The sequence below is a fragment of the Pontibaca salina genome (genome assembly GCF_016307205.1).
GTDB classification, from domain to species: Bacteria; Pseudomonadota; Alphaproteobacteria; order Rhodobacterales; family Rhodobacteraceae; genus Pontibaca; species Pontibaca salina.
The window spans coordinates 338,311-542,030 of record NZ_JAEIJD010000001.1 but is presented as its reverse complement, the minus strand read 5'-3'; the positions used below and the strand labels follow the sequence as shown (position 1 = coordinate 542,030).

At 59.7% G+C, this 203,720-nt stretch carries 190 protein-coding genes, 1 pseudogene and 2 riboswitches; of the genes and pseudogenes, 105 read left to right on the top strand and 86 right to left on the bottom strand.

Features of this window, described 5'->3' with window-relative positions; all coding sequences use genetic code 11:
• Positions 1-253: 253 nt before the first annotated feature.
• From JAO82_RS02695 to JAO82_RS02675, 5 genes are all read right to left on the bottom strand, one after another.
• A complete protein-coding gene (locus tag JAO82_RS02695; protein ID WP_198684779.1) occupies positions 254-1,222 on the bottom strand; it encodes an ABC transporter substrate-binding protein in 969 nt (322 codons plus the stop codon).
• Between the two features lie 760 nt (positions 1,223-1,982).
• Positions 1,983-3,725, bottom strand: coding sequence for a SulP family inorganic anion transporter (locus JAO82_RS02690; protein WP_198684778.1), 1,743 nt, complete (start codon positions 3,723-3,725; stop codon positions 1,983-1,985).
• A 60-nt stretch (positions 3,726-3,785) separates the two neighbouring features.
• Entirely contained in the window at positions 3,786-4,703 is a 918-nt protein-coding gene (locus JAO82_RS02685; RefSeq protein ID WP_198684777.1) for an MBL fold metallo-hydrolase, read from the bottom strand.
• Positions 4,700-5,140 (bottom strand): DUF6691 family protein, encoded by a 441-nt coding sequence (locus tag JAO82_RS02680; RefSeq protein WP_198684776.1) that lies wholly within the window; start codon positions 5,138-5,140, stop codon positions 4,700-4,702. The genes JAO82_RS02685 and JAO82_RS02680 overlap by 4 nt, the downstream gene beginning before the upstream one ends.
• A 10-nt stretch (positions 5,141-5,150) precedes the next feature.
• Positions 5,151-5,579, bottom strand: a complete 429-nt coding sequence (locus JAO82_RS02675; protein WP_198684775.1) for a YeeE/YedE family protein — start codon at positions 5,577-5,579, stop codon at positions 5,151-5,153.
• 587 nt (positions 5,580-6,166) lie between these two features.
• On the opposite strand from JAO82_RS02675, the gene JAO82_RS02670 reads away from it, so the two are divergent.
• On the top strand, positions 6,167-7,597 hold the full coding sequence (locus tag JAO82_RS02670) for an NCS1 family nucleobase:cation symporter-1 (protein ID WP_198684774.1): 1,431 nt from the start codon (positions 6,167-6,169) through the stop codon (positions 7,595-7,597).
• Positions 7,598-7,623: 26 nt separating this feature from the next.
• Here JAO82_RS02670 and JAO82_RS02665 read toward each other — a convergent pair whose 3' ends face one another.
• Positions 7,624-8,871: a mechanosensitive ion channel family protein gene (locus tag JAO82_RS02665; protein WP_198684773.1), complete on the bottom strand. Its 1,248-nt coding sequence runs from the start codon at positions 8,869-8,871 to the stop codon at positions 7,624-7,626.
• Between the two features lie 272 nt (positions 8,872-9,143).
• Entirely contained in the window at positions 9,144-10,511 is a 1,368-nt protein-coding gene (locus JAO82_RS02660) for a glycosyltransferase family 4 protein (protein ID WP_198684772.1), read from the bottom strand.
• Positions 10,512-10,902: 391 nt separating this feature from the next.
• On the opposite strand from JAO82_RS02660, the gene JAO82_RS02655 reads away from it, so the two are divergent.
• Both JAO82_RS02655 and JAO82_RS02650 read left to right on the top strand, forming a co-directional pair.
• Complete coding sequence (locus JAO82_RS02655; RefSeq protein ID WP_198684771.1) at positions 10,903-11,799, top strand: thymidylate synthase; 897 nt, start codon at positions 10,903-10,905, stop codon at positions 11,797-11,799.
• Positions 11,800-12,159: 360 nt separating this feature from the next.
• Positions 12,160-12,510: an antibiotic biosynthesis monooxygenase family protein gene (locus JAO82_RS02650; RefSeq protein ID WP_198684770.1), complete on the top strand. Its 351-nt coding sequence runs from the start codon at positions 12,160-12,162 to the stop codon at positions 12,508-12,510.
• A 353-nt stretch (positions 12,511-12,863) separates the two neighbouring features.
• On the opposite strand, the gene JAO82_RS02645 is transcribed toward JAO82_RS02650, so the two are convergent.
• Positions 12,864-14,279, bottom strand: coding sequence for a sensor histidine kinase (locus tag JAO82_RS02645; protein WP_198684769.1), 1,416 nt, complete (start codon positions 14,277-14,279; stop codon positions 12,864-12,866).
• 249 nt (positions 14,280-14,528) lie between these two features.
• On the opposite strand from JAO82_RS02645, the gene JAO82_RS02640 reads away from it, so the two are divergent.
• The 4 genes from JAO82_RS02640 (at position 14,529) to nadC (ending at position 18,957) form a co-directional block, all read left to right on the top strand.
• Entirely contained in the window at positions 14,529-15,815 is a 1,287-nt protein-coding gene (locus JAO82_RS02640; RefSeq protein ID WP_198684768.1) for a response regulator, read from the top strand.
• Between the two features lie 283 nt (positions 15,816-16,098).
• Positions 16,099-16,992 carry an NUDIX hydrolase gene (locus JAO82_RS02635; protein WP_198684767.1) on the top strand — a complete coding sequence of 298 codons (894 nt, stop codon included), beginning with the start codon at positions 16,099-16,101 and terminating at the stop codon, positions 16,990-16,992.
• A 64-nt stretch (positions 16,993-17,056) separates the two neighbouring features.
• Positions 17,057-18,025 carry a quinolinate synthase NadA gene (nadA, locus tag JAO82_RS02630; RefSeq protein WP_198684766.1) on the top strand — a complete coding sequence of 323 codons (969 nt, stop codon included), beginning with the start codon at positions 17,057-17,059 and terminating at the stop codon, positions 18,023-18,025.
• Positions 18,025-18,957 (top strand): carboxylating nicotinate-nucleotide diphosphorylase, encoded by a 933-nt coding sequence (nadC, locus tag JAO82_RS02625; RefSeq protein ID WP_332872466.1) that lies wholly within the window; start codon positions 18,025-18,027, stop codon positions 18,955-18,957. The genes nadA and nadC overlap by 1 nt, the downstream gene beginning before the upstream one ends.
• Before the next feature lie 78 nt (positions 18,958-19,035).
• Here nadC and cobO read toward each other — a convergent pair whose 3' ends face one another.
• Positions 19,036-19,647, bottom strand: a complete 612-nt coding sequence (gene cobO, locus JAO82_RS02620; RefSeq protein ID WP_198684765.1) for a cob(I)yrinic acid a,c-diamide adenosyltransferase — start codon at positions 19,645-19,647, stop codon at positions 19,036-19,038.
• Positions 19,648-19,684: 37 nt separating this feature from the next.
• Positions 19,685-19,895, top strand: a riboswitch (cobalamin riboswitch).
• A gap of 94 nt (positions 19,896-19,989) precedes the next feature.
• Here cobO and JAO82_RS02615 point away from each other — a divergent pair.
• The 7 genes and pseudogenes from JAO82_RS02615 (at position 19,990) to cobJ (ending at position 28,017) form a co-directional block, all read left to right on the top strand.
• Positions 19,990-20,406, top strand: coding sequence for a DUF1636 family protein (locus JAO82_RS02615; protein WP_198684764.1), 417 nt, complete (start codon positions 19,990-19,992; stop codon positions 20,404-20,406).
• Complete coding sequence (gene cobW, locus JAO82_RS02610; protein ID WP_198684763.1) at positions 20,403-21,458, top strand: cobalamin biosynthesis protein CobW; 1,056 nt, start codon at positions 20,403-20,405, stop codon at positions 21,456-21,458. The genes JAO82_RS02615 and cobW overlap by 4 nt, the downstream gene beginning before the upstream one ends.
• Positions 21,459-21,492: 34 nt before the next feature.
• Complete coding sequence (gene cobN / locus JAO82_RS02605) at positions 21,493-24,783, top strand: cobaltochelatase subunit CobN (protein WP_198684762.1); 3,291 nt, start codon at positions 21,493-21,495, stop codon at positions 24,781-24,783.
• Positions 24,780-25,010: pseudogene (locus JAO82_RS14410) on the top strand (cobalamin biosynthesis protein CobG); the annotation flags it as partial. The gene cobN and the pseudogene JAO82_RS14410, both read left to right, overlap by 4 nt.
• A 903-nt stretch (positions 25,011-25,913) precedes the next feature.
• The gene (locus tag JAO82_RS02595) at positions 25,914-26,543 is read left to right on the top strand and encodes a precorrin-8X methylmutase (RefSeq protein WP_198684815.1); all 630 of its coding nucleotides are present in this window, start codon (positions 25,914-25,916) and stop codon (positions 26,541-26,543) included.
• Positions 26,540-27,268: a precorrin-2 C(20)-methyltransferase gene (locus tag JAO82_RS02590; protein WP_198684761.1), complete on the top strand. Its 729-nt coding sequence runs from the start codon at positions 26,540-26,542 to the stop codon at positions 27,266-27,268. Before JAO82_RS02595 ends, JAO82_RS02590 begins: the two co-directional genes overlap by 4 nt.
• Complete coding sequence (cobJ, locus tag JAO82_RS02585) at positions 27,265-28,017, top strand: precorrin-3B C(17)-methyltransferase (protein WP_198684760.1); 753 nt, start codon at positions 27,265-27,267, stop codon at positions 28,015-28,017. Before JAO82_RS02590 ends, cobJ begins: the two co-directional genes overlap by 4 nt.
• On the opposite strand, the gene JAO82_RS02580 is transcribed toward cobJ, so the two are convergent.
• Positions 27,993-28,748, bottom strand: a complete 756-nt coding sequence (locus JAO82_RS02580; RefSeq protein WP_198684759.1) for a cobalt-precorrin-6A reductase — start codon at positions 28,746-28,748, stop codon at positions 27,993-27,995. The genes cobJ and JAO82_RS02580 overlap by 25 nt on opposite strands.
• Between JAO82_RS02580 and cbiE the strand changes: the two genes are divergently transcribed.
• The 8 genes from cbiE to JAO82_RS02540 all read left to right on the top strand — a co-directional run bounded on the left by cbiE (position 28,747) and on the right by JAO82_RS02540 (position 36,055).
• Positions 28,747-29,946: a precorrin-6y C5,15-methyltransferase (decarboxylating) subunit CbiE gene (cbiE, locus tag JAO82_RS02575; RefSeq protein WP_198684758.1), complete on the top strand. Its 1,200-nt coding sequence runs from the start codon at positions 28,747-28,749 to the stop codon at positions 29,944-29,946. The genes JAO82_RS02580 and cbiE overlap by 2 nt on opposite strands.
• Positions 29,943-30,311, top strand: coding sequence for a cobalamin biosynthesis protein (locus JAO82_RS02570; RefSeq protein ID WP_198684757.1), 369 nt, complete (start codon positions 29,943-29,945; stop codon positions 30,309-30,311). The genes cbiE and JAO82_RS02570 overlap by 4 nt, the downstream gene beginning before the upstream one ends.
• Complete coding sequence (gene cobM, locus JAO82_RS02565; protein WP_198684756.1) at positions 30,308-31,102, top strand: precorrin-4 C(11)-methyltransferase; 795 nt, start codon at positions 30,308-30,310, stop codon at positions 31,100-31,102. Before JAO82_RS02570 ends, cobM begins: the two co-directional genes overlap by 4 nt.
• A 2-nt stretch (positions 31,103-31,104) precedes the next feature.
• Positions 31,105-32,409: a cobyrinate a,c-diamide synthase gene (locus JAO82_RS02560; protein WP_198684755.1), complete on the top strand. Its 1,305-nt coding sequence runs from the start codon at positions 31,105-31,107 to the stop codon at positions 32,407-32,409.
• Complete coding sequence (gene cobA, locus JAO82_RS02555; protein ID WP_198684754.1) at positions 32,406-33,140, top strand: uroporphyrinogen-III C-methyltransferase; 735 nt, start codon at positions 32,406-32,408, stop codon at positions 33,138-33,140. The genes JAO82_RS02560 and cobA overlap by 4 nt, the downstream gene beginning before the upstream one ends.
• Positions 33,133-33,867: a precorrin-6A synthase (deacetylating) gene (gene cobF / locus JAO82_RS02550; RefSeq protein WP_198684753.1), complete on the top strand. Its 735-nt coding sequence runs from the start codon at positions 33,133-33,135 to the stop codon at positions 33,865-33,867. The genes cobA and cobF overlap by 8 nt, the downstream gene beginning before the upstream one ends.
• Before the next feature lie 109 nt (positions 33,868-33,976).
• Positions 33,977-34,264 carry a hypothetical protein gene (locus JAO82_RS02545; RefSeq protein WP_198684752.1) on the top strand — a complete coding sequence of 96 codons (288 nt, stop codon included), beginning with the start codon at positions 33,977-33,979 and terminating at the stop codon, positions 34,262-34,264.
• Positions 34,265-34,747: 483 nt separating this feature from the next.
• A complete protein-coding gene (locus JAO82_RS02540; protein WP_198684751.1) occupies positions 34,748-36,055 on the top strand; it encodes a hypothetical protein in 1,308 nt (435 codons plus the stop codon).
• 121 nt (positions 36,056-36,176) lie between these two features.
• Here JAO82_RS02540 and uvrA read toward each other — a convergent pair whose 3' ends face one another.
• Positions 36,177-38,693, bottom strand: coding sequence for an excinuclease ABC subunit UvrA (uvrA, locus tag JAO82_RS02535; protein WP_332872465.1), 2,517 nt, complete (start codon positions 38,691-38,693; stop codon positions 36,177-36,179).
• Positions 38,694-39,792: 1,099 nt separating this feature from the next.
• Between uvrA and JAO82_RS02530 the strand changes: the two genes are divergently transcribed.
• From JAO82_RS02530 to JAO82_RS02500, 7 genes are all read left to right on the top strand, one after another.
• On the top strand, positions 39,793-42,006 hold the full coding sequence (locus JAO82_RS02530; protein ID WP_198684750.1) for an oxidoreductase: 2,214 nt from the start codon (positions 39,793-39,795) through the stop codon (positions 42,004-42,006).
• A 176-nt stretch (positions 42,007-42,182) separates the two neighbouring features.
• Complete coding sequence (locus tag JAO82_RS02525; protein ID WP_198684749.1) at positions 42,183-43,328, top strand: aminomethyltransferase family protein; 1,146 nt, start codon at positions 42,183-42,185, stop codon at positions 43,326-43,328.
• A 249-nt stretch (positions 43,329-43,577) separates the two neighbouring features.
• Entirely contained in the window at positions 43,578-45,740 is a 2,163-nt protein-coding gene (locus JAO82_RS02520; protein ID WP_198684748.1) for a heterodisulfide reductase-related iron-sulfur binding cluster, read from the top strand.
• A gap of 23 nt (positions 45,741-45,763) precedes the next feature.
• Positions 45,764-47,125, top strand: coding sequence for a hypothetical protein (locus JAO82_RS02515; protein WP_198684747.1), 1,362 nt, complete (start codon positions 45,764-45,766; stop codon positions 47,123-47,125).
• Between the two features lie 26 nt (positions 47,126-47,151).
• Positions 47,152-47,937 (top strand): electron transfer flavoprotein subunit beta/FixA family protein, encoded by a 786-nt coding sequence (locus tag JAO82_RS02510; protein ID WP_198684746.1) that lies wholly within the window; start codon positions 47,152-47,154, stop codon positions 47,935-47,937.
• A gap of 3 nt (positions 47,938-47,940) precedes the next feature.
• The gene (locus tag JAO82_RS02505; protein WP_198684745.1) at positions 47,941-48,894 is read left to right on the top strand and encodes an electron transfer flavoprotein subunit alpha/FixB family protein; all 954 of its coding nucleotides are present in this window, start codon (positions 47,941-47,943) and stop codon (positions 48,892-48,894) included.
• A gap of 299 nt (positions 48,895-49,193) precedes the next feature.
• Positions 49,194-50,792, top strand: a complete 1,599-nt coding sequence (locus JAO82_RS02500) for an APC family permease (protein WP_198684744.1) — start codon at positions 49,194-49,196, stop codon at positions 50,790-50,792.
• Between the two features lie 171 nt (positions 50,793-50,963).
• Here JAO82_RS02500 and JAO82_RS02495 read toward each other — a convergent pair whose 3' ends face one another.
• From JAO82_RS02495 to JAO82_RS02440, 12 genes are all read right to left on the bottom strand, one after another.
• On the bottom strand, positions 50,964-51,728 hold the full coding sequence (locus JAO82_RS02495) for an amino acid ABC transporter ATP-binding protein (protein WP_232897174.1): 765 nt from the start codon (positions 51,726-51,728) through the stop codon (positions 50,964-50,966).
• A gap of 14 nt (positions 51,729-51,742) precedes the next feature.
• Positions 51,743-52,414 (bottom strand): amino acid ABC transporter permease, encoded by a 672-nt coding sequence (locus JAO82_RS02490; protein WP_198684743.1) that lies wholly within the window; start codon positions 52,412-52,414, stop codon positions 51,743-51,745.
• 125 nt (positions 52,415-52,539) lie between these two features.
• The gene (locus JAO82_RS02485; RefSeq protein ID WP_198684742.1) at positions 52,540-53,298 is read right to left on the bottom strand and encodes a transporter substrate-binding domain-containing protein; all 759 of its coding nucleotides are present in this window, start codon (positions 53,296-53,298) and stop codon (positions 52,540-52,542) included.
• Between the two features lie 230 nt (positions 53,299-53,528).
• Positions 53,529-53,741: a ribbon-helix-helix domain-containing protein gene (locus JAO82_RS02480; protein WP_198684741.1), complete on the bottom strand. Its 213-nt coding sequence runs from the start codon at positions 53,739-53,741 to the stop codon at positions 53,529-53,531.
• Positions 53,738-53,914 (bottom strand): DUF4169 family protein, encoded by a 177-nt coding sequence (locus tag JAO82_RS02475; RefSeq protein ID WP_198684740.1) that lies wholly within the window; start codon positions 53,912-53,914, stop codon positions 53,738-53,740. Before JAO82_RS02475 ends, JAO82_RS02480 begins: the two co-directional genes overlap by 4 nt.
• Entirely contained in the window at positions 53,914-55,305 is a 1,392-nt protein-coding gene (gene fumC / locus JAO82_RS02470; protein ID WP_198684739.1) for a class II fumarate hydratase, read from the bottom strand. Before fumC ends, JAO82_RS02475 begins: the two co-directional genes overlap by 1 nt.
• Before the next feature lie 100 nt (positions 55,306-55,405).
• Positions 55,406-55,888 carry an SspB family protein gene (locus JAO82_RS02465; RefSeq protein ID WP_198684738.1) on the bottom strand — a complete coding sequence of 161 codons (483 nt, stop codon included), beginning with the start codon at positions 55,886-55,888 and terminating at the stop codon, positions 55,406-55,408.
• 179 nt (positions 55,889-56,067) lie between these two features.
• The gene (locus JAO82_RS02460) at positions 56,068-56,361 is read right to left on the bottom strand and encodes a GNAT family N-acetyltransferase (protein WP_232897173.1); all 294 of its coding nucleotides are present in this window, start codon (positions 56,359-56,361) and stop codon (positions 56,068-56,070) included.
• Positions 56,354-56,992 carry a 3-oxoacid CoA-transferase subunit B gene (locus JAO82_RS02455; RefSeq protein ID WP_198684736.1) on the bottom strand — a complete coding sequence of 213 codons (639 nt, stop codon included), beginning with the start codon at positions 56,990-56,992 and terminating at the stop codon, positions 56,354-56,356. The genes JAO82_RS02460 and JAO82_RS02455 overlap by 8 nt, the downstream gene beginning before the upstream one ends.
• Before the next feature lie 3 nt (positions 56,993-56,995).
• Positions 56,996-57,700, bottom strand: a complete 705-nt coding sequence (locus JAO82_RS02450; protein ID WP_198684735.1) for a CoA transferase subunit A — start codon at positions 57,698-57,700, stop codon at positions 56,996-56,998.
• Positions 57,701-57,799: 99 nt separating this feature from the next.
• Complete coding sequence (gene topA, locus JAO82_RS02445) at positions 57,800-60,439, bottom strand: type I DNA topoisomerase (RefSeq protein WP_198684734.1); 2,640 nt, start codon at positions 60,437-60,439, stop codon at positions 57,800-57,802.
• 153 nt (positions 60,440-60,592) lie between these two features.
• Entirely contained in the window at positions 60,593-61,594 is a 1,002-nt protein-coding gene (locus JAO82_RS02440; RefSeq protein ID WP_198684733.1) for a polyprenyl synthetase family protein, read from the bottom strand.
• A 53-nt stretch (positions 61,595-61,647) separates the two neighbouring features.
• Here JAO82_RS02440 and JAO82_RS02435 point away from each other — a divergent pair, with 53 nt between their 5' ends.
• Together JAO82_RS02435 and JAO82_RS02430 are read left to right on the top strand one after the other, a co-directional pair.
• Positions 61,648-61,863: a putative signal transducing protein gene (locus tag JAO82_RS02435; protein WP_198684732.1), complete on the top strand. Its 216-nt coding sequence runs from the start codon at positions 61,648-61,650 to the stop codon at positions 61,861-61,863.
• 234 nt (positions 61,864-62,097) lie between these two features.
• Entirely contained in the window at positions 62,098-62,262 is a 165-nt protein-coding gene (locus tag JAO82_RS02430; RefSeq protein ID WP_198684731.1) for a YdcH family protein, read from the top strand.
• A 259-nt stretch (positions 62,263-62,521) separates the two neighbouring features.
• Here the strand turns inward: JAO82_RS02430 and phbB are convergent, their stop codons facing one another.
• Together phbB and JAO82_RS02420 are read right to left on the bottom strand one after the other, a co-directional pair.
• Positions 62,522-63,244 carry an acetoacetyl-CoA reductase gene (phbB, locus tag JAO82_RS02425; protein ID WP_198684730.1) on the bottom strand — a complete coding sequence of 241 codons (723 nt, stop codon included), beginning with the start codon at positions 63,242-63,244 and terminating at the stop codon, positions 62,522-62,524.
• Between the two features lie 145 nt (positions 63,245-63,389).
• Positions 63,390-64,565 (bottom strand): acetyl-CoA C-acetyltransferase, encoded by a 1,176-nt coding sequence (locus JAO82_RS02420; RefSeq protein ID WP_198684729.1) that lies wholly within the window; start codon positions 64,563-64,565, stop codon positions 63,390-63,392.
• Positions 64,566-64,797: 232 nt separating this feature from the next.
• On the opposite strand from JAO82_RS02420, the gene JAO82_RS02415 reads away from it, so the two are divergent.
• A complete protein-coding gene (locus JAO82_RS02415) occupies positions 64,798-65,355 on the top strand; it encodes a DNA-3-methyladenine glycosylase I (RefSeq protein WP_198684728.1) in 558 nt (185 codons plus the stop codon).
• Here the strand turns inward: JAO82_RS02415 and JAO82_RS02410 are convergent.
• Both JAO82_RS02410 and JAO82_RS02405 read right to left on the bottom strand, forming a co-directional pair.
• Positions 65,352-65,576: a DUF3955 domain-containing protein gene (locus JAO82_RS02410; RefSeq protein ID WP_198684727.1), complete on the bottom strand. Its 225-nt coding sequence runs from the start codon at positions 65,574-65,576 to the stop codon at positions 65,352-65,354. The two genes, JAO82_RS02415 and JAO82_RS02410, sit on opposite strands and share 4 nt — an antisense overlap.
• Before the next feature lie 276 nt (positions 65,577-65,852).
• Positions 65,853-66,419, bottom strand: coding sequence for a TlpA family protein disulfide reductase (locus JAO82_RS02405; RefSeq protein ID WP_198684726.1), 567 nt, complete (start codon positions 66,417-66,419; stop codon positions 65,853-65,855).
• A gap of 21 nt (positions 66,420-66,440) precedes the next feature.
• Between JAO82_RS02405 and argH the strand changes: the two genes are divergently transcribed.
• From argH to JAO82_RS02380, 5 genes are read left to right on the top strand one after another with little or no spacing between them, the layout of a single operon-like run.
• The gene (gene argH, locus JAO82_RS02400) at positions 66,441-67,832 is read left to right on the top strand and encodes an argininosuccinate lyase (protein WP_198684725.1); all 1,392 of its coding nucleotides are present in this window, start codon (positions 66,441-66,443) and stop codon (positions 67,830-67,832) included.
• 54 nt (positions 67,833-67,886) lie between these two features.
• Entirely contained in the window at positions 67,887-68,066 is a 180-nt protein-coding gene (locus JAO82_RS02395; protein ID WP_198684724.1) for a hypothetical protein, read from the top strand.
• Positions 68,066-68,383: a DUF2834 domain-containing protein gene (locus JAO82_RS02390; RefSeq protein WP_198684723.1), complete on the top strand. Its 318-nt coding sequence runs from the start codon at positions 68,066-68,068 to the stop codon at positions 68,381-68,383. The genes JAO82_RS02395 and JAO82_RS02390 overlap by 1 nt, the downstream gene beginning before the upstream one ends.
• A 46-nt stretch (positions 68,384-68,429) precedes the next feature.
• Positions 68,430-69,695 carry a diaminopimelate decarboxylase gene (lysA, locus tag JAO82_RS02385; protein WP_198684722.1) on the top strand — a complete coding sequence of 422 codons (1,266 nt, stop codon included), beginning with the start codon at positions 68,430-68,432 and terminating at the stop codon, positions 69,693-69,695.
• A gap of 35 nt (positions 69,696-69,730) precedes the next feature.
• Positions 69,731-72,199 (top strand): TIGR02302 family protein, encoded by a 2,469-nt coding sequence (locus JAO82_RS02380; protein WP_198684721.1) that lies wholly within the window; start codon positions 69,731-69,733, stop codon positions 72,197-72,199.
• Between the two features lie 26 nt (positions 72,200-72,225).
• On the opposite strand, the gene JAO82_RS02375 is transcribed toward JAO82_RS02380, so the two are convergent.
• On the bottom strand, positions 72,226-72,921 hold the full coding sequence (locus JAO82_RS02375; RefSeq protein ID WP_198684720.1) for a zinc-ribbon domain-containing protein: 696 nt from the start codon (positions 72,919-72,921) through the stop codon (positions 72,226-72,228).
• A 167-nt stretch (positions 72,922-73,088) separates the two neighbouring features.
• Between JAO82_RS02375 and JAO82_RS02370 the strand changes: the two genes are divergently transcribed.
• From JAO82_RS02370 to JAO82_RS02360, 3 genes are read left to right on the top strand one after another with little or no spacing between them, the layout of a single operon-like run.
• Positions 73,089-73,766, top strand: a complete 678-nt coding sequence (locus JAO82_RS02370) for a cell division ATP-binding protein FtsE (RefSeq protein WP_198684719.1) — start codon at positions 73,089-73,091, stop codon at positions 73,764-73,766.
• Positions 73,763-74,662: a cell division protein FtsX gene (locus JAO82_RS02365; RefSeq protein ID WP_198684718.1), complete on the top strand. Its 900-nt coding sequence runs from the start codon at positions 73,763-73,765 to the stop codon at positions 74,660-74,662. The genes JAO82_RS02370 and JAO82_RS02365 overlap by 4 nt, the downstream gene beginning before the upstream one ends.
• The gene (locus tag JAO82_RS02360) at positions 74,662-75,396 is read left to right on the top strand and encodes a lysophospholipid acyltransferase family protein (protein ID WP_198684717.1); all 735 of its coding nucleotides are present in this window, start codon (positions 74,662-74,664) and stop codon (positions 75,394-75,396) included. The genes JAO82_RS02365 and JAO82_RS02360 overlap by 1 nt, the downstream gene beginning before the upstream one ends.
• 27 nt (positions 75,397-75,423) lie before the next feature.
• Here the strand turns inward: JAO82_RS02360 and lpdA are convergent, their stop codons facing one another.
• The 6 genes from lpdA to sucC all read right to left on the bottom strand — a co-directional run bounded on the left by lpdA (position 75,424) and on the right by sucC (position 84,296).
• Entirely contained in the window at positions 75,424-76,812 is a 1,389-nt protein-coding gene (gene lpdA, locus JAO82_RS02355) for a dihydrolipoyl dehydrogenase (protein WP_198684716.1), read from the bottom strand.
• A 93-nt stretch (positions 76,813-76,905) separates the two neighbouring features.
• Positions 76,906-77,301 (bottom strand): MAPEG family protein, encoded by a 396-nt coding sequence (locus tag JAO82_RS02350; RefSeq protein WP_198684715.1) that lies wholly within the window; start codon positions 77,299-77,301, stop codon positions 76,906-76,908.
• A 191-nt stretch (positions 77,302-77,492) separates the two neighbouring features.
• Positions 77,493-79,040, bottom strand: coding sequence for a 2-oxoglutarate dehydrogenase complex dihydrolipoyllysine-residue succinyltransferase (gene odhB / locus JAO82_RS02345; protein ID WP_198684714.1), 1,548 nt, complete (start codon positions 79,038-79,040; stop codon positions 77,493-77,495).
• Between the two features lies 1 nt (position 79,041).
• A complete protein-coding gene (locus JAO82_RS02340; RefSeq protein WP_198684713.1) occupies positions 79,042-82,005 on the bottom strand; it encodes a 2-oxoglutarate dehydrogenase E1 component in 2,964 nt (987 codons plus the stop codon).
• Positions 82,006-82,146: 141 nt separating this feature from the next.
• Positions 82,147-83,028 carry a succinate--CoA ligase subunit alpha gene (gene sucD / locus JAO82_RS02335; protein WP_198684712.1) on the bottom strand — a complete coding sequence of 294 codons (882 nt, stop codon included), beginning with the start codon at positions 83,026-83,028 and terminating at the stop codon, positions 82,147-82,149.
• Positions 83,029-83,102: 74 nt separating this feature from the next.
• Positions 83,103-84,296, bottom strand: coding sequence for an ADP-forming succinate--CoA ligase subunit beta (gene sucC / locus JAO82_RS02330; RefSeq protein WP_198684711.1), 1,194 nt, complete (start codon positions 84,294-84,296; stop codon positions 83,103-83,105).
• 287 nt (positions 84,297-84,583) lie between these two features.
• Between sucC and JAO82_RS02325 the strand changes: the two genes are divergently transcribed.
• Positions 84,584-85,597, top strand: coding sequence for a coiled-coil domain-containing protein (locus JAO82_RS02325; protein WP_198684710.1), 1,014 nt, complete (start codon positions 84,584-84,586; stop codon positions 85,595-85,597).
• Positions 85,598-85,671: 74 nt separating this feature from the next.
• Here JAO82_RS02325 and mdh read toward each other — a convergent pair whose 3' ends face one another.
• On the bottom strand, positions 85,672-86,634 hold the full coding sequence (gene mdh / locus JAO82_RS02320; protein ID WP_198684709.1) for a malate dehydrogenase: 963 nt from the start codon (positions 86,632-86,634) through the stop codon (positions 85,672-85,674).
• A gap of 389 nt (positions 86,635-87,023) precedes the next feature.
• Here mdh and JAO82_RS02315 point away from each other — a divergent pair, with 389 nt between their 5' ends.
• The 4 genes from JAO82_RS02315 to JAO82_RS02300 are packed head-to-tail and all read left to right on the top strand — an operon-like array spanning position 87,024 to position 89,671.
• Entirely contained in the window at positions 87,024-87,890 is an 867-nt protein-coding gene (locus tag JAO82_RS02315) for an HpcH/HpaI aldolase/citrate lyase family protein (RefSeq protein ID WP_198684708.1), read from the top strand.
• On the top strand, positions 87,887-88,432 hold the full coding sequence (locus tag JAO82_RS02310; protein WP_198684707.1) for an NnrU family protein: 546 nt from the start codon (positions 87,887-87,889) through the stop codon (positions 88,430-88,432). Before JAO82_RS02315 ends, JAO82_RS02310 begins: the two co-directional genes overlap by 4 nt.
• Before the next feature lie 4 nt (positions 88,433-88,436).
• On the top strand, positions 88,437-88,640 hold the full coding sequence (locus JAO82_RS02305) for a DUF1737 domain-containing protein (protein ID WP_198684706.1): 204 nt from the start codon (positions 88,437-88,439) through the stop codon (positions 88,638-88,640).
• Complete coding sequence (locus JAO82_RS02300) at positions 88,640-89,671, top strand: MaoC family dehydratase (protein ID WP_198684812.1); 1,032 nt, start codon at positions 88,640-88,642, stop codon at positions 89,669-89,671. The genes JAO82_RS02305 and JAO82_RS02300 overlap by 1 nt, the downstream gene beginning before the upstream one ends.
• Here JAO82_RS02300 and JAO82_RS02295 read toward each other — a convergent pair.
• Entirely contained in the window at positions 89,647-90,096 is a 450-nt protein-coding gene (locus tag JAO82_RS02295) for a PACE efflux transporter (protein WP_198684705.1), read from the bottom strand. The two genes, JAO82_RS02300 and JAO82_RS02295, sit on opposite strands and share 25 nt — an antisense overlap.
• Positions 90,097-90,374: 278 nt before the next feature.
• Between JAO82_RS02295 and sdhC the strand changes: the two genes are divergently transcribed.
• From sdhC to JAO82_RS02270, 5 genes are all read left to right on the top strand, one after another.
• Positions 90,375-90,764, top strand: a complete 390-nt coding sequence (gene sdhC / locus JAO82_RS02290; RefSeq protein WP_198684704.1) for a succinate dehydrogenase, cytochrome b556 subunit — start codon at positions 90,375-90,377, stop codon at positions 90,762-90,764.
• Between the two features lie 11 nt (positions 90,765-90,775).
• Entirely contained in the window at positions 90,776-91,147 is a 372-nt protein-coding gene (gene sdhD / locus JAO82_RS02285; protein ID WP_198684703.1) for a succinate dehydrogenase, hydrophobic membrane anchor protein, read from the top strand.
• Positions 91,148-91,159: 12 nt separating this feature from the next.
• Positions 91,160-92,965 carry a succinate dehydrogenase flavoprotein subunit gene (gene sdhA / locus JAO82_RS02280; RefSeq protein WP_198684702.1) on the top strand — a complete coding sequence of 602 codons (1,806 nt, stop codon included), beginning with the start codon at positions 91,160-91,162 and terminating at the stop codon, positions 92,963-92,965.
• A 62-nt stretch (positions 92,966-93,027) separates the two neighbouring features.
• Positions 93,028-93,807 carry a succinate dehydrogenase iron-sulfur subunit gene (locus JAO82_RS02275; protein WP_198684701.1) on the top strand — a complete coding sequence of 260 codons (780 nt, stop codon included), beginning with the start codon at positions 93,028-93,030 and terminating at the stop codon, positions 93,805-93,807.
• A gap of 818 nt (positions 93,808-94,625) precedes the next feature.
• Complete coding sequence (locus JAO82_RS02270) at positions 94,626-95,810, top strand: type III PLP-dependent enzyme (RefSeq protein WP_198684700.1); 1,185 nt, start codon at positions 94,626-94,628, stop codon at positions 95,808-95,810.
• Positions 95,811-95,940: 130 nt separating this feature from the next.
• On the opposite strand, the gene JAO82_RS02265 is transcribed toward JAO82_RS02270, so the two are convergent.
• Both JAO82_RS02265 and JAO82_RS02260 read right to left on the bottom strand, forming a co-directional pair.
• The gene (locus JAO82_RS02265; RefSeq protein WP_198684699.1) at positions 95,941-96,258 is read right to left on the bottom strand and encodes an H-NS histone family protein; all 318 of its coding nucleotides are present in this window, start codon (positions 96,256-96,258) and stop codon (positions 95,941-95,943) included.
• Between the two features lie 106 nt (positions 96,259-96,364).
• Positions 96,365-98,332, bottom strand: coding sequence for a methylmalonyl-CoA mutase family protein (locus JAO82_RS02260; protein ID WP_198684698.1), 1,968 nt, complete (start codon positions 98,330-98,332; stop codon positions 96,365-96,367).
• Positions 98,333-98,477: 145 nt separating this feature from the next.
• On the opposite strand from JAO82_RS02260, the gene JAO82_RS02255 reads away from it, so the two are divergent.
• The 5 genes from JAO82_RS02255 (at position 98,478) to JAO82_RS02235 (ending at position 104,734) form a co-directional block, all read left to right on the top strand.
• A complete protein-coding gene (locus JAO82_RS02255) occupies positions 98,478-99,887 on the top strand; it encodes a 1-acyl-sn-glycerol-3-phosphate acyltransferase (RefSeq protein WP_198684697.1) in 1,410 nt (469 codons plus the stop codon).
• A gap of 111 nt (positions 99,888-99,998) precedes the next feature.
• On the top strand, positions 99,999-101,285 hold the full coding sequence (ccrA, locus tag JAO82_RS02250) for a crotonyl-CoA carboxylase/reductase (RefSeq protein WP_198684696.1): 1,287 nt from the start codon (positions 99,999-100,001) through the stop codon (positions 101,283-101,285).
• A gap of 363 nt (positions 101,286-101,648) precedes the next feature.
• Positions 101,649-102,365: a helix-turn-helix transcriptional regulator gene (locus JAO82_RS02245; RefSeq protein WP_198684695.1), complete on the top strand. Its 717-nt coding sequence runs from the start codon at positions 101,649-101,651 to the stop codon at positions 102,363-102,365.
• Positions 102,366-102,512: 147 nt separating this feature from the next.
• Positions 102,513-103,151: an acyl-homoserine-lactone synthase gene (locus tag JAO82_RS02240; RefSeq protein WP_198684694.1), complete on the top strand. Its 639-nt coding sequence runs from the start codon at positions 102,513-102,515 to the stop codon at positions 103,149-103,151.
• A 53-nt stretch (positions 103,152-103,204) separates the two neighbouring features.
• The gene (locus JAO82_RS02235) at positions 103,205-104,734 is read left to right on the top strand and encodes an ATP-dependent DNA helicase (protein WP_198684693.1); all 1,530 of its coding nucleotides are present in this window, start codon (positions 103,205-103,207) and stop codon (positions 104,732-104,734) included.
• A 1-nt stretch (position 104,735) separates the two neighbouring features.
• Here the strand turns inward: JAO82_RS02235 and JAO82_RS02230 are convergent, their stop codons facing one another.
• The 8 genes from JAO82_RS02230 to trpS all read right to left on the bottom strand — a co-directional run bounded on the left by JAO82_RS02230 (position 104,736) and on the right by trpS (position 110,693).
• Positions 104,736-105,470, bottom strand: a complete 735-nt coding sequence (locus tag JAO82_RS02230) for a TIGR02186 family protein (protein WP_198684811.1) — start codon at positions 105,468-105,470, stop codon at positions 104,736-104,738.
• Positions 105,471-105,504: 34 nt separating this feature from the next.
• Positions 105,505-106,428 (bottom strand): sulfite exporter TauE/SafE family protein, encoded by a 924-nt coding sequence (locus JAO82_RS02225; protein ID WP_198684692.1) that lies wholly within the window; start codon positions 106,426-106,428, stop codon positions 105,505-105,507.
• Positions 106,429-106,514: 86 nt separating this feature from the next.
• Positions 106,515-106,916, bottom strand: coding sequence for a GNAT family N-acetyltransferase (locus JAO82_RS02220; protein ID WP_198684691.1), 402 nt, complete (start codon positions 106,914-106,916; stop codon positions 106,515-106,517).
• A gap of 14 nt (positions 106,917-106,930) precedes the next feature.
• A complete protein-coding gene (gene tsaB, locus JAO82_RS02215; protein WP_198684690.1) occupies positions 106,931-107,515 on the bottom strand; it encodes a tRNA (adenosine(37)-N6)-threonylcarbamoyltransferase complex dimerization subunit type 1 TsaB in 585 nt (194 codons plus the stop codon).
• A 6-nt stretch (positions 107,516-107,521) separates the two neighbouring features.
• Positions 107,522-108,085 (bottom strand): NifU family protein, encoded by a 564-nt coding sequence (locus tag JAO82_RS02210; RefSeq protein WP_198684689.1) that lies wholly within the window; start codon positions 108,083-108,085, stop codon positions 107,522-107,524.
• 92 nt (positions 108,086-108,177) lie between these two features.
• Positions 108,178-108,633: a universal stress protein gene (locus JAO82_RS02205; RefSeq protein WP_198684688.1), complete on the bottom strand. Its 456-nt coding sequence runs from the start codon at positions 108,631-108,633 to the stop codon at positions 108,178-108,180.
• Between the two features lie 70 nt (positions 108,634-108,703).
• On the bottom strand, positions 108,704-109,567 hold the full coding sequence (locus tag JAO82_RS02200; RefSeq protein WP_198684687.1) for a branched-chain amino acid aminotransferase: 864 nt from the start codon (positions 109,565-109,567) through the stop codon (positions 108,704-108,706).
• Positions 109,568-109,670: 103 nt separating this feature from the next.
• Positions 109,671-110,693, bottom strand: coding sequence for a tryptophan--tRNA ligase (trpS, locus tag JAO82_RS02195; protein WP_198684686.1), 1,023 nt, complete (start codon positions 110,691-110,693; stop codon positions 109,671-109,673).
• 100 nt (positions 110,694-110,793) lie between these two features.
• Between trpS and JAO82_RS02190 the strand changes: the two genes are divergently transcribed.
• Positions 110,794-111,474, top strand: coding sequence for a rhomboid family intramembrane serine protease (locus JAO82_RS02190; protein WP_198684810.1), 681 nt, complete (start codon positions 110,794-110,796; stop codon positions 111,472-111,474).
• Here the strand turns inward: JAO82_RS02190 and murJ are convergent.
• The 3 genes from murJ to JAO82_RS02175 all read right to left on the bottom strand — a co-directional run bounded on the left by murJ (position 111,471) and on the right by JAO82_RS02175 (position 117,120).
• Positions 111,471-113,021, bottom strand: a complete 1,551-nt coding sequence (gene murJ / locus JAO82_RS02185; RefSeq protein WP_198684685.1) for a murein biosynthesis integral membrane protein MurJ — start codon at positions 113,019-113,021, stop codon at positions 111,471-111,473. The genes JAO82_RS02190 and murJ overlap by 4 nt on opposite strands.
• Before the next feature lie 132 nt (positions 113,022-113,153).
• Positions 113,154-115,955 carry a [protein-PII] uridylyltransferase gene (locus JAO82_RS02180; RefSeq protein WP_408635483.1) on the bottom strand — a complete coding sequence of 934 codons (2,802 nt, stop codon included), beginning with the start codon at positions 115,953-115,955 and terminating at the stop codon, positions 113,154-113,156.
• Complete coding sequence (locus JAO82_RS02175) at positions 115,942-117,120, bottom strand: penicillin-binding protein activator (protein ID WP_198684684.1); 1,179 nt, start codon at positions 117,118-117,120, stop codon at positions 115,942-115,944. Before JAO82_RS02175 ends, JAO82_RS02180 begins: the two co-directional genes overlap by 14 nt.
• 85 nt (positions 117,121-117,205) lie before the next feature.
• Between JAO82_RS02175 and rsmI the strand changes: the two genes are divergently transcribed.
• The 3 genes from rsmI to gshB all read left to right on the top strand — a co-directional run bounded on the left by rsmI (position 117,206) and on the right by gshB (position 119,457).
• Positions 117,206-118,063 carry a 16S rRNA (cytidine(1402)-2'-O)-methyltransferase gene (rsmI, locus tag JAO82_RS02170; RefSeq protein ID WP_198684683.1) on the top strand — a complete coding sequence of 286 codons (858 nt, stop codon included), beginning with the start codon at positions 117,206-117,208 and terminating at the stop codon, positions 118,061-118,063.
• A gap of 4 nt (positions 118,064-118,067) precedes the next feature.
• Positions 118,068-118,442, top strand: coding sequence for a YraN family protein (locus tag JAO82_RS02165; RefSeq protein WP_198684682.1), 375 nt, complete (start codon positions 118,068-118,070; stop codon positions 118,440-118,442).
• A 73-nt stretch (positions 118,443-118,515) separates the two neighbouring features.
• The gene (gshB, locus tag JAO82_RS02160; protein WP_198684681.1) at positions 118,516-119,457 is read left to right on the top strand and encodes a glutathione synthase; all 942 of its coding nucleotides are present in this window, start codon (positions 118,516-118,518) and stop codon (positions 119,455-119,457) included.
• Between the two features lie 317 nt (positions 119,458-119,774).
• Here the strand turns inward: gshB and JAO82_RS02155 are convergent, their stop codons facing one another.
• The 3 genes from JAO82_RS02155 to cobU form a co-directional block, all read right to left on the bottom strand.
• Positions 119,775-121,289 carry a YifB family Mg chelatase-like AAA ATPase gene (locus tag JAO82_RS02155; protein WP_198684680.1) on the bottom strand — a complete coding sequence of 505 codons (1,515 nt, stop codon included), beginning with the start codon at positions 121,287-121,289 and terminating at the stop codon, positions 119,775-119,777.
• 107 nt (positions 121,290-121,396) lie between these two features.
• A complete protein-coding gene (locus tag JAO82_RS02150; RefSeq protein ID WP_198684679.1) occupies positions 121,397-121,975 on the bottom strand; it encodes a histidine phosphatase family protein in 579 nt (192 codons plus the stop codon).
• Positions 121,972-122,493 (bottom strand): bifunctional adenosylcobinamide kinase/adenosylcobinamide-phosphate guanylyltransferase, encoded by a 522-nt coding sequence (gene cobU, locus JAO82_RS02145; RefSeq protein ID WP_198684678.1) that lies wholly within the window; start codon positions 122,491-122,493, stop codon positions 121,972-121,974. Before cobU ends, JAO82_RS02150 begins: the two co-directional genes overlap by 4 nt.
• A 106-nt stretch (positions 122,494-122,599) precedes the next feature.
• Here cobU and JAO82_RS02140 point away from each other — a divergent pair, with 106 nt between their 5' ends.
• The 5 genes from JAO82_RS02140 to JAO82_RS02120 all read left to right on the top strand — a co-directional run bounded on the left by JAO82_RS02140 (position 122,600) and on the right by JAO82_RS02120 (position 127,132).
• Complete coding sequence (locus tag JAO82_RS02140) at positions 122,600-123,478, top strand: RNA polymerase factor sigma-32 (RefSeq protein ID WP_198684677.1); 879 nt, start codon at positions 122,600-122,602, stop codon at positions 123,476-123,478.
• Positions 123,475-124,299 (top strand): ChaN family lipoprotein, encoded by an 825-nt coding sequence (locus JAO82_RS02135; protein WP_198684676.1) that lies wholly within the window; start codon positions 123,475-123,477, stop codon positions 124,297-124,299. The genes JAO82_RS02140 and JAO82_RS02135 overlap by 4 nt, the downstream gene beginning before the upstream one ends.
• 62 nt (positions 124,300-124,361) lie before the next feature.
• Positions 124,362-125,558 carry a bifunctional phosphopantothenoylcysteine decarboxylase/phosphopantothenate--cysteine ligase CoaBC gene (gene coaBC / locus JAO82_RS02130; protein WP_198684675.1) on the top strand — a complete coding sequence of 399 codons (1,197 nt, stop codon included), beginning with the start codon at positions 124,362-124,364 and terminating at the stop codon, positions 125,556-125,558.
• Positions 125,559-125,612: 54 nt separating this feature from the next.
• The gene (gene dut, locus JAO82_RS02125; RefSeq protein WP_198684674.1) at positions 125,613-126,068 is read left to right on the top strand and encodes a dUTP diphosphatase; all 456 of its coding nucleotides are present in this window, start codon (positions 125,613-125,615) and stop codon (positions 126,066-126,068) included.
• Complete coding sequence (locus tag JAO82_RS02120) at positions 126,068-127,132, top strand: HesA/MoeB/ThiF family protein (RefSeq protein ID WP_198684673.1); 1,065 nt, start codon at positions 126,068-126,070, stop codon at positions 127,130-127,132. The genes dut and JAO82_RS02120 overlap by 1 nt, the downstream gene beginning before the upstream one ends.
• Before the next feature lie 16 nt (positions 127,133-127,148).
• Here JAO82_RS02120 and leuB read toward each other — a convergent pair whose 3' ends face one another.
• From leuB to leuC, 5 genes are read right to left on the bottom strand one after another with little or no spacing between them, the layout of a single operon-like run.
• Positions 127,149-128,255, bottom strand: a complete 1,107-nt coding sequence (leuB, locus tag JAO82_RS02115; protein WP_198684672.1) for a 3-isopropylmalate dehydrogenase — start codon at positions 128,253-128,255, stop codon at positions 127,149-127,151.
• A gap of 33 nt (positions 128,256-128,288) precedes the next feature.
• Positions 128,289-129,395 carry an endonuclease/exonuclease/phosphatase family protein gene (locus tag JAO82_RS02110; RefSeq protein ID WP_198684671.1) on the bottom strand — a complete coding sequence of 369 codons (1,107 nt, stop codon included), beginning with the start codon at positions 129,393-129,395 and terminating at the stop codon, positions 128,289-128,291.
• A 21-nt stretch (positions 129,396-129,416) separates the two neighbouring features.
• Complete coding sequence (leuD, locus tag JAO82_RS02105; protein WP_198684670.1) at positions 129,417-130,022, bottom strand: 3-isopropylmalate dehydratase small subunit; 606 nt, start codon at positions 130,020-130,022, stop codon at positions 129,417-129,419.
• Positions 130,023-130,057: 35 nt separating this feature from the next.
• Positions 130,058-130,588, bottom strand: coding sequence for an HdeD family acid-resistance protein (locus tag JAO82_RS02100; protein ID WP_198684669.1), 531 nt, complete (start codon positions 130,586-130,588; stop codon positions 130,058-130,060).
• Positions 130,589-130,612: 24 nt separating this feature from the next.
• Positions 130,613-132,016, bottom strand: coding sequence for a 3-isopropylmalate dehydratase large subunit (gene leuC / locus JAO82_RS02095; protein WP_198684668.1), 1,404 nt, complete (start codon positions 132,014-132,016; stop codon positions 130,613-130,615).
• 230 nt (positions 132,017-132,246) lie between these two features.
• Here leuC and JAO82_RS02090 point away from each other — a divergent pair, with 230 nt between their 5' ends.
• The 4 genes from JAO82_RS02090 (at position 132,247) to JAO82_RS02075 (ending at position 135,280) form a co-directional block, all read left to right on the top strand.
• Positions 132,247-133,602: a mechanosensitive ion channel family protein gene (locus JAO82_RS02090; RefSeq protein WP_198684667.1), complete on the top strand. Its 1,356-nt coding sequence runs from the start codon at positions 132,247-132,249 to the stop codon at positions 133,600-133,602.
• A 176-nt stretch (positions 133,603-133,778) separates the two neighbouring features.
• Positions 133,779-134,138, top strand: coding sequence for a ribosome silencing factor (rsfS, locus tag JAO82_RS02085; protein ID WP_332872460.1), 360 nt, complete (start codon positions 133,779-133,781; stop codon positions 134,136-134,138).
• A gap of 40 nt (positions 134,139-134,178) precedes the next feature.
• Positions 134,179-134,649, top strand: coding sequence for a 23S rRNA (pseudouridine(1915)-N(3))-methyltransferase RlmH (gene rlmH, locus JAO82_RS02080; RefSeq protein WP_198684807.1), 471 nt, complete (start codon positions 134,179-134,181; stop codon positions 134,647-134,649).
• Between the two features lie 172 nt (positions 134,650-134,821).
• Entirely contained in the window at positions 134,822-135,280 is a 459-nt protein-coding gene (locus JAO82_RS02075; RefSeq protein ID WP_198684666.1) for an Hsp20 family protein, read from the top strand.
• 117 nt (positions 135,281-135,397) lie between these two features.
• On the opposite strand, the gene JAO82_RS02070 is transcribed toward JAO82_RS02075, so the two are convergent.
• The gene (locus JAO82_RS02070; RefSeq protein WP_198684665.1) at positions 135,398-136,873 is read right to left on the bottom strand and encodes an NAD-dependent succinate-semialdehyde dehydrogenase; all 1,476 of its coding nucleotides are present in this window, start codon (positions 136,871-136,873) and stop codon (positions 135,398-135,400) included.
• A 348-nt stretch (positions 136,874-137,221) separates the two neighbouring features.
• Here JAO82_RS02070 and JAO82_RS02065 point away from each other — a divergent pair, with 348 nt between their 5' ends.
• Positions 137,222-137,983, top strand: a complete 762-nt coding sequence (locus JAO82_RS02065; RefSeq protein WP_198684664.1) for an NAD kinase — start codon at positions 137,222-137,224, stop codon at positions 137,981-137,983.
• A gap of 113 nt (positions 137,984-138,096) precedes the next feature.
• A complete protein-coding gene (gene mnmH, locus JAO82_RS02060) occupies positions 138,097-139,161 on the top strand; it encodes a tRNA 2-selenouridine(34) synthase MnmH (protein WP_198684663.1) in 1,065 nt (354 codons plus the stop codon).
• Here the strand turns inward: mnmH and selD are convergent.
• On the bottom strand, positions 139,142-141,304 hold the full coding sequence (gene selD / locus JAO82_RS02055) for a selenide, water dikinase SelD (RefSeq protein ID WP_198684662.1): 2,163 nt from the start codon (positions 141,302-141,304) through the stop codon (positions 139,142-139,144). The genes mnmH and selD overlap by 20 nt on opposite strands.
• A 127-nt stretch (positions 141,305-141,431) precedes the next feature.
• Between selD and JAO82_RS02050 the strand changes: the two genes are divergently transcribed.
• From JAO82_RS02050 to JAO82_RS01990, 13 genes are all read left to right on the top strand, one after another.
• Positions 141,432-141,908, top strand: coding sequence for a DUF302 domain-containing protein (locus JAO82_RS02050; protein ID WP_198684661.1), 477 nt, complete (start codon positions 141,432-141,434; stop codon positions 141,906-141,908).
• 310 nt (positions 141,909-142,218) lie between these two features.
• On the top strand, positions 142,219-145,077 hold the full coding sequence (locus JAO82_RS02045) for a monovalent cation/H+ antiporter subunit A (RefSeq protein ID WP_198684660.1): 2,859 nt from the start codon (positions 142,219-142,221) through the stop codon (positions 145,075-145,077).
• Between the two features lies 1 nt (position 145,078).
• The gene (locus JAO82_RS02040) at positions 145,079-145,423 is read left to right on the top strand and encodes a Na+/H+ antiporter subunit C (RefSeq protein ID WP_198684659.1); all 345 of its coding nucleotides are present in this window, start codon (positions 145,079-145,081) and stop codon (positions 145,421-145,423) included.
• Entirely contained in the window at positions 145,420-146,979 is a 1,560-nt protein-coding gene (locus JAO82_RS02035) for a monovalent cation/H+ antiporter subunit D (protein WP_198684658.1), read from the top strand. Before JAO82_RS02040 ends, JAO82_RS02035 begins: the two co-directional genes overlap by 4 nt.
• Complete coding sequence (locus JAO82_RS02030) at positions 146,976-147,473, top strand: Na+/H+ antiporter subunit E (RefSeq protein WP_198684657.1); 498 nt, start codon at positions 146,976-146,978, stop codon at positions 147,471-147,473. The genes JAO82_RS02035 and JAO82_RS02030 overlap by 4 nt, the downstream gene beginning before the upstream one ends.
• Entirely contained in the window at positions 147,470-147,742 is a 273-nt protein-coding gene (locus JAO82_RS02025; RefSeq protein WP_232897171.1) for a K+/H+ antiporter subunit F, read from the top strand. The genes JAO82_RS02030 and JAO82_RS02025 overlap by 4 nt, the downstream gene beginning before the upstream one ends.
• Before the next feature lie 7 nt (positions 147,743-147,749).
• Positions 147,750-148,142, top strand: a complete 393-nt coding sequence (locus JAO82_RS02020; protein ID WP_198684805.1) for a Na+/H+ antiporter subunit G — start codon at positions 147,750-147,752, stop codon at positions 148,140-148,142.
• A gap of 235 nt (positions 148,143-148,377) precedes the next feature.
• A complete protein-coding gene (locus JAO82_RS02015; protein ID WP_198684656.1) occupies positions 148,378-149,016 on the top strand; it encodes an ATP-dependent Clp protease proteolytic subunit in 639 nt (212 codons plus the stop codon).
• Between the two features lie 139 nt (positions 149,017-149,155).
• On the top strand, positions 149,156-150,424 hold the full coding sequence (gene clpX / locus JAO82_RS02010) for an ATP-dependent Clp protease ATP-binding subunit ClpX (protein ID WP_198684655.1): 1,269 nt from the start codon (positions 149,156-149,158) through the stop codon (positions 150,422-150,424).
• Between the two features lie 72 nt (positions 150,425-150,496).
• Positions 150,497-150,871 (top strand): RidA family protein, encoded by a 375-nt coding sequence (locus JAO82_RS02005; protein ID WP_198684654.1) that lies wholly within the window; start codon positions 150,497-150,499, stop codon positions 150,869-150,871.
• A 76-nt stretch (positions 150,872-150,947) separates the two neighbouring features.
• Entirely contained in the window at positions 150,948-151,331 is a 384-nt protein-coding gene (locus tag JAO82_RS02000; protein ID WP_198684653.1) for an NADH:ubiquinone oxidoreductase subunit NDUFA12, read from the top strand.
• Between the two features lie 78 nt (positions 151,332-151,409).
• Entirely contained in the window at positions 151,410-151,862 is a 453-nt protein-coding gene (mlaD, locus tag JAO82_RS01995; RefSeq protein ID WP_198684652.1) for an outer membrane lipid asymmetry maintenance protein MlaD, read from the top strand.
• Positions 151,862-152,227: a DUF2155 domain-containing protein gene (locus JAO82_RS01990; RefSeq protein ID WP_198684651.1), complete on the top strand. Its 366-nt coding sequence runs from the start codon at positions 151,862-151,864 to the stop codon at positions 152,225-152,227. Before mlaD ends, JAO82_RS01990 begins: the two co-directional genes overlap by 1 nt.
• Here JAO82_RS01990 and aat read toward each other — a convergent pair.
• Genes aat through accB form a run of 3 tightly spaced genes read right to left on the bottom strand, consistent with a single transcriptional unit; the run spans position 152,191 to position 154,686 of the window.
• Positions 152,191-152,823, bottom strand: coding sequence for a leucyl/phenylalanyl-tRNA--protein transferase (aat, locus tag JAO82_RS01985; protein WP_198684650.1), 633 nt, complete (start codon positions 152,821-152,823; stop codon positions 152,191-152,193). The two genes, JAO82_RS01990 and aat, sit on opposite strands and share 37 nt — an antisense overlap.
• 15 nt (positions 152,824-152,838) lie before the next feature.
• On the bottom strand, positions 152,839-154,191 hold the full coding sequence (accC, locus tag JAO82_RS01980; protein ID WP_198684649.1) for an acetyl-CoA carboxylase biotin carboxylase subunit: 1,353 nt from the start codon (positions 154,189-154,191) through the stop codon (positions 152,839-152,841).
• Positions 154,192-154,200: 9 nt separating this feature from the next.
• Positions 154,201-154,686 carry an acetyl-CoA carboxylase biotin carboxyl carrier protein gene (gene accB / locus JAO82_RS01975; protein ID WP_198684648.1) on the bottom strand — a complete coding sequence of 162 codons (486 nt, stop codon included), beginning with the start codon at positions 154,684-154,686 and terminating at the stop codon, positions 154,201-154,203.
• A 388-nt stretch (positions 154,687-155,074) separates the two neighbouring features.
• Between accB and JAO82_RS01970 the strand changes: the two genes are divergently transcribed.
• The 5 genes from JAO82_RS01970 (at position 155,075) to JAO82_RS01950 (ending at position 160,989) form a co-directional block, all read left to right on the top strand.
• Positions 155,075-156,409, top strand: coding sequence for a helix-turn-helix domain-containing protein (locus JAO82_RS01970; protein ID WP_198684647.1), 1,335 nt, complete (start codon positions 155,075-155,077; stop codon positions 156,407-156,409).
• A 29-nt stretch (positions 156,410-156,438) separates the two neighbouring features.
• Entirely contained in the window at positions 156,439-156,822 is a 384-nt protein-coding gene (locus tag JAO82_RS01965) for a response regulator transcription factor (protein ID WP_198684646.1), read from the top strand.
• Positions 156,819-157,130 (top strand): hypothetical protein, encoded by a 312-nt coding sequence (locus JAO82_RS01960; protein ID WP_198684645.1) that lies wholly within the window; start codon positions 156,819-156,821, stop codon positions 157,128-157,130. The genes JAO82_RS01965 and JAO82_RS01960 overlap by 4 nt, the downstream gene beginning before the upstream one ends.
• Positions 157,130-159,805, top strand: a complete 2,676-nt coding sequence (locus JAO82_RS01955) for an ATP-binding protein (RefSeq protein WP_198684804.1) — start codon at positions 157,130-157,132, stop codon at positions 159,803-159,805. The genes JAO82_RS01960 and JAO82_RS01955 overlap by 1 nt, the downstream gene beginning before the upstream one ends.
• Before the next feature lie 86 nt (positions 159,806-159,891).
• Positions 159,892-160,989, top strand: coding sequence for a FliM/FliN family flagellar motor C-terminal domain-containing protein (locus JAO82_RS01950; RefSeq protein WP_198684644.1), 1,098 nt, complete (start codon positions 159,892-159,894; stop codon positions 160,987-160,989).
• 94 nt (positions 160,990-161,083) lie between these two features.
• Here the strand turns inward: JAO82_RS01950 and JAO82_RS01945 are convergent, their stop codons facing one another.
• A complete protein-coding gene (locus tag JAO82_RS01945) occupies positions 161,084-161,515 on the bottom strand; it encodes a TIGR01244 family sulfur transferase (RefSeq protein ID WP_198684643.1) in 432 nt (143 codons plus the stop codon).
• Positions 161,516-161,807: 292 nt separating this feature from the next.
• Here JAO82_RS01945 and JAO82_RS01940 point away from each other — a divergent pair, with 292 nt between their 5' ends.
• The gene (locus tag JAO82_RS01940) at positions 161,808-162,023 is read left to right on the top strand and encodes a hypothetical protein (protein ID WP_198684642.1); all 216 of its coding nucleotides are present in this window, start codon (positions 161,808-161,810) and stop codon (positions 162,021-162,023) included.
• Here the strand turns inward: JAO82_RS01940 and JAO82_RS01935 are convergent, their stop codons facing one another.
• The 6 genes from JAO82_RS01935 to JAO82_RS01910 form a co-directional block, all read right to left on the bottom strand.
• Positions 162,024-162,242 (bottom strand): hypothetical protein, encoded by a 219-nt coding sequence (locus JAO82_RS01935; RefSeq protein WP_198684641.1) that lies wholly within the window; start codon positions 162,240-162,242, stop codon positions 162,024-162,026. It abuts the gene before it with no gap.
• 75 nt (positions 162,243-162,317) lie between these two features.
• A complete protein-coding gene (locus JAO82_RS01930; protein ID WP_198684640.1) occupies positions 162,318-162,974 on the bottom strand; it encodes an adenosylcobinamide amidohydrolase in 657 nt (218 codons plus the stop codon).
• Positions 162,971-163,729 carry an ABC transporter ATP-binding protein gene (locus tag JAO82_RS01925; RefSeq protein WP_198684639.1) on the bottom strand — a complete coding sequence of 253 codons (759 nt, stop codon included), beginning with the start codon at positions 163,727-163,729 and terminating at the stop codon, positions 162,971-162,973. Before JAO82_RS01925 ends, JAO82_RS01930 begins: the two co-directional genes overlap by 4 nt.
• The gene (locus JAO82_RS01920) at positions 163,726-164,706 is read right to left on the bottom strand and encodes a FecCD family ABC transporter permease (protein WP_198684638.1); all 981 of its coding nucleotides are present in this window, start codon (positions 164,704-164,706) and stop codon (positions 163,726-163,728) included. Before JAO82_RS01920 ends, JAO82_RS01925 begins: the two co-directional genes overlap by 4 nt.
• Positions 164,703-165,539 carry an ABC transporter substrate-binding protein gene (locus JAO82_RS01915; RefSeq protein WP_332872459.1) on the bottom strand — a complete coding sequence of 279 codons (837 nt, stop codon included), beginning with the start codon at positions 165,537-165,539 and terminating at the stop codon, positions 164,703-164,705. The genes JAO82_RS01920 and JAO82_RS01915 overlap by 4 nt, the downstream gene beginning before the upstream one ends.
• The gene (locus JAO82_RS01910) at positions 165,526-167,394 is read right to left on the bottom strand and encodes a TonB-dependent receptor plug domain-containing protein (protein ID WP_198684636.1); all 1,869 of its coding nucleotides are present in this window, start codon (positions 167,392-167,394) and stop codon (positions 165,526-165,528) included. Before JAO82_RS01910 ends, JAO82_RS01915 begins: the two co-directional genes overlap by 14 nt.
• A gap of 127 nt (positions 167,395-167,521) precedes the next feature.
• Positions 167,522-167,724, bottom strand: a riboswitch (cobalamin riboswitch).
• 216 nt (positions 167,725-167,940) lie between these two features.
• Between JAO82_RS01910 and JAO82_RS14455 the strand changes: the two genes are divergently transcribed.
• Together JAO82_RS14455 and JAO82_RS01900 are read left to right on the top strand one after the other, a co-directional pair.
• Positions 167,941-168,066, top strand: a complete 126-nt coding sequence (locus JAO82_RS14455; protein ID WP_198684803.1) for a GapR family DNA-binding domain-containing protein — start codon at positions 167,941-167,943, stop codon at positions 168,064-168,066.
• An 88-nt stretch (positions 168,067-168,154) separates the two neighbouring features.
• Positions 168,155-168,415, top strand: coding sequence for a DUF2312 domain-containing protein (locus JAO82_RS01900; protein WP_198684635.1), 261 nt, complete (start codon positions 168,155-168,157; stop codon positions 168,413-168,415).
• Positions 168,416-168,503: 88 nt separating this feature from the next.
• Here the strand turns inward: JAO82_RS01900 and JAO82_RS01895 are convergent, their stop codons facing one another.
• The 7 genes from JAO82_RS01895 to JAO82_RS01865 all read right to left on the bottom strand — a co-directional run bounded on the left by JAO82_RS01895 (position 168,504) and on the right by JAO82_RS01865 (position 176,870).
• A complete protein-coding gene (locus JAO82_RS01895; RefSeq protein WP_198684634.1) occupies positions 168,504-169,433 on the bottom strand; it encodes a 2-hydroxyacid dehydrogenase in 930 nt (309 codons plus the stop codon).
• Positions 169,434-170,585: a rod shape-determining protein RodA gene (gene rodA / locus JAO82_RS01890; protein WP_198684633.1), complete on the bottom strand. Its 1,152-nt coding sequence runs from the start codon at positions 170,583-170,585 to the stop codon at positions 169,434-169,436. It abuts the gene before it with no gap.
• Complete coding sequence (mrdA, locus tag JAO82_RS01885) at positions 170,582-172,525, bottom strand: penicillin-binding protein 2 (protein WP_198684632.1); 1,944 nt, start codon at positions 172,523-172,525, stop codon at positions 170,582-170,584. The genes rodA and mrdA overlap by 4 nt, the downstream gene beginning before the upstream one ends.
• Positions 172,522-173,061 carry a rod shape-determining protein MreD gene (locus tag JAO82_RS01880; protein ID WP_198684802.1) on the bottom strand — a complete coding sequence of 180 codons (540 nt, stop codon included), beginning with the start codon at positions 173,059-173,061 and terminating at the stop codon, positions 172,522-172,524. The genes mrdA and JAO82_RS01880 overlap by 4 nt, the downstream gene beginning before the upstream one ends.
• Positions 173,054-174,001 carry a rod shape-determining protein MreC gene (gene mreC, locus JAO82_RS01875; protein WP_198684631.1) on the bottom strand — a complete coding sequence of 316 codons (948 nt, stop codon included), beginning with the start codon at positions 173,999-174,001 and terminating at the stop codon, positions 173,054-173,056. The genes JAO82_RS01880 and mreC overlap by 8 nt, the downstream gene beginning before the upstream one ends.
• A gap of 59 nt (positions 174,002-174,060) precedes the next feature.
• Positions 174,061-175,107: a rod shape-determining protein gene (locus JAO82_RS01870; RefSeq protein WP_198684630.1), complete on the bottom strand. Its 1,047-nt coding sequence runs from the start codon at positions 175,105-175,107 to the stop codon at positions 174,061-174,063.
• A gap of 188 nt (positions 175,108-175,295) precedes the next feature.
• Positions 175,296-176,870: a 2-isopropylmalate synthase gene (locus tag JAO82_RS01865; protein ID WP_198684629.1), complete on the bottom strand. Its 1,575-nt coding sequence runs from the start codon at positions 176,868-176,870 to the stop codon at positions 175,296-175,298.
• Positions 176,871-177,153: 283 nt separating this feature from the next.
• Between JAO82_RS01865 and JAO82_RS01860 the strand changes: the two genes are divergently transcribed.
• The 10 genes from JAO82_RS01860 (at position 177,154) to ftsH (ending at position 186,580) form a co-directional block, all read left to right on the top strand.
• Positions 177,154-177,777: a hypothetical protein gene (locus JAO82_RS01860; protein WP_198684628.1), complete on the top strand. Its 624-nt coding sequence runs from the start codon at positions 177,154-177,156 to the stop codon at positions 177,775-177,777.
• Positions 177,774-178,160 (top strand): tol-pal system-associated acyl-CoA thioesterase, encoded by a 387-nt coding sequence (gene ybgC, locus JAO82_RS01855; protein ID WP_198684627.1) that lies wholly within the window; start codon positions 177,774-177,776, stop codon positions 178,158-178,160. Before JAO82_RS01860 ends, ybgC begins: the two co-directional genes overlap by 4 nt.
• Before the next feature lie 103 nt (positions 178,161-178,263).
• Positions 178,264-178,959 carry a protein TolQ gene (tolQ, locus tag JAO82_RS01850; RefSeq protein ID WP_198684626.1) on the top strand — a complete coding sequence of 232 codons (696 nt, stop codon included), beginning with the start codon at positions 178,264-178,266 and terminating at the stop codon, positions 178,957-178,959.
• A gap of 3 nt (positions 178,960-178,962) precedes the next feature.
• Positions 178,963-179,436 carry a protein TolR gene (tolR, locus tag JAO82_RS01845; protein WP_198684625.1) on the top strand — a complete coding sequence of 158 codons (474 nt, stop codon included), beginning with the start codon at positions 178,963-178,965 and terminating at the stop codon, positions 179,434-179,436.
• A 9-nt stretch (positions 179,437-179,445) separates the two neighbouring features.
• Positions 179,446-180,600 (top strand): energy transducer TonB, encoded by a 1,155-nt coding sequence (locus tag JAO82_RS01840; protein ID WP_198684624.1) that lies wholly within the window; start codon positions 179,446-179,448, stop codon positions 180,598-180,600.
• Positions 180,597-181,916 (top strand): Tol-Pal system beta propeller repeat protein TolB, encoded by a 1,320-nt coding sequence (tolB, locus tag JAO82_RS01835; protein ID WP_198684623.1) that lies wholly within the window; start codon positions 180,597-180,599, stop codon positions 181,914-181,916. The genes JAO82_RS01840 and tolB overlap by 4 nt, the downstream gene beginning before the upstream one ends.
• Positions 181,917-182,001: 85 nt before the next feature.
• A complete protein-coding gene (gene pal, locus JAO82_RS01830; protein WP_198684622.1) occupies positions 182,002-182,511 on the top strand; it encodes a peptidoglycan-associated lipoprotein Pal in 510 nt (169 codons plus the stop codon).
• 4 nt (positions 182,512-182,515) lie between these two features.
• Positions 182,516-183,352 (top strand): tol-pal system protein YbgF, encoded by an 837-nt coding sequence (gene ybgF / locus JAO82_RS01825; protein ID WP_198684800.1) that lies wholly within the window; start codon positions 182,516-182,518, stop codon positions 183,350-183,352.
• The gene (gene tilS / locus JAO82_RS01820) at positions 183,349-184,590 is read left to right on the top strand and encodes a tRNA lysidine(34) synthetase TilS (RefSeq protein ID WP_232897170.1); all 1,242 of its coding nucleotides are present in this window, start codon (positions 183,349-183,351) and stop codon (positions 184,588-184,590) included. Before ybgF ends, tilS begins: the two co-directional genes overlap by 4 nt.
• Positions 184,591-184,666: 76 nt before the next feature.
• Positions 184,667-186,580: an ATP-dependent zinc metalloprotease FtsH gene (gene ftsH / locus JAO82_RS01815; RefSeq protein ID WP_198684621.1), complete on the top strand. Its 1,914-nt coding sequence runs from the start codon at positions 184,667-184,669 to the stop codon at positions 186,578-186,580.
• A 982-nt stretch (positions 186,581-187,562) separates the two neighbouring features.
• On the opposite strand, the gene JAO82_RS01810 is transcribed toward ftsH, so the two are convergent.
• The 4 genes from JAO82_RS01810 to JAO82_RS01795 all read right to left on the bottom strand — a co-directional run bounded on the left by JAO82_RS01810 (position 187,563) and on the right by JAO82_RS01795 (position 193,378).
• Positions 187,563-189,764 (bottom strand): 3-hydroxyacyl-CoA dehydrogenase NAD-binding domain-containing protein, encoded by a 2,202-nt coding sequence (locus tag JAO82_RS01810; protein ID WP_198684620.1) that lies wholly within the window; start codon positions 189,762-189,764, stop codon positions 187,563-187,565.
• A gap of 15 nt (positions 189,765-189,779) precedes the next feature.
• Positions 189,780-190,991, bottom strand: a complete 1,212-nt coding sequence (locus JAO82_RS01805; protein WP_198684619.1) for an acetyl-CoA C-acetyltransferase — start codon at positions 190,989-190,991, stop codon at positions 189,780-189,782.
• A gap of 154 nt (positions 190,992-191,145) precedes the next feature.
• A complete protein-coding gene (locus tag JAO82_RS01800) occupies positions 191,146-192,927 on the bottom strand; it encodes an acyl-CoA dehydrogenase C-terminal domain-containing protein (RefSeq protein WP_198684618.1) in 1,782 nt (593 codons plus the stop codon).
• 49 nt (positions 192,928-192,976) lie between these two features.
• Entirely contained in the window at positions 192,977-193,378 is a 402-nt protein-coding gene (locus JAO82_RS01795; RefSeq protein WP_198684617.1) for a MerR family transcriptional regulator, read from the bottom strand.
• Positions 193,379-193,793: 415 nt separating this feature from the next.
• Here JAO82_RS01795 and JAO82_RS01790 point away from each other — a divergent pair, with 415 nt between their 5' ends.
• Both JAO82_RS01790 and JAO82_RS01785 read left to right on the top strand, forming a co-directional pair.
• The gene (locus tag JAO82_RS01790) at positions 193,794-193,988 is read left to right on the top strand and encodes a hypothetical protein (RefSeq protein WP_198684616.1); all 195 of its coding nucleotides are present in this window, start codon (positions 193,794-193,796) and stop codon (positions 193,986-193,988) included.
• Positions 193,988-195,316: an MATE family efflux transporter gene (locus JAO82_RS01785; RefSeq protein WP_198684615.1), complete on the top strand. Its 1,329-nt coding sequence runs from the start codon at positions 193,988-193,990 to the stop codon at positions 195,314-195,316. Before JAO82_RS01790 ends, JAO82_RS01785 begins: the two co-directional genes overlap by 1 nt.
• On the opposite strand, the gene arsC is transcribed toward JAO82_RS01785, so the two are convergent.
• The 4 genes from arsC to JAO82_RS01765 form a co-directional block, all read right to left on the bottom strand.
• On the bottom strand, positions 195,311-195,655 hold the full coding sequence (gene arsC / locus JAO82_RS01780) for an arsenate reductase (glutaredoxin) (protein WP_198684799.1): 345 nt from the start codon (positions 195,653-195,655) through the stop codon (positions 195,311-195,313). The genes JAO82_RS01785 and arsC overlap by 6 nt on opposite strands.
• Entirely contained in the window at positions 195,652-196,710 is a 1,059-nt protein-coding gene (locus JAO82_RS01775) for a quinone-dependent dihydroorotate dehydrogenase (RefSeq protein ID WP_198684614.1), read from the bottom strand. The genes arsC and JAO82_RS01775 overlap by 4 nt, the downstream gene beginning before the upstream one ends.
• Complete coding sequence (locus JAO82_RS01770) at positions 196,707-197,045, bottom strand: DUF952 domain-containing protein (protein WP_198684613.1); 339 nt, start codon at positions 197,043-197,045, stop codon at positions 196,707-196,709. Before JAO82_RS01770 ends, JAO82_RS01775 begins: the two co-directional genes overlap by 4 nt.
• Positions 197,046-197,147: 102 nt before the next feature.
• Positions 197,148-198,575, bottom strand: coding sequence for an MORN repeat-containing protein (locus JAO82_RS01765; protein WP_198684612.1), 1,428 nt, complete (start codon positions 198,573-198,575; stop codon positions 197,148-197,150).
• 161 nt (positions 198,576-198,736) lie between these two features.
• On the opposite strand from JAO82_RS01765, the gene JAO82_RS01760 reads away from it, so the two are divergent.
• On the top strand, positions 198,737-200,395 hold the full coding sequence (locus JAO82_RS01760) for an NAD+ synthase (RefSeq protein ID WP_198684611.1): 1,659 nt from the start codon (positions 198,737-198,739) through the stop codon (positions 200,393-200,395).
• Between the two features lie 77 nt (positions 200,396-200,472).
• Here JAO82_RS01760 and JAO82_RS01755 read toward each other — a convergent pair whose 3' ends face one another.
• A complete protein-coding gene (locus JAO82_RS01755; protein WP_198684610.1) occupies positions 200,473-201,399 on the bottom strand; it encodes an MBL fold metallo-hydrolase in 927 nt (308 codons plus the stop codon).
• Between the two features lie 156 nt (positions 201,400-201,555).
• Between JAO82_RS01755 and gltX the strand changes: the two genes are divergently transcribed.
• On the top strand, positions 201,556-202,881 hold the full coding sequence (gene gltX, locus JAO82_RS01750; protein WP_198684609.1) for a glutamate--tRNA ligase: 1,326 nt from the start codon (positions 201,556-201,558) through the stop codon (positions 202,879-202,881).
• Between the two features lie 74 nt (positions 202,882-202,955).
• Here gltX and JAO82_RS01745 read toward each other — a convergent pair whose 3' ends face one another.
• On the bottom strand, positions 202,956-203,519 hold the full coding sequence (locus tag JAO82_RS01745; protein ID WP_198684608.1) for a gamma-glutamylcyclotransferase family protein: 564 nt from the start codon (positions 203,517-203,519) through the stop codon (positions 202,956-202,958).
• Positions 203,520-203,720 lie beyond the last annotated feature (201 nt).

The window sequence follows — 203,720 nt, the reverse complement described above, 5'->3', positions numbered from 1 at the left end:
ATCTGTTCTTCTGTGTATCTTGATCGCTTCATTGTCCGTCCCTTCGTTGGGCCAGACTCTAATTCCAGATGGAGGAAAAATCCCGTGGCAGGTCAGTGCGAGATCGACGTAAATGGACCCAAATCCGGGCTTGATCAGTCGGGATACTCGGCAGTCGTGATGTTGATGCTGTGAGGCCAGGCCGCTCATGGTTGCTTTCCGGGTGAAGGCCAAGCCGGTTCCCCGGCTCGGACTCTCCTTCTTGTCGCCGCGATCAGTTCAGCAGCGACGCCAACCGTGCACGCGCGTGATCATTCAGCCAAGCTGTCCAGATGTCCTTGTTGGTCAGAAGAAAGTGCACCGCGGTTTCTTCGGTCGTGGCGTTGTTGTCGGCCTTCCACGCCAGAAGCGCACTCATCTGATCGGTTGGAAAGCTGATCTTGCTCACCATTTCGGCGACTTCGGGTTCGCGTTCGATGAAGGCACTTGTCGCCACTGTATAGACAAGGCTGGGTGGGTAGGCGCTTGGTTTGGGATCGGCCACGTCGGGATCAAGATTGGCCTCATGTACTGCTTCGTCCACAGGGCCGATATCAACCATGGTCATATCGAAGCGCCCCATGATCTCTGTTGGCTCCCAATAATATCCGAACCACGGCTCTTGCTCTTCGTAGGCGGCTGCAAGGGACGCCGCCAGCGTGTCGCCCGAACCATGGTCGAAAATCTCGATTCCGGCTTCCTCAAGGCCATAGGCTCGCGCGATATTTCGATTGATAATGCCGCACATCCAGCCACCATCCGGACAGTTGTTAAACCGATTTCCGATCAATTCGGGGTGCTCTAAAATGCCCTGAATCGTCGTTAGCTCCGGATGCTCTTTGGCAAGATAGGTGGGGATCCACCAGGCTTCGATGCCGCCGGGTTCGAGAACTTTGACCAAATCTTCGATTACGCCATCGGCCTTCAGTTTATCATAGGCGCTGCCCGCCGAATTAACCCATAATTCCGTGACGATGTTCGGTTCGTTGTTCTCGGCCAGTGATGTCAATGCCGGAATTGTGTCTGAGGGCACACGGGTCACGGTGCAACCATACCCGTGCTCCATGATGAACGATGCAATTTCCGTGGTGATGATCGCAGAGGAAAATGTCATCTCGGTGATCGAGACGTCACCACAGTCGGCCAATGCGGTCGCGGGCAGGGCGAATGTGCCGACAGCGGCCAAAACAGCAAGTTTTCTCATGGTTTACTCCCTTTTATCGTTTTTATATGTTTGATCGGGCGGAGCTGATTTGCGCCGCCCGACCACTGCTTTTACATCTGTCTCTCTCTAGAAATACCGATCACTTAGACGCAGTCGAAATTCCACGATTGAGGAATGCGAGATCAGCAAGCTCGTATGTTGCCCGAGGAGACACGGGACAGCTTTGCAACATATTTTACCGCATTTGCGAGCCCGTTTTTCGAAGAGATTCGGTCTGCGATACCAGCGTTACTTACAATGATATTTCGAGTGAACGGCGCCCTTCCAACAGTTCGCCAAATGCAACTACCATCACGATACCATCCGAATTCGCTGACGCAGTCGCCGTTAACGTATACAAAGGCGCCATTGTCATTATATTCCAAGATGGGGGTCATATTAACTTTCCTATTTCAACTCGGTGTCGTCTTAGCCCATTATGGGCGCACGGGAGCAGGGCGATGCCCAAGCTCTACCGATGCGTCGTTCACGCGACATCCGGACTTTATAAACGATTGCGCACCTTACCCGTTATTGCTGCCAACTTCAAATCCTGTGGCTGAAAAGCTCGAATCTCCCTTCAAACAGGGGCAGTATTAGCTGCAAATTTGATTCAGGGAGATCGGTTAATTCTCTGTAATTATAATACATTACCTGTACGGCCGAGCGCTGCATATTGCTTGTCTTCAGTGCATCGGTTCGCTTGCTCAGGTTGGCATATCTACCCGCCAGAGAGGTCGTGGCCTGTGACAGTTAGCTTTTATCCCAGCGGTGGTTTTGCAGGGGCCGGACCTTGCCGCTCGCTGAGCTTTTGCGCTGCCTCATGTTGGCTGAGGAAGATTTCTCCGGTCAGCGCTGCCAGTAGATCGCTGCGCTTGAGGCGATCCATGACCGGACCTTTTACCTCGCTCAAATGCAGTCGAATCCTGGCCTCGCGCAGACGTGTGTTGATCGCTTCAAGCGATTCCAGTGCAGAGAGATCGACCTCGTTGACCGCGGGAAACATCAGCACCACATCCGTTAGTTCCGGCTTGTCCGCCACGAATGCAGCCAACTGGTCTTCGAGATAGCGGGCGTTGGGGAAGTACAGGCTCTCGTCGACCCGCAGCGACAATATATGCGGCTGCGTCTCTACGTTGTGGCGCAGCACGTTACGGAAATGCTCGGTTCCCGGCACCCGACCGACAACAGCAATATGCGGGCGCGATGTCTTGTAGAGATGCACAAGGATCGATGTCAGGACGCCAGCTGTTACCCCGACCTCAACCCCGGCCAGCAACGTTAACAGGATCGTGACCGAGACAGCGGCAAAATCGGCGCGGCTGAAGGTCCAGGCACGTTTCAGGATCGACAGGTCCACGAGGCTCAGCACCGCGACGATGATGGTGGCCGCCAAGGTTGCCTTCGGCAGGTAGTGGATCAGCGGCGTCAGGAACAGCGCGGCCAGAGCGAGGCCAAGTGCGGTGAAGGCCCCTGCGGCGGGGGTCTCGGCACCGGCGTCGTGGTTAACAACCGAGCGCGAAAACCCACCCGACACTGGGAAACCACCAGTGAAGGCGGCGCCAAGGTTCGCGGCACCAAGGCCGATCAGCTCTTGGTCCGGGTCGATGCGTTGGCGCTTCTTGGCAGCCAGTGTCTGGGCGACCGAGATCGATTCCACAAAGCCGATAATCGAGATCAGCAATGCAGGCACCGCCAATTGCGAGACCAAATCCGGTGAGAAGGATGGCAGCGTGAGCGGCGGCAGGCTTTGCGGAATCTCTCCCACGATGGCGACGCCGCGTTCACCCAGATCGAAGGCCCAGACCACCAACGTGGTGGCGATGATTGCCAGAACAGGGCCGGTTTTGGCGCCGATATCGGCCATACGCCGCCCGAGACCGAGGCGTCGCAACAATGGCTCCAGCCCGTCACGTACCCAGAACAGGAATATTGTCGTCGAACCGCCAAGTGCCACGGTTATGAAATTGATTTCGCCCAACTGCGCCCAGAGATTGGCGATGACCTCGATCAGTGTTTGGCCCCCTGCTTCAATGCCAAGAATATGTCTCAGCTGGCTTGCGGCAATCAGGATGCCCGATGCTGTGATGAAGCCTGTGACCACCGGATGCGACAGGAAGTTCGCCAGAAAGCCCAAGCGAAACAGCCCCACCGCCAACAGCATCGCGCCCGACAGGAACGTTAGCGTCAGCGCCGCCGTAACATAGCCCGCAGTGCCCGCTTTGGCGACATCACCCACGGCTGCTGCCGTCATCAGCGACACAATGGCCACTGGCCCGATCGCCAGCGTGCGGGAGGTGCCGAAGATCGCGTAGAGAATGATTGGCGCGATCGAGGCGTAAATCCCGGCCTCGGGCGGCAAACCGGCGAGCAGCGCATAAGCCAGCGATTGTGGGATCAGCATGATCGTGACGATCACGGCCGCGATCGCGTCGCCGGTAAAGGTCGAGCGATTGTAACGGCGTCCCCACTCGAGGATCGGGAGATAGCGCGACAGCGTCATGACATCGAGTCCAGAACTTGGCGTAGGACAGGCTGGCGCGTTAGGCCGCCCGCCCAAGGCTCAGTCGAAGCGGTTAACAGGTACCTTTAGGTAATGGTGGCCGTCGCGCTCGGCCGGTGGCAGACGTCCGCCCCGCAGGTTGATTTGGAGCGCGGCAAGCATACGGCTGGGCAGCGGCAAGGTCGCGTCGCGTTCTTGGCGGCGCTTGATAAATTCCGCCTTGAGCGTGCCATCCTTTACGTGTCTGTTATTCGCCCTGTGCTCAGCGACTGTCGCTTCCCACTGCGGTTCATCGCGTTCGGGCCCACCATAGTCGTGGCCGACAAACAGCCGGGTGTCGCCGGGTAGCGTCAGGATGTCCTGAATTGAATTCCAGAGCTCGGTTGTGTTGCCGCCCGGGAAATCCGAGCGCGAAGTGCCGATATCCGGCTGCATCAGCGTGTCATGCACGAAGGCTGCGTCGCCGCAGACATAGGTGATCGAGCCAAGCGTGTGACCGGGTGAAAGCATGATCTTTACATCGAGTTCGCCAATCTTGAAGGTTTCGCCCTCCTCGAAGAGCCGATCAAAGTCGCGCTGCGGATCAAAGGCGTCCGGCAGGTTGTAAAGATCGGCCCAGATTTTCGCGATCTCGGATACCAGCGCGCCCATTGCGTTGCGGGCGCCGGTGCGCTCTTTCAGCAGCGCCGAGGCAGTGAGGTGGTCCGCGTGCGGGTGTGTGTCCAGCACCCACTCCACCTCCAGCCCGTTTTCGCGCACCAGGTCGAGCACCTGGTCCATGCTTTCGGTCGAGAAGCGATAGTTCCGATGATCGAAGTTCCAGACCACATCGATCAGCGCGGCCTTATTTGTGGCTGGGTCGGCACAGATATACTGGATCGACCCGGTGTCTGGCTCATAGATGCCCCAGACATCGGGGCTGCCCGCCCCGGTGGAGGGCGAGTGGCGGACGACGGGAGATTTTAGCGGCGCGCTCATTCGGTACCTGCTTTCAACAACGATGGCCTGCCGGAAAACTGGCGGGCGGCCCACATACCCGCGAGCATACAGGGAACAAAGATCAGAGTTCCGGCGGCCCCGATCGGGAGCGCGGTGAGCGCCGGGCCGGGGCAGAAACCGCCAAGCCCCCAGCCAATGCCAAATACGCCAGCCCCGACGATGAGTTTCGGTTCCAGATCGCGTTTCTGGGGCATGCGGAAAGCGGTGGCGAATAGCGGTCGGCTGCGGGTCCGGGTCAGCCAGAAAAAGCCCGGTGACGTGATCAGGATCGCGCCGCCCATCACAAATGCAAGGCTTGGATCCCATGTGCCGAACAGGTCAAGAAAGTTCAGGACTTTCGCAGGGTTTGCCATGCCTGAGATAATTAGGCCCAACCCGAAGATCAGCCCGGAAAGCAAAGCGAATATCTGTTTCATCGATCAGGCCTCAAATCAGGTGACGGGTGACAAGGACGGTCAGAAAAGCGGTGGCCATGAAGACAAGCGTTGCGACAATCGAGCGGACCGAGCCGCGAGAAATGCCGCACACCCCGTGGCCGGACGTGCAGCCACTACCGAAAACGGCGCCGAAACCGACAAGCAGACCGGCAACCGCCATCAGGATCGGGCTTGCTGGCACCCATTGCTGCGGCCAGCCATCCGATGCCAGAAACCAAAGTGGCGCGGCCAATAGCAGGCCCAGCACGAACATGGCCGAGACGCCGCGTGCCTCGCTGTCGCTGTCGCGGGCGAAGATGCGCGAAGCCAAGCCGCTGATCCCTGCAATGCGGCCATTTGTGGCCATCAGCAGCACCGCCGATGCGCCGATCATCAGGCCCCCACCGAGCGACAGCCAAGGTGTGAATGCAGTTTCCATCTTTCGACTCCGTGATAATGGCCAACGTCAAGCGGGCTGGCCTTGTTGCGTGAGATTAATATATTCCGTCAGCTTAATATTCAAGAGGCTGCATGTGATGATCGTCGGCGACCTACCTCACGGGGGCATCAGGGACGCCGTGTAGTTTAAGGGTAGGGCTTTTCCGTGTCGGTACGACGTCTTGGTTCCATGCCGGTTGCGCTATCTGCCCAACCGGATCATCCTTCAGTCTGAAGCAGCACAGTCACAGACGCTTAACAGTACGAAGAGTGCCGCAATTCATAAATATCTTTATTCGGCAATCGATTAGAGGTGCAGATCCAGCAGATATTGTCTGCGATGTACTGGGTTGGTTTGGGTTTTTTCTATTCACAGCAATATTTCCGTGGCATTCTTCCAGTGACCGATGCCCACTTCCGAAATCTGGCCGTGTGGTGGGGGAAGCAATTGCAACACAGGGTCAGCGGCTTCGGATGAATGGTCCAGATTGACAAGGGTTACTTAAGACGAGGCACGACCTGAAACGATAAACATGCGATAATGAATTGAGCAGACTAACCTGAAAGTCTCAGACTGGGAGGAAGCGGATGCAAGAAGCAATTGTGGAGCAAGCGGAGTTAGGTGGCGACCACGGCACCTTGAATCCGGTAACCCAAGAAGAGAAGTCGTGGGGCTGGTTCGCGATCTTCAACGTCTGGGCAAACGATATTCAATCGCTCTTCGGGTATTCACTGGTCGCGTCGCTTTTCATATCTTTCGGGGTCAGTGGCTGGACCGCCTTCGCGGCGCTTATTTCAGCCGCGTTTCTCGTCATGTTTTTGGTCAATCTCTCCGGGGCCGCAGGAGAACGTTATGGCATACCCTATCCGGTGTTTGCGCGGGCCAGTATGGGAACAGCCGGTGCGAAACTACCGTCCGTCTTGCGCGCCATAGTTGCAGTCTTTTGGTACGGTGTGCAGGTCTACTTTGCGTCGACTGCCATTGAGCTTTTGGTCCGCTCCTTAACCGGCATTTCCGGGGGCGCCGAGTTCCTTGGCCTCAACGCTATTGACTGGGCAGCGTTCGTTATGGTTTGGGCTTTCCATATCGTGATATTTTGGCGCGGTATGGGTTGGGTCGAGACCTTTCTGAATATTGCGGGTCCATTTGTTTACGCCATTATGATTGGGCTGGTGATCGTCCTTTGGTTCAAATCGGATGGCCAAATGCTGTCGCGGGCACAGACGATCTTTGTCAACCCCGATGCCACTTGGCGCACCGAGTTTAATGGCTTCATTGCAATCATTGGAACCATGGTGGCCTATTTCGCCGCTGTTATGATCAATTTCAGTGACTTCTCAAGATATGCAAAAGACAAAAGGGCGATGACCTTGGGAAATCTCGCCGGGTTGCCTCTTAACATGATCTTGTTCTCGGCGCTGGCCTTGCTCACGACTGCGGGTGCTGCGGTCGTCTATGGTGAAAAGATCATCAATCCGACGGATATCGTCGAGCGTACCGACAGTGTGATCCTTGGCATCATTGCGGCCATAACCTTCTTCGCAGCGACAGTTGGTATCAACCTTGTTGCGAACTTTATTCCCGCCGTAAACGGCATCGCCAATCTTGCGCCATCAAGGATCGGCTTTCGAAAAGCCGGGTTGATTACATCGGGCTTTGCGCTGGTGATCGGCGGCTTGTGGACGAGTTTCATCAGCCAGTTCGGCATCAGCGGCTTTGTCAATACGCTTGGCGCAACGCTTGCCCCGCTTTATGGAATCATGATCGCTGATTACTATGCCTTGCGGAGACAAAAGCTGAATCCTGCTGATCTCTACAATATGGACGGCGGGGTCTATCACTTTGGCAATGGATGGAACGACAATGGGCTGGTTGCCTTTGCTATCGCCGCAGTGTTTTCGGTTGCTACAGTCTGGGTTCCATTCCTCAGCGCACTTGCCGGTTACGCTTGGATCATTGGCGCAGCACTGGGTGGGGTAATTTACTATGTTCTGTGCAAGAAATCACATCTCGTTTGAATCTATGACGGCCGCGGCCTAGCCGCTTATGCGGCTAGCTTTAGCGCCTTCCGTCTGGCCCCGCGGATATCGGTGCCAGCCAATTGTTGGAACACTGCCAGATCGAATTCAGGTAGGGTTGCCAGAATGTGATCGAAGATATCCGACTGAATGCCTTCGTACGCTGCCCATGCGGTCGTATTGGTGAAGCAGTAAATTTCCAGCGGAACCCCTGTTGGACCCGACTCCATCTGACGGACCATTAGCGTCATGTGCTGATGGATACCCGGATGGGACTTCAGGTAAAGCTTAAGATAGGCGCGCAGCAAGCCGATATTGGTTTGCCGGCGGGTATTGGCGGGGTTGTCCGCTTCTGCACCAAGCGATTCGTTCCAGTTCTCGATTTCCGTGGCTTTCTTCGCGATATAATCACGCAGCAGGGCCATCTGCGCAAAATTCTTCAGATCATCCTCATCCAGGAAGCGTATGGAGTGTTGGTCAATATGGATCGAGCGTTTGATCCGGCGACCACCCGACTCTTGCATCCCGCGCCAGTTGGCAAAGCTTTCGGTCGCAAGCTTGCGGGTGGGGATTGAGGTGATTGTTTTGTCAAAATTACGGACCTTGACCATGTGCAGCCCGATTTCGATCACGTCCCCATCGGCACCAACCGAGGGCATCGAGATCCAGTCTCCTTGACGGACCACATCGTTGGACGAAATCTGCAACGCGGCAACGAAGCTGAGGATCGTGTCCTGAAAGACCAACATCAGAACTGCGGCCATCGCACCGAGCGACGATAGCAAGATGGTTGGGGAGCGGCCGGTCAGAACTGCCACGATCAGGATTGCCGCAATGGCGTAGATGATGATTTTACCGAGCTGGAAATAGCCCTTGAGCGAGGATTGCCGCCGATCTTCTCGGCGGTGATAAATCACATCCACAATCGAAGCCACTGCGACGAAAACCAGCGCGACACTCAGAATGATCGCGGCCTGCGTCACGATATTGATTGCGGAAGCCACGCTCGGGGGAACTCCGGGGATCGCTTTGACACCGGCCGAGATCACAATGAGCGGTATGACATTTGCCGCCCGCTTGATCACCGCATGACGGCGCAGCTCTTGATCCTGGCCAAAAGAGGTGTTCTGGACCAGCCGCTCAACCCCCTTCAGGAGAAGCCGCTTTACGCCGAAATTAGCAATGATTGCGATGACGATAAGGAGGCAGAACGCGATCGCTGGCTCAGTATAGCTGGGGTCCAGGTAGGAGGATAAATTGATTGATCTGGGCATAGGTTTTATTGGCCGTCGTTCGATAAAATGAGGCTTCAGGGCGAATTGAGCTTTGGAAGTAATTTGATCGGATTGCGTGATTGATTATGCTGCATGCAACTGCGGTTGCAAGCAGCCGTCGTTGATTGCCGGAATTTCACGATGCCTCAGTGGCAGCGGAGCGCCACGTGGCGCGGCCCCAGGGCACCCGCTGCCGCGTGGCAAGGTCGGGCGCGGCTGGACTGTCCGTCCCGTGTGCGCCGCGGGCCTGCATGACACTTGGGGGTGTCGCTCTACAACAGCAGCGGTGGCGGTCCGGATCTATCCAGCACCCATTCATAAACTTGTTCTATTTGCTTTGCTTTTGCTGACCAGGTGAACGCCGCAGCAACGCGTGCATGAGCGGCATCTCCCGTGCGCTGCAAGTCGGTTACATCTGTGACCTGTTTTTCCAGTGCGGTCCGCAATTTAGAGACAATTTCAGCACGCGTGCCAAGGGGGAGTTTATATCCCCAGTCCGAAGTGACGAGCTCACCAGGCCCAGCATAATCCAAGACGAGCGGTGGGACACCCAAAGCCATTGCTTCGAGCACGACACCGCCACCGAATTCGCGGATTGATGGAAAGGTTAGAAGGTCACAGCCGACCATCACATCCTGTACCTCGCGATGTGCCAACCAGCCGTGAAAGTGAACCGCCGAAGCCACGTTCTCGCGCAGCACGGTTGTTTTCAGGTCCTCCATCATTGGTCCATCGCCAATCATCTCAAGAACCATGCGCCCGTCGCGCAGCAGCGGGGCTGCGGCTTCAATCAGCATGTCCGGGCCTTTATAAGGTACCATGCGTCCAACAAAGCAGGCTTTCAACGGCAAGCCCGCGGTGCCGGGTGATGCGCGGGCATTGAAGCGATCCGGGTCAATCGCATTTTCAGGCAGATAGATCGTGCGATCATGATGCTTTTTCGGGATTTCACTCATGGTGTAACGCGAGCCGACAAGTATTGCGGCAGCAGCGCTCAGTGTGACCGCCCGCCCAGGAAGGATTTTATAAGCTCCTCGTATATAGGACAAAAATTCGCGTTCGCGCCGTCGCTCGGCGCCAAAACCCGCCGGCCACGGCACTCCGCCATTCAAGGGTCCTAGGACAAAAGGCACGCCGGCGCTGTTGCAGCGCGGCGCGATAAAGCTTGACTGCGTCGGTGTCAGCGGGGTGACTCGATGCACGATATCCCATTCACCAGCCTTTATGCGTGCCCCGAACCGCCGCCAAACAAGCCGTTCGAACCAAGCATAGGAGATTGCGCCAATCGCCTGTTTGGTTGTCCAGCCCTTACCTTCGCCCATGCTCAGAACTTCGCCGATGCGCCAGAGTGGGCGGGCAACGGATTCAGAGTTGATAGCGGTAAAATCTTTGTCTTCAATCCATCCTGCCCGTAGCATGGCATCCCGATTGCGCGTTTGGGTGACGACATGCACATCCGCAATGGCACGCAACGCTTTGGCGATCGACCATCCGATCAGCGGAACACTTACCAGTTCAGGATTAGCGGCCTCGGCGATGACAAGAACCTTAAAACGCTTGCTGGCGACTGTTTTCTTCGCGTCTTCGCTGGGCGAGGCCGTTTCAAAGCCATCAATATTGGTGGATGATTTGTTGTGCATATCCGCGAGCGCCTCTCGAATTGGTGAAGTCCGCTATGACAGGTGCCCGAAGGTTTTACTTGGGTCTCATGGATGAGGTGGCTCCTGAGCGAGGTAGGAAACACTGCCCGACACGGCAAATATACCGAACAGTGTCGGAGGTAGGAACGTTCCCCTCTTGGTCCGTTTGGTCCATAATCGAGTATGCTCGCCTCTGTCTTTTCTATCAACCCATACGGATGCCTGGGCTTTAGGTCCGCATGGCGACCCATGCTTGGGGCGTGCAACAGGCTATTATCAATGGATAGCGGCTCTGATGGATAGCGGCTCTGATGGATAGCGGCTCTGGAAGTACCCCATTAGTTTTCGTAGGGTCTAACTCTCTACGATCCGTGCAGCGGGAGCCACGAACATGCGCCATCCAGAACACCAGTACCTTGACCTGCTTGCGCAAGTCCTTGATCACGGAGACGAGCGGCTTGATCGGACGGGAGTGGGGACACGTTCCATATTCGGCGCCATGCTACGCTTCGATCTCTCAGACGGCAGCGCACCAATCCTGACGACAAAGCGTGTCTACTGGAAGACGGCGGTGAGGGAGATGCTTTGGTTCCTGACCGGTGGCACAAACATCCAGCCGCTGCTCCGCGAGAATGTTCGGATCTGGTCCGACTGGCCGCTTGCGGCTTACCGCCGCGAGACCGGCGAGGCCATATCGCAGGAGAAGTTCGAAAAGCGGATTGTCGAGGATGACGCTTTCGCCACCCGTTGGGGTGAACTTGGCCCGGTTTATGGCAAGCAGTGGCGGCGCTGGCTTGGCGCTGACGGCCGCGAGCACGATCAAATTGGCGACTTGGTGCAAACGCTGCGCGAGAACCCTACGAGCCGCCGGATGCTCTTCCACGGTTGGAATGTCGCCGAACTTGGAACGATGGCATTGCCGCCGTGTCACATGGTGTACCAATATCACGTGACGTCTGACGGGCGCCTTAACTGCTTGTTATTCCAACGTTCGGTTGATCTGCTGCTCGGCGCCGCATTTAATTTCGTCGGCGCCACAGCCCTCCAGCTAATGCTTGCCCAGCAGGCCGGATTGCGGCCCGGAGAACTGGTTTGGGTCGGTGGGGACGTCCACCTATACCTCAATCACCTAGATCAAGCGCGCGAACAGCTCGCAAGAGAACCGGGTCCGTTTCCTCGGATGAAACTTCTCCGCCATGCGGCAAGTATTGACGATTATCGGATTAAAGACTTTGAGGTGGAAGGATACGCGCCTCACGCCGCGATCAAGGCGGATGTCGCGGTATAGGCGTCGCAATGGCACCGCATTGTCCGTCGGCGGATATAGCTGAAAGCTGGTGGCGGCCCAGAGGGCCGGCAGATCATGGCGTCGTTAACGGGCCGCAATTCTCATCTTTCCAAACCGCGAGGTGTTCGGCGTGGACAAGCCGCGTGCAGTTAGCGGCCCATGCCCCAACACATTTTCTAGCGTTACACCGGGAAACTGACTCTTTTCGCTTCGGGTCTGAGACGCGGTGGACTGCTGGGGCGAAAGTGATATCAAGCAACTTGATCAGAAGGTGCAACGAGTAACTTCATTTACGCCAAGCACATCTCCGATAAAAGGGGAATTGCTCAGCATTTCGAGGGAAGTAAGGGGGAGGCTAAAGTGATTGCGGTTATTTTTGAAGTAGAACCGATTGCCGGGCAGTATGATTCTTATCTTGAGATAGCCGCTGATTTGCGACCGCTACTCGACGACATAGATGGCTTTATCTCAGTCGAGCGCTTCCAGAGCTTATCCGATCCTAATCGGATCTTGTCTATGTCTTTCTGGCGAGATGAGGAAGCAGTCGCCGAGTGGCGGCGGCGAGACAAACATCGCATGGCGCAAGCAATGGGCCGATCAGAGGTTTTTCACGATTATAGGATTAGAGTGGCGCAGGTTGTCCGCGACTACGGCATGCAGCAGCGCGCCGAGGTACCGAAGGATTCGCTTATTGCCCACGATAACGAGTGACACAGGCTGAGACGGACCAGTGAGAGTGCCGGTGAAACATTGCACCCCGTGAGCGGCGCGATTGGCTTGTCGCAGACGAGTCGATTGATCTGTCCTGTTAATCGCTTCCTTTTGGTTGAAGGCGGAATTGAGAGAAGGTGCATTTGTATGGGCGCGTTCGTCACGCTGCTCTTGTCGAGGGAATGAGCCGCCGGGAAGAGGTGGTCAGGAAGAAGAATCCCTACCACCTGCCAGGATGTGAAAGTTAACCAGAGAAATCACTCATCTCCTCTTTTGGAGCAGCAGTTCAGATGGTCAGAGCAAAATCAATGGGTCTAGAGTGTACCGATGCCGTTGGCGTGGTGGTTGCGCCGCTATGCTTGATGGTCAAGTCGGGCTAAGTCGACAAAAAATGTGGTGCCCCGTTCGTTATTGGCGTAATAGTCGATCGTTCCCCCGTGCGCTTCAACGATGCGCCGCGAGATGTCCATACCCAAGCCGGTTCCCCCCACCTTGCGGCGATCCGAAGAGTCTACTTGGCTAAACCGGTCGAAAACGAGATCGTGATCCAGGTCAGACAACCCCACTCCGGAGTCCTTCACCTTCATTCGCACTCGTTCAGGGCCTACATCGACAGACACCTGAATTTCGCTACCTGCCTCGGAAAACTTGATTGCGTTCGACAATATATTTGAAAGAACCTGCTCCAAGCGTTCGGGGTCGGCTTTTACAAAAATGTCGTCGTCGACAGGAGTATAGTGCAATTTAATATCGAACTTCCCGGCGAATGGTCGGTTAACTGAAAGGACCCTGTGGATGAAGTTTGATAGCTGAACCGGTTTGAAATCATACTTCATCTGGCCCGCTTCCATACTCTGTTGGTCCAGAAGGTCATCAATCAATACATTCAGACGATTAGCATTGCTCTGTGCAATCTCAAGTAAACGTGAGAAACCCTCGGGAAGCTCTCCAAGAGCCCCTGAGTTTGCAAGGTCCAATGATCCTTTGATTGAGGTCAGGGGCGTGCGCAACTCATGACTTACCGTCGCAAGGAACTGTGTCTTGGTTTCAGAGACCGCTCTGGTTCTCTCATTGTCGCGCCGTAAAATCTCCATCTGCAAAAGGTTCTTTTGATACAAACGAAAGTAAACAACAGAGCAATCAATGATGAAGTACAAGACGAAGATGCTCGTAAAAAGCTGCGCCCACAGATCAGATGTCAAAGGGGCGGACGTGATATAAATATCCCAGATCGGGATGCTCAAGAATATCGAGCCATATAAAGACAATCGTACCATCAAAACTGATACAATCTGGTGGCTATTCATTGCGGCAAACAGTGCCGCCGCAAAAAGAAAGAATAACGGCAAGAAATGCGTGGTCGGTCCTTGGATAAGCGCGATCGATACGGTGTAGAATATGATAACACCAGCGTTTAAAAAGACGCCGATATGGATAAGTGCGAGATACCAAGAAATGTTCTCGCTGCGGTCCTCGCCTATAGCAATGATTTTATCTGCGACAACGTAGTCAAAGATTTCCGAGATGATAACCAATACACCAGAAGCAATAGCCACAGCCACACTATAATAGAAGGCAGCAAGTATAAGCGCGGCTGAATAGATGGTTAATCTCTGCATTAAGAGACGTTTGGTGACTGCTGTATAATCATGGATCTGACGCATCAACACAGCGGGGTTGCGCTCTGGAGCCATGGCACTGCTCAGCGACAGACGTGCGGTCAGCAAACCCACGGACCTTTCCCAGAGAGCGCTCAGTTTTTCCGGCATCAATCTTGATCCTTGTCATCCGCTCGCTGCGGGCTGAAGCAGAGCTATCTATAGCGCGAAGCGCGCTATTTTCACAACCAGTGACGATCATCTGGCAGCAAGCGCGCCGGGGCTTGATCAAGATACTTGTATATCTGTTTCTCGTTCTCTACGTGTATAATTAAAATATGCGGCTGCTGGTTGATCGGCCTTGTGTGAGTTCGCCTTCTAGGCTTTACACTAAAACAAGTGTCCGTAGGAGCTGTATAGATGATTATCGGATACATCGTTATTGGAATCTTGACGGGCCTCTTGGCCTTAGTTTCAGCGCTCGTATCGGGGGCAAGCATCTGGTCGGCGTTAGCCCTTTACAGCTTGGTTGGGGCTATCGGGATGATCACGGTACCACTGGTGCGCTTCGCGATTGGCGCGCTCGAATCGGAGCCAGAGGCACCGTCCAATAAAGATGTTCTGGATGCCGAAGTAGAGGTAATCGCCCCACTTTCGCCCCCTGCCTCGGAGGGCGAGGATCTGGAGAGACATGAGCGGCCTGCTCCTCGGGTGGTCGAAAGCGGCGAATCTGCTCCGCCCTTCAGGATACTCGCCGTTGACGATGATCCCTCCGTGCTGGAGTTGATACCCATGATTGCTGCCACGGGCGGCTATTCAGACCTGACTACAGTCGCTAACGGGAAACTTGCGCTGGAGGCGTTGACCAGCAAGAACACCGTTTTCGATTGTCTGCTTTTTGATATCAATATGCCCGAGATTGACGGCATTGAGCTTTGTGCGCGTGTCCGGCAAATACCGACGTACCGGGATACTCCAGTTATTATGCTCACTGCGATGCGTGACATAAAATACATGGACCGCGCCTTTCAGGCCGGGGCCACGGACTATACGACCAAGCCATTTGACATAACGGAGCTAACTGATCGCCTCAAGTTTGCCGAGGAATCGATAACCGCTCAGCGGCGGAGCTCTGCCATGGCAGAAACAGCGGGTCATCGCGCCGATGTCGGGCATCATCGCCCCTTCGCCTTGCCTGATAAGATCAGGATTGATGGCAATGCCAGTCTCATTGAGCTTGCTGCTGCGAGCAATTATGTGGCCCAACTTTCACGAGAGCAGCTGAGCAAAGTTCACGTAACTGCTGTCAAGATTGATCACATCGAAAATATCCATGCCATCACCAGATCAAAAATGTTTGAGCGCATTCTGCGGGAAGTTGCCGGGGTGGTTCAGAGCACATTAGATGGGCGATTAATGGCCTATACCGGGAATGGCGTACTTTTGTGTATTTCAGATATAACAGATCTGGATCCTTCGCTGGTCGAGGAAAGCGTTCGCAGCGGCCTTATGGGCATGACTTTCACGAACCGGGACAATGATCTTTTCCAGATTGCCGTGTCTATCGGTGAGCCCGTGATGCCTATCGAAAGCAAGATCAAGCGCTCGGAAATAACGTTCGATCGTGCGATCATCCGTGCCGAAAATCGGTTTTATCAAAAACAGCATGAACTGATGCAGGATGGGGCGCAGAAGCACCAACAGTAAAACGGCGCGACGCGTGGCCGGTTGTCGTGAACTCGGGTGGCGGGCTGTTGTGCGGTGGCCAGATCGCGGCTAGTTCGCCCGCGAGTCATGGCTTGCTCCGGGGACTGTTATAGCGCCTCACGGGCGCCGCCCAGAGGGCGCTTGTCTCCTTTGATAAACACCGTATCTTTGGCACGCATCACTGTCGTTGTATGCGCGCCCAAATCCCATCAGAAAACGAGCCGCAGCTTGCGAAGCGGGTTGGGCGTTCTATCCGCGAAACTTTGCCAGGAAAGGGTAATCTTTGTTATCGGGACTCGCGCATGCTGAGCTTATCGCCGTTCTGGTTGCCGTCACGGATGACGAGCCGCGGGTGATGACGGTGCGGGCCGGCAATGCGCTGCCGTCCGGCCCGTTTGAATCGCGCCATCGCAGCCTGCAAAGCGGACTGCGCGCCTGGATCGAAAGCCAGACCGGCCATCCCGTAGGTTATCTCGAACAGCTTTATACATTTGCCGACCGAGGCCGCGATCCTAAGGTAGGCGACGACATCCGGCACATTTCGATTGGCTATCTCGGGTTGGTCCACGAACAGCCTGCACCGGGGGCGGGGCGGCCTGAATGGCACGGATGGTACGAGTATTTTCCTTGGGAAGACCACCGGGAACGCCGCCCGGACATGCTGGACGAAATCGTTGCCCGGCTAACAGCTTGGGCCAAAGGCGATCCGCTGCGCCGCCAGCGTATCGACTACGTGTTCGGCTGCAACGGCATGGCTTGGAACGAAGATTTGACCCTGCAGCGCCACGAGTTGATGTATGAGGCCGGTCTGGCCGAAAGCGCGGCCCGCCCGGCAAAAGCGCTTTTCGGGCGCACGATGGCCGGCGATCACAGACGCATCCTTGCCACCGGCATTGCCCGGCTGCGCGCGAAGATCAAATATCACCCGGTCGTGTTCGAAGTGATGCCCGAAAGCTTCACCCTGCTGCAATTGCAGCGCACAGTCGAGGCGCTGTCGGGGCTGCGGCTGCACAAGTCGAATTTTCGCAGGCAGATCGACCAGCAGGAACTGGTCGAGGAAACCGGTGCTGTGTCGGCTGCGACCGGCGGCCGTCCGGCCAAGCTGTTTCGCTATCGTCCGGCGATCCTCGAGGCGCAGGCGCTTTCCGGCACACGGCTGCCGGTTTCCCGTCATTGACATATTCTCAGAACGAGAATAAGTGATCGTCCCTATATGCTCAAGTTGAGTACAAGGAGACGCCATGACCGACCTTCGCCTGCCGCATCTGTATGACCGCGTAAGCAAAGTCATTCCGCAGCCCGACTGGATGTTGTTCGAGGATGACATCGCCGCAATTCTCGAACTCAAGCGCGAGAAAAACGCAGTGATCCTTGCGCATAACTATCAGACGCCAGAGATCTATCACGGGGTCGCCGATATCGTTGGTGACAGCCTCGCCCTTGCCCGCAAGGCGGTAGAGGTCGAAGCAGATGTAATCGTTCTTGCCGGTGTGCATTTCATGGCCGAGACCGCGAAGCTGCTCAATCCGGAAAAAACCGTGCTGATTCCCGATATGGATGCGGGCTGTTCGCTGGCGGATTCGATCACAGCCGCCGATGTCGCACTGCTGCGCGAGGCGCATCCCGGTGTGCCGATTATCACCTATGTGAACACCTCGGCGGCGGTAAAGGCGGCTTCGGATATCTGCTGCACCTCTGGCAACGCACTGGAGATCGTCGAATCACTTGGTGTGCCCAAGGTTCTGATGATCCCGGACGAATATCTGGCCAAAAACATAGCCCGCGAAACCAAGGTCGAGATTATCGCCTGGCAGGGCCATTGCGAGGTGCACGAGCTGTTCACTGCCGAGGAGGTGCGCGGCCTGCGCGAAGCTTGGCCCGGTGTGACGATCCTTGCGCATCCCGAATGTCCGCCCGAAGTCGTGGCCGAGGCCGATTTTTCGGGCTCCACTGCCGTCATGTCAGAGTTTGTCGGGACCAAGAAACCCGCCCGGGTGGTGTTGCTCACCGAGTGCTCGATGAGCGACAACGTTGCGCTTGATCATCCCGACGTGGAATTTGTGCGCCCGTGCAACCTCTGCCCACATATGAAGCGGATCAGCCTGCGCAACATCCGTGAGGCGCTCGAACAGAACCGCCACGAGGTGACGGTCGATCCAGCCATCGCCGACGACGCCCGCCGCGCCGTCGAGCGGATGCTGGCGATCTGATGCGCACGCGGGGCGAAGAAACACGGACGCGGGCACCAAGAGCCGAGTTGTCGGAAGACGGGCTGGGCATGGCCTTCGCGCCATTGCCGCTTCCGCGCCCGATGATCGAACCGGTGGTGCGCCGCGCGCTGGAGGAAGATTTGGGCACCGCCGGGGACATCACCTCGGCGGCCGTGATCCCGGCCGAGCATCGTTCGCTCGTCACCGCTGTGGCGCGGCGCAAAGGCGTGATCGCGGGTCTGGACTGTGCGGCACTGGCCTGCGAACTGGTCGATCCGGACATCGTCGTGACTTGTCATCTGCGGGACGGTGCGGCAGTGCAGCCGGGCGAGCGCATCGCCAGCTTTTCCGGCCCGTCCCGCAGCCTTCTGACCGCCGAACGCACGGCGCTGAATTTCCTCGGGCACCTTTCGGGCATCGCAACCGTTACCGCAGATCTGGTGCGCGCCGTCAGGGGCACTGGAGCCGCGATCACCTGCACGCGCAAAACTACGCCGGGCCTGCGCGCGCTGGAAAAATACGCCGTCCGCGCGGGGGGCGGGATGAACCATCGCCACAGTCTGGCCGACGCGGTTTTGATCAAAGACAACCATATTGCCATCGCCGGCGGGATCCGCCCGGCACTGGAACGGGCACGCGCCATGGCGGGGCATATGGTCAAGATTGAGATCGAGGTCGATACTCTTAACCAGTTGGCTGAGGCTTTAGCGAACGGCGCCGATGCGGTGCTTCTCGACAATATGGATCCGGCCACGCTGCGCGCCGCCGTGGCAATGGTGGATGGCCGGGCGGTGACCGAAGCCTCGGGGGGTATCACTCCCGATACGGTCGCTGAAATCGCCGCCGCCGGGGTTGATCTGGTCTCACTCGGCTGGATCACTCACAGCGCGCCGGTGCTGGATATCGGGCTTGATTTCGTCGCTGCGCAGTAAAATTGCGCAGCAAGGCAATGCCTTTCGGCCCTGATCCGCGCCGGGCAGCTGCCCGGTCACTTCGGCGTGCAGGGTGATCTAGAATTCAACGCCCTTCTGCGCCTTTACCCCATCCCTGAACGGATGTTTGATCAAGCTCATCTCGGTCACCAGATCGGCGGCTTCGATCAGTTCGGGCTTCGCATTGCGCCCGGTCAGACAGACATGGGTCATCTCGGGTTTTTTCGTCAGCAGGAAGTCGACCACCTCGTCAATATCCAGATAATCATAACGCAAGGCGATATTGATTTCGTCAAGCAGAACGAACTGGATCTCGGGGTCCAGAATCTGTTCCCGGGCGATTTTCCAACCATTTTGCGCCGCAGCGACATCACGTTCGCGATCTTGGGTTTCCCATGTGAAGCCCTCGCCAGAGACGAAAAACCGGACCTCGTCGGCAAATCTGTTTCGCAGCAGCATGCGCTCGCCAGTTTCCCAGTTACCCTTGATGAATTGCACCACCGCCGCCGGCATTCCGTGGGCGATGCAGCGCATCACCATGCCGAACCCGGACGAGGATTTGCCCTTGCCCGAGCCGGTGTGAACCATGATCAGACCCTTTTCTTCGGTCTTGGTGGCCATCATCCGGTCCCGCGCGGCCTTGATCTTGCGCATCTTTTCATTGTGGCGGGCGGCTGTTTCGTCGCTCATCTCATCGGCCTTCGCTTGACAAGTCAAAAAATTAGCGCCTATCTGGCACCGAACTGGTGCCTGTGTAAACAGGTGAAAAGGGAATGCCACCCCCGGGATTACCCGGGGCAAAGCAGCCGCCCCCGCGACCGTGACCGGAAAGGTCCCCGAACCACTGGCCAAAGGCTGGGAAGGTCGGGGCACCGCTGATCAGCCAAGCCTGATCGAGATCCGCAAGCCGGGAGACCTGCCAGTCAGATGACTTTGCAACCGGACGGGGCGTTCCGGTGTCAGGCTCTTTGCTCTGATCGTCAGGGCGTTCCTGCGCCTTGCCCTGTTCGCAACAGAACAGGACGTGACGGCATGACGGAAACCCTTGATCCTCTGGAGCCTCTGCAGACCGAGCTGCTGGTCTGCGTGAAATGCCGTAAAGGCCAACCCACCCCCGATGATGGAAGCCCGCCCGGACAGCGGCTGTTTGACCGCCTGACCGAAACACCGTTGCCTGCCGGGATTCATGTGCGTGCGGTCGCATGTCTGCAGAATTGCGATGCCGGGTGCAATGTGGCGCTGAGGGGCGGCGATCGCTGGACCTATGTTTATGGCGGGCTGGATGCGGCGATTCACGTCGAGACACTTGCCGACGGGGTCATCCGCTATCACGCCACCACCGATGGGCTGATCCCGTGGCGCGAGCGCCCCGAACATTTCAAGCGCAACTGTGTGGCCCGTATCCCCCCGATCAATCACGCAGACCCCAACCAGAAGGCTTCACAATGACCGATTTTTCCAAACTGCCCGTTACCGTGATCACTGGCTTTCTCGGGTCGGGCAAAACCACGTTGATCCGCGAGTTGATGCAGAATCCCGGCGGCAAGCGGCTTGCCGTGGTGGTCAACGAGTTTGGCGATGTGGGGGTGGATGGGGACATTCTGAAAAGCTGCGCCATCCCCGATTGCCCGGCGGAAAACATCGTGGAACTGGCCAATGGTTGCATCTGCTGCACCGTGGCGGATGATTTCATCCCCACGATAGAGGCGTTGATGGCGCTCGAGCCGCGTCCGGATCATATCGTCATCGAAACCTCCGGCCTGGCGCTGCCAAAGCCGTTGCTCAAGGCGTTTGACTGGCCGGATATCCGCTCGCAGATCACCGTCGATGGCGTGATCGCACTGGCCGATGCCGAGGCGGTGGTCGCCGGGCGCTTTGCCTCCAATGTGGCGGCGGTGGATGCACAGCGTCTGGCCGATGACAGCATCGATCATGACACCCCGCTTTCAGAGGTCTTCGAGGATCAGATTGCCTGTGCCGATATCGTGCTGCTGACCAAACCCGATCTTGCCGGTGCAGACGGCGTGGCACAGGCCAAGGCCATTATTGCGCGCACCGCCCCGCGCCCGCTGCCGGCGATAGAAGTGGCCGAAGGCGTGGTTGATCCGCGCGTCATTCTGGGGCTTGAGGCCGCAGCCGAAGACGATCTGGACGCAAGGCCCAGCCATCACGACACCCCCCATGATCACGACCATGAAGAATTCGACAGCATCGTGGTTGATATTCCCGAACTGGCCGATCCGGCAGACCTTGTTCGCGCGATCGAAATCTTGGCGAACAGGCATAACATCCTGCGGATCAAGGGGTATGCCGCAGTTTCTGGCCGGCCGATGCGCCTGCTCGTACAGGCGGTCGGCGCACGGGTGCGCCATCAGTTCGACCGGGCCTGGCGGCCTGACGAGGCGCGGCAGGGCCGTCTGGTGGTGATTGCCGAACATGGTGATATTCGCCGCGACGTGATCGAGGCCGCGCTTGGCCTTGCGCCGCAGGCCGCGCAGTGAAAGGTGCCGCGCGGCCACGCGCGGCGGTTGACCGATGCATGTAATCTTTCGCGAAAGCCACGGGCTGGAAGAAACCGAAACGCCCACCGATCTGGGTCAAAGCCCCGCCGATCTGGTGATGCTGTCCTTTTCCGACAGCGATCTCGGCGCGTTCTCGGGCGCGTGGCATCGCGGCGGCGGTCCCGTGGGGCTGTTGCCGACATTGCGGCTGGCCAATCTGGGCGCGCTCAAACATCCACTTTCGGTCGATACTTATGTCGAGCAGACGCTGTCTGGTGCACGGGGCATCCTGATCCGGCTGATCGGCGGCGTGCCCTATTGGGCCTATGGGCTGCAACAGGTGCGGGCGCTGGCCGAGGAGAAGGGCATCGCTTTGGCGATCCTGCCCGCCGATGGCCGCCCCGACCCAAGCCTCGACGCATACTCCACCCTGCCGGTTTCGACCTTGCGGCGTTTGGCGCATCTCTGCGATACAGGCGGACTGGTGGCGGCGCAGGCTGCGCTGGCGCAAATGGCGCTGGCGGCGGGACTTTACGCCGGCCCGGTACCCGGATCGAAGGCTTTGCCGATGATGGGCGCATGGACACCGGCACGGGGTGTTTTCGACCCGTCCGGGCTTGGCCCGAAAAACGGCACGCGAATCCTGATCACCTTCTATCGCTCCTATCTCGTTGCCGCGGACACGGCGCCGATAGAAAACCTGTTCAAGCAGTTTGAAAGCAAAGGCCATGAGGTTCTCGCGCTCTATGCGCCCTCGCTCAAAGCCCCCGAGGTGGCGAGCTGGCTGGCCGAGCAGGTGGAGCAATTCGCGCCCGATGCGATCGTCAATGCCACCGCATTTTCCGCGCGGGGCAATGACGGCACGGCACCGCTGGACGCGGGCGGAGTGCCAGTATTTCAGGTCGCATTGGCAACCACCGCACGCGCGGCCTGGCATGAAGCCGAGCGCGGGCTGTCGCCGGCTGATTTGGCAATGCATGTGGTGCTGCCCGAGGTCGATGGCCGGATCATGGGCGGCGTCGTGTCGTTCAAGGAGCCCGGTCCGCGCGATCCGGATCTGCAGTTCTCGCATTCCGTCCATCAGGCCGAGACCGAGCGGATCGCAGCAGTGGTGAAGCGGGTTGAAGGCTGGTTGCGGCTGGCGCAAACCCCGGCAGCAGACCGCCGCGTCGCGCTGGTACTGTCGACCTATCCGGGCAAGGATTGGAACATGGGCCATGCAGTTGGTCTGAACGCTCCGGCCTCGGCGCGGGCGATCTTGGCGGATCTGGCGGAAGCGGGCTATGCTGTACCGACACCATCAGAAATCTTTGAAGACGCACTTGCTGCCCGCACAATGCAATGGCCGCTATCGGCCTATCTGGCGGCGCTATCGGACCTTCCGAAAGACTTGCGCGAAGCTCTGCAAGAGACATGGGGCGCGCCGGAAAATGATCCCAGTTTTGCCGATGGCGCTTTTCATTTTGGCGTGGTCAGGCACGGCAGGGCGCTGGTCGCATTGCAGCCCGAACGTGGCAATTCTCAAACGCGGGTCGATGATTATCACGATTTATCCCGCACCCCCTGCCACGGCTATGTGGCCTTTTATCTTTGGCTGCAGAGACAGGCGGACGCGCTTGTTCACATCGGGGCACATGGCACGCTGGAATGGTTGCCGGGCAAGTCAGTGGCCCTGTCGCGCCATTGCTGGCCCGAAGTGCTGACCGGAGATCTGCCTGTCATCTACCCGTTCATCGTCAATGATCCGGGCGAGGCGGCGCAGGCAAAACGCCGCATCGGGGCGGTCACATTGGGCCATATCCCGCCCCCCTTGAGGCAAAGCGGCACACCCGACCGTCTGGTGCGGCTTGAAGCGCTGCTGGATGAGTTTTCCAATGCAGACGGGCTTGACCCGCGCCGCCGCGACCGCCTGCAGGGTGATATTCGCGATGAAGCACAGGCGCTGGGGCTAAACGACGATCTGGGTTTGGACCGTGCCGATTGTTTGGCCGAAGCAATTACCCGTGTCGATGCTTTCGTCTGCGACATCAAAGAAAGCCAGTTTGGCGAGGGCCTGCATATATGGGGCCGCCTGGCCCGCTCCGGTGCCCCGTTCGAGACCGAAAGCTCGGTTGCCGCCGAGCGGCAGGCGCTTCTGGATGCGCTGGATGGCAGACGGATCGCGGCAGGGCCGTCCGGCTCGCCCTATCGGGGGCGCAGCGATGTCTTGCCCACTGGCCGCAACATGTTCACGACCGACCCGCGCTCGGTGCCGACACGTGCGGCCCATGCGCAGGGTGTTCGGCTGGCCGACGAACTGGTGCGCCGACATTTGCAGGATCATGGCGACTGGCCGCGCAATCTGATCATCGATCTATGGGGCTCGGCGACCATGCGGACCGCCGGCGAAGAATTTGCCATGGCGCTGCATCTATTGGGGACACGGCCCATTTGGGACGCAGGATCCGAACGTGTTTCGGGGGTCGAGGTGCTGCCGATAACCGAGTTGGACCGCCCTCGCATCGACGTGACCCTGCGCATTTCCGGCCTGTTCCGCGATGTGTTTCCAACCCTATCGGCGCTGTTCGCTCAAGCCGTGCGCGCGTTGACTGCACGCGACGAAGCGCCCGATTGGAACCCCTTTGCCGGGCGCACGGCAGAACCCCGCGTTTACGGGCCGGCACCGGGCAGCTTTGGGCTTGGCATGGGGGCAACGCTGGAGGATTACAGCGAAGCGGGACGAAGCGCAGCCGGTGAGGCTTGGCTTGCTGCTTCGTCTTGGGCGTTGGATGGCGAAACGGCGCGCCATGACGTTGATGGGATACGGCAGCGCGTCGCCGGGGCCGATAGTTTTGTTCACCTTCAGGATTTGCCGGAAACGGATCTTTTACTGGCCTCGGACTATGCCGCGCACGAGGCGGGATTTGCCGCTGCACAGGCGATAACCGGCGGCAAGGCGGCGCTCTGGCATCTTGACAATACCCGACCGGAAAACCCGCGCGCCCGCAGCTTGTTCGAAGAGATCGCCCGCGTCGTGCAGGCACGCGCCGCCAATCCCGATTGGATCGCCGGAATGCGTGACCACGGGTTCCGGGGCGCGGCCGAGATCGCTGCAACTCTGGAACATATGGCCGCGTTCGCGCATCTGGCGGATGTGGTCGGGGCGCATCTGTTCGACCTTTATCACGCGGCCACATTGGGCGATCCGCAGACGCGGGATTTCTTGCAGCGCGCCAATCCCGAAGCCTGCCGGGCCATGCAGGACCGGTTCAATGCCCTGCTTGAATCCGGTCTTTGGCAAACCCGGCGAAATTCTGTTTTCGCGACGCTGAAGGTGAGCGAATGAGCGCGCCGCAGGTCAAAGGCTGGTGTCCGGGTGCCTATCGTCCGATGATGTCTGGCGATGGGCTTGTGGTGCGGGTGCGTCCAAGGTTGGGCCGGCTGGATCGCGAACAGGTGCTTAGACTATGCGCGCTGGCCACCCAACACGGCAGCGGCTGCATTGACCTGACCAACCGCGCCAATCTGCAAATCCGTGGCGTATCGGAGGCCGCTTATCAGGCGCTTTTGCAGGGACTTGCGGCGCTCGAACTGCTGGACGCTGACCCTGATCTGGAACGCCGCCGCAATATATTGGTGACACCGTTCTGGCAGCACGGCGACCTGAGCCAGTACTTGGCAGAAAATCTGACGGACATGTTGGGCGATCTGCCTGAGTTGCCGGACAAGGTCGGTTTCGCCATCGATACAGGCATGGCCCCTGCCCTGACCGACACCCCCGCTGATTTTCGCTTCGAACGCAGTGAGACAGGCCTCATTTTACGTGCCGAGGGCAGCGCCATGGGGCGCCCGGTGCGCGAAGATACGGCGCTCGGCGCGCTTCAGGAGCTCGTGCAATGGTTCGATACCCGCCGGACCGCCGCGCAGCGGCGTATGGTGCAGGTGGTGGCCGCCCATGATCTACCACCGGACTGGGTGACAACCGCACCGCGACCTCCGGCACCACCGCCTCGGGCCGGGCGACACCGCCTTGGCGCGTTGCTGGGCGCTTCTTTCGGTCAGATCGATGCGACTGCCCTCGCGCGGGCCATGCGGCAGTACAGCGCCACGGGGATGAGGATCACCCCATGGCGGCTTTTCCTGCTCGAAGGCGCGGACGTGCCGGCTGACGCGCCTTTCATCACCGATGCGGATGATCCCTTGTTGATCGCCCATGCCTGTGTCGGGAAACCTTATTGTCTACAAGCCACGGTCGATACGCGCGCTCTCGCAACCCAATTGGCCCCGCAGATGAAGGGGCGCTCAGTGCATGTATCGGGCTGTGCCAAAGGCTGCGCCCGTCCGGCTGCAAGCGATGTGACGATCATCGGGCGCGACGGCGCATTCGACCTTGTCCTGAACGGCACGCCGCAGGATGCCCCCTGCCGGCGCGGCCTGACCCCAACTCAAATAATAGAACACGCGGAGTTTTCCCGGATGCCCTATGACTATGAAAAAGACGGTGCTGCAATTTACCGTCAAAGTTTCGCCACCATTCGCGCCGAGGCTGACCTTGCCCGTTTTGCCCCCGACGAAGAGCAGATTGCGGTGCGGATGATCCATGCAGCAGGCATGGTCGGGCTGGAGTCACATATTCGCTTTTCCCCCGGATTTGTGCAGGTCGCCCGCGCGGCGCTGGAAAGCGGCGCACCGATTTTCTGTGACGCACATATGGTGTCCGAAGGCGTCACGCGCCCCCGCCTGCCGGCGGAAAACGATGTGATTTGCACACTCCGGGATCCGGCAGTGCCCGGACTGGCGCAGGAACTGGGCAACACCCGTTCAGCCGCCGCACTCGAACTGTGGCGTCCCCGCCTGCAAGGGGCATTGGTCGCCATCGGCAATGCGCCAACCGCATTGTTCCATCTGCTGAACATGTTGCAAGACCCGGATTGCCCACGTCCGGCGGCGATCATCGGCTGTCCGGTGGGATTTGTCGGCGCGGTGGAAAGTAAAGCCGCGCTTTGGGCGGATCAGCCGGTTCCCTGTTGTGTTGTCGAAGGCCGACTTGGGGGCAGCGCCATCACCGTCGCTGCAATCAACGCCATCGCGAGCCGCGCCGAATGAACGCGGGTACGATTTACGGGCTGGGGCTGGGTCCGGGCGATCCCGATCTGATGACGGTGCGCGCCCAGCGGCTGTTGCAGCAAGCGCGGCATGTCGCGTTCTTTCGCAAGGCCGGGCGCAGCGGTCAGGCGCGCCGGATCGTCGAGGGGCTTCTTCCAAAAGATGCCACGGAATATCCTATGGAATACCCGGTCACCACCGAAATCCCCTTTAGCGATCCGGCATATAAACGGCTTTTGGCCGGGTTTTACGAGACCTGCACCGCGCGTTTGCATGAGCTTGCCCAAAAGGGCGAAGACGTGATCGTGCTTTGTGAGGGTGATCCGTTTTTCTACGGCTCGTTCATGCATCTCTACACGCGGCTTGTGGATCAGGTGCCGGTGCAGGTTGTCCCGGCAATCACCGGGATGTCGGCGGCGTGGACCGCCACCGGGGCACCGATCACCTGGGGCGATGATGTGTTGACCGTTCTGATGGGCACGCTCGACGAAGCGGATTTAGCCCGTCACCTCGCTCAAACCGACGCGGCGGTGATCATGAAGATTGGTCGCAATATCGAAAAAGTCCGCCGTGCCTTGCGTGAGTCCGGTCGCTACGAGCAGGCTTGGCTGGTCGAGTTCGCCTCGATGCCAGAGCAAACCATACACCGGCTAAGCGAAGCGGAGGGCCGGGTTACGCCTTATTTTTCGATCATCATCGTGCATGGGCAGGGGCGGCGGCCATGAGCGGCTGGCTGGTCATTGCCGGGCTGGGTCCGGGCGACGCGGCGCTGATGACGCCCGAAGTCGATCAGGCCCTGGCCGCGGCAACAGATATCGTTGGCTATATCCCCTACGTCGCTCGCATCGCGGACCGGAAGGGGCTTGTCAAACATGCCTCTGACAATCGGGTGGAGTTGGAGCGGTCACAGCACGCGCTTGAATTGGCGGCGGCCGGTCGGCGGGTGGTGGTGGTGTCATCGGGCGATCCCGGTGTCTTTGCCATGGCCGCGGCCGTGTTTGAAGCAGTGGAAAGCGGGCTCGCGGACTGGCGGAATCTGGATATCCGCGTGCTGCCCGGTATCACCGCAATGTTGGCGGCAGCCGCGCGGGCCGGAGCGCCATTGGGCCATGATTTTTGCACCATCAATCTCAGCGACAATCTGAAACCCTGGGCGGTGATCGAAAAGCGGTTGCGTCTGGCGGCCGAGGCGGATTTTGCGATGGCCTTTTACAACCCTCGATCCAAGGCGCGGCCCGAGGGGTTTGCCCGCGCCCTGACAGTGCTGCAAGAAGCTTGCGGTGACCAGCGTCCGGTGATCTTTGCACGTGCCGTTTCGACCCCCGAAGAAACATTGCGCATCGTGGCCCTACCCGATTGCACTGCGGATATGGCCGATATGCGCACCGTCGTCTTAGTTGGGTCGTCGCGCACGCGGCTGATCGAACGCGTTGGCGCGCGCCCTATTGTCTATACGCCAAGGGCGATACCTTGATGCATCAGCCATTCCAGAACGGCATCCACGCTGTGAACTTCGTGCCGATGGGGCAGAACCGGCCGGTCGATCATGATGACCGGAAGCCCGAGCTCGCGCGCCGCCGTGATCTTGGCCACTGCCCCGGTGCCGCCAGCGTTCTTGGACACGATCAGATCGATTTTGTGCTTACTTATGAGAGCCTTGTCACCCATGACGTTAAACGGGCCGCGGTCAATTTCGACAATGGCATTGGCCAAAGGAAGGGGGGTTTCAGGCGGATCCACAAGGCGCAGGAGGTACCGATGCTGCGGGTACGCGGCGAAAGCGCTCAGATACATGCGTCCGATCGCCAGCATGACCCGTCGCGCGGGGCGGTCCAGCGCGGTGGCCGCATGGGCGATATCGGGTACACGCTGCCAATTGTCGCCCGGCTGCTCGCGCCACGGCGCACGGCCAAGGGCGATCAATGGCACCCCAGATTTATCGCAGGCGGCCAAAACGTTACGGCTGATCTGTGCGGCGAAGGGATGGGTGCCGTCAATCACATGGGTAATGGCTGCCCGTTCAATGAAACGCTGCAACCCGTCCGCACCGCCAAACCCGCCGACCCGCACCGGCACGCGCTGATCTTTGGGCCGTGCCACCCGTCCGGCCAGCGACAGGGTCGCGGCAATCCCGGTATCGGCCAATCGGTTGCAAAGCGCGGTCGCCTCAAGCGTGCCGCCCAAGATCAAAAGGTTCGGTATCATGGCTGAACACCCCTGGCTGACAATCATCGGTTTGGGCGAAGATGGTCCGAGCGGGCTGACCTCTGCAAGCCTTGCCGCGCTTGCGGATGCGGAAATTGTCATGGGTCCGCCCCGTCATCTTTCGCTTTTGCCCGCTCTGACCGCCGACATCGTCGAGTGGCCGACCCCTTTCGCCGACGGAATTGCGCGGCTACTGGCGCTGCGGGGCCGCCGGGTTGCGGTGCTCGCCTCTGGCGATCCGTTCTGGTTCGGGGCCGGTTCTGTTCTGGTGCAGCATTTGGAGGCCGACGAATGGCGTGCGCTGCCGGGGGTATCCTGTTTTGCGCTGGCCGCCAGCCGGCTGGGTTGGCCGCTGGAGACAACCGAATGTCTGGGGTTTCACGCTGCCCCATTCTCGCGCCTGCGCCCGTATCTGTCGGGCGGGATGCGCCTGATCGTTACGCTGCGCGATGGCGCAGCGCCGGGTGCTTTGGCAGAGAATCTTTCCGAGGCTGGATTCGGCGAAAGCCGTTTGCATGTCCTGGAAGCTCTGGGCGGACCGCGTGAGAAAATCACCGCTGCCACCGCGGCGCATTACAGGGAAGCTCGGCCAGTCAGCCATCCGGTCTGCGTTGCGATCGAAGTGGCGGAGGGCGCAGATAGTCTGCCGAAAGCCAGCGGTCTGCCGGACCGATGGTTCGATCACGATGGCCAGATTACCAAGCGCCCGGTACGGGCATTGACCCTGTCGGCCCTTGCCCCGCAGGTCGGTGAGCATCTTTGGGATATCGGCGGTGGCTCGGGCTCGGTTGCTATCGAATGGCTGCTTGTCCAACGCGCGATGCAAGCAACCTGCGTCGAGCTCGTCCCCGAGCGCGCGGCGCGGATCACCGCGAATGCCGCACGTTTGGGGGTGGACCGGTTGAATGTGATAACGGGCGCGGCCCCCGAAGCGCTGGACGGATTGCCCCCGCCCGATGCGGTGTTTGTCGGCGGCGGTCTGTCGCCAGGCCTGCTGCGCCGCCTGACCGAACTCGCCCGCGGGACGCGACTGGTGGCAAATGCGGTCACGCTGGAAACCGAGACGCTTCTGGCCGAGGCCCACAGCCGACTGGGTGGATCGCTGACAAAGATCGAATTGGCGCGAGCTGCTCCGCTGGGCACAAAACGGGGGTGGAAAGCTTCCTACCCCATCGTGCAATGGAGCGTCACGCTATGATCGTGGCAGGATTTGGCTTTCGTGCAGCGGCGGATGTCGACAGTCTGCACAACGCGTTGCGCCGCGCGGTGGGCGACCGCAGGATCACATCGCTGGCCACAGTCGGCGACAAGGCCGATACGCCCGTATTTCGGCAATTCGCCAAACGGCTTGGTCTGCCGGTGCGCCGCATTTCTCACCATCACTTGCCCAGCGCAAAGACACAGTCGCAGGGTGCCATGTCCCAGACAATGCGCCAGACCGGCAGCGTCGCCGAGGCCACAGCGCTTCTGGCCGCTGGACCCGGTGCGCGCCTCGTCCAGACACGGATCATTTCAACGGATCGCATGGCCACTTGCGCAATTGCCGAAGGAGACACAGATTGACCGTCCATTTCATAGGCGCCGGACCCGGTGCGCCCGATCTTTTGACATTGCGGGGGCGGGATATCATCGCCTCCTGTCCGGTCTGTCTCTATGCCGGATCTCTGGTACCCGAGGGAGTCCTTGAGCACTGCCCTGCCGGAGCGCGCATTGTGAATACCGCGCCGCTGAGTCTTGATCAGATCATCGCTGAGATCCGTGCGGCCCATGCGAATGGGCAGGATGTGGCCCGGCTGCATTCCGGCGATCTCTCAGTCTGGTCCGCCATGGGTGAGCAAATCCGCCGTCTGCGCGCCGAGGGGATCCCGATTTCGATTACCCCCGGCGTCCCGGCCTTTGCTGCCGCCGCCGCCGCGCTGGGAAGCGAGCTGACCCTGCCCGGGCTGGCGCAATCGGTGGTACTGACCCGCACACCGGGGCGCGCCTCGGCGATGCCCGCAGGTGAAACCCTGACTAATTTCGCCGCCACCGGCACCACGCTTGCGATCCATCTGTCGATCCAGAACCTTGCGCGGGTCGTACAGGATCTCACCCCGGCCTATGGTGCCGATTGCCCGGTCGCCATCGTCTATCGGGCGAGCTGGTCCGATGAGCAGATCATCCGTGGCACATTGGCCGATATAGAAGGCCGTATCGGTGCGGATATCCAGCGCACCGCGCTGATCCTTGTTGGCCCGGTTCTGTCCGGTGAAGGTTTCGGTGAAAGCTGCCTTTATGCCGCCGATTACGACCGCCGCTATCGACCGCAAAGCGTCGATAGCCAATGGCACGCCTGGACCCCGGAGGACGAATGATTATGCGCGGACTAATGATCTCTGCCCCGTCTTCGGGCACCGGTAAAACAACAGTGATGCTGGGCCTGTTGCGGGCGCTATCCGACGAAGGGATGACGGTTCAGCCGTTCAAGTCCGGCCCCGATTACATTGATCCGGTCTTTCACCTTGCGGCCTGCGGGCGAGCGTCTTTCAACCTTGATAGCTGGGCCATGAGCCAGGATCTTTTGTCGGCCATCACCCGCGAGCAGCAGGGCGCAGACATCAGCATTGCCGAAGGCTCTATGGGGTTGTTCGACGGTGTCGCAACGCGCGGGCTAAGCGGCTTTGGCTCCAGCGCGGAAACCGCGCGGCGGATGGGCTGGCCCGTGGTGCTGGTGCTGGATGTCGGCGGGCAGGCGCAATCGGCGGCGGCAACGGCGCTGGGGTTTCGCACCTATATGCCGGATTTGCCTTTTGCCGGCGTGATCCTGAACCGCGTTGCCTCACCGCGCCATGAAAGGCTGACCCGCGCCGGAATGGAGCGCGCCGGGCTGCCGGTATTGGGCGTGCTGCCCCGGCGGGGCGATCTGACCTTGCCCGAACGGCATCTGGGCTTGGTTCAGGCGGTTGAGCATCCTGACCTTGACACCGCCATCGCGGGCTATGCACAATTTCTGCGGGATCATGTGGACTTGGCTGCGATCAAGGCGGCTGCGCAGGGCATAAAGGCCGGACCCGGTGGCACATTGCCCCGCCCGCCAGCGCAGCGTGTCGCCTTGGCGCAGGACGCAGCCTTTTCCTTTGCCTATCCGCATGTGCTGGAAGGCTGGCGTCGGGCCGGCGCCGAAATCATTCCGTTCTCACCGCTGAATGACGAAGCACCTGACCGTGACGCTGATCTTGTCTGGCTGCCGGGTGGATATCCCGAACTGCACGCTGGCAAATTGGCGGCGGCCGAGCACTTTCGCGCAGGGCTGCGCAAACATGCTCAAACCCGTGCAGTACATGGCGAATGTGGCGGTTACATGGCGCTTGGTCAGGCCTTGATTGACAAGAACGGCACGCGCCATGAAATGGCCGGGCTTCTCGGATTGGTCACAAGCTATGAAACGCGCAAGTTTAATCTGGGATATCGACGCGCATTGCTAAATGCGCCTTTGCCGGGGCACGCCAGCGGCGCGGCGCTGCGGGGCCATGAATTTCATTACGCCACCATCCTTGAGCAACCCGACGCCCCATTGGCGCAGGTGATGGATGCCGACGGCAACCCGGTACCCCAGACCGGTTCATATGTTGGTCATGCCAGCGGAACATTCTTTCACCTGATCGCGGCGGAGGAGGCATGACCGGTTTTGTCAGTTTCGTCGGCTCCGGTCCGGGCGATCCGGAATTGCTGACGCTCAAGGCGGCGGACCGGCTCGGACGGGCCGATGCGGTTCTGTTCGATGATCTCTCCGCCGGGCCAATTCTAGACCATGCCGGACCGGAAGCCGATCTTGTCGGGGTTGGCAAACGCGCCGGACGGGTGTCGCCGCGTCAAAACCATGTCAGCCGTTTATTGGTCGATTACGCCAGCGCCGGACAGCGCGTGGTGCGGCTTAAATCCGGTGACAGCGGGCTATTCGGCCGCTTGGAAGAAGAACTGATCGCGCTGCGCGAGGCCGGTATCCCCTATGAGATCATCCCCGGCGTTCCCTCTGCGGTGGCGGCGGCGGCACAATGTGGCATCCCTCTGACGCGCCGCCTGACCGCGCGGCGGGTTCAGTTTGTTACCGGTCATGACACCAATGGACGCCTGCCGCAGGACATCAATCTGGCCGCCTTGGCCGATCCTTCGGCCTGCACCGTTGTTTTCATGGGCAAACGCACCTTTCCGGCCTTGCTGGCCGCCCTTTGCGCGCACGGTCTCCCGCCCGAGACACCGGCAATTCTGGCCGAGGCGATATCGACCCCCGCGCAAGCCGCTCACCGGGCGACAGTCGCCGCTTTGGCCGAGCGGTTGGCAGGCGAAATCGGGGACAAACCCGCGCTTATCCTTTACGGCCCCCTGGCCGAGATCGGAGTCGGCTTTGACTGAACTCTGGCTGATCGGCATCGGCACCGGAAATCCCAGCCATCTGACGCTGGAAGGGATGCAGGCCCTAAAAGATGCGGCCTGCGTGCTGATACCACGCAAGGGCAAAGGCAAGGAGGATCTGGCCCATTTGCGCCACGCAATCCTGCGCCATGCCGACGTAACCGCCAAGATCATCGAATTCGACATGCCCGAGCGCGACGAAAGCCTACCTTACCAGATCCGTGTGGGGCTTTGGCACGATGAAATCGCCCGGCGCTGGCAGGCCGCGCTGAAAGATGCGCCGCACGGACCGGTTGCGATCATGGTCTGGGGCGATCCGGGGCTTTACGACAGCACCTTGCGGATTGCCGACCGTCTGGAGCCAAAGCCATCTTTGCGGGTGGTGCCCGGCATCACGGCGTTGCAGGCACTGACCTCGGCCCATGCCATTCCATTCAACACCATAAACGGGGCTGTTGTCGTCACCACGGGGCGGCGGCTGCGCGATCATGGCTGGCCGGATGGGGCCGAAACCGTGGTGGTGATGCTTGATGGCGCCTGCAGTTTCCAATCGCTCACAGAACGCGACCTGCACATCTGGTGGGGGGCGTTCCTGGGGATGCCCGAGCAGATCCTCGACAGCGGTTCGTTAAAGGCGGCGGCGGCGCGTATCATCGCGGCCCGCGCACAGGCGCGGGCGCGCCATGGCTGGATCATGGACACTTACATGCTGCGGCCCATGCCCTGAGGTTGCGCATAACGAAATCCGCCTGGGCGCAGGCGCTGAGCACGGGAACCGGCCATGATGGCTGGCGTTACCCCTCAAAGCACCGCCTTGATCCAACAGGAGGCTCGTTATGACACATCCGGCAAATTCTTCGATACCACCGGACGACTTGAACACGGAAAACTTGGAGGGCGTTCAGGTCTATGGCCTTGCAGAGGTGGAGCAGCCCCTCGGCAAGATCACTCGTGTCCACCGAGACGAAGCGAATACCACCGTCGATCTGCAGACCGGCGGCGTCCGTGGTATTCCCAAGGGGTCTCTCACCTTGGACCTTGCCCGGTTGAGTTTCATCCGAAATAATCGGGGGGTCCTTTATGCGCGCACCAATCTGGAGAATCTGCTCAATCTGGGCCGCTGATCAATCAGGCCCAGACAAGCCCCGGTTTGTCGGGCCGCGCGTATTTGTGAGCACAAGCGCTGGAGGCACTTAGCGCCTTGCCGGTTGATCACACGCCGCCTGCGGCGCCCCGCGCGCGTAACAGCAATTGATAAACAAGGTCATCATTTCACGAGTATGCCGAAACATTCAGCATCCCATTCAAACAGACGGGGTGCAGCCGAACACGGCATTGTAATATCGTGGTCAAAATCGCAAAAAAGCATCAACACCGGAAGAGTTGACTTCCGAACCAGTCGAACGCGGGCTCCAGTGGCAGGGCGTCAATATCGCGGCAAAGACCGAAAGCCCGCCGGGGACCGGCGCTGACGTACAAGACCAAAGCTGTGCGATAGGTTAGCAAAGTCATCCCGCAGTATTCTTTGCGAATTTCTTTACGCTAAGGCAAGTTCGAGGTGGCGCTTTGCAAAAGACATTGAAGCAGCTCCGACGAGGAATTGGAGAATGGATTTGAGACCTTGGAAAATTACAGCGACCATTGCAGCCCTGATTGGGTGGGCTCTGCCTGCTATCGCAGACCCGAACGGGACCTACTCCCTGACCGGGACGAATCCACATGGCGGCACCTATCACGGCGAGATCACGATTGAACCGGTCGGCGCTATCTATGACCTTACCTGGCGGATCGAGCGTGATACATTCACCGGGATCGGCATCGTCGAGGGTGAGACGCTTTCGGCGGCTTACGGTTCGGACACCAGCGTTTCGGGCGTTATCCAGATGAACCGTACCGAGGCGGGCTGGGAGGGGACTTGGGCCTATGTTGGCGAAACCGGTTTGGGCAGAGAGACGTGGAATGCTCAACCCACTCCTGTTGTAGCGAACCAGCAGGCCAGCCCTGAGAGCGGGGCGAGCGCAGCAATTTGGGAGCGGTTTATCGCGGAGGCAGGATATGAAGTTCAAGATGTCACTGTCTTGAATGACCTTATTGAGCGGCAGTTAACGCCAAGCAATCCAAACTCGGTATTCTTGCCGAGCGGGGCGCTCAATCCTTTCGTCAAGGGCATCCTGACGCTTGAGGCCGCAGACAATGTTCTGGAGCGGGTCCGCTATCGGGTAACTTATGCGCAGGAAATGGTTGACGCACCCCCGGCGGCCAGCCCGGTGCCGGTCAGTCTGGTTCAGATTGACCGTTTCAACCTCGGCCCTGTGATCAGGGACGCGCTTGTCCAAGACATCGGAGCAGAAAACGTTGCGCCACCTGCCGATTTTGGCGTAGGGCCGCATGTTTCCTGGCGTTTGGCGACGCGCTCGCTTCAGGGACACAAAGCCGATATTCTGGCGGCCTCACGGAGCGAAATCTTAGATTCAGAGGCGCAGGCTCGGATGTGTTTCACCAGCAATTGCCTGGTTTTGGGGTCGGTAATTGAGGATGCGGTGCCGTCGTGGGATGGCACGACCGCCCCGCACCCCGACGCAGGAAGGCCTTATCCGACCCAGCGCGATGGCCTTCTCACTCCGGCCGCAGCCATCGACAGCCTGACCCGCGACTTCAGCTATGAGCCGCGCGAAGGTTCCCATGCTCCAAGCCCATTTGTCGAAATCATCATCGAACAGAATCTGGGGCAGGACACCAATCTCGATGCGGCAATTCGCGAAGGTGCGATGATGGACGACTCTGTCGGCGCCATCTGGCAGAGGCTTTCGGCATTTTCAGCCGGTGCAGGCAGTGCGCCGTCACTCTCTGCAGCGCGCGCATTCGAGTGCCGGCGCGGACCGGATTTCGCCGCGCCGGGAACCTATTGCCCATGATGGGTGAACAGCCCTAGCTGTTTCGCCCCACACCCGACTTGGGTTCGGCCTGTAAGCATAGGCTCGAACCCATGTCGGGGTCTTCGGATCGGCACCTCATCCCTGCGTTTTTAGGGCAGCATCAGGCATTACACTCGGCGGGCATTTCGGATTTCTTCACAGAACCGGAATGCGAGAGCAAAAAAGGAGCGGTCAGGCTCGTTTCCGACTGTGCTATTTTCGCAGGAGGGCCTTGGGCAACGATCGTTCCGCCCGCATTGCCAGCGCCGGGTCCGATGTCGATAATCCAGTCGCTGTTTCGGGCCACCCGCATGTTGTGTTCGACCATGATGACCGAGTTGCCCGCATCAACCAGCCCATTCAGCTGGTCCATTAACATCGATACATCAGCGGGATGCAGACCGGTGGTCGGTTCATCCAGAACATAAAGCGTGTTGCGTCGCCCGGCCCGTTGCAGCTCGGTTGCGAGCTTGATCCGCTGGGCTTCGCCACCAGAAAGTTCGGTCGCCGGCTGACCCAAACGCAGATAGCCCAAACCGACCTGCAGCAAAGCATCAAGAGCGCGCAAGACCGGGGGATCATCCGCAAAAAATTCATGCGCCCTCTCGACAGTCAGATCCAGCACTTCGGCGATGTTCTTGTCGCGATAGGTGATTTCCAGAGTCTCATCATTATAGCGTTGGCCATGACAGACAGGGCAGGGCGCATAGACGCTGGGAAGAAAAAGCAATTCAACACTGACAAAGCCCGCACCCTCGCAGTTCGGGCAACGACCCTTTGCGACATTGAACGAAAAGCGACCAACATCGTAACGGCGTGATTTCGCATGGGGCGTTGACGCGAACAGCCTGCGAACGTGATCGAACAAGCCGGTATAGGTCGCAAGATTCGAGCGCGGCGTGCGGCCAATCGGTTTTTGATCGACGGTAACCAAGCGCCGGATATGTTCCGTGCCTGCGGCAATCCGTCCGCCTGTGGCTGTTTCGAGTTCTTGTTGCAGCAACTCGCTTTCACCGTCTGCAGTTTCGACAAGTTGTTTCTGCCCCAGAGCCTCACCAAGAAGTTCGACAAGCGCCTGACTGATTAAGCTTGATTTGCCTGACCCCGACACGCCGGTGACCGTGGTCAGCACTCCGAGGGGAAGATCAACGTCCAGACCTCGTAGGTTGTTGCGCTCTATCCCCTCCAGCTGCAGCCAACCTGTCGGCTGGCGCGGCGTGCGCGTTTTTCCGGATTCGGGTGAAAACAAATAGCGCCCGGTATGCGATTCTTTCACCTCGCGCAGGCCCTCTGCCGGGCCGTTATAGACAACCCGGCCACCATGGGTTCCGGCATCGGGGCCAATGTCGACGATCCAGTCGGCATGGCGGATAACGCTGTCATCATGTTCGACGACAAAAAGCGAATTTCCAGCCCGTTTGAGCTCATCCAGCGCGTCCAGCAATGCCTGCGTGTCGGACGGATGCAGCCCAGCCGATGGCTCATCAAGTACATAGATCACACCGAATAATTGTGAGCGGATCTGTGTCGCGAGCCGCAAACGCTGCAGTTCTCCTGGCGACAAGGTTGGCGTACTGCGCTCCAATGACAAATAGCCAAGCCCGAGCGCGGTAAGGGCTTCGACACGGGCCAGAATATCGCTGGCAATGCGCTGCGCGACAATCGCCTTTTCCGGATGCAGGTCACTTTCTAGGGGTTTTGCATTGGCGACATCGCGCAACCGTTCGGCAAGATCGCTTAGCGCCAGCTGTGACAACTCACCGATATCCAGCCCAGCAAATTTTACCGACAGCGCTTCACGCTTCAGTTTCTTTCCGTCGCACGTCGGACATTGGGAAATCTGCATGAACCGCGATACGCGGTTTTTGGTGCGCTGGCTTTGCGTGGTCGCAAATGCGTGGGTCACATAACGTTGCGCGCTGGTGAAGGTGCCCGTGTAACTGGAGGGCAGGTTACGTTGTTTCGCCACGCGCGTTTCTTCCGGGGTCAACCCGGCATAGACAGGGATTGTGGGTGTTTCGTCGGTAAAGAGAATCCAGTCACGGGTTTTCCGCGGCAGATCCTTCCACGGTATGTCGATATCATGGCCCAATGAAACCAGCATGTCGCGCAGGTTCTGCCCGTGCCACGCCGGTGGCCATGCGGCGATAGCGCGCTCCCGGATCGTTTTGCTGTCATCCGGAACAAGCAACTCTTCGGTCACGTCAAACACGCGCCCGATGCCGTGACATCGCGGACAGGCCCCCTCAGGCGTGTTCGGCGAGAACGAGTCGGCGTCCATATTCTGCTGGCCGGGAGGATACTGCCCGGCCCGCGAATACAACATGCGCAGACCGTTGGAGATTGTCGTGACGCTTCCGACTGACGAGCGGGCGGATGGGGCGCCCCGCTGTTGCTGGAGCGCAACCGCTGGCGGAAGCCCGTCGATCGAATCGACATCAGGCTCACCCACTTGGTCAATCAGTCGGCGCGCGTAGGGTGACACCGAATCGAGGTAACGGCGCTGCGATTCCGCAAACAACGTCCCGAAAGCAAGCGAGGACTTTCCCGACCCCGAGATTCCGGTGAAAACGACAAGCGCGTTGCGCGGCAGATCAACGCTGACGTTATCAAGATTGTGAACACGCGCACCCCGCACCTGAACACAGTGATCGGGATCGCATGGTGCGATAATAGATTTATTTGTAGAGATTGTTCGAGTTCCGTCTGATTAGGTCAATATCGCGGTGGGGCTGGAGGGTTCTGTGGTCCTTCTAACTCCTGATTCGCCACATCGGAATAGCGTTGCCGCCCCCGATTGGGTTTTGATAGATGTCATTAAACATATTCGCATATCAAAATTCTAAAGGCGGCGGTTCGTAAGGTTTAATTGCTTTCTTTGGTGAGGTTCGCCGGTAGTTGCTTAGCGCCATAATTAGCAATACATGATAATAATTTCAAGGCGTTAGCGTGGTCCGTCAAGCTAGGTTTGGGGTGTTAGATTAACGCGGCCACTAGTTAGCTACCGCTAGCCGTCTTTTGAATCCCGCCTGATTTCTCAGTTTCGCCTAAAAGCTTGTTTAATTGGTTCATAACCCCGCCCAATGGCGCGTGAGATGTATCCTGTAATGAAAAATTGTTGACTAGCGATCATTGTGTACCATAGCGTGGTATGTGTCACGTTAAGGGGCGAGGATCTTGATCGCCGATACTGCAATACCTGACAACAGCCGGATAGCCCCTGTGGGGGCGTCTTTGGTTGGTGGAGTGGCAGTGCTTCGGCAAGAGACACAGAGCCCCACAAAAGCAGTGTACCATAGCAATCGACAATGATGCTCTTTTGCAAGGTCTTCGGCAAACACGGCCCTAACGCGCGCACGATACGCGCGTCAGGCGGTGCTATTGCAAATGTTATAATGTGGTCGATCTGGCTTAAGGCGTATTTGCGAGTTGCGATGGAGTAACGCAGAAAAACGTTTTCATTGTCTTTCAAAATGGGCCAACGTAGGCTCGATTCGAGAGAGGAATCGGAGGAGGAATAGAAGCGCAGAAGTAATCCACTTTAGCAGTTAAGTGTAAATCAATTGGTGGCTATTTTCGGCTTTCGAGGCGCGTTTTGTCGGGCTCGAGGGTGGTGTGGGTTGTTTTGCGCGAAAGTAAGGAAGGGTGGTATTGCACGCGTTAATTGAGTTTCCGTCAATCGACTAGATACCCTCTTCGGTGCGGTAGTTTTGGTTTACTAAGGGAGAGAAGAGAACATGGCAAAAGGCAACTCGGCTTACGATATCTTGTTTACGCCGATTAAGATCGGGTCCAAGACCCTCAAGAATAGGTTTTATCAGGTGCCGCACTGTATCGGTGCCGGCACAAACAGCCCCGGCTTTCAGATGGCGCATCGCGGGGTCAAGGCCGAGGGTGGCTGGGGTGCTATCAATACCGAGCAGTGTTCAATCCATCCAGAATGTGATGACACGCTGCGGATCACTGCCCGCATCTGGGACGACGGCGACGTGCGCAATCTGCGCGCAATGGTCGATCAGGTGCACAAATATGATGCCTTAGCCGGTTGCGAGCTGTTCTACGGTGGTCCGCATGCACCGGGACTTGAGACGCGGACGATTGCACGCGGGCCAAGCCAGTACGCATCGGACTTTGCGACCGTTCCGGGCTGCCCCGGCTTCACCTATGGCCACGAAGCCGACAAGGATGAGATCAAGCGCCTCCAGCAGCATTATGCGGATGCTGCGATGCGAGCCCGCGATGCAGGCTTTGATCTGGTCAACTTGTACGGCGCCCATGCTTATGGTCCGATGCAGTGGCTCAACCCATATTACAATCGGCGTACAGATGAATATGGCGGAAGCGTCGAGAACCGTTCCCGCTTCTGGATCGAAACGCTGGAAAAGATCCGCAATGCGGTGGGCGATGATCTTGCGCTGGTGACCCGCTGCGCGGTTGATACTCTCAAAGGACCCGGCGAGATCGAAATTGGCGAAGATGGACTCAAGTTTATTGAGATGGCGTCTCCTTATCTCGACCTTTGGGACATCAGCTTGGGTGACATCACCGAGTGGGGCGAAGATGCTGGTCCGTCACGCTTCTATCGTAGCGGGCACCAGAACGACTGGGTACGTCATATCAAACAGGCAACGGACAAGCCGGTTGTGGGTGTGGGCCGTTACGTCGACCCTGAAAAAATGGCCGAAGTCGTCAATGCGGGTATCATTGATATTATCGGCGCGGCACGCCCGTCAATTGCTGACCCGTTCCTGCCCAATAAGATCAAGGAAGGTCGCGTTGAGGATATTCGGACCTGCATTGGCTGTAACGTTTGCATTTCGCGCTGGGAAATGGGTGGCGTGCCATTCGTCTGCACGCAGAATGCGACTGCGGCAGAAGAGTATCGTCGCGGCTGGCATCCCGAAAAGTTCGAGCCGGCAAAATCAGACAAGGACGTCCTGGTCGTTGGCGCAGGCCCGGCTGGGTCGGAATGCGCGCGGGTTCTGCTGGAGCGCGGTTATACCGTCCATATCGTCGATGAGCGGGACAAGGTCGGTGGCTATGTCAATGACGTCGCGACCCTGCCGGGCTTAGGTGAGTGGGGTTACCACCGGGATTATCGCGAAGTTCAACTCGACAAGCTGATCAAGAAGAGCAAGGGATCGCAGCTTGCGCTTGGTCAAAAACGAATGACCGCAGACGACGTTCTGAACTATGGTGCGGCACGTGTCGTCATCGCGACGGGTGCCAATTGGAGCCCGGTTGGTATCAACCACACCACGCACCAGCCAATTCCCGGAGCTGATGCGTCGCTGCCGCACGTCCTGACCCCCGAGCAGGTGTTTGAGGGCAAGAAGGAAATCGGCAAGCGGGTAATGATCCTGAACTATGATCCTTACTATATGGCACCAAGCCTGGCCGAGAAGTTCGCCCGTGACGGTCACGAGGTGACGATCGCCAGTGTCTGCACCGTCGGGGCCTATATGGACTATACGCTGGAAAGCGCCAACGTGCATCGCTTGCTGCACGAGTTCGGTGTCAAGATCCTTGGCGACACCGCTTGTTCGCGGGTCGAAGAGGGCCGAGTCGAGCTCTTCAATATCTGGGGTGATGGCTTCCAACGTGTCTATCGCGGTGCCGGACAAGGTCCACGGACCGAGAACAAGACACACGAGTGGCACGAGTGCGATACGGTGATCTTGGTTACGGGTCGTCGGTCAAACGATACTCTGTTCCGTGAACTCAAAGAGCGTCAAGGCGAATGGGCCGAGAACGACATCGAGGCCGTATACGTCATCGGTGATGCCGAGGCCCCGCGCATCATGGCTGACGCGACCTTTGACGGCCATCGCTTGGGGCGCGAGATCGAGGATGAAAGCCCCCAGCACCAGAAGCCATATAAGCGTGAGCAGAAGGTCTGGGGTGTGCCCTACAATCCCGACGAGAGCCCCGAGCTCGAGTGGCGGTTGTAAGCTGCGAAGCGATCTGGATTGCGCAAGATAATGGCGATCCGGGCGGTCGGGATAATTCCGGCCGTCCGGCGCACACATCGAAATGACCCGGCTGATCGAGCCAACTCTAAACAGTACCCATCGGCAATTGGGAGCGGGCGAGAAGCGAGGCTTGAGGCAGTCAAAAGCTTCTAACTTTGCAGCTCACATTGGCGGAGATTCAAGAAAGGACCGAAGATATGACGAAGCGCGTATTTGCAAATGAAGATGAACATAAAGCGCTGGGCGCAGAGTTCATGGAATGGAATGGCCTGAAATTGGCCGCGAGCTATGACGGGATCACGGGTGAGCAGGAACATGACGCGGTGCGCGAAGCCGCCGCTATGTACGACCTCACCGCCTTCCGCAAGCTCTGGCTTCGGGGGCCCGATGCATGTGCCGTACTGGACCAAGCCTGCACCCGCGACATTACCAAGCTCAAGCCCAACCGCGGCACCTATACCTGTGTGTTGACCGAAGAAGGCGGGGTCGTTGACGACAGCGTTGTCTTCTGCACCGGTGATGATGAATACTTATACATTATCGGCACCGGTGGCAGTGGCGAAGTCATCGAAGAAATCGCCAAGGGCAAGGATGTTGAGCTGGAGTGGGATAACACGCTTCAACTGATGTCGGTTCAGGGACCAAAGTCGATTGATATCCTTGCCCCGAATGCCAGTGGCGATGTGTCCGGGCTGAAGTTCTTCCAGCACATGGAGACCAAGCTGTTTGGCCGCGACGTGCTGCTTGCGCGCGTTGGTTATTCCGGCGAGCGTGGCTATGAGATCTATGCAAAGGCGGAAGACGCACCACATATTTGGCGCAGCGTTCTTGAGGAAGGCAAGCAGTACGGGATCCAGCCGGGTTCCTTCGCAAGCCTCACCCCGATCCGCGTAGAAGCAGGTCTGTTGTTCCACCCCTTTGACGTCGACGAGGATACGACCCCCTGGGAAGTCGGCCTTGGGTTCACCATCGATAAAAACAAAGGTGATTTTGTCGGTCGCGATGCCGTTCTCGCAAAGGAAGGAAACGAGCGGTTCCTTACCCGCGGTGTCTCGTGCCCGTCGGATAAGCCGATTTTTGAAGGTGGCGAAGAGCTGTATCGCGACGGCAAAAAGGTCGGCTCGATCATCACTCCCTCCTATTCGCACCGGATGAAAAGAGCGCTCGCAATGGCACGTCTGGACCCGGATGTGAGCGAAGGGGCGAAGCTGACGGTCGGAAACGAAGCTGGCGCCCCAGAGGTCGCTGTCGAGGATCTGCCGTTCTACGATAAAAACAAGGAGCGGTTGCGTGCTTCATAAAGGGGCACCTGCAAAGGGTTGCTGAACTGTCGGGCCCGAAATGGCCCGACCTTAATGCGGCAAACCATGTGTTTAAGACCGGGCTTGGTGAAGTGAAGCATTGTCAGAGCAGGACGATACGACCTTGCAAAGCCCCAAGTTCTACTACGGCGAAGACGAGCAAGAAATAGCGGGCAGAGCTAAGCTCGTAATGAAAAAGACGGTCGCGTGTCCAGATGCGGACGACCGCAAAAGCGAGGAATGGCATTGATGTTTTCTTCCGACTACGATCCCGAGAACGTGACACGCATTCTGTTCCAGGATTTCCCAACCTGGATGCTGGTCGTATTCTACATCATTGCAATTATCGCCATCGGCGTCTTTCTCTATGGGGTCTGGGCGCAGATCCGCAAATATCGCCGCGGCGTGCGTTCCGGCGCATGGTCGCCGTTCTGGCCCCGCTTCCACGAGATGGTGGCCACGGTACTGTCGCATCGCACGATCAAACGGCGTTCGAAGATGACGGGAAAGATGCACGCCTGGATATTCTACGGGTTTGTGCTGCTGTTCATCGGTACCAGTATCATCACCTTGGATCATGACATCACGGGCCCGCTCGGGATCAGTTTTTGGTATGGTTGGTTCTATCTGGCCTTTGGGCTCGTGATGGATCTGGCCGGCGTCGTGCTGATCGGCGGGTTGCTGTACATGATGTATCGCCGCAAATGGCTGGCCTTGCCCAAGCTGGATTACACCCGACCCGATCGCGCGCCGGGCGACCCCGATTTTGATCGGTCGGATTATCGGCGTGAAGACTGGGCGTTTCTCTGGACGCTGATCATCATTGCCATTACCGGGTTCTTGCTTGAGGCTGCGCGGGTGGTCTGGTTGCAGAACGACCCAATGGTTTGGGACGTGCGCTGGCACGCACCGGTCGGTACCGTGATCTCCTATGTGATGATGGGGCTCGGCCTCAGCCCAGAAGGCGGCGGTGATCTGCGCATGGGCCTGTGGTGGTTCCACGGGATTCTGGCGCTCACCTTCATCGCGCTCATTCCTTACACCAAGGTGCAGCACATCTTTACCGCCATGGGGTCGCTGATGGCGCGCGATCCCGATGGCAAGCGCCGGATGCCATCCGCCGATGTCGACGCCGAACATATCGGGGTCAATCATCTTGGCGATTTTAGCGACAAATATTTGCTTCACTTTGATGCCTGTACCAAATGCGGCAAATGCCATGAGGCCTGCCCGGCCAATGCCGGTGGCTACCCGCTGTCCCCCCGTGATCTGGTGCTGAGCCTGCGTGAACTGTCGAAGGACACGTTTTCAGGTGCCACGATGCCCGCTGAACCGGTGCAGGTGATCGGGGATGGGCCCAACATGATCCGGCCTGAAACCTTGTGGTCTTGCCGGACATGTGCCGCCTGTATCGAGATCTGTCCGGTGGGAATCGAACATCTGCCGATGATCGTGGAAATGCGCCGCGCGCTGGTCGAAGAGGGCGAATTTGACCCGATGCTGCAGCCGACGCTGCAAAGTCTTCAGAAATCGGGCAATTCGATGAGCGAATCCAAGCGCAAGCGGCCCCGCTGGGCACGACAACTGGACTTCAAGGTGAAGGATGCGCGCAAGGAGCCGGTAGACGTTCTGTGGTATGTCGGGGATTATGCGTCCCTTGATCCGCGCTCGCAAAAGGTGACTGTCGCCTTTGCACGTATTCTGCACGCTGCCGGCATCGATTTCGGTATCCTATACGAGGACGAGCAGACCGCCGGCAATGACGTGCGCCGCGTTGGCGAAGAAGGGCTGTTCCAGGCGCTGGCCGAAGCGAATATCGAACTTCTGGACAGTTGCGACTTCAAGACCATCGTCACAACAGATCCGCATACTTACAACACGGTGAAGAACGAGTATCCCGAATTTGGCGGCAATTACATAATCGAGCATGCCAGTTCCATGCTTGAGCGGCTGATCCGTGAGGGCAAAGTCGCGATGCCGGTTGATCTGGATTATCGGGTGACCTTTCACGATCCCTGCCACCTTGGCCGCATCAACGGGGATGTGGAGCCGCCGCGCCAAGTGTTAGGGCAGTTGGATGTGGATCTTATCGAAATGCCGCGCAACCGCGATAACTCGTTCTGTTGCGGTGCGGGCGGGGGTCGAATCTGGTTGCCTGATCCGCCCGAGATGAAAAAACCTGCGGAACTGCGCGCCACCGAGGCCTCGGCCATCGAAGGGCTGGATGTGCTCGTGGTCAACTGCCCCAAGTGCCTGAACATGATGGAAGATGGGGTAAAGGGCACCGGAAACGAAGATAATTTCCGTGTGATGGAACTGATCGAACTGGTTGCAGAAGCGATGGGTCCGATTGACCAACCCGATCCTGACGATGGCGGCGCATCCAAGCCGGAACCGGTCGGGGCCGCTTGAATGGGCGTACGGAGAGACTGGTCATGGCTTTCGTAAGTGCCGCCGATGCGCTGATCAGCCGCCTTGTAGCATTGGGCGACCCCTACGCCGCACTCGGAGCCTATGACCATATGGGCGATGAAGAGCGGGCCATGTTGCAGGATATTGCCCTTGGCACGCGGCGCCAGCGGTTGATCGTGGCCGCTGCGCCCTATGCGCCAGCAGGGTTGCTCGAACTGCTTTCGCGCGAGGCGGATGCGGCGCTGGTCCTGCGATTGGCCAAAAACCCGGCCACGCCGGCGGATGCACTTGCGCGGCTACTGGCAGGGAACCCACCGGCGCGTGTTCGCCGTTATATCGCCGCACATGCCCACGCGGGGGAGCTTTTGACCCAGCTCGCACAGGACAATTCGATCGAGGTCCGGCGCGCGGTATCGGGCAATGCTGTCGCAACAACCGAGATCGTCGCCGCTCTCGCCATCGAAGACGACGGGTTGATCGCGCGCAATGTCGCGGCTGCCCCCAATGCGGATGCCGCGACCCTGCAACAACTCTGGCATGTGGGGGACGCATGGGTGCGCGCGGATGTCGCCGCGCATCCGGGCTGCCCGCCCGAGATCCTTTCCCAAGCCGAAACGTCGGATGATGCACTTATTCGCCGCAAATGCGCTTCCAATCCGGCGCTGCCCGAAGCGATGCTGATGCGTCTGCTGGAGGATCCCGATGAGCAGGTGCGCGGGGCCGCGGTGCGCAATACCGCAATTTCGGGCGAGCAGCTTGACGATGCCGACGATCCTTCGGCCAAGGTTCGGCGCTTGTTTGCCCGCCGCACCCGGCTTCTCGAGGCTGTAATCGCGCGGCTGGCGGCTGACCCAGACGACTGGGTCCGGCGCTGGATCGCGCGCAATTCGGACGTGCCGGCCGAGTTGCTGGAACAATTGGCCAAAGATCCTGCGGCCGCTGTGCGGCGCAGTGTTGCCCGCAACCCGGCCTGTCCACCGGATATCCTTTCCGCCCTCGCAGCCGACCCGGAATCTTGGGTGCGCGCCGGTGTGGCGCTTTGCGAGGACGCCCCTGACAAGGCGATTGCGGCACTGCTTGATGACGGTGACCGTGACGTGCTGGGGGCCTTGGGGCGTAATCCGCGCACGCCGCCCGAGCAGCTTTTGGTAATCGCCCGCCACCAAGACAAGGATGTGCGCCGCTCGGTTGCCTTCAATCGAGCGGCACCCCAGGAGGCTCTCGCCGTACTGGCCGACGATACCTATCCGTTGAACCGCGCGACCCTGGCCAGCCGCAAAGATCTGACGGCACTACTCGCCGAGCGTCTGCTGGAGGACCCAGAGCCACAAGTGCGCTTTGCCGCTGCGGCAAATCTGGCGCGCACCGCCGCAACCCAAACCTGAAAAAGCAATAGGAGTGGAGCACTAACATGAAAATACTGGTAACGGTAAAACAAGTTGCCGCGCTCGACGACGAGTTCGAGTTGCGCGATGACGGTCGTGATGTCGACGAAGACTTCTTCGAGGAAGATCTCAACGAGTTTGACCATTACTCGGTTGAGGAGGCGCTGCTGATCAAGGAGGCAGCTGGCGACGATGCCGAAGTGGTCATTGTCACGGTCGGGAACGAGGATACCGATGACGCCTTGCGCACGGCGCTTGCGAAGGGGGCAGATCGCGGGATTCGTATCTGGGATGAGTCACTTGCCGACGCGGATGGAATCGCGGTCGCTAAGGTGCTGGCGAAAGTCGTTGAACGCGAAAAGCCCGATATGGTCTTTACCGGCGCTCAGTCGGCAGATTTTGGCTCGGCTGTGACCGGAATGGCGCTGGCCGGATTGTTGGGGTGGCCTCATGCCGCCGTGGTCTGCAATCTGGAATATTCGCCGGGCTCGGACACCGCGACATTGCGGCGCGAACTTGAGGGTGGCCTTGAAGAGATCATGACGGTCCGTTGTCCGGCGGTGCTGTCCATCCAGCTAGGCATCAATGAGCCGCGCTATGCATCGCTGCGCGGCATCAAGCAGGCCAAGCAAAAGCCGGTGGACGAGTTGACGCTGGACGATCTGGGCCTTGCTGCTGACGGGGTCACATCGGCATCGCGGGTCCGACGCATGTATGCGCCGGAAAAAGGACAGGCCGAATTGATCACCGGTTCCGCTGCCGAGCAGGCGACGCGGCTTGCCGAAATCATCAAAGAATTGCGGGGAATGTAAACTATGGCAAATCTGATTGTTATTGCTGAGCAGCGTGACGGAGAGCTTCGCGAGACCTCACTGGAAACCATCGCGGCACTGACAAGCATCAAACAGGCGGATGACAAATTGGCGGTTGCCATCATTGCCGCGGATCCGCAGGCACATGTGCAGGCGCTTTCGGTTGACGGGGTCGATGAAGTGGTCGCCGTCAAGGCGACGGATGATTTCCAGCCCGATTTGACCGAGGCGGTGATTGTCGAACTCGCCAAAGAGCGCAAACCCAGCGTGATCGCCGTGGCCCACGGGGTTGATGCCTGGTCTTTTGCGCCTGCGGCTGCGGTAAAGCTGGACTCTGGCCTGGCCACCGACGTGATGGGGCTGAAGGTCGAGGACGGTGAGCTTGTCGCCACGCGCGCAGGCTACGCCGAAAAGGTTTTGGTCGACATCGACTTTCCCGAAAAAGAAACGGTGCTGTTGACGGTTCGTACGAATGTGTTCGAACCGGCCGCTGGCTCGGGGTCGCCAGAAGTGACCGAAATGGCCCCGCCCGAGGCTGATGTGGCCACCACGCACGAAGGCTGGAAGCCGCCCGCCGATGCCGGTGGCATTGATATTGGCGGTGCCGAATTCATCCTCTCGATCGGACGCGGTGTCGGCGACGAGAGCAATGTCGAAGAGTTCCAGGAACTGGCTGAAAACATGGGGGCCACGCTCGGCTGTTCGCGCCCTATCGCCGACAATGGCTGGCTGCCCAAGGCCCATCAGGTGGGACAATCCGGGCAACTGGCCGCGAATTGCAAGCTCTATATCGCTATGGGGGTGTCGGGCTCGGTCCAGCACCAATGGGGTATGAAACATGTCGAGAACATCGTTGCTGTAAACACCGACCCAGAAGCGTCGATCTTCTCAATTGCCCGATACGGCATCGTTGGCGATATGTTCGAGATCGCCGAAGAGCTTGAAAACCATTTCTGAACCCATTTGGCGGAGGCGGCACCCCAGCGGTGTTTCCTCCGCCGGACTGACACAAATGGCTTAAGAACGGATGCGGTTGCTGATGGCCGAAAATATGCAGGAAATCAAAAATATCCAAGACGATCGTCGCAGCGACGCCTCTGCTGCCGTCGATTACCTGCTGTGATTTCCGGGCATCCAGTAAGTGAAAGGGGTGAGATTAGACGCGGCCAATAACACAAGATCGACAGCATTAATCACCAATAAAAACCTATCAAGGGCGGTGGCACGATCAGTTTAAACCAACAAGGAGTTTAGTGATGAGTACGACTAGCGGACAAGGCGAAGTGGCAGACGCCTCCGGCGGCTTGCATCGAAGCATTGGCTGGAAGGATGCGTTCTGGATGGCGTCAGGGGTTCCGGCGCTGGTGTTGTTTTCAATCGGTGGCATCGCGGCCACCGTCGGCAACCCGTCTTGGGTGATCTGGATACTTTCGGTGTCCTTCGGGTTTCTCGGGGCGTTCGTCTATGCCGAGATCGCCGGGCTGTTTCCCAGCAAGTCCGGTGGCGCATCGGTCTATGGTGCGGCGGCCTGGATCCGCTACTCCAAGTTTGTCGCGCCGCTGTCGGTTTGGTGCAACTGGCTGGCCTGGACACCAGTTCTGGCGATTGGCGGCGGTCTCGGCGCGGGCTATTTGCTGACCGCGTTATTTGGTGCTGACGCTGCCATTAATGAATGGCGGATCACGCTGGTTGACCTTGGGTTCCTCAAGGAAGAACTGTCGCTGCGGATCGACGCCACCTCAATCACTGGCACGATCATTTTGCTGCTCGTATTCGCGATTCAGCACAAGGGGATCTCGGCAGCGGCGAAGGTTCAGACGATCATTGGATTGGCGGTCCTGATCCCGCTGTTGATCGTGGGCTTTGTGCCGATCCTGTCGGGCGATGTGTTGGCCGAAAACCTGGTGCCGCTGGTACCGATTTCAGGGGCGTGGGATATTGAGGGGACGACGCTGTTCCTGGGCGGGTTGTTCATTGCGGCCTGGTCGGCCTATGCGTTCGAGACCGCGATCTGCTATACAAGCGAGTTCCGAGATCCCAGCCGGGACACGGTGCGCGCAATCCTAGCAGCCGGTGCGGTCTGTATCCTGATCTACACCGTGGTGCCGCTGGCCTTTCAGGGGTTCCTCGGGGTGGATGGCATCTTGCAGCCCGGCGTCGAGGACGGTTCGGCGGTGGCCGGGGTGATGGCCAATATGGTCGCCGGGGGCAACACGATCGTGACCCGTGTGATGGTGGTGATGCTGTTTCTGGCTTTGACACTGGCAATCATGACATCGATGGCGGGCTCGTCGCGCACCCTGTTCCAGGGGTCGGTCGATGGCTGGCTGCCACGGTTTCTGTCGCACGCCAACCACCACGGCGCGCCGACCAATGCGATGTGGACCGATTTGGTCTTTAACCTCGTATTGCTGATGATGTCGGACTACCTGTTCGTTCTGGCGGTCTCGAACTGCTGTTATCTGGTGTTCAACTTCCTTAACCTGCATGCAGGCTGGATCCACCGGATCGATAACGCCAATGCGCACCGTCCGTGGAAAGCGCCGACGATCATGCTGTGGATCGGTGGGTTCCTGTCGTTTGTGAACGCCGTTCTATTGGGGGCGGGCGCCAACGTCTGGGGCAAGGGCACGCTGTTGTCCGCGGGTATCGCTATCGCGCTGATCCTGCCCGTGTTTGCCTGGCGTCATTACGTGACGGATAAAGGTGAATTCCCCGACAAGATGCTCGAGGACCTCAAGGTTGGCGGCAATCCCGACCTGTCGGTGCGCAAAGCCGGAATGCTGCCATATCTGACACTGGCCGCAGGTATCGCAGTGGTCTTCATCTCAAACCAGATCTTCCAGCTGGGGTGAGATTGCGGAGGAACAGCAGCTGAACTCAGGTGCTGTGATCAGAGTGCGGGCTCCCGGCGATCGATCGTCGGGAGCCCGTAAATGTTTTTGGCTGCACGAAGCAAAGACTTACAGCCACGCCGCGACAGCCAGTCCGGTGATCTGCTGTTCGTCAGCCATCACTGAGTCGGGTCAATGCGTGAGAACGCGGGAGAGGAAGCTCTGGGTACGCTCGTTTTGCGGGTTGTCAAAGACCTCATCAGGCGTGCCTTGCTCAATGATCTCACCCTGATGGATATAGATCACGCGATCGGCGACCTCGCGCGCAAAGTTCATCTCGTGGGTGACAATGACCATGGTCATGCCATCGCGGGCCAGTTCGCGCATGGCATCAAGCACCTCGCCGATCATTTCCGGATCGAGCGCTGATGTCGGCTCGTCGAACAGCATTAGGCGCGGTTCCATCGCCAGCGCACGGGCCAGCGCCACACGTTGTTGCTGGCCGCCCGAAAGCTGGGCCGGATATTTGCTGGCCTGATCGGCAATGCCGACCCGTTCGAGCAACCGGTGGGCGGTATTCATCGCCTCTTCACGGCTGGCCTGGCGGACTTTCCTTGGGGCAAGCGTCACGTTTTCGAGCACGCTGAGATGCGGGAACAGGTTGAATTGCTGAAACACCATGCCGACTTCGGTGCGGATCTCCTGCAAGGCTTGACTGGCCTTGCCGTGCGGTTTGAGAACCTTGCCGTCGACGTCAAGATACCCCTGTTGGAATTCTTCCAGCCCGTTGATGCAGCGAATCAACGTCGATTTGCCCGAGCCGCTCGCCCCGATGATGACCACAACCTCGCCGGGGATAACGGCCAGGTCGACATCCTTCAGAACATGTAGCGGACCGAAATGTTTGTTCAGCTTCTCCATCCGCACAATAGGTTTGGCGGTTGAGTTAGTCTTCATGGTGTCAGTTCTTTTCATTGACCCACCAGCCCCTTGCGTTCGAGCATCCGCAGTGCGAGCGACAGCGTCAGGGTGATAACGAGATAGAGCAGGGCGACCATCAAATAGACTTCAAGCGCGCGAAAAGTCGTGGCGATGTAGATCTGCCCCTGACGGACCAATTCACCGACCCCGATAACGGCGAACAGTGACGTGTCTTTGATGCTGATGATGCCCTGATTGCCCAATGCAGGGATCATCCGGCGAAAGGCCTGGGGCCAGATCACATAACGAAAGGTCTTCACCCGCGAAAGGCCCAGCGACAGCCCAGCCTCGCGTTGGCCGCGGGCGATGGATTGCACGCCGCCCCGGACAACCTCGGAGATATAGGCACCCGAATTCACCGCGATTGCGGCGATACCGGCGGTGATTGCATCGATTGGGCCGCCGAGTAGTTGTGGCAGCCCATAAAAGATGAACAGAACCTGAACCAGCACCGGCGTGCCGCGAAAGATCTCGATATAAGCGATGGCAGGCCAGCGCAACCAGAACGCAGGGGATATGCGCAGCAAGCCAAAGATGATGCCGATGACAAAGCCGATAGCCAACCCAACAAACGAGATCAGCAGCGTGTAGGGGATACCTTTCAGAAGGTACGGGATCGAGGCGAAAGCAGCCTGCCAGTCGAATTGAAAGGTAATGTCCAAGGTCGAGGCTCCGCAACGGGCAAAAGATAAGGCGGTCCAGCCTCCCTCGAGGTGTAACCCGAAGGAGGCAAGACCGTCAAAATGACGAAAGGCTCATGCCGGTGAGCATGAGGTGACCTGGCGCGTTACTCGCCGCTGCTGCCGAACCACTTGGAGTGGATCTCGTCATAGGTTCCATCCTCACGCATGGCCGCCAGTGCTTCGTTGCTGGGCTCAAGAAGGTTGCTGCCTTTGACGAAGGCGATCCCATATTGCTGGCCTTCATAAAGTGGACCGACGACTTTGACGCGGCCTTCGCCACGGGTTTTGGAAAAATAACCCACATTGGGTGCGTCGTAGAATACCGCATCGACGCTGCCGCCAAGCAACGCCATATACATGTCGCTTGATCCCGGATAAGGTGTGATCGTCGCGCTGTCGCCAAGATTGTTGGTGAGATAGTCAAAGCTGGTCGAGCCGATCTTAGTGCCAATTTTCATACCGGCCAGATCGTCGACGGTTTCGACCGCGTCCTGATCCGCACCGACCAGAATTCGCAAACCACTGTCGTAATAGGGGTCCGAGAAGTCCACGACCTGCGCACGCTCATCAGTGATCGTGATGCCAGCGATGGCGATATCCACGGTGCCGGTCTGAACTGCCGGGATGATGCCGTTGAAATCCATCGTGTTGAGCTCATATTCAAAACCGGCGCGCTCAGCGATTTCGCGGATGATGTCCATATCAAAGCCGACCATCTCGCCGGTTTCCTGATCCAACATCTCGAAAGGAACAAAGCTGGGGTCGGTGGCCACTTTGGCTGTCTCGGCTGCGGCCATGCTGCTTAGCGTCATGCCAAGACCCACGAAGCTTGCCCGTGCAAAATTCTTGAGTTTATATTTCATCATCTTCCCCATTGCCTATTGGAAATAGTCCGTTTCTGAGTGTCGAACATGGGCTCCACAGTGACGAGTCGCCTATTACGCGTCAACCCGAATCCCCCGTGGGCTCATCCAATTGGTTCTCTTGGTCGTCGGTGCAGTCTATTGCCAGAAAGGGGCTTTGACGCCTATGGGGCAGCCGCTGGACGTCACCCTAATGCGGCAAGGCTGGACCACACCTGTCGCCCGGTTGTTCAGTCCTGCAAGCGGCGCAGCACGAAGAGCCGGATCGCCGAGGCCAGCCCGCAGTCCGTGCCGCGCTCAGCGTCAATTTCGGCAGCAAGATCGTTGATCGCACGTCCTTCACGCGCCGCAATCTCGCGGAAGGCTGTCCAGAACTCGTCTTCAAGCGAAACCGAGGTGCGATGGCCGCGCAGGGTCAGCGAATGTTTGCGGGGGCGGCTCATCCCTCGCGCTTGTGTCCGTCCAGATCGCGGGCGGCCTTGTCGCGGCGCGCCCGGTCGGCCTCGCGCGCTGCCTTGCTGCGCCCGAACCGCGCCGCGTTTTCGTCGGCGCGGGCCTTTTTCGCGTCTCGCGCCCTTTGCTTGCGCACCCGGTTCAGATTGACCGGCTGCGCCATCACTTGGGCCCGATCATCTGCTCGGGGCGCACTACGCGCTCGAACGTCTCTTCATCGACGAACCCGAGATTGATTGCCTCTTGCTTCAGGGTCGTGCCGTTTTTATGCGCGGTCTTGGCCACTGTGGTCGCGTTGTCATAGCCAATCTCGGGTGCAAGCGCGGTGACCAGCATCAGCGACTCGTGCAGCAATTTGTCGATCCGTTCGCGGTCGGCCTGCAGCCCTTCGATCAGGTTATCCGTGAACGCAGCCGCTGCATCGCCGAGAAGCTGCATGGACTGTAGCACGTTATAGGCCATCATCGGCTTGTAGACGTTCAGTTCGAAATGTCCCTGCGACCCGGCGAAACCCACAGCGGCATCATTGCCCATGACCTGTGCGCAGACTTGGGTCAGCGCCTCACATTGGGTCGGGTTGACCTTGCCCGGCATAATCGAACTGCCCGGTTCGTTTTCGGGCAGAATCAATTCGCCCAATCCGCAACGCGGCCCCGAGCCGAGAAAACGGATATCGTTGGCGATCTTGAACAGGCTGGCGGCGACGGTTCTCAGATGACCGGAAATCTCGACCATCGCGTCGCGGGCGGCCAGCGCCTCGAACTTGTTTGGGGCGGTGACAAAGGGCAGTCCGGTGATCGCGGCCATGTTAGCCGCAACTTTTTCGCCCCAGCCCTTGGGCGAGTTCAGCCCGGTGCCAACAGCGGTGCCGCCTTGCGCCAATTCGTAGATCCGGCCCAGACCGTCCTTGACGCGCGCAATTCCCATGGCGACCTGATGGGCATAGCCGGAAAATTCCTGCGATAGGGTCAGCGGCGTGGCATCCTGGGTATGGGTGCGCCCGATCTTGATGATTCCGTCGAATTGCTCGACTTTGGCCAGCAACCCGGCGTGTAGCTTTTCCAGCCCCGGCAACAACACGTCACGCGCCATGGTGGCGGTGGCGATATGCATGGCGGTTGGGAAGGTGTCGTTGCTCGACTGGCCCATATTCACGTGATCGTTGGGATGCACCGGCTCCTTCGAGCCGATTTCGCCGCCCATGATCTCAATGGCACGGTTGGCGATCACTTCATTGGCGTTCATGTTCGATTGCGTGCCCGAGCCGGTTTGCCACACGACCAACGGGAAATTGTCGTCGAGCTTGCCCTCAATTACCTCGCCGGCGGCGGCGATGATGGCCTTGCCGCGGTCGTCGTCCAGCTTGCCCAGATCGATATTGGCCTGTGCACAGGCTTTCTTGACGACTGCCAGCGCGCGGATAATGGCGGTTGGCTGGCGTTCCCAACCGATGGGGAAGTTGCGGATCGACCTTTGGGTCTGTGCGCCCCAGTATCTGTCCGCCGGCACCTCAAGCGGGCCGAAACTGTCTGTTTCTGTGCGGGTCTGGGACATTTATCATCTCCGTGTGGTCGACGGCTACAGGCCGTTTGCGCGCCGTGCCAGTCAAATACGGACGGGCAGGTATACGCATCGTGTTTGCGACAGGTGTCGCCTATTTGCGAAAAGAGTCCAGCGATACGACCTGCGCGTCCGACTTGGCGGCATCCTCGGGCGTTTCGCGGGCATGATCGGTATTGATCGCCGGGCTGGGCTGAGCTTCGTCTTCGGACAGATCCTCATCCTCGGGGTTTTCAAACCGCAGCCCGAATTCCACCGATGGATCCACGAAAGTCTTGATCGCCTCATAGGGGATATACAGCGGTTCCGGTGCATCACCGAAATTGAGCGTAATCGAAAACCCCTCGGGCCCCACGTCAAGATTGTCATACCAGTGCTGCATAACCACTGTCATCTCGCTGGGATAGCGATCCGACAGCCAATCCGCCAGTTCAGCATCAGGATGCCCGGTGTCGAAAGTGATAAAGAAATGATGCGCCCCGGGCAGGCCGTTCTCAGCTACGTCCTGCAACACGGATTTTATGAGACCACGCATGGCCTGATGCATCAAGTTACCGTAATCGATGTCGCGCGCCATTTAGTACCCTTGCATGTTTGCGCCAAGCATAAGGCATTCGATGCAAAACAAAAGGGTGTCCGCCATTTTTCCTTACGGGCAATGGCTGTTGCAAATTATCTTTCATGAGCAATGATTTGTGCCCGAGTATGGGCGCAGCCGATCCGCCCCAGATGCGTAGGTGCGGCGGCGAGTCGAGGTCAACTCTCGAAAGCGTCGGCCCAATCCGGATGGCGGTTGCGCATCGCTTCGACAAAGGGGCAGGTGGGGCGGATATGATAGCCGCCAGCGCGTGCATCCTCGACCATCCGCTTCACAAGTGCCGCCCCCGCGCCGGTGTGGCGCATGGCATCAGGTACGCCGGTATGGTCGGCCAAGATTAGATCGGGCGAGGCAATTTGATAGGTCAGTTCCGCCTCGGCCCCGTCGCGGCGCAGGGCGTAGCGGCCCCCGTCGGGCCCGCGTTCATGGGCAATGGATTCAGGCTCAGACAATCGTTGCCTCGGTCGCGGCGCGGATATCGGCTTCGGTGATGCCATCGGCGGTTTCGATCAATTGCAGGCCGCCTTCGGCCACATCCAATACACCCAGATTGGTAATGATGCGGTCCACCACGCCGGTTCCGGTCAGCGGAAGGGTGCATGTCTTGAGCAATTTGGACTCCCCGGCCTTGTTGGTGTGATCCATCACGACGATCACACGCCGCACGCCGGCGACCAAATCCATCGCACCGCCCATGCCCTTGACCAGCTTGCCGGGGATCATCCAGTTCGCCAGATCGCCGTTTTCAGCCACCTCCATCGCGCCCAGAATGGCGGCAGCGATCTTGCCGCCGCGAATCATGCCAAAACTGGTCGCACTGTCGAAATAGGAGGTGCGGCTCAACTCGGTTATCGTCTGCTTGCCGGCGTTGATCAGATCCGGGTCTTCCTCGCCCTCAAAAGGGAAGGGACCCATGCCCAACATGCCGTTTTCCGATTGCAGGGTAATGTCCTTGTCGCCGACATAGTTCGCCACCAGCGTGGGTATCCCGATGCCGAGATTTACATACCAGCCATCTTCCAGTTCTTCTGCCGCGCGGGCGGCCATCTGGTTGCGATCCCAGCCCTTGATGTCATTGGCCATGGTTTACGCCTCTTCGCGCTTGCGGGTGGTGCGCTGTTCGATGCGCTTTTCATGATCCCCCTGAATTAGGCGATGCACATAGATGCCGGGTAGATGGATGCCATCAGGATCAAGGCTGCCGCGCGGCACGATTTCCTCGACCTCGGCGACGCAGATCTTGCCGCACATCGCTGCGGGCGGGTTGAAATTGCGCGCGGTCTTTCGAAATATCAGATTGCCGGTGTCGTCGGCTTTCCAGGCCTTGACGATGGCAAGATCAGCGACGATTCCGCGTTCCAGAATATAGGTTTCGCCGTCGAAATCCTTGTGCTCCTTGCCTTCGGCGATCTGGGTGCCGACACCGGTCTTGGTATAGAAGCCGGGGATGCCGCTGCCACCGGCGCGCATGCGTTCAGCCAAGGTGCCCTGAGGAGTAAATTCCAGTTCCAGTTCGCCGCTCAGGTACTGGCGCATGAATTCGGCGTTCTCACCGACATAGGACGAGATCATCTTCTTGACCTGTCTGGTCTGCAGCAAGACGCCGAGCCCAAAATCGTCCACGCCTGCATTATTCGACGCGACGGTCAAATCCTTGGTACCGGCATCGCGGATCGCCGCGATCAGAAATTCAGGAATGCCGCTGAGGCCAAAACCACCGGCCGCGATCAGCATGCCATCACGCAGCAGCCCGTCGAGAGCCTGCTCGGCGGTGCCATACACCTTCTTCATCGAATACCCCTTAACAACGCTGCTGCCTTGGTTGTGCCGTTGCAGGGGTTCAGTGTCAACAAAACAAGAAGGCCTGCGCCCCAATCGGGGCGCTTGCGATCACGTTTCGGGGGCTTTCGTTGTCGTCTTTTTTGCCGCCGCCTTTTTTGCAGCAGGTTTCTTGGTTGCGGTCTTCTTGGCCGCGGTCTTTTTGGCGGCGGGTTTCTTGGCTGCGGGTTTTTTCTTGCCCGATTTGGCGGCTTTCTCGGCGATCAGTTCCACCGCCATTTCCATGGAGACATCCTCAGGCGGTGTTTCCTTGGGCAAAGTTGCGTTGATCTTTTCCCACTTCACATAGGGGCCATATTTGCCATCCATGATATTTACAGCGCCGCCCGCATCAGGATGTTCGCCCAGTTCGCGCAGCGGTTTGGCGGCCCGCCCACGCCCGCCCCGGCTGGCCTTCTTTTCGGCCAGAAGCTGCACAGCGCGGTTCATCCCGACGGTGAACACCTCGTCGATGCTTTCCAGATTGGCGTTGGTGCCGCCGCGCTCGGAGGTGCTTTCAGCATGTTTCAGATATGGCCCATACCGGCCGATATTCGACCATATCATGACCCCGTCTTCGGGATGGGGGCCGATCGGGCGGGGCAGTGAAAGCAGCATCAGCGCCCGATCCAGCTCCAGCTCCTCGGGGGCCCAGTCCTTGGGGATCGACTGCCGCGGGGGCTTTTTGTTGTCTTCGGTCACCTCGCCACGCTGGACGTAAGGTCCGAACCGACCTTTGAAGACACGGATCGCGTCGCCCTCGTCATGGCCCAGCAACTTGCCCTCGGGGGGGATCGCCGAATCTTCTTCCATGCCCGGCGGTCCGAACGGCCGAGTATAGCGGCATTCAGGATAGCTCGAGCAGCCGATGAATGCGCCACCGGCGCGCGCGGTGCGCATAGACAGCCGCCCCTTACCGCAATGCGGGCACAGGCGCGGATCGCTGCCATCTTCGGTTGCGGGAAACAGATGCGGTTCCAGCACCTCGTTGATCTTTTCGAGTACATCCGTGATGCGCAATTCGCTGGTTTCGGCAATAGCGGCCGAGAAATCTCGCCAGAAGCGCGCCAGCACCTCTTTGTAATCTTCGTCACCCGCGCTGATGTGATCCAGTTGGTCCTCAAGCGCCGCGGTGAAATCGTAACCGACATAACGGCGGAAATAGTTTTCCAAAAAGGCCGTCACCAATCGGCCCTTGTCTTCAGGGATCAGCCGGTTCTTTTCCTTGCGCACATAGCCGCGATCTTGGATCGTCGTGACGATGCTGGCATAGGTCGAGGGGCGGCCAATGCCCAGTTCTTCCATTTTCTTGACCAGCGTTGCCTCGGTATAGCGCGGCGGGGGCTGGGTGAAGTGCTGGTCGGGCGTGACGCTGCGCTTGTCGGCCTTTTCACCTTGGGAAATTTGCGGCAGGCGCTTGTCGTCGTCCTCGACCACTGCGTCGTCGCGCCCCTCCTCATAGACCCGTAGAAAGCCGTCGAACAGCATCACCTGTCCGTTTGCGCGCAGTTCGATCTGGCCATCCTGGCTGGCGATATCGACTGTCGTGCGCTCCATGCGGGCGCTTTCCATCTGGCAGGCCAGTGTGCGCTTCCAGATCAGATCATACAGGTTGCGCTGATCGGCGTCCGACAGCTTCAGCGCCTCGACATCGCGCGCCATGTCAGTGGGGCGGATGCACTCGTGCGCCTCTTGCGCGTTCTTGGCCTTATTCTTGTAGATGCGGGGCGATTTCGGCACGTAATCGGCGCCAAAGCGATCCTTGATCGCGTCGCGGGCGGCAGTGACAGCCTCGGGAGCCATGTCAATGCCGTCGGTCCGCATATAGGTGATGTGCCCAGCCTCATATAGCCGCTGCGCTGCGCTCATCGCCTGGCGCGCACCCATGCCAAATTTGCGGCTGGCCTCTTGTTGCAAGGTGGAGGTCATGAAGGGAGCAGCCGGGTTGCGGCTGGCCGGTTTCGCCTCGACCGATTTCACCGTCAGATCGCGGCTGGTGATTGCCTGCACCGCCAATTCGGCCTGGGTTTCGTTTTCGATGTCGAAACGTTCCAGCTTTTTGCCCGCCAGAACCGTCAGCCGCGCCTCATATTCCTGCCCGCGCGGCGTGGCCAGCACTGCTTTGACGGTCCAGTATTCGCGGGCGCGAAACGCCTCGATCTCCATCTCGCGCTCGACGATCAGCCTGAGCGTGACAGATTGCACGCGTCCCGCCGACCGCGCGCCGGGCAGCTTGCGCCAGAGCACCGGCGAGAGATTGAAACCGACCAGATAATCAAGCGCGCGGCGGGCCAGATAGGCCTCGACCAATGGCATATCCACCTGCCGTGGGTTCGCCATCGCTTTTTGCACCGCGTCTTTGGTGATCGCGTTGAAGGTGACACGCGAGACCGGGGTGTCCTTCTTGATCGAGCGGCGCTTGGTCAGCGCCTCTTGCAGGTGCCAACTGATCGCCTCACCTTCGCGGTCGGGGTCAGTGGCGAGGATCAGTTCGCCGTCTTCGGCCAGCGCGTCGGCAATCGCCTTGACGTGTTTCTTACTGTCGCTGGCGATTTCCCATTTCATGTCGAAATTATTGTCGGGATCGACCGATCCGTCCTTCGGCGGCAGGTCGCGGACATGCCCATAGGACGCCAGAACCGTGTAACCGGGGCCGAGATATTTGTTAATGGTCTTGGCCTTGGCCGGGGATTCTACAACAACGACGGGCATTTAGGTGAAAACCTCCTACGGCGAAACTGGCGCGGTCTATGGCGGGGCAACATGTGGGCGGCAAGGTCGAAATGTCAATGCGTCGGTTTTGCGGCGCTTTTCCAACGTCGCAGAGCGCCTGAAACAGTCGCCTTGTCCATTGGTGTCCGGGCGTCAGGCCAATCGGGCGACGACGTAATCGGCAAGATCGTGTAATAGGGTGCGGATCCGGTGATCGGGCAGGGCGGCTATTGCAGATTTCGCCGTGTCCGCCCAATGTCTGGCATCATTCCGGGTGGCGGCTAAGGTGTTGTATTTCGCCATCAACTCAAGAGCGTGATCCAGATCGCGGGCGTCTTGTCGGCCCAGTTCGATGGTACGCTTCCAAAAGGCGCGCTCGTCCTCGGTGGCCTGACCGACGGCCTTAATAACAGGCAGCGTCAATTTGCGTTCGCGAAAGTCGTCCCCGATGTTTTTGCCCGTGGCCGTGCTATCGCCTTGATAGTCCAGCAGATCATCGGCGATCTGAAAGGCGATTCCCAAGGCGTCTCCGTAATTGAACAAAGCCCGCACATGATCGTCGGGTGCGTTGGCGATGACTGCGCCAGATTCGGTTGCCGCCGAGAACAGGGCCGCCGTCTTGCCGCGCACGATCTGAAGATAGATGTCTTCATCCGTGGCCAGATTCTGGGCTGCGCTGAGTTGCAGAACCTCGCCTTCGGCGATGGTGGCGGCGGCATTGGACAGGATCTCAAGCACCCGCAGATTGCCGGGCTCGACCATCAGTTGGAAGCTGCGCGCGAACAGGTAATCGCCAACCAGAACGCTGGATTTGTTGTCCCACAGAAGGTTTGCAGTGGGCCGTCCGCGACGCTGGGCGCTTTCGTCCACCACGTCGTCATGCAGCAGCGTTGCAGTGTGGATAAACTCGACCGTGGCGGCAAGGTGGATGTGCCAAGGGCCGTCGTAACCACATAACCGCGCCGCCGCCAGCGTCAGCATCGGACGCAGGCGTTTACCGCCGGCTTCGACCAGATGCGCGGTGACCTCGGGGATGCGCGGCGCATGACGCGATTCCATCCGCGCCCGGATCAGGGCGTTGACGGCTACTAGGTCGTCGGCCAGTTCTTTGGCCAGACGGTCGTGAGGTCTTGCGACGATTGCGCTGTCCGTCATGCGTTCATTTCCCGGCTCGACATCGTTACTGCGTTGCCCTTAGATCATGTTTAATGAAAGAACTTTTGCGCACCACCGACCTGACAGTCATGGCATTTGCATCGGCTCTTCTACAGGGCGAGGCTATAGACTGCTTTGAAATGGACGTAAACATGAGCGTCTTAGAGGGCGGTATCGGAGCTTTTCCCCGTCGCATGATGGTGCGCGAGGCGGACTATGATCGTGCGTTGCGGGTTATGCGCGACAACGAAATCCTGCCCAGCAATTGAGCGCGGATTTGCTTGCGGTGGGCGATCTGATCAAAGCCCGATGTTTGGGCGGTCAGCTGCGCCTGTTGCCGCGATTAAAGGGGTGTCGTGCGTGCGCTCGCCCTGTTGCAAGTACCGCATCGGCAGAACCCCGCCACATTTAACGCTGTTAACCAGGTAGCGATTCAACTGACGTGACAGACTCAGACGAATATGCTCAACTATTTACGCAACTTGTTCAGAAGGAGGACTGCCATGAGCTTGAGCTCGCACCTGACGGAACTGAAAAGGAAGCACCAGACACTGAGTAGTGAAGTCGAGCAGGCCCAGCGATCGCCCGGTGTGGACGGCCTGCATGTGGCGGAGATGAAGAAACAAAAGTTGAAGCTGAAGGAAGAGATCAAGCGCCTTTCATCCTGACAGCGACAGGTTCTGCACGCGGCGCGCGATGCGTCGGGAGTGTTTAGAACTGTGGTGATTGCCCGCGGTCACTTAGCGCGGGCAGTCGCGGTTAAGTATCAGAAAAAGCCTAAATCGCGGTGCCGCGTAAAGCCGGATACCGAAAAGCCAAACGTGATCGTGTTTTATGCCGGTGTACCGGGACACAGGAATGGCCGATCCGATATGGGACCGGCCATTTTTGCTGAGTTATTCGCTTGCACAGATCCTCGGGCAAATATCAGGCGAAGAATTGTGCGCCATTCGCCGAGATTGTTGAACCGTTGATGAAACCCGCATCATCAGAGGCCAGAAACACCACGCAGCGGGCAATTTCCTCGGGCTCACCCAAACGGCCGGCAGGGATTTGCCCAATGATGCTTTCGCGTACCTTTTCCGGTACCGCCATGACCATCTCGGTGGCAATGTAACCGGGGCAGATTGCGTTGGCAGTGATGCCTGCGCGCGCGCCTTCCTGCGCCAGCGATTTCACGATCCCCAGATCGCCCGCTTTGGTCGCGGCATAGTTAACCTGCGCGAATTGGCCTTTTTGTCCGTTGATCGAACTGATCACGATGACACGGCCGAACTTGCGCTCGCGCATGCCGGGCCAAATCGGATGAATGGTGTTGAACACGCCCGTCAGGTTGGTATCGATTACCTCGTTCCACTGCTCGGGGGTCATCCGATGGAACGGCGCGTCACGGGTGATTCCCGCATTCGCCACGACCACTTCGATCGGGCCGAGTTCGGATTCGACCTTTGCGATGCCCGCCTTGCTTTCGTTATAGTCCGCCACATTCCATTTATAGGTCTTGATGCCGGTTTCTTCACTGAACTTGCTGGCGGCCTCGTCATTGCCTGCATAGGTCGCGGCGACGGTATAGCCGTCGTCCTTCAGCGCCTTGGAAATCGCGGCGCCGATACCCCGGCTGCCGCCGGTGACGAGTGCAATTCTTGCCATTTGTCTCTCCTGTCAGATTGCGTGTCGGAAATGATGTTATCGGGACGATCGTGCACCCGCAACAATGTTGCGCAGCCTATTTTCGCCGATTGTCCCAAGGCAGAGAAAAAAGGCGCCAGCTGGCGCCTTTTCGGTGTTTCGGGGGTCAGGGGCGTTCGACGCACATGGCGACACCCATGCCGCCACCGATACACAGCGTCGCCAGACCGCGTTTGGCGTTGCGGCGCTTCATTTCGAACACGAGGGTGTTCAGGATGCGCGCGCCCGATGCGCCGATTGGGTGGCCAATGGCGATGGCCCCGCCGTTCACGTTCACGACGGTGGGATCCCAGCCCATATCTTTATTGACGGCGCAGGCTTGCGCGGCAAAGGCCTCGTTGGCCTCGACCAGATCCAGATCTTCGGGCTTCCATCCGGCCTTTTCCAGCGCTTTACGGCTGGCGCCGATAGGGCCGACGCCCATGATCGACGGGTCAAGGCCGACGGTTGCATAGGACACGATGCGCGCCAGCGGTTCGATCCCGCGTTTTTCAGCGTTGTCCGCGCTCATCAGCAGTACAGCGGCAGCACCGTCGTTCAGCCCTGAGGCATTGGCCGCGGTCACCGTGCCGTCCTTGGTGAAGGCCGGGCGCAGCTTCTGCATTGTTTCGATGCTGGCACCGTGGCGGATATATTCGTCCGTCTCCATCACCGTCTCGCCTTTGCGGGTCTTGATGGAGAAAGGAATGATCTCGTCTTTGAACTTGCCTTCTTTCTGCGCAGCTTCGGCCTTGTTCTGGCTCGCGACAGCGAACTCGTCCTGTTGTTCGCGGCTGATTTGCCATTTTTCGGCAACATTCTCGGCGGTGTTACCCATGTGATAGCCATTGAAGGCATCCCACAGCCCGTCACGGATCATTGTGTCGACATATTTCATGTCGCCCATCTTGTGCCCTTGGCGCAGATTCGCGGCATGGGCCGACATCGACATGTTTTCCTGTCCGCCGGCGGCAATGATCTCGGCATCTCCCAACTGGATATGCTGCGCCCCCAAAGCCACCGAGCGCAGACCCGACCCGCAGACCTGATTGATAAGCCAAGCGGCGCTTTCTTGCGGCAGACCGGCATTGATATGGGCCTGACGCGCGGGGTTCTGGCCTTGTGCGGCGGTCAGAACCTGACCCAGAATGGTTTCGCTGACTTCGGATTTATCGACACCGGCCCGCGCGACGACCGCTTCCAGCACGGCGGCGCCCAGATCATGCGCCGGAGTGTTGGCGAAGCTGCCGATAAAACTGCCGACCCCAGTACGGGCCGCTGATGCGATAACTACATTTGTCATGGATGATTCCTTTGGCGGGTAAGTAAGAAAGTTGCGCGCTTTGCTATCGAATCCTTCGAATCTTGCCCTCCCGGCTTACTGGATTGTCTCAGGGTCAGCAACAGCGACTGTATCGGCTGCTGCAGATAGTGACTGCGCATACAATCTCTGCAATGGCAGGATAGGGTGCATTAGCGATTCGTTGCTAGGGCAGTTTGGCGCCCGCATTGCCTGATCACGTGGAAGGTGCGCGATGGAACGGTGTGGCTGGGCCGGGCCCGAACAGCTCTATATAGATTATCACGATACCGAATGGGGCGTGCCCGAGCGCGATAGTCGCGCGCTATGGGAAATGCTTGTGCTGGAAAGCTTTCAGGCCGGGCTGAGCTGGATCACGATTCTGAGAAAACGCGAGAATTTCCGGGCGGCCTTTGCCGGGTTCAATCCGCAAATCATCGCGACATGGGGCGAGCGCGAGGTGCAGCGATTGCTCGAGAACCCGGGAATCATCCGCCATCGGGGCAAGATCGAAGCCGCAATCCGAAACGCCAGAGCCTGGCAGGAAATCGAACGGACACAGGGTTTTCAAAGGTTTCTATGGCGTTATGTCGAAGGACATCCGGTGCAAAACGCGTGGACGAGTTCGGCAGAAATTCCGGCCTTTACGCCGCTTTCGATACAGATATCAAAAGATTTGAAAAAGGCCGGCTTTGGGTTTTGCGGACCGACGACTGTCTACGCGTTCATGCAAGCGGTGGGCATGGTGAACGACCACATTGTCACCTGCCCGCGCCATAGTGAGCTGGCTTAAGGCGTGTAAGGCTGCACCAGACGCGCTAGGGCCCCGCGCAAAAGGGTGATGACGATGCCGCCCAAGCCCGCGCAGAGAAACAGATATCCCAAGGGTATCAGATAAAAAGGTTCGCGCAGATAGCCCTGAGCATCGACCGTGGTGCTGATCGATGCATAGGCTGATGCACAGCCCATGCCCATCATCGTGACAATGGAAAAAGTTAGCAGTTTCCGATACATACGTCCCTCATTCCGACGGCGCGGAGCGTTGTTTTTGTAGTTTGTTGCAGGGATATCCGCATTTTCGCTGCTGCGATCAACCGAAATCGCAACCGGGCCGCCGATTGGCAGAAGATTGCCGAGCGTAGAGGGAAGTAGAGGGGGCGGTTCTGTTGAGTTTGGCCTGTTCAGCTTTGGCAGGGCGTGCCATCGGCCGTGCTGGCCCCGCCGGTTGACCGTGCCAGAACGTCGCGCCGCTCAGGCAGGATCAGACCATCAGCGCTACAGGTGAGGGTGTCAGTTGGTGTCTTGATTGATCAGATGCGCGATGATTGCCCGGGCGCTCTCCGAATGCCAGTCTGCATCGCCTTGCAGGCGGGCGATTTCCTTTCCTGCGGGGTTCAGGATGACGGTGATTGGCAGGCCCAGAACGCCCATGTCGCGTGACACGGCCTGCCTGGGGTCTTGATGACGCGGCAGATTGTCGACATCGATTTCATCCAGAAACTTCTTGATCCCGGTTGGTGAGTTCGGCCCACTGGCCAGCGTCAGTACCTCGAATGAGTCACCGCCAAATTCGCTTTGCAGCGCCGAAAGATGCGGCATTTCCTTGCGGCAGGGCGCGCACCATGTCGCCCAGAAGTTCAGCACCACCCATTTGCCCTGCCAATCCGCTAGTGTCGCGGTGCCTGCGCCATCGGCCAAGTCGAAGGGCAGGTCGGAAACCGGCTGTGCTGTGCTGTGGATATTCAGCTTTCTCATATCGCCTTCGCGCAGCGCCTCAAGCGAGGCGGAATCAGCCAGTGCGGTATTTGCACCGACCGCAAGGGCCATATAAAGGATCAGGAAACGAAACAGACGCATATCATTCTCCGGGTGCAGAACATGGCAAACAAGACCTCGAACCAAATGTGGGGCGGCCGTTTCGCCGCCGGACCTGACGCGATCATGGAGGCGATCAACGCCTCGATCGGTTATGATCAGCGGATGGCGGCGCAGGATATCGCAGGCTCAAGGGCCCATGCGGCGATGCTGGCCGCGACAGGCGTTATCAACGATAGCGATGCCGAGGCGATCAGGGAAGGGCTGCTCACGGTTTTGTCGGAAATCGAGAGCGGTACGTTCCAGTTCTCGACCGCGCTGGAAGATATCCACATGAATGTCGAGGCGCGGCTGAAAGAGCTCATCGGCGAGCCGGCAGGGCGTCTGCACACGGCCCGGTCGCGCAATGATCAGGTGGCGACCGATTTCAAACTGTGGGTGCGCGACCAGCTAGACGCCACCGAAGCGGGCCTGCTGGCGCTGATTCGCGCCTTGCTGGGACAGGCCGAGGCCGGGGCCGATTGGGTGATGCCGGGGTTCACGCATCTACAAACCGCACAACCGGTGACATGGGGCCACCATATGATGGCCTATGTCGAGATGTTCGGGCGGGACCTGTCGCGGGTGCGCGATGCGCGCACGCGGATGAATGAATGTCCCTTGGGTGCCGCCGCGCTGGCGGGCACATCGTTTCCGATCGACCGCGATATGACGGCTCGCGCGCTGGGTTTCGACCGGCCTGCCGCCAATAGTCTGGATGCGGTCAGCGATCGCGATTTCGCGCTGGAGTTTCTGTCGGTCGCGTCGATTTGCGCCATGCACCTGTCGCGCATGGCCGAGGAATTGGTGATCTGGTCCAGCGCGCAGTTTCGATTCGTCACCCTGTCGGATCGTTTTTCGACCGGGTCCAGCATCATGCCGCAGAAGAAGAATCCCGATGCGGCCGAACTGATCCGTGCCAAGGTGGGGCGGATCTTCGGTGCGAACACGGCGCTGATGATGGTGATGAAAGGGCTGCCACTGGCCTATTCCAAGGACATGCAAGAGGACAAGGAACAGGTTTTCGACGCCGCCGATTCGCTGATGCTGGCGCTGGCGGCGATGGAGGGCATGGTGCGCGACATGACCGCCAATCGCGAAGCGCTGGCGGCCGCTGCTGGCAGCGGCTTTTCGACAGCGACTGATTTGGCCGATTGGCTGGTGCGGGTGTTGAACCTGCCGTTTCGGGATGCCCACCACGTCACAGGCGCACTTGTCGCGCTGGCGGAAAAGAAAAACTGCGACCTGCCCGACTTGACGCTTGCGGACATGCAGACGGTTCATGCGGCGATCACACCCGATGTTTTCGACGTGCTGGGCGTGGAAAACTCGGTCAATTCGCGGGTATCCTATGGCGGTACGGCACCGACACAGGTGCGTGCACAAATCGCGGCCTGGCAAGAGCGGCTGGGTTGAATTGCGCTGACAGCGCGGCAGTTCGGCGCTAGCGTCGGTTCAGGAGGGCTGAACATGAAATCAAGCATAGGGCTCCTGTTCGCAGCATTGTTGCTGGCAAGTTGCGGCGTTGACGGCGATCCGGTTCGACCGACGATGAGCGCCGGACTTGGCGTTTCGGCGGGGGGCGGAGTGCATGCGCGTGGAAATGTCGGAATGCATCAGGGTCCGGTATCGCTTTATGTCGGCTTGTGATGTCCGGATTGCGCAAGATTTACTTGGCGCTTGCGGTTTTGGGGGCGGTGCATTCGCTGTACTGGTTCGGTCGCTGGGCGCTTGAAGGCGGATTTGATGTTTCTCATCTGGCCAATCCTTTGCGCGTCGGTGCAGCAAATGGTGGCCTGGCCTGGGAACTGGCGTTGGCCGTTGTTACCCTAACGGTCTGGGTTTTAGCGGAAATTGCCGTGCGGCGTAACTGGATTGCGCTAATCGCCATTCCGGCGACCCTGGTGATGGGAATCGGGTGCGGCCTGCCGCTTTATCTGTTTTTGCGCACGCGGCCGGTGCACTGAGCGGAAACCATTTGATCCTGAGCGCGGTTTCTCCTAATTCCGCCCTATGGATCATTTTCTCTATCGCAACGGCGCATTGTACGCCGAGGACGTACCGGTCGCCGAAATCGCGGCGCAAGTCGGCACGCCGTTTTATTTATACTCCACCGCGACCCTGCTGCGCCATTATCACCTGTTCAACGAGGCGCTGAGCGGCATGGACCATCTGGTCTGCTATGCGATGAAAGCGGCTGGAAATATGGCAATCCTGAAAACGCTGGCTGATGTCGGCGCAGGAATGGATGTGGTGAGTCAGGGCGAATATCTTCGCGCCCGTGCCGCCGGAGTGCCGGGGGAGCGCATCGTATTTTCTGGCGTTGGCAAGACCGCCGAGGAAATGCGCGTTGCCTTGCAGGGCGGGATCCTTCAGTTCAACATCGAATCCGAGCCCGAGATGGAGACGCTTAACGCCGTCGCGCTGGAGCTGGGCGTGGTTGCGCCGATCACTGTCCGGGTAAACCCCGACGTTGATGCGAAAACCCATGCCAAGATTTCGACCGGCAAGTCGGAAAACAAGTTCGGCATTCCGATCTCGCGTGCTTCCGCGGTCTACGCCCATGCGGCGCGGCTGCCGGGGCTAGAGGTGGTTGGCATCGACATGCATATCGGCAGCCAGTTGACCGATCTCGCCCCGTTCGAGCAGGCCTATACCAAACTGGCCGCTCTGACCGAGACATTGCGCGCCGAAGGGCACGATATCAGGCGGTTGGATCTGGGCGGCGGGCTGGGTATCCCCTATGAGCGCTCAAACGAAGCGCCGCCGCTGCCAGTGGAATATGGCGAGATGGTCAAGCGTGTGCTGGGCCATCTTGGTTGCGAAATCCAGATCGAGCCAGGGCGGCTGATTGCCGGCAATGCCGGAATCATGGTCAGCAAGGTGATTTACCTGAAATCCGGCGAAGGTCGTGATTTCCTGATCGTGGATGGTGCAATGAATGACCTGATCCGGCCCGCGATGTATGATGCCTATCATGAAATCGTCCCGGTGATCGAACCTGCGCCGGGCACACCACAGCAACCTTATGATGTCGTTGGTCCGGTTTGCGAAAGCGGCGACACCTTTGCGCGTCAACGCAATTTGCCGGTTCTGAAGGCGGACGATCTGATCGCCTTTCGCAGTGCCGGCGCCTATGGCGCGGTGATGGCCAGCGAATATAACGCCCGCCCGTTGATCCCCGAGGTTCTGGTCAAGGGCGATCAGTTCGCGGTAATTCGCCGACGGCCGACCTTTGACGAAATGATGAATCGCGATACTATCCCGGAGTGGCTGTAACGCAATCGCGCGCTGCGGCCTGACGGAGAGTCTCGATGGCCAACCCCACGCGTTCAGACCCGGTGCTGCGCAAGCTTGCGCAGCCGCTGGCGCTGACGCGCGCCGGCCTGCTGGCCGAGCAGGCCTTGCGGGCATTCTGGCCATTGATGACCGTGGCGATGGCAGCGCTGGCCGCGCTTATGCTGGGGCTGCAGGACCATCTGCCCATCGAATTGGTCTGGGGCGGTTTCGTCATCGGGGTGCTGGGGCTGATCGTGACCTTTGCCCTTGGCATCCGGCGCTTCCAGTGGCCCACCCGTACGGATGCACTGGCACGGCTGGATGCAACCCTCCCCGGACGGCCGATCGCCGCAATTCTCGACAGGCAGGCAATTGGCGCAGGCGATGCGGACTCGGTTGCTCTTTGGCAGGCGCATCAGGCCCGTATGGCGCAACGGGCAGCGGGGGCCCGGCCTGCGCGGCCTGACCTGCGGCTGGCTCCACGCGATCCCTATGCCTTGCGCTATGTGGCGCTGCTGGCGTTATTGGTGGCACTGTTGTTCGGGTCGGTCTGGCGTGTCGGAACCGTGGCCGGAATGGTGCCCGGTGGCGGCACCGGACTGGCCAGCGGTCCGACTTGGGAAGGGTGGATCGAACCGCCCCGCTATACCGGAAAGCCGACACTCTACCTAAGTGATCTGAATAAACCTGATTTGAGTGTGCCAGAAAGCAGCCGGATCATTCTGCGCTTCTATGGCGAAGTGGGGGCGCTGACGCTGGCCGAGACGGTTTCCGGCCGCACTGGCGAAGACGCAGCGATACCCTCGGCTGCCGACCCACAGCAGGAATTTACCGTCGAACGGGATGGTGAATTGCGCATCAGCGGCCCCGGCGGGCGCAAGTGGTCGATAGATGTGATCAAGGATATCCCGCCTGAGATTGCCGTCGCCGGTCCGGCCAGCGCCGAGGCCTCGGGAGAAATGACGCTGCCCTTTAGCGCCAGCGACGATTACGGCGTGACCGGCGGGCAGGCGGTGATCGCGCTGGATCTCGAAATGATCGACCGCCGCTTTGGGCTGATCCCGGACCCTGAGCCGCGCGAAAACATCACCGTACCCCTGCCCCTGCCGATCACCGGCGACCGGGCAGAGTTTGGTGAAACCCTGGTTGAGAATTTTTCGCAGCACCCGTGGGCCAATCTGCCAGTCACCATAACACTGACGGCGAATGATGCTGCAGGCCATGTCACGGCAACCGCGCCCTTTGCCACGCCATTGCCGGCGCGACGGTTCTTCGACCCGATGGCGGCGGCGGTGATCGAACAGCGCCGTGATCTGTTGTGGTCGCAGGCCAATGCGCCTCGAGTGGCACAGATCCTTCGCGCGGTGTCGCATCGACCCGAGGACATCTTTCGCTCACAAACCACCTATCTGCGACTGCGGGTGATCCTGCGGCGGCTGGAAACCTTCACCCATCACGGACTGGACAAGGCGCATCGCGACGAGATCGCTGCGGCGCTCTGGGATCTTGCAGTGCTGTTGGAAGAAGGCGATCTGGGGGATGCGCTGGAGCGGCTGCGCCGCGCGCAGGAACGGCTTAGCGAGGCGATGAAGAACGGGGCCTCGGATCAGGAGATTGCCGACCTGATGCAGGAACTGCGCGACGCCACACAGGACTATCTGCGCCAATTGGCGCAGCAGCAACCGCAGGAGGGCGACGAACAGCAGAACGCTGAAAACTCGATCCAGATGGGTCAAGATGATCTGCAACGCATGATGGACCGGATTCAGGAACTGATGGAGCAGGGCCGCATGGCCGAAGCCCAGCAGGCGTTGCAGGAATTGCAGCAGATGATGGACAATATGCGCGTCACGCAAGGGCAGGGCGGCCCGTCCGAGGGGCAGCAGGCGATGGAAGGGTTGGCCGAGACCCTGCGCGAACAGCAGGGTCTGTCCGATCAGGCATTCCGTGATCTGCAAGACCGGTTCGGCCCCAACGGCGCGCCGGGTCGGGATGGCCAGCAGGATCAGGAACAAACCTTGGCCGACCGGCAGCGGGCATTGCGCGATGAATTGGCCCGCCAGCAGGGTCAATTGCCAGCCCAAGGCAGCCCCGAAGGGGATGCAGCCGGCAGGGCGCTTGAGCGGGCCGGACGGGCAATGGACGACGCCGAAACTGCCTTGCGCGAGGATGACTATGCCGGTGCGATCGACCGGCAATCCGAAGCGATGGAAGCGCTGCGCGAAGGGATGCGAGATTTGGGTGAGGCACTGGCGCAGAACCGGCGGACTCAGCCCGGCGAGGGAGAAACCGGCGCCGGAAGTCGCCGCGCCGATGGGCGCGATCCGTTGGGTCGCGAGACCGGACAGCGCGGCTCGGTGGGAACGGATCAGGGCTTGTTACAGGGCGAGGACATCTATCGCCGCGCGCGTGAGTTGCTGGACGAAATCCGGCGTCGTTCCGGCGAGGGGGAGCGCTCGAAAACTGAGCGCGATTACCTGCAACGCCTGTTGGAGCGTTTCTGATCGTCAAATCCTCGCGATCAGCCATTTTATCGCGCTATGATTGCCACGACGATGGATTCCAGCCAGATTCTCGCTCCGGTGACCGTTTGCGAGTATGCGGCAAGTGCCGGTTCGGCCTGTGGCACCGTCTGCGCGATCCGTCCTGCATTCAAATAGATCAGTAGAAAAATCGCAGCCAGTAGCAGGGTCAGCGCAAAACCCAGTACGAACCTGCGGCGCCGCGGCGCATCCACCGGAGCAGCGGCGCGGCGACCGTGATCGACAGGGCTGGAAACGCGCAATGTGGAACTGATCTCTTCCAGATCGGGCAAAAGGTTGTGTTTGGGGTGGGGCTTCTTTGATTTGGTGGAGGTTCTGGAGCTGGGCGTTTCGCGGTCGCTTTTGCCCGACGTGGGACTGGCGGCGGCATCAAGACCCAGATCCGGTTGGCTTTCCAACCCGGCCTGAGCCTCTGAAATGCGTAGCCGGGTCTCATGCTCGGCCTCTTCTCGAAGGATCTCTGCGACCTCGGGGTCCAGGCGGCGGCGGGCGGGTTCGTTTGGTGCTTCCGGTGGGGGTGCATCACCCTGCCGTTGCGCGCTTGGTTCATCTTCGGGCTGATCAGGATGGCGCTGATACCATGTATTGCCGCAATTAGAGCATTGCACATCGCGTCCTGCGGGCGGGATCGCCGCGTCAGGAACCTCGTATTGGGCATCGCAATGGGGGCATGTCAGTCGCATCTACCGTATCCGTTCCCGTGTGTTCGCGGGCCTGTTTTGAGCTTACTTTATGCGTTTACGCGAAAAGGACAAAGAATCAATCAACGACAGATCTTCACCAAAGACCCGCGGGCATTGAAACTGTCCAAGCGCTGGGGCAAGAAGGCGCAATGTGACAGGGGGCGCGTTTGATCGAGCTTGAGAATGTCGGTTACAGCTATGGCGGGGGCGAATTGCTCAGCGATGTGTCGGTGCGTCTGTCGCCGGGGTCGTTCCATTTCCTGACCGGGCCTTCGGGGGCTGGGAAGACCACGCTGATGAAGCTGTGCTATGGCGCATTGCAGCCCACGACAGGGCGCGTGCGGGCCTTTGACGCCGACATGGCGGGGCTGGATCGCGACCAGATGGCACTGCTGCGTCGCCGTGTCGGGGTGGTGCACCAGGACTGCCGGTTTCTCGACCATTTGCCGCTGACCGATAACATTGCCCTGCCTTTGATCGTGTCGGGGCACGACAAGGAGCAACAGCGCCAGAACCTAGATGATCTGATGAATTGGGTCGGCCTGTCACAGCGTGCCGAGGCGCTGCCGCCGGAACTGTCGGGCGGCGAGCGCCAGCGCGCCGCGTTGGCCCGCGCGGTGATCCTGTCGCCGGATGTTGTGCTGGCCGACGAACCCACCGGCAATATCGATTGGGAAATGTCCCAGCGCTTGCTGCAACTGCTGATCGAGTTGAACAAAATGGGCAAGACCGTGTTGGTTGCGAGCCATGACCTCGCGCTGATCCGCGCCGCCAAAAGTCAGGTACAGGCCCGGGTTCTGAGGATCGCGAATCGTCAATTGCATCTGGCGGGGGCCGACCTGTGAGCCGGGGTACGATCCGTGCCTTCGTTCTGGGCGATGCGCAGGCCGACCGTATGGTGCCGCCCAACGGAATCACCGCGCGCCTGACGCTATTCGTCGCCGCAGCAATGGCATTTCTGGCGGTTTTTGCGCTGGCACTCTCGCTGGCCACAGGGCGGCTGGCTGACCGCTGGGCCGGAGAACTGGCGCACGCTGCCACTCTGCGGATCAGCGCCGCCCCAGATCAGCGCGCCGCCCAGACCGAGGCGGCTTTGGAAGTGCTGAACCAGACCGAGGGCGTTGCGAGCGCCCGCGCGCTGAGTGAGGCGGAACAGGCCGCGCTGCTGGCGCCATGGCTGGGGCCAGATCTGGCGCTGGAGGAGTTGCCGGTGCCGCAACTGGTCGAGGTGATCGCGGAGGATCCGCCTTATGACCTTGCGGGATTGCGCTTGCGCTTGTCCGCCGAAGTGCCGGGCGCGGTGCTGGACGACCACTCGCGCTGGCGGCGGCCGCTGGTCGACGCGGCCCTGTCGCTGCGGCGCCTGGGGTGGATCTCGCTTTTGCTGATTGTCGGCGCGACCGGAGCGATGATTACGCTGGCAGCCAACGCGGCGATGGCAGCCAATGCGCAGGTGATCGAGGTTCTGCGGCTTGTGGGCGCGACCGACGATTATATTGCGCAGGCTTTCATGCGCCGCTTTACCCTGCGTGCGCTGAGCGGTGCCGGGGTCGGTACAGTACTGGGCATCGGCGGCGTGATATTGCTGCCCGCGGCCTCGGATGAGGGCGGTTTTCTGACCGGGTTGGGGTTTCAAGGGGCGGGCTGGCTGCTGCCGCTGCTGATCCCAATGTTGGCGGCGGCGGTGGCGTTTCTTGCGACATTGCGCGCCACCCGCCGCTGTTTGGGGGCACTGAATTGATGAAACAGGGTTTGCGCTGGCTGGTGTCGCTGTTGTTCACCATACAAATCTATCTTGTGATGTTCGTGCTGGGCATGGTCTTTGCGCCTTGGGCGCTGGTATCGCGCGAAGGCGCATTTGCGGCCTGTAAGGCTTATTGCCGCTGGGTGTTCTTTTCGGCACGCTGGATGCTGGGTCTGCGCACAGAAGTGCGGGGCGAGGTGCCACAGGGCGAGGTGATGGTCGCCGCCAAACATCAGTCGTTTTTGGATATTCTGATAATTTTCCATGCGCTGCCGCGGCCCAAGTTCATCATGAAAAAGGAGCTCTTGCGCACGCCGATCATCGGGCTTTATGCCAAGCGGTTGGGCTGTGTTCCGGTCGATCGCGGCAAGCGCGGGGTGGCGATTGCCCGGATGGTCGAAGATGTGGCGCGCGAATTTCGCGATCCGGGCCAATTGGTTATTTATCCGCAAGGGACGCGGGTGCCGCCGGGAGAGCACAAACCCTATAAGGCAGGCAGCGCGGTGCTTTATGGCGAATTGAACCAGCCCTGTGTCCCGGCGGCGACCAATGTCGGTTTGTTCTGGCCCCGCCGGGGCGTGATGCGCAAGCCGGGGCTGGCGGTAGTCGAGTTCCTAGAGCCGATCCCACCTGGCCTTAAACGCGCCGAGTTCATGGCGCGGCTGGAACAAGGTATCGAGACGCGCAGCGATGCGCTGATGGAAGAGGCGCGGCAGGTCGCACGAAGCTAAAGCCATCCGCCGCGCGCTGCATGGAGTTCAGGCGTGGATCGCCCCGTCGCCGCAGGCCAGCGCCGCCTCGCGCACCGCTTCGGAATAGGTCGGATGCGCGTGACAGGTGAGGGCGAGATCCTCGGCGCTTGCGCCAAATTCCATCGCAACGCAAATCTCGTGAATCAACTCGCCCGCGCTGGGCCCGATGATATGCGCGCCAAGAATGCGGTCGGTTTTCTTGTCGGCGAGAATCTTGACGAATCCATCGGCGGCAAAGTTGGCCTTGGCCCGACCGTTGCCCATGAACGGGAACTTGCCGGTCTTGTAGGCGCGGCCTTCCTCTTTGAGCTGTTGCTCGGTCTGTCCGACCATAGCGACCTCGGGGTGGGTATAGATGACCGAGGGGATCACGCCGTAGTTCACATGGCCGTGCTTGCCGGCAAGTATAGCGGCGAGGGCCATGCCCTCGTCCTCGGCCTTGTGGGCCAGCATCGGGCCGGTGATGCAGTCGCCGATGGCGTGGATGCCCTCGACATTGGTCTGCCAGCGCGCGTCCACCGCGATCTCGCCGCGATCGGTCAGTTTGACCCCCAGCGCGTCAAGGCCCAGCCTGTCGGTGAAAGGTTTGCGCCCGGTGGCGACCAAAACGGTATCGGCCTCAATCTGGTGGTCGCTGTCATCCTTACGCAGCTGGTAGGTCACCTTGGCCTTGGTTTTGGTGGCGTCCACCTTTTGCACCGCCGCGCCCATGACGAAGGTCAGGCCCTGTCTCCTTAACAGGCGCTGAAAGGTCTTCTGCACCTCGCCGTCCATGCCGGGCGTGATTGTGTCCAGATATTCGATCACAGTCACTTCGGCACCGAGGCGCGAATAGACGCTGCCCAGTTCCAGCCCGATCACCCCCGCGCCAATCACCACAAGTTTCTTGGGCACCTTGCCCAGTTCCAGCGCGCCAGTCGAGGTGACGACGATTTTTTCATCGATCTCGACGCCGGGCAGGGTAGAGGAGTCCGAGCCGGAAGCGATGACGATATGGTTCGCCTCGTAGATTTCGTCGCCGACCTTGACCTTGCCCGGTTCCGGGATGCTGCCCCAGCCCTTGAGCCAGTCTATCTTGTTTTTCTTGAACAGGAATTCGATACCTTTGGTGTTCTGCGCGATGGTGTTGTCCTTATAGGCCAGCATCTGCTTCCAATCGACCGACGGGCTTTTGCCCTTGAGGCCCATGGCTGCGAAATTATGCTCGGCCTCGTGCAGCATATGGCTGGAATGCAGCAACGCCTTGGAGGGAATGCAGCCCACATTGAGGCAGGTGCCGCCCAGCGTTTCGCGGCCCTCGACACAAGCGGTTTTCAAACCCAGTTGCGCGCAACGGATGGCACAGACATAGCCGCCGGGGCCGGAACCGATGATGATGACGTCGTATTTTGCCATAATGCGTTATCCTTTATTTGAGCCAGGTCAGGGGGGCCAGCCCCCGCCGCGCTCTGCGCGACTCCCCCGGGATATTTCACTGCAAGTAGAAGTTCAGATGAGGGCGGAGAAATACATGAGCACCGTCGCCAAGAAGCCGACGCTCCAGATGATCGAGCGCGCCGGGGCGAGCCCCATGGCATAGGCGGGAACGTAGAGGACGCGGGCGGCCAGATAGGTCCACGCGCAGGCTGCGGTGAAACCAGTGGACTGCCCGGACAGGGTGACGACCACGCAGGCGATGGTGAACAGGATCAGCGCTTCGAAATGGTTGTTCAGGGCGCGCTGCAGCCGCCCGGTGCGAGCCGAAAGGCCGCGCGGAGGCGGGGTATCGCGCGGGGACATGGTATAGGCGGCGCCGAGTTCGAGATTGGCGGGAAGCGCAAAGAGTGCATATTGCACCACTTGCAGCAGCGCCACGAGGGTGAGGACGGTAAGTTCTGGGGTCATGTCTTCCCTGATTGGTTGGCGCAAAAACAGAACCGTGCGAATTGTGGCGGTTGCGCTTTCGAACCGCGACAATTGCAAGATAGCGGCAGAATATGGCCTGGTGCCAGGATCTGTTTGAAGAGCCAAGAAATCTGATGGTTTGTCTCCGTTTGTCAGGTTGCGCCGGGGCGGGGTTCATTCCCGCCGCCCCATCACAGATCCATCAACATCCGGCGCGGGTCTTCCAGCGCCTCTTTCACGCGGACGAGGAAGGTGACTGCGCCTTTGCCGTCGACGATGCGGTGGTCGTAGGACAGTGCCAGATACATCATCGGGCGGATCACCACTTCGCCGTTGATCGCCACTGGGCGATCCTGGATCTTGTGCATGCCCAAGATGCCCGATTGCGGTGGGTTCAGGATCGGCGAAGACATCAGCGAGCCGTAGACACCGCCATTCGAGATAGTGAAGGTGCCGCCTTGCAGATCGGCCATCGACAGTTTGCCGTTGCGGGCGCGGGCGCCTTTTTCGGCGATCGCCTTTTCAATGGCAGCAAAGGACATGGAATCTGCGTCGCGGATTACCGGAACCACCAGACCGGTGGGGGTGCCGGTGGCGATGCCCATATGCACAAAGTTCTTGTAGACCACATCGGTGCCGTCGATCTCGGCATTGACCTCGGGCACCTCTTTCAAGGCATGGCAGCACGCCTTGGTAAAGAACGACATGAAGCCGAGTTTGACGCCATGTTTCTTCTGGAACACGTCCTTGTATTGACTGCGCAATTCCATCACCGCGCTCATGTCGACCTCGTTATAGGTGGTCAGCATCGCAGCGGTGTTCTGGCTTTCCTTGAGGCGGCGCGCGATGGTCTGGCGCAGGCGGGTCATCTTGACCCGTTCTTCGCGCGCGGCGTCCTCTGCGGGAACCGGAGCGCGCGGGGCTGGCGGGGCTTCGGCGGAGGCGGGGGCCGGGGCGGGGGTTTTCTTAGCCTTAACGACGTCTTCTTTCATGGCGCGCCCGTCGCGCCCGGTGCCGGTGACCTGATCGCGGGAGATGCCGGCCTCGGCCATCGCCTTTTTCGCGGAGGGCGCGTCTTCGATATCGGTGCGGGCCGGCTGCGCCACCGTTTCCTTTGCCTGCGTGCTGTCTTCGACGCCCGGGCGCGGAGCAGGTTCGACCGCGCCATCGGCAGCGCCGCTGATGATCGCCAGTTTCCCCTTGGGCGCAATTGTTGTGCCTTCGGGGGCGATAATCTCACATAAAACGCCGCCGATGGGGGCGGGAACCTCGACGCTGATCTTGTCGGTTTCCAGCTCGCACAGGATCTCGTCCTGCGCCACGTCATCCCCGATTTTCTTGAACCAAGTGGCAACGGTGGCTTCGGTCACGCTTTCGCCCAGTGTCGGGACAGTCACGTTCATTTTGCCATTATCGCTGTCCTTGCGTGCGGATTTCGGTTCGGGTTTGGACGTGGCCTCGGTCTTGTCTTCAACTGCCGCGCTGTCAGTTTCACCCGCGCCCGCCTCGGATACGGTGGCAAGCAATGCATTGACGCCGACGGTCTGGCCCTCGGCTGCGACGATCTCGGCCAGTTTTCCGGCTGCGGGGCTGGGCACCTCGACGGTTACCTTGTCAGTTTCCAACTCACACAGCATTTCGTCAACCGCCACGGCGTCACCGGGCTTCTTGAACCAGGTGGCAATGGTGGCCTCGGTGACCGACTCTCCCAGGGTGGGCACACGGACTTCGGTGGTCATGTCAGTTATTTCCTTCGATGGTCAGCGCCTCGTCGACGAGGGCTTCTTGTTGCTGTTTGTGCTGGCTGGCCAGACCGGTTGCGGGCGAGGCGGATGTGGGCCGTCCGACATAGCGCGGGCGGTTGTAATTGGCGCCGATCCGGTTCAGCACCCATTCGATATTGGGCTCGATGAACGACCAGGCGCCTTGGTTCTTGGGCTCTTCCTGACACCAGATGATTTCGGCTTGCTTGAAACGATCAAGTTCCTTGACGAGGCTAAGTGCTGGGAACGGATAGAACTGTTCGACGCGCAGCAGATAGATATCGTCAATGCCACGAGCGTCGCGTTCTTCCAGCAGATCATAATAGACTTTGCCCGAACACATCACGACCCGGCGGATCTTGTCGTCTGCCAACAGCTTGGTATCCGAAAGCCCCTTTTCGGCATCATCCCACAATACGCGGTAAAAAGACGATCCGGTGATGAAGTTCTCGGCTCGGCTGACCGCTAGCCTATGACGCAGAAGCGATTTCGGGGTCATTAGCATCAATGGCTTGCGGAAATCACGGTGCAATTGGCGGCGCAGGATGTGGAAATAGTTGGCTGGAGTCGTGCAGTTCGCGACGATCCAATTGTCCTGACCACACATTTGCAGGAACCGCTCAAGACGGGCGCTTGAGTGCTCGGGGCCTTGGCCCTCATACCCGTGCGGTAGTAGGCAGACCAGCCCGGACATGCGCAGCCATTTGCTTTCGCCTGCCGAGATGAACTGATCGAACATGATTTGGCCGCCATTGGCGAAATCGCCGAACTGGGCCTCCCACATCACCAGTGCGTTGGGTTCGGCCAGCGAATAACCATATTCAAAACCCAGCACCGCATATTCCGAAAGCATCGAATCAATGACTTCGTAATGGGCCTGGCCGCTGCGAATGTTGTTCAGCGGATAGTGACGGTCTTCGGTATCCTGATCGACCAGCGCGGAATGGCGCTGGCTGAAAGTGCCCCGCGTGCTGTCCTGTCCGGCCAGCCGCACCGGATAACCTTCGGTCAGCAGGCTGCCAAAGGCCAGTGCTTCGGCTGTGGCCCAGTCAATGCCCCGACCGGTTTCGAACATGTCTTTTTTATGGTCCAGCAAGCGCGATACCGTGCGGTGGAGGGCAAACCCCTCGGGTGCGCGGGTCAACGCCTGGCCAATCTCGTCAAAAGTCTCGCGTTTGATGCAGGTTTCGCCGCGTTGGTATTCCTCACCCGCGAGTCGGTCGAGATGCGACCAGCGTCCGTCCAGCCAATCGGCCTTGTTGGGCTTATAGTTCTTCCCGGCCTCGAATTCGTCGTTCAGCTTGGCCTGAAACGCGGCCTTCATATCCTCGATCTCGCCCTCGGGAATTAGGCCGTCGGCGACCAGACGTTCGGTGTAAAGGCTAAGCGTGGTCTTGTGGCTTTTGATTTCCTTGTACATCGCCGGGTTGGTGAACATCGGCTCGTCGCCTTCGTTATGGCCAAAGCGCCGGTAACAGAAAATATCAAGCACCACGTCCTTGTTGAACTTCTGGCGAAACTCGGTCGCGACGCGCGCGGCATGGACCACCGCTTCGGGGTCGTCGCCGTTGACGTGAAAGATTGGCGCTTCGACCATCAGGGCGATGTCGGTTGGATAGGGGGAGGTCCGGCTGAAATGTGGCGCGGTGGTGAAGCCGATCTGGTTGTTCACCACGATATGCATGGTGCCACCGGTGCGGTGGCCGCGAATGCCGGAAAGCTGAAAACACTCGGCCACGACGCCCTGGCCGGCAAAGGCCGCATCGCCATGCAGGAGCACCGGCAGGACCGTGGTGCGCTCGGGGTCTTTGTTCTGGTCCTGTTTCGCGCGTGCCTTGCCCAGTACGACGGGGTTTACTGCTTCGAGATGGCTGGGATTGGCGGTCAATGACAGGTGCACCACATTGCCGTCAAATTCGCGATCGGACGATGCACCCAAATGATATTTGACATCGCCCGAACCATCGACGTCTTCGGGTTTAAAGCTGCCGCCCTGAAATTCGTTGAAGATTGCGCGGTAGGGTTTGCCCATCACATTGGCCAGCACTGACAGGCGGCCCCGATGCGGCATGCCGATCACGACGTCCTTGACCCCCAGCGCGCCGCCGCGTTTGATGATCTGCTCCATCGCCGGGATCAGGCTTTCGCCGCCGTCCAGCCCGAACCGCTTGGTCCCCATATATTTGACGTGGAGAAACTTTTCGAACCCTTCGGCTTCGACCATCTTGTTCAAGATCGCCTTGCGCCCCTCACGGGTGAACTGAATCTCCTTGCCAAAACCTTCGATGCGCTCTTTCAGCCAAGCGGATTCTTCGGGGTTGGAAATATGCATGAATTGCAGCGCGAATGTGCCGCAATAGGTGCGATGCACAATCTCGATAATTTGCCGTAGCGGCGCAATTTGAAGACCCAGTACATTATCGATAAAGATCGGTCGATCCATATCTGCATCGGTGAACCCATAGGTTTTTGGGTCAAGTTCGGGATGATGGGACTCGTCGCGCATATTCAGCGGGTCCAGATCGGCAATCAGATGCCCCCGCATGCGATAGGCCCGTATCAGCATCAGCGCGCGGACACTGTCCAGTACCGCCCGCTTCACCTTTTCTTCGGTCAGTTCGACCTGTGCTTCCTGGGCTTTGCCAGCAATCTTGGTCGCGGCTGCCCGAGCCTCTTGAGTTGGCCATTCACCGGTGAGCGCGGCGGTCAGATCGTCATCGGGCGAGGGCGGCCAGTCGCGCCGCGCCCAGGACGGGCCGGCGGCTTCGCGTTTGATGTCCTGATCCGAGTCACCCAATTCACGGAAAAACTCGGCCCATGCGGCGTCGACTGCCGCTGGATTGCCGGCATATTGCGCATAGAGCTGTTCCAGATATTCGGCGTTGTGACCTTGCATGAAGGACGAGGCACGAAACTGGTCGGTGGGAGACTGGTCGGTCATTGCGATACCTCAGAAGAGTTAAAGCCAGATAAGGCGGGGTGTGAAAAAGGTAGGTCGACGGCCCGGAGCCGACAACAGGTACCGATACGGCAAAGAGTAAGGCAGAGGCGCAGGATCGTGCGTGAAAAGAACTGTTGCATGTCAGCCGATCGCCTCCAGAACAGCTTCGCCCAAGGTTGCAGGGCTGTCTGCGACAATGATGCCGGCAGATTTCATGGCCTCGATTTTATCGTCTGCGCCGCCCTTGCCGCCGGTGACAACCGCTCCGGCATGGCCCATGCGCCGCCCCGCAGGTGCGGTGCGCCCGGCGATGAATCCGGCGGTGGGTTTCCAGCGGCCTTTCTTGCGTTCGTCTGCTAGAAACTGCGCGGCGTCCTCTTCCGCCGTGCCGCCGATTTCTCCGATCAACAGGATGCTTTCGGTTTCATCATCGCCCAGCAGCAATTCCAGAACATCGACATGCTCCATGCCCTTGATGGGGTCGCCGCCGATGCCCACGGCTGTGGATTGGCCCAATCCCACATTGGTAGTTTGCTTCACCGCTTCGTAGGTCAGAGTGCCCGAGCGCGACACAATGCCGACCGACCCACGCTGGAAGATCGAACCCGGCATGATGCCAATCTTGCAGGCACCCGGCACCATCACACCGGGGCAGTTCGGGCCGATCAGCCGTGACTTGCTGCCCTTCAGCGCGCCCTTGACCCGCATCATGTCGAGAACCGGAATGCCTTCGGTGATGCAGACGATCAGTTCGATTTCGGCGTCGATCGCTTCAAGGATACTGTCGGCGGCAAAGGGGGTTGGGACATAGATTACGGTGGCGTCGGCCTCGGTCGCTGCCTTGGCGTTGTGGACGGAATCGAAAATGGGCAGGTCCAGATGGGTCTGTCCGCCCTTGCCGGGGGTGACGCCGGCCACCATTTTCGTGCCATAGGCGATGGCCTGTTCGGTGTGAAATGTACCTTGGCTACCGGTCAGGCCCTGACAGATGACTTTGGTATGTTCACTGATGAGAACTGCCATTCGGCGAATCTCCGTTGGGGGACGGGGTTGGCCCCGTCATGTAGTTTCAAAGACCGGGACAGGCCCGCCCTGTTTCAACCTTGAATCGCTTTCACGATCTTCTGCGCGCCGTCCTTCAGATCAACGGCTGCAATCACATCCAGACCAGAATTGTTGATGATTTCCTTGCCTTTCGCATCATTGGTGCCTTCCAGTCGCACCACCAGCGGCACTTCCAGCCCGATTTCTTTCACCGCGTCGACAATGCCCTCAGCGATGATGTCGCAGCGCATGATGCCGCCGAAAATGTTGACCAGTATGCCTTTGACATTCGGGTCAGAGGTGATGATTTTGAACGCCGCCGTCACCTTTTCGGCAGTGGCTCCGCCGCCCACATCCAGAAAATTGGCGGGTTCGCCACCGTGGCGTTTAATGATGTCCATGGTCGCCATGGCCAGACCTGCACCATTGACCATACAGCCGATTTCGCCATCCAATGCGACATAGGTCAGATCGTGTCTGGCAGCTTCCTGCTCAGTGGAGTCTTCCTCGGTTTCGTCGCGCAAGTCGGCGATGTCGCTGTGGCGGTAAAGCGCGTTGTCGTCAAAGCTGATTTTGGCGTCGATTATCTGAAGACCGCCCGTATCGGTGACGATCAGCGGGTTGACTTCGAGCAGCTCCATGTCTTTTTCCACAAACGCCCGGTAAAGTAGCCCCATCAATGCGACGCAGCGCTTGATTTGCCGCCCCTCCAGCCCCAGCGCAAAGGCGATGCGGCGACCGTGGAAGGATTGGTACCCCGTTACCGGGTTGACGCTGAACGATAGAACCTTTTCGGGTGTACTGACCGCGATCTCTTCGATATCCATGCCGCCATTGGTTGAGCAGATGAACGAGATCCGGCTGGCCTGGCGATCCACCAGAAGCGCCAGATAGAATTCGTTCACGATGCGGCTGCCGTCCTCGATGTAAACACGGTTGACCTGCTTGCCCTTGGGGCCGGTCTGTTCGGTCACTAGGGTGCGGCCCAACATTTTGCGGGTTTCGGCAGCGGCCTCTTCGACAGACCTGGCCAGCCGCACACCGCCCCTTTCCCCGGCGTCCGCTTCCTTGAAATATCCCTTGCCGCGTCCGCCCGCGTGGATTTGCGCCTTGACCACCCAGAGCGGACCGCCAATTTCGCCGGCTGCGCTTTTGGCGTGTTCGGCCCGCAATACTACACGGCCATCCGGCACCGGCGCACCAAAGCTGCGTAGCAGAGCTTTGGCCTGATATTCGTGGATATTCATGCTGAAACTGCCCGCCCGACTGCGATTACGAAGCGGTATATGGGGTTAACCCGACCAAGTTAAATGAAAACTTGGTTAAAGCGGCGTTTCATGCCGAAATAACAGCATTTGTGATCACAGAATAAAATTGCGTGATCACAAAGGGCAGGCTTAAGAATCTTTCGGGATGTCATCGCGTTTGATAAAAGGGTGTAACGGACTGAGATCAAGGGAACCGGGCGGGTTTGGCTGCGTTCGAACCTAGGGGCTGGCGCTGCGCAAGCTGCTTTGCGAATAAAGGGGATAGAATGGCCGAAGTAACAAAGAAAGCCACCGGTGGAATGCTGGTTTTTGTCATAATCATTGCGGTCATCGGTTGGCTGTTGGCGGCCTATTTCGGAATCTCTAGAACCCGGCTCGAGACCAGCATGCAGGACCGCATCGCAGCAGTGCAAAGCGATCTGGAAGAGCATCGGACAGTTGCCGGCGATCTTGAACAGATGGAAGCGCGCAAGACGGAATTGCAGCCCGAGATTGATGATCTGACGACGCAGCGCGATTTTGTGCAAGAAGATTTGAAATCGCTGTCCGCCGAGGTGGAAAATCTGGAAGGACAACGTGACGCGCTGGACGAGCAGATCAGCGAGAACCAGAAAAAGATAGACAGCCTGACGGCTCAAGCGGCCCCCTTGCGTAAAGAGATCGAGGGGTTCGAAAGCCGCAGCGCCGAATTGACCGAACAGATCAGACAACAATCGGACGAATTGAAAGAGGTTGGCACCCGGTTGGAGGGGGCGCGCACCCGCGAAGCCGAACTACGCCAGACACTGGCATCCTTAACTGAAGATGCGGCAAGCCTTTCAGAAGAAACCGCCGAAGCGGAGGAGCGTCTGCAAAAGGCAGTCGAGCGGGATGCGCAGTTGAGCAATAAGGTTGCAGAGGCTGAAAAGACGACGGCGGAACTGGAAGCGCGTAAAGCATCGCTAGAGGAAAACGTCGCTTCCTTGGCTAAGCGCCAGACAGCGGTGGTTTCGGACCTGCGCGCGCTGGAGACGCAGCGTGACGAATTGCAAAAGATCGTGACCACGCTCAGTGAGAATCTGAAAGATCGCAGCGCTAAGCTGGCCGAGATTGAACAGAGAATCGGAGAAATGCAGCAGCAGAGGCCAGCACCGACGGGCGTGGGGTCTGAAAAAGACGCCGCCGCCAAGGAAGGGGTGAATGGCGCGACTAGTAAGGCGGAAGGTGAAAATGCCAGCGGCGATGACGGTCAGTCAGGCGGGAACGGTGCTGACAGCGATAGCGAGGCAAGCAGTCAGTAACATCGACCTGACCCCATAAATGAAAAAGGCACGCCAACCACGGCGTGCCTTCTGCGTTTGTTACCGCGCAACAATCATTGCAGCGAGGAATCGATGCCCTTGCAGGCGTCAAGCAGGCCTTGGACTGCATTGACCGAACCGTCGAACATCGCTTGTTCATCCTTGGTCATCTTGATGTCGATGATCCGCTCGACCCCGCCGGCCCCGATTACCGTTGGCACCCCGACATACATGCCATCGAGTCCCAGTGCGCCATCCACATAGGCGGCGCAGGGCAGAACCCTTTTCTGATCTTTCAGATAGGCTTCGGCCATTTCGATGGCGGATGTGGCGGGTGCATAAAAGGCGCTGCCGGTCTTCAGAAGCCCGACGATCTCGGCACCGCCATCGCGGGTGCGTTGTACGATCGCGTCCAGCTTCTCCTGCGTGGTCCAGCCCATCTTGATCAGGTCGGGCAGCGGAATGCCCGCGACGGTCGAGTAACGCACCAGAGGCACCATCGTATCGCCGTGGCCGCCAAGGACAAAGGCGCTGACATCGCGCATCGATACGCCAAATTCCAGGCTGAGGAAATGCCGGAAACGGGCGGAATCCAGCACGCCAGCCATGCCGCAGACCTTTTCGTGGGGCAGGCCAGAATATTCGCGCAACGCCCAGACCATCGCATCGAGCGGGTTGGTGATGCAGATCACGAAGGCATCGGGCGCATGGTCGCGGATACCCTCGCCGACGGATTTCATGACCTTGAGGTTGATACCCAGCAGGTCGTCGCGGCTCATTCCCGGCTTGCGCGGAACGCCTGCGGTGACGATGCAAACATCGGCCCCGGCGATGTCGCTATAGGATTGCGTGCCCTTCAGCGCCGCGTCGAAACCTTCGACCGGGCCGCTTTCCGCGATATCGAGCGCCTTGCCTTCGGGCGTGCCTTCGGCAATGTCGAACAAGACGACATCGCCCAGTTCTTTCATGGCGGCGAGGTGAGCAAGCGTGCCGCCGATCTGCCCTGCGCCAATAAGTGCGATCTTGGGTCTGGCCATTGGATATCTCTCCGATCCGATGATAATGTCTTGATGCGTAGAGTCTAAACGGACCGCATGCAAGTCTGTGCCGGTGAGATCGGTGCTAGAATTCGGGCCGGGACGCAATGGGGCTGGCGGCAGAAAACCGCTTTATCCAACTGTCCAGCCAACGCCGAGCGCCGTTCATTTGCCTTGCGGGGCGCGCGCGCAAAACCAGCCGATGGGGCCGTTTTACGAAACTCAACTGTATCATCAACCGGCCCCGGATACGTGACGAATCGCTGGATCTGGCAGGATGTTTCAGAGGGATGGCGCAGATCCACGCTGCGTCGCGGCGTTTTTGTGCTTGAACTTTCTTGCAAGAAATGGCCTTTCGTAGCGCAAGATTGTATCAACAGGGGGGTCCCATGGATTATCGCACCCGTCTTTATCGTTCGGTACTCTACATGCCCGCCTCAAATGAGCGCGCGCTGGAAAAGGCGCGCGAGCTGCCGGTTGATGCGGTGATATTCGATTTCGAGGATGCTGTTGCCCCCGACGTGAAGCCGGACGCGCGCAAAACGCTGAAAGCCGCCTTGGCGCGGGGAGGGTACGGGCCGCGCATGCGTATTGTGCGGGTCAACGGGCTGGACACTGAATGGGGCCGGGCCGATGCCGAGGCAGTGCGAGACATGGAAACCGATGCCATCCTTCTGCCCAAGGTCGACAGCCCCGAGAAAATCGACGAATTGGCCGCAATCACCGGCGAATTGCCGATCTGGGCCATGATGGAAACACCACGCGGCATGCTGAACGCCTCTGCCATTGCGGCGCACCCAAAGGTTGCGGGACTGGTGATGGGGACCAATGATCTGACCAGTGAAATGAACGCCCGCTTTCGCCCCGACCGCAGACCGTTGCGCACGGCGCTGGATCTGTGCCTATTGGCGGCCAAGTCCGAAGGGCGGATTATCGTTGATGGGGTTTACAACTCGTACCGGGATACCGACGGGCTGGCCACAGAATGTGCGCAGGGGCGCGACATGGGGTTTGACGGCAAGACGCTGATCCATCCCGCCCAGGTCGAGGTGGCCAACCGGATCTTTGCGCCCAGTTCGGGGGAGATCGATCTGGCCCGCCGACAGATCGCCGCCTTTGAAGAGGCGCAAAAGCGGGGGCAGGGGCTTGCGGTGGTTGATGGCCAGATCGTCGAAAACCTTCATGTGGCGACCGCCCTTAAAACACTGGCGAAAGCCGCGGCAATCGAAGCCCGACAAGCGGAGCGCACGTCATGATTTATCTGATCCTTGGTTTGCTGCTGTGGAGCGGCGCCCATCTCTTCAAACGCGTGCTGCCGCAGCAGCGCGCCGCAATGGGCGATGCGGGCAAGGGGCTGGTCGCCCTGCTGGCACTGGGCGGTATCGTGCTCATGGTGGTCGGTTATCGCAGTGCCGACGTCGGCACGGTGTTCTGGGGCCGCCATCCGGCGACCGTAGGCATCGCCGATCTGCTAATGCTGTTGGCGGTCTATCTATTTGCGGTCAGCGGCATGAAGACCCGTCTGGCGCGTACCATTCGCCACCCCATGCTGACCGGGGTCAAGACATGGGCGGTGGCGCATCTTCTGGTAAACGGTGATGCGCCGTCACTGGTGCTGTTCGGCGGGCTTTTGGCTTGGGCCGTGGCCGAGGTAATCATCATCAACCGCTCGCAACCCTGGTCGCGCCCCGCCCCCGTACCAATGCGCAAGGAGATCATTGCCATTATCGCCACCCTGGTGGTTTATGGCCTGATTGCGTGGGTGCATACATTGTTGGGCTATTACCCGTTTGGATGAGAGCATGAAACTATACCGATTTTTGACTGCCGAAGATGATTCTGCCTTTTGTCATAAGGTCAGCGAGGCGCTGAGTAAGGGCTGGAGCCTGTACGGTGATCCGACCTATGCGTTCGATGCGCAGCACGGTGTGATGCGCTGCGGTCAGGCTGTGACGAAGGAAATATCAGGCGATTACAGTCCGGACATGAAGCTGGGGCAGCAATGATGGCAAAAACCAATCCGGGCCGCTTTTTCGAGGATTACGCGCTGGGCGATGTGATCACCCACGCGGTTCCGCGCACCGTTTCGGGGGGCGAGCGCGCGCTATACCATGCGCTTTATCCCGCACGCCATGCGCTGGCCTCATCCGATGCTTTCGCCCAGGCCTGTGGTTTGCCTGCCAGCCCGCTCGACGATCTGGCTGCGTTCCATGTGGTGTTTGGCAAGACGGTGCCGGATATTTCGCTGAACGCGCTGGCCAATCTTGGCTATGCCGAGGGGCGCTGGCTGCGTCCGGTCTGGCCCGGCGATACTCTGCGCTCGGTCTCCGAAGTGATCGGGATCAAGCAGAACTCGAACGGGAAATCCGGCGTGGTCTGGGTGCGCACCACCGGACTGAACCAACATGACGAGGCGGTTCTGGAATATGTCCGCTGGGTGATGGTGCGCAAAAATGACCATGATCTGCCGGCACCGGAAACCGTGCTGCCCGAACTGCGCAATACAGTCCCCGCCAATCGGCTGGTAATCCCCGAGGGGTTGGATTTCACTGACTATGACTTCGCCTTGGCGGGCGAGCCGCATCGCTGGGGCGATTACGAGGTCGGCGAGCAGATTGATCACGTCGATGGTGTCACCATCGAAGAAGCCGAGCATATGCTGGCAACGCGCCTATGGCAGAACACCGCCAAGGTCCATTTCGACGCGACCAATCGCGACGATGGCAAGCGGCTGATCTATGGAGGGCACGTGATTTCAATGGCGCGCGCGCTGTCGTTCAACGGTTTGGCGAACGCTCAGATGATCATTGCGCTGAATGGCGGAGCCCATGCCAACCCCTGTTTCGCGGGCGACACCGTGCGCGCGTGGTCCGAAGTGCTGGACAAGGCCGAAACCACGGCCCCTGGCGTCGGGGCGATCCGCCTGCGGCTGGTGGCGACGAAAGGGGGCGCTCCGTTTCAATTGCGTGGGGATGACGGCAAATACCTGCCCGACGTGCTGCTTGATCTGGATTATTGGGCCTTGATGCCGCTTTGATCCTTGTTGCGCAGCGCCGGAATCGGAAAGACGATATCATATCCCCAATTGAACACAAAAGCGTAGCACATGAAGAACAGGGCGTATCCCATATCCATGATCAAGGCATCGACCAGACCAATGCCGAGATACCACATGATGAACGGCAGCATCAGGATCATCAGACCGATCTCGAACAGGATTGCATGCAACGCGCGCATGGCCACTGTCTTGTCCAGTTGTCCACGGAACCTCAGCAACACATGATCGAATGCCAGATTGTAAAGATAGTTCCACAGCATCGCGAGCGTCGCGCCGAAAATCGCGATCACGCCCATGTTGCTCATGGGGGTGCTGAAAACCCATGTACCGGCCAGCGTGAACAATATCAGGCCGATGACCTCAAAGAGGATGGCGTGGCGGATGCGATCAAGGGTTGTGCGCACGATATTCTCCCGAATTGCTACTTTCGGGCCGCCCCGAACACCTGTCCCGAAAGAGGGAAATCGTCATTTTTTCCAGAAGGTCTAGGATGTGCAATCTTACATGACAAGCTTTGGGACATGGTGCGGCTAGTGGCCGCGAGATTCAATCAAGCACAGAATCTTTCTGATGAACCCGGCATCCCGCGCTATTCTATCGCGCCATTAATGCGGCCTTTCTATGTGACACTGTCGCAAAAAACGTTACACACATGACTAACCCTATCGGAAAGGAGCCTCCCATGTCCGACGGAAAAAAGATCGAGCGCCCGTTATCGCCGTTTATGCTGGGGCCGTATTATCGGCTGCAGTTGACGTCGATTACCTCGATCCTGACTCGGATTACCGGCAACGCCCTGGCGATCAGCGCAGTCCTGTTTGTCTGGTGGCTGCTGGCGGCAGCGACCTCGCCAGAAGCATTTGCACGCGCCGATGGCATCCTGACCAGCTTTATAGGCCATATCGCGCTGATCCTGTCGCTTTGGGGTGTATGGTATCACTATCTGGCGGGGCTTCGGCATCTGTACTGGGATACGGGGCGCGGATTGGATATTCCGACCGCTGAAAAGCTGGGCTGGGCCGTCATTGTCGGATCGGTGGTTCTGACCATCGTGACGATCATTGTCATCTGAAGGAGCGAGCCATGCGTTTTCTGACCGACCGTAAACGAGCCGAAGGCCGCGGGGCCGCAGGTTCCGGCACAGCACACCACTGGCACATGCAGATCAGCGCGTTCGGGCTGGCGTTGGTCGTGCCGGCCTTTCTGTACGTCTTTGGCAGCTCGCTGGGCAAAACCCATGCGGAAGTTCTGGACATTTTCAGCCGCCCGTTTCCTGCTGTTGTGACGGCATTGGTTCTGGTGGTGGGGATGATACATTTCCGCAAAGGCGCACAAACCATGATCGAGGATTACTCCGATGGTATCACCCGCAAGGTGCTTATCATGTCGGTAGCGGCGTTCAGCTATGCGCTGATCGCGACCGGGCTGTTTGCCCTGGCTAAAATCGCGCTTTGAGGAACTGAACGAATGGCAGCTTACGAATACGAGACCCATGAGTATGACGTGGTGGTGGTCGGTGCCGGTGGCGCGGGGTTGCGCGCAACGCTGGGCATGGCGGAACAGGGTCTGCGCACCGCCTGCGTGACCAAGGTGTTCCCGACCCGCAGCCACACGGTGGCTGCGCAAGGCGGCATTGCCGCGTCGCTGTCGAACATGGGCCCCGACAACTGGCAGTGGCATATGTATGACACGGTCAAGGGCAGTGACTGGCTGGGCGATACCGACGCGATGGAATATCTCGCCCGGGAAGCGCCTAAGGCGGTTTACGAGTTGGAACATTACGGTGTGCCGTTCTCGCGTACCGAGCAAGGCAAGATCTACCAGCGGCCCTTTGGCGGGCATACCACTGAATTTGGTGACGGCCCCCCGGTGCAGCGCACCTGCGCCGCTGCCGACCGCACCGGCCACGCCATTCTGCACACGCTTTACGGCCAAAGCTTGAAGCAACGCGCGGAATTCTACGTCGAGTATTTCGCCATCGACCTGATCATGTCCGAGGACGGGCATTGTCAGGGCGTTGTATGTTGGAAACTGGACGACGGCACCATGCACGTGTTCAGCGCCAAGATGGTGGTGCTGGCAACCGGCGGATATGGCCGCGCCTATTTCTCCTGTACCTCGGCCCACACCTGTACCGGCGACGGTGGCGGCATGGCCGTGCGCGCTGGGCTGCCGCTTCAGGATATGGAGTTCGTCCAATTCCACCCGACCGGTATTTATGGCGCTGGCTGTCTGATCACCGAGGGCGCACGCGGCGAGGGTGGCTATCTGACCAATTCCGAGGGCGAGCGGTTCATGGAGCGCTATGCGCCACAATACAAGGATCTTGCACCGCGCGACTATGTCAGCCGTTCGATGACGATGGAAATTCGTGAAGGGCGCGGTGTGGGCCGTAAGGGCGACCATATTCACCTGAACCTGTCGCATCTGCCGCCCGAGGCGTTGCACGAACGCCTGCCGGGGATCTCGGAAAGCGCTCGGGTCTTTGCCGGTGTGGACGTGACCAAGGAACCGATCCCGGTCTTGCCGACAGTACATTACAATATGGGCGGTATACCAACCAACTATTGGGGCGAGGCGCTGAACCCGACCCCGGAAGATCCTAATGCCGTGGTTCCGGGCCTGATGGCCGTGGGCGAGGCGGGCTGTGCTTCGGTGCACGGGGCCAACCGTCTGGGCTCAAACTCGTTGATCGATCTTGTGGTGTTTGGCCGGGCGGCAGCAATACGGGCCGGGCAGGTGGTGGATCACGAGGCTCCGAACCCGGAACCCAATCAGGCTTCGATTGATGCAGCCTTTGATCGCTTCGACCGTCTGCGCCATGCGAATGGCGGCACACCCACGGCGGAACTGCGCCTTGAAATGCAACGTGCCATGCAGGCCGATGCCGCTGTCTTCCGTACGGCGGAGACCCTCGCCGATGGCGTGCAGCGGATGACCGCGGTCGCTGACAAGACGGACGATCTGCACGTGACCGACCGTAGCCTGATCTGGAACAGCGATCTGATGGAAACGCTGGAACTGACCAACCTCATGCCCAACGCATTGGCCACAATTCATGGTGCCGAAGCGCGTAAGGAAAGCCGCGGCGCGCATGCCCGTGAAGATTACGCTGACCGCGACGACGAAAACTGGCGCGTGCATACCATTGCCCGGGTTCAGGGCAACTCGGTCGGCCTGTCCTTTCGTCCGGTCATAACCGAGCCACTGACCCCCGAATCCGAAGGCGGCATCGACCCAGACAAGATCGCGCCCCGCGCGCGGACCTTTTAGGAAGATGCGCGCGTATCCAGCATGGGCATGCCCGACATCCAATTCTTTCAGGAGGCAATAACATGGTCCAATTGACCCTGCCCAAGAACTCCAAGATGCGCACGGGCAAAACCTGGCCCAAACCCGAAGGTGCCAAAAATCTGCGCAAGTTCAGTATCTACCGCTGGACGCCGGATGATGGAGAAAACCCGCGCGTTGATACTTATTTCATCGATCTGGACGATTGCGGCCCGATGGTCTTGGACGCATTGATCAAGATCAAGGACGAGATCGACCCGACCTTGACCTTCCGCCGGTCCTGCCGCGAGGGCATTTGCGGATCCTGCGCGATGAATATCGACGGGATCAACACGCTGGCCTGTATCTACGGCATGGACGAGGTGAAGGGTGATATTCGCGTCTATCCACTGCCGCATATGCCGGTGGTGCGGGATCTGATCCCCGACCTCACGCATTTCTATGCCCAGCATGCCAGCATCATGCCGTGGCTGGAAACCAAGACCAACCGCCCCGCAAAGGAATGGAAGCAATCCATCGAGGATCGCAAGAAACTGGACGGGCTATACGAATGCGTGATGTGCGCGTCCTGTTCAGCGGCGTGTCCGTCCTATTGGTGGAACTCGGATCGCTACCTTGGTCCTGCCGCTCTTTTGCACGCCTATCGCTGGATCATCGACAGCCGGGACGAAGCGACCGGCGAGCGGCTGGACGATCTGGAAGACCCGTTCAAGCTGTATCGTTGCCACACGATCATGAACTGTGCCAAGACCTGTCCCAAGGGGTTAAACCCGGCCAAGGCGATTGCCGAGATCAAGCGGATGATGGTCGACCGGATGGTGTAACCCAAAGCCCGCTTTGCGCCGGTGGTGCCCGGAAGGTGGTGGCATCGCTTCCCTTGCAGTGGCCGCATTGCGGGTCTTCGATAATGGGGGATGTGCTGACCGCGTCTCGGGCCCATCTGGAAAGCATCGAGCGAAACACCACAAGCAGGAAAAGGCACATCCCCATGTCCTTCGAGACCAGACCAAACGAGACCTACGCTGAATATGCGCTGCGCACTCTTACCGAGTCGCTGGCCTATTTCTCGCAGCCACATGACTTGGTGCGAGGGGACGCAGCAACCCAGTGTTCGACGAATACCGACCTGCCGCAAGCGGGCTGAAAATTGCCAACCTCACATGGATGCGCCGCCAGTCTATTTCGGCGGCGCATTTGGGTTTGCGACGTTGCTCTGTACAGTTTTATTACAAAGGAATCGGCAGTAGTGGGGTGTTAAATGGTGGTCCTAATTGGCATCGTGATCACGTTGATCGTGGTTGCCTTGCTTGCGAATCCGGCCACCAGACAATGCCGATGGCGGGAATATCCTGACGACGAAGAATGTCTTTGGCGGTGCGCGGCATGTGGAGCCGAAACAACCGGTGCGCGCGGCGCGAAGCCAAAAGTGTGTTTAAGCAACATAAGCTGAGGCGCGAAAGAATATATGCGCGCCGAGGTCTATTCCCACTTGAACAGAATCGCGATTGGCCTCAAATGCGCTAACAAGACGCCAACGCACGCGCCTCTGTCTCAAGGGCGAAATCCCATGGTTACGTAGCGACGGTAACGTCTCTGATGGAAGTAAGCGGCCATATCTGGCCGGGTCTTTTGGAGATGACCAATGAACGCATACGTAACCGATTTGTCGGTGGCTAGTGGCATTGCGCCTGCTGCACAGAGCACCTCCCGCCTTGACACGTTTCTGCAAACCACCCAGTTTGACCGCCCGACTTTGGTTCTGGATATTGAAGCAGTGACCCGCCAGTATCACGCGCTGAAGGCGGGGCTGGGCCGCGCGCATATACATTATGCCGTAAAGGCAAATCCGCAGCGCGAGATCATTGAAGAGCTGGTGCATCTTGGCTCGGGCTTTGATGCAGCGTCGCGTGCCGAGATCGAACTGTGTCTGTCGCTTGGTGCTGCGCCAGATCACATCTCGTTCGGTAATACGGTGAAACGAGCCAGCGATATCGAATTCGCCCATCACGCCGGGATTACCCTGTTCGCTGCGGATGCCGAGGAAGAGCTGGAGAAAATCGCCAACCACGCGCCCGGCGCGCGGGTCTATATCCGCTTGATCGTCGATGCGTCACAGGCCGACTGGCCGCTGTCGCGTAAATTCGGCTGCGCGCGCGACAAGGCAATCACGCTGCTGAATATGGCTTTGATGCTTGGATTAAAACCGGTCGGGTTTTCATTCCATGTCGGAAGCCAGACCCGGCGCGCGGATATGTGGATCGCCACGCTGGATCAAATTTCTCAGATCTGGGCAGAGGCCCAGGCAGCTGGTCACGACCTGTCGCTGCTGAACATCGGCGGCGGTTTCCCGGCGTTTTACGGCGAAGAGATCGAGGCGCCGACCGCCTATGCCGCCAGTGTCTTGGCCCTGATTACCGAGCGCTTTGGCGACGTGCCTCAGATCATGGCCGAACCCGGCCGCGGCTTGGTCGCTGAGGCCGGAATGATCGCCGCCGAGGTGCTGCTGGTGTCGAAGAAGTCGGAGCGTGATTTGTTTCGCTGGGTATATCTGGATATCGGCAAATTTTCGGGGTTGGCCGAAACCATGGATGAAGCAATCCGCTATCAGTTTGTAACTGACCGCGATCATGAGGAAACCGGCCCGTGTATTTTGGCCGGTCCGTCCTGTGACAGCGCTGATGTGCTCTATGAAAAGCGGCCTGTATTGCTGCCGTTGGGCTTGCGGTCAGGTGATCGCATCCTGATCCGCAATTGCGGGGCCTATACCTCGACCTATGCTACGGTCGGTTTCAATGGCTTTCCGCCGCTGGATGTCGTGGTGATCTGATCTGCAAAGGCTCGGCAGGGGGCAACCTTGCCGATAATTTGCATCCTGCCCGCCATTTCTGGGCTGGGCTTTACAGATCATCATCCAAGCAGAACCCGATATACCCTGCCCGAGATCGGGCAGGGTCCTGTCAGATTTCGAGATCAGTCAAAGCGGTGCCTTTTTCCAAGGCGTCATGCACCCATTGCGGCCTGCGACCGCGGCCTGTCCAGGTCTGCTCTGGCTTTTCGGGGTTCCGATATTTGGGGGCAGCTTTCGGGCGAGCGCTGGAGCCTTTTTTTCCACCGACGAGATCTTCTAGGGGATAGCCGTATTCGGCGGCCGCACTTTCGGCTGCTTTTAATGCTTCGCGCCGATCCCGCTTTTCAGCGTCTTTTAACGCTTTCTCCACATCGATTTGCAATTGGAGCAATTCCTTGCGAGACATTGCGGTGAGATCTAAGGTCATAAGAGTCCTATTGATTTGGGAAGGTGGCAGAATCGCGTCATGCACGCATCATGGATTAGAAGCGCGCGCGGATCACTAGCAATTTTTCCAAACGAGAGTAAAGGTGTTATTGCGCCGCTACTGGATTCTGATCGATCAGCGCAACAAGATCCATCATGATGGTATTCAGCTCGAAATCTTTGGGCGTATAGATTTTTGCGACCCCCATTTTTCTCAGCCGTCTGGCGTCTTCTTCGGGAATGATACCACCGACAATCACCGGTACATGGCCCAGGTCCGCGTCGGCCATTCGCTCCATCACCTCTTTTACCAAAGGAATGTGGCTGCCTGACAGGATGGAAAGCCCCAGAACATGTGCGTTTTCGTCTATTGCGGCGTCGACAATTTCTTCGGGGGTCAGGCGAATGCCTTCATAGGCGATGTCCATTCCAATATCGCGCGCGCGCACGGCAATCTGTTCTGCACCATTGGAATGCCCATCAAGTCCGGGTTTGCCCATCAGCAGTTTCATTCGCCGCCCCAATCGGTCGCTGACCGCGTTTACGGCATCGCGCAATTCATCCAGACCTTCGGTGCGGTTCGACATCGATCCCGACACGCCGGTTGGCCCACGATAGGTGCCGTGAACGGCGCGCATCTGATCAGCCCATTCACCAGTGGTGGCCCCGGCCTTGGCGGCAGCGATTGAGGGCTCCATAATATTTTGCCCGGCCTTCGCAGCCGCGCGCAGGTCGGCCAGCGCGGCCCGCACTGCCGCCTCGTCGCGCTGGTTGCGCCAAGCGCTCAGCCGGTCGATCTGATCCTGTTCGGTGGCCGGGTCCACGACCATAATGCCGCCATCCTCGCTCATCAAAGGCGAAGGTTCGGTGGTGGTAAACTTGTTGACGCCGACGACGACGGTTTCGCCCGCCTCGATCCGCGCCAATCGGTCAGAATTGGATTCCACCAGCCGCGATTTCATGTATTCGATCGCTGAAATTGCCCCACCCATGCTGTCGAGATTGGCCAATTCGGCCCGCGCGCCTGTTTTTAGCGCTTCAACCTTTGCGTCGACGGCGGGGTTGTTTTCAAACAAATCATCATATTCCAGAAGATCGGTTTCATAAGCGAGAATTTGCTGCATTCGCATCGACCATTGCTGATCCCAGGGTCGTGGCAGGCCAAGTGCTTCGTTCCAAGCGGGCAATTGAACCGCCCGCGCCCGCGCTTTTTTAGACAGCGTCACCGCCAGCATCTCAATCAGGATGCGATAGACGTTGTTTTCGGGCTGCTGTTCGGTCAGGCCCAGCGAATTGACCTGCACGCCATAACGGAAGCGGCGGAATTTTGGGTCGCTGACACCATAGCGGGTTTCGCAGATTTCATCCCAGAGATCGACAAAAGCGCGCATCTTACACATTTCGGTGACGAAGCGGATGCCGGCGTTGACAAAAAACGAAATTCGCCCGACAAGCACCGGGAAATCCGCTGCTGCGACGCGTGGGCGCAATTCGTCCAGCACAGCGACCGCCGTCGCCAGAGCAAAGGCCAGTTCCTGTTCCGGCGTCGCGCCGGCCTCTTGCAGATGATAGGAACACACATTCATCGGATTCCATTTTGGAATATTCCGATAACAATATTCGGCCACATCCGCGATCATCTTGAGGGACGGCTTTGGCGGGCAGACATAAGTGCCGCGCGACAGATATTCCTTGATCAGGTCATTCTGTACCGTCCCCTGCAATTTCGAGACGTCGGCGCCCTGTTCCTCGGCCACCGCAATATACAGCGCCAGCAGCCAGGGTGCGGTGGCGTTGATCGTCATCGAGGTATTCATCTGTTCCAGCGGAATATCGTCGAACAGGGCACGCATATCACCCAGATGGCAGACCGGAACGCCGACCTTGCCGACCTCGCCGCGCGACAGGATGTGGTCACTGTCATAGCCGGTCTGGGTCGGCAGGTCGAAGGCAACGGAAAGGCCGGTCTGGCCTTTGGCCAAATTGCCCCGATACAAGGCATTGCTGGCTTTGGCGGTGGAGTGTCCGGCATAGGTGCGGATCAGCCAGGGGCGGTCCTTCGTGGTCTGTGTCATCGCGGCCTCATGGATCGGTCGGGCAATAATCTGTCTCTGCTGCCCTCTAAAGCGCAATTTATAGAGCCTGTCAATTCGCTGCGTCGCGGCATATGCGGGCATCTATACGATTGTCGGCGCCTACATATCGTGACAGTTTGGCGCCATGATGCGCACCGTGGAAATGCCGCTTTGGCTGCTGATTCTGATTTTGCTGTTCGCGGCGGTCACTTTTGCCTCGCATTTCCTGTTTCCTTCGGTGCGCTGGTTCTTTCGCCGCCGCCTTGAGCGCGCGGTGGAGCGGCTGAACAAGAGTCTGGAGCGCCCAATTCAGCCGTTCAAACTGGCCCGCCGCCATGACATGATTCAGCGGCTGATCTACGATCCGCAGGTCAGTCAGGCGATTGCCGATCACGCCCATGCAAAAGGCATCCCGGAAAACGTGGCCTTTGAGGATGCCCGGCGATATGCGCGCGAAATTGTCCCGTCTTTTTCCGCCTCGGCCTATTTCGGATTTGCGATCCGCGCGGCGCGGGGGCTCAGCAATGCGTTATACAATGTGCGTCTGATTCATCATGACGAGCCAGCCCTAAGGGCAATTGCGCCCGACGCAACGGTTGTTTTTGTGATGAACCATCGCAGCAATATGGATTACGTGCTTGTCACTTATCTGGCGGCGGAACGTTCAGCCCTGTCTTATGCGGTGGGCGAATGGGCGCAGGTCTGGCCACTGAGTCGGTTGATCCGCGCGATGGGTGCCTATTTTATCCGTCGCAAAACCCCCGACCCACTTTATAGCAAGGTGTTGGCCCGCTACGTCAAGCTGGCGACGGATGCAGGGGTGACACAGGCCATGTTTCCCGAGGGCCGCCTGAGCCTGTCAGGCGCGTTGATGCCCCCCAAACTGGGCCTGCTGCGGTACATCATCAATGATTTCGATCCCGAGGGGCGCGATGTGGTCTTTGTGCCAGTTGCCCTGAACTATGATCGTGTGCTTGAAGACCGGGTTCTGGTCACCGCCGCAAAACAAGGCGGGCGCTTTCGGGCGCGGATCGGGGTGATCGCGGCAAAATCGCTGAAGTTGTTGTGGTTGCGATCGCTTGGGCGCAAGCATCGGTTCGGCCATGCCGCAGTGAGCTTTGGCGCACCGATTTCCCTGCACGGATTGCGCGCAAAAACGCAGGGCGATCTGACGATCCCGCTGGCCCGTTCTCTGAACCGGCGGATCGGTGCCATCGTTCCGGTGTTGCCGGTTCCATTGATCTCGTGGTTGTTTCTGAGCCACGGCGCGATGACGCGGTCGGAGCTGGCCGAAGCGTTTTCTGGGTTGATGGAGCGGATGCCTACGGCAAATATCCAGTTGCCCGACGGAGATCCCAACAAAGCGATCACTGTCGCTCTGGCCCATTTGGTTGGGCGCGGTTTCCTGAGTGTCGAAAAAGGCGTCTACCACCCCATGTCCGATCAGGCAGAGCTGTTACAATTCTACGCCAACTCAATCCGGCACCTGATCCCAGGACAGGATGATAAGGGCGCTGCATCTTCAAGAAAGACCGTGGCGCAGGTTGGGACATAAAATTACAATAAGCGGCAAGCTACCTGTTGCAATATTGCGTGATGGTTCATATTCCTTTTACAATAGTCGCGATTCTGCATCGCGGCATAGTGTTGAACAAAGGAGGCCATCATGGCTTTGGACACTCACGGCGATATTGCGCCCTATGAGGCGCCAGAAAAGGATCTGTACGAGATCGGCGAGATTCCTCCGCTCGGTTATGTACCAAAGCAGATGTACGCATGGGCCATCCGCAAGGAGCGCCACGGCGAGCCTGACACTGCCATGCAACAGGAAGTGGTGGACGTGCCTGAGCTCGACAGTCAGGATGTGCTGATTCTGGTGATGGCGGCGGGCGTCAATTACAATGGCGTCTGGGCTGCCTTGGGCAAGCCGATCAGCCCGTTTGACGGCCACGGACAGCCCTATCACATTGCCGGATCGGATGCTTCGGGCATTGTCTGGGCGGTGGGCGACAAGGTCACACGCTGGAAGGTTGGCGACGAGGTCGTGGTGCATTGCAACCAGGATGATGGTGACGACGAGGAGTGCAACGGCGGTGATCCGATGTATTCGCCCAGCCAGCGCATCTGGGGATATGAGACGCCGGACGGGTCGTTCTCGCAGTTTAGCCGCGTGCAAAGCCAACAGTTGATGCCGCGCCCCAAGCACCTGTCATGGGAAGAATCGGCTTGCTACACACTGACGCTGGCCACCGCCTATCGCATGCTGTTTGGCCACGAACCCCACGATCTGAAGCCCGGTCAGAATGTGCTGGTTTGGGGCGCATCGGGCGGCCTTGGCTCCTATGCAATCCAGTTAATCAATACAGCCGGCGCCAATGCGATCGGAGTGATCTCGGACGAAAGCAAACGCGATTTCGTGCTGAATCTCGGAGCCAAGGGCGTCATCAACCGGCGCGATTTTGACTGCTGGGGCCAGTTGCCCACGGTGAACACGCCCGAATACGGCACCTGGCTGAAAGAGGCGCGCAAGTTCGGCAAGGCGATCTGGGACATCACCGGCAAGGGTGTCAACGTTGACATGGTCTTTGAACATCCCGGCGAGGCGACGTTTCCGGTCTCGACGCTGGTGGTCAAAAAGGGTGGTATGGTGGTGATCTGCGCCGGTACCTCGGGGTTCAACCTGACCTTCGACGTGCGGTATATGTGGATGCACCAGAAGCGCCTTCAGGGCAGCCATTTCGCACATCTCAAACAAGCCAGCGCAGCCAACAGGCTGATGCTAGAACGTCGCCTTGACCCCTGTATGTCCGAAGTGTTCTCGTGGCCCGATCTGCCGCAGGCGCATATGAAGATGCTGCGCAATGAGCACAAACCCGGCAACATGTCGGTGCTGGTGCAGGCGCCCACCACCGGTCTGCGGACCATGGAAGAGGTTCTTGAGGCACGATCCTGACCCATTTTTTTGGAAGGATCCCGACCCGCCCGCGAAGCCCCGAAACTCTTCGCGGGCGGGTTCTATTTAGATATTCGTCTGAGTAATAACAGGCACTTACAAGGTCAGACCTCACTATTTCAGGGGAAGTGAAAGCGGTGAATGTCCAGCGCACTCAGCTCATGCTAGGAATCGTTAACCGAAAGTTAAGAATTTGGGGGCGATCCTTGATGCGGCATTATTGGATACTAGACGTTCTAGAGGATCTTTGCTCATATGCTTCCGAGAATGGCCTTGTTGCCCTGTCAAACCAGTTGGCGGATTCTAAGCTGATTGCCGCGACGGACATTGCAAAAAAAATGCAAAAAGTAAGTGCGAGCGCCGATGGGCAAGTTGGATCTGGATCAGATACTCAAGGACTTGGACGCTACCAGGGCGCTTGAAGACCTTCAGGATATTATTACCGCGCTGCGCGATGCGTTCGGCGTCGATCACATGGTTTATCACTGGGTCGAAAGTTCCGGAGATCAATATGGCTGCGGCACCTATAGCCCCGAGTGGGTAGAGATTTACAAGTCGCAGAATTATCTGCGTACTGACCCCGTAGTTCAGGGGTGCTATCAACGGTTCCATCCGGTTGATTGGAAACGGCTCGACTGGTCCAGCAGATCGGCCCGCAAAATGCATCGGCAGGCGATGAAATATGGGATCGGTAACCAAGGTTTCTCGATCCCTATTCGCGGCCCCAATGGCCAATTCGCCCTGTTTACTGCCAACCATAATTGCGACGATGATGCTTGGGCCCGTTTTACCAAAGCACACAGCCGCGACCTAATCCTGATCGCACATTATTTTCATCGCAAGGCGCTGGAGTTTGAGCCGGGGCGGCAATCCGAGCAGTCGCGCGCCCTGTCACCGCGCGAGGTGGACGCCATGACCTTGATCGCCATGGGATACAGTCGTGCCCAGATCGCTGACAGCCTGTCCATCTCGCAAAACACATTGCGGGTCTATATCGAAAGCGCCCGTTTCAAGTTGGGTGCATTGAACACCACACATGCCGTAGCCCGTGCGCTGAGTCGTGGCCTGATTATCGTGTAACAAAATATCCGATTTCCGGTGGCCGCACAGACCCTGTAACCGACAGTTTTTCACCATGAAAGGCAAGATATTGCCGGTGGATGACGATTTGTTAACCATTCTCGCCGTAGCATTGTCGATGCGAACAGCACTTAAAGAGGCTACGATATGTTGCACTACATTTACGGTCACGATCTGCATAAGTATCCAAAGCTTGCGCAGGAAATGTTCCGTGATCGTGCTGATCAGTTTCGCACCCGCCTCGGCTGGGACGTTTCGGTAGACGATAACGGCTTTGAGCGCGACCAATACGACGAACTCGATCCGCTTTACGTGATCTGGCAAAACCAAGATGGTGGCCATGGCGGATCGATGCGTTTTCTCCCAACCACCGGCCGGGTTATGGTTAACGATATATTCGGCCATCTAACCGGTGGCGCGCCCATTACCAGTCCGCTGATCTGGGAATGTACGCGGTTTTGTCTGTCACACAGCGCTCAATCTAATGTGGCTGCAGCGCTTATGCTGGCGGGTGGTGAAATCATGGCAAATTTCGGCATCCGGCACTTTGTGGGGGCGTTTGACGCCCGCATGGTGCGTATTTATCGGGCCATCGGTTCCTCGCCCGAAATCCTTGGTGCTGAAGGGGAGGGCCGCGAGCGGATCAGCGTCGGCCTCTGGAAATACACTTCGGAGGCCCGCGCCCGTGTCGCGACCCGCGCCGGTTTATCGCCAGAACTGTCGACCCTGTGGTTCGAACGTGCATTCGGTGCGATGCCGCAGCCGGAAATAGTTCTGACTGCCTGACTCGGCCGTGCAAACTCTGGTCGGCGCGCGCGTACGGCTGTAGGGTCGCGCGCATGAATGATTTGCCAATCAGTTTTTCCGACGATCAGGCTGTGGCCTATGACAGCGTGGCAGATGCCTTGCGCAAGGCCGGGATTGATATGGTCAGTGGCGCGGTAACCCCGCCCAAGGACGTCGGGTCCGGCATCTTAGCCCTAATCGGCAAGGCAGGCTCGGGCAAGACGCTGCTGTTGGCAGAGCTATTCAAGGCATTGCGCGAGGCCGGTGTCGAGGTGATTTCGGGGGATTACGAAAGCCGAAAACTTCGCGACAAACGCACATTGGCGATTCTTGCCCCCACCAATAAAGCTGCCAGCGTATTGCGGTTGCGCGGGGTTCCGGCGACGACGATTCATCGTATCCTCTATACGCCTGTCTATGATCCTGAATATGAACGCATTGCTGAATGGCTGACCGGAAATGGCGAGCGCCCGCAGATCGACGGGATCAGCGATCAGGCGCTCGACCGTGCTGCAGCATTTTATGCCGGCAATAATTCGATACCGGGCGCCTTGGCTGCAGCGGGGCTGCGCGGGTCGGATTTCATTACCGGCTGGAAACGTCGCGACGAGGCACTGGATATCGGGTTCGTCGATGAGGCGTCGATGCTGGATAATAAGCAATTCGACGACCTGAAGGAGATATTCCCAAATCTCGTGCTGTTTGGCGATCCGGCGCAACTGGCACCGGTGCAGCAATCGGGCCATATGGTGTTCGACGCTCTGGCGGACGAACAAAAGCTGGTGCTGAACCGCATCCACCGGCAAGAGGCTGACAATCCGATCTTGGATCTGGCCCATGCGCTGGCTGATCCGGCGCTGGAATTTTCCGATTTCGAACGGATGGTGCGGGATAAAGCTCAGCAGGACGAGCGGGTCATCTGGGGCGAACGGGTCGAGGTCGATCTGATGGCGCGCAGTCCGGTGCTGGTCTGGCGCAACGCGACCCGGATTCGCCTGATCAACGCGTTTCGGACTGTGCATGGCGCGCCCGAGGATGCGCTATTGGAGGGTGAGCCGTTGATCTGTGATGGTCTGGAACTGCCCTTGAAACACCGTAAGCGGCGTCTGGATCTTGAGGCCCGCGGTCTGATCCGCGGCGCGCAGGTGGTCTATCTAGGCGAGGGCCGCAAACCCGGATTTTCCCGCCTGCATGTCATAGGTGCCGAAGATCCGCAGGTAAGCGCGGCCAGCATCGTCAAGATCGAAAAGCCAGACGAGGAAGAACCGTTCATTCCCTTTGCTGCGCGGATGGGCGCGACATTCCTGCATGGTGCAGCGGTGACGATCCACAAGGCGCAGGGCTCACAGTGGGATACGGTGCAGGTCTTTGCGCCGGACCTGTTCGCTGCCGCGCGTATGGGGCGGGTCGAGGCGGGGCAGCCGTTGTGGAAACGGCTGGCCTATGTGGCGATCACCCGCGCGCAAGAGCGGCTGATATGGGTGGTGCGTGCCCGGCTGTCGAAACCGACTCATCCGCTGCTGGTGGACGATTTACGTACTGCGCCTGCTCCGGCGCTGGTACTTGCGCGCGAGGAAGGCTGAGCTACCAGTTCCGCAGCTTGCGGAAGGCCGCAGATGCGCCCCAGCCCGCCGCAATGGCAATCACCAGCGCCATCAGCCCGTAAATGATCGGTTGCTCGCGTGACAGGGCAAACAGCCAGCGCTCCAGACCCACTTTGCGCACGTCGATGGTTTTTTTATAGTCCGAAACGATCTCGCGGTTGCGGGTCAGAAATACCCGTACAGAGTACTCTCCTTCGATCAAATCCGACGGCATCGAGATCGCGGTGCGAAACAAGGTTTGCTGATCCAGTTTCACATCTCCTTCCATCTCTTGATAGAGGTTTTCTTTTTGCCGGATCCGGACGATTGCATCAGTAAAGCCGGATGAATCTTTGATGGTATCGGGTGCTCCGACGGATCGAATTGCGCGGTTGATCGAGATTTTCCGCCGCAGATCTTCGGTGCTGGTCAGGATCTCGTTCAAGGGGGCGGTGGTAGCGACCGCATAGAAGCTGGGTGCAGCGTCGACTTCCACTGCGGCGGTATTGACCCAGACCCCAAACCACCGCGATTTGCGCCGCACGGTTACCCGCTGTTTGGGCCCTTCAACCGTGATGACCACGTGCAGCGGCGCATCGGCGCGAATGGGTGCTTCGCGTTTGACCGCTCCAAAGATCAGAATCTGCGAACCGGTAAAACTGGTGTTGATCGAGACCTGAGTGTCGGAAAGACCCATGACGACCTCTTCCGAATGCGCGAAGCTCGGTAGAAGCATTGCCAGACATAGGATAAAAAACCGGTGCACCAGATCAATCCTTGCCAGAGGCCGAAAGCGAGTAGAGCTCGCTTGGCTGAATAAGCAGATCGAGCGCCAGCTTACTACAGACGACGATGACCAGCCCGGCCAAAAGGACGCGCAGAAATTCGGGTTTCAGGCGCACTGCGACTTGTGTGCCGAACTGAGCGCCGATCACGCCGCCTAACAAAAGCAGTACCGCCAGAACGACATCGACCGTATAGTTGGTGCTGGCGTGCAAAAGCGTGGTAAAAGCCGCGACAAAGATGATCTGGAATAGCGAGGTGCCCACCACGACCTTGGTCGGCATCCCCAGAATATAGATCATCGCGGGAACCATGATGAACCCGCCGCCGACCCCCATGATTGCTGCCAGAATGCCCACGGCGAAACCGATCATTAGCGGCGGGATCGCCGAGATATAGAGACCGGAAGTGCGAAACCGCATTTTGAACGGCCAGACATGCACCCAATTGCGCTGACGGCGACGCGTCGGAGGATTTGCCCCAATGCGGCGGCTTTTCCGAAATGCATTTATGCTTTCGACGAACATCAAAATGCCGACAGACCCCAAAAATACGACATAGAAAAGTTGCACAAGTAAATCGACCTGGCCCAGACTCTTGAGGTAGTTGAACACCACCATACCAACCGCCACGCCGATCAGGCCGCCGGCCAGTAATACCGAGCCCATCTTGAGATCGACGGTGCGTTTGTGAAAATGCGTCATAACCCCCGAAAACGATGACGCGACGATCTGGTTCGCCCCGGTGGCAACAGCGACCGCCGGCGGTATGCCGATAAAAAACAGAAGTGGCGTCATCAGAAAGCCGCCGCCGATACCGAACATTCCCGAAAGCAGGCCGACGATGCCGCCCAATCCGAGAAGGAGAAAGGCGTTAACCGATACTTCGGCGATGGGCAGGTAAATTTGCATGGCAGTTCCTAAACCTTACCACATCTAAAGATCTATATTGTGATCGCATGTTTCCGGCAACCGGTCGAGGGGCAGGGCGCGGCGGATCAGGGCAAGGGGCGTGTCATCACGGTTGCATCGACCGGTGTGCCGCCATCTGGGCGCGCGTAATATCTGCGTCTGTGGCCCGCAATCGTGTAACCACAGGCCGAATAAAGCGTCAGCGCCGGCACGTTGTCGGCAGCAACCTCGAGATAGGCGCGGCGCGCGCCCAATTGGACGGCGCGGGTGTGCCAGACATTCATCAACGCCCGGCCAAGGCCGATGCGACGGTACTCAGGGTGGGTCGCGATGGTCAGCAATTCGGCTTCGTCCAGCGTGACGCGAACAAGGGCGAATGCCGTCTCATCGCCACAGACAAAGCAGCCGGGGGTGTCTAGAAGACCGGCAAACTCTGCGGCGCTCCAACTGCGGGAATCGATAAAGGTGGCAGCGTGGATTGCCGCCATCTGTGCCGGTGTGATCAATCTAGCAACACGGGCGGGCGATCACGCGATGGCGCGGCATCGGCGGGACGCACATAAAGCGGCGCGGGGGCAGGCGGACGCGTTTGCCAACGGGTAGCAGCGACCCGACAGATTGCCTCGGCCAAGCCCTGCGGCGCGCTTTCCGACAAGATATCCCCCGCCGTTTCGCGCGGCATCAGACGGGGTGTGTTTGCAGGATTGGCGTTATCGCAAAGAAAAATCTGATCGCGCGGGGCGGGAATCGCGACGCTCTGGCCTGGTGCCAGCAATGCGCGGGCTTCGCATCCGCTGACGCCGACGGCTGGAATGGCAAGACCCAATGCCAGCCCCCGCGCTGCCGAAACACCGATGCGGATGCCGGTAAAATTGCCGGGCCCGATACCGACCCCCAGCGCCGAAAGATCCCGCCACGTGGTATCAACCTCCGCGAGAAGCTCCTCAAGCAGGGGAATCAGCCGTTCGGCCTGCCCGCGCGCCATGTCCTCGTGCCGGGTGGCCAGAACTGTGTCGCCCCGCAACAAAGCGGCCGCGCAAAACGCGGCCGATGTGTCGAAACCAAGGATCAGAGGCGGTTGCGTCATCAGGTGTCAGACTGCGATCGGGCGCACTTCGGTCACTTCGGGAATATAGTGGCGCAGTAGATTCTCGATCCCCATTTTCAGTGTCAGGGTTGACGACGGGCAACCCGCGCATGCGCCCTGCATGTGCAGATAGACCACGCCGCGATCAAAGCCGTGGAAGGTGATGTCGCCACCGTCCTGTGCCACGGCAGGGCGCACGCGGCTGTCCAGCAGTTCCTTGATCTGATCGACGATTTCAGCGTCTTCGCCGCTGTGCTCGGCATGGCCCGAGGTGGCGGTGTGGTCGGCATCCATCACTGGCGCACCAGATTGGAAATGTTCCATGATGGCGCCCAGAATGGCCGGTTTCACATGATCCCATTCCGTCGCATCGCCCTTGGTGACAGTGACGAAGTCATGGCCAAGAAAAACGCCCGCGACGCCATCGACCGAAAAGATCCGTTTGGCGAGCGGCGATTTGTCCGCCGTATCGGGAGCGGGGAAATCAGCGGTTCCCGCCTCAAGCACAGTCTGACCGGGCAGAAACTTGAGCGTTGCCGGATTCGGGGTGGATTCGGTCTGGATGAACATCTGGAGCCTCCATGCGTTTCCCGCCCGATATGCGCCCAAGGGGGGTGCAAGTCAAGGATTGGAATGGTTCTAAACTGACGCACGAGGTGCGCTCAGGTGATCTCGATCAGCTTTTCCTTGCTCAGATGTCCCGGCACGATGGTGATGGGAATGGGCAGTGATCCGGCACCGCGCGTCAATTGCGTGACCAGCGGCCCGGGTCCGTTCTTGTCCTCACCGGCGCCTAACACCAACACGCCAATGTCCGGATCTTCTTCGATCTGGGCCAGCAACTCGGGCACCGGTTCGCCTTCGCGGATGACCAGTTCCGGGTCCACGCCCTGTTTGTCGCGCATCCATTTGGCGAAGACTTCGAAATGTGCGCGGATCCGCTCGCGCGCTTCTTCATGCATGACTTCGGCCACGCCGATCCAATGGTTGAACTCTTCCGGGGGGATGATCGACAAAATCGTGACACCGCCACCGCTATTGGCGGCGCGCATGGCAGCAAACCGCATGGCGTTCAGACATTCGCGGCTGTCATCGAGCACGACCAGAAATTTGCGCATCGATCCCCCTTTGCGTTCTGAAAAGTAAGATGCCCGATGCCGCAGATGCAGGCAACCGACTCGTTGCCGCTCAGCCGGTCGATGCGGCCCAGTCCCAATACAGATCGCGGACACGCTTGGTAACTGGTCCGACCGGATATTGCACATCGTCAAATGCGGTGACCGGTGTGATCTTGGCCATGTTGCCTGTCACGAAAATCTCGTCCGCGGTGTCGAAATCATGATAGCCTAGCACTGCTTCATGCATCTTTATGCCGTCGGCGCGCATGTTGCCAATATGGCGCGCACGGGTGATGCCGGCCAAAAAGGTGCCGTTTGCAATTGGGGTAAAAACTTCGCCATCCTTGACCATAAAAACGTTGGTGGTGGCGGTTTCGGCGACATTTCCCAAGGCGTCGGTGGCTAAGACATTGTGAAACCCCTTGGCGCGGGCTTCGGCCAGCATCCGGGCGTTGTTTGGGTAAAGACACCCGGCCTTGGCATTCACCACCGAGGAGTCCAGAACCGGGCGACGAAACCTTGTGCGCGTCAGCGTCACCGAGGCCTCGGGCGGGGGCATGGGAACTTCTTCAAGGCTGATGGCAAAGCCGGTTTTTTCCGGGCTGGGGATGATGGCCGAGGGGTCGCCATCAATGCCCCAGTACATCGGGCGGATGTAAACTGCCGCCCTTTTGCCATATGCTTTCAGCCCCTCGCGCGTGATCGCGACCATATCTTCGGTGCTAATCGTGGGCGTCAACATCAGGGCCTTGGCCGAACGGTTGGCACGGGCGCAATGGGCCTCTAGATCGGGGGTCAGCCCATCAACAAGGCGGGCACCGTCAAATACCGTGGTGCCTAGCCACGCGCCGTGATCGGCAGCAGACATGATCATCGCGTCGCCATCGTGCCATCCGTCGTCAAACCATGTGCGGATATTGCTGCCGATTGCCACCGCGTCGTCCTCATCTCATGCAAGGTTAGAGTAGGGCAGGATTGCCCCCGACGTCCAGTCCCGCATGCGGCTGGTCAACCGATTGTGGTGAGCGTTTGCGCGGTCAGACCGGGCCGACCATCCCGACGATTTCGTAGGTGCGCGCAAGGATTGGCGCGGTGATCGCACGGGCGCGCTGGGCACCGCTGGCAAGTATCCGATCGATTTCGCCCGGATCGGCCAACAGGCGCGTCATCTCGGTCGATATGGGGGCCAGTTTAGACACTGCCAGTTCTGCCAGCATCGGCTTGAACTCGGAAAACTGGCGGCCGCCAACTTCTTCCAGCACCTGATCGACGCTCTGATCGTTCAAGCCGGCATAGATGTTGACCAGATTGCGCGCTTCGGGGCGCTCTTCCAGTCCGGCGACTTCCGAAGGCAGGGCGTCGGGATCGGTTTTCGCGCGACGAATCTTTCTCGCGATGGTGTCGGCATCATCCATCATGTTGATCCGGCTGGCGTCCGACGGGTCGGATTTGCTCATTTTTTTCGAACCGTCGCGCAAAGACATGACCCGCGTCGCGGCCCCCTCGATCACCGGTTCGGTCATCGGGAAGAAATCGACGTCGTAGTCGTGGTTGAACTTCGCGGCAATATCTCGGGTCAGTTCGACATGTTGTTTCTGATCCTCGCCAACCGGCACATGGGTGGCGTGATAGATCAGAATATCGGCGGCCATCAGCGCCGGATAAGCAAACAGCCCGAGCGAGGCATTCTGTGCGTTCTTGCCCACTTTGTCCTTGAACTGGGTCATCCGCTGCATCCAGCCCATACGCGCGACACAGTTGAAAATCCACGCCAATTGCGCATGTTCCGGTACTTGGCTCTGATTGATCAGGATCGATTTTTGCGGATCGATCCCGGCGGCCAGATAACCGGCGCAAAGGGTGCGTGTGCTGCGCGCAAGGTCCGCCGGATCCTGCCAGACCGTGATCGCATGCAGGTCAACCATGCAATAGATGGTTTCGACCCCCGTATCTTGCACCTCGACAAAACGGCGAATCGCGCCCAGATAGTTCCCCAAATGCAGATCGCCCGAAGGCTGGACACCTGAAAACACGCGCGGGGTGAAACTGGCCTCGGCCATGGGGAAACTCCCATCTGGAAAATTCTGTCTGTCTCGCTTACCCATGGCACCACATATCGTCAACCGGCGCGCAACCGGCGCCAGCAAGGAGACCGGGCAGATGAACGGCAATAATTCCGCAGTTAATCCTCTGCCGCCGGTGGTGGCAGCGCTGTTTTTGATGATCGTCGGGATTGAGATCGCATTCCAACTGGGCACGCGCAATTTGATCGGTGGACCCGGCGCCGCAGGCTGGAGGCTGTCCGCATTTCAGACTTATGCCTTTTCCGGCAATATCTTTGACTGGATGCTGGCCAATAACCACTGGCCACTGTCGCAGCTCATGCGGTTTCTCACCTATCCCTTCGTGCACGCATCTTTCAGCCACGCACTGTTTGTCGGGGTGATGCTGCTGGCGATGGGCAAGATGGTTGCCGAAGCTTTTGGCCAGATCGCAACGCTTGGCATTTTTGTGGTTTCGGGGATCGGCGGCGCGCTGGCCTATGCACTGTTCCTGAACGATCCGGTGCCATTGATCGGAGGTTTCGCGCCCGTCTATGGCATGATCGGTGCCTTTACTTATCTGCTGGCCCGTTCGCTGGCCAATATCGGCGCAAATCAGGCCCGCGCGTTCATGCTGATTGCGGTGCTGATGGGAATTCAACTGCTGTTCGGGCTGTTTTTCGATGTGCAGAGCGACTGGGTCGCGGATCTGGCCGGTTTCGTCACTGGCTTTGCGATGTCATTCGTCGTGTCACCGGGTGGCTGGGCACGGGTGCTGGGGAAGATCCGCCACGATTAAGACGGCTGGCGGCGGCGCATGACGGCTTTGAACTCGGCCAAGCGGAACGCGCCGATCATCTGGCCAATGCCAAAATATACGACAATCCCCACCGCGACGAGGCCGATCAGAGCCAGATAGCGTAAGCCGGCGGTGTTCAGCGCCGGGTGCAGGATCTGCGCCGCCCCCCACAGCGCCGCCCCCATCACTGCGGAGGCCAGACAAATCCGCCAGATCCGGCTGGCGAACCGCGCATCGAATCGCGCCACATCGCCCATCGCGCGGGCGCCGCGCAGCAGCAGTGCGACCATGCCCCAGCCCGCCAGCGTTGTGGCGATGGCGGGTGCAAACCAACCAAGCACCGGGGCCAATCCGATGGCAATGCCAGCGTTGATCGCCATCGCCCACAGCGCATAGTGAAACGGCGAGCGCGTATCCTCACGAGCGAAAAACAACGGCTGCAGGATCTTTTGCAACACGAATGCCGGCAGGCCCAATCCGTAAATCGCTACCGCCAGTGCAATCGCGGCACTGTCGGCAGCGGTGGTCGCGCCGCGCTCGAACAGAACCGAAACCAGCGGCAGTGGGATCACCACCAAAGCCACCGCCGACGGTATCGTCAGCGCCAGCGAAACCTCGCCCGCCCGGCTGAGGGCATGGCGGCCACCAATGTCGTCTTCGGCGGCAAGGCGGCGCGAAAGGTCCGGTAAAAGCACGACGCCGATGGCAATACCGACCACGCCAAGCGGCAATTGATACAGGCGATCCGCCGCGTAAAGCCAGCCAACGGCCTTGTCGAAATAACTGGCGACCTGCTGCCCGACGAGCAGATTGACCTGCACCACCCCACCGGCCAGCGCGGCGGGGATGGCGATGCGCACAAGCCGGCGCAAATCGCCGGTCAGCCGCGGGCGACGAATGTGCAAGGTGAACCCGGCCCGCGAGGCGGCGATCCAAACCAGCGCCAATTGCGCAACGCCAGCGACTGGAATGCCCCAGACCAGCGCCCGGGCCACGTCGCCGCCCAGAAACGCCGCTACCGCCATGGCCGACACCAGCAGGACATTCAGCAGAACCGGCGCCGCCGCTGCTGCTGCAAAACGGCCGGTCGCATTCAAGATGCCAGACAGCAATGCGGCGAGCGATATGAACAGGATATAGGGAAACGCGATGCGCCCGAACTCGACCGATAAATCGAACCGCTCTTCACCGACAAAGCCGCTGGCCAAGGCAAATACCAACCACGGCATCAAGACCTGCGCCGCCAGCGTCAGCAGGATCAGAACCCCGGCCAAACCGGAAAACGCATTCTCCGCGAATTCCTGTGCGTCCTCCCCGGTCTCCAGCTTGCGCGAAAACATCGGCACAAAGGCCATGTTGAACGCCCCTTCGGCGAAAAAGCGGCGAAACATGTTGGGCAGGCGGAATGCCACCACATAGGCTTCATATAACGGCCCGGTGCCCAAAAATGCGAGGATCATCGCATCGCGTAGAAACCCGAGAACACGCGATAAAAGCGTCCACATGCCAACCGTCAGAAAACCGGACATCAACTGGATTGGCTTCACCGCAGCGGCCCTTTCGATGGTTCAAGCCTTTAGGAAGGGCCTAGCGGCTGTACGGTAAGGCTGCAATTGCTAACTGTGCCAAATGGCCCGCCAGTCACCTATTGCTCGGTGCGTTACTGTATAGGAATTGCGTCAGCGATCGGCGCGTGCGGCGCCCTCGATAATGGCTTTGCGCAGTTTTTCCTCAAGCACCTTCTGTTTGGGGAGGCTGTGGTATTTCAAGCCGAATACATCTTTGACATAAAACGTATCGACCACCTGTTCGCCATAGGTGGCGATGACGGCGTTCGAAATATAGACATTGGCCGCCGCAAGTGTGCGCGCGAGATCATAAAGCAGCCCGGGGCGGTCGCGGGTATCGACTTCGATGATGGTGTAAATCTCTGACCCTTCATTGTCGAAGGTGATATGGGTCGGAACATTGAATGCTTTTTCGCGCTTCTTCATGCGGTCACGCGTGCGAAAGGCATCGCGGGGCAGGATCTCGCCCTTTAGCGTCTTGTGGATCATGCGGCTGAGACGGGGCAGGTGGTCAACCTCGAACGGGTTGCCGTCCCCGTCCTGAATCCAGAACGCATCGGTCACATAGCCGTCCTTACTGGTATAGCTGCGGGCATCGACCACATTGGCCCCCACCAGAGCGAGCGCGCCCGCCAGACGGGAGAAGATGCCGGGATGATCTGCCAAGACGAAACAGGCGCGCGTCGCGTCGCGGTCTTCGTCGGGGTGCAGACGGATCAGAACTTGCTCGGGGTCTTGTGAAGCCTCTAACTCGCGCAGCATCTCGGCGAATTCGACATGCGCGGAAACCTGCAGCCCTTGCCAATAGGGCGGATAGTGGCGAGCAATTTCGCGATTTAACGCCGTTTCCGGCCAGTCTGGCAGGGCGGCGCGCAAGGCCGCGTGGGCCTCGGAGCTGCGATTGGTGCGGTTGAGAGCTTCCATGCCGGTCTCAAGCGCGTAGCGGGTCTGGCGGTAAAGCTCGCGCAGCAGCGTTGCCTTCCAGTTGTTCCAGGTATCTGGTCCGACGGCGCGTATATCGCAAACCGTGAGCACGGTCAGCAAATCAAGGCGGCTGACGGTTGTTACCGCCTTGGCGAAGTCGCGCACCGTGCGCGGATCCGAGATGTCGCGCTTTTGTGCCATGTCCGACATCAGCAAGTGATAGCGCACCAGCCACTCCACGGTTTCGCTTTCGGATCTGCTCAGTCCAAGGCGCGGCGCCACCCGCCGCGCGATCCGCGACCCCAAGATAGAATGATCCTCGGGCCGTCCCTTGGCGATATCGTGCAACAGTAGCGCGACATAGAGCACACGGCGATTAAGCCCTTCCTTGAGGATGCCCGACGCGATTGGCAGATCTTCGATCAGTTCGCCTTTTTCGATCTCGGCCAGCGTAGCAACGCATTGGATCGTGTGTTCGTCCACAGTATAGCTATGATACATATTGAACTGCATCATCGCGACAATCGGTTCAAACTCGGGCAAGAATGCCGACAGAACCCCAAGCTCGTTCATCCGCCGCAAGGCCCGTCCGGGGTTGCCGTGCCTGAGCAGCAGATCCAGAAAGATGCGCCCGGCAACGGGGTCGTTGCGCATCTCGTCGTCGATCAGATGCAGATTGCTGACCACTAAGCGCATCGCATCCGGATGGATCAACATACCGGTGCGCAGACCTTCTTCGAACAGGCGCAGAAGGTTCAGCTTGTCGGACAGAAATTCATCCGGATCGGCAATTCCAAGCCGGTTGTGAATGACGGTGTATTCGGGCCTGATTGGCGGAGGATGGCGAAAGCCCCGCGCGAGCAGTGGTTCGGGTTTGACATGTGCCGCTTCAAGCTTGGTCAGGAAAATGCGCGTCAGGTCACCCACTGCAGTCGCTTGCCGGAAATAATCCTGCATGAAAATTTCCACGCCGCGCCGTCCGGCGCTGTCGCTGTAGCCAAGCCGTTTGGCGACCGCGACCTGTTGGTCGAAAGTCAGTTGTTCGTTTGCGCGGTCTGAAATCAGGTGCAGATGGGCGCGAACCGACCACAGAAAGGTTTCGGCTTTGAGGAACCTGTCATATTCGTCGGGCAGAAAAAGCCCCAGGTCGATAAGTTCGCGAGAATTCTGGACACTGTATATGTATTTCGCAATCCAGAACAGCGATTGCAGATCGCGCAAGCCGCCCTTGCCCTCTTTTACATTGGGCTCGACCCGATACCGCTGACCGTATCGCGCGTGGCGCTTTTGGCGTTCATCCAGTTTGGCGACGACAAAATCACGTTCCGTTCCGGTGAACAGGTCTTTGACGAGCCGACGGTCAAGGCTTTCCGAAAGTTTGAGATCACCGGCCACGAAGCGGTGTTCTAACAGGGTGGTGCGGATGGTGAAATCTTCGGTGCCCAGGCGGATGCAATCTTCGATGGTCCGGGTTGCGTGGCCGATCTTTAGCTGGAGATCCCAAAGCATATACAGCAGCGATTCGATGACGCTTTCTGTCCATGCAGTGAGTTTGCAGGGGATCAGGAACAGGAGGTCTATATCGGAAAATGGCGCCATCTCGCCGCGCCCATATCCACCCACGGCGATCACCGCCAAGCGCTCGCCGGCGGTGGGATTGGCCAGAGGATGCAGGTGGGTGGTTGCTACGTGCAAAGCCGTGGCAACAATCCCGTCCGCCAACCATGTGTAGGATCGTGTCAGAGATCGTGAAGCCTGGGGCGCTGCCGCATAGGCGTTGGCAATCGCCTCGCGCCCGGCGTCACGCGCGGCAAGCAGGATGCGTGTGGCCTGCGCCCGTATCGCGGCGTGATCCGGAGCGTTTTCGACGGCCGCAGAGATTTCCGCGCGCACCGCGCATGGGTCTAAGATCTCCGCCGCCTCGCAGATCAGAGACCCGGCAGGCGCGGGTGGGTTCAGACAAAACAGGGTCGGCTCAGGAGCCGGCACCCGAGAAGCTTCTTGGAGCTGGAGAGATCACGACAACCTGCTTGTTCTGGATCGTGGCCACTGCCAGGCCGCGCTCATTGGAGCCGTCGCCACGCAGGCGCAGGACACCGCCAACGCCCTCAAAACCAGCGCCTTGGGTGAGGGCAGCAGCGCTTAGCGTATTGGCTTTGCCGTTCCCGACCAGAGCGCCAACTATCGCGATTCCGTCATAAGCCAACCCGCCGATAGCATGCGGTGCACCGCCATAGGCGGCGGAATAGCGTGCCGTGAACGATTGCATCCGGCCCGGATCGGGTAATGTGAACCATCCGCCTTGCACCCCCGGCTGCGACAGGGTCTGGGGCGGAATGTCCCAGCGGGTCAGGCCGATGAATTGCGTGCTGTCGGAAGTAACGCCGGCCTCGGGCAGTAGTTGCGCGAACATCGGCAGGGCACCGGCGGTGGTCGAGGTAAAGAATACGGCGTCGGCACCGGTGTTCGAAACCATTTCCCGCACCCTCGGCACCGCAGCAATCACCCCTTGCTGCGAGACGTCGTAGGAAACATCACCGGCCATCCGCGCCGAAGTCGAGGCCATCGCCCGCTGGATCGCCGCATAGCCCATCTGACCTGTCAAGTTCTTGCCATGCACAACCACGATATTGCGTTTGCCCTGATCCGCCGCGTAGCGTGCCAGCCGCATGGCGGCGTTTTCGAAGGTCGGTCCAAGTACGAAAACGTTGCCCCCAGCAATGGTGGCGTTGTTGGAGAATGACAGGACGTTCACATTGCGGTTGCGCACGGCCAGACCGGCCGCGTTGGCTGCCTCGGCATAGACCGGGCCGAGGATGATACTTGCCCCTTCGTCCACCGCTTTGGTTGCCTGCGCCGCCGCCATTGCGGCGCTGCCCGCAGTATCATAGACCCGCAGATCGATCCGCGGATTGCCGCCCAGATCAGCAATCGCCATACGAGCTGAGTTTTCCAGGCTCTGCGCCAAAATGGCATCGCCCGGTTGCCCCGAATTGCGCGGCACCAGAAGCGCAACAGTGACTGGTTGACCCCTATCGACTGCCGGGCCAGTGCTTGGCATACCGATGTTGTCACACGCTGACACAAGCAGCCCAGAGAGCAAAGCCAGACAATACAGTGCGAGCTTGCGGGCAGGGTTAAAAGCGGCAACCATGTATGATAATCTCCGATATCCGGCGGCCTTGCACCGCGTTTTCGTTGCAGTCGGATAATAGACGTCACAAGAGTCGGGTCCAGCATTGAATTACAAAAAGGTCATATTGCCTCCGGGGCTTTACTTTGTCGCTACGCCGATCGGTACCGCCCGCGACATCACTCTGCGCGCGCTTGATGTGCTGGCCTCAGCCGATGTGATCGCCGCCGAAGACACCCGCAGCCTGCGCCGCTTGATGGAGATCCACGCTGTTCCCCTTGAGGGGCGGAAAATCGTTTCCTATCATGATCATAGTGGGGCGGCAGCGCGTGAGAATCTGCTTGCTGCGCTGGCCGATGGCCGCTCGCTGGCCTATGCATCTGAGGCAGGAATGCCGCTGATCGCTGACCCCGGTTACGACCTTGCCCGCGCCGCCGCCGAGGCCGGTCATGTAGTGACAGCCGCGCCGGGGCCGTCGGCGGTTCTGACTGCGCTAACTCTCGCGGGTCTGCCTACCGATGCGTTCTTTTTCGCCGGATTTCTACCGAATGCGCGCGCTGCGCGCCGCGCCAGGCTGGAAACCTTGCGCACGGTGCCCGGCACGCTGGTTTTTTACGAATCGCCCAGACGCGTCGCGGCCAGCCTCGCCGATATGGCGGAGACACTGGGCGCGGAGCGATCGGCGGCAATGTGCCGCGAGCTGACTAAGAAATTCGAGGAAATTCGCCGCGCCCCGCTGCGAGAGCTGGCTGAGGCACTGGCCGGGGTCAATATTAAGGGCGAAGTGGTGCTGGTGGTTGATCGCGGAAGTTTGCCGAATGTTAAGGAAATCGATCTAGAAACGGATCTGAAAGAAGCCTTGAAGGCGCATTCGGTCAAGGACGCGGCGGATATGGTGGCAAAAATGCATGATGTGCCGCGCCGCCGCATTTATCAGCTGGCGCTGACCTTGGGAAAGGAATGATGTGATGCAATCCGTTGCGGTTAATCGCGGACAGGCCGCCTATCACGCGGGTCTGGCGGCGGAAAACAGCGTGGCAAGCAATTACGAAGGTCGCGGTTATGCGCTGCTGGATCGTCGCTGGCGGGGGGGTGGTGGAGAAATCGATTTGATCGCCCGAGATGGCGAAGAATTGGTTTTTATTGAGGTCAAGAAAAGCCGCAGCTTCGCAGCCGCAGCAGAGCGTCTGGGTGCCCGCCAGATGCAACGGATCTGTTTATCGGCGCAGGCTTATCTTGACGAGCGCGGCTTTGGGCAATTGACCAATATGCGCTTTGACGTGGCGCTGGTGGATGGGGGCGGCGCGATGCGGATCGTCGAAAACGCCTTTGGCGAATCATAGGCAACGCTGATCGTCATTGAACCCTCTGTGTGGCTGCGGCATGTATCCACCCCAAATGATGGAGAGAGCTGCCATGAAGATCGCCTTTCAGATGGATCCGGTCGGGGCCGTAGATATTGACGCTGACAGCACGTTTCGTCTCGCCGAAGAGGCACAGGCGCGCGGGCATCAGTTATTCTATTATGAACCCGACCATCTTGCCTATGAAGAGGGGCGGATAACCGCCCGTGGCCACGAAATGCAGGTTCAACGGGTCCGCGATAAACCCGCCATACTGGGCGACATGCGCAAGATTGATCTGGCGGAAATGGACGTGGTCTGGCTGCGTCAGGATCCTCCGTTCGACATGCACTACATCACTGCAACCCATATTCTCGACCGGCTGGCCGGGCAAACCTTGGTGGTCAATGATCCTTTCTGGGTGCGCAATTACCCGGAAAAGCTGATGGTGCTGGATTTTCCTGATCTCACACCGCCCACCACCGTCGCCCGCGATCTGGAGACGATTCGCGAATTCAAGGCGCGTCACGGCGATATCATTCTGAAACCGCTTTACGGGGCCGGCGGTGCCGGCGTGTTCCGGCTGGATGAAAGTGACCGCAATCTCACATCTCTGCACGAATTATTCACGGGATTTTCTCGTGAGCCGCTGATCGTGCAGAAATTTCTGCCAGCGGTACAAAAAGGCGACAAGCGGGTGATCCTTGTCGATGGCGAGGCTGTCGGCGCAATCAACCGGGTTCCCGCCAAGGGCGAGGTGCGCTCGAACATGCATGTCGGGGGACGTCCTGAAAAGATCGCTCTGAGCGAGCGCGATCGCGAGATCTGCGCCCGTATCGGGCCGCTCTTGCGCGAAAAGGGGCAAGTTTTCGTAGGGATTGATGTGATCGGCGACTGGCTGACCGAAATCAACCTGACCTCGCCCACCGGCATTCAGGAATTGGAGCGCTTCGACGACATAAATGTTGCAGGTGCTATCTGGGATGCGGTTGAGGCGCGTGTCGCCAAGCCGTGACGGGACAGCGGCGGGTGCTGAACGGCCTTGTGCGCCAGTTCGAAAGCCCTGCCTTACCCGTGCGCGAGATCCCGACAAGCTGCGCACCGCATTTGAAACCCGTGCACGGGTCTACCTTGGGCCACTTCGCGGCAGTCCGGTTATATGTGGGAGATAGGAAATCTTGCACAATGACAGCATCCGCATGGCTGCTCGGCTGCGCAAGCAGGGTGTCGAGGTACACCTGCAGGTGGCGCATGGCCTCCCACACGTTTGGCCGCTATTTCAACGCCTTTTGCCCGAAGCGGACGCGACGCTCGCGGAACTAGGACAGAGGATCAAGCGGCAACCGTCGCGCTCAAGCGATAGCTGAGCGCTTCGGCTATATGCGGGCGGCGCACATCAGGTTCGCCTTCCAGATCGGCGATCGTACGCGCCACCCGCAGAACCCGGTGATAGCCGCGCGCCGACAATCCGAATCGTTCAGAGGCACGGGCCAGCAGGGCGCGCCCCTCCGCATCCAGAATGGCGACTTGATCCAACACCTTACCGTCGGCGTCGGCGTTCAGGCGCAAGCCAGATGCGGTGCCGTACCGGTCGGCCTGAACGGAACGTGCGGCGGCAACACGTGCGGCGACCGTGGCCGAATTATCGCCGCTGGGGGGCAAGCCAAGATCGACAAAACCGACCGGAGGCACTTCAAGGCGCAGGTCGAAACGGTCCATGAGCGGCCCCGAAATCCGGCCCAAATAATCGTCGCCACAGGCCGGCACCCGGGCGCAGGCGCGGGCAGGATCTGAGAGATACCCGCATTTGCATGGGTTGGCGGCTGCCATCAGCATGAATTTGCAGGGATATTTTACATGCGCATTGGCGCGCGCAATCATGACCTCGCCGGTTTCGATGGGCTGGCGCAGCGTTTCCAGAACACCGCGGGCGAATTCCGGAAATTCGTCCATGAACAACACACCATTATGTGCCAGACTGATCTCGCCCGGTTTGGCGTTGCGCCCACCGCCAACGATAGCCGCCATCGACGCAGTGTGATGAGGCTCGCGAAAGGGACGCGTCCGGCTGATACCACCCTCGTCCAACAAGCCGCAAAGCGAATGGACCATCGATGTTTCCAACGCCTCACTCGGGGTCAGCGGGGGCAAGATGCCTGGGATTCGCGCCGCCAACATGGATTTCCCCGAGCCCGGCGTGCCGACCAGCATCAGGTGGTGCCGTCCGGCGGCGGCGATTTCAAGCGCACGTTTTGCGCGTTCCTGACCTTTGACGTCGCGCAAGTCGCGGTCGCTGGAGGGCAGCACGACCTCGCCCGGCTGGGCTGGGGGAATTGGCGACTGTCCAGTGAAATGGCGCACCACATCGCCCAGCGTTTGCGCTCCGATCACCTGCGCCGCACCGACCCAGGCGGCCTCGGCCCCACAGGCCCGCGGGCAGAGCAGCACATGGTTTTGTTCGGCTGCGGTCATGGCGGCGGGCAGTGCCCCCAGCACGGGCACCAAGGAGCCATCAAGCGATAGTTCGCCCAACGCGACAGTGTTCTCGGCAGAGTCGGCGGGAACAATTTCCAGCGCTGCCAGCAATGCGAGCGCGATGGGCAGATCGAAATGGCTGCCCTCTTTGGGCAGATCCGCGGGCGACAGGTTGATGGTGATGCGGCGTGAGGGCAGGGCGATGGCCATCGAACTGAACGCGCTGCGGACGCGGTCGCGCGCCTCGGAAACGGCCTTGTCCGGCAGTCCGACAACGGAAAAAGCCGGTAAGCCTGGGCTAATAGCGCATTGTACCTCGACCAGACGGGCCTCAACGCCCTGGAACGCAACGGTATAGGCGCGCGCGACCATTCCCTCTCCCCAGTGACACCATCGGTTAACGGCTATCCGGCAAGGCGTTTAAGAATCGTTAACGCGGCCGAGCCGAGAGGCGCAAAGAGCGATCAAATGCCTGACCCTCAGGGCAAAAGATTTATTGCGCCGGTTTGCCAGCCTTTGGGGCCGAGGCTGATCCGAGTCACCGACAGATTGTCGATGCGATGCGCGAAAGCCTTGCGCGCCGGGATAGCGAGTGCGCGCTGAAGCTGCGTGAGGATGACACCGAAATGGACGACCACGATCAAATCCTGTTCGGGATGAGCGGCAATCAGCGCGTCGATCGCCCGATTGGCACGGGCGCTTATCTGATTCCAGCTTTCTCCACCGGGGGGGGCGGGCGTGCCGGGCTGATCCCAGTAGGCGCGGATTAGATCGGGGGTTTCGGCTTCGACATCGGCGTGATGGCGCATCTCCCACGCCCCAAAATTAATCTCGCGCAGGTCGATTTGGTGGGGCAAACGGGTGCGCTGGCCCTGAATCGCATCGGCGGTGGCGCGTGCGCGCCAGAGGTCGGATGATACAACCACCGCCTGTGCGGGCAGATACGCAGACAGGCGCGCCAGCGCGGCGGTATCGCTGAGATCGGCCGGTAGATCGGTCCAGCCAACCATTCCGCTTGCATGGGTTGGCCCGTGGCGCACCAGATGCAGCCGGGTCATGGAAGCGTGCCTTTCAGCGCCAGCGGCAGACCCGCGACCACCAGCACCGCCACGTCCGCGCGCGCGGCCAATGCGATATTCAGCCGACCCTGTGCCTCGCGAAATTGCCGCGTCATGGCGTCGGCCGGCACGATCCCCTGACCGACCTCGTTTGAGACGATGACCAGTGGCGCACGACATGTCGCGATGCTTTGCAGAAGTTCTGTGGTGGCTTCTGTCAGATCCCTTTTTGCCATCATCTGATTGCTCAGCCAGAGGGTTGCACAGTCAAACAAGCAGATTTGGCCGGGTTCCAGCGATGCCAGCGCGGCAGTGACATCCAATGGGGCTTCGATCAGCGACCAAGTAGAAGAGCGTCGCTTGGCGTGGATCGCGATCTTCGCCCGCATCTCGCTGTCCTGACCCTGGGCCGTGGCGAGGTAAGTCATTGAAAGTCCGCTATTTTCAATGAGGTTCTCGGCATATGCAGACTTGCCTGAGGCTGCTCCACCTAGGACGAAAGTCAACGAACTCAACATTTTGATTGAACCTTTAAGTGATCCGGACGTTGGGCCGATACGTAACCATGACAGACGCGCAACATAAAATGCTGCTGCGATTATGTCGATTGGAAAGGGGGCTGGGATGGCACTAGACACACCGACGGATATGTCTTTCACGCGAAAGGCAATGAAGGCTGAGTTGTTGGATGCCGAAACGGAACTGGAACTGGCCTATGCTTGGCGTGATGAGCGCGACGAGGCAGCGCTGCATCGTCTGATTACCGCCTATATGCGGCTGGCAATTTCGATGGCCGCAAAGTTTCGCCGCTATGGGGCCCCGATGAACGACCTGATTCAAGAGGCCGGGCTGGGATTGATGAAAGCCGCCGAGAAGTTCGACCCCGACCGCGGGGTGCGATTTTCAACCTATGCAGTCTGGTGGATCAAGGCCAGCGTACAGGATTATGTGATGCGCAACTGGTCGATGGTGCGTACCGGGTCCACCAGCAGCCAGAAATCCCTGTTCTTCAACATGCGCCGGGTGCAAGCGCGGTTTGAACGCGAAGCGGCACAACGGGGCGAGTCTTTGGACCGCCATCAGCTTCACCAGTTGATTTCAACCGAGGTCGGGGTGCCGGTGCGTGATGTCGAGATGATGGACGGACGGTTGTCGGGCTCGGATTTTTCCCTGAATGCGACGCAGTCCACCGAAGATGAGGGGCGCGAGTGGATTGATGTTCTGGAAGACGACAGCGCGCAGGCCGCCGAAACTGTCCAACAGCAACTTGATCGTGAACAACTGCGCGATTGGCTTTTGATCGCGATGTCAGAGCTGAGCCAGCGTGAACGCTTTATCGTGCGCGAACGCAAACTGCTGGATAAACCGCGGACGCTGGAAAGCTTGGGCGACGAATTGAGTCTGTCCAAGGAGCGTGTGCGCCAGCTTGAGGCGGCAGCCTTTCAGAAAATGCGCAGATCGCTTGAAAGTCAGTCCATGGAAGTGCACCATTTTTTAGCATGAAGTTCGTGATTGCTGCCGCCTTGTTTGCGCTTGCCGCCGCCCCCTTACGGGCGGCGTCCTTGGATCAGGTAGTGTCCGCCGCGGCCCGCGCGGATGTGGTCATTCTGGGCGAGGTGCATGACAATCCGGCCCACCATACATATCAGGCGCAATTGGTTGAAATGTTGCAACCCAGTGCCGTGGTGTGGGAGATGCTGACCGGGGTGGAGGCACAAATGGTCGATCTGGCGCTGATCCCCGAGTGCGATAAACTGGCCGATCAGCTGGGCTGGGCACAAAGCGGCTGGCCTGATTTTGCCATGTATCATCCGATTTTTCTGGCCGCGCCCAAGGCACGCATATTTGGGGCAATGGTGCCGCGGCAGGAGGCCAAGCGCGCAATGGAAGGCGGAGTGGCGGCGGCGTTCGGAGCCGATGCCGCAGCTTACGGACTGACCGCGCCTTTGCCGAAGGCCGAGCAGACCTCGCGCGAAGAATTGCAACAGTTGGTGCATTGCAATGCTCTGCCACCTGAGATGTTAGCGCCTATGGTCGAGATCCAGCGGTTGCGCGATGCGGCTTTGGCGCGGGCGGTGATCGATGCGCTGCAGGCCACTGGCGGGCCGGTCGTGGTGATCACCGGTAACGGCCATGCCCGCAAGGATTGGGGAATTCCGCTCTATCTCAAGCGAGTGCGCCCCGAAGTAAAGGTTTTCGCGGTGGGACAATCCGAAAACGAGCAGATCGCGGGCGAATTTGATGCGGTTTTGGACAGCAAGCCCGTAGAGCGTGACGATCCTTGTGACAGGTTCCGCGCGCCCACGCCGGAGGGGGTGGAATAACCGCTGGCACACGCGCGGCGTGCGCCTTATGGTCCGGGAAAACACACCGGAAAGCCGATGCAATGCTGGCCCAGAAACGCATATTGTTGATCATAGGGGGCGGGATCGCTGCCTATAAGTCACTGGACCTGATCCGGCGGCTGCGGGATCGTGGTGCCGAGGTCGTGCCGGTTTTGACCCGTGCAGGCGAGGAGTTCGTCAAGCCTCTATCGGTTTCCGCGCTGGCCGCCCACAAGGTTTATCGCGACCTGTTCGATCTGACCGACGAGGCCGAAATGGGCCATATCCAGCTTAGCCGCAGCGCCGATCTGGTGGTGGTCGCGCCGGCCACCGCCGATATGATGGGACGGATGGCGGGCGGGCTGGCAAACGATCTCGCGTCGACCCTGTTGATGGCGACGGATAAACCGGTCCTGATTGCACCGGCGATGAATGTGCGCATGTGGGAGCATCCGGCCACCCAGCGCAATCGTGAACAACTGGCAGCGGATGGTATCCGCTTTGTCGGACCGGAGGCGGGCAGCATGGCCTGCGGTGAATATGGTCCTGGGCGTATGGCCGAAGTCGCGCAGATCATTGACGCGATCGAGGCGGAGTTGACTGCCGGGCCGTTGGTCGGCAAGCGGGTTTTGGTGACCTCCGGCCCAACGCATGAGCCAATTGATCCGGTACGCTATATCGCCAACCGTTCTTCGGGCGCGCAGGGCAGTGCGCTAGGGCAGGCATTGGTCGCGCTGGGGGCGGAGGTGGTGTTCGTCACCGGCCCCGCCGACGTGCCGCCGCCCAAGGGCGTGCAGGTGGTGCGGGTGCAGACTGCACGCGAGATGCAACAGGCCGTGCAACAGGCGCTGCCAGTGGACGCGGCGGTCTTTGCCGCCGCTGTTGCCGATTGGCGCGTGGCCACAGCTTCGGATCACAAGATGAAAAAAACCGCTGGCGGCCTGCCGGTGCTGGAACTTGAAGAGAATCCCGACATTCTGGCCGGGGTGGCGCAGATGGGCGCGGGGCGACCCCGGCTTGTCATCGGGTTCGCGGCGGAAACCGAAAACGTCACAGAGTACGCGGCCGCCAAGCGGCGGCGTAAGGGCTGTGACTGGATTGTGGCCAATGACGTCAGCCCGGAGACCGGGATCATGGGTGGCAGCGAGAACGCGGTGGTTTTGGTCACTGAGGAGAATGCCGAACCTTGGCCACGGATGAGCAAATCCGAAGTGGGCCGGCGTCTAGCAGCGCGCATCGCCGAGACGTTGGGCAGCTGAGTAGGCCGGGGATTATTGGGTATTTATGACCAGAAAGAAACAGGGGGTCGGCGCATGGTAGCAATCCGCGTGACCTATGACGCTGAGGCCGACCGCAGCATTGCCTTGCCGGCATATGAAACGGCTGGGGCCGCGGGCGCGGATTTACGGGCGAACCTGCCTGACCGGGGGCGGGTGACACTGCAACCGGGCGCACGCGCGCTGGTGCCGACCGGTTTGCGCATCGCGATACCGCTAGGCTATGAAGTGCAAATCCGGCCCCGGTCGGGGTTGGCGTTGAAACATGGGGTGGCGCTGGTCAATGCGCCGGGGACCATTGACAGCGATTATCGAGGTCCGCTGGGGGTGATCCTGATGAATGCGGGGCAAGCGGAGTTCGTCGTGACGCATGGGATGCGCATTGCGCAGATGGTGGTGGCACCGGTTGTTCAGGCACGGTTCGAGTCGGTGGACCAGCTTGATGACACGCGGCGGGGCGCAGGCGGATTTGGATCGACGGGGGCGAGCTGATGGCGCTTGTCTTTCTGATGGCGGGGGCGCTCTGGGGATTGGGCGCGGTCATGGGTGTGGCGCGACGGCAGCGCGGCCAGTTGATTGCGGGGCTGCTGGCCGTGGTCCTGCTGCTTCAGCTTGTCCTGCCGGTTGGGCATCCCCTGCGCGAAGCGACCGGTGGCTCACCGGTGCCATGGGCGTTGCTGGGGGGATTTGCGGCGCTGAGCTTTGTCTATGCGCTGGGCCTGCGGGCGCTGCACAAACGGGCACGAGTGGCGGCTCCTGCGGCTGAGCAGCGCCCTCAAACCCCGGCCAGTTTCAGTGCGACCGAACTGGACCGCTATGCCCGTCATATCGTGCTGCGCGAGATCGGCGGGCCGGGCCAGAAGCGGCTGAAACAGGCCCGGGTTCTGGTGGTGGGCGCTGGCGGGTTGGGCGCACCGGCGATGCTGTATCTGGCAGCCGGGGGGGTTGGCACTATCGGTGTGATTGACGATGACGCGGTCGAGAACGCCAATCTGCAACGGCAGGTGATTCATCGCGACGCGGATATCGGCATGCCGAAGGTGTTTTCGGCCGAGGCCGCGATGCTGGCGCAGAACCCCGCCGTGACGGTGCGCCCCTATCACCGCCGTTTGAGCGAGGACATCGCCGCCGACCTGTTCGACGATTATGATTTGATCCTTGATGGAACCGACAATTCGGCCACCCGCTATCTGGTCAACCGCACCGCTGTTGCGCTGGGAAAGCCGTTGATCTCGGGCGCTCTGTCGCAATGGGAAGGCCAGTTGAGCGTATTCGATCCCGCCTGTTCCGGCCCTTGTTATCAGTGCATCTTTCCGGAAGCGCCGGCCGCCGGTCTGGCCCCCTCTTGTGCTGAGGCCGGGGTGATCGCGCCGTTACCTGGCGTGATCGGCACGATGATGGCGCTGGAGGCGATGAAACTGATCAGCGGCGCCGGAACAGTTTTGCGCGGGCAGATGCTGATCTTTGACGGGCTCTATGGTGAGACCCGCAAGTTCACTATCGCACCGCGCCCGGATTGCCCGGTTTGCGGTGGCGCGAAAAGAGCCACCGCATGAGTCCACCGGTGGCGGTTTATAGGCTGCTATCCAGCGCTGCCAGAATGGCGTCGCCCATCTGAGAAGTCGAGACCGGCGTGACGTTCTCTTCGCCCAGAAGATCGGCGGTGCGCAGACCGTCGGCCAGCACCTTCTCGACTGCGGCTTCAAGACGTGCGGCTTCGTCACCTTGATCGAAGGAATAGCGCAGTGCCATGGCAAAGCTGAGGATACAGGCGATCGGGTTCGCCTTGCCCTGACCAGCGATGTCGGGAGCCGAGCCGTGCACCGGTTCGTACAACGCCTTGGGGCGGCCATTCGCCATCGGGGCGCCGAGGCTGGCCGAGGGCAGCATGCCCAGGCTTCCGGTCAGCATCGCTGCGGCATCCGACAGCAGGTCACCGAACAGGTTATCGGTCACGATCACGTCGAACTGCTTGGGGTTGCGGCAAAGCTGCATCGCGCCGGCGTCGGCATACATGTGGGTCAATTCGACATCGGGATAATCCGTATCGTGCACCCTTTGTACGACTTCGCGCCACAGAATACCGCTTTCCATCACGTTGGCCTTCTCCATCGAGCAGACCTTGTTGCCGCGTTTGCGGGCCAGTTCGAACGCAGAACGGGCGACACGGTCGATTTCGTTTTCGGTATAGCGCTGGGTGTTGATCCCGACGCGCTGGCCGTCTTCCTCAAAGATGCCGCGCGGTTCACCGAAATAGATGCCGCTGGTCAGTTCGCGTACGATCATGATGTCGAGACCGGCAACCACGTCACGTTTCAGGGACGAGAAATCCGCCAGCGCATCGAAACATTGGGCCGGGCGCAGGTTGGCGAAGAGGTCCATCTCCTTGCGCAGGCGCAGCAGACCGCGCTCGGGCTTGAGTGCGAAATCGACATCGTCGTATTGCGGCCCACCGACCGAACCGAGCAGCACCGCATCAACCGCTTGCGCGCGGGCCATGGTGTCGTCGTGTAGTGGCGTGCCGTGCTTGTCATAGGCCGCGCCGCCGACCAGATCTTCGGACACGTCAAAAGCAAGGCTGCGCTTGTCGCCATACCAGTCGATGATGCGGCGTACTTGGACCATGACTTCGGGGCCGATGCCGTCACCGGGCAGGATGAGAAGCGAAGGGTTGGACATGCGGGGCTCTCCTTGGGGATTGTTTGCGTTGGCCTAGCGCGGTGGCGCGGGGCGGTCAATATCCAGTGCCAGATCAACCCAGACCAGACGGTGGCGACTGGCAGCGAGCGCAATGTCATGGCCGGGTTCGCCAGGTGCGGGCCAGAACACCCCGGCATCCCTCACCCGCCAATCGCTGCTGGGCAGGACATAATCCACCCGCAGTCGCCCGACTTTGGGCCAGTCCACCGTGTCCAGCGCATTCGGTCCGCGATGGCCCTGATCTGCGGCCAGTGCCGCCCCTATGCTGGCAGGCGCGGGGTCTTTCAGGCGCGGATCGGCGAGCAAGCGGCGAATGGCGTCGCGCTGCCCGTCGCTGTCGAAGGGGTCGAGGTTCGCACCGCCCGCCAGGACCACGTTTTCCGGCACCGGCCCCAGCGCGCCGTCCAGCAGCGCCTGCCACAGCAGGATTTCATCGTGGTTGCGGCGCTGGTTTCGTTTTTCGGGGCCATCAAAGACCGGCGGGCTGGCGTAGAACGTCAACAAAGTCAGATCGCGCGGGCCGGGCAGGGCGATGGGAACCACCCAATGCGCCGTATAGGACAGCCTTTGCACCGCCTGCGCTGCCGCCGAGGGGAAGGGGCTGCCATCGGCATGGAGGGGCAGCAGCGCGCCGGGCAAATCGCGCCATAACAGGGGCGAAAGGTCACGGATTTCACCGGTGCGGATCGGATAGCGCGACAGCACCGCCATGCCCTTCTGCCCGGTGAAATTGCCATAACCCTGAGCATCGCCGGGGCCGCCAAGCCGCCCGTCGCCGTCAAGGTCCAGATCGCTGGCCAGCCCGCTATTGGGCTGGGCGGTGAAGCGATGGGGATAGTCGACCCCGGCATCCCTGAGCACGGCGGCCAGCGCGGCCAGCGCGGCCCCGTCGTGGTCCCAGTCGATGCTTTGCAGCGCCAGAATGTCAGGCGCGGTGTGGGCAATCACCCCAACCACGGCGGCAATCTGATCGTCCTTGCCGTTTGTTATATCGCGCAGCAGCAGCCCCGGCCCGTCGCGCCCCAGAGCCGCGTTGAAGCTGGCGACGCGAATGGTTTGTGCGCCGAGCGGAACCGGCAGCAGCGCGATCAGCAACATGGCACGGAGCAGGGCGAACATGCGATTAGCCGGATGCAGGCTTTAGACCCAGGGACGCTCCACCGCATTGCGGGATTCGTAGCTTTGAATCGACGCCTGTTTCTCAAGGGTCAGCGCGATGTCATCAAGCCCTTCCAGCAAGCAGTGCTTCTTGAATGCGTCCACTTCAAACGGGAAGGAGTCGCCGTCGGATGTGGTGATGGTCTGGGCCTCAAGATCGACCGTGATGCGGGCGTTTTCGCCCTTTTCGGCGTCATTCATCAGCACGTCCACCTGCTCTTGCGGCAGGGCGATGGGCAGGATGCCGTTTTTGAAACAGTTGTTGTGAAAGATGTCCGCAAAGCTGGGCGCGATGACGCAACGAATGCCAAAATCCTTGATCGCCCAAGGCGCGTGTTCGCGCGACGACCCGCAGCCGAAATTCTCGCCCGCGATCAGAATCTCGGCATTGCGGTACTGCGGTTTGTTGAGCACGAAATCGGGGATCTCGTTGCCATCGTCGTCATAGCGCATCTCGTCAAATAGATTGACGCCCAGCCCGGTGCGTTTGATCGTCTTCAGGAATTGCTTGGGGATGATCATGTCGGTGTCGATGTTGATCATCGGCATCGGGGCCGCAATCCCGGTGAGAGTGGTGAATTTTTCCATGTCTATATCTCCAGAAAATCCGCGTGCGCCGGCGACTATTTATGCAATATCCGGCCCAGAGTGCGGATAAAAAACGACAGCACGATTAGCCCCGCGCCATTTAGCAAAAGCTCCACGCCCAGCAGGATGCCCAGAAGCTGCGGGCCGACCGATGCGAAATTCGCTAGAATATATGCCGCCAGAAGAACCGAAAGCGCCCCCGAGATCAGCATCGGCCAGAAGAATGCCGTGCTGCGCATCCGCCATGAGAACACGATTCTGATGACGCCGCTGGCGGCCAGCAGGATCAGCACCAAAAGCGCCAGTGAAATCACGCCTTCAAGCGGGTTGAACAGGAATGACAGCCCCAAAAGCACCATCAGCGCGCCCAGCAGGATACTGAACACTTTGCTGCCCGTGCTTTCCGCGGCGAAGCCGCCCACGATCTGAAAGCCGCCGCTCAACACGAATAGCGCGCCGGTCAGCGTGGTCACCGCCAGTGATGCAAACGCAGCGTTGCCTAGCACGAAGACACTGAACACCACTGACACAAGGCCCAGCAAAAGCCATTTCACCCAATCTTTCATGTCCTCATCCCTTTCCGAGCCTGTTTAAATTAGATCCCGCACATCCGTGAGGTGTCCGGTGACCGCCGCAGCCGCCGCCATCGCGGGGCTGAGCAGGTGGGTGCGTCCACCCCGGCCCTGACGGCCCTCGAAGTTACGGTTGGAGGTCGCCGCGCAGCGCTCACCCGGTGCCAACTGGTCGGGGTTCATCGCCAAACACATCGAACAGCCGGGCAGGCGCCACTCAAAGCCGGCCTCTGTGAAGATCTCGGCCAGACCCTCTTCCTCGGCCTGTGCGCGCACCAGACCGGAGCCGGGCACAACCATCGCGCGGATGCCTTCCTTGATTTTGCGCCCCTTCAGAATTGCGGCAGCAGCGCGTAAATCCTCGATCCGGCCATTGGTGCAGGAGCCGATGAAAACAGTGTCGATGGCAATTTCGCTCAGCGGGGTGCCGGGCTTCAGATCCATGTATTCCAAGCTGCGCCGTACAGCGTCTATCTTGCCGCCGGTGAAATCTTCGGGGGCTGGAATTGCAGCGGTGATTGGCAGAACATCCTCGGGCGAGGTGCCCCAGGTAACAACGGGGGCAATGTCTTCGCCGCGGATGGTCACAACTTTGTCCCAATGCGCGTCCTCGTCGGACGTCAGCGTCTTCCACCAGGCCAGCGCGGCTTCCCATTGTGCGCCCTTGGGGGCATGCGGGCGGCCCTTTACGTATTCATAGGTGGTCTCATCGGGCGCGATCAACCCGGCGCGCGCGCCGCCCTCGATCGCCATATTGCAGACGGTCATCCGCCCTTCCATCGACATTGATCGGATCGCCTCGCCGCAATATTCGATGACATGGCCTGTGCCGCCGGCGGTACCGATTTTGCCGATCACGGCCAAGGTGATGTCTTTGGCGGTGACACCCGGCGCAAGTTTACCGGTGATCTCGACCTTCATGTTTTTTGATTTTTTCTGAATCAACGTCTGCGTTGCCAGAACATGTTCAACTTCCGAGGTGCCGATGCCATGTGCCAGCGCGCCGAATGCGCCGTGGGTGGCGGTATGGCTGTCGCCGCATACGACAGTCATACCGGGCAGAGTCCAGCCCTGTTCGGGGCCGACGATATGCACGATGCCCTGCCGAATGTCCGACACGGGGTAGTAATGCAGCCCGAATTCGCGCGCATTGGTGTCCAGCGCCTCGACCTGAATGCGGCTTTCCTCGTTTTCTATAAAGATGTCGCGACCTTCGGTCGTTGGCACGTTGTGGTCGGGCACGGCGATGGTCTTGTCGGGCGCATGTACCTTGCGGTTGGCCATGCGCAGACCCTCGAAGGCTTGCGGGCTGGTCACCTCGTGGACAAGGTGGCGATCGATATAAAGCAAGGTGGTGCCGTCATCGGCTTCGTGCGTGACGTGGGCATCCCAGATCTTGTCGTAGAGCGTCTTGGGGGACATCGGTCCTCTCCCGTACTGGTGTGGAATGTGAAAACTGCGCGCGGGATCGCGGCGCGGCGCACTATCGGCAGGCCGTGACCGTCAGGGTCGCACCAAAAAAGCGCCATGGCAGGCGTTTACGGTCATCAATGTCGAAAACGCGGATCATGATACCGGCAATATAGCGCAGTGTCACATCGTGCAAGGGCAAGGCGATTGTGCGAACAGGCTGATAGCGCTAAATTCGGCTGATGGAAGATCAATTGATCGCAATTTCAGAGTGGGTACAGGCGCTTTGGGCCGAGGCACTTCTGGATGCAGGCAACCTGATCCTGCCATCGCGACTTTATCAGTTTGCAATACTGGCGGGCTGCATTCTGGCCGCTTGGGGGTTGAAACGCATATTCTCGCCCCGATTTCGCGACTGGATGCGCGCGCGTGACGCGTGGCCAAAATGGCAGTTGCGCGCTTTGCTGCATCTGGATCGTCGGCTGGGGTTGCTGTTTTTCGTGATCCTCACATGGACAGCGACCGGGATCATGGCCGAGCTCACGCCGTTTCCTTCAAGGCGATTCATTCTGACGTTGGCCGCCACGATTGCGACCGCCTGGCTGCTGGTCAGCGTTGCTGTGCGGCTGGTGCGCAATCGGTTCCTGCGGCAAGTTGTGACCTGGGGCTTGTGGATTTATGTCACGCTTTATTATCTTGGCGTTGCAGACGATGCCGGCACTTTTTTGGACAGTGTCGCAATCGAAATGGGCAAGTTTCGGCTGAGTCTTCTGGCGATTGTGAAGGCCGTGATCGTCATGGCGCTTTTGTTCACGGCGGTGCGGCTGTTCTCGGTTGCGGTCTCGGGGCGGATTCGCGACAACGAGGATATCTCGCCGACAATGCGTGTGCTGCTGGTCAAGATCATGCAGATCACACTTTACGGGGCGGCTTTCCTGATCGGGCTGCGGGTGGTTGGGCTTGACCTGACCGGGTTGGCGTTTCTGTCGGGGGCAATCGGCGTCGGGCTGGGGTTCGGGCTGCAAAAAGTGGTCTCGAACCTTGTCAGCGGGGTGATCATCCTGCTCGATAAGTCGATCAAGCCGGGCGATGTCATTAGCATCGGCGAGACTTTCGGCTGGATCAACGCCTTGGGCGGGCGGTATGTGTCAATCACCACGCGCGATGGCAAAGAGTACTTGATCCCGAACGAGGATCTGATCACCGGACAGGTGGTCAACTGGACCCATTCGAACGAATATGTGCGCCTCGATATCAATTTTGGCACTGCCTACGCAGATGATCCACATCAGGTGCGCGAAATCGCCATTGCGGCTGCGACCAGCGCCAAACGGGTGCTGAGCGTGCGCCCGCCGGTCTGTCATATTGTCGGCTTCGGTGACAGTTCGGTGGATTACGTCCTGCGCTTCTGGATCACAGATCCGAGCGCAGGGCTGACCAATGTTCGCGGAGATGTTTATCTGGCGCTGTGGGACGCGTTCAAGGACCACGGAATCAGCATTCCGTTTCCGCAGCGCGAGGTGCTAATGTTGGAGGGATCGACATTGGACGTCGCAGCAGATAGCGGCTTCGGGGGCGAGCCCACCGACGCTGGATAAGCGGTATTTTGGGCAAATAAGCGCACCGCAAGCGGGGCAATTGAAAATGGTCGGCGCAGTTGCTATTTTTACGGTATCCCCAGCGTCGGGGTTTGTGGGCGCACATAAAGGAGGAAACTATCCTGACATCCCAGACAGAAGCGGCTGTGACCGCTGTCCATCGGGCAGGTTCCGTTGTGGATCAGCCCCAGCCAAGTAGCGAAGTGCTGCTGGATCATATCCTGACATCTCTTGCCGACGATAAGGCCGAAGATATCGTGCAGATTGACCTGCGCGGAAAGACGGCAATCGGTGACTTCATGGTGATCGCCTCGGGGCGCTCGACGCGGCAAGTTTCAGCTATGGCTGACAAACTGGTCGAGCGGCTGAAACGTGATTTCGGACGTGTCGCGCGAATCGAGGGCAAGGATACGGGCGATTGGGTGTTGATCGATACCGGCGATGTCATCGTTCATATCTTCCGCCCGGAAGTGCGCGAGTTCTATCAGTTGGAAAAGATGTGGTTGCCCGCCGAAGGCGACGGCAAGAACAACTGAAGCCGCCCTTCCATAACGGCTCACGCGGTGCGCCGCGGTGATGCGCGTCTCTATCTGCGCGGTCGGGCGGTTGCGCGCCGGGCCGCACAAAGAGTTGATTGACGACTATCTCGCTCGCTATCAGCGCACCGGCCGCCCACTTGGCCTTGGCCCGGCACAGGTGATTGAGGTCGAGGATCGAAAAGGTGGGGGCATAGCGGCTGAGACCGCTTTGATCCGACGTGCGCTGCCGCCGGGGGCACCGACCTGTATTCTGGACGAGCGCGGCAAGCGGCTTGATTCACCCGGTTTCGCGCAGCAATTGGCCAAGTGGCGCGATCAGGGCCGCGCAGATGTGGCGTTGATCATTGGCGGGGCTGACGGCATCGATCCGGCCCTGCGGAAAGAAGCCGATTTCAGCCTTTCATTGGGTGCGATGGTCTGGCCGCATATGCTGGTGCGGGTGATGCTGGCTGAACAGCTTTACCGTGCCGCAACGATTTTGGCGGGGGGGCCTTATCATCGAAACTGAGCTTGGGCGGCCGATTTTTCGATGGTCCTCAAATCTCCCCAATGGGGCTTGAAATCCATACTGGGCTGACCAAATAAGTCGTGCGAACCGCCTGAATGGGGTTCGCAATGAACCGCCCGTCCGGTGATCGGAGGGCAAGAGTCGTAAATCGCTCAGTATGAGGATAACGAAAATGCGTACATTTGATTTCACCCCGCTGCATCGTGCAACCGTCGGCTTTGACCAGATTGCCGACATGCTGGATCGGGTCATGACCAGCGAGGTCAGCCAGCCCGGCTATCCGCCTTACAACATCGAGAAGACCGCCGATGATGACTACCGCATCTCGATCGCGGTCGCCGGCTTCGATGAAAGCGACCTGTTTGTCGAGGTGAAGGAGGGCAATCTCATTGTCTCGGCGCGCAAGGCCGAAGAGGATGGTGATCGCACCTATTTGCACCGCGGCATCGCCACCCGCGCGTTCGAGCGCCGCTTCCAACTGGCCGATCATATTGAGGTCACCGGTGCCAGCCATGTGAACGGGATGCTGCATATCGATCTCAAGCGCGAGGTGCCCGAAGCGCTGAAGCCGCGGCGGATTGAGATTACTAACGGTGCCGCCAAGGCGATTGAGGGCAAGCCCGTCAATTAAGCGGTTTTTTCCTGACAAGGTCCAAGAAAGCCCGGCATCGACCGGGCTTTTATATATGGGGGCGCTGCCCCCATGCCCCCGAGGTATTTCCGACCAGAAAGAAGCAGGGCGGGGCGTTCAGACTGCCATGCAGATATATTTCATTTCTAAGAACTCCTCGATGCCGTGATGGCTGCCTTCGCGACCCAGACCCGATTGCTTGATGCCGCCAAAAGGGGCGACTTCGGTGCTGATAATGCCCGTGTTAACCCCGACGATGCCGTATTCCAGTGCCTCGGCGACCTTGTAGACGCGGCTGAGATCTTTGGCGTAGAAATAAGAGGCGAGGCCGAAGATCGTGTCATTGGCAAGCGCGATCACCTCGTCTTCGTCGGTGAAGCGGAATAGCGGGGCGAGGGGGCCGAAGGTTTCCTCGGTGGCAAATGCCATATCTTTGGTCGCGCCGGTGATGATGGTGGGGGTAATGAAATTGCCGGGCATGTCGTGCACTTCGCCGCCCAGAATGACCGCGCCGCCCTTGGATTTGGCATCGGCGATATGTTCACGCACCTTTTCGACCGCATCGGTATTGATCAGGGGGCCAAGATCCATGCCCGATTTCAGCCCGTCGCCAATCTTCAGTTCCTTGACGCGCGCCGTCAGCTTTTCAGCGAAAGCATCATAGACACCATCCTGCACATAGATCCGGTTGGCGCAGACGCAGGTCTGGCCGTTATTGCGGAACTTACACAGGATCGCGCCCTCGACGGCTTTGTCCAGATCGGCGTCGTCAAACACGATGAACGGCGCGTTACCGCCCAGCTCCATCGAGCATTTCTTGACCTGACCGGCGGCCTGTTCCAGCAGGATACGTCCGACGGTGGTGCTGCCCGTGAAGGTCAGTTTGCGCACCAGCGGATTTTCACAGAATTCTTTGCCGATCGCGCTGGCGCTGGAAGAGGTTACCACATTGAAAACGCCCGCCGGAATGCCCGCGCGATCCGCCAAAACCCCCATTGCCAGCGCCGATAGCGGAGTCTCCCCCGCCGGGCGGGCGACAAAGGCGCAGCCGGCGGCCAGGGCCGGGGCGGCCTTGCGGGTAATCATGGCGTTCGGGAAGTTCCACGGTGTGATCGAGGCGGCGACGCCGACCGGCTGCTTGATCACGGTAATCCGCTTGTCGCGCTGGTGACCGGGGATGGTTTCGCCATAGATGCGCTTGGCCTCTTCGCCAAAAAATTCAATAAATGCCGCGCCGTAGGCGATTTCACCCTTCGCCTCGGACAGGGGTTTGCCCTGTTCTGCGGTCAGGATGGTGGCAAGATCTTCCTGATGCAGCATCATCAGATCGAACCATTTACGCAGCACGGCGGCGCGCTCCTTGCCGGTCCAGCGGGCCCATTCTTTTTGCGCTGTTTCGGCCTGGGCGATGGCATTGGCGACCTGCGCCCGGCTGAGGTCGGCAACCTGCGCGATCACATCGCCGCGGGCGGGGTTGGTGACGTCAAATCTGCCATTGTCACCGTCGACCCATTGGCCGTCGATATAGGCGCTGGTTGCCAGTAGATCGGGGTCGTCCAGAAGCGATTCCAGATCGGTCGTTGCATCGGTCATGCGGTGCCCCCTTGATGTGTCTGTCTATGTCGAAAATGATGCAAGGTTTGTCCGGGTCAAGCAAGGACCGGTGGCTGTTTCGGGCCGTCCCTTCGGCGAAGTGCTTGTAAAGCGACAGACGGGAGGCCGCATGCTCTGGCTTGCACTGATTGATTTCCCGGATAGGGCGGAGCTTGTCGCATCCGAGGACCCATTGACGGGTATGCGATTGTCGGGTTTATCAACCTTAATACCCCGACAGCGATAGCCGTGGAGAGCAAGGATAGCCGCGGTCGGTCGGCGGGCTGGCATCGCCACGGCAAGTGTGGTTGTTAGGGGGTCCGAGTTCCAGCACCGGAAAGCTTTGATATGACTCTGAAGATTGCCTTTCTTTCCAGCGAGGCGCCGGTGGCACAAACGGCGCGAGCAACGCTTATCGGGCGCTATGGCGACACCGCGCCGGAGCAGGCCGATGTGATTGTTGCGCTGGGCGGAGATGGTTTCATGTTGCGTACGCTTCATGCCACCCAGGAGCTGCCGGCACCGGTCTACGGGATGAACCGTGGCACGATCGGGTTCCTGATGAACGAGTACAGCGAGAGCGATCTGATGGAGCGGTTGCACGCTGCCGAGAAAACCGAGATTAACCCGCTGTCGATGCGCGCCAGTGACCGCTCCGGCAAGGTGCATAGGGCGCTGGCGATAAACGAGGTTTCGATTTTGCGTGCTGGGCCGCAAGCCGCCAAGCTGCGAATAACGGTCGATGGTCGGTTGCGGCTGGCAGAATTATCCTGTGACGGGGCGTTGCTTGCGACACCGGCGGGGTCGACGGCTTATAACTATTCGGCGCATGGGCCGATTCTGCCGATCGGTTCGGATGTTCTCGCCCTGACCGCAATTGCCGCATTCCGTCCGCGCCGCTGGCGAGGGGCATTGCTGCCCAAAACCGCGCATGTGCGGTTTGATGTTCTGGAAGCCAATAAACGCCCAGTGGTCGCCGATGCGGATTCGTTTCAGGTAGATGATGTCGAGTGGGTCGAAGTCCGCTCGGAGCCGACGGTCAGCCATTGTATGTTGTTTGACCCAGGTCACGGGCTGGAAGAACGCTTGATTTCCGAGCAGTTCAACTGATTGCGCGCGTCTGTCGCTTGGCTGACGCGCCGCCGCGCTTGGGCAACAGCCCAAGCCATTTGCACTAATTCATATGATGGACGCGAAGACCGTCGCGCGTTAAACGAAAGCGTATGAAACAGGAGTTTCCTACGCTCGCGGCACTTTTGCATCATGGTTTCGATGCTGTGATTGATGTGCGCAGCTCCGCCGAATACGCAGAAGACCATTTGCCCGGCGCGATCAATCTGCCGGTTTTGAGCAATGAAGAACGCGCCCGTGTCGGCACAATCTATAAACAACAAAGCCCGTTTCTGGCGCGCAAAATCGGTGGCGCGCTGGTATTTCGCAACGCGGCCGACCATATCGAAACCACGCTGCATGGCTATGACGGTGGCTGGCGTCCATTGGTTTATTGTTGGCGCGGCGGGCAGCGCTCGGGCGCGTTTGCGTGGATGCTGGAACAGATCGGCTGGCGCGCTGGGCTGCTCAGCGGCGGTTACCGCACCTATCGCCGTTTGGTGAAGGCATATCTTTACGATACGGTGTTACCGCATCGATTCATTGCGCTGGATGGCTATACCGGCACTGCCAAGACAACGCTGTTGCACCTTCTTGAGGCGCGGGGGGTGCAGATGATCGACCTGGAAGGGCTCGCCAATCATCGTGGCTCGCTTTTGGGGGCCTATGAGGGCGGTCAGCCCAGTCAGAAGGGTTTGGAGACGAAACTGGCGCTGGCACTGTCGGCGCTTGACCCTGCAAGGCCGGTTCTGATTGAGGCGGAATCGAACAGGATCGGCGCGCGGTTCATTCCGCCCAGCCTGTGGAATGCGATGAAATCTGCGCCCCGTATCCAGATTTCGGCGCCGATCAAGGCCCGCGCGGCGTTTCTGGTGCAGGAATATGATGACATCCTGTCAGATGCGCCGCGCCTCAAGGCCAAGCTGGATCGGCTGCGCCCCTATCGCGGACACGCGGTGGTGGATGAATGGTTCACGCTGATCGACGCCGGTGAGCGCCGCGCTTTGACCCGCGCCTTGATGGAGCAGCATTACGATCCGTCGTATGCGAAGTCCTGCCACAAGGGCGCGCAATTCTTGGCCCGGATCGAGGCGGATCATCTGGATGCAGCAGGGCTGGAAACCGCTGCGGCCCAGATCGAGGGCTTGCTAACGCAGGTCAATCCGGGTCAAGCGTGATCCGAGGCGGTCCATCGGTAAGAAACCCGACCCGTGCAGCGTCATGGCCCAGATCGCGCAGCGCCGCGACCAATATGTCGGCCTGATTGGGTGCAACGGCCGCCAGCAATCCGCCAGCGGTTTGTGGATCGAACAGCAGGTCTGCCCGGCCGCCTTCGGGCAGATCAGGGGTCAATGCGCGGTTCTGCGGGAACAGGGTCGAGCGGATGCCGGCACCCGCTAATTCTGGCGCACCTGCCAGCAATGGGATTGCATCCAGTTGCAGATGCGCGGCCAGACCGGAGGCTTCGCAGATGCCCAGCAGGTGACCGGCCAGCCCGAAACCGGTCACATCCGTCATAGCATGTGCATCAGCCAGTACTTGCGCGGCGTCAGCCTGGGGCCGGGTCATGTGCGCCAGCGCTGCCGCAATCCAGCGTCCCTTGGATTGACCCGCCATTTCGGCAGCCATCAGGACACCGGTGCCGAGCGGTTTCGTCAGAATCAGCGCGTCGCCAGCCTGCGCCCCGGCCAATGTGATCGGATCGCGGTCGCACAGGCCGGTGATGGTGAAGCCGATGGTCAGTTCATCGCCCATGGTTGTGTGGCCACCGACGATTTCGGCTCCGGCTGCGCGCAAGGTCTGATGGGCGGTCGCGGTGATCTCGGACAGGGTGCGCCGTTGTAGATCGGGCGACAGGCGCGGCAGGATGATGGTGGCAGTCGCCGCCTGCGGTGTGCCACCCATTGCCCAGATATCCCCCAAGGCGTGGATCGCGGCAATGCGGGTCATCACCACCGGATCGTTGGAAAATGCGCGCAGATGGTCCGAGGTTAATACCATCCTTGCGCCGCCAACATGCAGCAACGCCGCATCATCGCCGGGCAGAGGGGTTATGTCTTCGCGCAGCGTCCCCGCATGTGGTGCCAAGGCATCCCGCAGCGCGGCGCGCCCGACCTTGGCCCCACAGCCGCCGCATAGAGGCTGGTCGCCCAAGGTTTCGCGCAGGCCAATCGTGTGCAACGCCGGAAGCTCCGAAGCAGGCATCTGGGGCAGGTTGCGGAATTTCTCGATGAATTTCCGGTCGATGCGATCCTTCCAGCGCCACATCAACGGGCCGCTCAGGGTTAAGCCAAAGCGCTGCGCCACAGCGGCTTTGCGGCCCATCGACATCAGTTTGAGATAGTCCGCTTGCGGGCGATAGCGGCGCAATCTGCGGTCAGTCAGGCTGGCGACGATATTGTGATATAAAACCGGTGCCTGACGCACCGCATAGACGCCAGCCTTGGGACGGGGCGTCGCGCGCATATGGGCGCAATCACCGACCGCGAACACGGCAGGGTCCGAGCTTCGCAGCCGGTCATCCACGCAGATGAATCCCTCATGCAGGTCCAGCCCGCTTTGTGCGATCCATGGAAAGGCGAATGCGCTCGCTGTACCGGTGGTGAAACGCGACGGGATGCGGCGACCATCGGCCAGTTCGATATGGTCGGAGGCTACCTGTGCGATTGCGGCATTTTCGATCAGGTCGATGTTCAGCTTTCGCATCTGCGACAACATCTGGTGACGTGCCCCTGCGGTCGCTTCCGAAAGGGCAGTCGCGTTGTCGATCAGGCTAACCTTACCGTGTTGCTGCTCGGATTGCAGCCGGTAGGCCATCGCCACGGCCAATTCCGCGCCCGCAACACCCGCGCCGATCACAACCGCATCGCCGCCGCCCTGCGCGACAAAGGCGCTCCAGCTTGCGGCGAATGGGCCAAGCGGTTTGGCTGGCACCCCGTGGTCGGCAAAACCCGGCAGGTCGGGCATGTCAGAGGTAATCCCCACATCCACCGAACACCGATCAAAGCTGACAGGCGGGTGTCCCTTTATCAGGACCACGCGCTGGGCAAGATCGATGTGATCCGCCGCGCCCAGAATGAGCCGCGCATCGGCAAATCGGGCCAGTCGGATCAGGTCGATCTCGAGTATATCGCGGTCATAATGGCCGGCGACATGTCCCGGCAGCATCCCGGAATAGGCGGCAGTCGGGCCGGGGTTGATCAACGTCAGCCGCGCACCGGGCAGGGGGCGCATTCCCCAACGGCGCAGCACCAGCGCATGGGTATGTCCGCCGCCGATCAACACGACATCATGGGTGAAAGGCAAGGGCGCGCGATGCATGGTTACAGTTCTATCCGCTTTCGATGCCGGCGCAAACGATACACGTATGACGCAAACGTGACTGTCTAGCCGGCGCAAATATGTCAGGTTTTCTCATCCGTCAATTTGATCAAGGAAAGGAAAGAAGATGAAAATCACACGACTTGGTCTTGTACTGGGCCTGCTGATTCCAACAGGTTTCGCCATGGCCGATGCGATAGAAGAGCGAGAGGGCTGGGTCGTGCGGCCCACCGAGAAAACCTATTCCGAACTGGTGGAGGCGGTGAAAGGGGCCACCCATGCCAACCAGATGGGTGTGGTGACCGAGGCCGGTCCGACGCAGGCGGCAGCAGGTCGCGGCATCACGATCCCCGGCAACCGAGTTATCGGTGTCTTCAATAATGATTTCGCGGTGAAGATTTTGAATCTCTCCACCGCTGCCATGATCGAAGCTCCGATACGGATCTATATCACCGAAAACCCGGATGAAACTGCCACCCTGTCCTATAAGTCACCCAGCCATGTTTTGGGCCCCTATCTGGACGAAGGCGGCCAGCCGCTTGCCGATCTGGCTGCGGCGCTGGATGACAAGTTCGGCCAAATTGCCGATGCAGCGGTGAAATGATGCGGCGGCGACATGGCCGCGCTCGGGGACGCGTTGCGCCATTGATCGCGTTTCTATTCGCAGCCGAAGATCCGACTTCGGTGGCCTCCAGAACCTTTTAGAACGCAGAGCGAATCACAGTCTGCAGATTTTCCCAGATTTCAGGCGGCCGCATGGCATTTGGTATACCAAAACGGAAAGCAAGAGGCTGAAACTGTCGATTTTCTGTGGAAAACCGGCGAAACCTTGCGTTCTAGGGCTGGACTAACTTCAAAAATTCCGTACCCAAGGCAGCACTTCGGTCCGAGGAGGAGACTCAGGAGATGCCGCATTGTCCCTGTTCCTGATTGCTGCGCTGCCATTTCTGGGAGCAATGCTCCCAGCGATCTTAATCCGAGCCGGGCGTAATGCCTCGGCCTCGGCGACGGGCTCGGTCACCTTGCTCGCGCTGATCGGGTTGTTGGTTCATGTCCCGGATGTGTTGGCCGGACGACCGGTTTCTGCCCGCATTGACTGGCTACCGAGCCTAGGGCTGAACGCGAATTTCTATCTCGACGGGCTGGGGCTATTGTTTGCTAGTCTGATCTTGGGGATCGGGCTGCTGATCATCATCTATGCGCGGTTCTATCTGTCGCGGCAGGATCCGATGGGGCAGTTTTATGCCTATCTACTGCTGTTCCAGGGCGCGATGGTGGGCATCGTCCTGTCCGATAATATTCTGCTTCTGCTGGTGTTCTGGGAGCTGACCTCGCTCTCGTCTTTCCTTTTGATCGGCTATTGGCGTCACTTGCCCGAAGGGCGGCAGGGGGCGCGCATGGCGCTTGCGGTCACCGCCGGTGGCGGGCTGGCGATGATCGGGGGCATGCTGATATTGGGCAATATCGCGGGCAGCTATGACCTGAGCGTAATCCTGACGCAAAAGGCCGCGATTCAGGACAGCCCGCTTTATCTGACCGCATTAATTTTGATCTTGCTGGGCTGCTTCACCAAATCGGCCCAGTTCCCGTTCCACTTCTGGTTGCCCCACGCGATGGCCGCACCGACGCCGGTGTCGGCCTATCTGCACAGTGCCACGATGGTGAAGGCGGGGTTGTTCCTGATGGCCCGGATGTGGCCGGTCTTGGCCGGGACCGATGCATGGTTTTACATTGTTGCCTCTACCGGACTTGTGACCATGGTGCTGGGCGCGGTGATTGCCTTGTTCAAGGATGACCTAAAGGCGCTATTGGCCTTTTCGACGGTCAGCCATTTGGGGCTGATCACCATGCTGCTGGGCATTGGCACGCCGCTGGCGGCAGTGGTGGCCGTGTTTCACATCATCAACCATGCGACCTTCAAGGCCGCTTTGTTCATGACTGCCGGGATCATCGACCATTCGGTGCATACCCGCGACATTCGCAGTTTGGGTGGCCTGCGCCGCCTGATGCCGGTGACATTCGTATTGGCAACGCTGGCGGCGCTATCGATGGCGGGTGTACCGCCCCTGAACGGGTTTCTAAGCAAGGAAATGATGCTGGAAGAGGTTGCGCATACCCATTGGATTACCTCGCCCTGGCTGCTGATGGCGGTGGTGACCTTTGGGGCACTGTTCTCGGCGGCCTATTCCTTCCGCTACATCGCGCATGTGTTTCTTGGGCCGGTGCGGCGCGATTATCCGATCAAGCCACACGACCCGAATTTCGGCATGTGGGTCTCGCCCGCCATTCTGGTCGTTTTGGTTGTGGCGATCGGTCTGTTTCCGATGGCAATTGCCGGTGATCTGGTTGCGGTCGCGGCGGGAGCTGTGACCGGGCAGGCGCTGCCTCCCTATGAGTTGAAGTTGTGGCATGGGGTCAGTCCGGCCCTGTTCATGTCGATCATCGCGCTGGGCGGTGGGGTTATCCTGCTGGCGCTCTATGCACCGGTCAACCGTCTGTGGCTGGCGGCGCGCCGGCCCGAGGCCAAGGCCATCTACGATGCCGGTATCGCCGCAATAGAGCGTTTTAGCCGCTGGCTCACCGACCTCCTGCACGATGGTGCGCTCAGCCGCTACGGCGCGATTTTCACGGTCTCTATTCTTGCATTGGCCGTTTGGGCGTGGACAACCGGCGTCGTCGGGCCGCAAACCCGCCCGGCGCTGGAGCCCGGGCCGATCGCCTATGTCGGCTGGGTCGCGTTGGTCGCGTCAGCCCTGAGTGTCGCGGTGTTTCATCACAACCGGCTGCTGATGCTGGTTCTGATCGGGGTCTCGGGGCTGATGGTGGCAATGACGTTCAACTATCTCTCGGCCCCCGATCTGGCGTTGACGCAGATCTCGGTCGAAGTGGTGACGATCATCCTGATGCTGCTGGCACTGAATTTTATGCCACAGGAAAGCCCGCGCGAAAGCAGCTTTGGCCGCCGGGCGCGTGACATCACCATATCGGTGGGCTCCGGGCTGGGCATGGGTGGGTTGATCTATGCCATCATGACGCGCGGGTTCGCGCAGCCGTCGATCTCGGAGTATCATCTGGCCAATGCCAAGACCGGCGGCGGCGGAACCAATGTGGTCAATGTCATCCTGGTCGATTTCCGGGGCTTTGACACATTTGGTGAAATCATCGTTCTGGGGATTGCAGCGATCGTCATCTATGCGATCACGGAATCGATTCTTGGTTCCAGCGTGCGGGCGCGTCTGCTGAACCGGGTGCCCAACCGCCCGCTGGCTGGTGATGCGCATCCCATGATCATGGTGGTGATCACCCGGGTGATGATGCCGCTGGCGTTGATCGTGGCCGCCTATATCTTTTTCCGCGGTCACAACGATCCGGGCGGCGGATTCATCGCCGGGCTGATCGCCGCTATTGCCATCATCATGCAATATATGGCCAGCGGATTTGGCTGGGCGGCCGAGCGGCAGCGGCTCCCTTATCATGCAATCATCGGCTCGGGCGTATTGATCGCGGCGCTGACCGGGGTCGGGGCGTGGTTCAATCAGATGCCATTCCTGACCAGCGCGTTCGGCTATGTGCATCTGTCGGGGCTTGAGCCTTTCGAACTGGCCACAGCAGCCCTGTTTGATCTGGGCGTGTTCCTTGCGGTGGTGGGGGCCGTGCTTCTGGCGCTGGAAAGCCTGTCGCGTTATGCGTGGCAGCCCAACACGGTCAGTGAGTATCCGATGGACATAAACCCCGCCCGCGAGGTGGGCGAAACACGGGGCAAGGAGGCCTGACATGGAATTACTGCTGGCTTCGGCCGTGGGCATTCTGACAGCTTGCGGCATCTATCTGGTGCTGCGTCAGCGCACCTTCCCGGTCATTATCGGGGTGTCGCTGCTGACCTATGCGGTCAATATTTTCCTGTTTGCCTCTGGTCGAGTGGTCATGAACATGCCGCCGGTCCTGAGCGACTCGGCGCAAGGCTATACCGACCCGCTGCCGCAGGCGCTGGTACTGACAGCCATCGTGATCTCGTTCGGGATGACGGCGGTGGTCGTGATGATCGCGCTCAGCGCCTATCTGTCGGCCCGCACTGACCGCATCGACATGGATGACGAAGCCGAAGGGAGCGCAAAATGACGCATTGGATCGTTTTGCCGGTTGTCCTTCCGGCGGTTATGGCCGCATTCATGATCATGGTGATCCGTCACCATCTTGATCTGCAACGTATCTTTTCAATCATTGCCACGGCGGCGCTTGTCATTATCGCGGGCGGGTTGCTGAACCATGCGGCAACCGGTGATGTGCTGGTGTACGAGCTGGGCGACTGGCCGGCGCCTTTCGGGATCGTGCTCGTGCTGGACCGTTTGTCGGCAATGATGGTCATGCTGACCTCGGTGCTGGCACTTGCGGTTCTGGTCTATGCAGTGGGCACCGGATGGGACAGCCGCGGGCGACATTTCCATGCCCTGTTCCAGTTTCAGTTGATGGGCATTCTGGGCGCGTTCCTGACCGGTGACGCCTTTAACCTCTTCGTGTTCTTCGAGGTGCTGCTGATCGCCTCTTATGGGTTGATGATCCACGGCGGCGGGTCCACGCGGCTGCGCGCCGGCATTCAATATGTGGTCTATAACCTGCTTGGTTCGACCTTGTTCCTGTTCGCGCTTGGCACGCTTTATGCGGTGACCGGGACGCTGAATATGGCCGATATGGCCGAGCGGGTGGCGGCGCTGCCGCTTGAGGATACCGCGCTGATCCGGGTCGGGGCGGCGCTGCTTCTGGTGGTCTTCGCAGTCAAGGCAGCGGTGTTGCCGTTCCATTTCTGGCTGCCAGCCAGCTATGCGAATGCTCCCGGCCCGGTGGCCGCATTGTTCGCGATCATGACCAAGGTGGGGGCTTATTCCATCCTGCGCATGTTCACGTTGGTTTTTGGCCCCGATCAAGCGGCCAGTGCCGGCTTGCAGAGCTGGTTGTTGCCGGCGGCGTTGGTAACCTTGGCAATCGGGATGGTCGGTATCCTTGGCTCGCGTCAGCTGAGCCGGCTGACCGCCTTTGCGGTGATTGCCTCGATGGGCACGCTGTTGGTCGCAATTTCGCTGTTTACGCCGGAGTCAAGCGCAGCTGCGCTATATTATATCGCGCACTCGACCTTTGCCACCGCGCTGATGTTCCTGATTGCGGATATGGTGATTGCCCGGCGCGGCGACGAGATTGCCGTGCATCGTCCGATGCCACAGGGGGGATGGATTGCGGCCCTGTTCTTTGTCGGCGCCATCGCGCTGGTCGGGATGCCGCCGCTGTCGGGGTTCCTGGGCAAACTTCTGGTGCTGGACGCGGTGCGCGGAGCGCCAAGCACGGTCGCGATCTGGACGGTAATTCTGGCCACGTCGCTGATCGGGATCGTCGGCTTCGCCCGTTCTGGCAGTATCCTGTTCTGGAAATGTCATGACCCCGGCATCGTCACCCCGCCGGCCGATGAAGACGAACTCCCGGACCCGATCGAGCTTGCGCGGGCCGAACGTGCCATGCGCGCGCCATCGCCGATGGCGTTCAGCGCGGCCTTTGCACTGCTGGGCCTGATCGTGGTGCTGACCGTCCTGTCCGGCCCGATGATGGCTTATGCGACGGCAACCGTTGACCAGCTTTACGCGCCCACTGACTATATCGACGCCGTGTTGAGGAGGACTGCACCATGAAAGTTGTCCATCGGTTGTTTCCCCATCCGGTTCTGACGGTTTTCTTGACGTTAGTCTGGCTGCTGCTGGTCAATCGCTTTTCGCTGAACTCGCTGCTGTTTGGGCTGATGCTGGGGGTCCTTATTCCATTCGTCACCAGCCCCTACTGGCCCAATCGGACTCGCCTGCGCAATCCGCTGATGATCGTGGAATACGTGCTGGTGGTCCTGTGGGACATCATCGTCGCCAATGTCGTCGTGGCGCGGTTGGTCCTGTTTCGCCGCAATCAGGACATGCAGCCCAATTGGGTGACGGTGCCGCTGGAATTGCGCAACCCGTCAGCGATCACCGTTCTGGCGGGCACGATCACCATGACGCCCGGCACGCTGACCGCCGATGTGTCCAGCAAAGGTCACAGCCTGCTGGTGCATTGTCTTGACGCCGCCGACCCGGATGCTGTCCGGGATGAGATCAAGCAACGTTACGAGCGCCGTTTGCTGGAGATATTCGAATGATTTTGACCTATGCAATCTATTTCAATTTCGCCTGTTTTGGCGCTGCGCTCCTGATGACGCTCGCCAAGGTGGTCAGCGCTCAGGATATCGGCGACCGGATTCTGGCGCTCGACACCATGGTGATCAACGTGATTGCGTTGCTGGTGCTGTACGGGTTGATGGCGGGAACGGCGGTTTATTTCGAGGCATCGATGATCATTGCCATGTTGGGCTTTGTGTCGACTGTCGCTTATGCGCGCTTCATCCTGCGCGGCAATATCATCGAGTGAGGGCATGATGGAACTGATCGTCGAAATCGTCATCGCGTTCTTCTTGGTGGTCAGCGGGATCTTCGGCTTTACCGGCTCTTACGGGCTGATCAAGCTCGGCGATCCGATGTCGCGCCTGCACGCGCCAACCAAGGCCACGACATTGGGCGTGGGGGGTCTTCTGCTGGCGGCAATGGCAAGCATCTATGTCTTTTATGAACATGTGTCGCTGCATGAATTGTTGATCACGCTGTTCCTGTTTCTGGCCGCCCCGGTGACCGCGCATTTCATTGCCAAATCGCACATCCACCGCCATGAAAATGCCGAGGATTTGCCTGATCCCGGAGACGACCCGGACTGGGCGGTGCTGCATCATGATCCCGAAGACGTACATCGCCCATCGCATGGGCCCGAGGACTGATCGGCCATATTTCAAGATCGCGCGCCTATAGGCGGGGCGCTGCGATTGCCTCAGCGCGGCAGTGTGCGTCGAGACGAAAAAAAGAAATAATGCAATTTCGGAGTGCCTTAGCTTTGTGGAATCGCGGCAATGATCTGCAGACAGCCCCTTGCAGCCCCGCTATGCCACTACTAAGACTCTGGAAGCGCTTTGTCGGGTATGGTCCCGATCCATCCAAAACAGCAGGCGGAATTACATGTTCGATCCGATTGACACCTACATGAATACCCTCGTCCCCATGGTGGTTGAACAAACCAGCCGGGGGGAGCGGGCCTATGACATCTTTTCCCGCCTTCTGAAGGAGCGGATTGTCTTCATTAACGGCCCGATTCACGACGGTATGTGCCATCTGGTCATCGCGCAGCTGCTGCATCTTGAGGCTGAGAATCCGACCAAAGAAATCAGCCTTTACATCAACTCACCCGGTGGGGTCGTGACCTCGGGCCTGTCGATCTATGACACGATGCAGTATATCAAGCCTAAGGTCAGCACACTGTGCATCGGACAGGCCGCTTCGATGGGATCGCTGCTGCTGGCCGGCGGAGCGTCAGGAATGCGCTTTTCGCTGCCCAACAGCCGGATCATGGTTCACCAGCCCTCGGGCGGCTATCAAGGGCAGGCCAGCGATATCATGATTCACGCCACCGAGACGCAAAAGCTGCGGGATCGGCTGTATGACATCTATGTGAAGCATACTGGCCAGACCAAGAAAGCCGTCGAAAAAGCACTGGACCGCGACAATTTCATGTCGCCGGAAGAGGCCAAGGATTGGGGCCATATCGACGAAATCGTGGAAAACCGCGGCAAGCATGAGGACATTGCGCCCGACGCGTGATGCGCTTCTGCGTGCTTTGTACTCCGCCAATTTCCGATTGTGATGCCCCCACCGCTGGCCTAGACTAGCAGTGACATGGTGCCGAAACGCTCCGCACCGGCGGGGCGACCTCGAAAAATCGAAGCCCGAAAGGTTAATCATGGCAACGAACTCAGGCGGCGACAGCAAGAACACGCTGTATTGCAGTTTTTGCGGCAAGAGCCAGCACGAGGTGCGCAAGCTGATTGCCGGACCGACCGTTTTCATCTGTGATGAATGCGTCGAACTTTGCATGGACATCATCCGCGAGGAAACCAAATCCTCCGAGTTGAAAACGACCGATGGTGTACCGTCGCCCAAGGATATCTGCGACGTGCTGGACGATTATGTGATCGGACAGGCGATGGCCAAGCGGGTGCTGTCGGTTGCGGTGCACAACCATTACAAACGGTTGAACCATTCGCAGAAGGCCGGAAGCGATATCGAACTGGCGAAATCAAACATCCTGCTGATCGGACCCACCGGTTGCGGCAAGACGTTGCTGGCGCAGACGCTGGCCCGCATTCTTGACGTGCCCTTTACCATGGCCGACGCCACCACACTGACCGAGGCCGGTTATGTTGGCGAAGACGTCGAAAACATTATTCTCAAGCTGTTGCAGGCCAGCGAATACAACGTTGAACGGGCACAGCGCGGCATTGTCTATATCGATGAAGTCGACAAGATCACCCGTAAGTCAGAAAATCCCAGCATCACCCGTGACGTGTCGGGCGAAGGGGTGCAGCAGGCGTTACTCAAGCTGATGGAAGGCACGGTCGCCAGCGTTCCCCCGCAGGGCGGGCGTAAACACCCGCAGCAGGAATTCCTGCAGGTGGATACGACCAATATCCTGTTCATTTGCGGCGGTGCGTTCGCCGGGCTGGACAAGATCATCGCGCAGCGCGGCAAAGGCAGCGCTATGGGTTTTGGTGCCGACGTGCGCGAAAATGATGATCGGGGTATTGGCGAGATTTTCCGCGATCTCGAGCCGGAGGATTTGCTGAAATTTGGGTTGATCCCCGAATTTGTCGGCCGTCTGCCGGTTCTGGCGACATTGGAAGATCTGGATGCGGATGCGCTGATCACCATCCTGACGCAGCCTAAAAATGCGCTGGTCAAGCAGTATCAGCGCTTGTTCGAGCTGGAAGAGACCGAGCTGCATTTCACCGACGATGCGCTCAGTGCCATCGCCGAGCGGGCGATCAAGCGCAAGACAGGCGCGCGAGGATTGCGGTCAATTCTCGAAGACATCCTTTTGGATACGATGTTCGAACTTCCGGGTCTGGACAGCGTGACCAAGGTGGTGGTCAACGAAGAAGCGGTGACTTCCGAAGCTGGACCACTGATGATCCACGCGGAGGAACAAAAAGGCTCCGCGTCAGCAGGGTAAATTGACCTTACGTGAACGGTTTTAAAGGGGCGGGCAATTATCCCGCCCTTTTTGTGATCAAGGAAACAAAGCATGACGATAGAACGTATTTCCTCGGGCGGTGAATTCGAAGCCAAGATCGGCTATTGCCGCGCGGTAGTGGCGGGTGGCTGGGTCCATGTTTCGGGCACTGTCGGGCAGGGTGAAACCGCGACCGAGCAGTGTCGCTCGGCCCTGTCGGTAATTGGTACTGCGCTGGAAAAGGCGGGTGCCGGATTCGCCGATGTGGTGCGAGTCAGCTATATCCTGCCCGATAGCGCAGATTTCGAAGCTTGCTGGCCGATCTTGGTTGAAACCTTTGGGGCGAACCCACCAGCGATGACAATGTTCGAAAGCAAACTCATCGACCCGAAATACCTGATCGAAATCGAGGTAACTGCACTGTTGCCGCAGAATAGCGCATCCTGACGTCACAAGCGTGCTTGTCTCTGGACCTTGGCGTCCGGATCAGTCATATCAAGTGCGAGATCAGCCGGAGGCATTCATGGGTATCGTGAACGTAATTCTACGCGCTTTTACATGGTGGAACGGGCAGACCCTGAACACGCAGCTTTTCACCTGGCGCAAGGGCGAAAAGGTGGGCGAGGATGCGCAGGGCAACAAGTTCTATCGCAACGCAGACAACAGCAGGCGCTGGGTCATTTTTAACGGCGAGATTGAGGCGAGCCGGATCAGCCCCGAATGGCACGGCTGGCTGCACCATACGTGGGATGAACCGCCAAGCGAACAGCCGCTGGTCCACAAGCCTTGGGAAAAACCTCATCTGGAGAATCGAAGCGGAACGCCACTGGCCTATGCGCCTATTGGCTCGATTCGCCGCCCCGATCCGGCTCCACGCAGCGATTACGAGGCATGGAGCCCGGAGTAAATCCGCCCTTATGCGCAATTCATTCCGAAAGCCGCTTCTTATTTTTCGGATCGCGCCTTGACCGCCCGGAGCGCCCCCATGTCGCATAACACCACCGAGATATTAGTCGGCGGTGCGGTATTGGCCGCCGCAATCGCCTTTGCCGTCTATGCTGGTCAGGCGACCGGGCTCTCTGGCGGCAGTGACACCTATCCGTTGCGCGCCAGTTTCCGCTCGCTCGAAGGGGTCGGAGTGGGCACGGATATTCGGCTGGCCGGGGTCAAGGTCGGCAATGTGACGGCTGTGACGCTGAACCCGGAAACCTATCGCGCCGATACGGTCCTAGCGCTGCGTGAAGGCATCCAGATTCCCGATGACAGTGCGGTTGTGGTGGCCTCCGAAGGCTTGTTGGGCGGGAACTATGTCGAGTTGTCTCCGGGTGGGTCGCCGTTTTATTTTGAACCGGGCGATGAGATCGCAGACACGCAAGGTGCCGTCAGCCTGATTTCACTATTGCTGAAATTCGTTTCTGGCAGCGGGAATGGCAATTGATGCGCTGGCTTGCGGCATTGATGCTGGCACTCGGACTGACCAGCGCAGCAGGCATGGCGCAGACCTCCGTTGATTCTGGTCTGGGGGCGGTGCTGCGGGGCTTGGACAAAGTGAATGGCGAAACCGTCGATGTCGAGATCCCATGGGGCGGCACACTCAATGTGTTCGGGCTGAGCGTCACTGTCCAAGATTGTCGTTATCCGCCGGAAAACCCGACGGGGGATGCCTTCGCGCTGCTGACCATTACGGACCGGGTCAGCGGCTATCAGGCATTCCACGGCTGGATGGTTGCCTCGTCCCCAGCGCTGAACGCGCTTGACCACAATCGTTACGATGTCTGGGTATTGCGCTGTATCACTTCCTGAGGCGATCCAATTGGTGGGCCGGTAAAGTCACCGGGAAGTGTGAGGGCCTGTTGCAGGCGGTAATGATATTGGGCCCGTGAGATCTCAATCGCGCCCAGACTTGCCAGATGGTCGGTAACGAACTGCGTATCGAACAGGGTGAACCCTCCCAGACGGAGCCGATCTACAAGCCAGGCCAGCGCCAGTTTGGAAGCGTCCGTGCGGCGCGAGAACATGCTTTCCCCGAAAAAGGCCGCCCCCATTGTGACCCCATAGACACCACCGACAAGCTCATCCTTTTCCCAGATTTCAAGAGAATGGGCGTGACCAGTCACGAAAAGCGCCTGATATAAAAGACGGATTTCCTGATTGATCCAAGTTTCTTCCCGATCCGCGCAACCATCCACAACGCCGGCAAAGTCGGTGTCAACGGTTACCGAGAAGCCCCCCCGGCGCATGCGCCGCATAAGGCTGCGAGAAATGTGAAACCGATCCAGCGGCATAACCCCCCGCCTCCGTGGGTCGACCCAGAAAACATCTGGGTCGTCACGGCGTTCGGCCATCGGGAAAATGCCGGACGAGTAGCCATGCAACAGCAGCTCGGGGGTTAGCTCCATGCCACTTCGCCGCGCCTATCCGGCGGCCAGATTGGTTTCCAGCCAATGTTCCAGCCAGTGGATGTTATAGTCGCCGCTTTGGACATCCGGCTCTTGCAGCAAGGCATGGAACAGCGGCACGGTGGTATCGACCCCATCCACGATCAGTTCGCCCAACGCTCGGCGTAACCGCGCCAGCGCTTCGGTTCGATCGCGGCCGTGCACGATCAGCTTGCCAATCAGGCTGTCGTAATAAGGTGGGATGGTATAGCCATCATAAAGCGCCGAATCCATGCGGACGCCCAAGCCGCCGGGGGCATGATATTGCGTGATACGTCCGGGACAGGGCGCAAAATTCGGCAGACGCTCGGCATTGATGCGCACTTCTATGGCATGGCCGTTAATGTGCAGATCATCCTGGGCCAAAGACATCGGCAACCCTGCCGCGACGCGGATCTGTTCGCGGACAAGATCGACCCCGTAGATCGCCTCGGTGATGGGGTGTTCGACTTGAAGGCGGGTGTTCATTTCGATGAAATAGAACTCGCCGTCTTCGTACAGAAACTCGATGGTGCCCGCGCCGATATACTTGATCTTGGCAATAGCATCAGCGCAGATCTTGCCGATACGCGCGCGTTCTTCCGTGGATATGGCGGGGCCGGGGGCCTCTTCAAAGACTTTCTGGTGACGTCTTTGCAGCGAACAATCGCGTTCGCCAAGGTGTATCGCCCCGCCGCGGCCGTCGCCAAACATCTGGATTTCGATATGTCGCGGTGCGCCAAGGTATTTTTCGATATATACTTCGTCATTTCCGAACACCGCTTTGGCCTCGGATCTGGCATTTTGAAATGCCGAAGCCATGTCAGCCGCGCTTTGCGCCACCTTCATGCCTTTGCCGCCGCCACCGGCAGTGGCCTTGATGATGACAGGATACCCGATTTCATCACCGATGCGCTGCGCTTCTTTCAGCGTCGCGACGCCGCCTTCGCTGCCCGGAACACAAGGCACGCCCAATTTGCGCATCGTATCCTTGGCGGTGATCTTGTCGCCCATGATGCGGATATGTTCGGCGGTGGGGCCGATGAAAGTTAGGCCGTGATCCTCGACGATCTGCACGAAATTCGCATTCTCGGACAGAAAACCATAACCGGGATGGATCGCTTGCGCGCCGCTGATTTCGCAGGCGGCCATGATTGCGGGAACCGAGAGATAGCTGGCGGACGCGGCGGCGGGGCCGATGCAGATCGACTCGTCCGCCATGCGCACGTGCATTGCATCGCTGTCCGCCGTGGAGTGGACCGCGACCGAGGCGATGCCCATTTCGCGGCATGCACGGATCACCCGTAGAGCGATTTCGCCACGATTGGCAATCAGGATCTTGTCAAACATGCGTCTGCCTTACTCGATGATGACCAGAGGCGTACCATATTCCACTGCCGCGCCATCCTCGACCAGAATGCGTTTGACCGTGCCGGCACGCGGAGCGGGTATGTGGTTCATGGTTTTCATCGCCTCGACAATCAGCAAGGTGTCGCCCTCGGCCACTGAGGTGCCGACGCTGACAAAGGCCGGTGCGCTCGGTTCAGGCTGCATATAGACGGTACCGACCATAGGCGATGTCACTGCGCCGGGATGTTGGGCGGGATCATCGACAGGCTCGGCTTCTGCCACCGCGACCGGGGCGGGCGACGCCGCACTGGGCGCCGGGATGCTGGCCTGTATCATCGCTGGCGCGGGCGCGGCGGCGCGGCTAACCCGAACGTTCAGGCTGTTATCATCGCCGTAATCGCGTTTGACCTGTAGTTCGGTCAGGTCATTTTCGCGCAGCAACTCGGCCAGCGCTTTGATGAAAGTCACGTCGTCTTCGTGATTTGGGTTCGTCATGAATATCCTCGGCCGGTTCAGCGTGGCCCGTTTTGCATCGGGGCGATCATATCTGCGGCTTATAGGGTATGGCGGTCCCGGTGAAAAGCGCAGTTACATCTTGTTTGCAGTCAGGCACGTCGCAAATGTATTCGCGCATTCGATCTGCCTGACCCGCCCGGTAAAGATGAGAATGAAAAATCCGGACGCCCGATCATGATCGATGCGGGATGAGAAAGTTTCTTCGCAGCTTAGGGCCGAATTCAAGAGAGTGAGCGAGGTAAGTCACTTTAAACACATAATATTTGTGTAAATTAATTAGACATGATATCTATCAACTTGTAAAATTAGCCTGCCGCGGTACGAAAAAAAGTATCCGAATTTCCGCGAAATAGGAATGTTGCTGGTCATGACACGTGATTCGATTACTGGCAGCCGGATTCGCGAACGTCGGCTGATGGTGGGATTGCGGCAGACGGAATTGGCCAGGCAGGCGGAAATCTCGGCGTCCTATCTCAATCTCATCGAGCACAATCGGCGCCCGATTGGCGGCAAGCTGCTAGTGACCATCGCCAGGATTCTGGCAGTCGAGCCTTCGGTGCTGACCGAGGGGGCGCAGGCTGCGCTGATTTCCGGGTTGCGCGAGGCCGCTATTGATGCTGGCATCGACACCGCCGAACTTGACCGTGCCGAGGAGTTCGCGGGCCGATTCTCGGGCTGGGCCGAAGCATTGGTCGCTGGACATCGCCGCGTTGCCTCGCTTGAGCGGATCGTCGAGACGCTTTCGGATAGGTTGACTCATGATCCGCAATTGGCCGCATCCCTGCACGAGGTGCTGTCAACCGCTGCCGCGATCCGCTCAACCGCGTCGATTCTGGTTGAGATCGACGAAGTCGACGCCGATTGGCGCGATCGGTTTCACCGCAATCTCAATCAGGATAGTCGTCGCTTGGCGGAAAGCAGCAAGGCGCTGCTCGCTTATCTGGACGAAAGCCCCGATGCAGGTAAAGCGCGCGGCACACCGCAGGAGGAGGTTGACGCCTTCCTGACCGCACACGCCTATCATTTTCCCGAACTTGAACAAGCGGATGCGGATCCGAAGCTGCTGGCACAGCACGCACCCGAACTGACCACTGATGCCGCGCGGCAAATCGCAGCGGTGATCCTGACGCAGATTGCCGAAGATGCTCGGACGCTGCCGATAGCCCCGTTTCGTGCGGCGCTGGGGCGGGTCGGGCTGCAACCGGCAGCTTTGGGACGAGAATTTGCCTGCGACCTTCCCACCGTGTTCCGCCGCCTTGCCGCGATGCCGCCAGAGGCGCTGCCCGGTGAGTTGGGGCTGGTGGTGTGCGATGCGTCGGGCAGCATCCTGTTTCGCCGCGCGATGGCCGGATTTGTCGTACCGCGTTTCGCCGCATCCTGTCCGCTTTGGCCTTTGTTCACGGCCCTTGCCCGTCCGATGATGCCGATCCGCCGACGGGTCGAGCAGGCCGGTTCCAGCCCAACCCGGTTCGATTGCTGGGCCATCGCATGGCCGCAGCAGGTGACGGATTTCAATGCCGACCCATTGTTGCGCTCTTATATGCTGATCCTGCCGGTCGCGGATCAGGGCGGGGCAGCGCAGAGCGCCCACAAGGTAGGTTCGTCATGCCGGGTCTGCCCGCGAGAGGCCTGTTCCGCGCGTCGCGAACCGTCGGTTATGGCGAAGGGTTTTGACACCGAGTCCGATGCAGGGCTAAGCTGATATTCCAGACGTTAAGGAGGAGCGGACAGGTGACAGGGCGCCATGTTCTTCTGATTGAGGACGAACCCAACATCATCGAAGCGATCCGCTTTCTTCTGACGCGTGAGGGTTGGAAGGTGGATAGCCATACGCATGGCGGCGATGCAATCGAGGTCGTGCAGCGGATCAAACCGGATTTGCTGATCCTTGACGTGATGTTGCCCGGTAAGAGCGGCATGGACATCTTGCAAGAACTGCGTGCCTTGCCGGAATACGCAAACCTGCCCGTGCTGATGCTGACCGCGCGTGGGCAGATGCGCGACCGCGACATGGCCGAGCGCGCAGGTGTCAGCCGTTTCATGACCAAACCGTTCTCGAATATAGAGGTTCTGGATGCTGTGCGTGACCTGCTGACACAGACCAGCCGATCATGAGCCCGGAAGCGACGCGCCGCCGCCGTCGCGAAACGGTTGTTCATGAACGTCAAACCTATCGTCGCCGCCGCCATCGCGACGCGGCGCGCCTGCTCGCGGTGTTGGGCACGGTGCTGTTTGCGGTGCCGCTGTTATGGGAGCGCGCGGGGGCCGAGGGCGGCGCGGTGGCGATGTCTTCGGCAATAATATATCTGTTCAGCGCTTGGGCTGCATTGATCGCGATCAGCTTTTGGCTCGGTGTGACCGCCCGCCACTGGGAGCAGGACGAAACCGGCTCAACCCCGAATCAGGATGCGGAGACCGGATGATGGCCTCGTTCAACCTGCTGGTTGCCGTGTGTCTGGGCTATGTCGCGATCCTGTTCGCAGTTGCGTTCCTGGCTGACCGGATCGCTGCGACGGGGCGGGGGCGCTGGCTGCGTTCGCCGTTGATTTACACGCTGTCGCTGTCGATCTACTGCACCGCATGGACGTTCTATGGCGCGGTCGGTTACGCGGTGCGCTCGGGGCTGGAATTTGTCACCATCTATCTCGGGCCGACCATTGTGATGATCGGCTGGTGGTGGGGCCTGCGCAAATTGGTGCGCGTTGGCCGCAGCCAGCGGGTGACCTCGATTGCCGACCTGTTGTCGTCGCGCTATGGTAAATCGAATACGCTGGCGATTTGCGTCACCCTTTTGGCGGTGATCGGCATTACACCCTATATTGCTCTGCAATTGCAGTCGATCACCCTGTCTTTCACCACTTTTTCCGAAGCCGACCCCTCGCGGGGCTGGAGCGATGTGTCAAGCGGCCTGTGGGTGGCCGGTGGTCTGGCGATCTTTGCCATACTTTTCGGCACCCGCAACCTTGACGCGAACGAGCGCCACCATGGCGTTGTCACCGCCATCGCGCTTGAGGCGGTGGTCAAGCTGGTGGCGTTGCTGGCGGTTGGTATTTTCGTCGTCTGGGGGCTGGCTGGCGGCGTCAGCGAAACGATGGCACGTATCGACGCGTCGCCGATTGGCGAATGGAACGTCGATCCGGGCCGGTGGAGCGCGATCACCTTTCTGGCGGCGGCTGCCTTTGTCTGTTTGCCTCGCATGTTTCAGGTGATGGTGGTGGAGATCGACAATGAACGCCACCTGCACACCGCCGCTTGGGCCTTTCCGCTATATGTGTTCCTGATGAGCCTGTTCGTCGTACCCATTGCCGCGATTGGGCTGGAGCTGCTGCCCGAAGGCACCAATCCGGATCTGTTCGTGTTGACCTTGCCGCTGTCGCAGGGGCGCGAAGACCTTGCGATGTTGTCCTTTCTGGGCGGGTTTTCCTCGGCCACGTCGATGGTGATTGTGGCCAGCATGGCGTTGTCCACGATGTTGTCGAACCATATTGTCATGCCGATCTGGTTGTCCTGGACGGGCAGCGGCGCTTCGGTCTCGGGCGATGTGCGCAGTGTGGTGTTGCTGGCCCGGCGCGTGTCGATCGTCGTCGTCCTGGCGCTGGGATATTTCTATTACATGCTGTCCGGGGGTGGTGCGGGCTTGGCCGCGATCGGGCTGATCTCCTTCGCCGGGGTGGCGCAGATGCTGCCGCCGCTGGTGGGCGGGCTTTACTGGCGCGGCGCAACGCGTTCCGGCGCGCTGGCCGGGCTGGCCGTCGGCGCGGGTCTATGGCTCTACACCCTGTTGCTGCCGGGCTTGGGCGGGTTCTTGCCGGAGGCCGTGTTACAGCAGGGCCCTTTCGGGCTGTCGTGGCTGCGCCCGCATGCCTTGTTCGGGATCACCGGACTAGACCCGATGACACATGCGGTGATGTGGAGCATGGCACTGAACACATTGGTCTTTGTCGTGGTGTCCCTGATCAGTCTGCCCGACCCGGTCGAGCGGCTTCAGGGGGCTCAGTTCGTCGATGTGTTTGAACATTCGACCGGCTTGCGGGGGTGGACCGGCTATGTCGCCCAAAGTGAGGATTTGCTGGTCATGGCGCAGCGGATCCTTGGCGCAAGCGACGCGCAGGCGCTGTTCCAGCGCGAAGCCAAACGACAGGGCGCGCGCGGCACTTTGCCCGAACCAACGCCAGATTTCCTGCAACGGCTGGAACGCAACCTTGCGGGTTCGGTTGGCGCGGCGGCGGCCCATGCGATGATCGCGCAGATTGTCGGGGGCAGTTCGGTCTCGGTCGAGGATCTGCTGGCGGTGGCCGATGAAAGCGCGCAGATGCTGGAATATTCGAGCCAGCTTGAGGCGAAATCTGCCGAATTAAGCCGCACCGCAAGGCAGTTGCGTGAGGCCAATGAGATGCTGACCCGCCTGTCCGAGCAGAAGGATGCGTTTCTGGGGCAGGTCAGCCATGAATTGCGCACGCCGATGACGTCAATCCGCGCCTTCTCGGAAATCTTGCGCGATACCGAAGATTTGACCCCGGCGGAAACGACACGCTATGCGGCGATCATCCATGATGAGGCGCTGCGCCTGACGCGGCTGCTGGACGATTTGCTGGATCTGAACGTTCTGGAAAGCGGACAGGTCAGCCTTAACATGCGGTCCGGGGTGCTGGCGCAGGTATTGGAACACGCCTTGTCGGCAGCGCTGGCGGGGGCCGCGCGCAAGATGATCGTGCACCGCCGCCCCGAGACGGAAAACATACCGCTGCATTCTGATCTTGACCGGCTGGCGCAAGTGTTCATCAATCTCATCTCCAATGCACTGAAATATTGCGACACCGAACCACCGGAACTAACCATTCGCGTGCAGTCGCAGGGGGGGAAGGTTTCGGTCGATTTTATCGATAATGGCAGCGGTTTGACGGAAGAGGCGCAGACGCTGGCTTTTGAAAAGTTCTATCGCGTGAGTGGCGAAAAGGCCGGGGGGGCAGGCTTGGGATTGGCGATTTGTAGGGAAATCATGCAGCGCCTTGATGGCGATGTGACCTATCTGCCAGGGCAGGGCGGCGGCGCGTTTCGCGTTACCTTGCCAATACGTGACGACGTGAAGGTCGCCTGATCGATCCAGCGGTATAAAGACCATGGTAACCAGCGGCCTGTTAGCTTGGCCCTCGGGCAACAGCCGGACGGGCAGGTCAAGGGACGATGACGGATAAGAATCCTGTTTCAGCATTGCAGCGCAAACTGGCCAGTCCGGGCGGTGAAACGCTGGCCAAGGGATGGTCAATTTTGCGAGCGTTACGCGTTGCCACGGCGCGCGCCGCGGCAGAGGAGTTTGGTCTGTCGCTTTCGGTGATCGGCGCGACGCAGGCTTGGCGCGATCACGGCGATCTCGCCCCCCATCTGGATGACGCTCGCCTTTTGATTCTGCTGGACGGGCCAGAATCTGCGACTGGCGCGCTGGCGCTGGATCGTGCGGTGGTTGGTGCGCTGATCCAGCATCAGACCATGGGCAAAGTGCTGGGCAATTCCTCGGGTACACGACCCTATACCTCGACCGATGCGGCCTTGGCAGCACCGCTGGTCGACGCGATGCTGACCAGTGCGCAAAAATTGTGCGATCAATCTCAAGATCGCGATTGCCTTGCCGGTTTCCGCTTTGGCGCACGGGCAGAAACGCAGCAAGCTCTGCTGCTGGCACTCGATGGCGACCAGTACCGCGCCTTCGACCTGACTCTGGATATTGATCGCGGCAAAGTTCAGGGTGTGCTGTCGCTGGTGGTGCCGGACCGCTCGCAACCAGAAAACAGTGCCTATACCGGCGACGGTGCGATGGGGCATAGTGCCATTTTCGGAATGGTGCGCGCTGAATTGATGGCCTCAATCGGTCGCATCCAATTATCGTTAAGCACGTTAACCAAGGTGCAGGTCGGTGATGTGCTGCCGCTGCAAGGTCAAAACCTGCGGGGCGTAGAATTTATCTCGATTATGGGTGAGCGGGTGGCAAGCGGGCGCTTGGGGCAGGTCCGAGGCTTGCGGGCGGTCCGACTAAGCGATGGCGTCGCCCCCGATTCTGCAGCGGGCAGTTTTGCTGACCGCGCTAATGTCTGCAACCCTGCCCCGTTAGCGAATAATGGGCGGCCGTCATCGGACACAGCTAGATTGGAGTCCGGCGGTTCTTGCAATACACCGCAGGAAATGGCTCCCGAAGACCAGACGGCCGTTCAAGCCGCAGAGGAGATTACGCAACGCAGCAATCTGGTGGCCGAGGATGCGGCGGAACCTGAAGCCGAGGAACAATAAACGCAGCATATTTCATTGTTACGGTCGCGCTGGCGCATTGGAATGGCAGTACCATTTACGGCAAAGCATAGCGGTTTGCCTAAATGCGTAAAACTCAGCCGGATACGCGGGAAAGTTGTTCCAGAGTGGGGCGCAGACCTTCCAGATCGTAGCCCGCACGCGCTGTCGTCGCGAGGATTTCGTCCACGGGCATCGTCTCTGCCTGACCCAGTGCCCAGACCACGCTGCAGCGCGTGCCGGTGGCGCAATAAGCCAGAACCGGTCCGTCCGAACCGTCGATGAGCTCGCGCTGGCGGGCGACATTTTCCGGCGTCATGGTCTGGTGGGTCAATTCCAAGGTCTCAAACCCCAGCCCGGCGTCTTGCGCTGCGGCACGGATTGCTGCGGCCTGCTGGTCCTGCGGCACTTCGGCATCCGGACGGTTGCAAATCACCGTCTTGAACCCGGCATCAGCGATCGCGGCCAGATTTTCCGGAACAAGCTGCGGGGCGACATGGTAGCGGGAGGTGATGCGGCGAATATCCATAGGGCCGCTTACTCTGAAAATATCGCCCTGTCCAGATTGGCGGGAGCCGTTGTCGTGCCTACGGGGCGATTTCCGATGGAGCGTTGATGGGAAACCACCGCTCACACCAGCAGCTTGTCGCGCATCGGAGTCATTCCGCCTATGGTTGAGATGACGCATCCCTCGCCGTGGGGTCATGTGCTATGTTCGATTCGAACAGCGCGTCAAAGGTTAACAACCTATACCGGATGCGCAGGCCGCCAAGTTGTCAGGCGAATGTGACAGCAATCAGGAAATGCATAGGGGGGATACCATGCCGATTTCTGATCTCGAAAGACGTGCGGATAATCTGGAAAGCCGAATCGCGCAATCAGACTATCCTGAGCGGCTTCGTTTTCAGCCGGAATTCAGCAAGGTGCTGGCGCGGCTGCGGGCCGAGGGCGCACGGGTGCCGACGCGTCTGAGCAATCTCGATGAAAACCTGACGGACGAGGCCATCGAAGCCCGGTTCGACAACATGCCGGTTTGATTAGCCCAGCATCACGCCAACCACGACCAGCATCAGCCCGATGACCGATAAAAACAGCGCGCCGATATTCAGCGGCAGTACCGTTTGCAGGATGGAGCGCAGCTCATCATCCGATAACTGCTCGCGTCGGGCGCGGACAACGCGCATGATACTCCAGATCAGCCCGGCCAGCCCGATCAGGGAAATCGCTGCGCCGGCCCATATCATGATCTCGAACATGGTGTTTCCCGTTCTTCTGTCAGATATGCTGCGCCTATCGCAAGGTGGCGCGCGGCACAAGATCGCCGCACCGGGTCAGGGACGGCCCGCAGATTGGCGAATTGTCTCCATCCACACCTGCGCGCCTGCCCGCACCGCGTCGTATGTGGCGCGGCCCAGCGCCTCGCCTTGCGGCGTGTGCAGTCCGGCATAGGCCCCTTCGCCCGGTGGTGCGGCGATGGCGATGCAGTCGGTGCCGGTGCCAGTGGCTAGACCGTCGGGTAGGCTGTGGCCACTGTCGATAATGGCGGCGGTGCGCGCTTCGGTGGCGATCGACAGCGCTTCGATCAGGGCCGGGGCACTCAGGGGGCAAGAGAGTTGCACCGCAATGTTGATCGTACCCCAGTCGGTGCCGTGCCGGTCAAGCCGGGTGCCGATGCGTTCAGCATTAGACAGCCCGACGGTCGCGACGCAGCGCGCGGTGATATCTTCGACTGTTGCCGAAGAAGTCTCAAACGCATCCAAATGGCGCGAGGTCAGCATCGCCACGGCGGATTCATCGCCAAGGGTGCGAACCTCTTGGCCCAGCCAGTCCACCGCGTCAAAGCCTTGCGGCAGATCGGCGTTGCGCACCTCGCGCCAGAGGATATGGCGGGCAGTGACGAGGCCGGGATTAACCACCGCCCAACTGAGCACCCGATGCGGTGTGCCCAGGTCGAATGTCAGCCAGGGCCTGTGCAGGCGGATGCTCATTTGGTCAGTTCCATCGGCTGGAACACCACGCCCTGCGGTGTATCGCGATAAAACGCAGTGACGCCGAACACGCGGGCCACGTTATCGGCTGTCAGCACCTGTGCCGGCGGGCCATCGGCCACCAGTTGCCCGCGATCCAGCATTAACAGCCGCGTGCAATGGCGGGCCGCTTGCGCCAGATCGTGCAGCGATACGATCACCGAGCGCCCGGCGCGTGCCAGACCGGCAAACACCTGCATCGTTGCGATTTGATGCGCCGGGTCGAGCCCGGCAATCGGCTCATCGGCCAGCAATAGTGGGGTTTCCTGCGCCAACGCACGCGCGATCAGCACACGCGCCTGTTCGCCGCCTGACAGGTGGGTAGCGGTGCGGTGGCGCATCGGCTCAAGCTCCATATGCGCGATGGCGGCATCGACGGCGGCGCGGTCGGCATCGCGCAGACGGGCCCCGCGTGGCAGGTGCGGGATGCGGCCCAACGCGATTACCGCCTCGACGCTGACCGGCCAAGCGATCTCGCGCGCTTGCGGCATCCACGCGACGGCGCGGGCGCGCTCACTGGCGGGCAGGGCGGCCAGCGAAGAGTAGCCGCGCGCCTCCAGCAGACCCAGTGCGGCGCGCAGCAATGTCGTTTTGCCCGCACCGTTGGGTCCGATCAGGCCCACGCATTCGCCGGGCAAAACGCGCACGGTGACGCCATCGACAATCGGACAGTCGTTGCGAAAAACGGTCAGATCCGACAGAGATAGCAGGGTCATGGCAGTTCCTTCCGCGTCTTGTATATCAAATGCAGGAACAGCGGCGCGCCGACCAGCGCCATCAGAACGCCCAGTTTCAGATCACGGGTTGGGAAGACCTCGCGCACGGCGATATCTGCGGCCAGCACCATTGCCGCCCCGCCCAGCGCCGAGGCCCAGAGCAGCGCCGAGGGGCGGCCCCCGACAAAGGGGCGCAGCAGGTGCGGTACCACCAGCCCGACGAACCCGATCGCCCCGGCGACGGCGGTGGCCGCCCCGACGCTGGCGGCGGTGCCAAGGATCAGCGCCAGACGCAAGCGGGGCAAGCGTACGCCCATCGCCTGTGCCGCGTCCTCGCCCAAGGTCAGCGCATCAAGACTGCGGCCCAGCCCGGCCAGCAATGCCCAGCCAACCAGCATGAAGGGCAGCGCCAGCCAGATATGGGTGAATGAGCGGTCGGCCAGCGAGCCCATCATCCAGAATACGATATCAGCGGCGGCGAATGGATTGGGCGAAAGGTTCAGCACCAGCGAGGTCAGCGCCCCGGCCAGCGCCGAGATCGCGATGCCTGCAAGGATCAGCGTGATTGATGCACCGCGCGGTCCGGCCAGCATCAGGATCAGCAGCACCGCCAGCACCGCCATCCCCAGCGCCGAGAGGGGGAGCGCCAGTGCAAAGGCCGCCGCCAGCCCGGTCTGCAACGCCAGCACTGCGCCCAAAGCGGCGGCCCCCGACACGCCGATCAGCCCCGGCTCGGCCAGCGGGTTGCGCAAATAGCCCTGCATTGCCGCGCCGGACAGGCCCAGCGAGGCACCGATCATCACCGCCAGCAGCGCGCGCGGCAGGCGGATTTCGCGCATCACCACGGAAAGCGGGGTGCCATCATCGCCCGCCAGCGCGGCCAGTGCTTGCCAAGCTGACACCGGCAGTGGGCCGCTGAGCAGCGACGCTGCAAACAAAGCTGCGACCAGCACGAGAAGCAGCGCCGCCAGCCTCATCCCGCGTGCTCCAGCCGCAGGCGCAGCGCGCGCATTTCGCGCACCGCGTCCAGCACGGCAGGGGTGCCGCAGATCCAGTCCTGATCGGTCAATTGGCCCGCCATTGCGGTATCGGGCAATGCGCGCAGGGCCGGGTGGGCCAGCACGTCCTCGGCGCGGGCCTGACCGGGATAGTCGCGCCCGGTCACGATCAAGTCGGGGGCCAGCAGCACCAGTTGTTCCAGCGGCAGGGTGCCGCCATGGTCAAGACCCGCATCATCCGCGACATTGTCGAAACCGGCCGCGCGCAAGATGTCCCCGGCCAGTGTGCGCCCGCCCGAACTGTAGCCGTTGGCGTAATAGATCGCGGCGCGCGGGCGGGCAGTCTGGGCATCGTCCAGCCCGGCCAGCGCGGCATCGAAATCGGCGGTCAGGCGGGTGGCCGCCTGCTGCCGCCCCAGCGCCGCCCCCATCTGTGCCAGCCGATCGGGTACATCTGAAAGCGCCGTCGCGGGGGCAAAAAGCGCGACCTTTATGCCGAGCTTGCGCAGCATCTGCACGGTGGCGGGGTCGGTGAAGGTGCCGGCCAGCACCAGATCGGGTTGCAGCAGATAGACCTCTTCGGCGCGCGATCCGTTGGTCGGCAAGGCCTTCGCGGCCTCGACCATGACGGAACTGCCCGGATCATGCGCCAGCCGCGACACCGATACCAATTGCCCCGGAGCGGCCAGCATCAGCGCCAGTTGATCGGTGCAGAGATTGACCGACACGACCCGCGCGGGCGCATCGGCCAAAGCCGCCGTGGCGGTTATCAATGCCACGGCGAAAGTGGCGAGTGTTCTAGAAATCGGCACGGACACCAACATAGAACGCCCGGTCGGACGTGCCATAGCCTTTGGCGGTCTGGTATTGCTCGTCGGTGAGGTTATCGATGCGCAGATAGACCTGCGATGCCTCGCTCAGATCATAGGTCAGCCCGGCATTGACGAGGGTGTAGTCAGGCATGGGGGTGCCCTGATCCACCCGATTGGCTACATGGTTTAGCATGATTTGACCGCTCAGGCGGGGCGCAAGTTCGGCCGAAACGCCAAGCAACAGGTCATGTTCCGGCACGCGGTCGAGCTGGTTGCCATCGGCTTTTTCTGCATCCGTATAGGTGTAGTTGCCGAACAGCGTCCAGCCCTTCGCAACGGACCATGCCCCGTCAAATTCAACTCCTTGCCGGGTCGATTCGCCCTTTGTATTTTCAAGCGTTGCAGGGGTGCCGGGTTTATAAGCGATGAGATCATCAATCTCGGTACGGAATATTGTTGCCGCGATCCACGCGACATCGTTGAAATGCTGATCAATACCCAGTTCGAAGGACCGGCTTGTTTCAGGCGTCAGGTCGGGATTGCCAATGAATGGAAAGTTACCGGGGTACTGACCATAAAGCTCGTCTATCGCTGGCGGGCGATAACCCGTTGCGACAGCGCCGCGCAAAACCGTCCCTTCCAAGGGCCGCCAGGAAAATGCCAGTCGTCCCGTCGTTTCGCTGCCAAAGCTAGAATGATCGTCCAGGCGAACCGTCGCGATCAGATCTAGATCATCATTGGGTGTATAGACGGCCTCGACGAAAGCGCCGGTTGTTTCGATCTTTTCTGACCCGCTCGTCAGGTTGGCATAGTTGGCAGTTTCACGCTGATGATCCATACCACCTGTCAACCGTATTGTGTCACTCAGGTTGCCTGTCGCACGGTATTCAAATCTCAATCGGTTCGCTTCGAACCGGCTGCTGTAGGGCTTGGCGTTGCCGGTTGTTGTCGGAGAGTCGACGGTTCGTTTGACTTGATAATGCTGTACCGACATGTCGTGTTTGACATTGCCAGCTTCAAAGCGGCCGTAGGCCCGCAACCCGACCGCATTACTCGTGGCGATTTCATCCGGGGTGCCGTCCTGTGGAGTATTTCCATACTCATCAAACTCGGTGCGCCCATCCTCGACAAAGCCATTTAAGCCGATAGAAGCAGTATCGGTCAGGTGATGTTCGATCCCGAAACTTAACCGCGTCCGGCGAAACCCATCGGCCTCGGTGCTGCCGTCGTTCTCATCTGCCGCCGAAAACCCGTCGGAGCGAGCATGAGCTAAGCCAAAACTGACTGTAGATCGTTCAGTACGATGGATTATGTCATAATTTGTCGCGAAACTGCCATAGGAGCCTGCTGCCACCTCGGCGGACTGGCTGATGCCGTCGGGTCCTTCGCTTGTTGGCAAAGTCGAAATGTTTACCACCCCAGCAACCGCAGAGCCGCCATAAAGCGCCGACTGGCTGCCTTTCAGCACTTCGATACGTGAGACCCCGCCCGTGATCAGTCCACCGAAATCGCTAAAGCCGCCGCTGGTGTCAGATGGATCGGTGGCGAGGATGCCGTCGATGTAGACGGGGATGTATCGACTTTCGTTACCGCGGATACGCAAGCTGCCTTCGGCCCCGACGGGACCGTTTTGCGAGATTGAGACACCGGGCAGATAATCGAGTTGCGACAACAGGCCTAGGTTTCCCGCGCGGTCGAGATCGTCGCCTTCCAGAACTTCGATGCTCTGTCCGGTGCGCGTGGCCTGCGTCGGCTCAGCCGTCGCCGACAGCACCATCGTGCCGAGGTCGAAATATTGCTGCGCCGCAGCTGGTGCCGCGCCAAGTGCCAATGTGGTTGCGAGTAATCTTTTCATGTCAAAGCCCTTCCCCGGACCTTTGATTGTTTGTGTGGTGTCTGGAAGGGCCAAGGCGGCGCCTGCGCAAACGGTGAGTGTGTCACCATTGCGGAACATGCCGCCCATATGACGCCCCTCGCGCCACATGAAGGTGATCGCTTTGGCAGGTCTCCTGACTTGCGGGTCGTCGCGTGGAACAGACCTTCCCAGCCCATCGGGCCAGTGGCATCCTCTGTTCACGCTCTCCGCCTACAGTTGCGGGGGCAGTCATGGTTTTGACCATATCGGTCGCACCACGTTCCCTTTAACGACGAGTCACCCCGCCGAACCAAAGCGAATCCCGGATAAGCGCAAGCGACTGTCGGATCAAGGGGGATCATATCTTGCGAAGGATGCGGGCGGGTTGTATTGCCCAAGTTCACCCCGATTTGCGAAGCCCGACGGAGTCTCACCGATGAGCGACCCAATATCGACGCCATGCCGCGCTGCCTCTGATGCGCCGGGGCAAGCGCATTGCGTTTCTGCGACAGAGGGCGCGCCGTCTAAGAGCGCCTTTCGCAGGCGATTGAAGCCATTGAAAAGGTCGAGCGGCGGGAACAGGGAACGCAGGATATAGCCGATCACGAAAACGAGGTCTCGGCGGAGAGCAAAGGGTGTGGATTCAAACAGGATTATCGGATTGTTGTGTGAGTGAGCAGGCAACAGCTTAGACGGAAGCACGGTTCTATTGCGTGTTCTCTTGGAAAAAACAGTCCTGAAGACTAAAATCGAGGAAAGCATGACAGATTACGAAGAAGCAACCGATTCCTACAAGGTAAGCGCGGGCGAACTGCGCCAGTTCGTCGAGCGCATCGAGCGGCTTGAGGCTGAAAAAAAAGACATCGCTGACCAAACCAAAGAGGTCTTTGCGGAATGCAAAGGGCGCGGTTACGATGTTAAGGCAGTTCGCGCCCTGATCAGACTCCGCAAGCGCGACAAGGACGATATCGCCGAAGAAGAAGCCGTGCTTGAGATGTATAAGGAAGCGCTGGGCATGTGATCCGGTCCCGCCCGCCACTGCCAATGGCAGAAGCGTTCCCACGGGTCCGCGTTTCGCGCGCGCCAGCGCGGGAATTATCGCCGGAGATTCAGTAACCGGCGCTGCGGTCCACAATATGCAACAGAGGCAGGCCTGCTTCGTTTCGGCGGATGTTCTCGGCAATGACATGGCTGGAACTGGCGGGACGGGTTTCCGAGGCAATATGCGGAGTCACCGTCACGTGGGGATGACTCCAATAACGGTGGTCGCGTGGCAGTGGTTCGGTGCGGAAAGTGTCCAGCGTGGCATGGCCGATTTGCCCGCTGTCGAGCGCATCAAGCAGGGCCGTGTCGTCGATCAGCGTGCCACGCCCCGGATTCAAGACGACCGCGCCGCGCGGCAGCAAGGCAAGCGTCTGCGCATTCAGCGTATTTTCGGTGGCCGCTGTCGCGGGCAGCAGCAAAATCACGATCTGTGCCGTCGCCAGCGCCTTGGCCAATCCGGCTTCGCCATGGGTGCAATTAATGCCCTCAAGCGATTTCGCGCTGCGGCTCCAGCCGGTGACGGGAAAGCCCAAACTGGATAGGGCGCGCGCACAGGCGGTCCCCAGCGCCCCAAGCCCCAGAATCGTCACCGGCCGGTCCTGCGCCAACGGCGGGGCGACTGGGGTCCACTCATGCTCGGGGTTGATGATATGCGCGTCCATGCCAAGGTGATGGCGCAGCGTATGGCCGGTGACCCATTCAACCATGCCGCGCTCCAACCCCGGATCGACCATGCGGGTCAGCGGGACGGTCAGGGTCGAATTGGTCACCACATCCTCGACCCCAGCCCAGATATTCAACACCGCCTTGAGCCGCGAATAGGGCGTGAAATCCTGCACCGGGCTGTTGGGCGCATAGACTATATAATCCACCATTTCGGGGGGGAAATCGGTGCGCAGATCGAATTCCAGACCGGTCTGCGCCAGCTCCGTGTGCAGCGGCAACTGATAATCAGCCCAGTCGGCGGAACTGGCAAAAAGGATATTGACCGGCATTCAGCGTCTCCTGTTGCGGGGGCGGTGGATATGGGCGCTTTGTACCAAACCAAGGGCGGCCATCAACACCAGCATAGCCGAACCCCCATAACTGATCATTGGCAAGGGTACGCCCACGACCGGGGCCAGCCCCATGACCATTGACATGTTGACCCCGAAAAACAGAAAGACCGTGACCGCAATGCCGAGACTGACCAAGGATGAAAACCGGTCGCGGGCGGCCAAAGCCGTTGAGATGCAAAACACCAAGATCAGCGTGTAAAGCGCCAGCAACGACAATCCGCCGACAAAACCGAACTCCTCGGCCAGTGTGGTAAAGATAAAGTCGGTATGCTTTTCTGGCAGAAAATTCAGCCGCGATTGTGTGCCCTGCATAAAACCGCGACCTGCCCAGCCGCCAGATCCCAGCGCGATTTTCGACTGGGTGATGTGATACCCAGCGCCGAGCGGATCGGTCGACGGGTCGAGAAAGGTGTCGATGCGGCGAAACTGATAGTTCTTGAGCAATTGCCAATCGGTGCCGCGACTTTGGAATACGGTGGTCACCAGTCCGATACCTGCTGCGATGACGACAGCGAAATAGGCCCAATGCACCCCGGCCAAAAACATCAGCGCGCCGCCGCCCAGGATAAAAAGGATTGAGGTGCCCAGATCCGGTTGTTGCAGCACCAGCCAGGTCGGCAGCAGGATGAATAGCAAGGGAAGCATGACCCAAAACGGGCGCGAGGTGCGCTTGGCGGGCAGCCAGTCGTAATAGGCGGCCAGCAACATAACCATGGTTATTTTGACCAGCTCGGAGGGCTGCAAACGCACAAAGCCGAGGTCGAGCCAGCGTTGCGCGCCCATGCCGACGGTGCCGAAAAATTCCACGGAAACCAGCAGGGCGAGCGATAAGAGATAGGCCAGTGCGGCAATGTTGCGCCAGAACCAGATCGGCACCAGCGCCACCACCAGCATCACCGCCAGTCCCAAGGCGAAACGCTCCATTTGCGGTTTGGCCCAAGGCGTGAAAGAGCCACCGGCAACCGAATAGAGCATCAGGAAGCCGACACAAGCCACCGTGATCGTGAGCACCAGCAGGGGCCAGTTCAGGTACAGCAGCTTGCGCAGCCCGGTTGGGACTGATTTGACGTTATATTCAAGATAGCTCATGCGCGATTGCGTCCATCGGATTTGATATCGGGGCGTTCGCGGTGCAGGCGTTTCTGTTGGGCCTCGATCCGCGCGCGGTCCTTTGACGGGTAGGCGGTCAAAGGCGGCGTGCCATCGTAGAGCGCTTGTAGCGTGATGTCGCGGGCGATCGGAGCGGCGACACTAGAGCCGCCGCCGCCGTGCTCGACCACCACAGATACCGCATATTTCGGATTATCAAAGGGCGCGTAATTCACGAACAGTGCGTGATCGCGCCGCTCCCATGGCAGATCTTGATTGCGGATTACTCCGGCCGCGCGTTCAGCAGCGGTGATGTTGCGCACCTGACTGGTGCCGGTCTTGCCCGCCATGCGATAGGCTTCTTCGATGATGCGACTGCCATAGGCGGTGCCGCGCCGGTCGTTGCTGACGGCAAACATCGCCCGACGCATATGGTGCAGATTGTTTTCGTTCAGGCCCATATCCTCGCCGGGATTACCGGTTTGTTCGACCCCGTTTATCGACCGGACAAGTCGCGGCGCGACGAGCCGCCCAGTCGCCAGCCGCGCGCTCATCACCGCCAGTTGCAGGGGGGAGGCCAGCATGTACCCTTGCCCGATAGAGGCGTTGACTGTGTCCCCGATCTGCCATTTCTGTCCATGCACGCGCTCTTTCCATGCGCGGTCCGGGGCGAGACCGGTGGCGACGGCGGACATCGGCAAATCGTGATAAACACCAAGGCCAAAGCGCTGGGCCATGGCCGAAATCTTGTCGATGCCGACCTTGATCGCCAGATCGTAAAAATAGACATCACAGCTCTGTTTCAGCGAGTTCTGCAAGTTGACATGGCCGTGGCCACCGCGTCTCCAGCAATGGAACCGGCGACCCGAAACAGTGAGATGGCCGGGACACCAGACGGTTTCCTCGGGGCCGATCAGCCCGGCCTCCAGTGCGGCCATTGCGGTCATCATCTTGAAAGTCGATCCCGGAGGGTAAAGCCCCTGCACCGTCTTGTTGGCAAGCGGGCGATAAAGATCTTCGGTCAAGGCCCGGTAATTTGCCACCGAGATACCGCGAACGAACAGGTTGGGATCAAAGCTGGGCGACGAGACGATCGCGCGCAAATCGCCGCTTTCGCAATCGATCACCACGGCGGCGGCGCTCTCGCTGCCCAGACGGGCCTGAACATAGCCCTGAAGGCTGGCATCGATGGTCAACTGCAGATCCGCACCCGGCTCGCCGTCGCGCCGGTTGAGTTCTCGCATGACCCGCCCGGTCGAGTTGACTTCGATCCGCTTGGCGCCGGCCTTGCCGCGCAGGACTTGTTCGAGCTTGGTCTCGACGCCAACCTTGCCGATCTGAAAGCGCGGGATGTGCAGGACCGGCTCGGGGTCGGTAAGCCGGCTGAGGTCGTATTCGCTGACCGGACCGACATAGCCGATGACATGGGCAAAATCCGCCTTGCGCGGATAAAATCGGGTCGAGCCGACTTCAGGGGTGATTCCGGGCAGGGCCGGGGCATTAACGGCGACTCGGCTGATGTCCTCCCATGTCACCTGATCGGCCAGGGTGATGGGCAGGAAGGGCGGGCTGCGGCGGATCTCGGCCATCGCGCGCTCGATCTCTTTGGGGTCAAGCGGAACTAGATTCGAGATTCGCGCAATCACCTCTTCCACGTCGCCGGCATCTTCTGGCACGATGATGATACGATAGCTGGGGCTATTTTGCGCGAGAATCTGGCCAAAACGATCATAAATCTCGCCCCGTTTTGGGGGAATCAGGCGCACATTGATGCGGTTTTCTTCGGCCAGAAGGCGGAATTGATCGGCCTGATCCATTTGAAGATATCGCATACGCAGAACCAGAACTCCGACGAATGCCGCTTGCGCGCCGCCCAGCAGCAATGTGCGCCGCGACAGGGTGCGGTGCGTGGCTTCAAGCTCTTTGGGATTACGTTTCATGGGCGCACTCTCGAAGTTCGTCCGTCCCTGGGCATGGGGCGGCGCACGCGCAGGATCACTTGCGTGACAACAACTATCAACGGATAGGTCACCACTGTCATGACCAGTTGGATCAGGCTAAGCGTGAGCGGTGCCTGCTGCACCGTCAAGATGCCAAGAACAAGGCGATTGGCAAAAGTGATTGCAACGATGACGACGCCGACAGTCGCCCATTCGAGTACAAACCCCATTTCGCCCAAATTGGAGGCGCGGCTTTTGAGGTGCTCGCTGCCCAGAACCACGAGTAGCGCCAGCAGGCCGGGCGGGCGCTGGAACAGCAGGTCAGCCATCAACATCACGGCAGCGATGCTGAGGGCGGGAACGTATTCGGGACGGCGCAGCGACCAAGCCAGTGTGAACGCCAGCAACAGATCGGGGGGCGCCCAATGGCGGGGCAGGGTGTCCAGCGGCAGAAGGTGAAAGAAGATGATCACCAGCGCCAGCGCGCAGTATCCCAGCCGTATCAGCCAAAGTCGGGCGGGCGAGGACTTAGCCACTGTTCGTCTCGTCACTTGACGGGTCGACGGGGTGGTCAAGTACGCCGGGAAGAAGAGCGGGCGGAAAGTCGTCAGCCGGAGCATCGGGCACGACCAGAAGGCCCGGACCCTGTGGCGTTTCGCTGCCGTGGTGGCGCAGCAGGCGTAAGAATTCCAAGCGCTCAAAGTCGGCTGCAAGACGGACGCGAAGCCGCCCTGAGGGGTCTGCAGCGACCTGTCCGATCAAAAGGCCGTTGGGGAATACGCCGCCATCGCCCGAGCTGATCACGCGATCCCCTGGGCGCACCAGATCCGAGTTCTCCAGAAAATCTATCAAGGGCGCGGCGTTGTTGTCACCGGATACAAGCGCGTTCTGACCTGAGGGCTGGATTAGCGCAGGCACTGAACTGGCCGTGTCGGTTAACAGGATCACCCGCGCGGTATTCTTTCCGGTGCCCGAGATCCGCCCGACCAACCCGATACCGTCCATTGCCGCCCAGCCATCACGCACCCCGTCATGTGATCCAACGTTCAACAACACCGATTGGCGAAAGGGCGATCCGCTGTCGGCCAATACCACACCGGTGATATAGGTCAGACGCGGGTCAAGGCGGACGTTATTCAGGTCCAGCAGCCGGGCATTCTCCTGTTCGAGTTGCAGCGCGGCTTCTTTCCACGCTTGCATCTGGCGCAACTCGCTCCGCAATTCTCGGTTTTGTTCGCTTAGGTGTTGGTATGACTGAAAGTCGCGCATTAATCTGATTGCGCCTGTGACTGGTCTCATTGCCCAGTTCATGTTCGGGACCACCGTGTCGGTCACCTGCGCGCGAAAACGTTCGACCCGTGGGCTGTCGATGCGCCAAACCAGAAAGACCGCCAGAAGAAAAAGACAGATAACAGCGATCAGCAAACGCCGCACTGGACGGGTGAAATCATCGCGATTTGATCTGTCCCTGGACAATGGCTTCCTTCCGCCGCGCCGCGTGCAGTGAACCGGATCGCGAACAAAGAGTGCGTTGCCTAGCTGTCGTAGTCAATCGCGTGGCGCAGCTGCTTTTCGTACTCTAGTGCCTTGCCAGTGCCTAAAGCGACGCAATTCAGGCTTTCGTCGGCGATGGACACGGCCAGCCCGGTCTGTTCGCGCAGCGCTAAGTCCAGATCCCCTAGCAACGCGCCACCGCCGGTAAGCATCACGCCGCGGTCCACAATATCGGCGGCCAAATCGGGTGGAGTGGTCTCCAGCGCGGTCATCACCGCCTCGCAGATTTGTTGGACGGTTTCGGTCAGCGCCTCGGCCACTTGTGCCTGCGAGATGTCGATTTCCTTGGGGACGCCGTTCAACAGGTCGCGTCCGCGGATCTGCATCGAAGCCCCGCGCCCGTCATCGGGCATGCGGGCACTGCCGATGGTGGTTTTGATGCGCTCGGCGGTGGATTCGCCGATCAGCAGGTTTTGCTGCCGCCGCAGATAGGAAATGATCGCGTCGTCCATGCGGTCGCCGCCGACCCGGATCGAGCGGGCATAGACGATATCGCCTAGCGACAGCACCGCAACCTCGGTCGTGCCACCGCCGATATCAACCACCATGTTTCCGGTCGGGTCGGTGATCGGCATGCCGGCACCGATGGCGGCGGCAATCGGTTCGGCGATCAGTCCCGCCCGGCGCGCGCCTGCGGACATCACCGACTGGCGAATTGCGCGTTTCTCAACCGGGGTGGCACCGTGTGGCACGCAGACGATGACTTTGGGCTTGGAGAATGTCGAGCGTTTGTGGACCTTGCGGATGAAATGCTTGATCATTTCCTCGGCAGTGTCGAAATCGGCAATCACGCCTTCGCGCATCGGGCGGATCGCCTCGATGCTGCCGGGGGTGCGCCCCAGCATCAGCTTTGCGTCCTCGCCGACGGCAAGCACTTTCTTGACGCCATCCTTGACGTGATAGGCCACGACCGACGGTTCTGACAGAATGACGCCCCGGCTTTTGACGTAAATCAGGGTGTTGGCCGTTCCCAGGTCAATCGCCATGTCCGAGGAAAAAATCTGGCCAAAATAATCAAATAGCGACATAAAGTCCTGACCCTGCGCGAATTGCCGATAGACACCTCGCTCGTTCAAGGGCGGGTGTATCGCCTTATAGGGGTCCAGCAACTCAGATTAAAGGGTGGAATTGTGGCCAGCAGCGTCTTTTCGCTGAAATGCGATTGAGTATATGGTTCGCGGGCAGCTTGCCTGAGCGACAAGCTGCCCGCCAAGTTTTACACCACGTCTTTATAGTTTATCTCTCGCCGGTTCTCGCCGGGCGCGGATCTTTCGCGCCGCACCAGCAAGTTGTTGAGCGCATTGACATAGGCACGGGCCGAGGCCACCACCGTATCGGTATCTGCGGATTGTCCGGTGACGATGCGTCCGGCCTCTTCCATGCGCACGGATACGGTGGCTTGCGCATCGGTGCCTTCGGTGACCGCATGCACCTGATAAAGCTGCAGACGGGCCTCATGTGGAAACAGCGTCTTGACCGCCTTGAAAGTTGCGTCGACAGGGCCGTCACCAATTTGTGACGTGCTGACCTCTTCACCGTCGATAATCATCGTCAGTTCCGCCTGCTGCGGCCTTTCAGTGCCACAGGTGACGCGCAGCGATTTAAGCCGCAGGCGATCGTTTTCCGGATCGTCCCCAGCGCGCATCAGGGCGACGAGATCTTCATCATAGACCTCTTTCTTGCGGTCGGCGAGTTCCTTGAACCGCACGAACACGTCCTTCAACTGGTTGTCGCCCAGTTCGAACCCGAGATCCCGTAACTTGGCGCGCAGCGCGGCGCGGCCCGAGTGTTTGCCCATGATCAGGTTGGTGGCGGACAGGCCAATATCTTCGGGGCGCATGATCTCGAAGGTTTCGGCGTTCTTGAGCATCCCGTCCTGATGAATGCCGCTTTCATGGGCAAAGGCGTTCTTGCCGACGATTGCCTTGTTGTACTGGACCGGAAAGCCCGAGACAGTGGCGACGCGGCGCGAGATGTTCATGATCTTAGTGGTGTCGATATTGGTGCGCCAAGGCATGATGTCGCTGCGCACCTTCAGGGCCATTACCACCTCTTCCAAGGCGGTGTTACCGGCGCGTTCACCCAGCCCGTTGATCGTGCACTCAATCTGACGTGCGCCGCCCGCCACTGCGGCAAGGCTGTTGGCGGTCGCCATGCCCAGATCATTGTGGCAGTGGGTGGCGAAAACCACCTCGTCGGCCCCCGGCACCTCTTCGATCAGGCGGCGGATCAGATCGGCGGACTCTTCGGGCGCAGTATAGCCGACGGTATCGGGAATGTTGATGGTGCTGGCCCCGGCCTTGATCGCGATTTCCACCACACGTTTGAGATAATCCCACTCGGTGCGGGTGGCGTCCATCGGTGACCATTGCACATCGTCGCACAGGTTGCGCGCGTGGCTGACGGTCTGTTGGATTCGTTCCGCCATTTCGTCTTGGGTCAGGTTCGGAATGGCGCGGTGCAGGGGCGAGGTGCCGATGAAGGTGTGGATGCGGCTACGGGGCGCATGTTTCAGAGCCTCCCACGCGCGGTCGATGTCGGGCAGCCTTGCGCGTGCCAATCCGCAAATCACGCTATTATGGGTTACTTTGGCGATCTCGGAAACCGCCCTGAAATCGCCCTCCGAGGCGATCGGAAAGCCGGCTTCAATGATGTCGACGCCCATTTCATCCAGAAGTCCGGCAATTTCGAGCTTTTCGGCATGGGTCATGGTGGCGCCAGGGCTTTGCTCACCATCGCGCAGCGTGGTGTCAAGAATCAGCACGCGGTCCGCATCGGTTACTTTGGTCATGTCGTTATCTTTCGTCTGGTATCCTAAATCCGTGGCGCGCGGGCTGCATCCTCTGAGCGGGCGCGCCGGGATGGCACGCTCAGAGGCGCGTTAGGATCAACAGGGCGCACAGCGCCGCACCGTAATTGGCGGGCAGTAATGTCTTATGCTTATGCGCTTCATGCCTCATGAGCGGAAGTGTATACCCTTGTCAGCAGCAAATGAAAGTACCAATTTCCATCGTTTTGGTGCCGACTCTAATAGACCGGCGCCTTCCGTGGGGTATCTGAGGAAAGTGGAAAACATGGGGCCAGACGAGATCGAAGCGCTGTTTACCGGCGATGATGGCACATTTCTGTTTGCGCGCTGGGGGCGGCCAATTGCACCTGTGGTGTTTGGTGTCGAGGACGCGACATTGCAGGTGGTCAAGGGCGCGTTCGAGGCGATGGCGGTGCTGAGCGGACACAAATTGGCCGAAACTGATCCCGAGCTTGGCAGCAATTGCATGGTCTTCTTCTTTCGCGATTGGGACGAATTGCTCGGGGTGCCGGACTTGGGCCGGATGATTCCGGACCTTGATGCTCTGGTGACGCGGCTGGCTGCAGAAGACGCAAACCAGTACCGGCTTTTCCGGTTCGATTCGAAGGGGGCGATCCGGGCTGCTTTCGTTTTCCTGCGGATGGATTCGGCGCTGGCCGGTATGTCGGCCCAAGCTCTGGCATTGAGCCAGGTGGCGCAGGTCATGTTGCTTTGGGGGCAGAAGGCATTTCGGCAGCGTTCATTGCTGGCCTTGGCGGACCAAGTGCCGGTGTTGCGCCCCGAGATCGCTGCGTTAATCCGGGCTGCCTATGATCCGGTGCTGCCCGACACAGCGCGCGATCCCGCCCATGCGCTGCGGCTGTTTGCGCGGATGGAGTGCGGTGGATGAGCCATAAGTTTCCGGTTCGGGTCTATTACGAGGACACCGACATGGGCGGCGTCGTCTATCACGCCAATTATCTGCGCTATATCGAGCGCGCCCGCAGCGACTGGGTTCGCGCGTTGGGCAATGACCAGAATGCCATGCGCGACGCTGGATTCGTCTGGGTGGTGCGCCGTGTCGAGGCGGATTATCTGGCCGCCGCACGGTTTGACGACGAACTTGTGGTGGAGACCGCGATTGCCGAGATGAGCGGTGCGCGCATGGTGCTGGATCAGGTGGTGAGCCGGGAGGGCGATGCGATTTTTCGCGCCCGCGTTACAGTGGTCTGCATGAGCCAAAGCGGTCGCCCCGTGCGGCTTCCGGCAGAGATTCGCGTATTGGGGAAGTGATCGCGGGGATGTTAGTAGCTAAATAGTCAAATGTCGGCTAACTGAGGTGGCGCTCGGAAAAACCGGGTCAGACCGACAATACGGCAGTTAAAGAGCAGGCAATATGGAAGCAGAAACGCTGGCAGTTGCGCAGGGGATTGATTTCTCTATGTGGGCCCTTTTCGCGCGAGCAACACTGATCGTGAAGCTGGTGATGATTCTCTTGATCGTCGCGTCCTTCTGGTCATGGGCGATCATCATCCAGAAACTGTTGAATTATCGCGCCGCGCGCGCCGAAGCAGAGCAGTTCGACAGGGCGTTCTGGTCGGGCGAGCCGCTGGACGGTCTGTTCGAGCAGATCGGGCCAAATCCACCCGGCAGTCCGGAACGGGTATTTGCCGCGGGTATGACCGAGTGGCACCGATCGCATCGCACCGATGGTGAGTTGATTGCCGGGGCGCAAGCCCGAATCGACCGCAGCATGGATGTGGCGATCAACAAAGAGGCCGAATCGCTTCAGAAAGGGCTGCCGATTCTGGCAACCGTCGGATCGATTGCGCCCTTTGTCGGTCTGTTCGGGACCGTCTGGGGGATCATGAACGCATTTATCGAGATTGCCGAGCAGCAAAATACGAATCTGGCCGTCGTCGCCCCCGGCATTGCGGAAGCTCTGCTGGCCACTGGGCTTGGCCTGCTGGCCGCGATCCCTGCGGTGATTTTTTACAACAAGCTGAGTTCGGACAGTGACCGGATCATTGCCGGATATGAATCGTTCGCCGACGAGTTCGCGACCATCCTCAGCCGACAGTTGGACAGTTAAGCCATGGGTGCAGGAGCTCAGCAATCGGGGGGGCGGCGACGGGCGCGCCGGGGTGGTCGATCGCAGACGCGACCAATGTCCGAGATCAACGTGACGCCGTTCGTCGACGTGATGCTGGTGCTGTTGATCATCTTCATGGTCGCCGCGCCGCTTTTGACGGTTGGCGTGCCGGTAGACTTGCCCAAGACTGCGGCCAATGCGCTGCCATCGGATTCCGAGGAGCCGCTGACCGTGACGCTGACCGCTTCGGGTGAGATCCAGATTCAGACAACAGCGACGCCGCGCGATCAGTTGATTCCAAAACTGCGCGCCATTGCGGCCGAGCGTGGCGGGAAGCAGATTTTCCTGCGGGCCGATGGGGCGATTCCCTATCAGGATGTGATGCAGGTGATGGGCGCGCTGAATGCGGGCGGATTTTCCAACGTGGGCCTTGTGACCGATACTGGCGGGCCGACGCTGGACCAAGCGGAACGGTGAGGCGACGGTTTGCAAACCGGCACCAAAATCTCGGGCATTGCCCATGTGGCTCTGATTGGCTGGCTCCTGTTCGGGGGCTCGTTCACGTCGCGGCCATTGCCTGCACAAGTAACTGACGTGGCGCTGATCTCGGCCGAGGAATACGCCGCGATGACCACCGCGCGCCCTGCGCCCGAAGCGGCCGAAACGCCGGAGAGCACAGCAGTGCCGGAGCCATCGATGGCTCCGGCACCAGAGGTTGAATTGACAAACGATGCTCCGCCGGAACAGGCCGCACCAGAGCAAGCTCTGGACCCTGAGCCCGCGCCGGTACCCGACCCGACCCCCGAGCCGCCTGCCCCCGACGCTGAGGTGCGCGATACGCCACCGGTGATGGAGCAGCAACAGGACCAGATCGTCGCCTTGCCCGATCCGGTCAGCCCGCGTCCGGTGCCGCGCCCGATTGACCGGGTTGCACCGACGCCGGTCGCGCCACCTCCGCCCGATGCAACCCCTGATCAGGTCGCCCAGCCCGAGGTCACCGCGGACGAGGGTGCAGAGACACCGCAAGAGGCACAGGAAGAAACCGCCCCCGAAGAGGCTGCCGATCAGATCGTGCCCGAGACGGCGGAACCGCCGCGCAGCGCGCCCGCAAAATCGCCGCGTCCGCCTTCGCGCCGGCCGACAAAGCCCGAAGCCGTCGCCGAGAAGGAGCCAACCGCCCCGGCAGAGACCCCGACAGCCCCGGCGGAAACCCCGGTCGAGACGCCTCTGCAAACGGATAACACCGCCGACGCCATCGACGATGTGCTTGCCGAGGCGCTGGCCGATGCGCCCGCCGCACCGGCTGCGCCCAGCGGGCCACCGCTGTCAGCAGGCGAACGCGAGGCGCTGCGTGTCGCGGTGTCGGCGTGCTGGAATGTCGGGTCGCTGTCGTCAGATGCGCTGGCTACGACCGTGGTGGTCGGGGTCAAATTGGCGCGGGATGGCAGGCCCGATGCAGGGTCGATTCGCCTCTTGTCGCATTCGGGCGGAACCGCAGGGTCGGCCCAGGATGCGTTCGGGGCGGCACGGCGGGCGATCATCCGCTGTGGCGCGCCCGGCTTCAATCTGCCGGTTGAAAAATACGACCAATGGCGCGACATCGAAATGACGTTCAATCCGGAAAGGATGCGGATCAAATGACAAGATTTCTGGTCAGCCTCTTGCTTGGCGCGACACTGTTGGCCGCGCCCGTAGCCGCCCAAGACGGCCCGCTGCGCATCGAAATCACCGAAGGCGTGATCGAACCCTTGCCCTTTGCGGTGCCTGATTTTGTGCCCGATAATCCCGCTGCCGCCCAAGCGGCCAAAGATCTGGCGCGGGTGGTGGCGGCGGATCTTACCGGGACCGGGCTGTTTCGGGAAATTCCTGCCAGTGCGCATATCGGCAGCGTCAGCGATTTCAACGCGCCGGTGCAATATGCCGACTGGAAAGCGGTGAACGCACAGGCGCTGATTACCGGCGCGGTCTCGGTCTCGGGCCAGAACCTGACAGTTCGGTTCCGGGTGTATGACGTGTTTTCCGGTGCCGAACTGGGCAGTGGTCTACAATTCGCCGGCACCGTGGATGGCTGGCGACGCATGGCGCATAAGGTGGCCGACCAAGTTTACAGCCGGATCACTGGCGAGGGGGGCTATTTCGACAGCCGGGTGGTCTTCGTATCGGAAACCGGCCCCAAGAACCAGCGCCGCAAGCGGCTCGCGATCATGGATTATGATGGCGCGAACATAAAATATCTGACCGACAGTGCCGAGCTTGTTTTGGCACCGCGGTTTTCGCCCACCGGTGATCGGGTGCTTTATACCAGCTATGAAAGCGACTTTCCCCGCATCTATGTTCTGGATGTCGATGCCGTGGAGCGCCGGGCGTTGCAAACCGCCGAGGGCACGATGAGCTTTTCGCCGCGGTTTTCGCCCGATGGGCGCACGGTCGCGTTCTCGCTCGAACGTGGCGGTAACACGGATATCTATACGCTGGATATCGCCAGCGGCCAGCAAACCCGTCTCACCAGCACACCCGCGATTGAAACAGCTCCCAGCTACTCGCCCGACGGTACCCAGATGGTGTTTGAAAGCGATCGTTCGGGCGCGCCGCAGCTTTATATCATGCCTGCCAGCGGCGGCGAAGCAAAGCGGATCAGTTTCGGACAGGGGCGCTATGGCACGCCGGTCTGGTCACCGCGCGGCGATCTGATCGCCTTTACCAAGCAGAACAAGGGTCGCTTTCACATTGGCGTGATGCGCACCGATGGCAGCGAGGAACGGCTGCTGACCGCGTCGTTCTTGGATGAGGGGCCGACTTGGGCCCCGAATGGCCGCGTGATCATGTTTGCCCGCGAAACCCAAGGCGCGGACGGGCGGTCGACACTTTATTCCGTCGATATCACCGGGCGAAACCTCAAGCAGATACGGACACCGGAAGGCGCGTCAGACCCGTCATGGTCGCCACTGCAAAATTGATTGTGCGCGCGGTGTCACGCGTTCACAACAGTTTCCGAATGTGTTAGACACGACCCGATAAGAAACGCTTAACGAGGCATCTCACATGGGCAATCTGGGCAAGTGGATCATAGCGGCGGCATTGTTGGGCCTCGCAGCATGTAACGACCCGTCGCGATTGGGCGATGGAATGGGCGGCGCTGCGGCGGGAAGCGGTACATTTGCGCCGGGGTCGGCTTCGGACCCGCGTTCGCCGATATTCTTCCAGGAGGCGATTGGCGATCGTGTGTTTTTTGCGAACGACCAGTCCGGCCTGTCACCCGAGGCGCGCGCCACGCTGGACGGACAGTCGCAATGGCTGCTGACCAACACGGATTATACCGCAGTCATCGAAGGCCATGCCGACGAAAAAGGGACTCGCGAATATAACCTTGCGCTGGGCGCGCGGCGGGCCAACACAGTGCGGGAATATCTGGTCACCAGTGGGGTTCCGGCGAGCCGTCTCAAGACCATCAGCTATGGTAAGGAACGTCCCATCGAAATCTGCAGCGTAGAAGCCTGCTATTCCAAGAACCGCCGCGCGGTGACGGTGCTTGCAGGCGGATTGACGGGATAAAATGATGCGTATTGCCGGATTTGCGTTGATTGCTGCCCTTGCCTTTGTGCCGCTGCCCTTGGCGGCGCAGGACAAGCAGACATTGGCCGATATCCGTCAGGAGCTGACCATTCTGAATGTCGAAATGAAGCGCCTTCAGCGCGAGCTTTCGACCACTGGCAACACATCGCTCAACCTTGAAGGCAGCGGCGTTCTGGAACGTGTTGCCGTGATGGAAACCGAATTGCAGCGGCTGACCGCGCTGACCGAAAACCTGGAGAATCGCATCAATCAGGTGGTGCGCGACGGTACCAACCGGATCGGCGATCTTGAGTTCCGTCTGGTCGAATTGGAAGGCGGGGATATCAGCGCGCTGGGGGAAACCAGCACATTGGGCGGCGGTGATCTGGAAGGCCCGCAAGCCCCAGCTGCGGGGCAGATCGGAACGCCGAGCGACGCTGCCCCAAGCAGCGAATTGGCGGTCGGGGAAGAAAACGACTTCAAAGCGGCGCAGGCGGCGTTGGAGGCAGGCGATAACCAGAAGGCGGCTGAACTTCTGGCGGACTTCAACGCCAACTATCCCGGCAGTCCGCTGGCGGCACAGGCTAATCTGACCCATGGTAAGGCACTGGATGCAATTGGCGATACCCGCGAAGCGGCGCGTGCCTATCTGGCGGCTTTCACAGCCGCGCCCGATGGCCCCAAGGCGCCTGATGCGCTTTATGAATTGGGTGTGGCGCTGGGGCGCTTGGACCAGGTAAGCCAAGCCTGTGTGACCCTGGCCGAGGTTGGTATCCGGTTCCCAGACGCGTCGGCAGTTTCACAAGCGCGCGACGAGATGGCCCGCCTAGGCTGCTCTTGAGCAGTGCCGACAGGACGCTGATCGGGGCTTTGCGCGCCGTTTTTGGCGCCAATCCGCCCGCGCGGATCGGGGTAGCAGTATCTGGTGGCGGTGATTCTGTTGCCTTATTGCATCTTCTGACCCGGTGTTTTGACGACCGGGAGGTCACCCTGTTCGCGGCAACGGTGAACCACGGCTTACGCCCGGAGGCCGCGCAAGAGGCTGAAGATGTGGCCCGCCTCGCACAGCAATTGGGGATTTCTCACCAGATTCTGCACTGGCACGGCTGGGGCGGGCGCGGCAACATGCAAGATCGCGCCCGGCGGGCACGGTATGAGTTGCTTGCCGATTGGGCTAAGAACAATGAGATCTCGATGGTTGCAACCGGCCACACCATTGATGACCAGGCCGAGACAGTGTTGATGCGTCTGGCACGCGCGTCGGGCGTGGATGGCCTTTCGGCGATGGCGGAGCGCACGCCCTTGAGCGGCATCACCCTGATTCGCCCCATGCTGAAGCAGTCGCGCGCGGATTTACGCGATTATCTGCGCCGTCAGGGCCTGTGTTGGGCCGAGGATCCGGGCAACGAAGATTTGGCCTATGATAGAATCCGAGTGCGAAAAGCGCTTGGTGTTTTGCATTCACTTGGTCTGACCGCGCCCAAGCTGGCGCAAGTCGCCGCAAATATGCAAAGCGCCCGTGATGCGCTGAAACAGCAGACTTATTCTGCGGCACTACAGATTGCCGCGATCGATGGTGGCGACGTGGTCTTTGCCCTGCCGGAGTTCCGCTCCCTTCCGGATGAGGTCGCGCGGCGCTTGCTGGGCCAAGCCATCCGTTGGGTCGGGGGAGGTGACTATCTGCCCCGTCGAGTGCCGTTACAGGCGGCTGTTGCCGATCTGTCCGGTACGCTGGGCGGGTGTCGGATTTTACAGCAAAAAGATGCGATTCGTATCGCGCGCGAATACGAGGCTGTAAAATCCTTTCAGGCGGCTCCAGATCAGGCCTGGGATGGGCTTTGGCGGCTGGCTGGGCCATTCACCCCCGAACATGAGATTCGCGCACTTGGGGCGGCGGGCCTTGCCCAATGTCGCAACTGGCGCGTAAGCGGCCGACCGCGCGCTTCGCTTATTGCCACGCCTGCGATCTGGCGGGGCGACGACTTGATCGCCGCACCACTGGCCGAAGAAACAGGCATCTGGCGTGCCGAGCGGGTCGGCGGGCGCAAAGATTTCCTCGCATCGCTTTTATCGCATTGAACCTGCGCTGATGATCTCTATCTTATGACACAAGCTGGCTGCCTCGAAGGCTGCCTTACTTTTCAGGAGAATTTACTTGGGTAACGCACGCAACATCGCCTTCTGGGTCGTTCTTTTCTTGCTGATCCTGGCGCTGTTCAACCTGTTCAGCGGGTCGGGCAGTACCTTGCAAAGTCGCGAAGTCACCTATTCCGAGTTCGTACAGGCGGTTCAGAAGAATGAGGTCAACCAAGCAACTCTGGATGGCGAACAGATCCGCTATCGCGGGAGCGACGGGCAGGATTACGTTACGATCAAGCCTCAGGATGCCGAAGTCACCAACATGCTGATCGACCACAAGATCCCGGTCCGGGCAGAAAAGCAGCAGCAATCGGGCTTCCAGTCGTTCCTGATCACGCTGTTGCCGTTTCTTTTGTTGATCGGGGTCTGGATCTATTTCATGAACCGGATGCAGGGCGGTGGCAAAGGCGGCGCAATGGGATTCGGCAAGTCCAAAGCCAAGATGCTGACCGAGAAACATGGAAGGGTCACATTCGACGACGTGGCAGGCATTGACGAGGCCAAGGAAGAGCTGGAAGAAATCGTCGAATTCCTGCGCAATCCGCAGAAGTTTTCGCGCCTTGGCGGTAAAATTCCCAAAGGTGCCTTGCTGGTCGGCCCTCCGGGCACCGGTAAGACATTGCTGGCGCGTGCCATCGCTGGCGAGGCTGGCGTGCCGTTCTTTACCATTTCGGGTTCGGATTTCGTGGAAATGTTTGTCGGTGTCGGCGCAAGCCGTGTGCGGGACATGTTCGAACAGGCCAAGAAGAATGCACCTTGTATCGTCTTCATCGATGAGATCGACGCCGTCGGCCGCCATCGGGGCGCGGGATATGGTGGTGGCAACGACGAGCGTGAACAGACACTGAACCAGTTGCTGGTCGAAATGGATGGGTTTGAATCCAACGAGGGCGTGATCATTCTGGCCGCGACCAACCGTAAGGATGTTCTCGACCCGGCGCTGCTGCGCCCCGGACGCTTTGATCGGCAAGTCACTGTCGCCAACCCTGACATCAAAGGGCGGGAAAAGATTCTGGGGGTTCATGCCCGCAAGACTCCGCTGGGCCCTGATGTTGATCTGCGCATCATCGCGCGCGGCACACCGGGTTTCTCGGGCGCGGATCTGGCCAACCTTGTGAACGAGGCAGCGCTGATGGCGGCGCGCGTGGGGCGGCGGTTTGTCACCATGGACGATTTCGAAAATGCCAAAGACAAGGTGATGATGGGGGCCGAGCGTCGCTCAATGGTGTTGACGCCCGAGCAGAAGGAAAAGACCGCCTATCACGAGGCCGGTCACGCGGTTGTCGGTCTGTCGCTGCCGGAATGCGATCCGGTTTACAAGGCAACGATCATCCCGCGTGGCGGTGCCTTGGGCATGGTCGTGTCGCTGCCGGAAATCGACCGGCTGAACTGGCACAAAGGCGAATGCGAACAGAAACTTGCCATGACGATGGCCGGCAAAGCCGCCGAGATTATCAAATATGGCAGTGACAACGTCTCCAACGGCCCGGCGGGCGATATTCAGCAGGCCAGCGCGCTGGCCCGCGCGATGGTTTTGCGTTGGGGCATGTCGGACAAGGTTGGCAATATTGACTATGCCGAAGCCCATGAAGGCTATTCCGGCCAGACGCCCGGTTTTTCGGTATCTGCCCACACCAAGGAACTGATCGAGGAAGAGGTTAAGCGCTTCATTCAGGAAGCCTATGAGCGGGCTTACCAAATCCTGACCGAAAAGCAGGAGGAATGGACCCGACTGGCTGAGGGGCTGCTGGAATACGAGACGTTGACCGGCGAGCAGATTAAGCGCGTGATGCGCGGCGAGCCACCACATGTGGGCGATGATGATGACGGTACCGACACGGGCAGCGCGCCAAGCGTAACCGCCATTCCGAAAACCCGGCCGAAGCGGACACCGCCCGAGGGCGGGGCCGAACCGGAGCCCTCAGTCTAACGCGAAGGCGTTAGTTGACACCGAAAAACCCCGGGCCGTTCCGTGACGGTCCGGGGTTTTGTCATTGGTGTCCTTAGAAATGCCTTATGGGATGGGTTTTGGGTATTTCTAACCAGAAAGAAACTGACGGGTTAGCGGTGCCGATAGCCGGATAGATGCGCCAGCCTCACAGCCCGAAAGAGTGGGGGCAAGACCTAGCGAGAGCCTTGGAACAATCGCATCCGCTTTTTCAGGGAGCAGGCGCTGGACAGGCCATGTGCTTTGGCCGGGCTGTTCGCAACTTACTTCAAATGCGGGTTGCCGCTTATTCTTCGGTTAACGTGTGTGAGGGTGACACTAATGAAACAGCCGTGTTGCAGTTTTAGCGCCTTCCATCTGGCCGATGGTCAAGCGCTTAAGGGTTTATTAAGGAATCATACCGAACATTTACGTTCGGGTGGGATATCGGGTTGTGAAGATGGGCGCTTTCATTATCGGCATGGTAATTGCCTCATGTGCCGCTGTGATTGCCGGTTTGCTGAGCGAATGGGGGCTATGGGCATGTCTTGCGCTTTGGGTAAGCGTCGTAGTCGTGTCGCAACTTGTTTATGTTGCTATCGTCGCGCTTGGGGCTGTTAGGCGCGGAATGAAGGATCGACGGACAGCAAATACCGAAACCTCTGGACGCCGCGCGCCAGCCCCCGGTCTGGATGGAAAAGAATAACTCTCAAATAGCCCCGAGGGAATGGCGGGATGAATACCATCGATGTTCTTATCGCGCACGAGATTGTTTCCCAACGCTGGAGCGCATCATTGCTTCGCCACTGGCTCAGATTCAGATCGAAAATAGTGAGATTGTAATTGTCGACGATAGATTGGAGGGCAGTACACGCGCTTGCACTGCAGATCGCCAACTATCCGTATTGAATGCGATCATTGCCCGGTTATTTTACGGAGGCTGTGACTTCAAACTTCTCGGGGCCTTTGGGGACTGCTGGCAGACTTATGCCGTGCGATCTTCGGTGGCGAAACGGCCATAAAAGCGCTGTCCCTTCTCAGCCATCTCCCGCAACAGGGGCGGGCAGGCAAAGCGCTCACCATAGGTCGCGCGCAGTTGATCGCAGCGTTCGGCGGCATATTCCGCGCCGATGATGTCCAGCCAACTGAACGGGCCGCCTGACCACGGCGCGAAACCCCAGCCAAAGATCGCCCCGACATCGCCTTCGCGGATGTCTTCAAGAACGCCCTGTTCCAGCGCGCGCACCGCTTCCAGCACCTGCGCGAACATCAGCCGTTCTTGCACTTCGATCAGGTCGGGCTGGCTCGGCGATAGCGGATATTTGTCTTGTAGTCCTTTCCAGTATTCCTGTCGTTTGCCCTTGTCATCATAGTCAAAGAACCCGGCCTTGACCTTGCGGCCCAGACGGCCCGTTTCTTCCATCCAGAAAATCAGATCGTCAGCGGGACTTTCCTCATAGGCGTCCCCCATCGCCGCCCTGGTGGCGCGCGCGATCCGGGCTCCAAGGTCGATGCTGGTTTCATCGGTCAACTGCACGGGACCCACCGGAAAGCCCAGTTGCTGGGCCGCGTGGTCGATCAGCCAAGGGGCAACGCCTTCGGAGATCATCCGCATACCCTCGTTGATATAGGGGATGATGCAGCGGTTGGCATAGAAGAACCGCGCGTCATTGACCACGATCGGGGTCTTGCGGATCTGGCGCACGTAATCCAGCGCTTTGGCCACCGCACGGTTGCCGGTCTCTTTGCCTTTAATGATCTCGACCAATGCCATTTTTTCGACGGGGCTGAAGAAGTGGATACCGATGAATTGCTCGGGCCGTGCGCTGGCCTTGGCCAGTTCGGTGATCGGCAAGGTCGAGGTGTTGGAGGCAAATATGCAATCCTCGGGGATCACGTTTTCGACCTTTTGCGTCATCTCGGCCTTGACCGAGGCATCTTCGAACACCGCTTCGATGATGAGATCGCAGCCCTGCAATTGCGCCAGATCAGGTGTGGCGGTGATGCGGGCCAGCGTCGTGTCCTTTTGCTCTGGCGTGGTCTTGCCCCGTTTGATGCCTTTGTCGAGATAGCTTTCGCTATAGGCCTTGCCCCGGTCGGCGCTGTCCTGGTCGCGGTCGATCAGAACGACATCAATCCCCGCGCGTGCCGAGACCAGCGCAATGCCCGCGCCCATCATGCCCGCGCCCAGAACGCCGAGTTTGCGCACCTTTTGGTCGGTCACGCCATCGGGGCGCACTGCGCCCTTTTCCAGCGCCTCCTTGCTCAGAAACAGCGAGCGCATCATCGCGCTGGAACTGGGGTTCATCAGCACATGGGTAAACCAGCGCGCCTCGATCCTGAGCGCCGTGTCGAAATCCACCAGCGCGCCTTCATAGACCGCGCTCAGCAGCGCCTTGGGTCCGGGAAGCGCGCCCTTGGTCTTGGCGTTCACCATCGCGTTTGCACCCAGGAAGGTCATGAAACCGGCGGGGTGATAGGGCGCGCCGCCGGGCATTTTATAGCCCTTGGCGTCCCAGGGTTTAAGAATATCAGCATCCTTGGCTGTCAGTACCCAATCGCGCGCGGCTTGCAGCGGATCAGAGACCACCTCGTCGATCAGGCCCGCAGCTTTTGCCTTGGCCGGTTCAACCATCTTGCCTTCCAGCAGGAACGGCGCGGCGCCCATGGCACCCAACTTGCGCACCAACCGCGTGGTGCCCCCGGCGCCGGGGAAAATGCCGACCATGATTTCGGGCAGGCCGATGCGCGCCTTTGGATTATCCGCGGCAAAGATACGGTGCGTCGCCAGCGGCAGTTCCAGACCGATCCCGGCGGCAGTGCCGGGCAGGGCAGAGGCAATCGGCTTGCCGCCCTTTCTGGATTTCGGGTCCATGCCGGCGCGTTCGATCTTGCGAAACATTGCGTGGATCCGCATCACGCCATCAAACAACCCGCGCGCCGGATCCTCGCCCGCGTTGTCCTTCATCTTCGCCAGCAGGTTCAGATCCATACCGCCCGCGAACGAGTCCTTTTTGCCCGAGGTGATGACGATGCCCTTGACGGTGTCATCGCCAAGCGCGTCGTCGATGCAGGTTTCCAACTCGCGCAGCCCGTCAAAGGACATCACGTTCATCGACTTTCCCGGCACGTCCCAAGTGATGATGGCGACGCCATCGGCGTCCGTTTTCATGGTGAAGTCAGCCATTATCGAAATCCCCCTTTACACGCGTTCGATGATGGTTGCCGCGCCCATGCCCGAGGCAACGCACAATGTTGCCAACCCGGTCTGCTTGTCGCTGCGCTCCAACTCGTCCAGCAGCGTGCCGATCAGGATCGCCCCGGTTGCGCCGAGCGGATGGCCCATGGCGATGGCACCACCGTTCACATTGACGATTGCGGGGTCCACGTCGAACGCCTGCTGAAAACGCAACACGACGGCGGCGAAGGCCTCGTTTACCTCGAACAGGTCGATATCGCTGATCTGCATGCCGCTCTCAGCAAGGATCTTCTCGGTCACCGGCACCGGCCCGGTTAACATGATCGTTGGATCGGTGCCGATCTTGGCTGTGGCGCGGATGCGCGCACGCGGTTTCAGGCCCCATGTCTCGCCGAATGCCTTGTTGCCGACCAGAACGGCGGCAGCACCATCGACGATCCCCGAAGAATTGCCGGCATGGTGGATATGCTCGATCCGCTCCAGATGCGGATATTTCAGCAGTGCTACCTTGTCGAAGCCGGGCATCTGTTCGCCCATCATCCGGAAACTCGGGTCAAGCGCGGCAAGCGTCTGCATGTTGGTCTGCGGCCGCATGTGTTCGTCACGTTCCAGGATCGCCAGCCCGTTCTGATCACGCACCGCAATGACCGATTTATCGAAATGGCCTTGGTCCCATGCCGCCTTGGCACGGCGCTGGGATTCCACTGCCAGCGCATCGGCCTGTTCGCGGGTGAAACCATATGCGGTAGCAATGAGGTCGGCGGAAATGCCCTGTGGCACGAAGTAATTTTCAAGTGCGACACTGGGATCGACGGCAATTGCCGCGCCGTCGCTGCCCATGGCGACACGGCTCATAATTTCGACCCCGCCGGCGATATAGCCGTCGCCCGCGCCGCCACGGATCTGGTTGGCGGCAAGATTCACGGCCTCCATGCCGCTCGCGCAGAAGCGGTTGATCGCGAGGCCGGGAATGGATTGATCCAGATCCGAGGCAAGCACCGCGCTGCGCGCCAAGCAGCCGCCCTGTTCCGCCACCTGGGTTGCATTGCCCCAGATCACGTCTTCGACCGCGTGACCGTCCAGATCGTTGCGCTCTTTCAGGGCGTTCAGCGTCAGCGCGCTCAGGCGCAGGCTGGTCACCTCGTGCAGCGCGCCATCCATGCGGCCTTTGCCCCGCGGTGTGCGCACGGTGTCAAAGATATAGGCGTCGCTCATGTTCTTCCTTTCCTATCAAAGCCGACATCACCCTGACGGATATGAGTGTTGCGAGGATAGATGTGGGGGTTTCACACCCCCACGCCCCCGTGGGATATTTTTCGCAAGAAGAAGGGCAGGGCTGGCGTTTTTGATCTTCGTTCATGCGGGGCGGTCAGAATTGGTCGGCATCGAGTGCCATCACCGTTTCCGCGCCGTTTTCGATGCGTGCCAGATGTAGCGCGGTGGCGGGCAGGCGGCGGGCCATGTAATAGCGGCCGGTTGTCAGTTTGGTCTCGTGAAACGTGGCATCGGGCGCACCCGCCGCCAAGGCGTCCTTTGCTGCCTTGGCCATACGAGCCCACATCAGCCCGAGGCAGACATGGCCGAACAGGTGCAGGAAATCGGTCGAGCCGGCCAGTGCCGCGTTGGGGTTTTTCATGCCGTGGGCCATGAAATACATGCCCGCCGCCTGAAGGTCTTTGCTGGCGCTTTTCAGGGGTTCGACGAAATCCTGATCGAACACGTCGTTCTGACCAGCGTTTTCCTTGATCCAGGACTTCACCAGATCGATGAAGCCGAGCATGTGTTTGCCGCCGTCGAGCGCCAGTTTGCGCCCGACCAGATCCAGTGCCTGAATGCCGTTCGCGCCCTCGTAAACCATGGCGATACGGGCGTCGCGGACGAATTGCGACATGCCCGACTCCTCGATATAGCCGTGGCCGCCATAGATCTGTTGCGCCTGCACCGTCATATTGAAGCCTTCATCGGTCAGAAAGCCCTTGATCACCGGGGTGAGCAGCGAGATCAGCCCCTCAGCCTCTGTGTTTTTGCCCCGGTGGGCGTGGTCGATCAGGCTGGCCCCCCAGAGCAGGAGCGCGCGGCCGCCCTCGACGAAAGCGCGCTGGTCCATCAGGCTGCGGCGGATGTCGGGATGCACGATAATCGGATCGGCCGGGCCGTCGGGGTTTTGCGCGCCGGTTGCGGCCCGGCCCTGCAGGCGCTCCTTCGCATAAGCGACCGCGTTCTGATAGGCGACGGCGGCCTGTGCCAACCCCTGCATGCCGACGCCCAGGCGGGCTTCGTTCATCATGGTGAACATGGCGCGCATACCCTTGTGTTCCTGACCCAATAGCCAGCCTTTGGCCCCGTCGTAATCCATCACGCAGGTTGCATTGCCATGAACGCCCATCTTGTGTTCGAGGCTGCTGCACATAACGCTGTTGCGGTCACCCAGGCTGCCGTTTTCGTTCACCATAAACTTGGGCACGATGAACAGTGACACGCCCTTGATCCCCTCGGGGCCGCCGGGAATTTTGGCCAGTACCAGATGGATGATGTTCTGTGCCAGATCATGTTCACCGGCCGAAATGAAGATCTTTTGCCCAGTGAGCGCATAGCTGCCATCATCCTGTTTTTCAGCCTTGGTGCGCATCAGGGCCAGATCGGTGCCACATTGCGGCTCGGTCAGGTTCATGGTGCCGGTCCATTCGCAGGTGACCATTTTGGGCACGAACATGTCCTTTTGCGTGTCGCTGCCATGGGTCAGGATCGCCGAGACTGCGCCGTGTGTTAGGCCCTGATACATGGTGAAGGACTGGTTCGCGGCGCTGAAGATTTCGCTGACGGCGCTGTTCATCAAATAGGGCAGGCCCTGCCCGCCATATTGTTCGGGCATGTCCAGCCCGGGCCAGCCGCCTTGACACAGTTGATTGAACGCGTCCTTGAAGCCGTCGGGCGTACGCACTACACCGTTTTCAATCCGGCACCCCTGCTGATCTCCGATCACGTTTAGCGGTTGTAAAACCTCGGAACTGATCTTGCCGGCCTCTTGCAGAATCGCACCGGTAAAATCTCGGTCTAAATCACCATAGCCGGGGATTTCGGATTCAGTTATCTTTAACACATCATGCAGCAGAAACTGCATATCCTTGATCGGGGCGTTATAGACTGGCATCCGGCGTCTCCATGAGGTCAGTGGGGTCAGGCATTTGCAAGTGTGATGGTTATTCAGCCACCTTCTTCTGCGCGCCGATCGAGGCCAACATCCTTTCGCCCCATTTCAGCTGTTCTTTGAGGTCGCTGATCGCCGCGTTCAGGTCATCGCGTTGGCGCTCCAATTCGGACAGACGTTCAAGCCCAACTTCGTAAGTGCGCGACAATTGCGTGTGCTGTTGATCGCCGACATGGTAGAGATCGAGAAGCTGGCGGATTTCTTCAAGGCTGAACCCGAAGCGCTTGCCGCGCAGGATCAGCTTCAGCCGGGCGCGGTCCCGCTTGGTAAACAGGCGTTTTTGCCCGTCACGGATGGGAAACAATAATTCCTTGGACTCATAGAAACGAAGTGTGCGCGGCGTGACCTCGAAAGCGTCACACATGGCGCGGATTGTCATCAATTCGTCAGTCATAAAAATGTCTTTCATCGTCTTCGTCTCTTAATATGTGAGGCTGAGACACATTATTTACAACAAATACCCCCGTTGACGTGACCGATACAGTACGTCACCTATCAGATGACGTGAATGCTGATGCGTCAACCCCTTAGCAGGCCATTAGCAACCATTTGTGGGCCGACGTCCCACTGTTTGCGCTATTCTGCAGGGCCGATATTTGATGGTGGGGCAATTCAAAATGGCGCGCAATTGCACTGCGGAGCCATCGTTATGGCAATCAAAAAAACGACCGGCGAACTTCCCTTGGATGGAAAGCGTATTTGCGCTCGGCGTGAGGTGCGCGGGCTGCCGTCGCAGCGACAGGCGGGCTTGTTCTTACGTGGATGGCGTGGCCATAAAGGCAGCGATTACACGCAGGAGTCCCTAAGCGATGAAAAAGGTCAGGTCTGCACAGCAGTTCAATGACGCGATTCCCCAAGCGCGCGCGCTGGGGATATATCTGACCAAGCTGGGTAAGGCGCGCGGGGTGCCTGCCACGGCTCATAGCCCAAACCTGAGCGGACAACCCAAGACCGGACGGATCAGCGGCGACGCATGTCCTGATGTCGTCGCAGGAGGCCAGTAGTGCCTGTGTCCTCGCCGCCCGTTACCCATGCCCGGATTCTGCGGATTGCGCTGCCCATCGTGCTGGCTAATGCCACAGTGCCGATCCTCGGTCTGGTCGATACCGGCGTGGTGGGGCAACTCGGGTTGGCCGCCCCCATCGGCGCGGTTGGGATCGGAGCGATCATCATCACGTCGATCTATTGGGTGTTCGGATTCCTGCGCATGGGCACCACCGGGCTGACCGGACAGGCGCATGGGGCGGGGCGCAGCGGTGAGGTGACGGCGCTGTTGGTGCGGGCGGTGCTGATCGGTGCAGCAGGTGGGCTGGCGATCATTGCGCTGCAATACCCGCTGTTCGCGGGCGCGTTCCATCTGTCACCCGCCAGTGCCGAAGTCGAGGACTTGGCGCGCGGTTACATGGCGATCCGGGTCTGGTCGGCTCCGGCGGCCATTGCCATCTTCGGCGTTACCGGCTGGCTGATCGCGCTGGAGCGCACACGCGCGGTGTTGGGGCTACAGCTTTGGATGAATGGGTTGAACATTGCCCTCGACCTGTGGTTCGTGCTGGGCCTTGGCTGGGGCGTGAACGGCGTGGCGCTGGCGACGTTTCTGGCGGAATGGTCCGGGTTGGCACTGGCGCTGTGGTTGTGCCGCGACGCTTTTGTCGGTCGGGCCTGGCGCGACTGGCCGCGAATCTTCGACGCGGCGCGGCTGAAACGGATGTTGGTGGTGAATACTGACATCCTGATCCGGTCGCTGATGCTGATGGGGGTGATGGTATCGTTCCTGTTTCTGGCCTCGGGATTCGGAGACGTGACGCTGGCGGCCAATCAGATCCTGCTGCAATTTGTCCAGATCACCGCCTATGTTCTGGACGGTTTCGCCTTCGCGACCGAGGCATTGGTCGGGCAGGCGGTAGGCGCAGCCAATGTGCTGCGGATGCGGCGCGGTATCGCGCTGTCGACCCTTTGGGCGCTGGTCGGAGTCGCCCTGTTGACGCTGGCGTTTGCACTTTGCGGCGGTGCGATTGTCGATCTGATGGCTAAGGTCGCAAGCGTCAGGGCCGAGGCGCGGATCTACCTGCCCTATCTGCTGCTGGTGCCACTTGTCGGCGTGGCAAGCTGGATGCTGGACGGCATATTTATCGGCGCAACCCGCACCCGAGACATGCGCAATATGGCGGTGCTTTCGGTGCTGGCCTATGCGCTGGCGGTGCTGGCGCTGGTGCCGCTTTTTGGCAACCACGGCCTGTGGGGGGCATTGTTGCTGTCTTATGTGCTGCGCGCGATCACATTGGGGCTGCGCTATCCGGCGCTTGAGCGGGCGGCGGGGCGGGGCGCGTTATAGCAGGTCCAGCACTTTTTCCGGTGGCCGCCCGATTACCGCGCGCTGGCCACGGATCGCCAGCGGACGTTCGATCAGAATCGGATTGGCCGCCATCGCGTCCAGCAAGCTGTCATCGCTGTCCGACGTGCTCAGGCTGAGTTCACGGAACCGCGCTTCGCCGGTGCGCATCATGATTGCAACCGGCGGCTGCCCCAACGCCGCCCACGCGGCGACGATCTGCGCCCGGGTTGGCGGGTCGTCGAGATAGCGGCGTAGGGTTAGATTTGCGCCGCGCGCTTCCAGCAGCGCCAGCGCCTGACGCGACTTGGAACAGCGCGGATTGTGCCAAAGCTCGATCATATCCATTCCTCACGTCTGCTGCCGACGGCCTGCGCCACATCGGCAAAGCCGTCGCGCGCAAGCAGATCTTCCAAGCCATGTACAATACGTGCTGCCAGCGACAGGCCCTCGTAGACCAAAGCCGTGTAGAGTTGCACCGCCGACGCCCCGGCGCAGATCTTGGCATAGGCATCTTCGGCAGATGAGATCCCGCCGACCCCGATCAGGGGAATCTGGCCTTCGGTCAGCACTGAAAGCCGGGCCAGAACACGGGTCGAGCGCTCAAATAATGGCGCGCCCGATAGGCCTCCGGCCTCGTCTCGATGCGGGCCATGCAACCCGTCACGCATCAAAGTTGTATTGGTTGCAATAATCGCGTCGATCCCGGTTTCGCGGGCGACTTCGACAATATCGGCCAATTCCGGGTCGCTCAGATCCGGCGCGATTTTCAGAAATATCGGGATCGCGCAGGGCAGCGCATCGCGCGCGTCGATCACGCCTTGCAGCAAATCTGTCAGCGCCGCCTTGCCCTGCAGGTCGCGCAGCTTTTCGGTATTGGGCGAGGACACGTTGACTGTGGCAAAATCCAGCGAGTCGCCGCAATGGGTCAGCACTTGCGCGAAATCGTCCATGCGATCCTTGCTGTCTTTGTTGGCACCCAGATTGAGGCCGATCACGCCGCTGCGGGGGCGTCGCGCCAGCCGCGCGCCGATGGCCTGCATCCCGTCATTATTGAAGCCGAACCGGTTTATCGCTGCGCGGTCTTGCGTCAACCGGAACAGCCGCGGACGGGGGTTGCCCGGTTGCGGCTGCGGCGTTGCCGCGCCCACTTCGATAAAACCGAACCCAGCCCGTATCAGCGGGTCCAGGGCTTCGGCATTCTTGTCAAATCCGGCGGCCAGCCCGACAGGGTTGGGCAGGTTCAGCCCCGCCAGTTGCGTGCGCAAGCGAAGCGAGGTTATCGGCCCCGGTAACGGCACCAGCCCCGCGCGCAAGCCGCGCATCGCCAGCCCATGGGCGGTTTCCGGATTCAGACGGCGCAGCAGCGCCAGCCCCGAGCGTTCCAGGGTGCTCATGTCAGATCATCCGGAAAACGATGGGCTCCGTCAATCAGCGGCAATGGTTTTGCCCAGAGCACATCGGCAAGCCGCAATTCGCGGTAGAGATGGGGAAATAGAGCCCCGCCACGGGATTCTTCCCATTTCAAGGCATCTCCCAGAGCCTCCGACTCCACGGCCAGCAATGTCAGCCCCGCGGCTTTGGCGAAGTGTTTTGCAGCGGTTTCAGCAACCTGCGCGGCGGTCGAGAAATGTACGAACCCGTCAGCAACATCCACCGGAGCGCCTCGGGTTTCGCCATTGGCCTGTAAAACCGCCCATTCATCTGCACGGAAAATCTTGTAGATCAACATGGCGGGGTGATGCCCCGCGCGGTGCTCCGGGTCAAGGCGGACGTGGCGGTTAATGCCATATCATAGCGTGCGTCGCAGCCGCTTCAGACCTGAAAAACCAGGTCAATCTTCCTGCGGAACGCTGACATCGGTCTCGTTGCGGGCCAGTTCGTTATCCTGCCATTCACCAGAAACGATTTTGCCGCTGGCATAGCGCATCGTGCCTTCGCCCTGGCGCTTGCCCTTGCTGAACATGCCTTCATAGACATCGCCATTGGCATAGGTCGCGACGCCTAAGCCGTTGATTTCGCCGTTATTCCATTCTCCGGCATAGCGAAAACCATCGGCCATGACGATTTCGCCCGTGCCTTCGCGCTGACCATTGACGAACTGCCCGGTATAGACTGAGCCGTCGGCATAGGTTGCGGTGCCCGTGCCGTGGCGCTGGCCATCCCGCCATGCGCCCTCATAGCGGTATCCATCAGGGTAAGTCATGGTACCTTGGCCATGGCTGCGCGCATCCTTGAACTCGCCTTGATAGATGACCCCATCGGCATATTCGGCGCGGCCCTCGCCCTCGATAACGCCGGCAACCCAGTCGCCCTCGTAGGTCTTGCCATCGGGATAGGTGATCTTGCCCGTGCCATCGGCCAGACCGTCGCGGAATTGCCCGATATAGACCGATCCACCGGGATAGGTGGCCTGGCCCTCCCCCTCGATCTGGCCCGCAAGCCATGCGCCGCTATAGACAAACCCGTCCTTGCCGCTGAAGGTCCCCTGGCCCTCGCGGCGGTCATTGTGGAAGTCGCCGAGATAGGTGTCGCCATTGGCATAGATCATGCGCCCGTTGCCGGCGCGCTTTCCGGCGGCCAATTCGCCCTCGTACACGTCGCCATTGGGCAAGGTCAGGGTCCCGGTGCCGTTAATCTGGCCGTCCGTCCACGGACCGACATAGGTCAGGCCATCGGGCAGGGTCAGCGTGCCCGGCCCCGAACGCTCGCCCGAAGCGACGCCACCCTGATAGACCGCGCCATCGGGATAGGTGATGGTGGCGATGCCCTGTTTGTCGCCATCCAGCCAGTCGCCCTCGTAGCGATAGCCGCCGGGGCTGGTCATGATGCCCTTGCCATGATGTTTCGCGTTCTGGAAACTGCCCTCATAACGGACACCGTTGGCATAGGTGGCGATGCCTTCACCTTCGATCACGCCATCGACCCAGTCGCCCTCATAGGTGCCGCCGTCGGAAAAGATGATCTTGCCCGCGCCATGGGGTTTGCCCTCCGCGAACTGTCCTTCGTAAACCGATCCGTTGGGAAAGCGCGCAACGCCGGTGCCGCGGATCTCACCTTCGGCCCATTCGCCGCTATATTCGTACCCGTTGGGCAGGCGATAGGTACCGGTGCCGTGCTGTAATCCGCCCTTGAACGTGCCCGTGTAGACACCGCCGATATCGTCCTGCGAGGTCCGTACCTGTCCGTTCTGCGCCAAGGCGCCACCGGACAGGGCCAGTCCTGCGACCAATGCGATTGCTGCCGTGCGCGCGTTTCCCATGCCGTATCCTGCTGAAAGTTCGTGACGCCCCTGCGACGGGCGATTTTGGCGCGAAATTAAGCGAGCGGGGTGCGAGGGGCAATGTCTTTCGGCGCAAGACGCTTTCACTTGCCGGACGATCTGCTAAACGACGGGAGAAACCCAGCAATAGGGGGCAAGACATGACAGACCGTTTCCGCGTAACATTGGCGCAACTGAACCCGGTCGTGGGCGATCTGGCGGGCAACGCCATCAAGGCGCGCGACGCTTGGGAGCAGGGCAAGGCGGCAGACGCCGATCTGGTGGCGCTGCCCGAGATGTTCATCGCCGGATATAATGCGCAGGATCTGGTGATGAAGCCAGCGTTCTACGCGGATGCGATCAAGACGCTGGAGACGCTGGCCGCAGACTGCGCCGAGGGTCCGGCGCTGGCGATTGGCGGGCCATGGGTGGAAGGCACTGAGCTGTTCAACGGCTATTTCATCCTGCAAGGCGGCAAGATTTCCCGCGTCGTCAAAAAACACCACTTGCCCAATGAAAGCGTGTTCGACGAAGCGCGGGTATTCGCACCGGGGCCGCTGGCCGGTCCATATGCGGTGGGCGATGTGCGCATTGGCAGCCCGATCTGCGAGGACGCGTGGAACGAGGATGTGGCCGAAACGCTGGAGGAAAGCGGCGCCGAATTTCTGTTGGTGCCGAACGGCTCGCCCTATTACCGGGGGCGTTGGGAAATGCGGCTGAATCACATGGTTGCACGCGTGATCGAGACCGGGTTGCCGCTGATTTACCTGAACATGACCGGCGGGCAGGATGATCAGGTGTTCGATGGTGGCAGTTTCGGGCTCAATCCGGGCGGCGAACTGGCCTTCCAGATGTCGCTGTTTGACAGCGCGCTGGCGCATGTCGATCTGGAGCGCGGGCCGGAGGGCTGGCGAATTGTCGCGGGCGGGAAACACCGAAGACCTGATCCGCTGGAGCAGGACTATCGCGTGATGGTCACGGCCTTGCGCGATTATATGGCCAAAAGCGGCATGCAAAACGTGCTATTAGGTCTGTCGGGCGGGCTGGATAGCGCGATTGTCGCGGCCATCGCCGCCGATGCCTTGGGCCCAGACCACGTACACGGTGTGATGTTGCCTTCGGAATACACCTCGCAAAGCTCGCTCGAGGATGGCGAGGCGGTCGCACGGGCGTTGGGCTGTCGTTATGATGTGGTGCCGATCACCGAGGCACGCGCGGCGGTGACCGATACGCTGGCCCCGCTGTTCGCGGGCACGCAGCCCGACCTGACCGAGGAAAACATCCAATCGCGTCTGCGCGGGCTGTTGCTGATGGCGCTGTCCAACAAATTTGGTGGCATGTTGCTGACCACCGGCAACAAGTCCGAGGTCGCCGTGGGCTATGCCACGATCTATGGCGACATGGCGGGCGGCTATAACCCGATCAAGGATCTCTACAAGACGCGGGTCTTCGAGATCTGCCGCTGGCGCAACGAAAATCATCGCGATTGGATGAAGGGACCGGCGGGCGAGGTGATCCCGCCCCGTGTGATCGACAAACCGCCGAGCGCCGAATTGCGCGCCGATCAGAAGGACAGCGACAGTCTGCCGGATTATACCGAACTGGACGCAATCCTGAGCATCCTGATCGACGCAGACGGATCAATCGCCGATTGCGTTGCTGCCGGATTCGACCGCGATGTGGCGCAAAAGGTCGAGGCGCTGATCTATGCCAGTGAATACAAGCGGTTCCAATCCGCGCCGGGACCCCGGTTGAGCGACCGGGCGTTTTGGCTTGACCGGCGCTATCCAATCGTCAACCGCTGGCGCGACCGCTCCTGACGGCGGCCTGCCTTGCCGGGGCAGGACCGACCGTCGGCGTGCACGGGGAACGCGGCCTGAGCCGATTGCACATGCAGCTACAACAGCAGTTGATAGCTGTGCGGGACATAGTGAAACGCCTTGTTGCGCGTCTCGACATAGCCGATGCCGGGCCATGGCATGTGATAGCCGATGAACGGCATTCTTTCGGCGGCCAGCATGTCAAGCAGACGGCGGCGCGTCTTGGCAGCCATCGCCTTGTCGCGGTCAAAGCGCACCTCCCAATCGGGATGCGCCAGCGACCAGACGTAATGGTTGGTGAAGTCTGCGCCGATCAGCAGCTGCTTGTCGCCGCTATCCAGCAGGAACGCCATATGGCCCGGCGTGTGACCAAAAGCGGCCATTGCGGTGATGCCGCTGGCGATGCTGGCACCGTCCTCGACGAATTCGGTCTGCTCGGCCAGCGGGCGCATCTGCGCCTCGAAGGTCTCGTCGCCGGACATGTCCCATGCGTTAAATTCAACCGCCCCGGTCACGTAATCCGCGTTTTCATAGGTCGGTGCGCCGCTGCGCATCAACCCGCCGATATGGTCAGGATGCATATGGGTCAGCACCACCTTGTCCACCTGTTCGGGCGCATACCCGGCTGCGGACAGGGCCGCAGTGGTACCATCGGCGTTCAGGCCCGTGTCGAACAGGATCAATTCGGTGCCAGTATTGACCAGTGTGGGAGTGAAGAAAAACTGCGATTTGTCGGCGGGAATATTGGCCGCTTTCGAAACCTTTGCGAACTCCGTGTCGCTGACGTTCAGGCCGAAAACGGCCTGCGGGTCATCGGCGCTGCGCGTCCCAGCAAGCAGGGTCGTCACCTCGAATTCGCCCAGTTTCACGCGGGTCCAGGGCGCGAGGCCGACGCCCTGCATGTCGGCGCTGGCGCGGGCGGTGCCGGTCAGCGAGGCAAGGGGCAGGGCTGCGGCACCGGTCAATGCGGCGCGGCGGGACAGGCGGAGCGATTGGCGTGTCATGATCGGCATCCTTTCCTTGGGAAACCCTCCGATGATAACGTGGTCTTTACCGTCTGCCACCCGGTAACGCCCAACAATCCCGTGATCTTGCAGTGAAGCTGTGAACTGGACAAATCCGCCTCTCTGTGACAGATGGCGCGACAACAGGAGAGTCCCATGACAACCACCCGTTTTGCCCCGTCCCCGACCGGTTATATCCATGTCGGCAATCTGCGCACCGCCTTGATGAACTTCCTGATCGCCCGCAAAGCGGGGGGCACGTTCATCTTGCGCATTGACGATACCGACCCAGAGCGGTCGAAGGAAGAATATGTCGATGCGATCAAGGAAGATCTTGAGTGGCTGGGCCTACATTGGGATCGGGTCGAGCGGCAGTCACAGCGTCTGGACCGCTATCACGAGGCCGCTGACCAACTGCGCGACATGGGCCGGTTCTACGAGGCGTTCGAGACGCCCACCGAACTAGACCTCAAGCGCAAGAAACAACTGAATATGGGCCGCCCGCCGGTCTATGATCGCGCGGCGCTGGATCTGAGCGAAGCCGAACGCGAAGCGCTGCGGGCCGAGCGCGGCGATGGCGTGTGGCGGTTCAAGCTGGATCACCAGCGGATCGAATGGACCGATGGGATCTTGGGCGATGTTTCCATCGACGCCAGCAGCGTTAGTGACCCGGTGCTGATCCGGGGCGATGGGCAATTTCTTTATACGCTGGCCTCGGTTGTCGATGACGCCGAGATGAACGTCACAGATGTGGTTCGCGGCTCGGATCACGTGACAAATACGGCGACGCAAATCCAGATCATGCAGGCCTTGGGTGTCACACCGCCCCGCTTTGCCCATCATTCCTTGCTGACAGGTCCACAGGGTGAATCGCTGAGCAAGCGCTTGGGCACCCTAGCGTTGCGCGACCTTCGCGAACAGGGGGTGCAGCCGATGGCGTTGTTAAGCCTTCTGGCACGTCTGGGGTCAAGCGATCCGGTCGAGTTGCGTCATGACATGGCGGACCTGATTGAGGGGTTCGATATCGCACGGTTCAGTTCGGCCTCGACGCGCTTTGACGTGAAAGATCTGTTTCCGCTGACGGCGCGCTATTTGCATGGGCTGGATCTGGATGCGGTGCGCGCGGAAGTTGCGGCGGCCGGCGTACCAGACGATCAGGCTGCGCCTTTCTGGGCGATGGCGCGCGATAATATAACCACGCTGCAGGATCTTGCTGGCTGGTGGGCGCTGTGCCGCGATGGCGTCGAGCCGCTGGTGGCAGATGAGGATCGCGAGTTTATCGCGCAGGCGATGGCCCTATTGCCACCGCCCCCCTATGGGCCGGAAAGCTGGGCGGACTGGACCACTGCGGTCAAGACCGCGACCGGACGCAAGGGTAAGGGATTGTTCATGCCGCTGCGCAAGGCGTTGACCGGGCAGGAGCGGGGGCCCGAGATGGCCACGCTGATGCCACTGCTACAGGTGGTGCGGGGGCGCGATTAGTCCACCGGCGCGTCAGTGGATCTTGCGGGAGCCTCCGGCGGGGATATTTTTCGGCAAGAAGAAGTAGCGCCGCGTCACCGCACTGTAGCACCGATTGCGGCGATATGGTGGTCAACAAGGGCGGTCTCGTCTGTGCTGAGCTTGCGATGACGGGGATAGCGGGGCGCGGCGCGATCGTCGAGGATCGGCGCGTCCCAACCGTCGGTGGTGGCGAAGAACTGCGCGACGCCGTCAACGCCGAATTCACGCAGATAGCCCTGTATCACCACGTCGAGATAGCTGAGCAGGATCGAGTGGCGCGCATTTGCACTGCTGCGGGCGCGGTCTGGGACCGCATAGACAGCGATTTCGATGCCCGCCTTTTCGCTATGGGTGACGCTATCCGTTGCGGGAACGCGGTCATAGGCGTGTTCGCGTTCATCCAGGGCCGCCCAGTCGCCGCCGGGGACATGGGCGATCAGGCCATCGATCGCGCTGTCTTGGTCACGGATGGCGGTCAGGAACGCCACCGGGTGCAGATCGGTATGGCACCAGCTGCGCCGCCAGCCATGTAGCCGGGCCGGGCGCGGATCGGGGAAGTCGTGAGTGGTGCGGTTCACGAGGCTGCCATAGCCGAAGAAATATGGATCGGGTGTCATGGCGTGGTTGTGCTGAGCCAATTGCTATATGTCAATCAGGAGTTGGCCGGATGGCACAGTGCCGGGAGCCGGACAGCGGTGGGTCGGTGACCATGTGACAAGCTCTGTAGCGCGCAGTGCAGGCAGGGCGTCACTCGCACCCGCGTAGAAGCCAGTGCCGGGCGCGTCGCGGCGTGTGCCAGACGAAGACCAGCGAAGCTA

Excerpts from the sequence above, each read along its gene's own strand:
- cobJ (WP_198684760.1), top strand. The coding sequence starts at position 27,265 with ATGAGCGGCTGGCTGGTCATTGCCGGGCTGGGTCCGGGCGACGCGGCG.
- tsaB (WP_198684690.1), bottom strand. The coding sequence starts at position 107,515 with ATGACGCAACCGCCTCTGATCCTTGGTTTCGACACATCGGCCGCGTTT.
- mnmH (WP_198684663.1), top strand. The coding sequence starts at position 138,097 with ATGAAACAGGAGTTTCCTACGCTCGCGGCACTTTTGCATCATGGTTTC.
- cobW (WP_198684763.1), top strand. The coding sequence starts at position 20,403 with ATGACCGATTTTTCCAAACTGCCCGTTACCGTGATCACTGGCTTTCTC.
- JAO82_RS02050 (WP_198684661.1), top strand. The coding sequence starts at position 141,432 with ATGAAAATCACACGACTTGGTCTTGTACTGGGCCTGCTGATTCCAACA.
- selD (WP_198684662.1), bottom strand. The coding sequence starts at position 141,304 with ATGCATCGCGCGCCCTTGCCTTTCACCCATGATGTCGTGTTGATCGGC.
- JAO82_RS02140 (WP_198684677.1), top strand. The coding sequence starts at position 122,600 with ATGGCACTAGACACACCGACGGATATGTCTTTCACGCGAAAGGCAATG.
- accC (WP_198684649.1), bottom strand. The coding sequence starts at position 154,191 with ATGTTTGACAAGATCCTGATTGCCAATCGTGGCGAAATCGCTCTACGG.
- lysA (WP_198684722.1), top strand. The coding sequence starts at position 68,430 with ATGGATCATTTTCTCTATCGCAACGGCGCATTGTACGCCGAGGACGTA.
- JAO82_RS01790 (WP_198684616.1), top strand. The coding sequence starts at position 193,794 with ATGAAAAAGGTCAGGTCTGCACAGCAGTTCAATGACGCGATTCCCCAA.
- JAO82_RS01900 (WP_198684635.1), top strand. The coding sequence starts at position 168,155 with ATGACAGATTACGAAGAAGCAACCGATTCCTACAAGGTAAGCGCGGGC.
- leuD (WP_198684670.1), bottom strand. The coding sequence starts at position 130,022 with ATGGAAAAATTCACCACTCTCACCGGGATTGCGGCCCCGATGCCGATG.
- JAO82_RS02500 (WP_198684744.1), top strand. The coding sequence starts at position 49,194 with ATGAGTACGACTAGCGGACAAGGCGAAGTGGCAGACGCCTCCGGCGGC.
- JAO82_RS02440 (WP_198684733.1), bottom strand. The coding sequence starts at position 61,594 with ATGACGGACAGCGCAATCGTCGCAAGACCTCACGACCGTCTGGCCAAA.
- JAO82_RS02420 (WP_198684729.1), bottom strand. The coding sequence starts at position 64,565 with ATGACAAATGTAGTTATCGCATCAGCGGCCCGTACTGGGGTCGGCAGT.
- JAO82_RS01745 (WP_198684608.1), bottom strand. The coding sequence starts at position 203,519 with ATGACACCCGATCCATATTTCTTCGGCTATGGCAGCCTCGTGAACCGC.
- JAO82_RS01910 (WP_198684636.1), bottom strand. The coding sequence starts at position 167,394 with ATGAAAAGATTACTCGCAACCACATTGGCACTTGGCGCGGCACCAGCT.
- JAO82_RS01870 (WP_198684630.1), bottom strand. The coding sequence starts at position 175,107 with ATGTCGCTATTTGATTATTTTGGCCAGATTTTTTCCTCGGACATGGCG.
- phbB (WP_198684730.1), bottom strand. The coding sequence starts at position 63,244 with ATGGCAAGAATTGCACTCGTCACCGGCGGCAGCCGGGGTATCGGCGCC.
- JAO82_RS01945 (WP_198684643.1), bottom strand. The coding sequence starts at position 161,515 with ATGGATATTCGCCGCATCACCTCCCGCTACCATGTCGCCCCGCAGCTT.
- nadC (WP_332872466.1), top strand. The coding sequence starts at position 18,025 with ATGCGCACGCGGGGCGAAGAAACACGGACGCGGGCACCAAGAGCCGAG.
- JAO82_RS02315 (WP_198684708.1), top strand. The coding sequence starts at position 87,024 with ATGGATTATCGCACCCGTCTTTATCGTTCGGTACTCTACATGCCCGCC.
- JAO82_RS02155 (WP_198684680.1), bottom strand. The coding sequence starts at position 121,289 with ATGGTCGCGCGCGCCTATACCGTTGCGTTCCAGGGCGTTGAGGCCCGT.
- JAO82_RS02040 (WP_198684659.1), top strand. The coding sequence starts at position 145,079 with ATGGAATTACTGCTGGCTTCGGCCGTGGGCATTCTGACAGCTTGCGGC.
- cobA (WP_198684754.1), top strand. The coding sequence starts at position 32,406 with ATGACCGGTTTTGTCAGTTTCGTCGGCTCCGGTCCGGGCGATCCGGAA.
- JAO82_RS02495 (WP_232897174.1), bottom strand. The coding sequence starts at position 51,728 with ATGAAGACTAACTCAACCGCCAAACCTATTGTGCGGATGGAGAAGCTG.
- JAO82_RS02205 (WP_198684688.1), bottom strand. The coding sequence starts at position 108,633 with ATGCGCAAATTTCTGGTCGTGCTCGATGACAGCCGCGAATGTCTGAAC.
- trpS (WP_198684686.1), bottom strand. The coding sequence starts at position 110,693 with ATGGCCGAGGCCAGTTTCACCCCGCGCGTGTTTTCAGGTGTCCAGCCT.
- tolB (WP_198684623.1), top strand. The coding sequence starts at position 180,597 with ATGACAAGATTTCTGGTCAGCCTCTTGCTTGGCGCGACACTGTTGGCC.
- JAO82_RS02660 (WP_198684772.1), bottom strand. The coding sequence starts at position 10,511 with ATGCACAACAAATCATCCACCAATATTGATGGCTTTGAAACGGCCTCG.
- JAO82_RS02685 (WP_198684777.1), bottom strand. The coding sequence starts at position 4,703 with ATGAGCGCGCCGCTAAAATCTCCCGTCGTCCGCCACTCGCCCTCCACC.
- JAO82_RS02000 (WP_198684653.1), top strand. The coding sequence starts at position 150,948 with ATGGGTATCGTGAACGTAATTCTACGCGCTTTTACATGGTGGAACGGG.
- sdhA (WP_198684702.1), top strand. The coding sequence starts at position 91,160 with ATGGCAGCTTACGAATACGAGACCCATGAGTATGACGTGGTGGTGGTC.
- rodA (WP_198684633.1), bottom strand. The coding sequence starts at position 170,585 with ATGAGCTATCTTGAATATAACGTCAAATCAGTCCCAACCGGGCTGCGC.
- JAO82_RS02135 (WP_198684676.1), top strand. The coding sequence starts at position 123,475 with ATGAAGTTCGTGATTGCTGCCGCCTTGTTTGCGCTTGCCGCCGCCCCC.
- dut (WP_198684674.1), top strand. The coding sequence starts at position 125,613 with ATGGTAGCAATCCGCGTGACCTATGACGCTGAGGCCGACCGCAGCATT.
- JAO82_RS02245 (WP_198684695.1), top strand. The coding sequence starts at position 101,649 with ATGGGCAAGTTGGATCTGGATCAGATACTCAAGGACTTGGACGCTACC.
- JAO82_RS02690 (WP_198684778.1), bottom strand. The coding sequence starts at position 3,725 with ATGACGCTGTCGCGCTATCTCCCGATCCTCGAGTGGGGACGCCGTTAC.
- JAO82_RS02475 (WP_198684740.1), bottom strand. The coding sequence starts at position 53,914 with ATGGCGCAGCCGGTCAATCTGAACCGGGTGCGCAAGCAAAGGGCGCGA.
- JAO82_RS01955 (WP_198684804.1), top strand. The coding sequence starts at position 157,130 with ATGGCCTCGTTCAACCTGCTGGTTGCCGTGTGTCTGGGCTATGTCGCG.
- mdh (WP_198684709.1), bottom strand. The coding sequence starts at position 86,634 with ATGGCCAGACCCAAGATCGCACTTATTGGCGCAGGGCAGATCGGCGGC.
- sucC (WP_198684711.1), bottom strand. The coding sequence starts at position 84,296 with ATGAATATCCACGAATATCAGGCCAAAGCTCTGCTACGCAGCTTTGGT.
- JAO82_RS02520 (WP_198684748.1), top strand. The coding sequence starts at position 43,578 with ATGTTTTCTTCCGACTACGATCCCGAGAACGTGACACGCATTCTGTTC.
- fumC (WP_198684739.1), bottom strand. The coding sequence starts at position 55,305 with ATGTCCCAGACCCGCACAGAAACAGACAGTTTCGGCCCGCTTGAGGTG.
- JAO82_RS01925 (WP_198684639.1), bottom strand. The coding sequence starts at position 163,729 with ATGACCCTGCTATCTCTGTCGGATCTGACCGTTTTTCGCAACGACTGT.
- pal (WP_198684622.1), top strand. The coding sequence starts at position 182,002 with ATGGGCAATCTGGGCAAGTGGATCATAGCGGCGGCATTGTTGGGCCTC.
- gltX (WP_198684609.1), top strand. The coding sequence starts at position 201,556 with ATGACAACCACCCGTTTTGCCCCGTCCCCGACCGGTTATATCCATGTC.
- JAO82_RS02070 (WP_198684665.1), bottom strand. The coding sequence starts at position 136,873 with ATGACCGATGCAACGACCGATCTGGAATCGCTTCTGGACGACCCCGAT.
- JAO82_RS01805 (WP_198684619.1), bottom strand. The coding sequence starts at position 190,991 with ATGAGCGACGCCTATATCTTTGACACCGTGCGCACACCGCGGGGCAAA.
- JAO82_RS01775 (WP_198684614.1), bottom strand. The coding sequence starts at position 196,710 with ATGAGCACCCTGGAACGCTCGGGGCTGGCGCTGCTGCGCCGTCTGAAT.
- JAO82_RS01920 (WP_198684638.1), bottom strand. The coding sequence starts at position 164,706 with ATGAGGCTGGCGGCGCTGCTTCTCGTGCTGGTCGCAGCTTTGTTTGCA.
- cobN (WP_198684762.1), top strand. The coding sequence starts at position 21,493 with ATGCATGTAATCTTTCGCGAAAGCCACGGGCTGGAAGAAACCGAAACG.
- nadA (WP_198684766.1), top strand. The coding sequence starts at position 17,057 with ATGACCGACCTTCGCCTGCCGCATCTGTATGACCGCGTAAGCAAAGTC.
- argH (WP_198684725.1), top strand. The coding sequence starts at position 66,441 with ATGGCAAACAAGACCTCGAACCAAATGTGGGGCGGCCGTTTCGCCGCC.
- JAO82_RS01950 (WP_198684644.1), top strand. The coding sequence starts at position 159,892 with ATGACGGATAAGAATCCTGTTTCAGCATTGCAGCGCAAACTGGCCAGT.
- JAO82_RS02210 (WP_198684689.1), bottom strand. The coding sequence starts at position 108,085 with ATGTTCATCCAGACCGAATCCACCCCGAATCCGGCAACGCTCAAGTTT.
- cobO (WP_198684765.1), bottom strand. The coding sequence starts at position 19,647 with ATGAGCGACGAAACAGCCGCCCGCCACAATGAAAAGATGCGCAAGATC.
- JAO82_RS02235 (WP_198684693.1), top strand. The coding sequence starts at position 103,205 with ATGAATGATTTGCCAATCAGTTTTTCCGACGATCAGGCTGTGGCCTAT.
- JAO82_RS02375 (WP_198684720.1), bottom strand. The coding sequence starts at position 72,921 with ATGCGACTGACATGCCCCCATTGCGATGCCCAATACGAGGTTCCTGAC.
- JAO82_RS02380 (WP_198684721.1), top strand. The coding sequence starts at position 69,731 with ATGGCCAACCCCACGCGTTCAGACCCGGTGCTGCGCAAGCTTGCGCAG.
- JAO82_RS02120 (WP_198684673.1), top strand. The coding sequence starts at position 126,068 with ATGGCGCTTGTCTTTCTGATGGCGGGGGCGCTCTGGGGATTGGGCGCG.
- JAO82_RS01895 (WP_198684634.1), bottom strand. The coding sequence starts at position 169,433 with ATGCCGGTCAATATCCTTTTTGCCAGTTCCGCCGACTGGGCTGATTAT.
- ybgC (WP_198684627.1), top strand. The coding sequence starts at position 177,774 with ATGAGCCATAAGTTTCCGGTTCGGGTCTATTACGAGGACACCGACATG.
- JAO82_RS01865 (WP_198684629.1), bottom strand. The coding sequence starts at position 176,870 with ATGACCAAAGTAACCGATGCGGACCGCGTGCTGATTCTTGACACCACG.
- JAO82_RS02275 (WP_198684701.1), top strand. The coding sequence starts at position 93,028 with ATGGTCCAATTGACCCTGCCCAAGAACTCCAAGATGCGCACGGGCAAA.
- JAO82_RS02465 (WP_198684738.1), bottom strand. The coding sequence starts at position 55,888 with ATGGCGCGCGACATCGATTACGGTAACTTGATGCATCAGGCCATGCGT.
- JAO82_RS02265 (WP_198684699.1), bottom strand. The coding sequence starts at position 96,258 with ATGACCTTAGATCTCACCGCAATGTCTCGCAAGGAATTGCTCCAATTG.
- JAO82_RS01970 (WP_198684647.1), top strand. The coding sequence starts at position 155,075 with ATGACACGTGATTCGATTACTGGCAGCCGGATTCGCGAACGTCGGCTG.
- ccrA (WP_198684696.1), top strand. The coding sequence starts at position 99,999 with ATGGCTTTGGACACTCACGGCGATATTGCGCCCTATGAGGCGCCAGAA.
- JAO82_RS02560 (WP_198684755.1), top strand. The coding sequence starts at position 31,105 with ATGCGCGGACTAATGATCTCTGCCCCGTCTTCGGGCACCGGTAAAACA.
- accB (WP_198684648.1), bottom strand. The coding sequence starts at position 154,686 with ATGACGAACCCAAATCACGAAGACGACGTGACTTTCATCAAAGCGCTG.
- JAO82_RS02405 (WP_198684726.1), bottom strand. The coding sequence starts at position 66,419 with ATGCGTCTGTTTCGTTTCCTGATCCTTTATATGGCCCTTGCGGTCGGT.
- JAO82_RS02350 (WP_198684715.1), bottom strand. The coding sequence starts at position 77,301 with ATGACCCCAGAACTTACCGTCCTCACCCTCGTGGCGCTGCTGCAAGTG.
- JAO82_RS02665 (WP_198684773.1), bottom strand. The coding sequence starts at position 8,871 with ATGCCCAGATCAATCAATTTATCCTCCTACCTGGACCCCAGCTATACT.
- JAO82_RS02225 (WP_198684692.1), bottom strand. The coding sequence starts at position 106,428 with ATGCAAATTTACCTGCCCATCGCCGAAGTATCGGTTAACGCCTTTCTC.
- JAO82_RS01755 (WP_198684610.1), bottom strand. The coding sequence starts at position 201,399 with ATGACACGCCAATCGCTCCGCCTGTCCCGCCGCGCCGCATTGACCGGT.
- JAO82_RS02680 (WP_198684776.1), bottom strand. The coding sequence starts at position 5,140 with ATGAAACAGATATTCGCTTTGCTTTCCGGGCTGATCTTCGGGTTGGGC.
- JAO82_RS02435 (WP_198684732.1), top strand. The coding sequence starts at position 61,648 with ATGAAAGAACTTTTGCGCACCACCGACCTGACAGTCATGGCATTTGCA.
- JAO82_RS02065 (WP_198684664.1), top strand. The coding sequence starts at position 137,222 with ATGACTCTGAAGATTGCCTTTCTTTCCAGCGAGGCGCCGGTGGCACAA.
- leuC (WP_198684668.1), bottom strand. The coding sequence starts at position 132,016 with ATGTCCCCCAAGACGCTCTACGACAAGATCTGGGATGCCCACGTCACG.
- JAO82_RS01800 (WP_198684618.1), bottom strand. The coding sequence starts at position 192,927 with ATGCCAGTCTATAACGCCCCGATCAAGGATATGCAGTTTCTGCTGCAT.
- JAO82_RS02305 (WP_198684706.1), top strand. The coding sequence starts at position 88,437 with ATGAAACTATACCGATTTTTGACTGCCGAAGATGATTCTGCCTTTTGT.
- lpdA (WP_198684716.1), bottom strand. The coding sequence starts at position 76,812 with ATGGCAAAATACGACGTCATCATCATCGGTTCCGGCCCCGGCGGCTAT.
- JAO82_RS02035 (WP_198684658.1), top strand. The coding sequence starts at position 145,420 with ATGACGCATTGGATCGTTTTGCCGGTTGTCCTTCCGGCGGTTATGGCC.
- JAO82_RS02190 (WP_198684810.1), top strand. The coding sequence starts at position 110,794 with ATGAACGGCAATAATTCCGCAGTTAATCCTCTGCCGCCGGTGGTGGCA.
- JAO82_RS01935 (WP_198684641.1), bottom strand. The coding sequence starts at position 162,242 with ATGTTCGAGATCATGATATGGGCCGGCGCAGCGATTTCCCTGATCGGG.
- JAO82_RS02340 (WP_198684713.1), bottom strand. The coding sequence starts at position 82,005 with ATGACCGACCAGTCTCCCACCGACCAGTTTCGTGCCTCGTCCTTCATG.
- JAO82_RS02695 (WP_198684779.1), bottom strand. The coding sequence starts at position 1,222 with ATGAGAAAACTTGCTGTTTTGGCCGCTGTCGGCACATTCGCCCTGCCC.
- topA (WP_198684734.1), bottom strand. The coding sequence starts at position 60,439 with ATGCCCGTCGTTGTTGTAGAATCCCCGGCCAAGGCCAAGACCATTAAC.
- leuB (WP_198684672.1), bottom strand. The coding sequence starts at position 128,255 with ATGTCCAACCCTTCGCTTCTCATCCTGCCCGGTGACGGCATCGGCCCC.
- JAO82_RS01760 (WP_198684611.1), top strand. The coding sequence starts at position 198,737 with ATGACAGACCGTTTCCGCGTAACATTGGCGCAACTGAACCCGGTCGTG.
- JAO82_RS02410 (WP_198684727.1), bottom strand. The coding sequence starts at position 65,576 with ATGTATCGGAAACTGCTAACTTTTTCCATTGTCACGATGATGGGCATG.
- cbiE (WP_198684758.1), top strand. The coding sequence starts at position 28,747 with ATGGCTGAACACCCCTGGCTGACAATCATCGGTTTGGGCGAAGATGGT.
- odhB (WP_198684714.1), bottom strand. The coding sequence starts at position 79,040 with ATGACCACCGAAGTCCGTGTGCCCACCCTGGGAGAGTCGGTCACCGAG.
- JAO82_RS01990 (WP_198684651.1), top strand. The coding sequence starts at position 151,862 with ATGCGCTGGCTTGCGGCATTGATGCTGGCACTCGGACTGACCAGCGCA.
- JAO82_RS02360 (WP_198684717.1), top strand. The coding sequence starts at position 74,662 with ATGAAACAGGGTTTGCGCTGGCTGGTGTCGCTGTTGTTCACCATACAA.
- JAO82_RS02165 (WP_198684682.1), top strand. The coding sequence starts at position 118,068 with ATGCAATCCGTTGCGGTTAATCGCGGACAGGCCGCCTATCACGCGGGT.
- JAO82_RS02540 (WP_198684751.1), top strand. The coding sequence starts at position 34,748 with ATGGATTTGAGACCTTGGAAAATTACAGCGACCATTGCAGCCCTGATT.
- tolR (WP_198684625.1), top strand. The coding sequence starts at position 178,963 with ATGGGTGCAGGAGCTCAGCAATCGGGGGGGCGGCGACGGGCGCGCCGG.
- clpX (WP_198684655.1), top strand. The coding sequence starts at position 149,156 with ATGGCAACGAACTCAGGCGGCGACAGCAAGAACACGCTGTATTGCAGT.
- JAO82_RS02015 (WP_198684656.1), top strand. The coding sequence starts at position 148,378 with ATGTTCGATCCGATTGACACCTACATGAATACCCTCGTCCCCATGGTG.
- JAO82_RS02240 (WP_198684694.1), top strand. The coding sequence starts at position 102,513 with ATGTTGCACTACATTTACGGTCACGATCTGCATAAGTATCCAAAGCTT.
- JAO82_RS02675 (WP_198684775.1), bottom strand. The coding sequence starts at position 5,579 with ATGGAAACTGCATTCACACCTTGGCTGTCGCTCGGTGGGGGCCTGATG.
- JAO82_RS02300 (WP_198684812.1), top strand. The coding sequence starts at position 88,640 with ATGGCAAAAACCAATCCGGGCCGCTTTTTCGAGGATTACGCGCTGGGC.
- JAO82_RS02455 (WP_198684736.1), bottom strand. The coding sequence starts at position 56,992 with ATGGCCAATGACATCAAGGGCTGGGATCGCAACCAGATGGCCGCCCGC.
- JAO82_RS01795 (WP_198684617.1), bottom strand. The coding sequence starts at position 193,378 with ATGACTGACGAATTGATGACAATCCGCGCCATGTGTGACGCTTTCGAG.
- tolQ (WP_198684626.1), top strand. The coding sequence starts at position 178,264 with ATGGAAGCAGAAACGCTGGCAGTTGCGCAGGGGATTGATTTCTCTATG.
- JAO82_RS02310 (WP_198684707.1), top strand. The coding sequence starts at position 87,887 with ATGATTTATCTGATCCTTGGTTTGCTGCTGTGGAGCGGCGCCCATCTC.
- JAO82_RS02090 (WP_198684667.1), top strand. The coding sequence starts at position 132,247 with ATGGAAGATCAATTGATCGCAATTTCAGAGTGGGTACAGGCGCTTTGG.
- JAO82_RS01765 (WP_198684612.1), bottom strand. The coding sequence starts at position 198,575 with ATGGGAAACGCGCGCACGGCAGCAATCGCATTGGTCGCAGGACTGGCC.
- JAO82_RS02510 (WP_198684746.1), top strand. The coding sequence starts at position 47,152 with ATGAAAATACTGGTAACGGTAAAACAAGTTGCCGCGCTCGACGACGAG.
- JAO82_RS02590 (WP_198684761.1), top strand. The coding sequence starts at position 26,540 with ATGAACGCGGGTACGATTTACGGGCTGGGGCTGGGTCCGGGCGATCCC.
- arsC (WP_198684799.1), bottom strand. The coding sequence starts at position 195,655 with ATGATCGAGCTTTGGCACAATCCGCGCTGTTCCAAGTCGCGTCAGGCG.
- JAO82_RS02325 (WP_198684710.1), top strand. The coding sequence starts at position 84,584 with ATGGCCGAAGTAACAAAGAAAGCCACCGGTGGAATGCTGGTTTTTGTC.
- aat (WP_198684650.1), bottom strand. The coding sequence starts at position 152,823 with ATGGAGCTAACCCCCGAGCTGCTGTTGCATGGCTACTCGTCCGGCATT.
- JAO82_RS02530 (WP_198684750.1), top strand. The coding sequence starts at position 39,793 with ATGGCAAAAGGCAACTCGGCTTACGATATCTTGTTTACGCCGATTAAG.
- JAO82_RS02545 (WP_198684752.1), top strand. The coding sequence starts at position 33,977 with ATGACACATCCGGCAAATTCTTCGATACCACCGGACGACTTGAACACG.
- sucD (WP_198684712.1), bottom strand. The coding sequence starts at position 83,028 with ATGGCAGTTCTCATCAGTGAACATACCAAAGTCATCTGTCAGGGCCTG.
- JAO82_RS02025 (WP_232897171.1), top strand. The coding sequence starts at position 147,470 with ATGATTTTGACCTATGCAATCTATTTCAATTTCGCCTGTTTTGGCGCT.
- JAO82_RS02260 (WP_198684698.1), bottom strand. The coding sequence starts at position 98,332 with ATGACACAGACCACGAAGGACCGCCCCTGGCTGATCCGCACCTATGCC.
- JAO82_RS02415 (WP_198684728.1), top strand. The coding sequence starts at position 64,798 with ATGGAACGGTGTGGCTGGGCCGGGCCCGAACAGCTCTATATAGATTAT.
- rlmH (WP_198684807.1), top strand. The coding sequence starts at position 134,179 with ATGCGCGTCTCTATCTGCGCGGTCGGGCGGTTGCGCGCCGGGCCGCAC.
- JAO82_RS02395 (WP_198684724.1), top strand. The coding sequence starts at position 67,887 with ATGAAATCAAGCATAGGGCTCCTGTTCGCAGCATTGTTGCTGGCAAGT.
- JAO82_RS02505 (WP_198684745.1), top strand. The coding sequence starts at position 47,941 with ATGGCAAATCTGATTGTTATTGCTGAGCAGCGTGACGGAGAGCTTCGC.
- JAO82_RS02110 (WP_198684671.1), bottom strand. The coding sequence starts at position 129,395 with ATGTTCGCCCTGCTCCGTGCCATGTTGCTGATCGCGCTGCTGCCGGTT.
- JAO82_RS01940 (WP_198684642.1), top strand. The coding sequence starts at position 161,808 with ATGCCGATTTCTGATCTCGAAAGACGTGCGGATAATCTGGAAAGCCGA.
- JAO82_RS02075 (WP_198684666.1), top strand. The coding sequence starts at position 134,822 with ATGCGTACATTTGATTTCACCCCGCTGCATCGTGCAACCGTCGGCTTT.
- JAO82_RS02595 (WP_198684815.1), top strand. The coding sequence starts at position 25,914 with ATGCCCTATGACTATGAAAAAGACGGTGCTGCAATTTACCGTCAAAGT.
- JAO82_RS01770 (WP_198684613.1), bottom strand. The coding sequence starts at position 197,045 with ATGTTGATCTACAAGATTTTCCGTGCAGATGAATGGGCGGTTTTACAG.
- mlaD (WP_198684652.1), top strand. The coding sequence starts at position 151,410 with ATGTCGCATAACACCACCGAGATATTAGTCGGCGGTGCGGTATTGGCC.
- JAO82_RS02615 (WP_198684764.1), top strand. The coding sequence starts at position 19,990 with ATGACGGAAACCCTTGATCCTCTGGAGCCTCTGCAGACCGAGCTGCTG.
- JAO82_RS02270 (WP_198684700.1), top strand. The coding sequence starts at position 94,626 with ATGAACGCATACGTAACCGATTTGTCGGTGGCTAGTGGCATTGCGCCT.
- JAO82_RS02450 (WP_198684735.1), bottom strand. The coding sequence starts at position 57,700 with ATGAAGAAGGTGTATGGCACCGCCGAGCAGGCTCTCGACGGGCTGCTG.
- JAO82_RS02645 (WP_198684769.1), bottom strand. The coding sequence starts at position 14,279 with ATGCCGGAAAAACTGAGCGCTCTCTGGGAAAGGTCCGTGGGTTTGCTG.
- JAO82_RS02430 (WP_198684731.1), top strand. The coding sequence starts at position 62,098 with ATGAGCTTGAGCTCGCACCTGACGGAACTGAAAAGGAAGCACCAGACA.
- JAO82_RS02220 (WP_198684691.1), bottom strand. The coding sequence starts at position 106,916 with ATGGCGGCAATCCACGCTGCCACCTTTATCGATTCCCGCAGTTGGAGC.
- JAO82_RS01930 (WP_198684640.1), bottom strand. The coding sequence starts at position 162,974 with ATGAGCATCCGCCTGCACAGGCCCTGGCTGACATTCGACCTGGGCACA.
- JAO82_RS02655 (WP_198684771.1), top strand. The coding sequence starts at position 10,903 with ATGCGCCATCCAGAACACCAGTACCTTGACCTGCTTGCGCAAGTCCTT.
- JAO82_RS02255 (WP_198684697.1), top strand. The coding sequence starts at position 98,478 with ATGATGCGCACCGTGGAAATGCCGCTTTGGCTGCTGATTCTGATTTTG.
- sdhC (WP_198684704.1), top strand. The coding sequence starts at position 90,375 with ATGTCCGACGGAAAAAAGATCGAGCGCCCGTTATCGCCGTTTATGCTG.
- JAO82_RS02480 (WP_198684741.1), bottom strand. The coding sequence starts at position 53,741 with ATGAGCCGCCCCCGCAAACATTCGCTGACCCTGCGCGGCCATCGCACC.
- gshB (WP_198684681.1), top strand. The coding sequence starts at position 118,516 with ATGAAGATCGCCTTTCAGATGGATCCGGTCGGGGCCGTAGATATTGAC.
- JAO82_RS02670 (WP_198684774.1), top strand. The coding sequence starts at position 6,167 with ATGCAAGAAGCAATTGTGGAGCAAGCGGAGTTAGGTGGCGACCACGGC.
- sdhD (WP_198684703.1), top strand. The coding sequence starts at position 90,776 with ATGCGTTTTCTGACCGACCGTAAACGAGCCGAAGGCCGCGGGGCCGCA.
- JAO82_RS02515 (WP_198684747.1), top strand. The coding sequence starts at position 45,764 with ATGGCTTTCGTAAGTGCCGCCGATGCGCTGATCAGCCGCCTTGTAGCA.
- coaBC (WP_198684675.1), top strand. The coding sequence starts at position 124,362 with ATGCTGGCCCAGAAACGCATATTGTTGATCATAGGGGGCGGGATCGCT.
- JAO82_RS02390 (WP_198684723.1), top strand. The coding sequence starts at position 68,066 with ATGTCCGGATTGCGCAAGATTTACTTGGCGCTTGCGGTTTTGGGGGCG.
- ybgF (WP_198684800.1), top strand. The coding sequence starts at position 182,516 with ATGCGTATTGCCGGATTTGCGTTGATTGCTGCCCTTGCCTTTGTGCCG.
- JAO82_RS02005 (WP_198684654.1), top strand. The coding sequence starts at position 150,497 with ATGACGATAGAACGTATTTCCTCGGGCGGTGAATTCGAAGCCAAGATC.
- JAO82_RS02640 (WP_198684768.1), top strand. The coding sequence starts at position 14,529 with ATGATTATCGGATACATCGTTATTGGAATCTTGACGGGCCTCTTGGCC.
- JAO82_RS02230 (WP_198684811.1), bottom strand. The coding sequence starts at position 105,470 with ATGCTTCTACCGAGCTTCGCGCATTCGGAAGAGGTCGTCATGGGTCTT.
- JAO82_RS02100 (WP_198684669.1), bottom strand. The coding sequence starts at position 130,588 with ATGAAAGATTGGGTGAAATGGCTTTTGCTGGGCCTTGTGTCAGTGGTG.
- cobU (WP_198684678.1), bottom strand. The coding sequence starts at position 122,493 with ATGTTGAGTTCGTTGACTTTCGTCCTAGGTGGAGCAGCCTCAGGCAAG.
- JAO82_RS02580 (WP_198684759.1), bottom strand. The coding sequence starts at position 28,748 with ATGATACCGAACCTTTTGATCTTGGGCGGCACGCTTGAGGCGACCGCG.
- JAO82_RS02030 (WP_198684657.1), top strand. The coding sequence starts at position 146,976 with ATGAAAGTTGTCCATCGGTTGTTTCCCCATCCGGTTCTGACGGTTTTC.
- mrdA (WP_198684632.1), bottom strand. The coding sequence starts at position 172,525 with ATGAAACGTAATCCCAAAGAGCTTGAAGCCACGCACCGCACCCTGTCG.
- JAO82_RS02570 (WP_198684757.1), top strand. The coding sequence starts at position 29,943 with ATGATCGTGGCAGGATTTGGCTTTCGTGCAGCGGCGGATGTCGACAGT.
- JAO82_RS02485 (WP_198684742.1), bottom strand. The coding sequence starts at position 53,298 with ATGAAATATAAACTCAAGAATTTTGCACGGGCAAGCTTCGTGGGTCTT.
- JAO82_RS01860 (WP_198684628.1), top strand. The coding sequence starts at position 177,154 with ATGGGGCCAGACGAGATCGAAGCGCTGTTTACCGGCGATGATGGCACA.
- JAO82_RS01960 (WP_198684645.1), top strand. The coding sequence starts at position 156,819 with ATGAGCCCGGAAGCGACGCGCCGCCGCCGTCGCGAAACGGTTGTTCAT.
- JAO82_RS01810 (WP_198684620.1), bottom strand. The coding sequence starts at position 189,764 with ATGGCTGACTTCACCATGAAAACGGACGCCGATGGCGTCGCCATCATC.
- JAO82_RS02020 (WP_198684805.1), top strand. The coding sequence starts at position 147,750 with ATGGAACTGATCGTCGAAATCGTCATCGCGTTCTTCTTGGTGGTCAGC.
- JAO82_RS02150 (WP_198684679.1), bottom strand. The coding sequence starts at position 121,975 with ATGACCCGGCTGCATCTGGTGCGCCACGGGCCAACCCATGCAAGCGGA.
- JAO82_RS02175 (WP_198684684.1), bottom strand. The coding sequence starts at position 117,120 with ATGGTTGCCGCTTTTAACCCTGCCCGCAAGCTCGCACTGTATTGTCTG.